The sequence below is a fragment of the Ruegeria sp. BB1 genome, from assembly GCF_056539465.1.
In genome coordinates, this window is sequence record NZ_JBQFVB010000001.1 from 1240981 (window position 1) to 1467463 (window position 226483).

The following is a 226483-nucleotide window of genomic DNA, read 5'->3' on the forward strand; positions in this document are numbered from 1 at the left end:
GTTGTTTGATCTGACCGGAGAACGCGCCCGAAAGCTGCCTCTGAATCAGCAGTTTGATCTGTTGATTTGATTGAAATGCGCCGGTCCCCTTTGTGGATCAGCGCGACATTCACGCCCGTTGCTGTACCAGACTGGCATCCGAACTGGTGGCCCATGCCCGTACGGCGGCACCGAATGCCTCGAACAAAGGTCGGGAAACGGGATCGTTCATTGCATCCCATTCAGGGTGCCATTGCACCGATAGAGTAAAGCCTGGTGCATCCTTGATATAGATCGCCTCGGGCGTACCATCAGGCGCGTGGCCGTCGATGACAACACGGTCACCGACCGTCTTGATACCCTGCCCGTGCAAAGTGTTAGTCATCACTTCGGGCGCGCCGAATAGTTGGTGGAATACGCCACCTTCGTCCAGTGTCACCACATGTCGCAAGGCGAACTTCTCTTCCAAAGTCCCGTCCGGGGGCATGCGGTGGTTCATTCGACCCGGCAAATCGCGTATTTCAGGGTAGAGCGTGCCGCCCATGGCGACGTTGACCTCTTGAAACCCGCGACAAATGCCCATGAAGGGCTGACCACGTTCGACACAGGCGCGAACCAAAGGCAAAGTGACCGCATCCCGCGCCCGGTCGAACTCACCATGCGCGTCAGTGGCGTCCTCGCCGTATTCTTCGGGATGTACATTCGGGCGCCCACCGGTCAGCAGGAACCCGTCGCAGACCTCAAGCAATTCCTCAACCGTGACAAAGCGCGGGTCGGATGGAATCAGCAGCGGCAGGCAATGCGAAACATTTGCCACGGCCTCAGAGTTCATCGTTCCACCCGCATGGGTAGGGTATTCATCGTTCATAAGGTAAGAGTTGCCGATGATACCGACGACAGGTCGAGACATTCCGCATTCCTTGCAGTTTCTGTAACTAACAGGGAAGCTATCCTCAGCAGAAAGAACGTGCAACAGAACACGTCCTGCATGACGGCGCAAGGACGTGTTCAACTGCGCACAAAACGTTCGGGCTATACGGCAAATGTCGGAACAGAATTACAAATGATACCAAGTTTTTGAGAGTTTTTCCCTATTCTCTGGAAAAACCGGCACCACAGGCTGATCGAAATCAGGCTTCTCCGGTCAGGCCTGCCCCCTCGACCCCGGTCATACCCGCAACGACATCATTGTCCGATGTGTCGCCTGTCACACCAATGGCCCCGATCACCGCGCCCTTGCGATCACGCAGCAAAATTCCCCCCGGAACCGGCACAACCTGACCACCATAAACGCCGTTCACCGCATTCATGAAATAAGCCTGAGCTTCGGCACGTTGCATTTGCGCAGTGCCCGCCATGCCCAGCATAACCGACCCATAAGCCTTACCATGCGCTAAAGCGAAACGGCCGGGCGCTGCGCCATCTTCGCGTTCAAACGCGATGACGTGCCCACCCGCATCCAAGACCACGACCGAGAGCGGCTTCAGCTCCATCTCGCGGCCTTTTTCAAGAGTTTTGCGAATGATCGTGCGGGCTTTGCGCAGAGAAATGGTCATGGTGTGTCCTAACGTTTTTGCGAAGTTAAAGGCTGGCTTTCAGTTCAAGACGGCGCGCATGCAGAACCGGCTCGGTATACCCCGAAGGTTGAATACGTCCCTTGAATACCAGATCACACGCGGCCTGGAAGGCGATCCCGTCGAACCCCGGCGCCATCGGCGAGTATTCAGGATCATTTTCGTTCTGACGGTCCACCACGGCAGCCATTTTTTGCATCGCAGCCATCAATTGTTCTTTACTGACGACACCATGATGCAGCCAGTTGGCTAGTGCTTGCGAGGAAATCCGGCAGGTTGCCCGATCCTCCATCAGACCCACATCGTTGATATCCGGCACTTTCGAGCAGCCCACGCCCTGATCAATCCAGCGCACGACATATCCCAAAATGCCCTGAGCGCTGTTTTCGATCTCACGCGTGATCTCATCTTCGCTGAGGTTGCGGCCATCCAGCAGCGGTATCGTCAGCAAATCCCACAACGTGCCACGGGCGCCACCAGCGGCCAGTTCGTCCTGACGGGCCAGAACGTCGACCTTGTGGTAATGCGTGGCGTGCAGGGTCGCAGCGGTCGGTGACGGCACCCAGGCGCAGGTCGCGCCGGATTGCGGATGGCCGATCTTGACCTCAAGCATCTCACCCATACGGTCGGGCATCGCCCACATGCCTTTACCGATCTGGGCCTTGCTCTTCAGGCCGCAAGCCAGACCGATATCGACGTTACGGTCTTCGTAAGACGCAATCCAGGGCGTGTTCTTGATGTCGCCTTTGGGCAGCACCGGACCTGCTTCCATCGAGGTATGAATCTCGTCCCCCGTCCGGTCCAAAAAGCCGGTATTGATGAAAGCCACGCGCGATTTCGCAGCTCGGATACATTCCTTGAGGTTGGCCGAGGTGCGGCGTTCCTCATCCATGATGCCCAGTTTTACGGTGTTGCGCGGCAGACCGAGAATGTCTTCGACCAAGTCAAAAATCTCGACCGAGAATGCCACCTCTTCCGGCCCGTGCATCTTGGGTTTCACCACGTAAACCGACCCGTTGACCGAATTGCCGCCTTCGCGCTGCAGATCGTGCATTGCGATCACAGTGGTGCAGAGCGCATCCATTAGACCTTCACCGGTCTCATTGCCGTCGGCATCCAGTACGGCGGGGTTGGTCATCAGGTGACCCACGTTACGCACCAGCATCAGCGAGCGGCCTTTCAGCGTTGCCTGCTCTCCATCTGCGGTGGTGTAATCGACATCCTCTGCCAGCTTGCGTGTGAAGGTATTTCCGCCTTTGGAAACCTCTTGCGTCAAGTCACCTTTCATCAGGCCCAGCCAGTTGCCATAGGCCACAACCTTGTCTTCGGCATCAACACAAGCAACCGAGTCTTCGCAGTCCATGATCGTTGACAAGGCCGCTTCGACGACCACATCGGCGATGCCTGCCGGGTCGGATGCGCCGATCGTGCTGGACGGATCGATCACGATTTTGACGTGCAGACCGTTGTTCTTCAGCAGTACGAATTCGGGGTTTTCAGCGGCGCCGCCATATCCAACAAAACGCGAGGGGTCCGCCAGCGCGGGCACCAGTACCCCGTTTTCCACACGCAGTTCCGAGACATCCGCCCACGAACCGCTGGCCAGCGGTGCAGCGTCATCCAAAAAACCTTTGGCCCAGGCGATCACCCGTGCGCCGCGGGCAGCGTCATATCCTATGCCAGTGGGAAGATCACCCATCGCATCAGTGCCATACAGCCCATCATACAAACTGCCCCAACGGGCGTTCGCAGCGTTCAGGGCAAAACGGGCATTGGTAATCGGAACAACCAACTGCGGCCCGGGGATTGCTGCGATTTCGGGATCGACATTTGCCGTTTCAATCTGGAAATCGGGGCCTTCTTCTACCAGATACCCGATTTCTCGCAGGAATGCCTCGTATGCGGCGGCATCATGGGCCTGCCCCTTGCGTTCCAGATGCCAACCATCAAGACGGCTTTGAATTTCCGACCGCTTAGCAAGCAGTTCCCGATTTTTTGGGCCAAGCTCATCAACCAAGCGGGCGAAACCGGACCAGAACACCTCGGGCGTGACACCTGTTCCAGGCAATGCCTGATTTTCGATGAAATCCGCCAGTTCCCAGGCAATCTGCAGCCCTTTCCGGGTTTCTCTGCCGCTCATAAGTCAATTCTCCCGCATTGTGTACGTTGGCATGCAGGCGTCAATTAGTGCGAAAGTTTCCGATAGGCAACAGACCCCTCAAGTTTCCGGTGGAATTTGAAGACTAAATTGACCTGCCTGGCGGCTCGGAATACCCAGCATCGGCTTGCGGCTGACAAGTGATCCCCATAACGTCACGCCAGAACTCAACCGATACGAGGCCCCCGATGCGTGACGCTGCCCCCACCACGATCTATCTGAAAGATTACACGCCTTTTGGCTATCTTGTGGACAGCGTGCATCTGACCTTTGATCTGGCAGATCATGCCACACGCGTTACGTCTCGTATTGCGTTCCGCCCCAACCCCGAGGCAACGGATCGTACGTTTTTTCTGCATGGCGAAGACCTGACCCTGATCCGGGCGGTTGTTGACGGGGTCGAAGTCACCCCCAATGTCACCGACAAGGGCCTGACTGTTGAAGTCCCCAATGCGCCCTTCATCTGGGAGGCCGTCGTCGAGATCGACCCCGGTAACAACACCGCGCTTGAGGGCTTGTATATGTCGAACGGCATGTATTGCACCCAGTGCGAGGCTGAAGGTTTCCGCAAGATCACCTATTACCCCGATCGGCCCGACGTGATGTCCGTGTTCACCGTACGCATCAACGGTGACTTGCCGATCTTGCTGTCCAACGGCAACCCCTCGGGCAAGGGAGAAGGCTGGGCTGAATGGACCGACCCGTGGCCCAAACCCGCCTATCTGTTCGCGCTGGTCGCAGGCGACCTGATCGCCCATCCCGGTCAGTTCACCACCATGTCGGGCCGTGACGTGGAACTGAACCTCTGGGTGCGCCCCGGAGACGAAGGCAAATGCGCCTTTGGGATGGAGGCACTGAAAAAGTCGATGAAATGGGACGAAGACGTCTACGGCCGGGAATACGATCTGGACGTGTTCAACATCGTGGCCGTTGATGACTTCAACATGGGCGCGATGGAGAACAAGGGGTTGAACATCTTCAACTCCTCCGCCGTTCTGGCCAGCCCCGAAACCTCGACCGATGCCAATTTCGAGCGGATAGAGGCAATCATTGCGCATGAATATTTCCACAACTGGACCGGCAACCGAATTACCTGCCGCGATTGGTTCCAACTGTGTCTGAAAGAGGGCCTGACGGTGTTTCGCGATGCGCAGTTTACGTCCGATATGCGCTCGGCCCCGGTGAAACGCATCCATGATGCGATCGACCTGCGCGCACGGCAGTTCCCCGAGGATAACGGTCCGTTGTCACACCCGGTTCGCCCTGAAAGCTTTCAGGAAATCAACAACTTCTATACCGCGACTGTTTACGAAAAAGGCGCCGAAGTCATCGCCATGCTCAAGCGGTTGGTGGGAGATGAGGCCTATGCGCAGGCGCTGAACCTCTATTTCGACCGTCATGACGGGCAGGCCTGCACCATCGAAGACTGGATCAAGGTGTTCGAGGATACGACCGGTCGCGATCTGACCCAGTTCAAGCGTTGGTACAGCCAATCCGGCACGCCGCGCATCTCAGTTGCCGAAGACTGGCAGGATGGCACCTATACCCTGACCCTGTCACAAAGCACCAAGCCAACACCCGGCCAGCCCAAGAAACTGCCGCAGGTAATCCCCGTCGCCGTGGGCCTGCTGGGCCAGAACGGTGACGAAGTGCGCGCCACCGAAGTGTTGGAACTGACCGAAGCCGAGCAAAGCTTTACTTTCACTGGACTGGCAGCAAAACCTGTGGCCTCGATCCTGCGCGATTTCTCGGCCCCGGTCATTCTGGAACATGACCACACGGATGCCGAACGCGCATTTTTGCTGGCCCACGACACCGATCCATTCAACCGTTGGCAGGCAGGGCGGTCGCTTGCGCAAGATACGCTGCTGCGCATGATCCGCGAAGATGCAGCGCCGGGAACGAACTATCTGGATGGTATGTTGGCCGTGCTGCGTGACGGCGATCTGGACCCAGCCTATCGCTCTTTGATGTTGGGTCTGCCAACGCAATCCGAACTGGCTGCGGCCTTGTTTGAAAGTGGTAACACCCCTGATCCGATGGCGATATGGACCGCCGTCGAAACCCTGCGCCAAGCGACCGCACAGCATGTTCAGGACCTGCTGCCAAGGCTGCACAGCGAAACACTGATCGACGCGCCGTTCAGCCCTGATGCTGATCAGGCCGGCAAGCGGGCGCTTGGTGGCGCAGTACTGTACTTGACTTCGCGGCTGGATGGCGGTGCCAAAGCGGCCGAGGAATACGCAGCAGCCGACAACATGACCCGCCAACTGACCGCCCTGTCTTGCCTGTTGCGGGCGGGCGCGGGCCAAACCGAACTGGCGGACTTTTACAGGCAGTGGCAGCATGACCGGCTGGTGGTCGATAAGTGGTTCGGTCTGCAGGTGACAACGGCCTCTCCTGAAACTACGCCGGATGTTACGCGCACATTGACCGAGCACCCTGATTTCAATTGGAAGAACCCCAACAGGTTCCGGGCAGTCATGGGGGCGTTGGCGATGAACCACGCCGGGTTCCATCGTGCGGACGGGGCAGGATATGCGTTGTTGGCAGACTGGCTGATCAGGCTGGACCCGGTTAACCCCCAGACCACCGCCAGGATGTGTTCTGCCTTCCAGACCTGGAAACGCTATGACACCGACCGTCAGGACCTGATGAAAGCTCAGCTGACGCGTATCGCCGACACACCGAACCTGTCGCGGGATACAACGGAAATGGTGTCTCGTATCCTCGGCGTATGACCCCGTTTACTTTCCAACGCCACAACAGGACCCCACGCGCCGTCGTGATCCTGATGTGCGTCTACGCGGGGCTGATCGCGTTGGTGATTCTGTTCGATGCGGCGTGGTGGCTGGTTGGTTTGCTGAGCTTGCCTACCCTGCCCGCCCTTTGGGACATTGCGCATGGCACAAGTGCCGGACTAACCCTGGATCACCGCGCAATACGATGGTTTTCAGGCAATCGCGAGGCCGAGGTTGCCTTGGCCGATATCGACCATGTCCGGCTCGACACGCGCTGGGACTTTTCCGTGCGCACGTCACTGGTTCTGGCCTCGGGCAAGCGGATTCGGCTGCCGGATGAAGCCACACCACCCCACAAGACCCTTGAAACTGTCCTGCAAGACGCCGGATTACGGGTTGAACGGCACCATTTCACCGTTTTCTGAAACAATCAGTCGGAAAAGGACCAATTCCCCCGGCCTGTCACGCAACACCCCCCAAAAAGCTTGAATTTGAGGCGATTTTCGGTCAAAGTTTCAAGCTAACTTACCAGTTTTTTACGGTTTCGAGTTTTACCATGTTTCGGTTTTTCAGGGCACGAGAGGCCCTTTCTTCTTTATCCAAGGGTCATTCCACGCAAAACGTGCGGGTAACCGACTGCGCGGTGACGGCATCACTGCCGGATAAAGGGCAATTGAACATTCCAGTGGCCGATATCAGGACCGAAGACCTGACCGCCCGTAACACCATTGAAGAAGGGCGCACACTGGCCAGACAGGACCGCTGGGCCAAGCTGTCCAAAATGATGCATGCCGCCGACAAGGACCGCGCAATCGCATCGGACGCAACACCGATTGCCGATCTGTTGGCCTTTGGCGCGCGTTCCGACGTTGTATTGGCAGTGGAACATGCCCTGTCGGATGGCAGCGCGCTGTGCGAATATGACTTGCTGGGCGGTATCTCAGAGCTTGAAGACGAAATGCGTGAGCATCCGAGTGATCCGATGATTACGCTGGTGGTCGCCTTAACACACATTGACCTGGCCTGGGCATGGCGCGGAACCGCAACGGATGCCACGTTGCCGCCCCTTCACCGGTCGCGTTGCGCGGCCCATTTCGACCGGGCCGCAAACCTTTTGCCGACATGCCGCGCTGCGTTGCCAGACAGCCCCATTGTCGCAGCCGCAAGCTGTGCCCTGTTGGCAGGTCAACGGAAGACTAACCAGCGTGTAGCCGAAGAATACGAACGCCTGATCTCCCTGGACCCGCACAATCAGCGGCCTATGCGGGCGATGGGCACGCATCTGCTGCCGCGTTGGTTTGGCAGCTATGAAAAGCTTGAAGTTCAGGCACTGCGGAACGCCGCGCGGACTGGCGACATCTGGGGCGCTGGCGGCTATACTTGGGTCCAGTTTGACGCCATCGCATTGGACGAAGAGGCCTGCGCTCGTCTGGATGTCGAGTACTTCCTGGAAGGGTTGGATGACATTTTGCATCGCCGCCCCGATCAGCAGACTGTCAACATGCTGTCGGCCTATTGCGCCATCACGATACAGAACGGTCAGGGCCTGAACGAAAAGGCCGACCTTGTCCGCTCGCAAATTCACGAAGCTGCAAACAGGCTGATCCGCGACCACATGACTGAACTGCACCCGCTGATCTGGGCGCATGCCGCGAATGGGTTCAACAACTCGGTTCGCATCAATTCTGCCGAACGGTTTGCAGCCCGCGGCAAGCGCGATGCGTTGCGTGCCATCCGTGATCTGTTCCGCGAGGAACTGCGCAGCGGCACGGACGTGACCTTTACACCGTCTGGTCTGCGCCTGTCTCAACACTGATTCCCCCTTGCCCCTCGCCCCTGCCGGGCCTAATACGCAGGCTTAGACTTCTGCGGAAATGAGGCGCGCCATGCTCGACCTGACATATGAAATGCCCAAACCCAAAACCATTGCCGGGGCCAAGCACGATTGGGAACTGGTGATCGGGATGGAGGTGCATGCGCAGGTCTCGTCCAATGCCAAACTGTTCTCGGGCGCATCGACCCAATTTGGGGCCGAACCGAACGCGAACGTGGCCTTTGTGGACGCGGCGATGCCGGGGATGCTGCCGGTGATCAACGAATACTGCGTGGAACAGGCGGTACGCACCGGACTGGGCCTGAAGGCGGATATCAACCTGAAATCGGCTTTTGACCGCAAGAACTATTTCTACCCCGACCTGCCGCAGGGCTATCAGATCTCACAGCTCTACCACCCCATCGTGGGCGAAGGTGAAGTGCTGGTTGAAATGGGTGATGGAACCGCGCGCAACGTGCGGATCGAACGCATCCATATGGAGCAGGATGCGGGCAAATCGATCCACGACATGGACCCGCATATGTCCTTTGTCGATTTGAACCGGACCGGTGTCTGCCTGATGGAGATCGTCAGCCGCCCCGACATTCGCGGACCCGAAGAAGCGGCGGCCTATATCGTCAAGCTGCGTCAGATTCTGCGCTATCTGGGCACCTGTGATGGCAACATGCAAAACGGCAACCTGCGGGCTGATGTGAACGTCTCAATCTGTTTGCCGGGCGCGTATGAGAAATACCAGGAAACGCAGGATTTCTCGCATCTGGGCACCCGCTGCGAAATCAAGAACATGAACTCGATGCGCTTTATCCAGCAAGCGATCGAGGTTGAAGCCCGTCGTCAGATTGCCATCATCGAAGCCGGCGGCAAGGTCGATCAGGAAACCCGCCTGTATGACCCGGACAAGGGTGAGACCCGCTCGATGCGGTCCAAGGAAGAGGCGCATGACTATCGCTACTTCCCCGACCCCGACCTGCTACCGCTTGAGATCGAGCAGGTATGGGTGGACGACATCGCCGCCAAACTGCCGGAACTGCCCGACGACAAGAAAGCGCGCTTCATAAGCGAATTCGGCCTCACCGATTATGACGCGTCCGTGCTGACCGCCGAGGTGGAATCGGCCGCCTATTTCGAAGAAGTTGCCAAGGGCCGCAACGGTAAGCTGGCCGCAAACTGGGTCATCAACGAACTGTTCGGTCGTCTGAAGAAAGAAGACCACGACATAACGGAATCGCCCGTGTCTCCGACACAATTGGGTGGGATCATCGACCTGATCGCATCGGACGCGATCTCGGGCAAGATCGCCAAGGACCTGTTCGAGATTGTCTATACCGAGGGCGGCGACCCGGCGCAGATCGTGGAAGAGCGCGGCATGAAACAGGTGACCGACACTGGTGCGATTGAATCTGCACTGGATGAGATCATCGCCGCCAACCCGGCGCAGGTTGAAAAGGCCAAGGTGAACCCGAAACTGGCGGGCTGGTTCGTCGGCCAGGTGATGAAGGCCACGGGTGGAAAGGCCAACCCCAAGGCGGTGAACGAACTGGTCAGCAAGAAGCTGGGCTCGTAAAGCCTTCGAGATATCGAACAGTCGCGGCGGGGTTTGAACAAAACCCTGCCGTTTTTCTTTCCGCCACGTCCATGCGATGATGACTTTCCCAAAATCGCCAACATGTTAGATTGCCGGAACCCGGCAACCAGGAAAATCCGATGCAGCGCTACGAATACAAAGTTGTCCCAGCCCCGCAAAAAGGCACCAAGGCCAAGGGCGTCAAAACCGCCGAAGGACGGTTTGCAGCATCCGTGGAACAGCTGCTGAACGAGATGGGGCAAGACGGCTGGGAATATCAGCGGGCCGAATTGCTGCCCAGCGAGGAACGCACTGGCCTGACCGGTTCAGCCGTGAACTGGCGCAATGTGTTGGTCTTTCGACGCGAGGTCGAGGCGTCTTTTGTCTCGACCCGCAACCCAACCGAAACGCCGGACAGCGTGCCGCTGGCGCAACCCGTACCTGGACCCGAAACAGTTGCTGCCCCGGCTCCGATTGCCGAAGAGGTGAATGACCCGCCCCTGTCGCTGAAAGGGTCCGAGGCGAAATCCGAACCTCAGGAAAAGCCCTGATCGCGGCGAGCCTCAAGTCAAGCGCAGCACGTTTTTCCCTGTTGTATCGGAGGGCAAGGCACCGTTGCGTATGAGCAATAGACGCAGCAATCGCCCTCCAGAGGCTTCAGCACTTGGTGGCAGGATTTGCATTCATAAAACCACTGACACGCGTCCGTGGGCATGGTTTCCGTTTCGACGTGCCCACAGGATGGGCAGGTCAGGGTGGACTCGAGCGTAAAGGCCGTCTCCGTTCTGGACATTTGATCCCTCCCCTCAAAGCACTTTGGGCCAGCTACCCCCCAATATCCAGCGCCAGAGCATGGATGCGCGGCACGATATCGCCCAGCGCCTTGTGTACAGCGCGGTGGCTGGCGACGCGGGACTGGCCCTCGAACGCGCTGGCGCGGATGCGGACATTGAAATGGCTCTCGCCTCCGTCCTGATACCCGGCATGGCCGCGGTGGCTTTCGCTGTCGTCGATGACCTCCAGCTCACGCGGATTGAACGCGGCTTCAAGGCGCTGATGGATTTCGTCACTCACGCTCATTTTTTCGCTCAGCGGCAAAAAATTTACCGCTCCCCCTCTTCTACTTTCGGCTGCTTAGACTAAACTGCTGCCTCCGAGTCGAAAAGATGCCTTGTCGAGGATCAGAGCATGGTAAAATCAGACCCCTTCGGATTCGATATGTCCGTTTCCAGCGCAAAGAAAAAAAACCCGCGCGGGCGCCGGGGGATGTCGGGCGCATCTGAGACCTCGACGCGAATCTGCGATCACGAGGGGTGTGAGGAGGCCGGTAAGTTCCGTGCGCCCAAGGCGCCGGATGTGCTGGACGATTTCTACTGGTTCTGCCAGCAGCACGTCCGCGAATATAACAACAAGTGGAACTTCTTCGACGGCACCACCGAGGCCGAGTTGAACGCTCAGCGCTCAAAAGACAAAGTGTGGGAGCGTGAGACCAAGCCGATGGGCGACCCCGAAGCGCGTGCTTGGGCCCGTCTGGGCATCGAGGACCCGCATCAGGTTTTGGGCGAGAACGCTACTAAGAACCCCGGCCGCGCCAATTCCGGAGGCCGCCGCCTGCCCCCAACCGAACGCCGCGCAATCGAGATTCTTGAAGCGCAGGACAGCTGGTCCAAGGCTGAGGTGCGCAAGGCCTACAAAAAGCTGATCAAGGTATTGCACCCGGACATGAACGGCGGCGACCGCTCCCAAGAGGAACAGCTGCAAGAGGTCGTCTGGGCCTGGGATCAGATCAAGGACAGCCGGAATTTTAAGTAAGCTCTACTACGCTGAAAACGTACCCCGCAGCGCCTGCGCTTCGGGGCGTTTCAAGCAACGAAGTTTGGTTTTTGGCACCTGCGCGCTGTCACTGAGTTCGGGAAATAGCGCGCGCAGTTCGTCAACATCTTCGCGGCTGAAAGAATTCAAAGACTGACCGCCGACATACAGGCTTTCACTTTGCAGGCCATGCGAGGACAGGATGGCATGCTGCTCGCAGGCAATGTGAAAGTAGGTGACGGGCTCATCCGTTCCTATCTGACGGATCGTATCATCGTTGACCAGATGAATCGCGGCCGAGAAGACCATCGGTTCCCCAAATAGCAATTCGGCCCGCCAGCCTTCAATCACAATCCGGTGCTGCGGGGATACGTACAGATCGCGGTTGGGCAGACCTTTGCCTAACGCGTTGCGCTGAATTCTCACTGGGCGAAACCTTGGCTGGAAGCGCAAAGTCTGAGCGCTGAGTGTTCGTTTCCCGATCCAAACAATAGGAAGGGTTTGACCATCAGATACGCAAACCCTGTCGCCCACCGCCAAATCCTCGACCGGTCGCGGGCCTGCGGTTGTTTCGATTAAGGTACCGGCAACAAAACAAGGCGGGTTCGACGGATCGAGATCACTCTGAGTGATCTTCCAATTGCCGGTGCTCATTGGTCCGGTTGGGTCGTTTGTGTCCCAAGCGAAAATCTGTGTGCCGACCTGAATAAATTCGCCGGAGTCGCCGTTGCTCACCCTGGTGCCTTGCCCAAGGTAGGTATAAGGCTGAAACGTAAGGCCCCCGTCGAATGAGATCGTTTGACCATCAACAATCGCTGGCTGAGTCGTGTTTTGAACGACTAAGTCGCCCGGGCCAGTTGTGTTTACGGTGTGCAGTAGGACATCAAAAGCCATCGAATTCGCCCTTTGCGCCAGCAATGGTCAAAACGGGGGCGCCATCATGCGACGGGTGGATGGGCACTCTTTCGCGACTGCTAGTCTCGTTCAATTACGCCTCACAAATTAAGACAATCGGACTATTCCCTTAAGCTCAGTCTACAAGATTCTATTTTAACCCAAATTAAATATTTCGATATTTGTATTTGATTGAGAATATTCTTCCTTACAAGCACCCTCCTTGATCGCTTTAGCTATCTGTGCGCATTCATCCCGATAAGGCCAGTTTCGAAGAAACATCCTCTCAGCCTCCGCGCGGCGCCTCTTTCCCTTGCCCTTCCCGGCAATATGTTGCACCACACACGGGTTCAAACCCGGCAAAACGGGCCAAAGGATAAGGACAAGGCGAATGGCTGACGGATCGATTGATATCAACGCAAAACCCACCGAAGAAATCTCGGTTCGCGATGTTTTTGGCATTGATACCGACATGGCGGTCAAGGGCTTTGCAGATCGCAGCGACCGGGTTCCGGCAATCGACCCGACTTATAAGTTTGATCCTGAAACCACGCTGGCGATTCTGGCAGGCTTTTCGCATAACCGCCGTGTCATGATTCAGGGCTATCACGGCACTGGTAAATCGACCCATATCGAACAGGTTGCCGCCCGTCTGAACTGGCCCGCTGTACGTGTGAACCTGGACAGCCACATTAGCCGGATCGACCTGATCGGTAAGGATGCGATCAAACTGCGTGACGGCAAACAGGTCACTGAATTCCACGAGGGCATCTTGCCCTGGGCGCTGCGCAACCCGGTAGCCATCGTGTTCGACGAATACGATGCAGGCCGCGCCGACGTGATGTTCGTGATCCAGCGCGTACTGGAACATGACGGCAAGCTGACCCTGCTGGATCAGAACGAGATCATCACGCCGAACCCGAATTTCCGCCTGTTCGCCACTGCAAACACCGTGGGTCTGGGTGACACCACTGGCCTCTATCACGGGACGCAACAGATCAACCAGGCGCAGATGGACCGCTGGTCGCTGGTCTCGACCCTGAACTACCTGAGCCACGACGCCGAGACGATGATCGTCCTGTCGAAAGCGCCGCATTACAATACCGAGAAAGGCCGCAAAACCGTCAGCCAGATGGTGACCGTTGCTGATCTGACCCGGACCGCCTTTATGAATGGCGACCTGTCCACCGTGATGAGCCCGCGAACCGTGATCAACTGGGCCCAGAACGCCGAAATATTCCGCGACGTGGGCTATGCCTTCCGCCTGTCCTTCCTGAACAAATGTGACGAACTGGAACGCCAGACCGTTGCCGAGTTCTATCAGCGTTGCTTTGACGAGGAACTGCCGGAAAGCGCGGCCAGCACAAGCCTGGGATAAGTAGGTGCAATTTGCCGCGCAAAAATGCGTGTTCATCCACGTACCGAAAACCGGAGGAAACTTTTTTACGCGTTGTTTCCTTCGGTTCTCAGACGATGCCATCGTCACCAGCGGCCACCAAGACGGTACAGACCGGTTCGAACTAAGCGGTGACGCAACCAAGTCCAAGCATCAGACACTTGCGGAATACAGCCAACTGATTGGCCCGGCCTTTGCCGAGTATACCGCTTATGCCTTTGCCCGCCCTCCGGTCGAGCGGATGATCTCGCTGTACTATTCGCCCCACCGCTGGATGCGCGCGCAAGAAGGGGGTGGTTTCGGCCTTGATCCCCGCAACGAACCAATAAACCTTGAGGAATTTGAGACACTTGTGTCGGCTAACAAATCCATCTCGGACTTGCTGGATATCAAAAATGTTTCAGGTAGGTTAACTGTCAACAAAAGCGCCCGGCATGCGTCAGGGGCGCGCGTGTCGCTGTTGGATTTTGCCGATTTACGGCACGGGCTTGAGACATTTGGCCGGGAAAACGGCTTTGACCTAACCGACATGCCCGGCAAGAAAGTGAACTCCAGTGCTGTAAACGATCCCATGAAGCTCAACACCGGACAGATGCGTGACTTGACGAATATCGTTATGCGCTCGCACCACGGCAAAGATCAGAAACTGTTCCGGAAAAATGGGCTTAAGGGAGTGCTTGAGGGTCTTGTAGGATGGTTCAGGTAGGAACCGCCAAGTCGTTTTGGGGCGCACAAGGCTGGGCAATCTCCCTGGCCTGTAGTTTATAGTTAGTTTGACGCACGCCACCCATCGAGACACCCCATGATTTTACCATAGGTCCCGCTCTGGTTTCATGCGAAAACGGGGTTGGCCCTATGGTCAAGGCCCTGAATTGGCACTAGGTTGCCGGGACAGAACAAGACCGGACTGCCACCGATGAGCAAACCCAACGACAACCCCGCTGATCCGTTCAAGAAGGCTTTGGCCGAAGCCACCAAAGTTATGGCCGACGACCCTGAATTGAACGTGACCTACACAGTCGACCCTTCTGGTATATCGGGCGAGTCGATGCGTCTGCCGCAAGTCAGCCGCCGGATGACGCGCGAAGAGGTTTTGCTGGCACGCGGTACGGCGGATGCTCTGGCGCTGCAGCGGAAATACCATGACGACGCCACCCATGCGCGCTACGCGCCTCCGGGTGATATGGCGCGGGATTTGTACGAGGCGATGGAAGTCGCGCGATGCGAGGCGATGGGTGCGCGGGATATGCCCGGCACTGCCAGCAATATCGACGTCAAGATTGGGCATGAGGCCCTGCGGCGCGGATACGACCAGTGCAAGCAGCCAGCGGATGCACCGTTAGCGGTTGCTGCGGGCTATCTGATCCGGCACCTGGCCACGGGGCGGGACCTGCCCCCGGCGGCCTCTAACATCATGAACCTGTGGCGTGGATTTATCGAAGAACAGGCCGGTGGCACGCTGGAAAACCTAGACGAACTGCTCTCGGACCAGGCGGAATTCGCCAAGTTTGCCCGCCAGATGATCAAGGATCTGGGTTACGGCGACCAACTGGGCGATGACCCTGATGAGTTGGACGACGAACAGGAAGATCAGGCCGAAGACGACGCCGAGGAACAGCCCGATCCCGACAGCACCGGCCAGGATGACCAAGAGGAGCAGGACGCCGACGCCACGCCCGAGCAAACGCAGGAAGAACAGCAGGACCAGTCTCAGGCTCAGGTCTCGATGGATGAGATGGCCGAAGATGAGATGGGCGATGAGGCAGAGATGCCCGAAGGTGAGGCTCCGCTGGAACCCCCTGCCCCCCCGCCGGCATCCGAAGCTGATCCCGATTACAAGGTCTATCTGAACACCTACGACGAAGAGATCGCAGCCGAAGATCTGGCCGAACCGGCCGAACTGGAACGGCTGCGTGCATATTTGGATCAACAGTTGGAGCCCCTGAAGGGCGCTGTTAGCCGATTGGCCAACAAGTTACAGCGTCGCCTGCAGGCACAACAGAACCGCAGCTGGGAATTCGACCGCGAAGAAGGCATTCTGGATGCGGGCCGTCTGGCGCGAGTTGTGGCAAACCCGACCACGCCGCTCAGCTTCAAGGTTGAGAAGGACACCGAATTCCGCGACACGGTGGTAACGCTGTTGCTGGACAACTCGGGCTCGATGCGCGGGCGTCCGATTTCTATTGCGGCGATCTGTGCGGATGTTCTGGCGCGCACACTGGAACGCTGCAATGTGAAGGTTGAGATTTTGGGCTTTACCACCCGCGCGTGGAAAGGCGGATTGGCGCGCGAGGCGTGGCTGAACGATGGTCGCCCGCAACAGCCGGGGCGTCTGAATGATTTGCGCCACATCATCTACAAGGGCGCGGATGCCCCTTGGCGGCGCGCACGGCCCAATCTGGGCCTGATGATGAAAGAGGGGCTGCTGAAAGAGAATATCGACGGCGAAGCGTTGGAATGGGCGCATCGCCGAATGCTGGCCCGGCGCGAAGCACGCAAAATCCTGATGGTGATTTCGGATGGTGCGCCGGTCGACGATTCAACGCTCAGCGTCAACCCCGCGAATTATCTGGAAAAACACCTGCGCGACGTGATCGCTATGGTGGAAAAGCGCAAAATGGTGGAACTGCTGGCTATCGGCATCGGTCACGACGTCACCCGCTATTACGACCGCGCGGTGACGATCACTGACGTCGAACAACTGGCAGGCGCAATGACCGAGCAACTGGCAGCCCTGTTCGATAGTGATCCTCGCGCACGTGCGCGGGTGATGGGGATGAAAAGGGCCAGCTGAGGCTGGCCTTGCCCCGGGCCAAAGAATTTTCCAAAAGAATAAGGGGTGAACCCCCGCTTGGGAGAGGTATGTGATGTTTCAGTCCTTTGAGGTGACGGCGCGCCCGGAACAGGGGCCACCCCGGTTGGCGGCTCTGCGGGGTGAAATTGCGAACGAAGGGCTGGACGGATTTCTGATCCCGCGCGCAGACGCGCATCAGGGCGAATACGTGGCCGCTCGGGATGAAAGGTTGGCTTGGCTGACAGGGTTCACGGGATCAGCAGGGTTTTGCGCCGTGTTACCAGATATAGCGGGCGTGTTTGTCGATGGCCGGTATCGAACCCAGGTCAAGGCGCAGGTCGCCGCCGAATTCACTCCGGTTCCGTGGCCCGAGATCAACCTGAGCACCTGGTTGAAGGAACACCTTCCCGATGGCGGCAAGGTAGGTTTTGATCCGTGGCTGCACGCAGCAGGTCAGATCACAAGCGCAAAGAAAGAGCTGACCGACAGCGGCATCGAACTGGTGCGCTGTAACAATCTGGTGGACCGCGTGTGGTCCGACCAGCCCACTGCCCCGATGAACCCGGTCAAGACCCATCCGATTGAGTTTGCAGGTGAAACCGCGGACAGCAAAATCACCCTTCTGGCCGAAGCCCTGCGCGAGGCAAATTGCACAGCTGCAGTAATCACGTTGCCGGATTCGATCATGTGGCTTTTGAACATTCGCGGCTCGGATATCGGGTACAACCCGGTGGCGCATGGCTTTGCTATTCTGCATGCCGGTGGCCGGGTGGATCTGTTCATGGATCAGGAAAAACTGTCCGAGCCGTTGACGGATCAGGTTTCCGTCCACGCGCCGGGGGCATTTCTGGACGCCGTTACAGCGCTTGAGGGGAAGATACAGGTCGATTTGGGAACGCTACCTCAGGCTGTGGCCGATGTGTTGCAGGATCGGATGGTGGATGGCGGAGATCCCTGCGCCTTGCCCAAGGCCTGCAAGAATGCGGCTGAGATCACGGGCAGCGCCGAAGCGCATCTGCGCGATGCAGCGGCGGTTATTGAAACGCTATGCTGGTTGGATGCACAGGCTCCGGGTACCCTGACCGAGACGCAGGTGGTGACCCGCCTTGAAGAGAACCGGCGCAAGGACAATGCGCTGCAGGATATCTCGTTCGACACGATTGCCGGCACTGGTCCGAACGGCGCGATCATGCATTACCGCGTGACCGAAGAAACCGACAGCCGCCTTGAAGATGGTCATATTCTGGTTCTGGACAGTGGCGGGCAATATCTGGACGGCACCACTGACATCACGCGAACTATTGCCATCGGTAAAGTCGGAGATGAGGAAAAATCCTGCTTTACCCGCGTGTTGAAGGGCATGATTAACCTATCCATGCTGCGCTGGCCTGTCGGGCTGGCCGGGCGTGACATCGAATGTATCGCACGGGCCCCGCTGTGGGCCGCGGGTCAGGATTTCAATCACGGTGTCGGGCACGGTGTCGGTGCCTACCTCAGCGTTCACGAAGGCCCCCAGCGCCTGTCCAAAGTCAGCCATGTGCCCTTGCAACCCGGCATGATCCTTTCCAACGAACCGGGCTATTACCGCGAGGGTGCCTTTGGTATCCGCATCGAAAACCTCGTAGTTGTTCAAGAAGCCCCAGCCCTGCCCGGTGGTGACGCGGAACGCGCGATGCTGAACTGGCGGACCCTGACATACGTCCCAATTGACAGAAGGCTAATCGTGACTGACATGTTGACGTCGGCAGAGCGTGACTGGCTGAATACCTATCACTACGACGTTGCGAAAAAACTGCGCTCAAGGCTGGGCGACGACGCGCAACTGTGGTTGGATGCCGCAACTGCGCCGATCTGACACTGACCTGTTACATACACAGAGCAGAAGAGAGGCCGAAAATAAGTCGAGGGAAGAAAAATGGTTGAGATCACAATCCGCAAAGCTCCGGGCAAATGGAGCGTTCGTTCCGGTGGTGCCGTACTGGGTGAAAGCACTGGCGCGCTGGAACTGATCGAAGGTGATCTGACTCCGGTGATCTATTTCCCCCGTACCGATATCGCGATGGCCTTTCTGGATTGCACAGACAAGGTCACCCACTGCCCACACAAGGGGGATGCCTCGCATTTCTCGATCGTCAACAAATCCTCGGTGACCGAAAACGCCGCGTGGAGCTATGAAACCCCCGTTCCCGCCATGGCCGAGATCAAAGGTTATGTGGCCTTTTACCCGGTTGAATCGGTGAAAGTAGAGCAGATCTAGCGAAAGACCTTTCAGAAGCTCTACCTACTGTTCAATCAGGTACTCTTCCCAAAAAGCTTATGGTCGGGCCTCATGAATAACTCGACAGGTTGTTTGCGATTTTGGAGTTTTGTCACGTACTTGTTTCTTTATGCTCACCAACCACTTGGCCACATCGGATTCGCACGCTAAAATTGCGTTTTCCTGCGCTTCAATCGGATCTGGAAACCCCCATGAATACCCAACGGAGCCGTTTTCTGCGATTACGAATGCACCCGACGAAGATGCAGAGTTTTTCTTTTGGTATTCCCGGAAACTGGAATTTCCGTACTGGCTAAGTGTTGTTCCTCCAAAATTCGGGTCATAGTCTTTTGGCACTATAACAGCATAAACCGCGCACGTATCCGGGTATTCAGAAAGCAAACGGCAATCTCTTAGGCTTTGCTCTTTCGCGACAGCAAGCGAGTGACGGTTGGCAACCCAACCACTGCTGTTTTGTCCAGAAACAACAAATGCCGCAAAATACTCTTTGGTTTTAAACTCTCTGAACCTGGATTTTTGTCGTTTCGACAGTTTTAGATCCATCAAAACAGAAGTTTTCTTGGAAGATTTGTTAAGCTTTATCTCAGCAGAAACAGCCGGGACTGTGACCGCATTAACCGCACCCAGCAAAGCAGCCAACCTAAAGTAAAATTTCACGCACAGGCCTTTCCGATTCTCACGTAGGAAATTCTAATATTGATGGTTTCGAAGCTTCTTTCCAGAAAGAATGCTTTGTTGCTCGCAAGGTAAGATGAAACGAGATTTTTCTTAAAACGTTGGCACCAATTTAGGTATGCTTCTTTCCCTCACGCACCTGTTGCATGCATGTGAACAGCGGCCGATGCACACTGGACATGGACACCATCGGAGGATGCCATGTCGATCACGCGCCGCAGTTTCACTGGTATGCTGGCCGCAGCCGCATTGCCCAACGCACTTTCAGCACAGCAAGACCCCGTGCTTGAGGCCGTGAGGTCCACCTTGTACGGCAGCAGTTCTGAATTCAAACAGGGCATGGCCTTTCTGGTGCAGCGTGGCAACCCGGATGTAGTCCCGGCCCTGCTGACCGGAATGCGTTACGGAGGGCGACGTACCGACGAAATCGCCGAAGTGATGCAGACCCTGACCGGTCAGAACCTTGGCACTGACTGGTTCGATTGGATGTTGTGGCAGGAAAAGAACCCGCAGGTGGTCCCGCACTCTTCGTTGATTCCGTTCAAGCGTGAGGTTCTTCTGGGGATTGACCCGAATTTTGACGACTTCTTGCGCCCAAAATACCTGCAGCGCGACAAGATGAAGATCCGGCTAGAGGAAATCACCTGGGGCGGCGTTAGCAAGGACGGCATCCCGTCGCTCGACAATCCGGCACTGATCTCGGCCTCAAAAGCCAGCTACATGAAAGACGACGATCTGGTCTTTGGCGTCTCGATCAATGGGGATGAGCGCGCCTATCCGCTGCGGATCATGGGGTGGCACGAGATGTTCAACGAGGTGATCGGTGGCGTCCCCGTAGCGCTGGCTTATTGCACGCTGTGCGGGTCGGGTATCTTGTTCGAAACACAAGTGGCGGGACGGCGGAAACCGTTTGTCTTTGGATCATCTGGTTTCCTGTACCGTTCCAACAAGCTGATGTTTGATCGCGAGACGCATTCGCTGTGGAACCAATACACCGGAAAGCCGGTTGTGGGCCCGCTGGTCGGCAGTGGAATCACGCTCCAGCAGCGCCCGGTAGTGATCACCACATGGGAAAGCTGGAAGTCCTCACACCCTGGCACGCGCGTCCTGTCTCAGAATACCGGCCATCGGCGCAACTATGGCTCCGGCGTGGTCTATCGTGAGTATTTCGCCTCGCCCGAACTGATGTTTCCAGCACTGGTTGACCAATCCGAACATCGGCAGAAAGACTATATCTTCGCTATCCGCCAGTTCGGTGCGGCGCGGGCCTGGCCTTTGGATGCGTTTAGCAAGACGCGCGTGATCAATGACGCGATTGCCAACCGGCCGCTGGTTCTGATCGGCAATCCCGACAAGCGCGCGGTACGGGCGTATGAACGCAGCTCGCACCGGTTCACCGCGTCCAACGGCGGCCTGGTGGATCAGACCGGACAGAAATGGACCATGACCGAAGAGGCGTTGATCGGACCAGACGGAACTCGCTTGCCGCGTGTGGCTGGACATATCTCTTACTGGTTTGCATGGGACAATTATCTGGGCGACGCGGCAACGGTCTACGACGGTTAGGAATGTTCCTCGGCCGCCGTGGCGGCCAGCGCCCGGTTATAGGCCTTGAGCGCGTCGATATGAAAGAGCGCACCAACCGGGGATTCGTTACCCTCGTCGTCAATCACCACAACCGGGATGCAAGGGATGTCGTCGTGGTCGAAATAGGGCATCGCCGCCTCAAGCGTGGCACTGGCCTGTACGCATAGCCCCTGCTCTATCAACTCCTGTGCCTTTTCTTTGGTGATCGAGCGCGGGCCCCCAATCGGGCGCATCACCGCCCCGGTGCGCAACATCGCCAACAAATAGGCCTGTGGTCCTGCGGCCAGATGAACATCGCGGCGCTCCAGCTGAGTCAGGAAGAACGACCGGTCCACAAGACGCGAGGCCAAGGCTGTCGACATCGAAACCGAGACCATCACCGCAATTCCGATCTGCCAATCTCCGGTCAGCTCAAAAACGATCATCGTGGTGGAAATCGGCGCACCCAGCACTGCGGCGGCCACGGCACCCATGCCCGCAAAGGCATAGAGCGTATGGGTCCCGGACACATCCGGCAACAGCCCGGTGGCGATTAACCCAAAGGCCAATCCGGTCAGAGCGCCAACCATCAGCGAAGGAGAAAACACACCACCGCCCATGCGTCCCCCCATGGTGATCGCCAAAGCAACTGTTTTTATCACGGCAAACAAGATCGCGACGGTCAGGGTCAGATCGCCAGTCAGGGCACGGATTGTCGTTTCATATCCGACCCCGATGATATGCGGAAACCAGATCGCTAGCAGTCCCAGCATCGCACCGGACACGGCGGGGCGCAGCCAACGTGGCAGCGACAGGCGATTTTGAACGTGAGTGCCGATGTCCTCGGCAAAGAAGATCGAGCGCATCAACAGCAACGACACCAGCCCGCAGATCAGCCCAAGGATCAAAAAGGCTGGCAGCTCCACATAGAATTGCAGCGAGCCCGGGGTTTCCAGAACGAACTCGGTTACATCTCCGTATTCCAGCCGGTTGATCACCGTACCCGCGACCGAGGCGATAACAATGGGTGCAAAGGCGTGCACAGCAAAGTGGCGTAGCACCACCTCAAGCGCGAATAGCGCCCCAGCGATGGGTGAGTTAAAACTGGCTGAAACCGCCGCCGCCACAGCGCAGCCCAACAGATCGCGGCCGGTGATGCCATCCGCGTGGATACGGTCACTGACCCAGGTCGAGATTACCCCGGCCATATGCACCACCGGGCCTTCCCGCCCGGTTGACCCGCCAGTGCTGAGCGTGATCAGCGAGGCAAAGAACGAGGCGATCCCCGCCTTGCCCTCGACCCGGCCATTGGTCAGCGCCGAACCCTCGATCACGTCTGCGACCGAGCGTACGCGCCCGTCATCGGTGAATCTGTGCAGGATGACACCAACAATAAGACCGCCGATGATCGGCGTAATCAGGATCAGGAACCACGGCAATTTCTCAGCATGGCTGTGCAGCAACAGGATATCGTCTGTGTCGTAGACATAGGCCTGCAGCGACCGGATCGCCTTGCGGAACCCAAGGGCCATAAACCCTGCCGCAATCCCAATTGCCAACGCAATGAACCAGAACTGAATCTGGCTAGGCCCACGTCGCAACATAACCCGCCATGCATCCTTCATCGCGGCCAGAGCCTGATTGAGCTGGTTGCGCAGAACGGTGCGGGTCGTTTGGGTCATTGGCACTCGGGGATCAAGGTATATTCCTTAGTAAGCCACGGAGCCCCCTTATAAAAGTAGGATCGCGACGGTTTGAAAACCGGAAAGCGGCAAATTTAACTCAGGCGTCCAACAATGCGCGGGCGGCGGCGCGCGCCTCATCCGTGATGGTGTCCCCTGCGACCATCCGGGCGATTTCATCCACACGGTCTGGTTCGGCCAGCGGGATAACGGTGGACAATGTCTGCCCGCCAGTTACCTGTTTTTGAACCCGCCAATGATGCGCCGCGCGGGCGGCAACCTGCGGCGAGTGGGTCACGACCAGAACCTGCCCCCCCTGTGCCAAAGAAGCCAGACGGCGACCCACCGCATCAGCAGTCGCCCCACCGACACCCCGGTCGATTTCATCAAAGATCATAGTTCGCGCGCTATCGTCGCCGGTCAGACACACTTTGAGCGCCAGCAAAAACCGGCTGAGTTCCCCGCCCGAAGCGATCTTATTCAGTGGGCCAGACGGAGCGCCGGGATTGGTGGCAATGGTAAAGGCCACCGCATCCACCCCCTCAGGTCCGGGATCGGCGCCCGTGATTTCGGTTTGAAATACCGCACGCTCCATCTTCAACGGTGCAAGCTCGGCCATCACGGCCGCATCCAATTGTCCGGCCGCCTGTTGGCGCGCGGCGCTAAGTGCGGCGGCGGCGTTGTCATAGGTTTCCTGTGCAGCCGCAACCGCAGCACGCCGATCCGCCAAGTCGGCGTCACCTGCATCCAGCCGGGTCAGTCGATCACGCAGCGTGTCGGCAAAAACCCCCAAATCGTCAGGCACCACATCATGCTTACGGGCCAACGCTCGGATGGCGAAAAGACGTTCTTCTGCGGCTTCAAGCTCAGCCGGGTTAAAATCCAAAGCTTGAAGGCAGGCGCTCACCCCGTCCTGCGCTTCACCCAATTCGATCAAGGCGCGCCCCAATGCGGCTATCGGGGCCTCAAGCTGCCCGCCCGCATTGTCGGACACGCCTTCCAACCACCGCACCGCGTCAGACATCGCCACCTCGGCCCCATCTGCGCCCAACAGGTCAAAAGCACGGGCAACGTCATCGCGAATGCGTTCAGCCCCTTGCATCATGCGCCGACGGGCATCCAATTCAGCATCCTCACCGGGCTGAGGGTCCAGCTTGTCCAACTCGGCAACGGCGTGGCGCAGAAACTCCTCCTCGGCGCGCATGGCGGCCAGCGTCGCCTCGGTCTCGGCCAAATCCTTACGCGCGCGGGACATATCCATCCACGCCGCACGCACAGCTGCCAGAAGGTCCTCTACCCCCGCATAGTCATCCAGCATTGCCCTATGCCCGCGCGGGTTCAGCAACCCGCGATCATCATGCTGGCCGTGCAGTTCGATCAACGTCTCGGACAGGGCGCGCAGTACCTCACCGGAACAGCGCCGGTCATTGACCCAAGCGGTCTTGCGTCCCTCGGCTGTATTAACCCGGCGCAGGATCAGTTCCTCACCACCAGGCAAGCCTGCCTCGGCCAGAATCGCATGGGCGGGGTGGCCATCTGGCAACTCAAACTCGGCTACAACCTCCCCCTGCGCGACGCCTTGCCGAACCAATTCAGCCCGCCCTCGCCAGCCCAGCACGAAACCCAGCGAATCCAGCAAGATCGACTTGCCCGCCCCGGTTTCACCGGTCAATGCGTTCAAACCCGGCTGAAACGTCAATTCCAGCCGGTCAATGATCAGCATGTCGCGGATATCAAGGGCGCGCAGCATCGGGTCTTAGCGTCCCACGCCTTTAGCCATGACGATTACAACCACTCACCTTTGATGGTCTGACGGTAGATGGTGCTTAGCCAATTGTTTCCACGGCTCTTCAATTCCAACCCACGCGAGGTCAGCAATGCATAGCCCGCATCGTACCATTCCGACGATTGATAGTTGTAACCCAAGATAGCACCGGCTGACTGCGCCTCATCCACCAAGCCCAGCGACAGATAGGCTTCGATCAGACGATACAGCGCCTCAGCTGTGTGGGTTGTGGTCTGGAAATCTTCGACCACGACACGGAATCGGTTGATTGCAGCGGTATAGTGATCCTGACGCAGATAATAGCGCCCGATCTCCATTTCCTTACCAGCAAGATGGTCGAAGGCCAGATCGAATTTCAGAACCGCCGACGTGGCATATTCGCTATCAGGATAAACCTCGATCACTGTGCGCAGAGATTGCAGCGCCTGAAAAGTCAGCCCTTGGTCGCGGCCAACCTCGTCAATCTGGTCATAGTAGCTCAGCGCCAAAAGATACTGCGCATAGGCTGCATCTTCGTCTGTTGGATAAAAGTCGATATAGCGCTGCGCCGCCGCCCGGCTTTCTTCATAGTTCTTGTCCGTGTGGAACGAGAACGCCTGCATGATCAGCGCGCGCTTGGCCCAATCCGAATAGGGATACAAACGCTCAACTTCCGAGAAGTACCACGCCGCATCATCCGAGCGATTCTGCGACAGCTCAAACTCGCCGCGTGTGTAAATCTGTTCTGGCGTAAAGCCTTCCAGGTTCTGATTGCGGTCTGCGCCTTTTCCGCCGCATGCCGTCAAAACTGCTGTCAGAAGAATCGCGCCTGCGAGCCTGACTGCCGCTTTGGTGCCAACCATTCCGCCTATCCTCGTCGTATTGCTTATCGGGGCACGCCCCTGATTGGCCTTTGGTCTAGCATAGATAATTCCGGGGCAAAACGCCTTAGTACACTCACTAGCGGAATTGTCGGCAGAGTTGATCCAATCAGGCGACTTCGGGGATTTCGTCCCAAACAAGGCCCTGGCCCGGCAGACGCGCGGCCTGTTCGGGGGTACACAGGACCGGACGCACCGCACCAGGTGTTTCAAACAGCTTGCGCAGCAGCGTGTTGGTCATCGCGTGGCCGGATTTGTCGCCAGTGAAGTGACCCAGAATCGGGCCTCCCGCCAGGTAAAGGTCGCCCAGAGCATCCAGCATCTTGTGGCGAACAGCCTCATCCGCATGGCGGAAACCGCCAGGGGTCAGAACTTCGTCACCCTGTACAACGACAGCGTTTTCCAGCGTCCCGCCCAAGGCCAGGCCGTTTTCGCGCATCGCTTCAACGTCTGTGCGGCGGCAGAATGTGCGGCAATCGCTAAGCTCACGCGCGAACGAGCCGTTACGCATGTCCAGCGTTTTGGTCTGATTGCCAATTGCGCCGTCTTCGAAATCAATGTGGAAATCGATGATCAACCCATCCGCAGGCGCGATTGAAGCACTGGCGCCTTCGCGCGTAGCTGTGACGGGCTTGAGAACTTCGAACGCAAGAACGGGGCTGGCCTGACGACGTACACCCTTGGCCATGATACCGCGCACGAAATCAATCGACGACCCATCCATGATCGGAACTTCGGGTCCGTCAATCTCGATCAGCGCGTTATGCACGCCGCATCCGGCGAGCGCGGCCATGATATGTTCGACGGTCGACACCGAAACATTTGCATCGTTCACCAGACGGGTGCAAAGCGGCGTCCGCTCGACCACGTCATAGATCGCGGGGATCAGCGCATTGCCCAGCTCGATATCCGTCCGTTTGAACCAGATGCCGTGACCGGCGGCTGCCGGTTTCAGGACCATCGTCGCAGGCTTGCCGCTGTGCAGCCCGACGCCTGTAAACGTGATCGGAGATTTGAGCGTATGTTGCAAGGTGAACCTCGGTGAGTGGTGTCCGGCCTTTTCGGTCCGTGTTGGACACTCACCTAAGGAAGCAAGCGTCAAGGCTCAACTCACTCTTTGTAACTGAATGAAACATGAATGTAACAGATCGGCAAAAGCCTGCTTACATACAGTTAAAGCCGTGTATTTCAAAAGAAAAGGGTCGCCAAAAGGCGACCCTAAGTCGTTAATTTGTTACCGTGATCAGTTGGCCTGACGACGCAAGAAGGCGGGAATTTCGATCCGATCCTGATCGGGGTCGGCCTCATCATGCGCAGGTGCCGTAGCGTCAGCTTGGCGCATCGGGGGCTGCTGGCGCACCGGCTGTGCCGGCGTATCGGCGGCGTGGCCGGTCATCCGGTCGATCAGGCGGTTAAAGCCGAACCGGGAACGATCCTGCCCTTCAGCCTGCGGTGCGGGGTCCGGTTGCGGTGCCTGTGGGCGCGGCGCCGCATACCCACGTTCAGAGGCCGGGACATTTTGTACAGCGGCCTGCAAACGCTGCAGCGCTTCGGGCGACGGTGTGCCTGCGGAGTGCTGTGGCTGCGGTGCTACAAAGCTTTCCGCCGCGGGTTCAACCGGTTCAGGTGTCGGCTCGAACTCAGCCACGCGGGGCTGATAGGCAGGGGGTGGCAGACCGTCATCGTCACGCTCCACCTGCGGCTGCGCCGGTTCCTCGGCGGTTTCGAACAGCGAAGGTTCACGGTTCACTTCTAGCTGGGGCGCGGGCTCCGCCACTTCGGCCACAGCAGCGGGGGTCTCATCCTGCTGCGCCTCTTCCGCAGAAACGGTACGGGTCAGCGGCTCGGACATCGAGCGACGCGCAACCGGAACGTCGACGGGCTTTTCGCTGGCGTCGATACCAGTGGCCACAACCGACACACGCATACCGCCTTCCATCACGGTATCCAGGGTCGAACCGACGATGATGTTGGCCTCGGGGTCAACTTCCTCACGAATGCGGTTGGCCGCTTCGTCCAACTCGAACAGGGTCAGGTCGTGCGAGCCGGTGATGTTGATCAGCACGCCCTTGGCACCCTTGAGGCTGATTTCGTCCAGCAGCGGGTTGGCAATCGCCTTCTCAGCCGCCTGAACCGCGCGATCTTCACCGGTGGCCTCACCAGTGCCCATCATCGCCTTGCCCATCTCGTCCATCACGGCACGAACATCAGCAAAGTCGAGGTTGATCAGACCCGGACGGACCATCAGATCAGTCACACCTTTAACGCCCTGATACAGAACGTCATCCGCCATCGAGAATGCCTCGGTGAACGTGGTCTTTTCGTTGGCCAGGCGGAACAGGTTCTGGTTCGGAATGATAATCAGCGTGTCGACAACCTTTTGCAGCGCCTCAACGCCGTCTTCGGCCTGACGCATCCGCTTGGCGCCTTCAAACTGGAAGGGTTTGGTGACAACGCCAACAGTGAGAACGCCAAGCTCCCGCGCGGCCTGCGCGATGATCGGCGCCGCACCCGTACCGGTGCCACCGCCCATACCAGCCGTAATAAAGCACATATGTGCGCCAGCCAGATGGTCGACGATCTGCTCGATGCTTTCTTCGGCCGCCGCAGCGCCCACGGTCGGACGGGCCCCTGCCCCCAGACCTTCGGTCACTTTCACGCCCAATTGCACCCGCGCCGAAGACTGGCTTTGCTGCAGCGCCTGCGCATCAGTGTTGGCGACGACAAAATCAACGCCGTCCAGCTGTTTCTCAATCATGTTGTTGACAGCGTTGCCGCCCGCGCCACCAACGCCAAATACTGTAATCCGAGGCTTCAGTTCGTCGTGCCCGGGCATCGAAAGATTCAATGTCATGCTCTGTCCGCCTGTTTTATTGACCCGCCAAAGCGGTGTTTTTCTTACCTATCCGCTTACAATCCTACCGGTCCAAACAGCAAAGGTCACGCCAAAAATCGCCGAATCCCACAAAATATGGAGGAAATAAGGCAGTCGTCAGCGGTATTTTGCATTCATTGCCAGATGTTGCGGATTGAACTCAATCCACCACAAAGCAAGCGACACACGCGCCGCAGTCAACATGCACGCCACTTGAGGGATTCACTGATTTTTAAGATGCGGAAAACTGCTCAGGTCCTGCCGCAGGGCCTCTGACGGGCCTTGTGGATATCTTGCGGGATAAGGCCGCTGGCTGCAACCCATTTCTTTAGCTAATTGGGGTACTTGGGCAATTCAAACCGTCTTCGGTAATGCTGCGCACCTCTTGAATTTCGCGTCGGTTGAAGTTGGCAAGTCGCACCATAAGGCGGCCTTCGTGCTGAAAGGTCCACCAGCACACCGGCACGTCATCCGGGTCATCATCGTACAAAAAGCAGATCTGACCATTGGGTGTAGTGATCTGCCCATAGACACAACCCCGCCCCTCCATCCGCCAGACAGACAGTTTGGGGCTGAGAAATTCCTCGGTCCCCACCAGAAGGCCGCTGGGATAGTCGTGAAACGTAACGGTTTTACCCTGGACAGCAGCCAGAAATGCCTCAGGCGGTATCCGTGTCTGGGCGTGTGCGGCAAGCGGGGTTGCAACGACCAGCGCCGCAACGCCGACCGCTTTACCAATTGTCACGGAACCAGCGCATGGCGCGCTTGAAAGGTCGCGCGGCATAGGTATCGACCGGAATTTCGAAATCCCACCATTCGTCCTGCGGATGCGCAGCGAACAGGCTAAGCCCCACCGCTGACGAAAAACCTGGGCCTGTCGCCGATTGCGGCAGACCGTGAACGCGCAAGGGTCGACCCAAACGTACGCGCTGACCCAGAATGCGGGTAGCGAGGCCATCCAGCCCCATGATCTGACTGCCACCACCTGTCAAAACGATCTGCTGGCTGGGCATATGCTCAAATCCGGCGGCATCCAAACGCACACGCACTTCTTCCAGAATCTCTTCGACGCGAGGGCGCATGATACCGATCAACTCGGCCCGACTGACGGTGCGGCGGTCGTGTTCCCAATCACCGGTATCACCACCAATATCGATCAGGTCGCGGTCGTCAGCGCCAGTCGCGTGGACACCTCCGTTAAAGGTCTTGATCCGTTCGGCCACAGCCGCCGGAACACCCAGTCCCATCGAGATATCGGCGGTCACGTGGTCGCCGCCCATACGCACGCAATCGGCATAGATCATGTGTTTTTTCATGAAAATCGACACGCTGGTTGTACCGCCACCCATATCGATACAGGCGGCACCCAACTCTTGTTCGTCCTCGACCAGTGCCGAGACGCCAGACACGTAGGCCGAGTTCGCGATCCCCGCCAGTTCCAGATCGCAGCGTTTGATGCAGCGCACGATGTTCTGGATCGCGACGGCATCGACGGTCAACATGTGCATGTCGACCGCAAGGCTTTGGCCCATCTGCCCGCGCGGATCGATCAGCCCCGAGCGGTTATCTAAGGCAAAATTCACCGGCTGGGCATGCAACACTTCGCGCCCTGCCCCGTAATCGGGCACGTCGCAAGCGTTCAAAACACGGCCAACCTCGGCCTCGGACACAACCTGACCTTCCAGATCAACCTGAGCGTCCAGACCATAAGAACGCGGGTTCGCGCCCGAGAAACAGGCGATTACGTGATCCACCCGGATATCAGCCATCTTCTGCGCCGCCTGCAACGCGGTACGGATGGCGCGTTCGGTTTCCTGCATGGCAGTGACTTCACCAAACTGCACACCACGCGACCGCGTGGTCGCAGCGCCAATCACCCGAAATCCGGTCTGACCGGCCAGGGACCCGATGCTGTTATCTTCGCTCAAGCGGTTTGCGCCATCGAAGCGCAGCACAAGGCAGGCAATCTTGGAACTGCCGACATCCAGTATGGCGACAACACCGCGTTGCATCGCCTGCCTGCGCATTTGCCGCATGGCCCGTTGGGACTGATAAAGATCGGTCATCATGTTCGTTACTGCCCGTTACCCACTGTCACTTTTGTATTCCACCAGTCTTCGCTGGCAGCTTTGGTCATTCTTATTGTCGGGCGCTGCCCAAGCCGCATGTCCACCACGGCCACGTCACGCTCCAACAGGTCCTGCACTTCGTTCACGGCAAGCACACGTTCCAACGCGCGCACCGGGCGTTCGGTTGGCAACATGATGCGTTGGCCGCGATCCAGAACCAGATCCCAACGTCGCTCGCCAATCCGCACCAGACCGCGAACCCGGCCACCCAAGCTGCGGGCAGTGGTCACCAGTTGCAACGCCTCGGCCACATGGGCATCCGCACCCTTGCCTGCGATCAGCGGCAGGTTGGTGTGTTCCTTACGCGAAGCGATGCGTTCCACATGCGCGCCGGTTTCATCCAACAGTTCGATCCCGCGGCGCGTGCGCCAGACGATGACGGGCTGACGCTCTTCAACATCCACTTGCAAAATACCACCTGGGCGCACCCGGACCGAGGCGGATTTGACCGGGTCCAGCCCGGTGATTGTGTCGCGGATCTGTTCGACATCCAGATCCCAGGAGCTTATCGGGAAGTCCAACGGCACCACTTCGCGGATGTCTTCAGACAGATTGGTGCCCGCGCCATCAATCGCCATCAGATTGACCATGAATTCAGGCCGCTGCTGGATCGAGGTCTTGATGTCGGCCACATAGGCCACCACAGCCTCGCGCCGCTCGGCCGAGCCGAAATAGATCCCGGCCGCAGCGCAGAGCGCGAATATGGGCAAGCCAACCCGCAAACCCCGGCGCACACCCGGCGTCAGCATCCAACGCTGCAATCGGTAATTCAGCCGCGACGGAGCCGGATCAAACCGTTGCGATTTGCGACCGAACAGCTTGACCCCACTCAGCCGCAACTTTGGCTCCGACTCGGACCGCGCGCCCGAGCCAAAATCCGCATCCGGTCCGGCCAGCGGCTTTGATCGGTGGATCACCGGCGCACGAGTGGCCCTTAGCGGTCGCATGAGGCGTCCTCCACCATCCACGCGCAAAGCTGGCCAAAGCTCATGCCGAAATGCTCGGCCTGTTCTGGCACAAGCGACGTTGGCGTCATGCCGGGCTGCGTGTTGGTTTCCAGCAGGAACAGCCCGTCAGCCCCCATGCCGTCATCCCAACGAAAGTCAGTGCGGCTTACCCCCTTGCACCCCAACGCATCATGGGCGCGCAATGCGTAATCCAGACAACGGTCAAAGATGTCCTGTGGGATTTCAGCTGGCAGCACATGCCAGGACCCGCCCGGCTTGTATTTGGCGTCATAGTCGTACCAACCGCCATCGGTCATGATCTCGGTCACGGTCAGCGCGCGGTCACCCATCACGGTCACTGTCAATTCACGACCTGCGATGTATTTCTCGACCATCACGAATTCAGGCATATCCTCGGACAGTTGCGGCGGGCCGTTTGACCCTTCATGCACGATATAGATACCGACGCTGGAGCCTTCGTTATTGGGCTTGGCGACGTAAGGAGGTTCCATAACGTGAACCTCGATCACCTCGATCTTTGGAACGATCACGCTGGGCACTACGGGCAGACCTACGGCCTGATACACCTCTTTGCTGCGTTGCTTGTCCATCGCCAGCGCCGAAGCCAGCACGCCGGAATGCGTGTACGGAATGCGCATCCACTCCAGCAGACCCTGCACGCAACCATCCTCACCCCAGCGGCCATGCAGGGCGTTGAAAACCACATCTGGTTTGATGTCTAAAAGGCGCGCGTAAAGGTCGGGACCTGCGTCCAGCTCTACTACTTCAAAGCCTTCTCCCCGTAGGGCGGCTGCGCATTCGCGCCCAGAGCTGAGAGACACCTCGCGTTCCGCCGAGGGGCCACCCATCAATACCGCCACTTTGGGGTTTGTCCTGCTCGACTTACCCACTTAGCGCCTCAATGTCCCAGGACCTTATGTAGTGGTCCGTACTGCGTTATGCCTTTGATCCGTCGCCTGAATTTGCCTGTTATGGTCTGACGGTTGGGGCTTTATTCTGTCAGCGGATCACCGACCCGCATGATTTCCCACTCTAGCGTGATGCCGCTTGTTTCGTAAACCTTTTTTCGCACCTCTTCGCCCAGACCTTCAAGGTCAGCAGCCGTGGCAGTGCCGGTATTGATCAGGAAGTTCGAGTGTTTGGGGCTCATCTGAGCGCCCCCTCGCAACGCCCCGCGCATACCCGCATCGTCGATGACTTTCCATGCCTTGAGGTCATGCACGTCATCAGCGCGACCCGTGGACGAAAAGCCCGCCGGGTTGCGAAAGGTCGAACCGGCGCTGCGGTCTTTGGTGGGTTGGGTCTCGTCGCGCTTTTGCAGTTGCGCCGCCATGCAAGCGTGCAATTCAGCGGGATCACCTAACGGACCCTCGAATGTAGCGGAAACCAATACCGCCCCGTCGGGCAGATCGGACTGACGGTAGCGAAAGTTCAGATCCTCTGGGCTCAGGTCCAGAACCTCACCCTGTCGCGTGACGATGGTGGCCTTGCGCAGCACATCCGCTGTGTAGCTGCCATAGCATCCCGCATTCATCCGCACAGCCCCCCCGATCGAGCCGGGAATGGTGCGCAGAAACGTCAGGTCCACACCCGCATCCGCCGCCTTGCGCGCCACATGCGCATCCAGCGCTGCCGCGCCAGCGGTGACGGTGTTGCCATCGACCGAAATACCGTTGAACCCGCGCCCAAGCCGGATCACCACCGCGCGCAACCCGCCATCCCGAACAATCAGGTTCGAACCAACACCCATTGGGAAGACGGGAACCTCAGCAGGCAAGTCGCGCAGGAAGTGCTGAAGGTCTTCGATATCTGCAGGCTGGAATAAATAATCCGCAGGCCCACCGACCCGAAGCCAGGTTAAATCATTCAAAGGTCGGTTTTCAGTGAGTTTGCCACGAGGCGCAGGAAGTGTTTGAACCATGGCTCTCTGGTAGTTCGATTCTGTTCGCTTGTCATCTATCTGGACTAAGTTTTGCATACGCTTTGACCGCTGTCGGCTACGCAAACCTGTACTGAATCCCAAAACCAACCCGGTTCCCAAAGGAAAGGCTGTGAACATAACGAAAAGATTATAGAAGTCTTCGGCCCGCCACCACATCGGCTCTAGCAATCCTACGTTGTCCGAAGCCAGAAACCCATAGGCACTGGACAAGACAAGAAACAACAAAAGATAGACGGGCCCACGAAAACGACCCCGTTTAACAAGATTGTGGGATGCCAGCCCGGACAAAAATACCGGAAGCGCCATCGCCAACACGACAGCGGCTACTACTTCAATTATCTCCAATCCGTGTCCTCATCTGAAGGTTTGGTCAAAATGGTTCAGCTGTCCTCAACCAAGCGTTTCTTTGGAGCACAGCATTTTAACCTCTTGGGTTATTACACGGGCGCAATACTGGCATCAGACTTCAACTTCCTGAGCAAAATCCGGTGCAATCCACCAGTCAAAATTCCAAGGGTAAGACCTGGCACGAATTGGACGATCACGCTCGAGGTATAAGCGACTGAAAATAGCACAACGAACCCCTCGGCGCTCTGACTGGCGTACGCGCTAACAGGGGTCCAATACCACGCGGCAAACGAAACAAACAAAAATAATAGAAGATAGATCGGTCCTCTGAACTTCCCTTTAATAATAAGAATGTGTGAGGCTATCCAAATCAAAAACAGGGGCAGAAAGAATGCGAGAGTGTAAAAGACGTATTCGATCATGTCAGTGTCCAACAAGCCGTCGCACCCAACGCCCCAGATAAATCACCGGCCAGCGCAGCACCGACATGCCTGCTGCCATTACAATCAACCCGATCCACGGTCCGTTCTGAAGCGTCACGTATCCCAAAATCGGAATCCCCACCGCAATCAGGATATAGGCGCGGGTCCAGTGATTGTCTTTGCTGGGGATCATCGCCAACACATTCGCAGCAATTCCCCAAAGCGCGGCAAGGGCGATGGACAAGTTCATTTCTGAACCTCCGCACCGGTCCAACGGCGCCAGTAAAACCGGATGGGATTGCGGAACAGGGATACAAAGGCAGCGCTAGCCAACAGCCCAAACACCCAGCCATAGTCATGGCCCAGCCAGACAATCAGAGCAGGCGCAGAGATGAATAACACAACTCCAGGCGGGAACTGCAGACGCATCGGCAACATGGCCACAATCGTCGAGGCCACGACCCACAAGGCTGCAAACATTACCGAATATGCCATATGCCCCTCCGAGGACATCCCGTCTGCGATTGCGACGTCACACTTTATAGTTGCAATGGGCGAGAGTCCATTGCCTCAGACCACCTGTTTTTGCTGCAATCGAGCGGGCAATCCGTTGGCCCAGGCACTGATCGTACCAGCCCCCAGGCAGACGACCATATCTCCGGGACGCGCCTGTTCGCGAACCAGACGTTCAAGATCGCCTTCGTCCAGCAATGCGCGGGCGTGTCGATGGCCGTGGCGGATCAGGCCCTGCACAAGATCATCGCGGGATGCACCCTTGATCGGGTCCTCTCCGGCGGCAAATATGTCAGCGATGGCAACGACATCGGCGTCGTTGAAACACGTGCAGAAATCATCAAACAGGTTGGACAGGCGGGAATACCGGTGCGGCTGATGCACGGCGATGACCCGTCCCTCAGTGGCCTGACGGGCAGCTTTCAGCACAGCAGCAATTTCCACAGGGTGATGGCCGTAATCGTCAATGATGGTGACCCCATCAACCTCACCCACCTTGGTAAAGCGGCGGTTCACGCCACCGAAATTGGCCAGCGCATCACGAATTTCCGAGGTCTTCATGCCCAGGTGCCGGGCCACTGCCGCCGCAGACAAGGCATTCGAGACATTGTGATCACCGGGCATCGGCAAGGTACAGCCTTCGATCACCGTGTCTTCGTATTGCAGGTGGATGTCGAAATGCGCGATGCCGCCTTTGTAAGTCAGGTTAACTGCACGTACATCGGCCTGCGCATTGAAGCCATAGGTCCGCACGCGCCGGTCAGTGATGCGGCCAACCAGCGTCTGCACCTCGGCATGATCGGTGCAGCACACGGCCAGACCGTAGAAAGGCAAGTTCGACACGAACTCGTAGAAACCGTCGCGCAATTTGTCGAAGTCGCCCCAGTGTTCCATATGCTCGGGGTCGATATTGGTAACAATGGCAATGGTCGCAGGTAGACGGTTGAACGAGCCGTCGGATTCGTCGGCCTCGACCACCATCCATTCGCCCTGTCCCATCCGCGCGTTGGAGCCATAGGCGTGGATGATCCCACCATTGATCACCGTCGGGTCGAAATCACCGGCCACCATCAACTCGGCCATCATGGTGGTGGTGGTTGTTTTGCCGTGGGTTCCGGCAATCGCGATGTTGGACTTCAGGCGCATCAATTCGGCCAGCATGTCAGCCCGGCGTACAACCGGCAGTCCGCGCGCGCGGGCACCGTCCAATTCCGGGTTGCCCGGTTTGATCGCGGTCGACACCACTACTACGGCGGCGTTTTCCAGGTTCTCGGCGCGTTGGCCGACAAAAATCTCGCCCCCCAAGCTGGCCAGACGGTCAGTGATTTTCGAGGCCTTCAGGTCCGACCCCTGCACCCGGTAGCCAAGGTTCAGCAGCACCTCGGCAATGCCCGACATCCCGATCCCGCCGATCCCTACGAAATGGATCGGCCCTACATCTTGCGGCAGTTTGGTTGCAGGATTCATGCGGTCTCCTTCTGCGCCAGTTGCTCGACAAGGGCCGTCAGACGCTCGGTTGCGTCCGGAGCTCCGGTCGAAAGGGCGGCATGGGCCATTTTTTGCGCGGCTTCAGGGTTAGTCAGAACTGCGGTGATTTGCTCGGTCAGCGAGGAAACGTCAAGGGCGTTTTCAGGAATCATGATCGCCCCACCCGCCTGTACCAGCCCGCGCGCATTGGCGGTCTGGTGGTCGCCAGCGGCAGCCGCAAACGGGATCAGGATCGAGGGTCGCCCGATGACCGAAATATCGGCAACGCTTGACGCCCCCGAGCGCGAGATAACCAACTGTGCATCCGACATGCGGCGGGGAACGTCGTGAAAAAACGGTTTGACCTCGGCACGGATTCCATGGTCGGCGTAGAACGCCGTGACCCGTTCGCCATCTTCGTCACGTGCCTGATGGGCAACGCGGATTTGGCCGCGCAGCAATTCGGGCAAAGCTGCAATCGCGCCGGGCACCACATCGCTGAGGATGCGCGCGCCCTGCGATCCCCCCATCACCAGGATCGACATCGGGTAATCTCCGGGCGGAATGTAACCCGCCGCCGCGCGTTCAAGAACGGCGGCCCGAACCGGATTGCCAGTATGGATGCCCTTTGCCCCCTCGGGCAGATCCGTGGGCCAAATACCGCAAGCTACCTGAGACACGCGGGTCGCAAACAACTGGTTTACCCGTCCCAGAATACCGTTCTGTTCATGGATCATGCGCGGGATTTTCAACATCGTCGCCGCGCCGAGCGCCGGGATCGAGGGGTAACCGCCAAATCCCACAACCACATCCGGCCGGTCGCGCATCATCTGCAATGACATGCTGGTCACGCCACCCGCAATCTTGGGTCCGACCAGCGCCTTTGCGGCCAAACCACCACGCGCGAAAGTGGCCGAGGACGCCTCGACAATTTCGGTCGAGTGCGGGAAGCCACTGGTATACCGTGCGCCGCGCGTATCGGTAGACAGGCGCACGCGCCAACCTTTTTGCAGCATCGCCTCAGCCAGCGCTTGTGCCGGGAACATGTGCCCCCCGGTGCCGCCAGCTGCAATCAGAAGGTAGGGTTTGTTCATTAACCTCGTCCGCGCAGTATATCGCCAAGCTCGCCCTGTGGGCGGGTGCGGGTGAAGGCCAACAACATGCCAACCGCGATGCCGCCCGCAATCAGGGATGAACCACCATAACTGACAAACGGCAGCGTCATGCCTTTGGCGGGCAACAGCCGCACCGCAACGCCCATATTGATCATCGCCTGCACACCGAACATGCAGGCCAGACCGGTGCCTGCCAGACGGATGAACATGTCCCGCTCGCGCATCAACCGCAGCAGCGAGCGTACAACGATGATCGAATAGAGCGCGATGATGATCAGCACCAGGATCAGGCCGTATTCCTCAGCCGCGACAGCGATGATAAAATCGGTATGCGCATCGGGCAGCGACCATTTCACCTGCCCCTCGCCCACGCCAACACCGAACAATCCACCTTCGCGAATGGCGTTGGTAGCATAGCCCAGCTGCGTGGTCGGATCGACCTCTTGGTTCAGGAACCCGTCGATGCGGCGGGCAAAGTGTTCCGAGTTCGAATAGGCCAGCATACCGCCCAGCACGACCGCCCCGGCCATACCCAGCAGAAGCAGCATAGGTGCCCCTGCCACAAAATACATCACGCCCCAGCCAAACAGGATCAGACAGGCTTGACCGAAATCAGGTTGCAACACCAGCATTCCAACGATGGCCATGCACAGCGCAAAGGACCACAACCGCCCCGGAGGACCGTTGATTTCCTGCGACGCGGCCAGCAACCATGCGGCCACGACAATAAAGCCGGGCTTTAGAAACTCGGATGGCTGCATCGAGGCAAAGCCCAGCGAATACCAACGGACCGCCCCCTTGCCGAAATCGGTGCCAAAGATCGGCAGAAACGCCAGCGCCACAAACGACGCAAGAAAGCCCAGCACTGCCAGACGCCGCACCAGTGTCGGGGACATCATCGAGGTCAGCAGCATCGCAACCAGAGCCAGCCCGCCAAAGATCGCCTGCCGTTCGACATAGTGGAACGGGTCAAACCCGTTGCGCCCGGCCAACGGCGGCGACGAGGCCAGCCCCAGCAACAGCCCAATGACAAACAGGATCAGCACACAGGACATGGTCCAGCGATCAATCGTCCGCCACCACTTTGGTAGAATCGGTTCTCCGCGCTGGTCCTGGACCGCGCCATACACCATCTCAGTCATGAGATACCGCCACTTACTGCCTCGTTCACGCCCCGTTTTCGGGATCTGATTGAGAGTCTACAGACATTTTTGCGTTTGGGCTAGCGGAATGAGCGGGTATGCGGAAAACGGCCCGTCAGTGGCGGTGACCTTAGCAATTGGACAAACGGCCCCAATCCCATCGCGGTGTCAAAGGGGCTGAATAATGCCCGCGCAGGACAGCGCAGAATTTACGTCACTCTTTGATTGGATACCGATCCGGCTCTTCAAACACGTCGATCACACGGGTCCCGGCCTTGATCTGCCCACCGTGTTCCACCCCGGCCGGAATCGAATAGCTGTCACCGGGACGGTAGGTTTTGGTAACTCCTCCGATAGTCAGCTCGACCTCACCTTCGATGACCGTTCCCCATTGGGCCCCATGTGAATGCAATGGAAGCTCCATATCCTGAAGAAACGTAAAAAACGCCGCGAGGCCGGCGTCAGATCTTATGACCGCCGTCTGCACGACATCCTCGGGGAAAGGCACGTCCAATTTGGGAAATGCAGTAATAAAGGCTGGAAATCGCATCGATTTATCCTTTTTTGAAAACGCGCGTCAAAAGGGCAGCATGTCAGCGCGTTGGGCAGCTTGCAATCTGTATTTCTACTGACCAAAACGCCTCACGATGCAATGACCCATGAAGTCTTTTGCAGTGCGCCGAAACCGCGCTGGCTCTTGCCTTCCTTCCAATTCCACGCCATGCGCAGCCCATGACATATGACACGATCATCCTCGGTGCCGGTGCAGCCGGTATGATGTGCGCGATCCATTGCGGTGGGCGCGTTCTGGTGATCGATCATGCCAAAGCGGCCGGAGAGAAAATTCGCATCTCAGGTGGCGGGCGTTGCAATTTCACCAACATGTACGCCGGGCCGGGCAACTTCCTGTCGCAAAACCCGCATTTCTGCAAGTCGGCCTTGGCGCGATATACGCAGTGGGATTTCGTTGACCTGGTCGGGCGCCACGGCATCGCGTGGCATGAAAAAACCCTTGGCCAATTGTTCTGCGACGGGTCCTCGAAACAGATCATTCAGATGCTGTTGACCGAGATGGAGCGCGCCGGGGCCGATCTGTGGGTGCGTACCGAGTTGAAAGATGTGCGCAAGACCGAGGCCGGTTTCGCGCTGGAGGTCGACCGCGAAGGGCAGCGCCTCAGCCTGACTTGCACCAATCTGGTTCTGGCAACGGGCGGTAAGTCGATCCCCAAGATGGGTGCAACCGGCTTGGCCTATGATATCGCCCGCCAGTTCGGTCTGCGGATCACCGACACACGCGCAGCATTGGTGCCGTTCACCTTCTCGGACGGGAAATTCAAGGACCTTTCCGGCGTGTCCTTGCCCGCACGCCTGTCAAACGAGCGCACCAGCTTTGACGAGGCGCTGCTGTTCACCCATCGCGGCCTCAGCGGGCCATCGGTGCTGCAATTGTCTTCTTATTGGCGCGAGGGTGAGGCGATCCGGGTCAACCTGATACCCGATCTTCCCCTTTTCGACCTGCTGCGCGATCAGCGGCAAAGCGGAGGCCGCAAGGCCCTGACCACCGAACTTGCCCGCCACTTGCCAACACGGCTGGTGGAGTACCTAAGCCAGCATATTCCGATGCAGGGCAACCTGGCCGACCAATCCGACGCGGCACTGACCGATTTAATTACGGCCCTGTCCAATTGGCCACTGACCCCTTCGGGCACCGAAGGTTATCGCACCGCCGAGGTCACCCTGGGCGGGATCGACACTGATGATCTGTCGTCAAAAACGATGGAGGCCAGGGATGTCCCCGGCCTCTATGCGATTGGCGAAGCGGTGGATGTCACCGGTTGGCTGGGCGGTTACAATTTCCAATGGGCGTGGTCCTCGGGCCACGCTGCTGGAGTTGCAATCGCAACCCGTTAGCCGACGACGTTATAGCCACGTCCGCGCATACAGTTGCGCACGATGACTTCTTTATTCTGGTTCTTGTTGATCACGTCCGCACCGGCACCGACCAGAGCGCCAGCGACCGCTGCACGACCCAGATTGTCGCTGCTGTCCTGAACGATCCCCGTGACCGCGGCAGCACCGGCCGCGCCAATTGCGGCGTTCCCGGCGGTCGTGCCATCAACACTGGCCTGAGATGCCGCCAATTGCTGGCATTGCTGCAGATCCACGTTGTAGTTCGGGCCAATCGGACCATCGACAATCGGCTGATAATTGGCACCAACATTCGTGCAGGCTCCGACCACCAGAATGGTAGGAAGAATCAAAGAAAACTTACGGTATGGCATAGTCATTACCTCGTGTTGAATTTGCCCGGAGCCAAACGTAATTGTCACGGCGCGTCAAGCTGATAGCACTGTAGCTTGGCCCAACTGGCGGTCTATTGCAAATGACTATCCCGCCAACCGCTGCCGAACCTGTTCAGCGAAGTCCTCTCCGCGCTGTTCAAAATTGTCATACTGATCGAAACTTGCCGCTGCAGGGGCCAGCAGCACCGTCTCTCCCGGTTGCGCATCTGACATGGCCTGCGCCACGGCTTCCGCCATTGTGGTGCAGACCTGCGCCTCGGCTTCAAGTTGAAGCGCGAAATTGGCAGCTTCGCGCCCGATCACATAAGCCTTGAGCACCTGATCCGCCGCGCCGTTCAACGCTGAAAGACCACCCTCTTTTTCCAGTCCCCCACAAATCCACCGGATCTTTTTAAACGCGCTCAACGCCTTCAGCGCGCTGTCTACATTGGTGGCCTTGGAATCGTTCACATAGGTCACGCCGTCCACTTCGGCGATAATCTGGCTGCGATGCGGCAAGCCGGGATAGCTGTGCAGCGCATCCTCAATTACGCGCGGCGCCAGCCCCAACGCGCGGCAGGCAGCATAGGCGGCACAAGCGTTCTGATGGTTATGAACGCCGGGCAGGCCCTTGATCTGACGCAAGTCGATTGACCCAGCCTGCCGCCCCTTGCGGTACTCCGACAAGAACCCCTTGCGTGCAAAGACCTGCCACCCCGGCCCGGTCAGTTTGCGCGCCACCGAGACACGGATGACCCGGTCGTCAGTCGGCCCTTCGGACAGCTGGCCCGCCAGAAACGCGCCTTCGTTTTCATCCACACCGATCACTGCGCGATCCGGTCCGCCCTCGGCAAATAACCGGCGTTTGGCTGCGAAATAGCCCCCCATCCCGCCATGCCGATCCAGATGATCAGGCGAGAGGTTGGTGAACACCGCCACATCCGGCGTCAATGCGCGGGCCAGATCGGTCTGATAGCTGGACAACTCCAACACAACCACCGACCCGTCTCCACCCGGATCAATATCCAGCACCCCGCGCCCAATATTCCCTGCCAGCTGTGCCTCGCGCCCGGCTTCGGTCAGGACGTGATGAATCAATGCTGCAGTGGTTGACTTCCCGTTTGACCCGGTCACCGCAATAACGCGAGGCGGGGTGTCATAGTTGTTCCATTCCGACCCGGCAAAGGATCGGAAGAACAGCCCAATATCGTTGTCCACCGGCACTCCGGCGTCCAGCGCAGCAGCCACAATCGGGTTCGGTTCGGGATAGAGATGCGGAATTCCCGGCGACACGATCAGCGACGCGATGTCGTCAAACGCCCCGTGGCGGTGCAAATCGGCGCAAGTGAAACCTTCTGCCTCGGCTGTTTCGCGAGCGGCGGGATTGTCATCCCAACAGACAGGCTCAGCCTTACCTGCCCGCAATGCACGGGCCGTGGCCAGACCCGATCGGCCAAGCCCCAGAACCGCAACCTTTTGCCCTGAAAACCCTTTGACCGGGATCATGCCGCCCACCTTCTTCTGACGTCCAATTGGCCGTCACACTGCACAGAAGAAAACTCTATTGGCAAGGGCAACAAAAGGCTCGCGCGTCAGCGCGAGCCGGGCTCAACAGGTGGCAGGTGGACCGCAGGTCCGCCGAACCTGGCGGGAGCGTTACCGGACTTTCAAAGTCGCCAGACCAATCATCGCCAGGATCAGCGAGATGATCCAGAACCGGATCACAATGGTCGGCTCGGCCCACCCCTTTTTCTCATAGTGGTGATGGATTGGTGCCATCAGAAACACGCGGCGACCGGTGCGTTTGAAGTACAAAACCTGAATAATCACACTCAGCGCTTCCACAACGAAAAGCCCACCGACAACGGCCAGTACCAGCTCGTGCTTAGTGGCCACCGCAATCGCGCCAAGCGCGCCGCCCAAAGCCAGCGATCCGGTATCGCCCATGAATACGGCCGCAGGCGGAGCGTTATACCACAGAAACCCAAGCCCCGCGCCAAACAGTGCCGAGGTAAAGATGAAAATCTCCCCCGTACCCGGCACATAATGCACGTCCAGATATTCGGTAAAGTCGACCCGCCCGACCGCATAAGCAATTACACCCAAGGTCGAGGCTGCAATCATCGCAGGCATGATTGCCAAGCCATCCAAGCCATCAGTCAGGTTCACAGCGTTGGCCGCCCCCACAATCACAACAATTGCAAAGGGGATGTAAAAAACTCCCAAATTGACCAGCGTATCCTTGAAGACCGGCACGGCCAGCTGGTTCTGCAGCGCCTCGGGATGATGCAGGGTGGCCCAAAGCGAAGCCAGAACCGCGATGATCACCCCCAGCGCCATTCTCATCTTTCCAGACACACCCTTAGTGTTCTGCTTGGACACCTTGGCATAGTCATCTGCAAAACCGATTGCCGCATAAGCCAGCGTCACAAACAACACCATCCAGACATAAGGATTGTCCCACCGCGCCCAGACCAGCGTTGAGGTCACCAGCGCACCAACGATCAGCAACCCGCCCATGGTTGGCGTGCCAGCCTTGGAAAAATGCCCCTCAGGACCGTCGTCTCGGATTGGCTGACCTTTACCCTGTTTCCTGCGCAATACGTTGATCAGCGGCTTGCCGAAGATAAAGCCAAAGATCAACGCGGTCAGAAAGGCTCCGCCCGCACGGAAGGTGATATAGCGGAAGAGGTTAAAGAAATCCCCCCCATCCGACAGGGCGGTCAACCAATAGAGCATGTCAAAACCTTTCTCATGCGGAGGTCATGGGTCAAGCGCGCTCCCTTGCCCCATTTTCCGCAAACCGTCAACAATCTGAGCCAGCGCCATGCTCAGCGACCCTTTGGCCAGAACCGTATCGCCTGCCCGGATCAAATCCGGCAGATGCGCGGCCATTTCGGTGCTTGTTTCACTCCACAACCCGCGCTTGCCCTCGGGCAGCGCTGCATGCAGAGCCTTCATCAACGGACCGATACAGTGAACCTGATCGACCTGCGCCATTGCCGCGACATCCGCCATTCCGGAATGCATGGCGATTTCCTGCGTGCCCAACTCTTTCATATCACCCAAAAAAGCGACCCGGCGTGTGCCCTCGGCCGCAGCCAGCACATCCAACGCTGCCTCCATCGAAGTAGGATTGGCATTATAACTGTCATCCAACAACTCAATCTGCCCGCCCGCCGCCAGCGGCAGCACCTCGCGCACGCCCCGCCCTTTGACCGGAGACCATTGGCGCAGACCTGCGATGGCTTCATCAAGATCAACACCCATTTCAACACAGGCCGCCAATGCACCCAACGCATTCATGGCAAAATGCGTTCCAGCCGATTGCACGTCATAGGTGATGGTGGCATCCCCAACCGCAGCTTCCGCACGCACCGAGTCGCCTCCTTGCGAGACATCATTCAATGCGTAATCTGCAGCCTTACGGCCAAAACCAACGATACCGGCCCCGTAGTCCTGCGCGATCTGACGCAAAATTTCTGCGTGTTCGATATCTGCATTTACGATGGCCACTCCGCCGGGCTCGAGCCCTTCGAAGATCGCGGCTTTTTCCTGAGCGATACCCGCAACCGAATCGAACGCCTCAAGATGGACCGCCGCAACTGTCGTCACCAACGCCACATGCGGGCGTGCCTGACGCGCCAACGGGGCAATCTCTCCGGGGTGGTTCATGCCGATCTCGATCACGGCGAATTCAATGTCGCGCGGCATTCGAGCCAGCGTCAGAGGAACGCCCCAATGGTTGTTATAGCTGGCCACGCTGGCGTGGGTTTTTCCCTGCTTTTCCAATATGGTCACCAGCATTTCCTTGGTCGAGGTCTTTCCGACGCTGCCGGTAACACCCACGACGCGCGCGTCAGTTCGGGCGCGGCCTGCTTGCCCCAATGCCTCTAACCCGGTCTGAACATCATCGACTATCAACAGCGGGGCGTCTTTCGGAACACCTTCGGGAATGCGCGACACCAATGCAGCACCCGCACCTTTTTCCAACGCCTGCGCCACAAAATCATGCCCGTCACGCTCGGCTTTGAGAGCAACGAACAAGTCGCCCGGCTGAATGGTCCTGGTGTCGATCGATACGCCATTTACCATCCAATCGGTCGTGGCGCGCCCTCCGGTGGCCTCGGCCGCCTCGGCTGCTGTCCAAAGCGTCATGCCACCCTCCCGTCCAGCGCGGCCACACTGATACTGGCCTGTTCCACATCATCAAACGGCAACACCTGATCACCGACGATTTGCCCAGTCTCATGGCCTTTTCCGGCGATCAACAGCGCGTCACCGGGTTGCAGAGCGTCAATGCCGCGCAGGATGGCTTCGGCCCTATCGCCCACTTCGGTGGCCTCCGGCGCACCCAGCAGAACAGCGGCGCGGATCGTGGCCGGGTCCTCGCTGCGTGGGTTGTCGTCGGTGACAAAGACAAGATCCGCATGATCGGCGGCTGCCTTACCCATCAGCGGGCGCTTGGTGGCATCCCGATCCCCACCCGCGCCGACAATGGCGATCAAGCGACCCATGACATGCGGCCGCATCGCCTTGAGCGCCGTTGCCACCGCGTCCGGCGTATGGGCGTAATCGACAAATACCGCCGCGCCGTTGTCACGGGTCGCAGCCAGCTGCATTCGGCCCCGAACGGTTGTCAGGTGCGGCAAGGTTTCGAACACACGCTCGGGCTCTTCCCCGGCAGCGATAACCAACCCGCAGGCCAGCAGGATATTCTCGGCCTGAAACCCTCCGATCAGGTTCAGACGGGTTTGGAGTACCTTCCCTTGCCACGAGAACCGCAAATCCTGCCCCGTCGCGTCAAAGCGCTGACCGATCAGACACAGATCGGCATCGCCCAGCCCGACAGTCAATACACTTTGACCCCGCGCTTCGGCAATTTTGCGAACCTCGACACCTTTTGGGTCGCTCATGTTGATTACCACGGTGCCGTCCTGTGGCAACACACGATCGAACAATCCCGCCTTGGCGGCGAAATAGGCCTCGAAGGTTTCGTGATAGTCCAGGTGATCCTGCGTGAAATTCGAAAAGCCCGCAGCGGCCAGATGCACGCCATCCAGACGGCGTTGTTCGAGCCCGTGCGAAGACGCCTCCATCGCGGCATGGGTCACGCCGTTTTCCGCAGCTTCGGCCAAACAGCGGTGCAAGGTAATCGGCTCGGGCGTGGTATGCGCCAGCGGTGCGGTCCACGCACCCTCAACCCCTGTTGTTCCAAGATTGACGGCGGCCAGTCCAAGCTCCATCCAAATCTGGCGTACAAATGTGGCCACGGACGTTTTTCCGTTTGTCCCAGTGACAGCCACGATGTGCTGCGGCTGGGCCCCAAACCAAAGCGCGGCACATCCGGCCAGCGCTTGACGGGGGTCTTCAACCACGATCAAAGCAGCGTCCGATGCGGCCAGTTCCTCCGCCGCTATTTCAGCGCCTTCGGCATCTGTCAGGATCGCAGCGGCCCCCATACGCAGGGCGAATTGTATGAACTCTCCACCATGTACGCGGGTGCCGGGAAGCGCAGCGAACAGATAGCCATCCTTCACCTCACGGCTGTCAACGGCCAGTCCGGTAATGTCGGGATTCGCCCCGCCCCGCGCAGTCAGGGCCAGTTGGCTAAGTGTTTTCGTCCTTGTGCCCATGACCCACCTCTGCTGGACAGCCTAATTTGAGGTCAGGGTTATAGCAGCGCGCGCCTCAGGCTCAAGCCGGGGACGCAACCCAAGTAGCGGGGCAATCCGTCCGATCAGCTCGGCAGCCACGGGAACTGCCGTCCAACCCGCCGTCCGCCGCTTTTCGCCGTAGGCCACGATGGACGGTTCATCCAGAGTGACGATCAACACATATTTCGGATCATAGGCCGGGAAGATCGTCGCGAACGTCGCGATTACCTTTTCATCATAATACCCACCGCGCGGCTTGGGCTTATCCGCCGTGCCGGTCTTACCCGCCACGTCATAGCCTGCAACATCGCCAAAGCTGGCAGTGCCATCTGTCACCACACGGCGCAGCATGTTCTGCGCCTGTTTCGCGGCGCTTTCGGACATGACTCGCGGCCCGTATTGAGCACCATTTTTGCGCAGAATGGTCGGGCTGACATAATGCCCGCCATTGGCTATCGCTGCATATCCGGCTGCGAGATGCATCGGGCTGGTCGATAGGCCATGACCGTAAGAAATGGTCACCGTACTCAGCTCGCCCCATTTCTTGGGCTTGAGCGGTTCACCGCCTGCGGCCTCGACAATTTCAAAGGGGGTGGGTTCGAACATGCCCAGCGCCTCAAGGAAATCCTGCTGACGACGCGACCCGATCTGCAAGGCCAATCGGCCCGTGCCACGGTTCGAGCTGTGGACGATCACATCCGCAACGCTGATCTTACCATAGTTCTTGCCGTTGAACTCACCAATCGGGAAACGCCCGATCCGCATCGGACCAGAGGTGTCGATGATTGTCTCAGAATTCACTAACCCCAACTGAACAGCCTGCGCGGCAGTAAAGATTTTGAATACCGAGCCCAGCTCATAAACGCCCTGCACATAGCGATTGAACAATGGGCTGTCCGACGGATCAAATCCCGAGGTTGGCGGGCGCGGACGGTCGTTCGGATCGAAGGACGGCAGCGACGCGGCCGAGATGACCTCGCCCGTGTGTACGTTCATCAGCACCGCCGAGGCCCCTTTGGCGTTCATGATCTTCATGCCGCCATACAAAACCTGCTCAACCGCTGCTTGAATGGTCAGGTCCAGCGAAAGTTGCAGCGGTTTGTTGCCGTTGGCCGGGTCACGCAGATAATCGTCGAATTGCTTCTCGACCCCCGCCACGCCGATAACTTCGGCGGCGCTGACGCCTTCGCGGCCAAAGCCCGAACCACCCAGAATATGCGCGGCCAGACGCCCATTCGGATACAACCGCATCTCGCGCGGGCCAAATAAGATGCCGGGATCGCCGATATCATGCACCGCCTGCTTCTGTTCCGGTGAGATACGTTTCTTGATCCACAGGAACTTACGATTACCGGTGAAATCTTTGACCAGACGCTCTTTTTCCAGATCAGGGAAGATCGCCACCAGCTGATCTGCAGCGGCGACTGGGTCGATCATTGCAGGCGGCTGGGCATAGACAGAATAGGTGTCCAGATTTGTCGCCAGAATGCGCCCCTCGCGATCCACGATATTGGCGCGCTGCATCGCAATCGCAGCACCGGGGGCGCTTGCCAGCGGCTCTTGTGCCTCGGACGTCGCAAGCATGCCCATTCGGACCCCGACCACCGAGAAAGCGCAGAAGAAGAACAGGCCCAGCACCAGCAAACGCCCTTCGGCGCGGGCGCGGGCGCGATCTTTCATGTCTTCGTGACGCTGACGGATGTTTTCCCGCTCGATCGCCTTTGGGTTTTCGCCGCGGGCGCGAGCGTCAAGAACACGGGCCAGGGGGCGCAGAGGGGTACGGGTCATGGGATCTGCACCTCGCCCAGCGCCTGAGTACTGGTGATGGCCTGCAACTCGACCGGGTCGACGATAGGCAGGTCCGGGTCCTCGGCGTAAGAAATCTGATCAGCGCGTCCGAATTGTTCGGCGCGCAGCGGCAACAGGCCCAGACGTTCAAAGTTTAGGTCGGCCAATTCGCGCAGCCGGTCGGGACGGTTCAGGTAAGCCCATTCGGCGTTCAAAACGGCCAGCCGCACCTGCGCCATGCCAATCTCGCGCTGTAGATTCTGTGTTTCCTTCACCACTTGCTGGGTGCGGTAGTTCTCTTGATACGCCCAAAGCGCCAGTCCGAACACGGCCAGAGCAGTCAACACATACAAAACACTCTTCATTTTGCCCTTCCCCCCAGTTGCGGCATCCCAATGGCGCGGGCATCAATTTCCCCAGCCGGAGCCTCAGTCCGTACCGCCACACGCAGCTTGGCCGAGCGCGCACGCGGATTTTCCTGCAATTCCTGTTCATCCGGACCCACAGCTTTGCGGGTCTTAAGCGTGAACTGCGGCAGTTCTTGTTCCATTTCAGGTGCATAGCGATTGGCACGCCCGGTCTTGCCTGCGCGGGACTGAAAGAACCTTTTGACCATCCGATCCTCGATGGAATGGAAAGTCACAACAGCCAGTTGCCCGCCTGGCTTCAACGCGCGTTCGGCAGCCATAAGCCCCTGAAACAGCTCTTCATATTCCGCGTTCACTGCAATCCGCAGCCCCTGAAAGCTGCGCGTTGCCGGGTGCGACTGCCCCGGTTTGGGGCGCGGCAAGCAAGATTCGATGATCTGAACCAGACGCAGGGTCGTCGTAATCGGCTCATCCGCCCGCGCTTTCACAATCGCCTTAGCGATCCGTCGGCTGGCGCGTTCTTCACCATAGTGGAACAGAATATCGGCCAGTTGGGCCTCGGTCGCCGTGTTCACCAGATCGGCGGCGCTCTCACCCTCCTGGCTCATTCGCATGTCCAGCGGGCCGTCCTTCATGAAGGAAAAGCCACGCTCGGCCTGATCCAACTGCATGGATGAGACGCCGAGGTCCAGCACCACGCCATCCAGATCTTGCGCGTATTCATCCATGCGGGAAAACACCCCGGGCTGCATAACCAACCGGTCGCCATAGCCACCCGCCCAGTCTGCCGCCATCGCAAAGGCCAACGGATCACGGTCCACGCCAATGACTTTGTCAGCCCCGGCCTCCAGTAGGCCACGTGTATAACCACCCGCCCCAAACGTCCCATCCAGCCAAGCACCGGACACCGGCGCCACAGCGGCCAGCAATGGGCGCAGCAGAACAGGGATATGAGGTTTGTCGGAAGGGGTGTCAGCGCCGGCCATGCCGTCACGCGTCCCCGACGCCATCTAGGAACTCCAGAGGATCGAAATCCTCGGGCTGTTCGTCCAGCCAATCTTCGGCGGCTGCCAGCTCTTCAGACTCATATGTCTCAGGCTTCCAGATCTGGAACGTATCACCCGCGGCAATAAAGAACGCCTCGTTTTCAAGGCCGATCTTGGTGCGCAACTTGGCTGGCAGCACAAGGCGACCCGTCTCATCCACGGTGGTTGGGAAGGACTGACCGTGGAACATGCGCTGCAACATCTTCCGCTGCATCGAACCACGCGGAAGCGCGTCAATCTTGTGATCGACCTCGTCAATCGCCTGCATGGTATAGCATTCAAGGAATTTGCGGCGGTGATCTCCATAGACGATCACCAGTTCGGGGGTATCACCGGGCTGCCAGTTCGGGTCCGAAGCCTCAAGCACACGGCGAAACGAGGCCGGGATCGACACCCTGCCCTTCGTATCCACCTTGTGGTGGCTTTCACCTCTAAACCTGCGCGCCAAGACGACTGTCCCTTTCGCTTGCGCCCCACCCAAAATTCACGTTCCCCCCGGATGAAAAACGGCGGGTTGATCTGCTGCCACTGATCAACCCGCCGCATTGACCCGCTTTGCGGGATGTCCAGCTGCGCGCGCCACCTGGGGGGATGTCTGCTCGCCCGCGCGCCGGATCTCTTGATTGATGAAAGCGAGATGCCTGTATGAAACCTGTTTTTATTGGTTCGGGGTCGTTTGGCGCCCCATGTGCCTCGTCCTCATCGGATAAACAAGGGATGCCATGGGAATTCATGGAAATCAATAGGAAACTTCAATGTACTTAAGCAAGAATCGCAATATAGACGCATGGCAATCAATTGAAAACCACCCGCATTACACCATAATTAGAACTGAAATCGAGGCCAAATACCATATATAGCTAAAAACTTGCACTGAACATCATGTCCCATGAATTCCCAAAAATTCTCCAAATTCTTGAAAATTCAATCACCCAGAGGTCAATCTCACAGCTTCCACCGTACGAATCACCTTCCATTTGCGGCTCCCCATGCAAATCGCGAAGGCATTCCCAGGCGTCGCCCATGATTTCCCATGCACACCGGAACACTCTTTTAGTGAGGCAAGAGGCGCACCTTAATTTAAAGATGCTCAACTTAGAAACATCGCGCTTAAAGAAGCGGCAATTTTTACTAACCAGTAAAATTCGGAAGATTGCCACCGTGGGCAAGGCACTCATAAAACTCCTGTTTTTAAGGCCCAAATGACAACAGCACACCAACACGTTGATATCTATGCATTTGCTGCATAGCAGCATTGACAAGTTCACCTATTGTGCATGTGCAGCATTTCCTTATCTTCATCCTCAAGCAAACGCCGAGACACAGCGGCAAAGACAAAACATATCGGGTAACACAGATGGCTGTAGCAACACATCAGACCGCGCTCAAAGGCGCTCCGGCAACCGGCCTGGCATCACTGATTGAGGCTGCAAAAACCAGATTCGTTCGGTACCGGGTCTACCGCCGGACTGTGAATGAACTGTCCGAACTGTCGAACCGAGAGCTGGCCGACCTGGGCCTGCACCGTTCGATGATCCGCCGCGTGGCAATGCAGGCGGCCGAAGAATACGTCGCGCACTAAGCGCGCACTGACATAACCGAGATCAGGTCCTTCCTCCTCCCTTTAGGATCTGTATTTCAGCGGCGATATCTCTCCTCCTCCCTGATATCGCCGCACCTTATACCGGCCCTGAACGCCGGACACTGACACACCGGGTACTTCTCCTCCCTTTCCCGGTGTTGAAAGCGCGCGGCGACGTCTTCCTCCTCCCTGACGTCGCCGCGACTTACACATACCGGGATCAAACCCGGATTCGGATACATCAGGGCTCTTCTCCTCCCTGCCTTGATGTTGAAAGCCCGCGGCGATACCTCTCCTCCTCCCTGGTGTCGCCGCGACTTACACATACCGGGATCAAACCCGGGTTCGGATACATCGGGGCTCTTCTCCTCCCTGCCCTGATGTTGAAATGAACGGCGGTTCCCCTCCTCCTCCCTGGGAACCGCCGTTTTTCTTTTTTCACAAATGAAACAAGGCGCCGCAGCAATGGCCGGGCGCCCCCAAAAAAACCGAGCATATGCCGTCAGGCACATTCCTATTGATTAAAAGGGTATGTCGTCCTTGGCCGACAGGAACCGCGAGACCACCTTTTTGGTGCCCGCCTTTTCGAAATCCACCTCGACCTTGTCGCCTTCGATGCCGATCACCGCGCCATAGCCGAATTTTTGGTGAAACACGCGCTCGCCCAGGGTGAAGCTGGCGACCGCGGTTGCATCGATCACCGTGTTGCGGGTTTCGCGTGGCTGAGACATCCCGTACTGCCCCTGCCGCGCTTGCATCCGCTTCCAACCGGGCGAGTTATAAACATTTGCCTCAGCCGCGCGGGTTTCAATTCCCGCCGCAGGCTGACCGCCGCCATAAAGCCCCGGAGGTGTCAGCACCTCAACATGATCCTCGGGCAGTTCGTCGATAAACCGCGACGGCATCGAATTTTGCCACTGGCCGAACACGCGTCGATTGGCGGCGAAGGATATCGTACAAACTTCTTCCGCGCGGGTGATGCCCACATAGGCCAGCCGTCGTTCTTCCTCGAGACCCTTAAGGCCGGATTCGTCCATCGACCTTTGCGACGGGAACAACCCGTCTTCCCACCCGGGCAGGAACACGGCGGGAAACTCCAGCCCCTTGGCCGCGTGTAGGGTCATGATCGAAACCTTGGCCCCGTCACCCTCCTGCTCGTTATCCATAACCAGGCTGACATGTTCCAGAAACCCTTGCAGGTTCTCGAAGTTGCCCAACTGGTTCACCAACTCCTTGAGGTTTTCCAGTCGTCCTGGCGCCTCGGGCGTTTTTTCGTTTTGCCAATGTGCGGTATAGCCGGATTCATCCAGAACGATCTGCGCCAGTTCGATATGTGAAACTTCTGGCTCGCCGAACCGCATGGGCGCAGTGCCGTCATCAATCACCGAATCGTCGTCGACCTCGATCCGAGGCCCACGCGTCATCGCATTCCACCGTGCCAGGCCGTCGATCAACTCGCGCAGCGCCTTACCGCCCTTGCCCTTGATCAACCCATTGTCGACTGCAATCCGCGCGCCTTCGACCAGTGACACACCATGCTCGCGCGCTGTCATCTGAATCGTCTGCTGTGCCTTGTCCCCAAGGCCGCGTTTCGGAGTATTCACAATCCGCTCGAACGCCAGATCGTCACCGGGGCTGACCACCAGCCGGAAATAGGCCATGGCATCGCGGATCTCCATCCGCTCATAGAATCTGGGGCCGCCAATCACCTTGTAAGGCAGGCCAATGGTCAGGAACCGGTCCTCAAACGCCCGCATCTGGTGCGAGGCCCGCACCAGAATCGCGATCTCGTCCAGGTTCATCGGCCGCACACCCCGCGTCCCGCCCTGCATCGCGTCAATTTCCTCGCCGATCCAGCGCGCCTCTTCCTCGCCATCCCAATGGCCGATCAGACGCACCTTTTCGCCCTCTTGCGTGTTAGTCCAAAGCTCTTTGCCCAACCGGCTTTCATTGCCCCGAATGACATTCGACGCCGCCGCCAGAATATGCGGGGTCGAGCGGTAGTTCTGTTCCAGCCGGACGACAAAAGCGCCGGGAAAGTCTTTTTCGAACCGCAGGATGTTGCCCACCTCGGCGCCGCGCCAGCCATAGATCGACTGGTCATCATCGCCCACGCAACAGATGTTCTTATGCGCCCCGGCCAGCAACCGCAGCCAGAGGTACTGGGCAACGTTGGCATCCTGATACTCGTCGACGAGAATATAACGGAAGCGTCGCTGGTACTTCTCCAGCACGTCCGGGTGGGTCTGGAAGATCGTGACCATGTGCAAGAGCAGGTCCCCAAAATCCACCGCGTTCAGCTCACGCAGGCGGGTCTGGTACTGGGCGTAAAGTTCGATACCCTTGTTGTTGTAGGCTCCCGCGTCGGCGGCGGGCACTTTGTCCGGCGTCAGGGCTCGGTTTTTCCAATCGTCGATAATCCCGGCCAGCATCCGAGGAGGCCACCGCTTCTCATCTATATTGTTTACCTTAAGCAGCTGCTTAAGTAGGCGCAGTTGATCGTCCGTATCCAGAATGGTGAAGTTTGAATTTAGCTCGACCAGTTCGGCATGGATGCGCAGCAGCTTGGCACTTAGTGAATGAAAAGTCCCCATCCAACGGACTGGCTCTTCCAAATCAAACGGCGTTTTCCTTAGTCGCTCAGCCATCTCACGCGCGGCCTTATTAGTGAAGGTAACTGCAAGTATCTGATAAGATTTGGCGTGATGCTGAGAAATAAGATGTGCCACTCTGGCCATCAGTGTCTTGGTTTTTCCAGTCCCAGCACCCGCAAGGATTAAAACCGGACCTTCAGTTTGCCTTACCGCTTGTTCCTGTGCTGGATTAAGTCCTTTAAAATAATTCCCTCCCCCGTCTCGCGGACGGGCCATAGCACGTTGGGAAAGCGATGCGCCCTCGAAGGCGTCCATTTCGTCGAAACTGCTCATCCTCACAAACTACGCCGGATGCGCGGCAAGGGAAAGGCTTTGTTCACGGCTTGTTCGCTTAAAAAGAAACAAATCCTTAGCTACAGCTCTGAGCAATTCGAACTTTTTTGTCTGCTCCTATGCCGGTCTCGTTAACTCTCTCTCAAACTCTGGCCTCAATGCTGATGTCAGATTGCGGGAGGACGGGATATGAAACTCACGGCTCGGGGGCGGCTTGCCCATCGGGTAAAATGGGCAGGGATAACCGTTTTGTTGATAGCGCTGGCGGCAGTCGCAGGTTGGGGAGTCTATTCTCTTCCGGCACCGGTTGTGGACGGAATGCTGAAAACTGACATATTGAAACAGTCCGAACTGTGAAAACGCCGCGTTGTTCTGCATCTAAAAGATCCCGAAACGGCGCTGCAAACCGGCAAGATCGACCCGCATGATGCCGAATTTCTTTCTTCGATGCCCGAAGCGTCGGATGTGTATCGGTTCAAAATGTTCGACACGGCCGGGCGCGTTGTCTGGTCAACACGTCCCGAGGAAATCGGATCCTACGAAACGCGTGCCTTTTTCCGCAGTGATGTTGCACGCGGAATGACGCATTATATTCAGGAAGCGCTCCCACTGTCTGAGATCGACGGACTCGACCTGCATTCCGAAAGCACGCGTACCGCCCTGCAACATCAGGTGGCTGAGGTGTTCGTTCCGATCACAAAAAACGGACGCTTCATCGGCGCGATTGAGTTTTTTACCGATTTCACCGATCTGCGCACAACATTTATTACCCGACTGAGGGTTTCACTTTCGATCCTTTGCGGCATTGCGCTGTTCGCTTTGGCCAGCGTCTCATTGGTGACATATCGCACCAACCGTCTGCAGTTACGCGCGCTGCAACGGCAATCAGCCAAAGAACGCAACCTGATGGATGAACAACTTAGGTTGGCGCGTGAGGTACGCCTGTTGGGCGAATTGAATGAATGGCTACAGTCGAGCCGATCTCTGGATGAACTGTTCGACATGGTTTCAAGGTTTATGACCCACATCCTGCCTGAGGCAGAGGGCAGCGTGTATGTCTACTCCAACTCGCGCGATGTTCTGGATGGCTGCGCAAGCTGGAACGGGGGCACTCACAAGGCGCATATCCACCCTGAAGGATGCTGGGGTCTGCGTCGCGGTCGCACATACCAATACGGCGCGTCTGAGATTGATTTTGTCTGCGAACATGCCGAACCCCATGATGGCCGCCCCTATTTCTGTTTTCCCATTCTGGCGCATGGCGAAACAGTTGGCCTGCTCCATCTGCGGGCGCATGAAGGCAGCCAAAAAGTGTTTCATTCCAATAGAAAACTGGCCCAACTGTGTGCAGAACAAATCAGCATGGCGATTGCAAACGTGCGGATGCGGGACCAATTGCATGACCAATCGGTCCGTGATCCGCTGACCGGCTTGTTCAATCGTCGGCATATGACCGACACGTTGCGCAAATCCATTAGCCGCAGCCAACAGACAGGCGCACCGCTGAGCCTGATCGCTGTGGATGTGGATCACTTCAAGAAATTCAACGACACCTATGGTCATGATGCGGGCGACATGGTGCTGCGCTCGGTGGGCTCGGCCTTGGAACAGGGCTGTGACCGGGACGAGGTTGCCTGCCGCATCGGAGGTGAGGAATTCATGCTGATCCTGCCCGACAACACCCCCGAAGACGCCATGACCCGGGCCGAACAATTGCGGCAGGCGGTCGAGGCTGTCTCGGTCCGCTATGGTGAGAAATCACTGCCGCGCATCACGATTTCCGTTGGCGTTGCCCATTATCCTGCGCACGGTTCTATGCCGCAGGATTTGATGCGTGCATCAGATGACGCCCTGTATGTGGCCAAAGACAAGGGTCGAAATCAGGTGCAGGTCGCCAATGGCGCTGATCCGGCACAGGGTAATAAAAGCAAGCCCGAGCAACCGACCAAATCGACAACTCAGGCATCAGCGGCCTGAAAACCTTGCAGAATCACTGTGTAGGTCGGATCAATTCGTATGGACCTGTACAGCTCATTCCCCAGCATTGGCGATCTGAAACGCCACGCACGGCGCAAGGTTCCGCATTTCGTCTGGGAATATCTGGATAGCGGTACAGGGTCCGAGGTCACGCTGCACAAAAACAGGGCCGCACTGGATGATGTGGAGTTTTTACCCTCAATCCTGCACGGTCCTATCGAATGTGACACCAGAACACAGTTTTTGGGCCAAGACTTTCCCTTGCCCTTCGGTATTGCGCCGATTGGAATGTCGGGGCTGATCTGGCCGGATGCTGAGAAACTGCTGGCCCTCGCCGGTGCCAAGGCAGGGTTGCCGTATACTTTGTCGACCGTCGCCAGCCAAAGCCCCGAGGATCTGGCTCCTCATCTTGGTCAAAACGCCTGGTTTCAACTTTACCCTCCAAAGGACCCGGACATTCGCGCGGACATGTTAGGTCGCATCAAAGCCGCCGGGTTTTCAACGCTTGTGCTGACAGTTGACGTCCCGGTTGCATCGCGGCGCGAACGGCAGGTGCGATCTGGCCTGACCCATCCACCCAGACTGACGCCACGTTTGCTGGCGCAGATCGCCCAACGCCCGACTTGGGCCTTGGGCATGGCGCGACATGGTATGCCGCGAATGAGGACGCTCGACAAATACATCGATGGCAATAGCGCGCTGTCCCCCACGGCGCATATCGGATACCTGCTGCGCACATCGCCAGATATGGACTATGTCAAATGGTTGCGCGATGCATGGGATGGGCCGTTCGTTGTGAAAGGCGTGATGCGCGCCGAAGACGCGGCTCGCCTGAAACAAGCCGGTGTTGATGCGCTCTGGGTCTCGAATCACGGTGGGCGGCAGTTCGATGGCGCCCCGGCTAGCATTCGCGCGCTTCCCGCCATACGAGCGGCCACAGACTTGCCGCTAATCTTTGACAGTGGCGTTGAAGGCGGGCTTGATGTTCTGCGAGCTTTGGCGCTTGGGGCGGATTTCGTCATGCTGGGGCGGGGTTTTCTTTATGGGTTGGCTGCCCTTGGGTCACGCGGCCCGGCCCATGTCATCGACATTCTGCGACAGGACATGCTGGCGAATATGGGCCAGATGGGTTTGGCAAAGTTGGATCAACTTACGCAGCGTCAACACAGCAATTGATGCTGCAGCGCAGAATTGCTAGTAAGTTTGCGCCACCAAGCGGCGTTTGCGAGCGTTAACATGCCGGTTCTACCCAGAACGACTGATATACGAGCGCGTATTGTCCGCCTATGAATACGGCCAAACCAATAAGACCGGGACCTGATATGACCAACTTCAACAAGATCCTGATCGCCAATCGCGGCGAGATAGCCATTCGCGTGATGCGCGCAGCAAACGAGATGGGCAAACGCACCGTCGCTGTCTTCGCCGAAGAAGATAAGCTGGGCCTGCACCGGTTTAAGGCGGATGAGGCCTATCGCATCGGCGAGGGGATGGGGCCGGTTGCCGCCTATCTGAGCATCGACGAGATCATCCGTGTGGCCAAGGAATGCGGCGCGGACGCGATCCACCCGGGCTATGGCCTGCTGTCCGAGAACCCCGATTTCGTGGATGCCTGCGTTCAGAATGGCATCACCTTCATCGGCCCCAAAGCTGAAACCATGCGCGCGCTTGGTGACAAGGCCAGCGCTCGACGTGTGGCTATCGCGGCGGGCGTACCCGTCATCCCGGCGACCGAGGTTCTGGGCGATGATATGGACGCGATCCGCAAGGAAGCTGCCGAGATCGGTTATCCGCTAATGCTCAAGGCCAGTTGGGGTGGCGGCGGGCGCGGGATGCGCCCGATCGAATCCGAGGACGAGCTGGAAGAAAAGGTTCTGGAAGGCCGCCGTGAGGCCGAGGCTGCGTTCGGCAACGGCGAGGGGTATCTGGAAAAGATGATCACCCGCGCCCGCCATGTCGAGGTGCAAATTCTCGGCGACAAACATGGCGAGATCTATCACCTCTATGAACGCGACTGTTCGGTCCAGCGCCGGAACCAGAAGGTCGTGGAACGCGCCCCTGCCCCGTATCTGTCCGAAGAACAGCGCACGGAAATCTGCGAACTGGGCCGTAAAATCTGCGCCCATGTGAACTATGAATGCGCGGGAACTGTCGAATTCCTGATGGATATGGAAACCGGCAAGTTCTACTTCATCGAAGTGAACCCGCGCGTGCAGGTGGAACACACCGTCACCGAAGAAGTCACCGGAATCGACATCGTGCAGGCGCAGATCCTGATCGCCGAGGGCAAAACCCTGGCCGAGGCCACAGGTGCCGCCAGCCAGGCCGATGTGCATCTGAACGGTCACGCGCTGCAGACCCGGATCACCACCGAAGACCCGCAGAACAACTTCATCCCCGATTACGGCCGCATCACCGCCTATCGCTCGGCCACGGGTATGGGTATCCGTCTGGATGGCGGCACGGCTTATGCGGGTGGCGTGATTACGCGGTACTATGACTCGTTGCTGACAAAGGTGACCGCCAAGGCCCCAACGCCCGACGCGGCGATTGCCCGGATGGACCGGGCCCTGCGCGAGTTCCGTATTCGCGGCGTCAGCACCAATATCGACTTTGTCATCAACCTGCTGAAACACCCGACCTTCCTGTCGAATGAATACACCACCAAATTCATCGACACGACGCCGGACCTGTTCACCTTCAAGCGTCGTCGCGACCGCGGCACCAAGGTTCTGACCTATATCGCGGATATCACCGTGAACGGGCATCCCGAGACCGCAGATCGTCCCGCCCCGCGCGCTGATCTAAAGGAAGCCAAAGCCCCCGCGCCCAAGGCCGAGCCGCAAATGGGCACCCGCAATCTGCTGGAGCAAAAGGGCCCGCAGGCTGTGGCCGATTGGATGAAGGCGCAGCGTCAGCTGCTGATCACCGACACCACTATGCGTGATGGCCACCAGTCGCTGCTGGCCACCCGGATGCGCTCAATCGACATGATCAAGGTGGCACCGACCTATGCGGCCAACCTGCCACAACTGTTCAGCGTCGAATGCTGGGGCGGCGCAACTTTCGATGTGGCCTATCGCTTCTTGCAGGAATGCCCGTGGCAGCGCCTGCGTGACCTGCGCGAAACGATGCCGAACCTGATGACCCAAATGCTGCTGCGCGGGGCGAACGGGGTTGGCTACACCAACTATCCCGACAATGTAGTACAGGAATTCGTACGTCAGGCGTCCAAGAATATCGACGTGTTCCGCGTGTTCGACTCGCTAAACTGGGTCGAGAACATGCGCGTTGCGATGGATGCAGTGGTCGAGAATGGCAAAATCTGCGAAGGCACCGTTTGCTATACCGGTGACATTCTGGACCCGGATCGCTCCAAGTACGACCTGAAATACTATGTCGGCATGGCGAAAGAGTTGCGCGATGCAGGGGCACACGTTCTGGGCCTGAAGGACATGGCAGGTTTGCTGAAACCGGCCTCGGCCAAGATTCTGATCCGGGCGCTGAAAGAAGAGGTCGGGCTACCGATCCACTTCCACACGCACGACACCGCCGGCATCGCCAGCGCCACCATTCTGGCCGCATCCGAGGCCGGTGTGGACGCGGTGGATTGCGCGATGGACAGCTTCAGCGGCAACACCTCGCAGGCAACGCTGGGCACTGTGGTCGAAGCGTTGCGCCATACCGAGCGCGACACCGGGCTGGATATCAAGGCAATCCGGGAGATCAGCGATTACTTCGAGGCAGTGCGCGGCCAGTACGCGGCTTTTGAGTCCAGCCTTCAAGCCCCCGCGTCTGAGGTGTATCTGCACGAAATGCCAGGTGGTCAGTTCACCAATCTCAAGGCACAGGCGCGCAGCCTCGGCCTTGAAGAGCGTTGGCACGAAGTGGCGCAGATGTATGCGGACGTGAACCAGATGTTCGGTGATATCGTGAAAGTAACCCCGTCATCCAAGGTCGTCGGTGACATGGCGCTGATGATGGTCAGTCAGAACATGACACGTGACGATGTGGAAAGCCCGGATTCTGACGTGGCCTTCCCCGACTCGGTCGTCGACATGATGCGTGGCAATCTGGGTCAGCCTCCTGGAGGGTTCCCGGACACCATCATCAAGAAGGTGCTAAAAGACGAGGCCCCGAACACCGACCGCCCGGGCAAGGACGTGCCGGCGGTTGATCTGGAAGCCACCCGCGCCGAGCTGTCCAAGCAATTGGAAGGCAAAGAGGTCGATGACGAGGATCTGAACGGCTACCTGATGTATCCCAAGGTCTTCCTGGACTACATGGGCCGTCACCGCGTCTATGGTCCAGTCCGCACCCTACCCACGCGCACGTTCTTCTATGGCATGGAGCCAGGCGAAGAGATCACTGCCGAGATCGACCCGGGCAAGACACTGGAAATCCGCTGTCAGGCCATCGGCGATACGGATGAAAAGGGCGAGGTCAAAGTCTTCTTCGAACTGAACGGCCAGCCCCGCGTGATCCGGGTACCGAACCGCATGGTCACTTCGACCACGCAGGCGCGGCCCAAGGCCGAGGCGGGCAACCACGACCATGTCGGCGCACCGATGCCAGGTGTTGTGGCCACTGTCGCCGTCACAGCTGGTCAGCAGGTCAAGGAAGGCGACATGCTGCTGACCATCGAAGCGATGAAAATGGAAACCGGCATCCACGCCGAACGCGACGCGACGGTCAAGGCCGTTCACGTGCAGCCCGGAGGCCAGATTGACGCTAAGGACCTGCTGGTCGAACTGGAATAACCGGTTTAGCTTTCTAAATTAACAAGGGCCGCGCGGGGAACCGGGCGGCCTTTTTTACGCCAAGGAGGATCAAGATGCTGTCCGTCACCCCAATCTACGCCGCACTGCTGGCGATTTTGTACGTCGTCTTAAGCGCCAAGGTTATCAGCCAACGTCGCAGCGACAAGATTTCCTACGGGGACGGTGGCAATCAGGACATGCTCAAAGTGATGCGGACGCATTCCAACTTTGTCGAATACACACCCTTTGCCCTGCTGCTGATAGCGATGGTCGAACTGCAAGGCGCGGGTGGGCTGCTGCTGAATCTGCTGGGACTGGCGCTGCTGACTGGACGGGTGATGCATGCCTATGGCTTCGGTCGCAGCCCGCAGATCGTGATTCTGCGCCAGATCGGGATGCTGCTAACCTTCACGGCCATTCTGGTGGCCGCAATTGCAAATCTCGTGCTGGCGCTCTGATCCGGCTGGCGGGGGCTTATCCCGCCAATATCTGCGTCTCAATCAGTGGTGCTTTCATTAGGACCGGCTCAACCTCGACCAGTTTGTCCTCATCTTCCGCACAGAACACGGCCATCAACACGATCAGTGCAGCCAGCAGTGCCATTTTCATATCTGCAACCCGTATCATTTCCTCTCCTCGAACCCTCTTGTTTTATAATGCTCTGTGGTTTGAACGTGCGGCGGCGGGGTTTCCGTCGAAAGATTTTTCCGCCTTTTTGTCTTTTTCTGCTTGCAGGCCCGCGTGGGAATTTATACATCCCTCCTCACTCAACGGCGCGGGCGTAGCTCAGGGGTAGAGCATAACCTTGCCAAGGTTAGGGTCGGGCGTTCGAATCGCCTCGCCCGCTCCATTGAGAGGTCTTCGGACCAACATATGTATCTGATGCGGGCGTAGCTCAGGGGTAGAGCATAACCTTGCCAAGGTTAGGGTCGGGCGTTCGAATCGCCTCGCCCGCTCCAGATACAAACCCATTCAAACACACTGGTTTCTTCGTAAGCGTTGCGCCATTCTGGCCGTGATTTCAATCATGCACGGAATTCGCCAATGTCGGACTATGTCATTCGCCCCCTTACTGCCGCCGAAGTCGAACACGCCGTGGATTGGGCCGGTCGCGAAGGGTGGAATCCGGGCAAACATGATGCCGAGTGCTTTCGCACGACAGACCCGGATGGGTTTCTGGGTGGGTTTCTGAATGGCGAGATGATCGCGTCGGTATCAGCGGTAAATTACGACGAAACCTTCGCATTCCTGGGGTTCTATATCGTCAAACCCGAGTTTCGCCACCATGGCCACGGGCTTGAGATCGCTCAGCATGCGTTGGCCCATTGTACCGGGCGCAATATGGGGCTGGATGGCGTGGTCGAGCAACAGGACAATTACCGCAAGTCCGGCTTTACCTTTGCCTATAACAACTATCGTTTTGCCGGCACGAAAAGTCGGATGTTGGCTAAGCTGGGAACCAGACAGAACGATCAAATCACCGATCTGACCCAAGCATCCGACGCCTTGAAAGACTATGATCGCGAACTGTTTCCCGCGCCACGCGACTTGTTTCTGGGCGACTGGCTGAGTGCCTATAGCCACGTATCGAAAGTCTTTACCGAGAACGGCAGAATCAGAGGGTACGCAACACTTCGCCCCTGCCTCACTGGGTATAAGGTTGGCCCCCTGTTTGCGGATAACTCCGACATCGCAAGGGCTTTGCTGGCCGCAATTCTGACTGCAATCCCTGAGGATCACAATGAGCATGAGGTCTTCGTGGACATGCCTCAACCCAACCCATCAGCGTTCGCGCTGGCCGATGAACTTGGGTTGGACAAGGTGTTCGAAACAGCCCGGATGTATTCAGACTACGAACCAGACATCGATCTGAGCCGCATCTTTGGCGTCACGACCTTTGAGCTTGGTTAAAACGCCTTGAACGTCATCGTGGTCAGCGACCGTTCGATGTTGGGAATCACCAGCAGGTTTTCATTGATGAAATGGCCTACATCTTCGGTCTCGGGGATGTAAAGCTTCAGCAGCAGGTCAAACTCACCGCTGGTCGAATACAGCTCAGAATGGATTTCGCGCAGGGCGATTTCCTCGGCCACCTTGTAGGTAGAGCCGGGTTTGCAGCGAATCTGGATGAAAACGCAAGTGGACATGGGCCGTGCCTTGTTGGTTCAGTTTCCTGCAGGCTGGCATGGGCCGCGACCGGGCGCAATCCCCTGCAACAGTTTGCGGTGAATGCCACGCTTGGTCTGGATAAGGCGGGCCATCCCCGTCTATAAGCGCGCCTGTAGCAAAAGGAATTCGCCCATGCGCAGCGCAAAGATCAGCCGTCAAACCGCCGAGACCGAAATATCGGTCGAGGTCAATCTGGACGGCACCGGCACCTATGACAACCAGACCGGCGTCGGTTTCTTCGATCATATGCTGGACCAGCTGGCGCGCCATTCGCTGATCGACATGACGATCCGCGCCAAGGGTGATTATCACATCGACGACCACCACACGGTCGAGGATACCGGCATCGCGCTGGGTCAGGCGTTGACCCAGGCCCTAGGCGACAAGAAAGGTATCCGCCGCTATGGCGAATGCCACCTGCCCATGGATGACGCCCAGGTGCGGTGTGCGCTGGATCTGTCGGGCCGTCCGTTCCTGATCTGGAACGTGGACCTGCCGACGCCCAAGATCGGCGCGTTCGACACCGAACTAGTACGCGAGTTCTTTCAGGCGCTCAGCACCCATGGCGGCATCACGTTGCACATCGACCAGTTGCACGGCTTCAACAGCCACCACATTGCCGAGGCCGCGTTCAAAGCCGTCGCCCGCGCCCTGCGTCTGGCGGTTGAGACTGACCCGCGCAAGGCCGATGCGATTCCGTCGACAAAGGGCGCGCTGTAAATGCTCACGGCCATTATCGACTACGAAAGCGGCAACCTGCACTCGGCCGAAAAGGCGTTTCAGCGCATGGCGCGCGAAATGGATGCCGGTCAGGTCGTAGTGACCTCGGACGCGGATGTTGTGGCGCGGGCCGACCGTCTGGTTCTGCCCGGTGACGGCGCCTTTCCAGCCTGCGCGTCTGAACTGCGCGGCCACAAGGGCATCTATGACGCGATGGTCGAGGCGGTGGAACAAAAAGGTCGCCCGTTTCTTGGCATCTGCGTCGGGATGCAGCTGATGGCCTCAAAAGGTCATGAATACACCGAGACCGACGGCCTGGATTGGGTGGCCGGTGATGTGCTGCGGATCGAACCCTCGGACGATGCGCTGAAGGTGCCCCATATGGGTTGGAACGATCTGGTGCTGGAAAGCGATCACCCAGTGTTCAGTGGCGTCAAAACAGGTGATCATGTCTATTTCGTCCACTCCTACCATTTTCGGGTAACAGACCCGGCAGAGCGGTTGGCTTTTGTGGACTATGGCCAAGAGGTCACGGCCGTGATTGGCCGCGACACAATGGTTGGCATGCAGTTCCACCCCGAGAAAAGCCAGGACGTGGGCCTACGCATGATCGGAAACTTCCTGACCTGGATGCCCTGAACGGTTACTGAACCCGCGTCCAGGTCTGCCCACGGCAGACCAGACCACCAGCAACACAGCCTTTGACAGTCAGCTCATTCTGACTGTCCAGTGTCATTTTCGAGTTGTAGGTCTTGTCGCGGTCTGGCGCCCAGATTTTTCCGCTGTCGTACTGACCATCCCCCTCGGGCACCATATCCCAGATGATCTGTTTGCCTAGGTTTTCATATTCCAACTGCTGGTTGCCATCACCGTCGAAGGCGCTGTCAATTGTGCCGCAAATCGCACTGCCACATTCCGCAATGGTTACATGCAGATAGCCGCCCGTATCCCCCGGCTGGGTCTTCCACAGCCCATCAACCGGGTCAGCCGCAAAGGCGGTGGTCGCCATGGTGGCTAAACCTGCTGCAAGTAGAAATTTCTTCATAATGCTCTCCCTGTGTTGCGATCACTCTGGCCCGGTGACCGGCTTCGGGCAAGAATGACTTTGCGTCGCGTTGCATCCCCTGCCCTGACTGTGCGATATCCCGCGCGACTGACCAAGATATAGGGCCGCCCGACATGATCCTCTACCCCGCCATCGACCTCAAAGACGGCCAGGCCGTGCGCCTGCTGCGCGGTGAAATGGACAAGGCCACCGTGTTCAACGACGATCCGGCCGCGCAAGCCCGCGCCTTTGTCGAGGCCGGGTGCGAGTGGCTGCATCTTGTCGATCTGAACGGCGCTTTTGCGGGTGAGCCAGTCAATGCCGCGCCGGTCGAGGCCATTCTGAAAGCCTGCAACGTGCCCGCGCAGTTGGGTGGCGGCATTCGCGACATGGCCACAATCGAAACCTGGATCGAAAAGGGCCTCGCTCGCGTAATTCTGGGTACGGTTGCAGTGGAAAACCCCGATCTGGTGCGTGAAGCAGCAAAGGCATTCCCCGGCAAGGTCGCTGTGGGCATTGACGCGCGGAACGGTATTGTCGCCACCAAGGGTTGGGCCGAAGAGACCGATGTTCAGGTCACCGATCTGGCCCGCAGTTTCGAGGATGCAGGCGTCGCAGCCATCATCTACACAGACATCAACCGCGATGGCGCGATGCAGGGCCCGAATATTGAAGCAACCGCCGATCTGGCCCGCGCCGTCTCAATCCCGGTCATTGCCTCGGGAGGTGTCAGTTCGCTGGATGATCTCATCGCCCTGCGCGATTGCGGAGTCGAATTGAACGGGGCGATTTCTGGTCGGGCGCTCTATGACGGAGCCCTCGATCTGAAAGAGGCCCTGGCCACCCTGAGCAACTAGAGCGGGCCCAAATGCGCCAGCAAGAAGTGCAGCTGGCGCATTCCTGATGTTATTGAGCCGCGACCGAAGTCAGTTTGGCCAACGCACCGCGCATCTTTTCGATGACCGGAGAATTCTCGACGGCGTCAAGCTCATCCATGGTCTCTTTCGGGTCTTCATAAGCCAGCCAAACCTGACCGTTTTCATCCTCATAGGCTTGAACTTTCAGTGGCAGGAACAATCCCGCCCGCGGGTCGATCTGCATCGCGGGCGTTCCCAGCGCCGGGTTGCCGAAGATCAGCACCTGATTGGCTGGGATACTCAGCCCGACCTTTTCCGCACCAGCCGCGTGATCGACGCGCGCAAATACGGTCGCGCCTGCATTGCCAACGGCGGCTTCAAGTGCATCCATTACCTCGGGCACGGATTTAGCTGTGTTTACCTTGATGATATCGTCTGCCATCGCTGCGACGGTCCCCCCAAATACAAAAGCGGCTGTCAAAAAAAGTTTACGCATCTCATTGATCTCCTAATGAATTTGGGCGCAGTGTTCACAGTTTTGAACCGGGTGGCAATCACATCTCCGGCATCGGCGAGGCTTTGCCGGTAGCGAATTAAATGGGTTTCAATGGGCCCGCCGCGACCGATGACAAATCGTGAACAATTCCACGTTTCCGGTAAGAGTTTGCACATATCAGCCGCAAAATAGTCTTATTCCGTCGCTAGGGCTGAACCGCAATCTAATGCCGGAGTTTCATTGTGTCCGTTTCAAACGTATCTCAACCGACTGAAAATTGGCGCTATTATGCTCCGGTCATCAGTTTTTGCGCGACAATTTTTGTCAGCGCCAGCCTTCTGTTTTTTGTTCAACCGCTTTTCGCAAAACTCGTCTTGCCCAAAATCGGCGGTGCTCCGGCGGTTTGGACAACAGCTATGCTGTTTTTCCAACTTATGTTGATCATGGGATATCTGTACGCCCACATCCTGACCCGGTGGTTTAGCCTGCGTTGGCAACTTGTTACACATCTGGCCCTTTGGCTGATCGCCCTCAGCTTTTTGCCCTTGGCCACGCAAGAAGGCTGGAGATTCGATTCTTCGCAATCTATTGCCCTTCAAACGCTGATTCTGTTTGCGGCAGGGGTCGGTGTTCCATTTGCAGTGCTGTCCGCAAATGCACCGCTTCTTCAGGCCTGGTATTCGCGCTCTGGCGGTCCATCAGCCAACGATCCATATTTTCTGTACGCAGCCAGCAATGTTGGATCGCTGCTGGCCCTGTTGGCGTTCCCACTGATGGCCGATCCATTCTTTGGTGCGCAAGACATCAGCCTGTTCTGGTCCGTCGGATTTGTCGTGTTTGGTATTCTTATGGCCGTCAGTGGTGTGTTTGCCCTTCGGGGTGGAACCGAACCTGTCGCCGTACATGAACCGCAAACGACAGGCAGCGCCCTGAGCATCAAGACAATTTCCACTTGGGTGTTCATTGCATTCATTCCGTCATCCCTGATGCTGGCCACAACAACCAAGCTCAGCATCGATCTTGGTGCCATCCCGCTAATCTGGGTTCTGCCACTGGCGACATATATCCTGACCTTCATTCTCGCTTTTACCAAATGGCGTCGCGTCACCCTGGATAGTCTGAAAGTTCCGGTTTTGATCGCGCTGGCAATCGCCGTGGTCCTGCTGTCCAAGGTTGCACCGACGCACAAGGCCTTGGCGTTGATGATGCTGTATGTTCCGATCCTCTTTCTGGTAGCCCTGTTTGCGCATAGGCTTCTGTATGAACTTCGGCCACCAGCCGAGCATCTGACCGTCTTCTATCTGGCGCTTTCGGTTGGAGGGGCTTGTGGAGGCCTGTTCAACTCGATCATTGCGCCGGTCTTCTTTGACCGCGAGATCGAATTCGCCCTGACACTCATTACGACCGGTGGACTGTTTCTGCTGCACGCAGGTACTTTCAGTATCCGTCACGTTGCCATGGGAATCATTGCGTCGATTCCGCTGTTGTTCGTGACAGGCGCACTGCGCTTCAGCCTCGTGTTCGACTCTCGCACACTTGGTATCTTGGTGGCGTCCTCACTTGTTGCCGCAGTGCTACTGGCCTTTAGAAATGCCCCGACCCGATTGGCGACAGTTTTGCTGATCGTTTTGGCACCGAACTTGATCTCGAAGACTCAGGTCTATTTCCGCGATCGCAGCTTTTTCGGAACCCACGCCGTCTATGATTTTAAAGAATTCCGGGTCTACAAGAACGGAACCACCGTACACGGCTGGCAAAGGCAAACACCGCCTGGTACGCGGCCGGTTGGGTCCTCGTATTATCATCCGAACGGGCCAATGGCCGAAATCCTGACATCGGAATACGGCCAGAACTCGGACAATATCGCAATTGTCGGCCTTGGGACCGGTGCGTTGGCTTGCTATGGGCAACCGCATCAGACGTGGGATTTCTTTGAGATCGACCAAACCGTTGATCGCATTGCACGCGACCCTGAACTGTTCACCTATATGTCCACATGTGCGCCGGACACGACCACCCATCTGGGCGACGCCCGGATCGTTCTGGAATATCAAAAGTTCGACTTTGATATCATGGTGCTGGACGCCTACAGTTCCGACGCGATACCGCTCCACCTGATCACGCAGGAGGCAATCGAGGTCTATCTGAACCATCTGGATCAGGATGGCACGTTGGTCTTCCATATCTCGAACCAGTATTACGATCTTTCACCGCAACTGGCGCGAGCCGCAGCAGCGCTGAACCTGCACGCGGCACTTCAAATGGACGATGCCACCGAGGAAGAAGAAAAAACCGGCGCGTCTGACACGCATGTCGTCATCCTGAGCCGAGACAAAAATCGCATCGAATCGTTCATCGATACCGCCAAGTGGGAGCCTTTGGTCACCGACGGTCAGGTTCCGTGGACGGATGACAAGGCGAACCTTCTGTCTGCCCTCAAGATACTGCACACAAACTGATTGCACATAACGCAACCTGTGCCCCGCCAAAGTCAGGCTGTTCAGCACTGGCATCGGCGGGGCTTTGTAGGTAGAGGTGCGGCAACAAAGGATGCCGACATGCTGAAAACCCGCATCATTCCCTGTCTGGATGTCGCTGATGGCCGTGTGGTCAAGGGCGTGAATTTCGTTGGCCTGCGTGATGCCGGTGACCCGGTTGAATCGGCCAAGGCCTACGACGCCGCCGGCGCAGATGAGATCTGCTTTCTGGACATCCACGCCACCCATGAAAACCGCGGTACAATGTTTGACGTGGTACAACGCACCGCCGAGCAGTGCTTTGTGCCCCTGACCGTGGGTGGCGGCGTGCGTACTAAAGATGACGTGCGCGCTCTGTTGCTGGCTGGTGCGGACAAGGTCAGTTTCAACTCGGCCGCCGTGGCAAACCCCGATGTGATTGCGGAATCGGCTGATCAGTTCGGCAGCCAGTGCATTGTCTGTGCCATCGACGCCAAGACCGTCAGCCCCGGCAAGTGGGAGATTTTCACCCACGGCGGCCGCAAACCCACCGGCATTGACGCGGTGGAATTCGCCAAAACCGTCGTCGCCAAAGGTGCCGGGGAAATCCTGCTGACGTCAATGGACCGCGACGGCACCAAAGCCGGGTTCAATCTGCCCCTGACCCGCGCGATTTCCGACGCGGTGGACGTACCAGTGATCGCTTCGGGCGGGGTTGGCAACCTTGACCACCTGGTCGAAGGCGTCACTGAGGGCGGGGCAAGCGCGGTTCTTGCCGCCTCGATCTTTCATTTCGGCGAATACACCATCCGCGAAGCCAAGGAACACATGACCGCCGCAGGTATCCCGATGAGGCTGACATGAGTATTCTACACGATCTGGCCGCCACAATTGAGGCCCGCAAAAACGCTGATCCTGACTCCAGTTGGACCGCCAAGCTATTGGCAAAAGGGCCCGAGAAATGCGCCGAAAAATTCGGCGAAGAGGCCGTCGAAGCCATTATCGAGGCCGTCAAGGACAACAAGGCCGCGCTTACGGCAGAGGCGGCGGATGTGCTCTATCATCTGCTTGTCATGCTGGCTGCGCGGGATGTGGCACTGGATGATGTGCTGGCGGAATTGGAACGTCGTCAGGGCATCAGCGGCATCGCCGAAAAAGCCGCGCGCCCCAAGGGGTAATCGGCAGGGTTTCGTCATACCGCTCAACCCTTTATCATCGTGTTTCATGCTTTGCAGATCGAAGGGCACGCAGATGATCAAAGCTTTGGCCTTGGTGCTGGCCCTTCTAACGCTGGGGGCATGCGCGTCCCCTCCCCCTTCGACCGGAGATGAAGTTCAACGGCTGGCCAGCGAAATACGCAGCCTAGGCCCCGATATCGACCCAGAGGAGGCTGACCGCGCCGCGCGCATTGCCTATTCCTATACGGCGCAATTGGTGCAGGAATACGAAATCACCGACCCCCCGTTGATCCACAACGCCAAGGTCAACAAGGGTCTGCGCCCGCGCGGGCTGTGCTGGCACTGGGCCGAAGATATCGAGCGCCGCCTGAAGCAGGAAAACTTCCAGACGCTTGACCTGCACCGCGCCATCGCCAACGCCGACAACCCGTTCAGAATCGATCACAGCACGGCCATCATCAGCCGCAGAGGGGAAACGATGTATGATGGTGTGGTGTTGGATCCGTGGCGCTATGGCGGAGTGCTGTTTTGGTCGCCGCTGATCGAAGACACAAAATACGAATGGGTGCCACGCGACGTCGTTTTGGAGAAGCGCCGCGTGGAACAATACGGCGATCTCTTGCCCTATACCGGCGGCTAGATTTTGGACGAGATGACACCAGTGGTAAATCCGCCCATGCGCAACTCACCAAACAGGCGCTGATATTCGATCTTGGGGCAACGGTTCATCACCACATCCACCCCGCGCGCCTTTGCCTTGGCGGCAGCATCAGCGTTTTCGACACTGATCTGCATCCAAATGGTGCGCAGGTTCGGGAATGCGTCCAATGCCTCATCCACAATCGGCGGCACGGATTCGGAGCGGCGGAAGATATCGACCATATCTACGGGTTCATAAATCTCGGACAACGATGCCCTGACGGTCTGACCAAACAGCTCTTTGCCTGCGTGGCCCGGGTTGACCGGAATGACCGTAAAGCCCTTCAAGGAAAGATATCGTGCCACATAATAACTGGGGCGTACTGAGTTCATTGACACACCCACAACAGCGACAACTTTGGTGCGCTGAAGAATCTCTTTCAGGTGCTTATCGGAATAGTCGGCCATCTGCGCACCCTATGCCGTCCTTAACAAAGAAAAAAGCGCCCAGGTTGAACCTGAGCGCCAGTTGTTGGAACGAGGGACAGTGAAATGACCCGCGGCAGTTCCGTTCCGCGGTCACTGTGACATTTAGGCATAAATTGAGAGAAAAAAAGAGGGGATGCGCATTTTTGTGATGACAGATCACGAAAAGCGAAAACCCGCCTATTGCTCGTAAAGAATTACAGGCCAATGCGCCTCGGCCATACGGATATATTCCGTCCTGGCTTCACGCCACATCGCTTCGATTTCGGGTGAGTGGGTCAGATACAGCCGACCGTCCACGACCTGCCATGCCTTGGGATCGGTGCTAACAAGCGATCCATGCGCCATGGCATAGGCGCAATATCCACCGAATTGAGGGGCAAAGGCACGTGGATCACGTTCAAACGCGTCACGGTTCTCAGCGGTTGCAAAGTGCCATTGGGCCCCTTTCCAGACGACGGCGTATTTCGGCTGACCATGAACCGGAGCATCGCCATTGAAATACGACACCACGTCATACCCGGACATCGCGGTGCCATCGGTCACGTAGAAGACAGGTATCTCCTGCGCTGTTGCGGCAGGAGTGATCAAAGCGGCGACAATCGCGCCCAGAAGAAAACGTCGGGTCAACATCACAGAAATCGGAACAAGGTCATCAGGGTCTCAAGATGCAAGTTTTATGACCAAGTGACACCCCACTTAACGGGCTTGTGATCACCTGTGTCGCCCAGGCGCCACATCAATCAAAGATGTCTTCGATGACATCCCATGCCTCATCCAACACGTGTGAGAAGACACTCTTTTTCTTTTTCTGCTTCTTTTTCTTGTGGCTTGCAGTCGGCTTTGCCGCACCACGCCTTGATTGGCTTTCGGACAATTTACGCTTGGGCATCATCTTGAGGTTATGCAATGGCGCCCCGCAGCTGGAACAGCTCAGCTCATGACGGTCCTGACCTTTCAGAACCAGCGCAGCGCGGGTCCCGCAATAACAACAGGTGGCGATTTTGGACGGGCTGGGAATGGCACTCTCCTGTCTATCTGTGCCTTGAGGCATATAGGGCAATTGCGGCAGCATTTGAGACGTTAAGTGACCCAAACCCGCCCGCTGCGTCGATTTTCACCAGTTGATCAACTGTTTCTTTGGTTTTTTGCCGCAAGCCGGGCCCCTCGGCCCCCAATACCAACGCAACCGGCTGATCAAGTTTGCCGCCCAACGCTGTCTCGATGGTTTCTTCGGCCTCACCATCCAGACCAAGAACCAGAAATCCCATGTTCTGAAGCTCGACGATGGCGTCGGCCAGATTGCGAACCCGCAAATACGGCTGACGTTCCAACGCGCCGCTAGCGGTTTTGGCCAGCGCCCCGGTTTCCGGCGCCGAATGGTGCCGCGTGCCGATCACCGCACTGGCCCCCAAAACCTCGGCTGAGCGCAGAATCGCCCCGACGTTATGCGGGTCGGTCACCCGGTCCAGCAGAATCACGCGAGGATGCTCGCGCCCGATGCAATTCTCGGCCAGCCCACCCCAATCCAGCGGTTTAACCTCAAGCGCTGCGCCTTGATGGACAGACCCCGGATCAATCGGCGCGGTGAATTTGCGCGGATCGACCATTTCGGCCTCAATCTCTGCAAAATCAATGGCCTCTGTCAGCTTGTCCTGCGCATTTCGCGTCACGATCAAACGCAGTTTTTGCCGCTTCGGATTCATCAACGCATCGCGTACAGCGTGAAGGCCAAACAGCCAGACAGTTTCGGACGCAGCCGCTTTACGGGCTTGTTCTTTCTCAACGACCCACTTGGGTTTCTTCATTTCTTGGGCCTCCGAGCCGGGAAGTCGGTTTCCTGCGTCAAAGCGGTATTTTCCTGTTGACGCTCCTTTAAGGCGCTAGTAATCACGCCTCCACGTCAGGTGCAACGCCTGACAGTGGGCGACAGGCCGCAAGGTGTGGCAGGGGACTGTAACTCCCTCGCGGAGACGCACGCCTGGTTCGATTCCAGGGTCGCCCACCATCTTCTTCTGATGGTGACAAAGTGCAAGGGGCCGTTAGTTCGGCAGGCATTCCCATTCGTCTACCACCTGACCACCCCTAACCGCCAATACGATCCCGAACTGGTTCAGCACAGCTTCGCTCTGGCTTGGGTGTAGCAAGGCGATGTCGCCGGGTTTGACGGGCGCATCTGGTGGGCCTGTCCAGACCTCCTGATTGGTTGAACGTCCGAAAATGGAGGAATAGCCAAAGCCGTTGGGAAATACCGGTTTAGCGCGGAAATACCCCCCGAAAATCGCAAGATCGGTTTTGCGCCGGGCCAGAAAATCCAATCCCGGCAGCGAATTACCGGGCATGGTTTTCAAAACCGGAGTCGCGATGAACGCTGCGGGTTGAAATCCCTGTGTCGTTTTGTGGTCGAAATCTGTGGGTTTCACGAGGACCGACCCAAAAGCGATCTCGGTGGTCTTACCTGTTGTGCGGTAGGACTGAAAAGTCAGACTGCCACCCGTGTTGAGGCACAGCCCTTTGGCCTCATTCGGCAGGTTGGAAACGGCGTGATCGAACGCATCCGCGCTGGCCCGAATGGCACGTTTGCGCAAGAAATGCGGCAGTTTGGCCAGATGCGCCTCGTACCCCATAACACCGGACAACCGCGCATTAGGGTTTGTCTCAATTTCTTGCGCAATGCGCGCAACTTGATCTGGTTGAAAGCCACCGCGATGCAGGCCGATATCAACCTCAAGCGACAGGCGCAGGGCTAGCTGACGCTCCGCTGCAAGGGCCAGATAGGATTGCAACCGTTCCGACGAGTCGATCAGCCATTGAACCCGCGCAGCAGCGTCTGGACATTCGCTCAGAACCCGCGCAGCTGACCGGACCGGCAACGGTTTGCCGATCAAATTGTCGGCTTTCGGCTCGGCCTTCAAAAGCGCCAGCAGCATGGGCTCGGAAAACGTCATCAGGCCCGAGGTCTGAATCAGGCCCCGAACATGATCCAGCAGCGGCAAACAAGGCAGGGATTTGGCGACCAATCGACGGTCCAACCCATCATCCGACCTGTCCACCGCCAAGGCACAATTTGCATCGAGCCTGTCCAGATCAACCACCGCGACCGGCTTGTCCACGCCATACGCACGCAGCGTTTCAGAGAGGGATTGCAGATAGTTCGTCATGGTCGAAACAGCCTGGCAAGCGCGGGCATGAGAAACTTGCCCGACGGGTCCAATTGTTCCCGCAGCGCGCAAAAACGGTCGAAATCAGGATACATGGTGGATAGTTCTGTGAAGCCCAAGCTGTGCATTTTGCCCCAATGCGGTCTTCCTCCAGCTTCGACAAATAGTGACTCAATGGCGTCAAAGTATCGCTGGTGATCCTCGTCCGCATCGGTGTGGATTGCGATTGAAATGCGCGGCCCGCCCTGAAATGGGGATAGGCAGGCCGAGTCGCCCGCAGTTTGGCGGACTTCAATTGGAAAATAGATATCCTTGTGGTCGCGATGCAGCCGGGTAATGACCTCTTGCAGAACATCTTGGGCGACGTCAGGCGGCAGGTGGTATTCCATTTCCTTGAACCGAATATGCCTGTCACTGCACAGTACCCGCCAGCTTTCGCCCACATAATCTTCGTCCGATTGCGCCATGGTCAGTAGTCGCAACAGCAAATTGCGTAGCCCACTGCTGAGCCGACCAACATTGCGCGCCAGCTTCAGCACTTTGACGGCAATCATGTCCAGATCACGTGGTGCCCTGCTTTCGGCTGCGTCTGAAATTTCATGGCGCAGCTCGACAGCCTTACCGGTGAAAGGGATATAGAAGAACTCGAAATTTCGGTTCTGTGCCCAGTTCTGGTGCATGTTGGCGATGCAGTCCTGCAGATCAGCCAATCGTACCCTTCGGCGCAGGTTGTATTTCGGCACGACCGAGATTTGGGCCTCGGTCAAAATGCCCAACATGCCCAAAGTGACTTGCGCCATCTCAAGCGGAAGGTCGTCGGTTGTCAGAATATCCCCACCCGCGCTAACCAGTTTTGCGGCGGTGATTTCCGCTGCCAGACAGGGCAGCGAGCGTCCGGTGCCGTGTGTGGCGGTTGATACTGCACCGGCCAAAGACTGTGTGTTGATGTCACCGAGATTGCGAAAAGCCATCCCCTGCCCCGCCAAGGCCGGAGACAAGTCGCGCAGCCGGGCATTTGCGTTCACCCAAACCTTGTCTTCCCCGACTTCTCCGACCACTGGCAAGTCGATATCCGACAAGTCCAGTATCCGATCCCCACCGGCAACAATGGGTGTGAACGAATGACCGGCCCCAACGACCCGCAGCGTGCCTGACTGCGCCACGGCTTGCTGCAACTCGGAAATCGAGGTTGGGCGTTTGATCGGCGTCTGCGTACGCTGGTTTCCGGCCCAGTTGGTCCACATGTGCAATCTCCTCCGAAATCGAAGATTGCAGCACAGGTGGAACGAAACAAGTCAGGATTACAGAGGTTTACCCAACGAGAGGTTAACTCAGGCCGCAGCCGCGCGTTGCGCGTTGACCCGGTCGAACCAAGCAGAGATGGCTTCGAGGTTCGGCTCCAACTGCTCGGCCGCGCCGCCGGTGAACTCTTGAAACTTTTCCTTGTTCAAACCGTTCACGCCGACCAGCACGGGGATATCCAGTGTCAACGCTTCGGCGATCACCGGGCGAAAACCGCGCCCGTCAGCCTCATGCTTGCCGAACTTGTTGATGATCAGCAACTGCGGCGCATCCTCAAGCGAGTTGGTGACATACCCCACAGCCCGCTCCAACGCAGCCGGGTCCAGCCGACAACCGCGCGAATGCTCGCCCAGAGATTGCGAGATGCGGATGGTCTCGCCATCTGGCAGCACACGGACATCCATGTCGCATTTGCTGCTGTCGGCGCATTCGGTGTTAGTTTGAACCACGCCGACCAGACGGGCATCGTTGGCCAGAAGATGTTCGGCAACGGCGCTCAGCAGGCGGTCGGTCGCGCCGCGATCGGTGGTGGTAACATAGGCCAGATACATTGAAAGACCCTCATAGTCCTAAAGTGTGACTTTCCAGATAGCACGCATGACCCGGTCCGGCCACTCCTTGCGTTATGGCAGGGGCGAAAGGCCGATCACAGGCGCGTGCAGGTGAAGCAGAACCACAAATGCGGCCAAGGAAATCAGCGCGATCCCCAAGCCAGGCCAGGGTTGCGGCGCGCGCAGGGAAAACCGCGCCGTATTGCGGGATAGGCGTACCCATTCGATCCCCATATCGCGCGCCTTGCGCTGATCGATCAGCGCCATGCCCCACGCCGCAAAACCTGCAAAAAGACCAAATAAGATGACATGCGACAGGCTGCCATTCGCCAGAAGATGCGCCAAGGCCCACAGCATCATGGCAGCAAGAAGCGGGTGACGCGTGGCGCGCAGGATACCGGGGTTTTCGGGGTCGAACCGACGGTGACCCAGGCCGCCAAAAGAAAACGGATTTTGGATTGTCAAACCTGCCACCGCCAACCAGCACACCACAGGCATGGTCAACAGCGGCACCCAACGTAGGATGGGAAGCGGTGGAATTACTTCAACATAGGGCGCTTGCGCTGCGGCGACGATCAGCCAGCCCAAAACTAGCAGGGACAACGCGGAATAGGCCATAAAATACCCCCTGCGTCCCATCACGTCGATCAACCGCCCGCGCACGACGGGTCGGGCGGGGATGGCGTGGGTCAGCAGAAAGGTGATCAGTGCGGCAAGGAAAAGGGCCCAACCCAGCATGGTATTCTCCGTCAATGTTGGCCCCTATTTAGGTCCGTGACGCGGCATGATCCTTGTCCGAAATCAAGTCGGGTGCGGCGCATGGGGTTTCCGCGCATGTTCTGGGCATATTGTTTCAACGCTTGCAACCCGACAATGAACAGGCAACCCTGCCTGCGGAGGACACCGATGCACCATTTCGATGAGATCTACACCATGGCTGCCAATCGCCACGGTGGGCCCGACGCGTTGCGGGCCAAGCTGAGCAAACCTAAAAGCGTGGCTGAGTTGACCGCCCTGCCCGATGATCGCTGGCTGTCGATCATCACGAAATGCGTCTTTCAGGCCGGGTTCAACTGGAAGGTTATCGAAAGCAAATGGGATGGGTTTGAAGCTGCCTTTGATGGTTTTGACGTCGGTCGCTGCGCCTTTATGGATGATGAGAAGTTCGACGCCCTGCTGCAAGACACCCGCATTGTCCGCAATGGCACCAAGATCGCCACGGTCCGCGACAATGCCGCGTTTCTGCTGGAACTGCGTCAGGAAGGTGGTGTGGGAAAGGTGCTGGGCGGCTGGCCCTCGACTGATTACGTCGGCTTGCTGGCGATGCTAGGCAAGCGCGGGTCGCGTCTGGGTGGGGCCTCGGCGCAATACGCCATGCGATTTGCCGGGCGCGACAGTTTCATCCTGTCGCGGGACGTCACCGCCCGATTGATTGCTGAAGGCGTGATCGACAAAGCGCCAAGCTCCAAGAAGGCGATGGCTGCCGTTCAAGACGCATTCAACACCTGGATGGACCAATCCGGGCGGTCGTTGACGGAAATCAGCCGGGTTTTGGCGATGAGCCTGTAAAACCGGTTGCAGTGCGGGTGCTTCACACTAGGCTCACTTCATGACCTGCCGCATTTTGATGATGGTTCTCCTTCTGCTTGCATCCTGCGGTCGCCCGCTGACCGAGCAGGAACGTGCTTTTGCCACCGCTGTTCAGGGCGAGTCGCTGAATCTGGATCGGGTGCGCCTGGTCGAGGGGGCTCCGGTCGCGCCAATCACGTTTTACCGCAAGGAACGGCCCCGTCTGGCCTGCCGTGAACGCATATTGCCAGCCCCGACCGAAGGGGTCGTCACAGCAAAGCCCGCCGCCGTAGCCCTGTTCAACAAGGTCTATTTCACGCGTGAGTGGTATCTTGAGGACTATATGTCCGACTTCCCCGAGCAGATGAACCTAATCGCCGGAATGCTGCTGGCGCATGAGCTGACACATGTGTGGCAATGGCAGAACCGGAAAACCACAGGCTATCACCCTTTGCGTGCAGCGGCCGAGCATGGTGGCAACAAGGACCCCTATCTGTTTGATATCGAAACCTCGTCCGACTTCCTATCCTACGGGTTTGAACAACAAGGCGCGATTGTCGAGGAATATGTCTGCTGCCGGGCGCTGGACCCTCAAGCCCCCCGCACCCAACGCTTGCACGACATGCTGGGCGCGCATTTCGACATTTCACCCCTGCCGAACCAACCGCGTGAGCGCGATATCGTCATCCCCTGGAGCGGCGCAAAGACCGAAGGCATTTGCCGCTAGACGTTACCCGCCTTGCAATGTTTCAAGATAGGCGATCAGATCCACGATCGGCTGGCTGGTCAGAATCGGCTGCCCCTCGGGTGTTTTCATCGAGGTGTCCTGCCCGTCGAAATAAGGACCATAGACTGGCATCGGGCTGCCGTGGCTGACCAACGGATCGCGCCCGTCAATCCGCGCAACGACGCGCGCAGTTGGGAAAACACCGTCTTCTCCGGCCAGCTTGGTCAGATCAACCGGCTGAATGACCAATATCCCCGCCATCGGCCCATGCCCGGTCGCATCGATTCCGTGGCAGGTTGCACAATAGTGCTGATACAGCTCGGCCCCGGTATCCACATCCTGTGCCGCGACCTGTGCAGCGGTCACAAGCACTCCGAACGAAACGGCAGTCATTAGGGGTCTGGGCATCGCATCCTCCTGTCAAGATTGACATATACAGGCTTGCCCGAGGGCCGGCTTGGCGCAATGATCCAGATCAACGAAGCAGATGGGTACGGGCAATGACACAATATGCAGTTATCATGCTGGCCGCCGGGATTGGCGTTCCAATCCTTGCCGCTCTGAACGCGGCGCTTGGAAAGCTGATCGGATCACCGACCACCGCCGCCGTCATCCTGTTCGCCATCGCGTTCGCAGCATCCGCGCTGGTGATGGTTCTTTTTACCGGCACGGGCGCGCTGCCCAAAGTCACGCAGGCCCCGAAACACCTGCTATTGGCCGGTGTCCTGATCGCCTTTTACGTCCTATCCATCACCCATGTCGCACCGCATTTCGGTGTCGGTAATGCGGTGTTCTTCGTTTTACTCGGGCAACTGATCAGTACGGCAGCCATCGACCACTTCGGACTTTTCGGCGCGCAAGTCACGCCACTGACATGGATACGCGCAGGTGGGATCGCCGTGATGGCCGCGGGCGTTGCGATCACTCAACTGGCCTGAGTACACCGCCCTCCAACCGCAGCTTGCGGTCCATCCGCGCGGCAAGTTCCATGTTATGCGTGGCGATGAGTGCCGACAGCCCCTCGTCCCGCACCAGTGCCATCAGCGCGTCAAACACCTGATCCGAGGTTTCGGGATCCAGATTTCCTGTCGGCTCATCCGCCAGCAGAACGCGCGGCCTGTTGGCCAGCGCCCGGCAAAAAGCAACCCGCTGTTGTTCTCCACCTGACAGCGCCGCCGGGCGGTGATCAGCGCGCGGTGCCACGCCAACGCGGTCCAGCAAAGACTTCGCCCGCGCCTGTGCCGCCGCCTCGGACACCCCGTTGGCCAGTTGCGGCAAAGTGATATTCTCCAGCGCCGTGAATTCGGGCAGCAGATGGTGGAACTGATAGACGAACCCCACGTCCTGACGCCGTAATGCGGTGCGGGTCCGGTCGCCCTTACCTTTGACATTCTGACCCGCAATCTCGACCGAGCCGTCATCCGGCGTGTCCAGCAAACCGGCAATGTGCAAAAGGGTCGACTTGCCCGCGCCGGATGGTGCAACCAGCGCCACCGCTTCGCCCGCGTGCAGTTCCAGATCGGCCCCACGCAGCACCTGAACCTCGCCCGGTGTGCCCTTCAGATAGGTCTTGGTCAGACCGCTCAATCGCAATGTCACATCATTCATAGCGCAGCGCCTCAACCGGATTCAGCCGCGCCGCGCGGCGGGCGGGGAAATAGGTGACGAAAAAGGACAGGCCCAGCGACAAGCCGATTGCCTTCAACACGTCCGACAGGTGCAGTTCGGCGGGCAGGGCATAGATGCCGCGAATGGAAGGGTCCCAGACACCGCCACCCATGACGTAGTTCACGAACGAAAAGATCGGGTCGATATAAATCGCGAACAAGCAACCCAGAACAACACCCATCACGGTGCCTATGATGCCGGTGAATGCACCGCAGATGAAGAACACCCTCAGTACGGATCCCTCGCTCAGACCGATGGTGCGCAGGATGCCGATATCGCGCCCCTTGTTCTTCACCAGCATGATTAACCCCGAGACGATATTCATCGCCGCAATTAACACGAGGATCGACAGGATGATAAACATCACGTTGTCCTCGACCTCTAACGCGCGCAGGAACCCGCCTGAGGCGTCCTGCCAGGTCCAGATCTGACTTCGTTCGCCGGCGGCCTCAAGAATAGGGATCAGGATCGGTGTCAGTTCTTCAGGGCGGTCAACCATCACCTCGATCTCATCCGCAACGCCCTCGCGGTTGAAAAAGCCCTGCGCCTGTTCGAACGGCATATAAACGCGGGTGCGGTCGATATCATAGCGCCCGGCCGAGAAGACATAGACCACCCGATAGGCATTCACACGAGGTGAGGTACCAAAGGCCGTCTTCACCCCGTTAGGGGACGTCAGTTTGACCGTATCCCCCACAGTTGCCCCAATACTGCGCGCCACGCCCGAACCGATGGCGATAACGTCCTCTCCATTCTGGAATTCGGAAAGATCCCCAACCGCCTGTTCGCTTTCGGCGACGCCGGGCAGGTCCAGCAGGTCGTCAGGCTGAATGCCAAAGACCTCAACCCCGCTGCTGCGCTCGCGATTGGTAATCAGCACCTGCCCTTTGACCAAGGGCGCGGCGCGTTCAACGCCGGGCACCTGAGCAACGCGTTCAGCCACTCCGTCATAATCCGCGATGGTGCGGTCCAGGTTACCCTGCGCGTCAAAATTACCCGCCGAGTAGACAGTGACATGCGCATTGGCCCCCAGAATGGTACCCACGAACTCGGATCGGAAACCGGACCGAACGGCCAGCGTCGCGATCAGGGCAAACACCGCCAGTGTAATTCCGATCAGTGAAATCCAGGTCATCACGCTGACACCGCCCTCGGCACGGCGTGCGCGCAGGTATCGCCAGGCGATCTTCCATTCGAATGGGGCAAAGGGCGGGGGCGTCTTGGCCATGTCTGCTCCGGGGCTTTTTGGTTTGCGCGACCCTTTCGGCATTTGCCGGGATGGTCAAGGTGGTTATGCGCGTCCCGCCCGGCGATAGGCAATCCTGCGACTTTTATTGGCATGGCCTAATACGAATCACCCTAGGTGTCGGGAAGGCCACTCTGGCGAAAGGAGAGAGGAAAGATCCAGATTACACCCTTGGTTGTGACCCCCTTCACAGACAACCCCCAATTGTTTCAGCTATGAAGTCAATAGTGCCGTTGCGTGAGTTACTGAACTCAAAATGCAACATTGATTAAGCAATATTCTTTCGCCTTTTGCTTATTTTTTAAAACTTTGTCACCCTAGATGTAAGGGGGATACCATTTTAAGAGCGGGGGTCGCTCATGTTTGTAAAGAGTAATAAGGAATTGTTGGACCCGATTTTGGTCCGAAACGCATCTTCAGAACTGGATTGTGAAACAGCAGCATTGTTGCGCGCAGTCATTCGCCCTGTTTTCGATACAGCGGCAAGCTGGGCAAGTTTGACCGATATCCTGAAAGACAAAGGATACCGATTGGCGTTCCGTCAGGGGCGGCTGTGCATTACGGATCGCACGACCGATCAACGGGTTTGTGGGATACGCTTTCTAGGGTTCGAATACAAAGATCTGGTTAGACGTCTGGGCCGTCCGATGGTCGTTGCACGCGGCAACAGTGCGGATGGTGAAATTCTGACGGAACGACCGGAACCGCAGTGAACCTAGAAAGACCGCCAGAACTGAGCCTTGCGACGTAACGTCTTTGTCAGGCTGTAAAGCGCGGCACGCGCGATAGCGGGCTGCGATAGCGATTTCAGCAAAATGGCGCCTGAAACCCGAACAGGCAAATGGCCTTGCTTGTACCACCCAAAGCGCTGCGCGTCCGAGTACCCGGACAGATCGCAGAACTGACTGTAGTTTTTCAGCCAACATGCGGCCATTTCGGCCCCGGCAGCGTCTGTGTCTGCTGATACTCCACCGATCCGAAACAGTGATATTGGGGCCTGCAACCGCTGGCCGGAATGGCCAGACAGGATCATTCGCAAAACCATGTCATAGTCCGCGGCGATACGGAATTGCAGGTCGTGACCGCCCAATTCCTGAAACAACGCCCGTTTCAGGACCATCGCATTGTGACCGAATGGTAAGCGCTGCAAGATGGATTTCGGGGTTAGCCGACGGGCATGACGGCGGTTGCCCTCATCATCGAAAAAGACGGTTTCACCATACACAAAATCGGGCTTATCGGGCTCGATAGCTTTTTGCACCCTCAACAGGCTGTCAGGGTCTGCAATCAGATCGTCCGAGTTGAGAAACAAGACATACTCGCCGCGACACCGATCAACCGCCTGGTTCATCGCGTCATACAGGCTTTTGTCTGCCTCGCAGAAGTACCGCACCGGAATGGGGTCGCCCGACTCCGAGAATTTCTGAATCGTGTCTTTCAGCAGGTCCTGCGTTCCGTCATCGGATTGGCCGTCCCAGATCACATGCTCGATGTCACGGAGCTTTTGCGACTGCACGCTGTCCAGGGCGGCGAGGACTTGCACCTCGCGCCCTGCTTCGATCAGGTTCCGCGTAACGGTGACGACCGAGATCAGCGGCCGATGATCCTGTTCAGGCGATTTGCTCATAGATTTCGGCAACTTTCGTGACGGCAGCTTCGGGGCTCAACTCCTCGCTTTCACCGGTACGGCGGCAGGTCAGCTCAACGACGCCGTTTTTCAGACCCCGCGGCCCGACGGTGATACGCCACGGCAAGCCGATCAGGTCCATGGTGGCAAACTTGCCCCCTGCCCGTTCGTTGCGGTCATCATACAGCGGCTCAAGACCCAGAGCGGTCAGCGCGCCATAGAGTTTGTCGCAGGCGGCGTCAGCCTCATCATCACCCTGCTTGAGGTTTACGATACCGCAATGGAACGGTGTTACACCCTCGGGCCAGATGATGCCCTTATCGTCATGGCTGGCTTCGATGATCGCACCGATCAGACGACTGACACCGATGCCATGGCTGCCCATATGGACCGGCGTTGGTTTGCCATCGGGGCCCTGAACGGTAGCGCCCATCGCCTCGGAATACTTGGTACCGAAATAGAAAATCTGCCCCACTTCGATCCCGCGCGCCACACGGCGGCGATCTTCCGGCACCTGATTGAACAGCGCCTCGTCATGGGTTTCATCGGTACGGGCGTATTTCGAGGTGAACTCTTCCAGAATGGCCTGACACTGCTCTCGGCTGTCATAGTCGATCTGACGATCACCAAACGTCAGGTCGGTGACGGCGCTGTCATAGAACACTTCGGATTCACCCGTATCGGCCAGTACGAGGAATTCATGGGTGTTGTCGCCGCCGATCGGGCCGCTATCAGCACGCATCGGAATAGCCTGCAGGCCCATGCGCTCATAGGTGCGCAGGTAGGTAACCAGATGACGGTTATAGGCGTGCAGCGCGTCCTCTTTGGTCAGGTCGAAATTATACCCGTCCTTCATGTAGAACTCGCGCCCCCGCATCACGCCAAAGCGCGGGCGGATCTCGTCACGGAACTTCCACTGGATTTGGTACAACGTCAGCGGCAGGTCCTTGTAGCTGCTGACGTGGCCGCGGAAGATATCGGTGACCAGCTCTTCGGCCGTGGGCGTGAACAGCATATCCCGGTCATGCCGGTCCTTCATACGCAGCATTTCCTGACCGTAGTCATCATAGCGCCCGGATTCACGCCATAGGTCTGCCGATTGGATAATCGGCATCTGGATCGCGATATGACCTGCGCGCGCCTGCTCTTCATGGATGATATTTTCCAACTTACGCAGAACTTTGAAACCCAGCGGCAGCCAGGAATAAATCCCGGCCGATGCTTGCTTGATCATCCCGGCGCGCAGCATCAGCCGGTGGCTGACGATCTGGGCCTCGGACGGGTTTTCCTTGAGAACGGGCAGAAAGTAACGGCTGAGGCGCATTGTATGACCTTCACGGGTGAGAATTCGACTTCAAAGGTCCTTATTCCAAAGCCCCGCCGGGGGCAATCGGCCATTGGTTATTTTGCGACCTCGGGACGGTCGGAATTTTGATTGACCCGCCAGCCAAGGTTTTCAATGGTGGCTAAAATGCAAACCCATGAGGCGCCGATGCAAACCATTCAGGAACCCGCCCGTCAAATTCCCGTCGTTCACAAAACCGACGTTCTAGTTGTGGGCTCCGGCCCCGCGGGGCTGGCCGCTGCCTTGGCGGCAGCGCGCGCAGGGGCCGAAGTGTCTCTGGTCGACCGCTTTGGCTGCATGGGTGGCAATATCACCGCCGTGGGTGTCGAAGGATTTGCTTGGTACCGCCATGAGAAAACCGTCGAAGCAGGCGGCATTGGTCTGGAATTTGAAACCCGCGCCCGGGACATGGGGGCAGCGGTGCCAGAAAGCCAGTCGCTCAGCTATGAGTTGGACAGCGAAGGGTTCAAACTGGTTGCTGACAAGCTGGTCGAAGAGGCCGGGGTGCATCCAATGTTGCACCGTCAATTCGTTGCTCCAATCATGGATGGTGACCGGATCACCGGCGTCATCACCGAATCCAAAGCTGGGCGTGAGGCGATTTTGGCCAAGGTAGTGATCGACGCCACCGGGGACGCGGATGTAGCCCATCGCGCAGGCGCGCCCACCTACAAGACCGCGCGCGAGGATATGATGGCCGCTTCGGTCATGTTCCATCTGGCAGGCGTCGACAAGCGCGCCTTTATGGAGGGCGTCAAGGCCGACCCGCAGACCTATAAGGACTGGGGCGGCGGTGGCGAGTGGAACATTGAAACCAGTGGCAAAGAGGACGACATGTTCTCACCCTTCGTCAAGAAACCGTTCCAGCAAGCCATCGAACAGGGTCTGATCCCACCGCATCTGAACACCATCGCCGGCACTTGGGGCGCGGTCCACGATACGGGTGAGCTGACTTATATGAACCTGATCCATATGGACGGGATAGACGGCACCGATCCCGATAGCCTGACCCGTGGCGAGATCGAGGGCCGTCGACAGTCAATGCTAGCCATCGAGGCGCTGCGCCGTTTCATGCCCGGCTGCGAAAACGCGCGTCTGCGGAATTTCGGCATGACCATCGGCATTCGCGACACCCGCAAGATCGATGCGATCTACAATATGACCGAGGACGACGCCCGGCATCAGGGTCGGTTCGAGGATACGATCGGCATCTACCCTGAATTCATCGACGGCTATGGCATCCTGATCCTGCCGACCACGGGCCGGTATATGCATGTGCCCTACCGTTCGATGCTGCCGAAAGGCGTTAAGGGTCTGCTGGTTGCAGGCCGGTCGCACGGGGCGGACAAGGTGGCCCATGCCGCCACCCGCAATATGTCCTGCTGTGCGGTCATGGGTCAGGGTGCCGGGATTGCAGCCGCCCTGTCTCTGAAGAGCAATCAGGACTTGCATGGGCTGAACCTAGCCCCGGTTCATGCTGAACTTGACCGCCAAGGCGTCAGGGTTCACTGATGGGTGGCATTCCCACTATAGACATCGCCCCGCTGTTTAATGCGTCCCATGCGGATTATGAGCAGACCGTTCAGCAGGTCATCAGCGCCTGCACTGACATCGGTTTTTTGTCGATCACCGGAACCGACATACCCACTGACACGGTTCAAAACATGCGCGCCTGTGTGCAGGCCATCTTTGACGTTGAAGAAGGTGCCAAGTGGGATCAGGCCATCACCCGCGACAATTATCGCGGGTTCATCCCGCTGGGGTTCTTCACCCCAAATGACGGGTCTGGCAAGGCGGACAAATACGAAGGCTACAAGTTGCACCATGAGGTCGCCAGCGATGCGCCGATCCGCAACGATTGTGCCTTGTACGGCCCGAATGTCTGGCCGTCACAGGTGCCAGACGCTCGCGGAATGATCCTTGACTACTGGTCCCAACTCGACCGCGTTGCAGATGCCTTGCTGGGTGCGTTGGAAACAGGACTGGGCCTGCCCGCGCGCCAATTGCGGGACGCTTTCCGCGATCCCATGACCAACATGACTCTGCTGCACTATCCGCCTCAAGCCCCCGATGAGGGCGGCTATGGCATTCATCCCCACAAGGACACCGATGCCCTGACCATCATCGCCCCTGATCCCGTCGGCGGGCTTGAAGTGCAAACCCGCAACGGCGGCTGGATCAGCCCTGATTGCCCGCCGGGAGGATTTGTCGTCAATATCGGAGACATGCTGGAACTATGGTCCGGCGGGAGGCTGAAATCTACGCCGCATCGGGTGGTGAATCGCTCGGGACAGGAACGTTACTCGTTTCCTTATTTTGCCGTGCCCCGCCATGACGTGGTGGTTTCACCTCTGGTCGACCCCCTGCCCGGCTTTGATCGGCCTGCGGTACATTGCGGCCATTGGTCTGCGGAAATCTGGCGCACCAACTGGCCGGACGAGGCCGCCCATGACGCCACGCCTGAACTGGGCACGCTCAGCGATTAGCGCCCGGGAATTGTACGGGCGATGAAGCGCTTGCATCATGGGGCTTCATGCGCCAAGAACACTGGCAAGAGCCGAAAACAAGGGGACAGCCATGGCTTTGCCGGTGAAGGATCAGCTCAGGTACTGGGGCATAGCAGCTGTAGTTTTTGTGCTTCTATTGTGGGCACTTGGCGACGTTCTTTTGCCCTTTGTGATTGGCGGAGCAATCGCTTACTTCCTTGATCCAATTGCAGACCGGCTGGAAAACATGGGGCTGTCGCGAATGGCCGCAACTGGGATCATCACCATTGTCGGCGTTCTGGGATTTGTGCTGATGGTGCTGATGGTGGTGCCCGCGCTGATTACCCAGTTGATCGATCTGGTCGAAGTTATGCCCAGTCTGCTTAAAGAACTGCGCGGCTTCATCGAAAAACAATTCCCATCCCTGCTGGATACCGAATCCAGCTCTCACCAATTCCTTGTGTCGCTGGGCGAGACGTTGCAATCCAAAACTGGAGACGTTCTGCAATCCGTCGCCGCTTCGCTGGGATCAGCCATCAACGTGGTGGTTCTGCTTGTCATCGTGCCGGTGGTCGCCGTGTATCTGTTGTTAGATTGGGATCGTATGATAGCCCGCATAGGAGAGCTGCTACCTCGTGACCACGCCCCAACGATCAAGCGGCTGGCGGGTGAGATTGACGATGTTCTTGCCTCATTCGTCCGCGGCATGGGAACCGTCTGTCTGATCCTGGGCACCTACTACGCCGTTGCGCTGATGATCGTTGGTCTGCAATTCGGCCTGATCGTGGGCTTCATCGCAGGGCTCGTGACATTCATCCCCTATCTGGGTGCCCTGATTGGCGGCACGTTGGCTATCGGCCTTGCGCTGTTTCAGTTCTGGGGCGATTGGCTTCATATCGGCCTGGTGGCAGGCATCTTCGCGCTGGGACAGGTGACCGAGGGCAATTTCCTGACGCCCAAGCTGGTTGGCAGCTCGGTCGGGTTGCACCCTGTCTGGCTGCTGCTGGCCCTGTCCGTCTTTGGCGCGCTGTTCGGCTTTGTGGGTATGCTGGTTGCTGTTCCGGTTGCCGCAGCGCTGGGCGTGGTCGCCCGGTTCCTGACCTCAATCTATCTGGACAGCCGCCTGTATACCGGCCTCGACGGGTTGAAGCAGGAAGACGAATAAATGGCCCAACAACTCAGCTTTGATCTACCGGCCAAAACCGCACTGGGCCGCGGAGATTTTTTTGTCTCGCCCGCCAATGCGCTGGCCGTTGCGATGATCTCGGCGACGTCGTGGCCCGGCAACAAGCTGGTCCTCAGCGGCCCTGCCGGGTCTGGCAAAACGCATCTGGCCCATGTCTGGGCTGCCGAAACCGGCGGGCGGATCATTCAGGCCCGCGATGTGCGGTACGAAGACGTGCCCGCCTTGGCCAGCACTCCGATAGCGGTCGAAGATATTCCGATGGTCGCAGGCGACCTCGATCAGCAGAAAACCCTGTTTCACCTGCACAACTTGGTGCTGGCAGAAGGCCATGCGTTGTTGATGACCGGGCGGTTGGCGCCAAAGCTGTGGGAACTGCCACTGCCCGATCTGCAAAGCCGGATCGAAGGGGCGCATCACGTGGCGCTGGACCCACCGGACGATGCCCTTTTGGGGGCCGTTCTGGCCAAGCTGTTTGTCGACCGCCAACTGAATCCCGGACCAGACGTGATTGCCTATCTCGTCAAGCACATGGATCGGCGGTTCAAGACCGCAGCCGAGGTCGTAGCCCGGTTGGATCATCTGGCTTTGTCGGAAAAGCGGGAAATCACCCGCGCTCTTGCGATCCGGGTGCTAAACGCGGACATGACAGATGTCGCATCCGACAATTGACCCGCACACTGCGATTTCGCATTCTGCCACCCGAATATCTGGAATAGACATGGATCAGATTGCAGAAGCCAAAATCCCGGACTGGGGATCGTTCGGCAAGCCCTTGTTCGACAACCCCGAGGCCCGCGCCCTGTCGCGGGTGGGCGTGGTCGACGTTGGATCGAACTCGGTCCGGATGGTAATCTTTGACGGGGCCGCGCGATCCCCGGCTTATTTCTACAATGAAAAGATAATGTGCGAGCTGGGTGCGGGCCTGTCGGAATCCGGGTTCCTTAACCCGCGCGGGCGCAAGCGTGCGCTGTCCGCTTTGCGCCGGTTTCAGCAATTGGCCAATGATCTGGACCTACCGGGCCTGCATGTCGTGGCAACCGCTGCAGTGCGCGAAGCCAAGGATGGACCGGATTTTTGCAATCAGGTTCATTCGGAAACCGGTCTGACCGTTCAGGTCATAGACGGCGGCGAAGAGGCGCGCTTGTCCGCGCAGGGTGTGTTGCTGGGCTGGCCCGGGGCTTATGGCCTGATCTGCGACATTGGCGGTTCATCCATGGAACTGGCCGAGATTGGCGACGGTCAAGTCGGGCGCCGTCTGACCTCGGCCCTGGGGCCATTGAAACTACGCGATATCAAGGGCGGGCGGCGCGCGCGCAAGGCCCATATCAAGGCCACCATGGAAGAACTGCGGGATCAGCTGGGGCCGCAGCGGGATCGCCTGTTTTTGGTGGGCGGCAGCTGGCGTGCTTTTGCACGTCTGGACATGCTGCGCCGGGGTTATCCGCTGAACGTGCTGCATGAATACCGCATGACCACAAAGCAGGTCCGTGAGACCATAAAGTTCATCGAAAAAGGTGATCCGGATCAGCTGCGCAGTCAGGCGGGCGTGTCTAGTTCCCGCATGGCGCTGATCCCCTATGCGATGGACGTTCTGGCGCGGCTGATCCGCACTTTCAAACCAAAGGACATCGCGATCTCAAGCTATGGCATCCGCGAAGGGTTGCTGTACGAACAAATGCCGCAGATTCTGCGCGACCGTGACCCGTTGATCGAAGCCAGCTACTTCTCCGAAGCCAAAGATGCCCGTCTGCCCGGATTTGGCAAACACCTGTTTGATTTTGTCATGCCGTTGTTCAAATCCGCTCCAGAGGCACGCGTGCGCCTGATCAAGGCTGCCTGCCTGCTGCACGACGTCAGCTGGCGCGCCCATCCCGATTACCGGGCCGAGATTTGTTTCGACAATGTCACCCGCGCCAATCTGGGCGGATTGAAACATTCTGAACGGGTTTTTATCGGCCTTGCGCTGCAACACCGTTATCGCAATAAACGCGAGGGCAACCGGTTCGAGCCGCTTTACAAACTGCTGGACGAGAAAGATCAGAAACAGGCTGAAATTCTGGGCAAGGCCATGCGCTTTGGCGCCATGCTGTGGATGCACCACGATGTCAAAATGGGCACGCTGCGATTCTATCCCAAAAAGCGTCAGCTTGAACTGCGGCTGCCCAAAGCCGCAGAGCCATTGTTCAGTGAGGTGGCCGAAGCGCGCCTGAATTCCTTGGCGAATGCCCTAAAGTCAGAGGTTCACGTCACTATCCGAGGTTAGATTTCCGTCGCTCCGTCAGCTTCTTCTTCGATTTGCTCGGGCTCTTCTGGTTGATCCTCAGGCTTTTTGCGGATGATGATATCCCCATTGGGCAATATCTCAGGCGCTTCATAGGCGCTCCAGTCCTCGATCTCACCCGCCAGTTCGGCCAGGGCTGGGCCCATCTCTTCAAAGAATGACTGCATTGCCGGGCCAAATTGGCTGACCAGCCCCTGCAAGTCTTCCAGCGCGGGTTCCATTTCCTTGCGCAAACCTTCAAAAAACAGCTCGGCCCCCTGCTCCATCAAGGATTTGCCGGTATCTTCCTCGGCCTGTGCGGGCAAGGCCAGCGCGACCGATAACGCGCAGATCGCAATGAGATGTTTCATGTCAAAGAATATAAGCAGAGCCTTCCGTCGATAAAAGGTCACAACGCGATATCCAGAGTAACGGGGAAGTGGTCGGACGCGGTCAACAAGGCCTGATGCAAGTCCTCTGACGCACGAAGGCCTGCGTCTTTGAAAGGGTGCCAGATACGCCACGCCGGACGTTTGGCGCGCAGGTTTTCACTGACCATGATGTAGTCCAGCAGCGCCTCAAGATACCGCCCACCCTCGCGGGCAAACCGGGCGGTTGACGGCTCTGCGTCCGTCCCCGCGGCATGCGGGTCAAACAATCCGGCCTGCAGCAGAATTTCGACCGAGGATCGGCCAAACAGGTGTTCAAACTCATCCAGCCCCGGCCCATCGTTCAAATCGCCCAGCAGGATGACCTGTTCCTCGGCCTCGACATGCGCTTTGACACGCCGAGACAGCCACACGGCCTGCGCCAGTTGCTTGCGGCGATTCGCGATCGAGATGCGGATCGCCTCATCCCGCGATCCCGCCCCGTGCGGGGCCTTGGATTTCAGATGCGCCCCGATCAGGCGAAGCTGCGCGCCGGATCGGATCTGCACCGCCAGTTCCATCGGGGGTTTGGAAAAACGCACAAGATCCTCGGTCGCATCGATATCGAGGTCGATATGGAACACGTCGTCGAACCTGGGGGCCGCATCGTTGCCCGCAACCGGGTCGTGCCGCGCTTGCAGCACATTCTGATCGTAAAGCAGCGCCAGCTCTTGATGGGTATCGTTGGGAAACCCCATCACCGCGTGTGTGGTGCGCAGATCAAACGCCTCGGCAAAATTCTGCAAAGCACGGATGGTGTCCTGCGATTTCCCGGAATTGGGGGCTTCGACGATCAAAACTGCATCCGCGTCAATTGCCGTCAGAACCTTGGCGATGGCCTCGACCTGCTGCGCTTTGGTGACGTTGTGACGACCGGACCAGCGATCATTGACGACCAAATTATCATTGCGGTCGAACAGGTTGGCGAACCATTCAATATTGTAGGTCGCCAACCGCATTCGCCTACGCCTGTGCGCCGTTGATCTCGTCCCAGGCGCGGTTGATGTCGATCATCTTTTTCTCGGCCAGACGGATGGCTTCCTCGGGCACGCCGCGGGCCATCATCGCGTCGGGATGGGTATCACGAACAAGTTGCCGCCAAATCTTGCGGATTTCAGGCAGCGGCATGTCGTGCGGCACTCCCAACACGGTATAAGGGTCATTGGGTGCGTCAGGCACAAACCGCGCGCGCAAGGCCATGAACTGCGCGTCGGTCTGACCGAAAATGCGGCTGACCTGTTCCAGAAATTCGTTCTCGTTTGGGTGATAGAACCCGTCGGCCATGGCGATGTGAAACAGCCCCTCCATCAGGTCGCACAGCGTGGTGCTGTCATCGGCAAACATACGGGCAATCTTGCGGGCATAGTCCTGATAACCGGCAACGTCCGTCCGGGCCATGTCGAAAACACGTGCGGCACCGGCCTCATCATCGCGGGCAATCTGGAAGACATCGCGAAAGGCGGTGACCTCATCCCGCGTCACCTGCCCGTCAGCCTTTGCCATCTTCGCACCCAGCGCGATCACGGCAATTGCAAACGCAACCGAGCGTTCCGGTGGCGTGCGCAGTTTTTCAAATACGTCCGTAAGGCTTTCACCCTGGGCAAGCGCACTTAGCGCATCGGATATGCGGGTCCAGATCGACATGGGCGCACCCTAGCGTCCGAAATCGCGACTGTCAGGTACGACAGGTGGGTCAGAGGAAATAATTTTCTGCATCAGCACAAGATCCAACCGTTTGCCCCATTTGAATCCAACCTCTGGCATGTGCCCGACTTGCTTAAACCCCAGCGCCGCGTGGAATGCGACCGCCCCAGGATTCGCCGAGGAGATCCCGGCCACCAGCACATGCACACCTTCCACCCGGGCGGCGGTCTCAAGCGCCGCCATCAATGCCCTCCCACCCCCCTGCCCCCGCGCATCAGGTGCCAATTGGATCGTAAGCTCGCGGCACTGCGCGTAACCTGGCCCGGAGCGGTATGGGCCGTAGGTGGCAAAACCCACAACTTGCTTGCCTTTTCCCGCAACCCAATAGCCGTCCCCACGAGAAACGATTTCCTTGGCGATGCTTTCGACGCTGCGCTCATCCGTGGTGAAGGTCACAAGCGTATCGCGGATGATCGTGTTGGTGATTTCCGCGATTGAGGCGGCGTCCGCGACCTTTGCGCGCCGTATTTTCATTCCAGCACGCGGGGGCCATGCGGGGTTTCGAACTCGGCCCGCAAGGCGGCCGGACCGGTATCGAACACCACGGTTTCCAGATTACCCAGCAACCGCGCCAGATCCAAAGCGTCAGGATGAAAAACCACCAAACGTCTCAGGCGGCATCCACTGCCTTGCAACATACGCGCCGGGTGTAGATCGCCGTGCCATTGAATGAGCGCAGGAAACAGATTGTCGAATGGCAGCCGCCCGTTGGGCGGGACCGCCATTTGCCACCTCAGCGCGCCTCGGGTCAGGTCAATTGGTTGGCCTACGCCATCTGGGAATATGGACAGTGCGGCCTGGATATCTGAGACCCGGCATATCCAGTTTGTTAGGCGCGGCTGGCCAGAAAATCGATCCAGATCGAACCACCGTGTGCGCTTTAGTTTTGGTGCCTGCGGATCAATCGCGATGGCCTCGAGATAAAGCTCATCCCGCAAACCCAGTAACCGGTTGTGCGTGCCGAAAGCATCATGTTTACCGCCCGCCTGCAGTGGCACTCCCAATGCCTGTTCGATATGGGCCGAGGCTTCTTCCAATGTTTCGCCCGCAACGGCCAAATGATCCAGTAACACGTGCGCTGCCTCCAACAAAAAACGACCAGATCCCGATGGATCTGGTCGCATGTTTTCGCCAACGGCGGTGAATCACAAGATTTTTCGGCGAAAAATCTTGGCTGGCCTCAGCCTTTTGCTTCTCGGATCAGACGCAGGATATCCTGCGCGGCCTCGGGGATATTGGTTCCCGGACCAAAGATCGCCTTAACACCATGGTCATAAAGGAACTGATAATCCTGCTGCGGGATCACGCCGCCACAGATCACAATGATGTCCTCTGCCCCGGCTTTCTTGAGTTCCTCAACCAGTTGCGGCGCCAGTGTCTTGTGCCCCGCGGCTTGCGAGGAAATGCCAACCACATGCACATCGTTATCAACTGCGTCTTGCGCAGCTTCGGCAGGTGTTTGGAACAACGGGCCAACGTCCACGTCAAACCCGATATCGGCAAAGGCTGTGGCGATGACTTTGGCACCTCTGTCATGCCCGTCCTGCCCCATCTTGACCACCAGTAAACGGGGGCGACGGCCTTCGGCTTCGGCGAACTCCTCAATGGATTTCTGGATCGCAGCAAAGCCCTCATCACCTTCGTAAGCCGCGCCGTAGACACCGGCCAAAGTCTTCACCTCGGCGCGGTGGCGGCCGAATTCTTTCTCCATTGCCATGCTGATCTCTCCTACGGATGCGCGGGCGCGGGCGGCCTCGACCGCAGCAGCCAGCAGGTTGCCACCCTCGCGGGCGGTCTTGGTCAGTGCGTCCAGCGCTTGTTGGCACGCAGCTTCGTCGCGAGTGGCGCGAATGCGTTCCAGACGTGCCACCTGAGCCTCACGCACGGCGACATTGTCGACGTCCAGGATGTCGATCGGGTCTTCCTGTTCCTTGCGGTATTTGTTGACCCCGACGATAACCTCGTCACCCCGGTCGATCATCGCCTGACGACGGGCGGCGCTTTCTTCGATCCGCAGTTTCGGCATACCCGAGGCTACGGCCTTGGTCATACCGCCCATTTCCTCGACTTCTTCCATCAATGCCCAGGCCTTTTCGACCAGTTCATTGGTCAGGCTTTCGATGTAGTAGGACCCGGCAAGCGGATCGACCACATCGATCACGCCGGTTTCTTCCTGCAGTACCAACTGAGTATTCCGCGCTATGCGTGCCGAGAAATCGGTGGGCAGCGCAATCGCCTCGTCCAGCGCGTTGGTATGCAGCGATTGGGTACCGCCCAGAACCGCACTCATCGCCTCATAGGCGGTGCGGATCACGTTGTTGTAAGGGTCCTGCTCTTGAAGCGACACACCAGAAGTCTGGCAGTGGGTGCGCAGCATCTTCGACCGCTCGGATTTTGCTCCGAACTCGGTCATAACCCGGTGCCACAAGGTGCGTGCGGCACGCAGTTTGGCAATCTCCATGAAGAAGTTCATGCCTATGGCAAAGAAAAACGACAGGCGTCCAGCAAATTTGTCCACATCCATCCCGGCCTGCGTTGCGGCGCGTACGTATTCACGCCCGTCCGCCAAAGTATAGGCCAGCTCCTGCACCAAGTTCGCTCCGGCTTCCTGCATGTGATAGCCGGAGATCGAGATCGAATTGAATTTGGGCATCTCATTCGACGTGAATTCAATAATATCCGAGATGATCTTCATCGAAGGATCGGGCGGATAAATATATGTGTTGCGCACCATGAACTCTTTCAGAATGTCGTTCTGAATGGTGCCCGACAGGACGGATTTGTCGTGCCCCTGCTCTTCGCCCGCCACGATAAAGCTGGCAAGGATGGGGATCACCGCACCGTTCATCGTCATCGAAACCGAGACCTTGTCCAACGGGATGCCATCGAACAGGATTTTCATATCTTCAACGCTGTCGATGGCCACACCAGCCTTGCCGACATCACCAACCACGCGCGGGTGGTCACTGTCATAGCCCCGATGCGTCGCCAGATCGAAAGCAACCGAGACGCCCTGTTGGCCCGCAGCCAGATTGCGGCGGTAAAAAGCGTTCGATTCCTCGGCCGTCGAAAACCCGGCATACTGGCGAATTGTCCACGGCCGCCCCGCATACATCGTCGCCTTCACCCCGCGCGTAAACGGACCGAAACCGGGCAACGATCCCATATGCGGAAGATTTGCAGTGTCCTCCTGCGTATAGAGCGGTTTGACGTCGATGCCTTCCAACGTCTCTTTCGTCAGGTCCTCCAACGGACGCCCGCGCAGCTCTTTTTCGGCTAGCGCGCGCCAGTCTTTCGTATCGGTCATAGCGATATCCTTTTTTCAATTCGGGTCGCGCTGGGGCCTGGCCTGCGCGTTGTGGTGTTCGGACGGGTTGGTTCAGACAGCGCTTTACGCAAAATTTTGAACCTTTGATGCAATTCGCCGGTCGCATTCACCGACGCAGGGGCTATATTCAATTCAACAGGAGGCCCCATGATACGAACGCTTGCCCTTGTTTTCTCGGCACTATTCCCGCTGGCCGCCTTGGCTGCCGACGGGTCCGCACCGGTGGAAGACGAATTTGTTCGCCCTACTGGTGACAGCGATCTCAGTGAGTTTCTTTGGGTCAAACGGCCCATCGTCGTTTTTGCCGACACGCCAGCCGACCCGCGGTTCCAGCAACAGATCGATATGCTGACCGAAGGCGAGGCAGCGATGCGCGACCGTGATGTGGTCGTGCTGACCGACACCGACCCTTCGGCGCGGTCTCCGATCCGGTCGCAGCTGCGGCCTCGCGGGTTCCAAATGGTATTCGTAGACAAGGACGGCGTGGTCAAACTGCGCAAACCGTCCCCATGGAGCGTGCGTGAAATCGGCCGGTCCATCGACAAAACCCCCCTGCGCGAACGCGAGATTCGCGAGCGGCGCCAGGGCGGCTGAACGCATTCGCCACGCCCAAAGCACCCGGCGCAAAACGCCGGGACCATTTGGATATATGACGAACGCGCGGACATGATCACTCGAACTCGATGATCACGTCGTCCACGGCCAGACTGTCGCCGGGGCCTGCGTTGATCTTGGCTACCACGCCTTTCTTCTCGGCGCGCAGGATGTTTTCCATCTTCATCGCCTCGACCGTACAAAGCGCCTGACCTTCCTGAACCTCCTGACCTATTTCGACGTCGATCTTCACGATCAGTCCTGGCATCGGGCACAGCAGCATTTTCGAGGTATCAGGTGGCAACTTCTCGGGCATCAGTTTGGCCAGTTCTGCCTGACGCGGTGTACGGACATGAACTTTCAGGTCAGCACCTCGATTGCGAATACGGAAGCCGCCAGAGATTTTGCCGACCTTCAGAACAAGCGGAGCGCCGTCTACGTCTAGCAACGCAAGCTGATCGCCCGGTGTCCAATCTGATGCAACACGCATCACCGCACCGTCAGTGAACGTAACCGTTGACCCGTCATGATCCGCCTCGATGGCAAGTTCGAAATCCTGACCTTGCAGGGTAACGGTCCAATCGGTTCCGACCTTACGCTCGTGATTATCCATGCGGCCCGAAACACGGGTGCGGCGAATCTCAGCAACACGATGCATCGCCGCGCATGAGGCCGCGATGCGACGCAAGTCGGCCTCGGGCAAGATTACACCTTCAAACCCGTCGGGATATTCTTCGGCGATGAAGGCCGTTGTCATATCGCCGCTGACGAATTTCGGGTGATCCATCACTGCGGACAGGAACGGCAGGTTGTGACCGATGCCTTCGACCTCGAAACTGTCCAGCGCTACACGCATCGCCTCAATCGCGGCTTCACGGGTCGGAGCCCAGGTACACAGCTTGGCGATCATCGGGTCGTAATACATGCTGATCTCGCCGCCTTCATAGACGCCGGTATCATTGCGCACGGCGGCCTCACCATTGGGCGCGTCACCCTGCCACTTGCCGTTGTCCAACATCGGGCCAGCTGCGGTTTCCTGTGGCGGGCGATAGCGGGTCAGACGGCCAATCGACGGCAGGAAGTTGCGATACGGGTCTTCAGCATACAGACGGTTTTCGATGGCCCAGCCGGTCAGGGTCACGTCGTCCTGCGTGATGGATAACGGCTCACCCGCAGCAACGCGGATCATCTGTTCAACCAGATCGACACCGGTGATCAACTCGGTCACTGGGTGTTCCACCTGCAGGCGTGTGTTCATTTCAAGGAAGTAGAAGTTCTTGTCGCCATCCACGATAAATTCCACCGTACCCGCGCTGGCGTAGTTCACAGCCTTGGCCAGAGCGACAGCTTGTTCGCCCATCGCCTTGCGGGTTTCAGGGTCAAGGAAGGGCGACGGGGCTTCTTCCACCACTTTCTGGTTCCGACGCTGGATCGAACATTCACGCTCGCCCAGATAAATCCCGTTACCGTGGCTGTCGCACAGCACCTGAATTTCGATATGGCGCGGCTGGGTCACGAATTTCTCGATGAAAATCCGGTCATCGCCAAACGAATTCGCGGCCTCGTTCTTGGAGGACTGGAACCCTTCGCGCGCTTCTTCGTCGCTCCACGCGATCCGCATGCCTTTACCGCCGCCACCGGCGCTCGCTTTAATCATGACCGGATAACCGATTTCGTTCGAAATCTTTACTGCCTCATCCGCGTCTTCGATCAGGCCCATATAACCGGGAACAGTCGAAACACCCGCATCCTGCGCGATTTTCTTCGAGGTGATCTTGTCACCCATGCTTTCAATCGCACCAACCGGGGGACCCACAAAAGCCACGCCTTCGGCATCCAATGCCTCGGCGAATTTGGCGTTTTCAGACAGAAAACCGTAACCCGGATGCACCGCCTGCGCCCCGCTCTGGCGGATGGCATCCATCACCTTGTCGATCACAATATAGGACTGGTTCGCGGGCGGCGGGCCGATGTGTACGGCCTCATCCGCCATCGATACATGCAACGCTTGTCTGTCCGCGTCCGAGTATATGGCAACTGTGCCGATACCCATCTTGCGTGCAGTCTTGATGACCCGGCAGGCGATCTCACCCCGGTTGGCGATCAGGATCTTGTTGAACATGGAACGTCCTTTGTCTTGATGTTCTGGAAACGCAAAACGCCGCCGCAGGGCGTAAACCCTGCGACGGCGTGATGCGCAATGGCAACCGGAGCGGCGGGCGCCCCGAATTCTTGGTTAGTAACAGTTCTTCTGTGTTTTGCAGTACAGCACGTTGCCCGCAGCCCCGACTGCTGCGCCGACAAACGGATCCGCTCCGATGACCGCCGAACCCAGTGCCCCTGCGCCGCCGCCAAGCAACGCCTGTTCACCGAATGAGTCGCCGCAGGCAGCAAGGCCCGCGCAGGTCGCAACGGCCAGGAAGAATTTTGAGATTCGCATGTGTTCTGCCCCTTTAGCTTTCTTGATGCATTGGGGCGCAGATGCCGGAACCAAGCGCTGTTATTCAATAACAAGCGCTGGAAATGGATGTTTTGCGCAGATTTATGCCGCATTAAGCCTGCATTGTGCGCAAAGAAAAACGCGGGCAGGATTTTGTGGGTTTCACAAACCTGCCCGCGGAAGGAAGGGGTACGGAATAGTAGGTGCTTGTGCGGCGCAGGCAAAGTAGAGCCGCACGGCCCGATCACATTGCACGGCACAAATGAGGCCGCAAACAAAGTATTGTTTCCACCCAAATTTCCGGCCAGAATTCGCCCATAAGGCGAATTCCCGCGCAAAATCGTGCCGACACCGGGTCGTCCCGACTGGAAAACGCCATCCTCTGAATCAGTCACACTTCCGTTACAATTCGCGCTTCCGAGGCAGTTTTCTGCATGTGCAACATCACGTCTCAGTTCGCTGTTCCCATTTGAAAAAGTCTTTGCGAACGTATGGTTGACAGATCTGTTCACTTTGCTGTGAAAAATATCGACTCTTTGCACAATTTTGCTTGAGGAAAACGGCGCTTTCTTTGCCGTTCTCGTGATTTCCCCCACTGACGTTTGCGTGAAACTTTGCGTGGGCACACTCGCACACAAGGAATCAACTGCATGATTACAAATAGAAAAAAGGCACTCTTGCTTGCTGCCTCTGCGCTTAGCGTCACGGGCACGCTCGCGCTCGCTCAAGATGCCGGAACCCAGGCTGAACTGGATGCGCTGCGCGCCCGCGTCGAGGCGCTGGAGACCGCAAATACCGGCTCTGGGGGCGGAGACGGAGACCTGAGGATCGGAAACACCACCTTGGATCTCTATGGCTACGTCAAGGCCGACTTTTTCTACGATACGGATTTTGAACTTGGCGATTTGGCCGATACGTCGCGGATTGGTGAGCCCCAATTTGCCACGGATGGAACCTTTGGCGCCACGGTTCGCCAATCTCGGGTCGGATTGCGCACGACGACGCCAAGTGCGTTGGGCGATATCGGTGGTCAACTGGAACTGGATCTTTTCTCCGGCGGTACGGACGGTCCGGCCGAATTGCGTCTGAGACACGCCAACATCACAATCGGTGACCACTGGTTGATCGGTCAGTACTGGACCAACTTCCAGCCGCTGGATACCTACCCGACCTCTGTGGAATTCAACGGCCCCGTTGGTATCCCCTTCGCGCGTGTCCCTCAGGTGCGCTTTACGAATAAGATTGGCGGCAACGCAACCTTTGCCCTGTCGGTTGAAGAAAATGTCGGCGCTTCGAATTCCGACGATCCGGTTCTGACGGCGTCGGCGGAATACAATGACGGGAAATACATCGCCCGAGCCTCGGCCTTGTACGGCAGGGCACAATCCGGTGATGTCGAAGTTGATCAAACCGGCTTTACTCTGTCGGCTGGTATCCGTCCCTGGGAAGGTGGTCTGTTTCAGGTCAACTACGTCGACGGCGAAGCGCTTGGCCCCTATCTGATCGGCTTCGGGGACGCCATCGTCAGTGGAGAGGCCAACGACGTTGACGGCTTTACCGTCGAATTCCGGCAGCAAATTAGCGAAAAGTGGAATGTCGGCATTGCCTATGGCGAAGAAGATTACGACCTGCCCACCTCGACCGGAACTCTGGCTTTTACCGAGCTTGAGACAATCCACGTCAATGCCTTCTACAAGGCAACCGACGACCTGACGTTCAGCGCCGAATATTTCTTTGGCGAACGCAACGACGCGTCTACAGGCCGGACATTTGACTCGGACCGAGTTCAATTCGCGGCCCAGCTGAATTTCTAGGCACACAAATCCACCCTGCCCGATCCTGGGCAGGGTTTTTTCCGAAGTTTCCCCCGAATGGATATGCGCGACAGCGGGTTGCACGGATCAGCGTATCCCGTCGAAGATATCGGGGAACGACATGCGCGCCGCGTCCACATCAATCACCAGCAGCGCATCATAGCTGGCCGGATCGAACGGATCTTCGGCCGCGATCACCTCACGCTCGAACAACCAACTTAGGCGACCGGCGTCCAGGTTGCCACGCTCGAACGGCTGGTCTCCGAAATTCTGCCACAGCGCTTCCATAAACGCCGCATCCGCACGGCGATCGGCGGGTTTGCGGTCACGGAACCGCTCGCGCCGGGCAATCGGGGTTACGCCCTTGGGATTGGCGCGGCGAATGGTGAACTGAAAATCAGTTCCGGCCAGACGTCCGGGGAATCCGCGGTGCTTTAGCATGCCAGCACCTCATTGTTCGATGTATTCGGGGAAACAAACTCGTACCCGATTGCAGACGGGGTCATTTCGCGCACCTCCAAAGTCGCTTTGGTGTCTAGGAACGCTCGGACGTGGTGAAAACGGGGTTTCATGGTCAGAGCCCCTCCCAGATACATTGGGATTGCTCCAACCGGTAGGCTTCAAAATACTGAGTTGCATCAGGTGAAGATCGCCCGAATTCAAGGGGTCGATCAGAAAGCGATATCACGACCCGCGCCGGATTAAGCTCGTATTTCGCGACATAAGCCACCGCAAGGGTTTGGCACAGATGTTCCATGTCCACCGAGGCCACATCATACCCGATCCGTCCAACGTCCGATCCGATCTTGGGCGCGATAAAACGGAACCTGACCCACAGCTCGCCCGGGTTGTTGTCCAGCAGCACATCACTCAGATGCACCGGCTGACCAGAGGGGACAGGCAACAGGTTTTCGGATTGAGCGATTGCAGGGGAGGTCCATGCCAGAAACGCCAGTACAAAAGCGCGATCCCAGACCCACAAGTGGGCTCCTCTCTCCGGGATCGCGCGCGCATGGCTTTCGGCCCGCGCGTGTATGTATCTGGTAAGACGTCTCATCTAGCAGCTTTGGCCTCAAAGTCAAACGTACCGACAGTTACCCTTGCCATGACCCGCCCAAGGAGCATTCTGCAAAGGGCAGGTCATTCAGCGCAGTCCGTTACAGCGGAATGTTGTCGTGCTTTTTCCACGGGTTTTTCAGCTGCTTGTTGCGCAAGCTGGCAAACGCGCGCGACACTCGGCGGCGGGTGGATTGCGGCATGATCACCTCGTCGATGAAACCGCGCTCAGCCGCAACAAAGGGGTTGGCAAAGCGATCTTCGTAGTCCTGCGTGTGCTGCGCGATCTTTTCGGCATCGCCCAGATCGGCACGGTGGATGATCTCAGTCGCGCCCTTGGCACCCATCACCGCGATTTCAGCTGTGGGCCAAGCATAGTTGAAATCGCCGCGCAGGTGCTTGGAGGCCATAACGTCATAGGCGCCACCATAGGCTTTGCGAGTAATCACGGTGACCTTTGGAACCGTCGCTTCACCATAGGCAAACAACAGCTTGGCGCCGTGCTTGATCACCCCGCCATATTCCTGCGACGTCCCCGGCAGGAATCCGGGCACGTCCACCAGCGTCAGGATCGGGATTTCGAAACAGTCGCAGAACCGCACGAACCGTGCTGCCTTGCGCGAGCTGTCAATGTCCAGACATCCGGCCAGAACCATCGGCTGGTTCGCCACGACACCCACAGTCTGTCCTTCCAGCCGGATGAAACCGGTGATGATGTTCTTGGCGTAATCTTCCTGAATTTCGTAGAAATCGCCCTCATCCGCCACCTTGGTGATCAGCTCTTTCATGTCGTAGGGCGTGTTGGGATTGTCTGGGATCAGAGTATCCAGCGAGGTTTCAACCCGTTCGGGGCTGTCAAAGAACGGACGAACGGGCGGTTTCTCTTGGTTGTTCAGCGGCAGGAAATCGACCAGACGGCGCACCTCGGCCAGTGCTTCGACGTCGTTTTCAAACGCGCCATCAGCGACCGAGGACTTCTTGGTGTGGGTCGACGCACCACCCAGTTCCTCTGCCGTGACAACTTCGTTTGTCACGGTTTTCACCACATCGGGGCCGGTCACAAACATGTACGACGTGTCTTTGACCATAAAGATAAAGTCGGTCATCGCCGGGCTGTAAACCGCACCGCCCGCACATGGCCCCATGATCACGCTGATCTGAGGAACGACGCCCGAAGCCATGATGTTGCGCTGAAACACTTCGGCATAACCGGCCAGCGAAGCCACGCCTTCTTGGATTCGCGCACCCCCCGAGTCGTTGATTCCAATTACAGGCGCGCCGTTTTGGATCGCCATATCCATGATCTTGCAAATCTTCTGCGCATGGGTTTCCGACAGCGAACCACCAAACACGGTGAAGTCCTGACTAAACACATAGACCATGCGGCCATTGACTGTGCCCCAGCCGGTGACCACACCATCACCCGCAGGCTTTTGATTTTCCATCCCAAAGTCAGTGCAACGATGGTTGACGAACATGTCGAACTCTTCGAAACTGCCTTCATCCAACAACAGTTCGATCCGCTCGCGTGCTGTCAACTTACCGCGGCCGTGCTGCGCGTCGATACGCTTTTGCCCACCCCCAAGACGGGCGTCGTTGCGGCGGTCTTCAAGCTCAGTCAGGATGTCTTTCATGGCGCTAATTCCCTGTGAAATTTAGGCGAACACTATACGCACGGATGCCGTTGCCAAAGTACATTTCGGCAAATTTGCAAACCTTTGGCAACAAAGTTATGGAAAACTGTAAAATTGCTAAGTTTCATACTGAAACACCGTCTTGGATAGCATTCCCTGAAACGGTCATTATACCTGTGAACCATGCAGTTTAGTTCACCTATGGCGCGTCGGTCGCCACCCACCATTTTCACGCTGGTTTTGCTGTCGGGGCTGTCCGCCCTCAGCCTGAACCTGTTCTTGCCCAGCCTCCCAAATATGGCGCTGCATTTTCAGACCGACTACAAGGTCATGCAACTTTCCATCGCGCTGTACCTGCTGGTCAATGCGGTGCTGCAGGTACTGATCGGCCCGATTGCGGATAAAGCGGGGCGTCGCCCGGTTTTACTATGGGGATTGGCGCTGTTTCTGATCGCCACGCTGGGCTGTATCTATGCGCCGACGGCCGAGGTTTTTCTAGCCTTTCGAATGTGCCAGGCCATCGTGGTGGTCGGCATGGTGCTGAGCCGAGCAGCCGTCCGGGATCTTTATGATCAGGATCAGGCGGCCTCGATGATCGGCTATGTGACCATGGGCATGGCCATCGTACCGATGATCGGCCCTGCCATCGGCGGCCTGCTTGAGGAAAGCTTTGGATGGAAAGCTAATTTCTGGCTGCCTTTCGGCCTGGGCGCTTTGACGCTGGCATTGACCTTTGTCGACTTTGGGGAAACCTCCGCCAAAAGCGGTAAAACGCTGGTACAGCAATTCCGAGAATATCCAGAGCTGCTGCGCTCACCTCGGTTCTGGGGCTACTCCTTGTCCTCTGCCCTGTCTTCGGGCGCGTTTTTTGCCTATCTGGGCGGCGCGCCCTTCATCGGTACGGAATTGTTCGGCCTCAGTGCCGCGCAGGTCGGCATCTATTTCGGCGCTCCTGCTGTCGGGTATTTTGTCGGCAATTTTCTCAGTGGTCGATACTCGGTCAGATTTGGCGTGAACCGAATGGTATACTGGGGATGTTGGCTGAACGCGATGGGTGTTGCCTTGTCGGCCATCCTGTTTCTGGCAGGTTTTGGCACCGCGCTCAGCTTCTTTGGCCTCATGACCTTTGTGGGCCTTGGCAACGGCATGACGATCCCCAACGCCACCTCGGGCGCCCTGTCGGTTCGTCCGCATCTGGCCGCCACCGCCTCGGGCCTCAGCGGCGCGATCATGCTGGGCGGTGGTGCGGGCCTCAGCGCACTGGCCGGGACGTTGCTGACCCATGAAACCGGCGCCATGCCCCTGCTTTGGCTGATGCTGGCAACATCGGCGCTGGCGATCTGCGCGATTGCGTCCGTCATCCGACGCGAGAGGCAACTGGGCTTGTAACACAGCTTGCACCGCATGGTTTGCAAAGTTAGCTTGCCACAACGGAAAAGTTGCAAAGAAACGCCATGGCCACTCAAAAGCTATATGCCGGTGCGAAACTGCGCGAAATGCGCACGCGCCTGACCCTGACGCAAAAGGAATTCGCCACCAAATTGGGCGTCTCTTTGCCCTACTTAAACCAGATGGAGAATAATAACCGGCCGATCTCGACCACAGTTGTTCTGGCTCTGGCACAGGAATTCGGTATGGATGTGACCGAGCTGAGCACCGGCGACAGCGAGCGTCTGGTCTCGGACATGCGCGAGGCTTTGGCCGACCCGGTTTTCGATGACGCCATACCACCACTGGCCGATCTGCGCCTGACGGCCTCGAACGCCCCTGCGCTGGCGCGCGCGTTCATCGCACTGCACCGCACCTATCGCCAAACCCATGAACGGCTCGCTTCGCTGGACGAAGCTTTGGGTCGCGAGGACGCGCAGATTCAGGCCAGCCCCTGGGAAGAGGTGCGTGACTTTTTCCATTATTGCGACAACTACATCGACGCGGTCGACCGCGCGGCCGAACATTTTTCGACCCGCGCTGGTAAGGCCGATGGCATAAGGGCGGAAGCGATCAACAGTCTTAATGAGCGCGACATTCGGGTGCAATTTGTCGATATCCCCGAAACACGGAAATACGACGCTGACAGCAAGACACTGCAACTCTCGTCCCGTATCGCGCCGCAAACACAAGTGTTTCAACTGCTGCTGCAGTTGGCGCTTATCAGCCAGGACAAACTGCTCGAAGCCACCCTGGACTTCGCCAAGTTCCAAAGCGAGGAAGCCCGCGCCATCGCCAAGATCGGTTTGGCCAACTATTTCGCCGGGGCGTCCTTGATGCCTTACGACGCCTTTCTGACCGCAGCGCAGGATTATCGCCACGATCTGGAACTGCTCAGCAACCGGTTCGGCGCGTCAATCGAACAAGTGGCACACCGGCTTTCGACACTGCAACGCCCCGGTGCCAAAGGCATCCCGTTCTTCTTTGTCCGCGTTGATCAGGCTGGTACGATTACCAAACGCCATTCGGCCACTCGCCTGCAATTTGCACGTTTCGGCGGTGCCTGCCCCCTGTGGAACGTCCACCGTGCTTTTGAAACGCCCGGCCATTTCCTGCGGCAACTGGCGGAAACACCCGACGGCGTGCGCTATATCTCTCTGGCCAGGGATGTTTCGAAATCGGGCGGTTCCTATGGCGCGCCGGTGCGTCGCTATGCCATCGCGCTTGGTTGCGAAATCCGCCACGCCGAAGCGCTGGTCTATGCCGACAATCTCGACATCAATAACGCCAGCGCCTATGAGCCCATCGGCATCTCGTGCCGTATCTGCGAACGGCAAACCTGCCACCAACGCTCGGTCCCGCCGCTGGAACGCCGCCTGTCGATCGACGCCCACACCCGTGGAACCCTGCCATATAAGGTCACCTGATCTTCACCTGGCCTGAAAATACTTCGGGGGAGTCGCGGCCTTCGGCGACGGGGGCATCGCCCCCGCCTTAAGGTTTAGGCTTTCGACAAGATCGCCCAGATCTCATCCTTGAGCGCCGCGCGCTTCTTGCGCATTTCACCCTCGGTCAGATCTTCGACTGGTTCGATGTTGGTCTCGGCCCGATGCACGATGCGGTTGATCTCGTGATACTCATCCGCCAGCCGGGCAAAATGTGCATCCGATTGCTTGAGCTGGCTCATCAGCTCGACCTTGTCCGGAAACTCTTCGGCCAGTTCATGCGGGGTGTGGGACATTCCTGTTCGCTCCTCAAAATATGTCGTTGCGATTCAGGTCTATACGTCTTTTCCACACCCTGCTTTGACGCGGATCAAATCACCGCTGCGCTGTTGCCCATGCCGGATGAATCCACGGACGGTCATTGGCTTTCGGCAGGGCTTCTTTACCCAACAGATGATCCGACATTTTCTCACCCACCATGATCGACGGCGCGTTGAGGTTGCCGTTGGTGATCTGCGGAAAGATCGAGCTGTCGGCGACGCGCAGGCCGTCCACACCAATTACACGACCCTCAGGATCGACCACCGCATTCTTGTCATCGGCCCGACCCATGCGACAGGTGCCGCAGGGGTGATAGGCGCTTTCGGCATGTTCGGCGATGAAGCCATTCAGCTCTTCGTCTGTCTGCACGTCGGCACCCGGCTGGATTTCCTTGCCCGCATAGGGTTTGAACGCATCTTGCCCGAAAATCTCGCGGGTCAGGCGGATACATTTGCGGAAGTCCTCCCAATCCGTTTCGTGGCTCATGTAGTTGAACCGGATCACCGGCGCGTCCTCGGGCTTGTTCGAACGCAGCGTGACAGCTCCGCGCGAAGGCGAACGCATCGGCCCTACATGCGCCTGAAAGCCATGCCCCTCGGCCGCCGCCTGCCCGTCATACCGGACAGCAATCGGCAGGAAGTGATACTGGATGTCCGGGTATTCGACACCGGGGTTCGACCGGATGAAGGCCGCGCTTTCGAACTGGTTCGACGCGCCAAGGCCGGTTTTGGTAAACAGCCACTGCGCCCCGATCAAGCCCTTGCTGATTAGGTTCCAGTGCTTATACAGCGTGATCGGCTGCAGCGAAGCCTGTTGGATATAAAGCTCCAGATGGTCCTGCAAATTCGCCCCCACACCGGGGCGATCAGCGACAACTTCGATCCCATGTTCGGCCAGATGTGCCGCCGGACCAATGCCCGACAACATCAGCAGCTTGGGCGAGTTGATCGAGGATGCGGCCAACACCACCTCGCGCCGCGCACGGATAATTTCCTTTTTACCACCACGCACCAGCTCAACACCCGTCGCACGGCCGTTCTCTATCACCACGCGCGCGGCCAGCCCGCGCACGATATCGCAGTTTTCACGATTGAGCGAAGGCTTCAGGTAAGCATTCGCAGCCGACCAGCGCCGCCCTTTCCAGACGGTCTGCTCCATCGGGCCAAAGCCTTCCTGTTTTTCGCCGTTATAATCTCCAGTAACTTCATAGCCAGCTTGCTGACCAGCATCGACAAAGGCCTGAAACAGCGGATTTTCACGGGGACCGCGCGAAACATGCAGCGGCCCATCAGTGCCGCGCCATTCAGGATCACCACCATGGCCACCATCATGCCAGGTCTCCATACGCTTGTAGTAGGGCAGCACATCCGAATAGGACCAGCCATCAGCCCCCATCTCGGCCCAGGTATCAAAGTCACGCGCATGACCTCGCACATAAACCATGCCGTTGATCGAGGATGACCCACCGATCACCTTGCCACGCGGACAGGCCAGACGGCGGTTATTCAGGTGCGGCTCGGGTTCAGAATGATAGCCCCAGTCATAGCGCGACATATTCATCGGATAGCTCAGCGCCGCGGGCATCTGGATGAACGGACCGGCATCGGTGCCACCATGTTCGATCACCAGAACCGAGGCCCCAGCCTCGCTGAGGCGATAAGCCATCGCGCATCCTGCGGATCCTGCGCCAACGATGACGAAATCTGCTTCCATTATTTGGTCTCCATGCCCCGCCGAACCAAGTTGCGAATTTTCGGCGAGGTATCTTCGATTAGGTTGATAAGTCTATTCGCCACGCGGAAAACGGGCGTTTTCCTCGACGACATTCAGATCCATGTGATTGCGCATGTAGCGTTCCGATGCCTTCTGCAGCGGCTGGTAATCCCAAGGGTAATAGCCACCCTGCCGCAGCGCCTCGTACACCACCCAGCGGCGGGCCTGGCTGGCGCGGACATCCGCGTCGAACTGATCCAGATCCCAACGGGCGTCGGACTTGGCGCGCAGCGTTTCCAGTGTTCCGGCATGCGACGGGTCTTCGGCCAGGTTGCCCTGTTCGTGCGGGTCGGCCTCAAGATCGAACAACTGGTCCGGGTCCAGCGCGCAGCGGTTGTATTTCCACTTGCCATAGCGCAGCGAAACCAGCGGGGCATAAGATGCCTCGGCCGCGTATTCAATTGCTACGGGCGCGGTGCGCTCAACGCCCTTGGCCAGCGGCACGAGGTCTTCCCCATCGGTCCAAGGTTCGATCTCGGCCATATCGACACCTGCCAACGCACCCAATGTCGGCGTCACGTCGATTGTCGAAACTGGCGTGTCGATCCGGCCGGCAGGCAAGTCAGGGGCCGAAATCATCAGCGGAACACGGGACGAGCCCTCGAAGAAGGTCATCTTGAACCACAATCCACGCTCACCCAGCATATCGCCGTGATCCGAGACAAAGAGGATGATCGCTTCTTGCCGTGTACTTTCCAGCACTTCAAGAATCTCGCCTATCTTGTCGTCCAGATACGAAATATTGGCAAAATAGGCGCGGCGGGATTTGCGGATATCTTCTTCGGTGATGTCGAAGCTGCGCCAGTCATTGGCGTCAAAAATCCGTTTGGAGTGCGGGTCTTGGTTGTCATAGCCAAGGTCTGCGACCTCGGGCAGCAGATGTTCGCAATCCTCGTACAGGTCCCAATACTTGCGGCGCGCCACATAGGGATCATGCGGATGGGTAAAGCTGACGGTTACGCACCAGGGTCGGTCATCCTTACCGCGTGCCAGATCATACAGCTTGGTTTTGGCGTTATAGGCGACCTCGTCGTCGTATTCCATCTGGTTGGAAATCTCGGCCACGCCTGCGCCCGTCACCGAGCCCATGTTGTGATACCACCAATCAATCCGTTCACCCGGTTTGCGGTAGTCGGGCGTCCAGCCGAAATCGGCCGGATAGATATCGGTGGTCAGGCGATCCTCGAACCCGTGCAACTGATCGGGGCCGACGAAATGCATCTTGCCGGACAGGCAAGTGTAATACCCCGCACGGCGCAGATGGTGCGCATAGGTGGGGATGTCGCTGCGGAACTCAGCGGCGTTGTCGTAGACGCCGGTCCGCGACGGCAACTGGCCGGACATAAAGCTGGCCCGCCCCGGCGCGCATAGCGGCGAGGCCGTATATGCATTGGCGAACCGTGTCGACCTTTCCGCCAATTTCTTCAGATTGGGTGCATGCAGCCAGTCTGCGGGACCATCTGGAAAGAGTGTCCCGTTGAGCTGATCCACCATCAGGATCAGAATGTTCGGTTTTGTCATTTTTCAGCCTCGAGCAGAGTGTTGAGGACACGCAATGCGTGATTAACCGCCAGTTGCGGCTTTTTCGGCGCGCTCAGCGCGGCGCGGATATACAGCCCGTCAATCAGAGCAATCATATTCTCGGCCGCTTCGACCGGGTCGCTCATCAACGGGCGCAAGGCATCAATCAGATTGGAACGGATACGCGCCTGATAGATCTGCCACAGGCGCAGCGCGTCATCGTTGGTTTGGGCCAGAACGTAAAACGTCATCCATGCGGCAATGACATCGGGCGTAAAACACGAGGGCGCAAAACAGGCCCGGATGATGGCCTGCGCCCGCTCCTGCGGTGCGGCTGCCTTAAGCTCGCTGCGAGCCTCGGCACCGAAATCGGACAGGATGCGTTGCATCGCCGCCAGAAAAATCTGGTCTTTGCCACCGAAATAGTGATGCGCAAGGGCGCTGGACATGCCGGCCCGCTTGGCGATTTGGCTGACGGTCACATCTAGGGATTTCTTCGACCCAAGCTCGGCAATCGTCGCCCGGACGATTGCGTCACGGCGGATCGGCTCCATTCCGAGTTTCGGCATAGCTGTCCCCTCCCTATGACTGGTAGGAAAACGCTACGGTGTTTTTATTGACTCGTCAATCAATAACCATTTCCGCACGCTGAAACCTGCTAGAGTTTTGGAGCTATACTGGGCGTGGTCAGGTTGCTGCGGTTCAGAACCGCTTCGCGCCAGGCGATGAAGCTGACGGCAGACAGGATCAACGTACCCCCAGCAACAACCCAGATGTCAACACTTTCGTGAAAAACCAAAGCGCCCAGCAGTGTGGCCCAGATCAATTGCAGGAAGGTCACCGGCTGCGTGACCGCCACCGGAGCCGCCTGCAAGGCCAGCGTCATGAAATAGTGCCCCGCGGTGGCAAAGCAGGCGACCAGAAACAAAACCCAGATGTCACGCAAGCTGGGCGGCTGCCAAACGGCGATGGCAAAGGGGATCAACGCCAGTGTCACCCAAATCGACAAATGCGCCACGACCACCGATGGTGGAATATCGCGCACCAGCAGTTTGGCCAGCAGGTAGGACCCTCCAAGCAGCAGAGCAGTTCCTAACATGGCCAGGTGACCGGTCGAAACCTCTCTGAACCCCGGGCGCAGGATGATCACCACACCGACCAACGCCACCATTATCGCCGCAATCCGGCGAAAGGCCAGCGGCTCACCCAAGAACAGCGCCGCACCCAACGTGACATAGACCGGCGTCATATAGTTCATCGCCGTGACCTCGGCCAAGGGGATCTGGGTCATTGCATAGAACCACAGCATCACAGCAAAGGCGTGAATGATCCCACGCAGCCCGAACAGGGTCAGATGACGCTTTGTGAGATGAGTCGACAGGATCAAACGCAGGGCCGGCAACAGAAATACCAACCCCAGAGCATAGCGTATGAATGCCGCCTGGATCGGACTCATTGTTGTGCCCAGCGATTTGACCAAGGCCGTCATCACCACAAAGGACAGCCCGGCGGCAAACATCCAGAACATGCCCGCAAGGGGCCGGTATGAGGTGGCAGACGTTTTCATGCCGAAACCTGAACACTGAAAGCTGCGCAGGTACAACCCTTCACATGGCAACAAGTTTCAGTGCGATCCCCAGCATGACAATACCGATGACCACATCCAGAATCTGCCAGGCACGCGGTCTTACAAAGACCGGGGACAGCACCCTGGCCCCATAACCGAGGGAAAAGAAGAACACAAAGCTGGACAGCATCGCACCGCTCGCAAAGGCCAGACGGTCATCATACTGGGCCGAGATCGATCCGATCAACACTACCGTATCCAGATAGACATGCGGGTTGAGCCAGGTAAAAGCCAGCACCGTCAGCAGCACCGACCGAAGGCTGGCGCGTTGGCCTTTGGTCACGTCCATCGCCGCCCCGCCCTGCCACGCAGATTGCAGGCTGCGCAGCCCGTACCACGTCAGAAAGATCGCCCCTCCGTATCGCATGACGGTCTCAAACCAAGGTGCCGCTTCGGCCAGCGCACCAAACCCCGCGACACCTGCGGCAATAAGGATGGCATCCGACACTGCGCAGGTCAGACACAGGGGAAAAACGTGTTCGCGCCGCAATCCCTGACGCAACACAAAGGCGTTTTGTGCCCCGATGGCTAGGATGAGGCTGAAGCCCAGTAAAAAACCGGCGAAAAGGGATGCGGACATAATGCCTCCTGTGCGTTCAGGGGCATTGACTATGCGCATTTTGGCATCCTATCAAATTAAAGATGTTGATCCTAATTAAGTCTAGCTAATGATACTCGACCCCAACCACTTGTCGGCTTTGTCGTCGATTTTGCGGCACGGCAGTTTTGAGGCAGCTGCGACGGAACTTACTGTGACGCCTTCAGCCATATCCCAGCGGATCAAGGCACTGGAAGATCGCGTGGGGGCAGCATTGATCAATCGCGGACCGCCTTGCACCGGAACACCGGCGGGGCTGCGTATTGCCCAGCATGCTGAGGATATCGGTTTGCTCGAAGCGAAGCTGGCCCGCGAACTGACATTGGATCAAGGCACCGGCCCGGCCCGTGTCCGCGTGGCAGTGCCTGCCGACGTTCTGGCCACGTGGTTCATTGATGCCATGGCACAGGTGGATGGGTTGTTGTTTGATCTGGTGGTGGATGATCAGGATCACTCGGCCGAGTGGTTGCGGCGCGGCGAGGTCAGCGCTGCAATCACGGTAGGCGGTCAGCCGGTTTCGGGGTGCGACTCCTATGCCTTGGGCGCGCTGCGCTACATCGCGACCGCCAGCCCGGCCTATATGCAACAATGGTTTGCCGAGGGTGTAAACGAACGCTCGCTGGCCCTTGCCCCTTGCTTGACCTTCAACCGCAAGGACAACCTTCAACGAACGTGGATCATCGAACAGATGGGGTGCCGGATTTCCCCACCCTCGCATTTTCTGCCGTCTCCGCAAGGGTTTGTGGATGCGGCCATAGCTGGGTTGGGTTGGGGCATGAACCCTGTCGGGCTGGCGAAGAGCGCACTAAATGATGGACGACTACGTCCGCTGCTGCCTGAGGCCCCTCTTGACGTGGGTCTGACTTGGCAGGTGGGGCGCGTTCTGTCCTCTGCGCTGGTTCCGCTGACCCGCGCGGTCAGACAAACCGCGGCAAAGGAGCTTCTTCCGTCGCAATCATGACTGTCCCGGTTGCGCGCCCTTGGCCTGTTCCGCGTTGGGAAGAACCACGCGGTAACAGGTGAGGGCAGCAAACAGACTAACCATAGTGATGAACACAATGGCCCACGCAACCTCATGCATATGGGCGACCCCGGCCAATGCCGCCGACAGGATCACCGCCGTGATCCGGCAAATACTTTTGATCGCCGCCGCGCCTTTAACACGTTGATCCTTTGGGGCCACGTCCAAATAATACAACTGCCGCGCACCGCTTATGCCAGTTACGGCCACGGTCACAACGAACAGCGCGATAGCATGCAGATGGACTGCGTGATCAATACCCAGAAAGTGGACAGTGACCAACGTGGCACCTGTCGCGGCAACCATCAGGTTTCCGGCCACCATGACGGCGCGGTGGGATTTCATGTTTACCAGCTGCCACAGCGGCGCCGAGACCAAATATCCCGACGCGGATGAGATGATCATGGCCGTCAGTCCCTTGGCTGAGGCATGATGCGCCTCGGCCGCGATCAGGGCAAAAAATGGCACCGACAGGGAGACCACGACCAAGGGCAGCCGCATGACCAGATACCGACGGAACCAAGCCTGGTCGAACATGGCGGCAATATCGGTAAAGTTCTCTGAGAATTTCCGTTTCCGCACCCTTTGCGGTGTGCCCTTGACCTCATCCCCTCGTGCGATTTCCGAGATCGCAAGAATGGACAGGCCAGACAGAACGAAAAAGGCCACCGAAACCGCAATCACGGTGGAATGGCGGGAAAACGGTGGGTTTTCCTTGGTGATCTCATGGACCAGCAGCGCCAATCCGATGGCTCCCAACCCGCCTATACCTAATTGAAGATAGTGCATGATCATCCGCGATTTGGATTGCACTTGATCCCCTATCAGATCCGTTAACATCAACGACTGGATCTCTTCGATCAGACCAATCACGAAGAACGCTGCGACAAAGGCCAACGCAATCGCAGGGACAAACCCGGTCGCGGCCACCAAAACAGCCATGACAAGGCAGGCACCGATACAAACCTCGGTCAGGGCAATCCCGCGTTTCTTCTGCTGTCGCGCCGAAATCGGCTGTGCCAGAAAGATATCCGAAATCATGCTGCCGACCATCCGAATGGACACCAATGCGCCCGCGATGAACATGGGCAATTCAAAAGAAACGGCCAGAAACGGCAGCACGATAGAAGGGCTGCCAAGCGTCCACGCGACCTGAGACAGGATGCTCTGACCGGTCAGAACAGGAATGTTGCGCTTGGGTTGGCTGGCTGGGCTGTCCGTCATTCGCTCAATCAGATTATGTGCCGTTTGGGCACAGATATTCTGGTCAAGCCTATCGGGTTCTGTCCAACCGGCCAAGAACCCGCAATGCAAAAAACCCGACCAGAGGCCGGGTTTTCCAACAGAAATTCAAAACGCTTAAAGCTGTGCCATGACCTCGTCCGTTGCCTCGAAGTTCGTGGTCACGCGCTGTACGTCATCGTCATCTTCCAGCGCATCGACCAACTTCATCAGCTTTTGCATGTCTTCCAGCCCCAGCTCGGTTGTAGTGGTGGGTTTCCAGATCAGCTTGGTAGATTCGGATTCGCCCAGCGCGCCCTCCAGTGCGTTCGACACATCATTCAGGTCGGTGTCAGCACACCAGATGATGTGACCGTCTTCCGAGCTTTCGACGTCTTCGGCGCCGGCATCGATGGCGGCCTCAAAAACGGTGTCCGCATCGCCTGCAGTGGCCGGATACACCACCTCGCCCTTGCGGTCGAACATGAACCCTACCGAGCCGGTTTCACCCAGATTGCCGCCATTCTTGGAAAAGGTTGAACGCACGGTCGAGGCGGTGCGATTGCGGTTGTCAGTCATCGTCTCGACGATCACAGCCACACCGTTCGGGCCGTAACCCTCATACCGGATTTCTTCGTAATCATCGCCTTCACCCGCAACCGACTTTTTGATCGCCCGGTCGATCACGTCCTTGGGGACTGAGTTCGACTTGGCCTCTTTAACTGCCAAACGCAGGCGTGGGTTCTTTTCGGGATCGGGGTCGCCCATCTTGGCGGCGACGGTGATTTCTTTCGACAGTTTGGAAAACAGCTTGGACCGCGCGGCGTCCTGACGTCCCTTGCGGTGCTGGATGTTGGCCCATTTGGAGTGGCCTGCCATGGTGCGTCCTCGTGATAGTGATTGCGTATTCGGCGCTCATATAGACGTTTGCAGGGCATGGGATCAAGAGAGCGGCTTGCGAGACGCCCCCTTGCGGGTATGGTGGCGGGATGACGACAGATCAGATTATTCTTTTCACCCTTTTTGCCACTGTATTCGGAATGCTTCTTTGGGGGCGGTTTCGCTATGATCTTGTGGCGTTTTCTGCGCTGTTAATCGGGGTCGTTCTTGGCGTCGTGCCGGTGGAAAACGCCTTTGCCGGGTTTGGACATCCGGCAACCATTATTGTGGCGTTAGTTCTGGTTGTCTCAGCAGGGCTGGTTCGGTCGGGGGCGGTGTTTCTGATCACGCGCACGCTGGTTGATGCCTCGCGCGGGCTTGGCGCGCATATCGCACTGATGGGCGGGATCGGAGCTGTTCTGTCGGCTTTTATGAACAACGTGGCCGCACTGGCCTTGTTGATGCCGGTCGACATTCAAACCGCGCGCAAGGCGGGGCGGTCGGTAGGCCTGACCCTGATGCCGCTGAGCTTTGCCACCATTCTGGGCGGTATGGCCACCCTGATCGGGACGCCGCCTAACATCATTATCGCCTCAATCCGTGCCGAAACCTTGGGCGAGCCGTTCCGGATGTTCGATTTCGCCCCTGTCGGCGGGTTAGCGGCCATTGCCGGGCTGGCCTTTGTGTCTTTGATCGGATGGCGTCTGATCCCGAACCGCGGCCCGCAAGAGGAAACGTCCGAGGCGCTGGCGGAATACATCGCCGAACTGACCATCCCTCCGGAATCAGCGCATATCGGCAAGCGGGTCAGCGAATTGTATGAGGCCGCCGAGAAATCCGACGTCGCCATCATCGGTTTGATCCGCGATGGCAAGCGGCGCTATGGACGATCGGCCCATGCTACCTTGAAACCGGGCGACGCGCTGGTGCTTGAGGCGCGGCCCGAGGCACTGGATGAATTCCGTGCAGCGCTGAATCTCGATTTTTCGGACACGCGGAGGCAGGAGTTGCTGACGGCCGAGGGCGACGGGCTGGAAGTGATCGAGGTTGTTGCCACCGAAAGCGCCCGCATCACCGGACGCACCGCGCAAGGGTTAGGGCTTGCCTGGCGGCAAAGCACTGTGTTGATGGGCATCTCGCGCCAGGGTCGCCGTATCACCGAACAGGTCCGCAAGACCGAAGTCGAGGCAGGCGATATTCTGCTGCTGCTCTGCCCTCGTGACCGCAGTGCCGACGTGACCGAATGGCTGGGCTGCCTGCCGCTGGCCACGCGTGGCCTGAACGTCACCGCTAATGACAAGGCCTGGCTGGCCATCGGGCTGTTTGTCGCTGCGGTATTGGCCGCAAGTGTCGGGCTGATCTACCTACCGATTGCTCTGGGGTTTGTCGTAGTCGCCTATGTGCTGACCAAAATCTTGCCGATTGCCGATCTCTATAACCATATAGAATGGCCGGTCGTTGTGCTGCTGGGATCGATGATCCCGCTGGGCAGTGCTCTGGAGACATCAGGCGGCACCGAATTGATCGCCAATGCGCTAGTGCAACTGACGGATGGCCTGCCCGCATGGGCGATCCTGACGGTATTGATGGTTGTTACAATGACCCTGTCGGATGTGCTGAACAACACCGCCACGGCCATCGTTGCGGCCCCCGTTGGCATCCAAATGGCGCGCACGCTTGAAGTCTCGCCCGATCCGTTTCTGATGACGGTGGCCGTGGCGGCCTCAGCCGCGTTCCTGACGCCCATCGGGCACAAGAACAACACGCTGGTGCTGGGCCCCGGGGGCTATCGGTTCGGGGATTACTGGCGCATGGGATTGCCGCTGGAAATCCTCATCGTTGCAGTTTCCATTCCTTCCATCCTTGTCTTCTGGCCGCTTTGACGGGTAAGGGCACTGCATGAAACGATTTCTGATCCTGCAACTGCGCCCGGAGACCGAAGCCTCGGACGCCGAATACGCCTCGATTCTGGACAAGACCGGCCTGTCGACGGACCAGACCCACCGTATCCGGCTGGATTGTCAGGACCTGCCCGCGGGTCTGGATGTTACAGACTATGCCGGTGTGATTGTCGGCGGAGGCCCCGGTTGCGTCAGTGATGATCCGGCGACGAAATCCGAGATGGATGCAAGTATCGAAGCGGCCATCATGGGTTTGATGCCGCAGATCACCGCGAATGATCACCCTTTCATGGGCTGCTGTTACGGATTGGGCATTCTGGCGGCGCATCTGGGCGGCGATGTCAGCAAGAAACAGTTCGGAGAACCCGTCGGCCCCTCGACCTGCCAACTGACAGATGAAGGCGCGCTTGACCCGCTGACCGCCGGGCTGGGCGACAGTTTCGAGGCTTTCGTCGGCCACAAAGAGGCTGTGCAGTCCCTGCCCGACGGATGTGTCCACTTGCTGGCCTCGGACCCCTGTCCGTTTCAGATGATCCGCTGGGGTCAAAATGTGTATGCCACGCAGTTCCACCCCGAGGCCAACGCGCAAGATTTCGAACAGCGCATCAATATCTACAAGGATTTCGGCTATTTCCCGCCCGAAGACGCCCAGCGTCTGATCGATATCTGTCACGCCGCCGAGGTCACCAAGCCCGGCGAAATCCTGCGCCGTTTCGCCCAACGCTATATGTGACCTAACGGCGCGGTTGCCTGCGCCTTGAACACTCGCTTAGGCTGATCCGAACGGCTGAGGGAGGAGTTGTTCTTGGATTTGCTAATAAACGTCGGGCTGCCGTTGTCGCTGGCCATTATCATGCTGTCCCTTGGTGTTGGGCTTCAGGTATCTGACTTCCAACGGGTGCTGCGCCGGGGTTATCCTTTTGCCATAGGCGCGCTAAGCCAAGTTGTTTTGCTGCCCGTCGCAGCCTTCATCATAGTCAAACTCTTCGCTTTGCCGCCCGAGATCGCGGTGGGGTTCATGCTGCTCAGCTTTTGCCCCGGAGGGGTCACCAGCAACATCCTGTCCAAACTGGCCAAGGCCGATGTCGCGCTGTCGGTTAGCCTGACTGCCGTGATCAGCCTGTTGTCCATGATTACCGTTCCCGTTTTGGCGGCTTGGACCATCGCTCACTTCATGGGCGAAGACGCGCCCGACGTGTCGATCACCGGGCTGGCAATTGCAATGTTCCTGATCACCACACTGCCCGTCGCCATCGGTGTCAGCCTGCGCCATTTCGCAGCCGGATTTGCCGAACGGATCGACGCGCCGCTGTCCAAGACGGCTACCGTTCTTTTCGTTTTGATCGTGATCGCCGCGCTTGCCGGGAACTGGCAATTGTTCGTCGACAACCTTGGGATCATGGGCGCGAGTCTGATCACGCTGAACGTTGCGCTGTTGGCGATTGGATTGGGAATTGCCCGTGCCGCGAAGCTGTCGTGGACGGAAAGCAAAACGGTCTCAATCGAAACCGGCATTCAGAATTCGACGCTGGGGATCACGTTGGCGGCGCTGATCACCGGGACAGACAGCGGGTTCAGCCCGCTGGCTCTGCCCTCGGCCGTCTACGGGATCATGATGTATGTCGTGGCCCTGCCCTATATCGCCTGGCTCCGCGGCCGCTGAAAGGACAAGACATGACCAACACTACTGCTGACGCCATTGTCGTGGGCGCCGGACTGGCCGGGCTGGCCGCTGCGGCTGAGTTGGGGGATCGTGGCAAGAAGGTGATCGTGCTGGATCAGGAGCCTGAGCATTTTCTGGGCGGGCAAGCGCATTGGAGTTTAGGCGGTCTTTTCATGGTCGACACGCCAGAACAGCGCCGGATGGGCATCAAAGACAGTCAGGACCTTGCGCTGCGCGACTGGATGGGCAGCGCGCAGTTTGACCGCGAAGAAGACGCATGGCCCCGCAAATGGGCCGAGGCCTATGTGGAATTCGCCGCAGGTGAAATGCGTCCGTGGCTGTATGAGATGGGCCTGCGCTGGTTTCCTATCGTTGGCTGGGCTGAACGCGGTGGGTCCTATGCGGATGGTCATGGAAATTCAGTGCCGCGGTTTCACATCACATGGGGCACCGGACCGGGCGTTCTGAAGAACTTTGTCCGCCGCGTACGCGAACTTGTCAGCGCCGGTCTGATCGAGTTGAAATTCCGCCATCAGGTCAGCCACATCATTATGCAGAACGGGCGCGCCAAAGGGGTCTCGGGCGAGGTTCTAGCCGATGACACGGCACCCCACGGTGCCAAAACCAACCGCGATGAAGTGGGTGAGTTCGAGGTCTATGCGCCCTCGGTCATCGTTACCTCGGGTGGGATCGGCGGCAATTTTGAGATGGTGCGCAAAAGCTGGCCCCGCGATCGGCTGGGTGAGCCGCCCAAAGATATGGTGGCGGGCGTTCCGTTTCACGTGGATGGTCGTATGATTCCCATAAGCGAAAAGGCCGGCGGGCACGTCATCAACGGCGACCGGATGTGGCACTATACTGAGGGTGTGCGGAACTGGAAACCGATCTGGCCCGCGCATGGCATCCGTATCCTGCCCGGCCCCAGCTCAATGTGGTTTGACGCGCGTGGCAATCGGTTGAAACCGCCTTTCATGCCGGGGTTCGATACGCTGGGCACGCTGCAGGAAATCCTGAAAACCGGGTATGAATACAGCTGGTTTGTGCTGACTCAAAAGGTGATCAAAAAGGAATTCGCCCTGTCGGGCTCGGAACAGAACCCAGACATGACAGATGGCGGCTGGCGCGAGGTGCTGTTCCAGCGCGTCCTGACCGGCTCAAAAGCCACCGCGCCTGTCGAGGCATTCAAGGAACATGGTGAAGATTTCATTGTCGCCAACACTCTGACCGAACTGGTCAGCGGTATGAACCAGATGGGCGGTGGTCTGATCGACGAGACCCACCTGCGGGCGCAGATCGAGGCGCGAGATTCACAGGTCGACAACCCCTTTACCAAAGACGCGCAGATGGCCGCCATTCTGGCTGCTCGCAACTATCGTGGCGACAAGCTGATCCGCACCGCCAAGCCGCACAAGTTTCTTGATCCCGCAAACGGCCCGCTGATCGCCGTGAAACTGCACGTGCTGACACGCAAAACGCTGGGTGGATTGCAGACCAATCTCGACAGCCAGATGATCGGCGCGGATGGTCAGGTTGTGCCCGGCCTGTTTGCGGCAGGCGAAGTCGCCGGGTTCGGTGGCGGTGGCTATCACGGCTACAACGCGCTGGAAGGCTCGTTTCTGGGCGGCTGCATATTCTCGGGCCGCAATGCCGGGCGATCAAGGGCCGTCGCCTGACGGCCCCGCCTTACCGGGTGCGCACGAATTTGATAACCGGTTCGCCTGCGGCATCCAGAAAGGCCAGCGCATCGCCTTCAACCGCGTAAGTGGTGACGCTTTGCAAGGCTTGAAAGAATTGCCGCTCAACCTCTTCCAAGGCCGGAGGACACGCCATCAGCGTGGCAGCCATATTGTCAGGGAATGTGATAGTCGCACCGGAAATGTCGGCCTGCCCGTTGAACCGGTTGCAGCCACCGCTGCCTGAAAAGGCACCATCTTGGGCAAAGTTAATCTCTGGGCGGCGCTCTGCTTCAATCGGTGCGCCGTTCAGGGCGGCGGCCGTCCACTGCGTGTTGTCCAGCATGTTTCCCCCCTGCACTTGCACCAGCATAAGGTCTGCGGAATTTCCTGCCCCATCGGTCAGAACCGGATAGGCCGTATCGGTGGTGAACAGCAGGTCTTGCCCCTGGCTGATCGAGGCCCGCACCACATAGCGGTGCCCGTCCTTGATCAGCGCGTCATCGAATGTCAGCTCGAACTGCGCGGGAACGCTGTCCATTGCATAGCGTTTAGCAGCAAGAGACACTGCCGGCGCATCGGCCAGAGAGACATCCTGAAGCTCGACATATAGCGTCGCATCGGGCGGCACGGCAATCCGCTCGCGATAGGCAGCGGTTCCCGTTACGGTTCCAGCATGGCTTTGGCTGCCCAAAATAGTCAGGACAAGAGCGCAGACAACGATGGCCTGGCCGAGCTTTGGAAACGGCATGACACAATCCTTTCACTTCCACTTTGGTGAAAAGATCGTGGCCAGATCAGTATTTACAAGACCTAGTGATCCAAATCGGCGATTCCACGCCTGACTTACAGGGGCCAGATCAGCGGGATCAGCAACGACGCCAGCAGCCCAACAGTCAGGTTCAGCGGAATGCCGACCTTCATGAAATCGACAAACCTGTACCCGCCCGGACCATAAACCATCATGTTGGTCTGATACCCGATCGGCGTCGCGAACGAGGCTGAGGCCGCCACCATCACCGCCACCACCAGCGGGCGCGGGTCAATCCCGACCGCCTGAGCCAACCCGATGGCAATCGGTGTCACCACCACGGCCACCGCGTTGTTTGATACCAGTTCGGTCAGCACCGAGGTCAGCAGGTATACGGCCCAGATGATCAGGAAGGGCGGCAATGAGCTGAGGCCGGGGGCAATCGCCTCGACAATCAGCGATACAGCACCGGATTTATCCAGCGCGGCCCCTATGGCCAGCATCGAGAAGATCAACGCCAGCAAGCGGCCCTCGACAAAAGAAAATGCCTCATCCGCGTCGATGCAGCGCGTGATCAGGACCACCGCAACTGCCAGAACCGACAGCAACAGGATCGGCGCGACACCCAACGCGGCCAAGGCGACGATACCGACCAGCGCGCCAATCGCAATGGGGGCATGGCTTCGCCGGAACGCACGTGCCGACGGTTGCGAAACGTCGACCATGTCCATGTCGGCGGCCAGTTTCTGAATGTCAGCGGGCGATCCTTCCAGCAGCAGCGTGTCGCCGACCCGCACCACAAGATCATCCAGTTGACGCCCGATATTCTGGTTCCGTCGGTGTACAGCCAGCACATAGACACCATACCGACGCCGCAAACGCAGCGTGCCCAGCGTCCGACCCACCATGCGGCAACCTGGGGTGATCAGAACCTCGACCGTCTTGGTCTCAACGGCCGAGACCTGATCGACGCGCTTTAGTTCCTTGTTGCTTTGCAAGCTCAGCAATTCGGTCATTTCGGTTCGCAGAACGACACGGTCGCCAAGTTTCAGCTCAACACCTTTCAGATTACGCCGCAGCGACTCATCCCCGCGGATTACGTCGATCAGCCGCACACCGGGGCGCTTGAACAGCTGAACCCCTGTGACCTCTCGACCGATCAGGTTGCTTTCAGGCGGAATGACAGCCTCGGTGAAAAACTTCATTTTGGATCGGTCAGACAACAACGTCGCCATGCTGTCCCGATCCGGCAGCAGTCGCGGCGCGATGAAGCGCAGGTAGACCATACCGTAGATCACCAGAGCGATGCCCAACGGGGTCACCTCGAAAATGGTGAAGGCAGTCATCCCCTGCGCACGGGCCACACCATCCACCAACAGGTTGGTCGAGGTTCCGATCAACGTCAGCGTGCCGCCTAAAATCGCTGCATAACTCAACGGGATCAGCAGTTTCGAGGCCGGAACATTCAGCGTGCGCGCGATCTGCACAAATACCGGGATCATCACGACAACCACCGGCGTATTCGACACCACGGCCGACGCCAGCACAACAAACGCCATCAGCAACCCGATGGCGAAACGCGGGTTTACCTGTGCCTGCTTTTGCGCGGTCGAGGTAAATGCGTCCAGCGCGCCAGTGCGCACCAGAGCCCCCATGATGATGAACATCGCCGCAATCGTCCACGGCGCCGGGTTGGAAAGAACCGCCAGCGCGCTTTGATACGGCAAGATACCCGTCACCAGCATGATGGCGACACCGCCGATGGCAACGACTTCGGTCGGGTAGACCTCACGCAGGAACATGACGAACATGCCCGCGACGACCAAAAGCGCCAGTATTGCGCTGCCTGTTTCTGTCAGTTGAAGGAGTTGCATTCTTGGTATTCTGTCCGAACCCTAGCCTGGCTTACGCGCCCGGCAGCCAGTTTCACGCATTGCGCGCGGCAGAGCAAGCCTGACATCGCCTTATTGCGGCCCGGCCTGCTGCAAACGCCCACCGACGCGCACCATTTGCACAGATTTTGCCCGCCCGTCGCGGTCATCGGTTTCAACGAACACACCGCTCAGCGTTGCTTCGCCATTGGCCGGGGTGAACCGCGCCTTTGGCATGCCGGTGATAAAGCGGCGCATCGGCTCGACCTTGTCCATCCCGATCACTGAGTCATAGTCGCCACACATCCCCGCATCGGTCAGATACGCCGTGCCACCCGGCAGGATCTGTGCATCCGCAGTTGGAACATGCGTATGAGTGCCGACCACTAGGCTTGCACGTTTGTCACAATAATGGCCCATCGCCATCTTCTCAGACGTGGCCTCGCAATGCATATCGACGATGATCGCCTGGGCCTGCCCGCCACGCGGGTGGGACTTCAGAATGGGCTCAACCGCCGAGAACGGATCGTCAAAGGGCCGTTTCATAAAGACCTGCCCCAGAACCTGCACCACCAGAACCTTGCGCCCGCCCGGCGCGGTGTACAACCGATGCCCCCGCCCCGGCGCACCCTTCGCAAAATTCACCGGGCGCACGATACGCGGTTCGCTCTCGATGAATTGCAGCATATCTTTCTGATCGAACGCGTGATCGCCCAGCGTTAGACAGTCCGCGCCCGCGTCCAGTAGTAGCTTGGCATGATCGCCGGTCAGACCCATCCCGTTCGAGGCATTCTCGCCATTGACCACAACGAAATCCAGCCGCCATTCGTCGCGCAAACGCGGCAAATGTTGCTGAATGGCCATGCGTCCCGCACGGCCCATGACGTCACCCAGAAAAAGTATCCTCATCCAACCTGTCCTAAGTGTGGTAATGACCAAGCACAAGTGATTAAGCTGCCTGCATAATCTGCCAAAGCCTTTAAAGCAGGAGAATCTTGATGACTCGCATCCTTTTGGCCGTTGCTGGCCTATTCGCACTTGCCGCCTGCGACGAAACCCCAGCAACCGATTCCACCACGCAACTGGCGAACCCCGCGGCGACCTATTGCATCGACAGCGGCGCACAGTACGAGATACGCGACGGTGACAACGGCCAAACCGGCGTTTGCATTCTGCCGGATGGGCGCGAGGTGGATGCCTGGGAGTTCTTCCGTGAGAACCACTCGAGCTAAGGCGATCAGCCCGAGAACGTCAGAACCCGGCTTTCGGTAATCACCATATCCAGCGGTTGATCCGTGGGCTCTAACGGCAGCTCTTTGGCCTCTTGCGCGTCAAAGGCAAAGCCAATGGCCAGTGTCGGGCGCTTGGCACGCAGACCCTGCAACGTGCGGTCGTAAAAACCGCCGCCATAGCCCAGCCGCCCGCCCAGCGCATCGAAAGCAACCAATGGGACAATCAGAATTTCGGGGTCGAAGTAATCGTCGACCTCGGGCACCTTGGCCCCAAACGGGCCGTCCTTCAGCGTGCCTTCAGGCGTCCAGCGCGAAAACTTTAGTGGCTGACCGGCAGCCTGAATGACCGGCACACCAACCGGACCATAGGCCGATGCTTCTGCCATCGCCGCCACTGGATCAATCTCGGTACGGATCGGCATATAACCGGACAGAGGCACGCCACGGTGTCCGGCCAGAACCTCGGACAAGCGCCCCGCAGCACCGGGCAGGCGGGTGTCAAAAGCAACCTTGCGGCGTGCAAAAGCCGCCTTGCGCGCAGCGGCTTTGATTTCGGTCAGATCGGTCACAGTAGCACCACGCTGGCAAGCCCAAGGAACAGGAAGAACCCCATGACATCCGTTGTGGTCGTCACGAAGGTGCCGGAGGCAAGCGCCGGGTCAGCGCCCAATCGGTCCAGCACCACAGGTACTACCGTACCGATGAACCCAGCGATGATCATATTCACGACCAAGGCAGCGCCGATCACGACACCCAGCATCGCAGAATCGAACCACATCATCCCTACGGTTCCCAAAACGATGGCGAAACACAGGCCGTTCAACATCCCCACCAGCAGTTCCCGCCGGATCACGCGCAATACGTTCGACCCCGTAAGGTCGCGCGTCGCCAAAGCCCGCACCGCAACTGTCAGCGATTGAGTGCCCGCATTGCCGCCCATCGACGCCACGATCGGCATCAGAATGGCCAGCGCCACCAACTGATCAATCGCCGCCTCGAACTGGGAAATCACCAGCGAGGCGCAAATCGCCGTACACAGGTTCACCGCCAGCCAAGGCAGACGCCGCTTACTGGTCGCGGCAACGCTGTCGGACAGCGAACTTTCGTTGCTGACACCCGCAAGGTGCAGCATGTCCTCTTCGTATTCCTCATCCAGAACAACCATCGCGTCGTCGATGGTGATCACACCGACCAGTCGCCCGTCTGCATCGACCACGGGCGACGAGATCAGGTGATACTGGTTGAACGCATATGCCACGTCCTCTTCGTCCTGATCGACAGGAATAGTGTGGAACTCTTCTTCGGCGATGTCGTGCAGCGGCACCTCACGCCGAGCGGCCATCAGCTTGCCCAGCATGACCTGCGCTACCGGCTTCAACCGGGGATCGACCAAAACAACGTGATAGAACTGTTCCGGCAGGTCGTCATTGGCCCGCATGAAGTCGATGGCCTGCCCAACGGTCCAATGTTCGGGGGCCATGACAACCTCGCGCTGCATAAGGCGGCCGGCCGAGTTTTCGGGGTAGGACAGCGCCTGCTCAGCCGCGATCCGTTCGGAATCCTCCAGCGCGTCAAGGATGGCCTCTTGCTGCGGTTCTTCGAGGTCTTCCAGAAGGTCGACAACATCGTCGCTTTCCATGTCCCGTACAGCGTCGGCCAGAACGTCCGGGCGCAGAACCTCGATAACCTCTTCACGAACGGCCTCATCCAGTTCCGACAAGATATCGCCGTCGAATTCCTTGTCGTACAGACGGATCAGTTGGGCGCGTTCCTGAGGGCTGATCTGTTCCAGAAGGTCGGCGATGTCCGCAGCGTGCAGCGGATCCATCAGCTCGATCAGTTTGTCGCGATCATCCACTTCGACCGCGTACAGGATATCCGCCACAGTCTTGCGATCCAGCGCATAGACGTCTTCGTCACTTGTGGACTCGGTTACGGGTTCATCAAAGCCTGTTGTCATGTCTGCCCCCGTTTCGCGCGCTCATTGCCCCCTAATTAGAAGAAGCAGCTACCGGAAAACAATGACAATGCGCCGATTTACCGGCAAGTTTCGCCCGCCTATGCTGTTTCACAGTCCTATTCAGGCGGAGATGGATGAAAATGGCGCAAAAAACGCTGCTGAAAGGTCGTGTTCTGAGCTTTACGGGTTCCCCTTTTGAAGGAGATCCGACCGAGGCCGTGAAAATCAGCGGGGCCGTTCTGGTTGAAGACGACCGAATATCTGCTGTTGGGGATGCCGAAAGCCTGCGCGCCGACAACCCCGAGGCCAACGTTGTGGATCACGGCCAGAACGTGATCATGGCAGGTTTCGTCGATGCGCATGTCCACTATCCCCAAACCGCAATGATCGCCAGTTGGGGCAAACGTCTGATCGACTGGCTAAACACCTATACCTTCCCCGAAGAGATGAAGTTCAGCGACCCGGTCTATGCCTCTGAAATCGCCAACCGCTATCTTGACCTGACAGCTGCGCATGGAACCACGACCATGTGCAGTTTCTGCACCATTCACCCCGAAAGCGTTGATGCATTTTTTACCGCCGCGCAAAAGCGCAACCAACGGGTTGTGGCGGGCAAAACCTGCATGGACCGCAATGCGCCCGAGGGGCTGCGGGACACGGCGCAAACGGGTTTTGATCAGTCCCAGAAGCTGCTTGAGAATTGGCACGGCATAGATCGCCTGTCTTATGCCATCACCCCACGTTTTTCGCCCACGTCCACGCCGGAACAACTGGAAGCCATGGGCGCGCTCTGGGCCGATTACCCGCATTGCCTGATGCAAACCCACCTGAGCGAACAAACCGATGAGATCGCCTGGGTCCGCGAGCTATTCCCCGAGGCACGCGATTATTTGGATACCTATGAAAAATTTGGCCTATTAGGGTCGAACGGCCTGTATGGCCACGTTATCCATCTTGAAGCACGCGAACGCGATCGCCTGCGCGAGGTCGACGCGGCGCTAATCCACTGCCCGACCTCGAACACATTCATCGGCTCTGGCTTGTTCGATATGGCGGGGTTGATGCGTGACGGCCATCGCGTCGGGTTGGCGACGGACACCGGCGGCGGGTCCAGTTTTTCGATGCTGCGAACGATGGCAGCAGCTTATGAAATCGGACAACTGCGCGGGGCGCCGCTGCACGCCGCGCAACTTTTGTGGCTAGGCACGGTTGGCTCAGCACGCACGCTGCGGATGGACGATTGCATCGGCAACGTTGCACCGGGGATGGAGGCTGATCTGATCGTGCTCGACCTCGCCTCGACCCCCGCCATTGCCCAGCGCGAAGCCTGCGCCGAGAACCTGTGGGAGGCCATCTTTCCCACCATCATGATGGGCGATGACCGGGCGATCGCAGAGGTCTGGATCGCCGGTCAACGCGTTTCCAACTAGACTTGCAGGGCGCGGGCCAGCTGGTTCTGCCGCTCGATCACGCGGGGCATGTCCAAACTGGTGACATGCCCGTCACACACGATCTGGCGGCCCTCGACGAACAGGTGCTTGACCTTCACCGGTCCGGCCAACAGCAAAGCCGCCGGGTCCCAACTGCCGGCGCTTTCGATACAGCTTGTGTCCCAAATCGCGATGTCAGCGCGTTTTCCGGGCTCCAGACGTCCGCAATCAGGACGGTTCAGCACATCTGCACCACCGCGTGTCGCAATCTCTAGAACTTCGCGCGACGACATGGCATCCGCGCCGTTGGCTACCCGTTGCAACAGCATGGCCTGACGCGCCTCGAGGATCATGTTGCCAATGTCATTGCTCGCTGAACCATCCACGCCCAGTCCAACAGGCACGCCGTGATCCCGCATCTCGCGCACCGGCGCGATGCCCGAACCCAGCCGACAATTGGAACAGGGGCAATGCGCGACGCCGGTTTGTGTTTTGGCGAACAGGTCTATTTCCACCCCATCCAGTTTGACGCAATGGGCGTGCCAGACGTCCGTGCCGGTCCAGCCCAAATCCTCGGCATATTGGCCCGGACGGCAGCCAAACTGGGCCTGCGAATAGGCGATGTCCTCGTCATTTTCCGCCAGATGAGTATGCAGCATAACGCCCTTGTTCCTAGCGAGAAGCGCAGCATCGCGCATCAGGTCACGGCTGACGGAAAATGGCGAACACGGTGCAAGCCCTACACGGCACATTGCGCCCTCAGACGGGTCATGAAACGTATCGACCACACGGATCATGTCGTCCAGAATCGCTTGCTCTTTTTCGACCAAGGCGTCGGGCGGCAGACCTCCGTCGCTTTCCCCGATACTCATCGCACCGCGCGTCGGATGGAATCGCATTCCGATCTCGGCGGCGGCAGCAATCGTGTCATCCAGCCGGGCACCGTTGGGGTACAGGTAAAGGTGGTCGGAACTGAGTGTACACCCTGACAGCGCCAGCTCGGCCAACCCGATCTGGGCCGAGACAAACATTTCTTCGGGCCCAAAGCGGGACCAGATGGGATACAGCGTCTTAAGCCAACCAAACAACAGCGCATCCTGCCCACCGGGCACCGCACGGGTAAGGCTTTGGTAAAGGTGGTGATGGGTATTCACCAGACCCGGCGTGACGACACATCCTGTGGCGTCATGCACCCTTCCGGTTGTTTGCAGTCCGTGGCCGATCTGGTCGATCTGTCCACCGCGGATCAGGATATCCGCGCCGGAAAGCTCGCGGCGTGTGTCATCCATCGTCAGGATGGTGTCTGCGTTCTTGATCAGGATTTCGGTCATGTCGCCCTCCTTGCATCCGCCCGTTTCGTGCAAGAAGGTATGGGCTGGCGGAAAACGGGCATAAGAACCAGCCGGGCAGAGATTACCTGACCAGCCTTAACCCGACAAGCTGTTTCAGTAGTTGCGCAGAAGCTTTAGCGCCGCCGCATGTAATTCGGCATTTGCCGCAGCCAACACCCGTCCGCCCTCATGGGCTGGACCACCTTGCCAATCTGTCACGATACCACCTGCGGCCTCGATCACCGCAATGGGGGCTTGAACATCATAAGCATTCAGGCCCGCTTCGATCACCAGATCGACCTGCCCCGCCGCCAGCAAAGCGTAAGCGTAGCAATCCATGCCATACCGGGTCAGTTGCACCTGTTGGGCCACAGCCTCGAACCCGGCGCGTTCTTCAGGGGTGCCGACCTCGGGGAAGGTCGTGAACAGAATGGCCTGATCCAGACTGGAGGTTTTGCGAGATTTCAGCGGCATAGTTCCGGTCGGCCCAGTCGCCTGTGCAACATCCGCTGATCCAAGGAAACGTTCGCCGATATAGGGCTGATCAATGACGCCCAAGAACGGCCCGTTCTGGTTGCTCAGCGCGATCAGCACGCCCCATGTCGGTGTGCCGCTGATAAAACCGCGGGTGCCATCGATTGGGTCCAACACCCACGTCCGGCCGGAACTGCCCTGCGTCTGGCCGAACTCCTCGCCGAAAATGCTGTCATCGGGGCGGTGCTTGGCCAGAACCTCGCGCATGGCCTTTTCCGCGTTCCGATCCGCGACCGTGACCGGATCAAAGCCGTCGACCAGCTTGTTCGACGTCTCAATATTTGATTGTCTAAAAAACGGAAGAATGGCCGCGCGCGCCGCGTCGGCCATTTCTTCGGCTACATCCAGATCACTTAAAGTTGTCTCTTGCATGCGCTACCCGTGCGGATCACACGTGCCAGAGTCAACCCCGGTTCTCTCAGGCGACGTCGCTCAGGACGCGGGCAAGTTCGAACAAGCGGCGGCGCTGGTTTTCCGGAATCGCATAGTAAGAGCGCACCAGATCCAGAGCTTCCTTGTCCCCCATCAGATCGGCCGGAACCGATTTTTTGCCGGCTGTTTCCTTTTCAGATTCTTCCAGACCTTCAAAGAAAAAGCTGACGGGAACATCCAATGCCTCGGCAATGTCCCAAAGGCGCGACGCGCTGATCCGGTTGGCCCCGGTCTCGTATTTCTGAATCTGTTGAAACTTAATACCAACCTGCTGCGCCAACTGCTGTTGGGTCATGCCAATCAGCCAGCGGCGATGCCTGACGCGTTTGCCCACATGGACATCGACGTGATGGGTCATTGGTATTCTCCTCTTAACTACACACACAACTAATTCGGGTGTGCGACATGCATGTACTACCGCAACACTAGCGAGCCGCCCTTAACCACTCCCTAATCAGGAACATGCCCCCCAAATCAGCACCTGGGACAATATTGCTCTTTTTGGGTTTTTTTTCAAGAAGGTTGAATCTGTTTCACCATGCACAGGACTAAGGTTGTGCCCTTTCGATCCCGCACACGCAGTTACCGTCGGCAAGCCTGAGACGTCATCCACACAGTCCTTTCCGCCCCGCCGGGTAAGCGATTGACATTCCCCGGTCAGCACGAACCTATGCGCCAAACCACAGGAGCCCGACCATGCTGGCCTATAGAATTTCATCTACGGACGCCGCCGCCCAGCTTTGCGACATTGACGTGCCGACCCCACAAGAAGGCCAGGTCCGTATCGCGATCAAGGCATGCGGTCTGAACTTTGCCGATCTGCTGATGCAGAAGGGAACGTACCAGGACACGCCGCCCGCGCCGTTCACACAAGGAATGGAAATCGCTGGCGTGGTCGAAACAACAGGTCCCGGCGTTTCGCATCTGAGCACCGGTGATCGCATTGCGATCTATTCAGGTCAGGGCGGCCTGGCAGAATTCGGGGTGTTTGACGCTGAACGCGCAATTCCCCTGCCCGATTCGGTCAGCTTTGAGGATGCCGCCGCGATTCAGATCGCTTATGGCACCAGTCACATCGCCCTGGATCACCGCGCCCAATTACAACCCGGAGAAACCCTGCTGGTCACTGGCGCGGCTGGCGGTGTTGGGCTGACCGCCGTCGAAATCGGCAAGCTGATGGGGGCAACCGTAATTGCGCAGGCGCGCGGCGCAGACAAACTGGCGGTCGCTCAGGCAGCGGGGGCGGATCACCTGATTGATGCGTCCGAGGATTTACGCGCGCGTGTAAAGGAACTGGGCGGAGCGGACGTGGTGTATGACGCCGTTGGCGGCGACGTGTTCAAAGCCGCCTTTCGCGCCACCAACCCCGAAGGCCGCCTGCTGCCTATCGGTTTTGCAGGCGGAGATGTGCCGCAGATTCCGGCCAATCATCTGCTGGTTAAGAACCTGACGGTGATCGGCTTTTACATCGGTGGCTATCTGACCTTTCGGCCGCAGATCGTTCAGGACAGTTTTGACACGCTGTTTCGGTGGTGTGCCGAAGGGCGGATCAAGCCGCATATCAGCCACGTGCTGCCCCTGTCGGATACCGAGAAAGGCCTGCAATTGTTGCGCGACCGTGCGGCAACCGGCAAGGTCGTGATTACGCCCTAACCGACCACAGCCTTCAAGGGCGCACTGCCGAGCATGCGGAAATTCTGTCGAACCAAAGCTGCAAGTGCCTCAACCAACGGCCCGCGTCCGGTATCGCCTCCGTACAGGTTGATCATATGTTCGGGCAGCTCAGGCAATACACCGCCATCATCGATTTGAACCAAATGCGCAGCCTCGGTTCCGTCGAGCATGGCGTGGACGGCCAAGTCAGCGGCAACGGTCGCCTCGATGGTGCGATCATTTTCGGTTTCAACCGACAGCTCCCACGGGATGCCAGCCTCATCCAATGCCGCGATGACCTGTGGCCGGAACATGCAGCGACGGCCAAGCGCTATTGGGATCGGCCGCTTGCGCCACGCCGACCCACCCGGCGCCCCGATCCAGCGCAACGGCAATTCGGCGATGATTTCGCCCCCCTCGCCCGCACTTGCCTCAGTTGTGAGGATCAAATCGCATTCGCCGCGTTTGAACATTTCCTTCAACTGCATCGTGTACGAAGAAATCAACTGCACCCGCACCCGCGGGAAATCCACGTTGAACCGCTGCAGGACACGCGGAATAGCCGGGTAAACGATGTCATGCGGCACACCCAGAACGACTTCACCCTCAAAGGCTTGGTCAGTGAGTTTCGAGATCACCTCATCGTTCAACGCAATCATCCGGCGGGCATAAGCCAACAGTTGTTCTCCGGACGCTGTCAGCGCGATGGTTCGGCCACTGCGATCCAGCAGTTCCAGTCCCAGCAGCTCTTCCAGACGCTTCAGCTGCATTGAAACGGCGGATTGCGTCAGGTGCAGGAACCCGGCGGCACGTGTCACTCCACCCTGATCCGCCACCGCCACAAACGATCGCAATGTCGTAATGTCCAAATTCCGCATGTTCACGAATCCTTATGTATCACTTCAAAAACATTCATTTTTAAAATGTGTCATAGTGCGCCATATAAATCAAGGAACTTGATGAGAGATCGAAAACTCATCTAGGATCGATGAAAGGACATACATTATGACCCAAATTGCAATTCACAGACCTTGCCCGCCCCGTCGTCGTTTTGGCCTGACCATGTTGTTGGATGCGTTCTCGCTGCGTCGCCAGCGTTGCACGCTTGCCAGATTGGATGCGCGAGCACTAGAAGATATCGGAATCACCCGCGAACAGGCCGATGCCGAAGCCGCTCGCCCCTTCTGGGATGCACCGGAATTCTGGCAAAAATGACCCTGACACTCATGTTTTCCTACTGAATGGCGGCCCGCAGACGCAGGTCGCCATTTTGTTGCATGTTTTAACCGGTTTCCCACTCTAAACTCTTGAAACACGGCCCGCAGTTGCCGATATTTGCTGGGAACGGGGTCCGGGTTTCGGACCGCGAAAAGAATTATGTGAAGGGAGACCCTTTAATGGCACAATTTGACACGATCCGGACGGCTGCCGGTACGCGCGCTGCCCAGATTGACGAGGGCCTGCGCGCCCATATGAACAAAGTCTACGGCACGATGTCTGTGGGCATGCTGATCACGGCGCTCGCCGCATGGGCGATTGCCGGTCTTGCTGTGACGTCTGATCCGACCAACGCAGTAGCCCAGATCGGCGCTGACCGTTACCTGACCAGCCTGGGTGGGGCACTATTTATGTCGCCGCTGAAATGGGTTGTGATCTTTTCGCCTCTGGCCTTCCTAATCTTCGGATGGGGCGCACTTATGCGGCGCGGATCGGCGGCAGCCGTACAGCTGGGCTTTTTCGTCTTCGCCGCCGTAATGGGCGTGTCGATGAGCTCGGTGTTCATGATCTACACCCCCTACTCGATCGCGCAGACGTTCATCGTGACCTCGATTGCCTTTGCTGGCCTAAGCCTCTTTGGCTACACCACCAAGCGCAACCTGAGCGGCATGGGCACGTTCCTGATGATGGGCTTGATCGGCCTGCTAGTGGCGATGGTCATCAACATCTTCCTGCAATCGCCTGCAATGATGTTCGCAATCTCGGCAATCGGTGTACTGATCTTTGCTGGTCTGACCGCGTTCTACACGCAGGACATCAAGAACACCTACATTGCGCACGCAACCCATGGTGATCAGGAGTGGTTGAACAAAGCCGCAATTGACGGAGCGCTGAGCCTGTACATCTCGTTCCTGAACATGTTCCAGTTCCTGCTGATGTTCATGGGGCAGCAAGAATAACGCGCTTCAACACTGCACCAATTAAACAGGGCGGGTCCAAAACGACCCGCCCTTTTCTTTTGCCTATTTAGCCGTTTCACAGCCCGGTTGACACCTCGACCGGTGCCCCAAAAAGACAAAGGCCCCGCTCAAATGGCGAGGCCTAGGAAGATAGAATGAACGGGGTCTTAGCTGCAGTTCAGCGGCACCGCAAAACCCGAGCTGCTGTCGGAAGAGCCCTTGCGGTAGACGTCACCCGCAGGCAGACAGCCGGTAAACTGTTCCGCGTTGCGACCAAAGTTGGCACCGATCTGATTATCGACGCGCGTGCTGTTGTTCGGGGTGCGCAGAACACCATAGAGGGTGCCGTTCACATTGACGGTGCTGAGGAACAGATTGGTGTCCTGCCCGGTCAGAACCACCGAGTCCGTATCGCTGCGTCCACCATTTTCAATTGCAACTCGGGCAACTTTCTCTGCCTCAGTCTCATCCGTCGTGACGGCCACGGCAGGCAGAACAGCCAGTTCAGCCGGCACATTCGTTGCAGGCGGAAGGATGCCCACTGCACCGGGTACATCCGAAAGCGAGCGCGGTTCACCATCGATACCCGTGAATCCGATGCCTTCGCGGTTATAGGGATCTTCACAGGCTGCAAGGGCCAGAATGATCGTAGAGGAAAACAAGATTTTTTTCATGACGGCCAACATTTTGGAACGAGTTGTTGAAGCGTATGAGTAAGACGTCAAAAAAAGCAACCCATCGACGATCCGATTGCCCCAATCGCTGATGCTTCGTTGCAACGGCGCGAAACGCCACAAGCGCGATCCCATCGGGATATGCGCAAAGAAAAAGGGTCCTGCCGCGGCAGAACCCTTTAAAAAACTGTCCAAGCTGGACGGCAGATTACTTAATCTTGCCTTCCTTATACTCGACATGCTTCCGAACGACCGGATCGTATTTACGAATGGTCATTTTCTCGGTCATGGTGCGCGCGTTTTTCTTGGTCACGTAGAAGTGGCCCGTGCCCGCGGTCGAGTTCAGACGGATCTTGATTGTCGTCGGCTTCGCCATGGTTATCTCCTGCGTCCGGAAAGGCAGGGGCCTTTCGGTTGAATTCCTATGAGCGTGCGCTTTTACTCGGTCGCGCAGCCGAGTCAACCAGATTCCGCGCACAACGCGCACAATTCCTGCTGTCGCTCCCTGCCCCGGTTTGGCGCGATCACGGTTCTGTGATAAGGTCCCGCCGTTCTATCCCACAAAGAAGCCGACGACAGGCTCGTATTTCGAAACGGCAGCAACAGGCGAAACCCTCTGCGAGCAGAGGTTTTAAGCATGTTTTTGGGGGGCTATCATGACGGAATGGAAACTTCAGGGTGAAGAATTGGCCAATTGCAACTGCAACTTTGGTTGCCCGTGTCAGTTCAGCGTCCTTCCAAGCCATGGCAATTGCGAGGCTGTTGTCGTGTTCGATATCGAGTCCGGGAACTATGGCGACACCGATCTTGCCGGAGTACGCGCGGCTGGCGTGTACCACTGGCCTGGCCCCATTCACGAAGGCAACGGCCAGATGCAGCTGATCATTGACGAAGCCGCCAGCGCCGACCAGCGCGCCGCTATTGAGGCCATCATGAAAGGTGAAGACACCGACGAAATGGCGACCATGTGGTACGTCTATAGTGCCATGGCCCCTACAAAACATGAGACTTTGTATGCCCCGATCGAATTGAAGTGGAACCGGGATGAGCGTGCTGGATACGCCAAAGTTTCGGGTATCTTCGATGTAGAGGTCAGCCCGATCCCGCATATCGTCTCGGGCATGCCGCATCGTGCTTCGATACAGTTGCCCAACGGGTTTGAGTATCGCCACGCCGAGGCAGCCTCGGGGACTGCCAAGACTACGGGCGGCGCGATCAATCTAACCTTTGATGCTACACACGCGCATTTGGCGCATCTCAACATCTCAGGCCACGGAGTCCTCGGCGCATAGCGTAGGCTGACATGAGCACGTTCCCTCCCCGACCCGGAGTCGTAGATCGGGTGCTGCGGCGCGACAGCGGCATCGTTGTGTTCTGCGTTCTGCTGATCATTCTGGGCGCGTCCTGGTACACGGTTGCGGGCATCGGTATGAACATGTCCGCAATCGACATGACCCGAATGGCTGGCCCGATTGGCGAGCCGATGAGTATGGCGACTGAAACACGCTGGACACCGATCTACGCCGTTCTGATTTTCCTGATGTGGTGGGTCATGATGATTGCCATGATGACCCCCAGCGCTGCCCCCACCGTTCTGTTGTATACGGCGATCAAACGAATGGGGCCGGACAAGTTGCGGGCGTCGCGTCTCAGCCTGCTTTTTTTGACGGGCTATCTGGTTGCCTGGGCGGTGTTCAGCATCATTGCAACCGGGGCGCAATGGGCGATGGAAAGCGTCGGACTGTCCGATGGGCCGATGATGACGATCCACTCGAAATTTTTTGCCGGATGCGTACTGGTCGCTGCCGGTTTGTACCAGTTGTCCAGCTTGAAAACCGCTTGTCTGCGCCACTGCCGCAGCCCCGCCCAATTCCTGGCCGACCACAACAGGCCCGGTGCCTATGGCGCGTTTCGTACCGGCGCGCTGCATGGTGCGTTTTGCCTGGGATGTTGCTGGGCGTTGATGTTGCTGCTGTTCGTGGGCGGAGTGATGAACCTTTATTGGATTGTGGGCATTGCCGTTTATGTCGCGTTGGAAAAGCTGATGCCGCGGGTGCGGTGGTTCGTTCCGCTCACTGGTGTTGCGTTGATCGTCGTGGGCGTTTGGCTGATCGCAGTCTCATAGATCGCGACAGACTGAAACGTTCATAAGGGCTGAAGGACCGGCCAAATTTCGGGTTCTGCATTAACTTTTTTGACAGGAGGTAGTCATGCCTATTTTTATCACCTACGCGTCCTATTCGCCGGAAGGCGTTAAGGGAATGCTCAAGAAACCCGTGGACCGTTCGGGCGCGGTCAGGGCATTGCTGAAAAAAGCCGGCGGTAAGCTGGTGGCGTTTTACATGACCTCTGGCGACAATGACGTGGTGGTTGTCAGCGAATTGCCGGAAAGCACGGATGCAGTTGCTATAGGCATGGCCGTTGCAGCATCAGGCGCGGTGTCAAAAGTTGAAACCGTGCGCGCATGGAAGGCAAAGGACTTTGTCGCTGTGACCAAAAAAGCCGCAAAACTGACCGGAGCCTACAAGGCGCCGGGCCGTTAATCGGGATCTACGCGCGGAGGGCCTGTAAGCCGGATCTTGTTCCAGGGTTACCCCCTTCGATGACCATTCCTCTAGGCCGTGCATTGCTGCGCGGCTCAAGCTGCCAACCCGGTCCCTCTCGGCCAAGACGCGCTTAGCGGCGGTATCGGCTGACGCCGACCGGCCCGCGCGAGGACCCTATTTGGCATTGCTCCCGGTGGGGCTTGCCGTGCCGCCGCTGTTGCCAGCGGCGCGGTGGGCTCTTACCCCACCGTTTCACCCTTACCGCGTATTGCCTGAGGCGAACCTCTGCAATGGTGCGGCGGTCTGATTTCTGTGGCGCTTTCCGTCGGGTTGCCCCGCCCGGGCGTTACCCGGCACCGTTGTCTTGTGGAGTCCGGACTTTCCTCTCGGGCATACGCCCCAGCGGCCATCCGTCCCTCCGCGCGGGGTGTGGGTATGCTCTGGGTACGGCGGCGTCAAGTGCGGATCAGGTTTTCTTGATCAAGGGTATAAGGTCAGCTGGTTCCAACGGGCCGTCACCCCATGGACGATATCTGAGGCGTACCGCAGCCAGAAGCGTGTCATGGTCCGTCTCCGCCGAGTAGCCTGCGGCGCGCGCCAACGCATTGAACGTATTTAAAGGGGTTTTGCCAGGGTCGTGTTGAGAGCGCTTTCCGGCAAGGGCCATGTGTTCCAGCCGCTGCCAAGGGAAGCGCGGACCGGGATCGGACTTACGGCCCGGTGCCATGTCGGAATGGCCAATTACATGTTCAGGGGGGATAGCCCACCGGTTCATGATCTGGTGTAACAGGGTTTCCAAAACGTCCAACTGCAGCTCGGAAAAAGGGTGCGCGCCGGTGTTGTCCAGTTCAATTCCGATCGAACGGGAATTGATATCGCTCTGGCCATGCCACTCACCCGCCCCGGCATGCCAGGCCCGATCCTCCTCGCGCACCATCTGCCAGAGTGTACCATCCCCACCGATCAGGTAATGCGCGGATACTTCATGGGCAGGGTCGCACAGCCGGTCCAGCGCCTCGGTTGCGCTGTCCATCGCGGTATAGTGCAGCACGATCAGCGACGGGGTCAGCCCATCCCTGCGTTCGCCAAAGTTAGGGGACGGGTGCCAGATAGGCTTCAGCGGCTCAGTTGTTGACGGCACTGCGGAACGGGCTGGGGTCCCAGCCACAGGCGTAGCCATCGCCATCCGGGTCAAGTCCCTTGCGGTCGCGTTGCGGGCCACCGTTGGACAGGAACTCAATCTGAGCTTGATCCGGGGATGGAAAGCGGGCGCAATTGCGCTGCGCCTTGGCCTGAAGGTTCAGACCTGCACGGCTGTATAGCTGGGTCCCGACCGGGTTCGATGTGTTCAGCGCGTATTGCACGATATTGGGCTGACCATCCGTTCCACGTTCCGGAACGGCGGTGGGCGCGACCACCTCATAGGTTTGACGGTTCTGTTCGATCAATGCGGCGTCGGATTCGATGGTGCGACGGTCAGAGACCGCTCCGAAATCCTGCTCATCGGAAATCGCGTTGTTGATGGGGTCTTCGACGGGCGACGGTGCCGGAGTGATCGCGGCTTGCCCTGAGGTGCCAGCCAGCGCAGCCGCGGTCGCCGAAGCGATGTCGGCATTTTCGCCGGTTGGCAACGGGGCTACTGTGCCAGGAGCGCCCAGCTGCTGTTCTGACACGTCGGGCGGGCCAAGCAGCGGGTTACCAGTATATCCCTGCCCCGCCAGCTGTGCCTCACGCTGTGCCTGATAGGTGGGGGTGTTGAAATCCGTGCCACCTATCGGGGCCACCGAATTACAGGCGGCCACGAACCCGATTGCGGGGATCAGAAGCGTAAAGCGCATCCAGCTGCTCCGTATTGCGTTGTCTTGCCTGACTTGAGGATTACCACCATTTGCCAGGCTTGGCCACAAACCCGGCGGCGTTTTCCAGCGCATAGGCCGTGTTGAGCAGATCGCCCTCTTCCCACGGGCGACCAATCAGCTGCAGACCCAGTGGCAGGCCCTGTTTGTCCAGACCGGCAGGCACAGAGATGCCCGGCAAACCGGCCAGGTTCACTGTCACCGTAAAGACGTCGTTCAGATACATCTGAACCGGGTCCGCCTCGGTCATTTCACCCAGGCCGAAAGCGGCCGACGGCGTTGCCGGGGTCAAGATTGCGTCGACACCTGCGGCGAAGACATCTTCGAAGTCTTTCTTGATCAGGGTGCGGACGCGACGCGCGCGATTATAGTAAGCGTCGTAGAAACCTGCGGACAGCACATATGTACCGACCATGACGCGGCGCTGCACTTCGTGACCAAACCCTTCGGCGCGGGTCTTTTCGTACATCTCGGTGATGCCGTCGCCCTGCGCCAACTGCGCGCGGCGGCCATAGCGGACACCGTCATAGCGCGCGAGGTTCGACGAGGCCTCAGCCGGTGCGATCACGTAGTACGCAGGCAGCGCGTATTTGGTGTGCGGCAGCGAGATATCGACGATCTCCGCTCCTGCCGCTTTCAGCATTTCGGCCCCTTCAGACCACAGCTTTTCGATCTCGGCGGGCATGCCATCCATGCGGTACTCTTTTGGGATACCGATTTTCTTGCCTTTGATGTCACCCGTCAGCATCGCCTCGAAATTCGGAACGGCCAATTCGGCGCTTGTCGAATCCTTGGCGTCGTGGCCGCACATGGTTTCCAACATGATCGCCGCATCACGTACGTTCTTGGTCATCGGACCGGCCTGATCCAGCGAGGATGCAAAGGCCACGATACCCCAGCGCGAACAACGACCATAAGTCGGCTTGATACCGGTAATGCCAACAAAGGCGGCAGGCTGACGAATCGAGCCGCCTGTATCGGTGCCTGTTGCGGCCAGGCACAGGTCGGCTGCAACAGCCGAAGCGGACCCGCCCGACGAGCCACCCGGTGTCAGCTTCGCGTCATCATTACCGCGACGCCACGGGCTGACCGCGTTGCCATAAACCGAGGTTTCGTTGGACGAACCCATGGCGAATTCGTCCATGTTCAGCTTGCCCAGCATCACGGCACCCGCATCGGCCAGTTGCTGCGACACGGTGGATTCGTATTCAGGCTTGAAGCCATCCAGAATCTTTGACGCGGCCTGCGAAGGCACGCCCTTGGTGCAGAACAGGTCCTTGATACCAATCGGTAGACCACACATTGACGGCGCGTCGCCACCCTTGATCCGCTCATCCGCCGCTTTGGCGCGTTCCAACGCAATCTCGGGCGTTTTATGGACAAAAGCGTTCAGCGCGTCCGCGTCATCAATAGCCTTAAGGCAGGATTCGGTCAGCTCGACCGAGGTCACATCACCCTTACGCAGCGCGTCGCGGGCCTCGGCCAGGCCAAGTTTGTTCAGATCGCTCATGTCTTACTCCACCACTTTGGGGACTGCGAAAAAGCCTTCGCGTGCGTCGGGGGCATTGGCCAGAACCTTGGCCTGCTGATTGCCGTCGGTGACCACATCCTCGCGACGTTTAAGGCGCATCGGCTCGACCGAGACCATCGGCTCGACGCCTTCGACATCGACCTCATTCAGTTGCTCGATGAACCCAAGGATTGTGTTGAACTCGGATGCCAGCGCGGGCAGCGCGTCATCCTCGACCTTGATCCGGGCCAGTTTGGCCACCTTGGCGGCGGTGCTTTGGTCAATCGACATCGGAAAACCTCATATGCGTTAGGGGGCATTTACCCGTCTGATGCCCGGGTCGCAAGTCCGCCGAAGAGCGGATGTGACGCTGTTTCCGTCGTCGGCGCGTCCAGCCATTCAAAACTGAATAACCAGTATACGCAAAAGTAAACCAATTAGTTCAGTTTTCGACTTGAAAAAGTGAACCAAACTGTTCACCTCATGATCCATGGCACAGCCAGAAACCGGAGAAAGAAAATGAAAACCTTCATTACCACAGCCCTTTTGACCGCAACCATTCTGAGCACCCCCGCCATGGCCTTCGGCCCTACGACGCAAACCCTGATCCCCGACGTCTCGTTCCCGACCCCCTCGCCCGAGACGGTGACACAGGATAGCGCCAAAGTCGGCAAATAAGGTGCCTTTTGCCGCCGGGCCAGAATCCCCCCGACTGGCCCGGCCAGGGTGCAATTGACTGCTGCATCCGATGAAACCAACCGCTACGATGGTGCGAACTAACCGGTCGGATTGCATCGTAAATCCGGCGAAACCCAACGGAGCGGAAGATGAGCGCACGCAAGCAAGCGGTTCTGGACGCAATAGATGCGGCCAACAGGCAAGACCCCACAATCGAAGATGGCCAACCCGCTGCCCTGCTGTACGGCCAGAGGATGAGCGCCGAGTTGGACCGGCTGTTTCCAGACGCGTCGGACCCATTGCAGATCGCGGCACGCGGTCAGCATGTGGAACGCTGGAAGCTGGCTCGCAGCGAATACCCCGAAGGCCGAACCGGATACCTGACCTGGCGCAAGGCACAGGCTGAACATCACGCCGAGATTGTCATGGGGCTGATGGAGCAAGCTGGATACAGCAAAGACGAGGCCGAATCCGCCGGTCGCATGCTGCGCAAACAGGGCATCAAGCGCGATGACGAGGTTCAGGCGCTAGAAGACGTCATCTGTTTCGTTTTCCTCAAGTGGTATTTCGCGCCTTTCGCGGAAAAACACTCGGCCGAGAAAATTCAACGCATTGTGGAGAAAACCGCGCGCAAGATGTCAGGCGACGGACGGACGCGGGTGCTGTCCGAATTTAACCTCCCGGAACATCTGGCCGCCGCGTTTCAGGTCTGAGACACGCGCGCCAGATGCCTACGATAGACCTCGATCATCCATCCCAGCATGGTGGCGTTCAGGATGTGCCACATAAAATGCGTGCCCAGCGGCACCTGCGCACAAATGGGGTCATCGAGCGCACGAAATGCAATCGAGACGATAAGGATCACCGCCCCGATGGCCAGTCCCTGCGCTGTATCCGGCGCCCGATTGCGCAGCAGGAATGCATAAATCAGGATCAGCAGCGGAACCGGAGCGTAAGCCGCTGATCCGCCCAGCCCCGGAACAAGTTGGAACACGGGCACGGTCAGCGCCGCGTAAGGTATGAACAGGGCCGTCAAGATTGCAGCGATCATCGGTCTAAACCGCCAGACATCCCGGTTGATGGCAAAGATATAGACCAGAATGTACAGCAGGATCGGCACGACATCCGCCATGGCCGCCCAGGTCTGCGCATGGGTATGGAACAGAAAACTGCCAACACCGATGGTGGCCAGAACGACCACAAGCGCCATTGCCAGCGGCATCCCCCGCCCCTGAACGCGCCGCCACATAACAAACGCCGCGATCAGAAACGCCGCGTTTGTCACAGCGTTGATCGGCTCGGCCCAATAGGCGGGCGACAGACGCTCGCAATAGCCGTCAATTTCCTGAATCCAGTCCATGCACTTTTACATAGCCGATGCTAGGTTGATGCCAACAGTATGATCAGGAGGATTTTTTCAATGAATATCATCTGGCTGGGCCACGGTAGTTTCCGTATTGAAACCGGTGGGCAGGTGCTGTTGATCGACCCGTGGCTGACCGGTAACCCGGTGTTGTCCGAGGACCACCATGACAAAGCGCTGGATGGTGCGACGCACATTCTGCTGACGCACACACATTTCGATCACGTCGCAGACGTGGTGTCGCTGGCCAAGCATCTGAAGGTTCCCGTGGTCGGCCAATACGACCTGATGGGGTATTGGAGCGAGACCGAAGGGCTGGAAACCGTCGGCTTCAACAAAGGCGGCACAGTGGATTTGAACGGGGTCAAGGTATCCATGGTGCCTGCCTCGCACAGCTCGACCTTTTCAACGCCGGACGGCCTGCGGACCGGAGGCAGCGAGGTCGGCTTCATGATCGCCTCGGAAGATCACATGCTTTACGTGTCAGGGGACACCGACATCATGGCGGATATGGAGTGGATGGGCGATTACTACAAACCCGACATCGGCATCCTGTCAGCAGGCGGACATTTCACCATGGACATGAAGGGCACGGCCTATGCGGCCAGACGGTATTTCAACTTCAAGACGGTGATTCCCTGTCACTACAAAACTTTCCCAATTCTGGAACAGTCTGCTCAGGCGCTGATTGATGGGTTGCCGGGGGTGGACGTGATCGAACCTGAGTTGATGAAACCTATCACTCTTTAATATCACGGCGTGCAGCGAAGAAGGCTCTCAGAAGATCGGCGGCTTCTTGGGCTGCGATGCCATCGTAAATCTCGGGGACATGGTGCGCCTGTGTGTGGGTGAAAACCCGCGCTCCATGGGCCACACCGCCAGATTTCGGATCGGCAGCCCCAAAATAAATGCGCCGGATACGCGCCGCGGCCAAAGCTGCCGCGCACATGGCGCAGGGTTCCAGCGTGACGTAAAGGTCGTGATCCGGCAGCCGTTCGGACCCGGCCTCGGCGCAGGCTGTGCGCAGGGCCAAAATCTCGGCATGGGCAGTGGGGTCGTTCATTTCGCGTGTCCGGTTGCCCGCCGCAGCCACGATCCGGCCGTCAGGCGCGACAATTACGGCCCCAACCGGAACCTCTCCGCGATCTGCCGCAGCGCGCGCCTCGACCAACGCCTTATCCATATGTGATTTGAACGTCATGCCTCTGACTGCATCAGAAACCTGTCTTTCGCAAGCGGGCGGGATGCGCTATGGGCTGCGGATGACAAAAACCCCTCCTCCCGGCGACCGGATCGCCAAAGTGCTGGCCCGCGCGGGCGTTGCCTCGCGCCGTGAAGCGGAACGCATGATCGAAGCTGGCCGCGTGGCAGTGAATGGCAAGCTTATTGATAGCCCAGCCCTAAACGTAACCGCCAAAGACAAGATCGTCGTCGACGGCAAACCTGTGTCGGAACCTGAACCCTCGCGTCTGTGGCTGTATCACAAGCCGTCCGGTCTGGTGACAACGACCCGCGACGAAAAAGGCCGCGCCACCATTTTCGACAACCTGCCCGAGGACATGCCCCGCGTCATGAGCGTGGGGCGGCTGGACCTGAATTCCGAAGGGTTGCTGCTGCTGACCAATGACGGCGGCATCAAACGCAAGCTTGAGCTGCCTTCGACCGGTTGGCTGCGCAAATACCGCGTTCGTGTGAATGGCCGCCCCAAGGACGAAGACTTTGCACCGCTGCGCAGGGGGCTTGTGATCGACGGAGAACGCTTTCTGCCGATGGACGTGTCTCTGGACCGCCAGCAAGGCGCAAACGCATGGCTGACCATCGGCCTGCGCGAAGGCAAGAACCGTGAGATTCGCCGCGCAATGGAGGATATCGGCTATGCCGTGAACCGCCTGCTACGGGTATCTTACGGACCGTTCCAGCTGGGCAGTCTGAAACCCGGCGAGGTTGAAGAGATCCGCCGCCGCGTTATGCGCGACCAACTGGGTCTGGACGCTGAGCCCGAATCCAAACCCAAACGCCCTGCTCGTCCGCAACGAAAACGACCGCCGGTCGGCAAGAAATCTCGCAAGTGACGCGGGTTTAGCAACCTTCCCCCTAGCGCCAAGCCCACGTATCGCCTAAATTTTCCGTAAGTTATTCCACGGGGGAACGCCATGTCAGGGACCGGAGTGCAAAAACTGGCCTATGCGGCCCTTCTTGTGCTGATGTTTGGTGTTTGCTCCGGCGTGCTGGGGGGCCTGTAGCGCATGGCTAAGCGGTATGGCGGAAAATTCAGCCCCGAAGGCGGCAGCTCTGACGACGACCAACCGCAGCGCGGGCAATTTCATGGCGCGCGCGTCGAACCGGCAGGTGCGCGGGCCAATATCCTGTTTCTGCCTGCCATTCCCCTGGTGTTTCTGTCGCTGAACGATGGTGCAGTCGGGATGACGATTGGGCTGGTCGCCGCTGGCCTGCTGACCGCCGCTGCCTTTCTGTTGCGCGAAGGGTTGCGCGCCGAGGCCGAATTTAACACACGTCGCACCGCGCGACGCCCGGCCTTTCCACGCAAGATTTTCGCTAGCGTGTTGACCGGTATTGGTGTCGCTGTGGCCGCGTACCGGACGGAATACCTAGATGCCGAAACTGCTGCTCAGGCCGGCCTGCTGGCCCCGATCCTGTTCGGGGTGGTGGCAACGGTCCTGCATTCAGTGTCCTTCGGTCTGGACCCGATGAAAGACAAGGGCATGGAAGGGATCGATACCTTTCAGCAAGACCGCGTGGCCCGTGTGGTTGAAGATGCCGAAACCCATCTGACAGAGATGACCGACGCCATCAAACGTGCGGGCGACCGCCGGATCGAGGCGCGCGTCGAACGGTTTCAGGACACCGCCCGCGATCTGTTTCGCACGGTCGAAGAAGACCCGCGCGATTTGGCCGGTGCCCGCAAATACCTGACTGTCTACCTGCAGGGTGCCCGTGATGCGACCGTGAAGTTTGCCGATGTCTATGCACGCACGCGGGATGCGCAGGCATTGGCTGACTATTCGTCCCTGCTGGACGATCTGGAACAGAATTTCGCGGCCCGCACCCGCAAGATGCTATTGGATGACCGCAGTGATCTGACGGTTGAAATTGACGTGTTGCGCGAACGGCTGCAGCGCGAAGGCGTCCGGTTGGACTAACCGGCCCATTTTTTGAGAAAGGATTACTCCATGTCCGATGAGATCAAGAACAAGGCGGTCGAAGCAGAAACGCTGGTACAGGAAGTGACCGCCGTTGCGTTGCCTGAACCCACGGCCGAAGTCATCTCGCTGGAAGACGCAGACGACCCTGTCGGCGCTGAAATCCGCAAACGCATGGACGAGCTGGATATGAGCAACACGAATTCGATCGTATCATTCGGTTCGTCCGCTCAGGCAGAATTGCAGGAAATCAGCCAGGCCATGCTGGCAGATGTGCGCAACAAGGATGTGGGGCCCGCTGGTGACAGCCTGCGCGATATCGTCACCTCGATCCGGGGCTTTTCGGTCAGTGAACTGGATGTGCGCCGTGAACGCAGCTGGTGGGAAAAGCTGATCGGCAAAGCTGCGCCCTTCGCCAAGTTTACCGCACAATACGAAGAAGTTCAGAGCCAGATCGACAGGATCACTGACGACTTGCTGGGTCATGAACACACGCTGTTGAAAGATATCAAGTCACTGGACTTGCTGTATGAAAAGACCCTTGGGTTTTACGATGAGCTGGCGCTTTATATCGCGGCGGGTGAGGAAAAGCTGACTGAACTGGACAGCCAGGATATCCCTGAAAAAGAGGCTGAGGTTCAGGCTGCGCCCGAGGATCAACAAGTGATGAAAGCGCAGGAGCTGCGCGACATGCGCGCTGCGCGGGACGATCTGGAACGCCGCGTGCATGACTTGAAACTGACGCGGCAGGTGACAATGCAATCGTTGCCCTCGATCCGGTTGGTTCAGGAGAACGACAAGTCGTTGGTGACCAAGATCAATTCGACGCTGGTTAATACTGTACCACTGTGGGAAACCCAGCTGGCCCAAGCCGTGACCATCCAACGCAGCGCCGAGGCCGCCTCGGCCGTGCGCGATGCAAATGACCTGACCAACGAATTGCTGACTTCGAATGCTGCGAACCTGCGTGAATCGAACAAGATGATCCGCGAGGAAATGGAACGCGGCGTGTTCGATATCGAAGCGGTCAAACAAGCCAATGCCGACCTGATCGGCACCATCAATGAAAGTCTGGCCATTGCCGACGAGGGCAAGGCCAAGCGTGCCGCCGCCGAGCAAGAGCTTCAGAAGATGGAGGCCGAACTGCGCGATACGCTGGCCGCGGCCAAAGCCCGCAAGGATGGTATTGGCGATAATGCCGGTACGGCAGTACCGGGTTGACGGCGGGCGAAGGGTGCGGTTTTCGGGATATCTGAAGCCGGTCATGGGCTTTCTATTGCTATTGGCTCTGGCCAATTGCGATGAAACGCTGACATCCTCTGTCGTTCCGCAACCGCGCCCAGAGGCACTGGCGCCTGCCGCCAATGCCTATGTCCCCCCATCCGCTGCCAGTCAGGACCTGGCCCGGTTCTATCAGCGGGTCGAGCGAGATCTGCTGACCCGCGGTTTGCTGCGAACGGACGGAGGAGGCCCTGACACACCGTATGACGCTGATGATTTAGCCCGCAATTTTGGCAAAATTGCTTTCATCAACGAACACTCCGGCAAATCCGCCGCATTTGTCAGCGGCCCGAGCGAGATTAAGTTAAATCGCTGGAAGAGCCCGATCCGTATCAGGACTGAGTTTGGTCCGAGCGTTTCTATGGAAAGCCGCGAAGCTGATCGGCAAACCATTCAAAACTATGCCAAACGGCTGCAAAAAGCGACCGGGCACAACGTTCGAAGTGTAAATGGTGACGGGAACTTTCTTGTTTTCATAGCAGGTCAGGACGACGTGGCTTACGCTCAGGATAGATTAAAATCACTTGTTCCGGGTATCCCTGACGACAGGTTGAATTTGCTGAGGACGCTGGACCGGCCGTTTTATTGTTTTGTCTTTACGTTTTCCGGCCAAGAGGACACCAATACCGTAATCCGTGCCGTAGCTTACATACGTGCAGAACTACCCAATCTGCTGCGGTTGAGTTGCATCCACGAAGAAATAGCGCAGGGACTTGGCCTTCCAAACGACAGCCCCGCAGCGCGGCCTTCGATTTTCAACGACGATGATGAGTTTGCGCTGCTGACCAGCCATGACGAAAAACTACTGACCATGCTTTACGACCCGCGCCTTCAGCCCGGGGTGACGGCGGATGACGCCCGCCCCGTGGTGCGGATCATTGCACGCGAATTGATGGGCCAGCAGCTCTGAGCCCAAGGAAAGGAGACCCCAAATGGGTATTTTCGATTTTCTGACCGGAGAATTTATTGATGTCATTCACTGGGTCGACGACACCCGAGATACGATGGTCTGGCGGTTCGAGCGTGAGGGCCATGAAATCAAATACGGCGCTAAGCTGACGGTGCGCGAAGGTCAAGCCGCCGTGTTCGTGCATGAAGGGCAGTTGGCGGATGTGTTCACGCCGGGTCTCTATATGCTTGAGACCAACAATATGCCGATCATGACGACCTTGCAGCACTGGGATCATGGCTTTCAGTCGCCCTTCAAGTCCGAGATCTATTTCGTCAATACGACCCGGTTCAATGACCTGAAATGGGGCACCAAGAACCCGATCATGCTGCGGGACCCCGAATTCGGCCCAACGCGCATCCGGGCTTTTGGCACTTATACAGTACGGGTAAAGGATGCCGCGAAGTTCCTGATCGAGATCGTTGGCACCGACGGTGAATTCACGATGGATGAGATCAGCTTTCAGATCCGCAACATCATCGTGCAGGAATTCAGCCGAGTGATCGCCGGATCAGGCATTCCGGTTCTGGACATGGCCGCAAACACCGCCGATCTGGGCAAGCTGATTGCAGCCGAGGTTTCCCCAGTGCTGGATGGCTACGGTCTGGAGATGCCGGAATTCTACATCGAAAACATCTCACTTCCGCCTGCAGTTGAGGCGGCCCTGGACAAACGGACCTCAATGGGGTTGGCGGGCGATCTTGGCAAATTCACTCAGTATTCCGCCGCCGAGGCGATGACAGCCGCGGCCAACAACCCCGGTCAAGGCGGCGGCATGGGCGCCGGGCTTGGCATGGGTATGGGAATGGCGATGGCCCAACAAATGTCGAACATGGCAGCGGGTCAACCCAGCGGCCCGTGGGGCAGTTCCGCCCCCGCTGCACCGCAACCGGCAGCACATGCCGCACCGCCACCTCCACCTCCGGTCGAACATGTGTGGCATATCGCGGTGGACGGGCAGACCAGTGGGCCGTTTTCGAAAGCCAAGATGGGACGTATGGCAACGGACGGAGAGATCACCCGCGACACCCATGTCTGGACCGCCGGTCAGGACGGTTGGAAAAAGGCCGGAGACGTGCAGGAACTGGCGCAGCTGTTCACCATCCTGCCGCCGCCACCGCCTGGAGCCTAATGCGCCAGTCACCGGCGTAAGAATAAGGCTACACGATGAACGAAGAACACAGATTTCCCTGCGAGCAATGCGGCTCAGACTACCGATTCAACCCCGGCGACGGCAGCCTGACCTGTGACCATTGCGGGCATTCCGAAGCGATTGGCGCAGGCCCCTGGGGCGGTGCCAGTTTGAAAGAACTGGATTTCAACGCCGCCATCGCGGAACAGCTTCCGGACAGCGAGATCGAGGAAACGCGTGTTCTGTCCTGCCCCAATTGCGCGGCTCAGGTCGAGTTCGACCCCGCCACCCATGCCGCCGAATGCCCGTTCTGCGCGACACCCGTAGTAACGGATACCGGCGTCAACCGGCATATCAAACCGCGCGGTGTGCTGCCCTTTGCGCTGGATGAACGCACGGCGCACAAGGCGATGGGGGATTGGCTGGGACGGCTCTGGTTCGCGCCCAACGGGTTGAAAGAATATGCCCGCAAAGGTCGCAAAATGCAGGGCATCTATGTGCCGTATTGGACCTTTGATGCGGACACCACGTCCAACTATCGCGGTGAGCGGGGCGTTGTTTATTACGAGACCCGCACCGTTATGCGCGACGGAAAGCGCGTACAACAGCAAGTGCCCAAGGTGCGGTGGTCTCCGAAATCCGGGCGGGTCGCGCGATTCTTTGACGACGTGTTGGTGTTGGCATCACAGTCTTTGCCCAAAAGCTATACCGACGCATTGGAGCCCTGGGACCTGCCGGCGTTGGAACCTTATCAGCCAGAATATCTGGCCGGATTCCGCGCCGAGGCCTACACCTTGGAACTGCAGGAGGGTTACACCGAAGCCCGCGGGTACATGGCGCGGGTGATCGAACGCGACGTGCGCTTTGATATCGGTGGCGACCGTCAGCGGATACACGCGATTGACACCGATGTGCGAAACGTGACCTTCAAACATATCCTGCTGCCGGTCTGGATGGCCGCCTACAAATACCGTGGGCAGACCTATCGGTTCGTCGTGAACGGGCGCACGGGCCGCGTTCAGGGAGAGCGCCCCTGGTCCGCCATCAAGATCACCATTGCCGTTTTACTTGGCCTGCTTGTGGCGGCAGGCGTCGGGTATCTGATGGCAACCGGCCAACAATGATAGAGCTGTCGGCAAGCCAAGAAATCAGTCGATGTTAGCGCTTGAACTTCCCGCTGCGTGACGCCATCCTCCACGGCGTCGACGCCTAACGGGAGAGGCCAGAGTGACACTATCCGATCTGAACCGGTTGCTGGCCTCGCGGTATTCCTGCCGGGCCTTTCGCCCCGATCCGGTGCCCAAGGATCAGATCAAACAAATCCTGAACAGCGCCGCGCGTGTGCCTAGCTGGTGCAACGCTCAACCCTGGCACGTCACTATCACCAGCGGCGCAGAAACAGACCGGTTTCGCACGGCAATACAGGCCGAGGCCGCAACGGGCACCCCCTGCCCCGACATTCCCTTTCCAACCTCTTATTCCGGTGTATACCAAGATCGCCGTCGAACCTGTGGTTGGGCTTTGTACGAGGCTGTCGGGGTTGAGCGCGGTGACCGCACTGCTTCGGCCCGGCAGATGATGCAGAATTTCTCTCTGTTCGGGGCACCCCATTGCGCCATCGTCACAAGCCCGGTCGAGCTTGGCACTTATGGCGCGCTGGATTGCGGCGGGTTCATCACCGCATTTTCACTGGCCGCGCAGGCGCTTGGTATCGCCACAATCCCGCAGGCAGCCCTGGCCACCTACAGCCCATTCCTGCGTAGGTACTTCGATATCCTGGAAGACCGTTTGATTTTATGCGCGATTTCCTTTGGCTATGCGGATACAGATCATCCCGCCAACGGCTTTCGCACCGACCGCGCCGATCTGAGTGAGATCGTAAACTGGGTCGGATGACAAGCACACCAAGCGGAGAACGATTTTGCGCGCTGTTCTACAACGAGTTTCACGAGCCAACGTCTCGGTCGACGGTCAGGTGATCGGTCAGACCGGACCGGGGTTGATGATTTTGATCTGTGCCATGCAGGACGATGACGAAGCCAAGGCAGATCAGCTTGCCGCCAAGGTCTCCAAGCTGCGCATCTTCAAGGATGAAGCCGGAAAAATGAACCGGTCCGTGAAAGATATCGAAGGGTCCGCACTGGTGATCAGCCAGTTCACGCTGGCGGCCGATACCTCTCGCGGCAACAGGCCCGGTTTTTCCGAAGCCGCCGCACCGGATGTCGGCAAACATTTGTATGAGGTCTTTGCCCAGCGGTTGCAGGCGCATGGTGTGCCGGTAGAGACCGGACAATTCGGTGCTGATATGGCCGTGGAACTGGTCAATGACGGGCCCGTCACGATTTGGATGGAAAGCTGATGGACAGGAAAGAACAGGCAATTCGCATCTGGCAGGCCGGAGTCGATGCTGTGGGTGGCCACGTAGCAACCACCAAGGTTTTGCAGGACGTCCCCGAACCCGATCACATATTGGCGGTCGGCAAACCCGCCGCGTCCATGGCTCGTGCGGCCCTTGAGCATTTCGGCCCGCGCCCGACACTGGTTGTCACCAAGGATGACCACGGACGTGATCTGCCGGATTATGTGACTGTGATCGAAGCCTCGCACCCCGTTCCGGACGCGCGCAGCCTTCAGGGAGGTCAGGCATTGCGCGAGGCGGTTGAGGTAATGAAGCCGGGCTCGCATTTGTTGTTGCTGGTTTCGGGCGGGGCATCCTCGCTGGCCGAGGATTTGCTGCCGGGTAAGACACTGGATGATCTGGAACAGCTGAACAAAAAGCTGTTGTCCGAAGGGCTGGACATCACCACGATGAATGCGGAACGGCGCAAACTGTCGCGGATCAAGGGGGGCGGATTGCTGTCCCATTTCCAGGGCGACAGGGCGACCGTTCTGGCGATTTCGGATGTACCGGGCGATGATCTGAATGTTGTCGGGTCGGGCATCGGAGCGCTGCCGGGTAAGGTTGATTTTGCGGCGACGACTCAAATCGTGGCTTCAAACGCCCACGCCCGCGCAGCCGCTGCTGAATTGGCAAAAGACGACGGCATCCCGGTACACGCCAACGAAGAATGCCTGCACGATGATTTCCTGAAAATTGCCGAAGCGCTTGGCGAACGTATCCGCACCATGCCCAAAGGGGCATTGATCTTCGGCGGTGAACCAACCGTCGTACTACCCGACAATCCGGGGCGCGGCGGGCGCAATCAGGCGCTGGCACTGGCACTCGCGCGCGAGATTGCAGGGTGCGACGGATTCACGGTGGTAGTCGGCGGCACCGATGGCACAGACGGGCCGACGCAAGCCGCCGGAGCTGTCGTCGACGGCACCACTTGGGGCGACGGTGCCGAGTTGGCGTTACAACAGGCAGACAGCGGCAGCTATCTAGATCGCGCGGGCGCCTTGCTGGTGACGGGGCCGACCGGAACAAACGTGATGGACTTGCTTGTCGCGATCCGCACATGATTTGACGGTTTTCGAACCGCCCGGGTTATAAAACACCCGGACAATATCCGAATGACGCCGACCTCAAACGCGCTACACAACATTCAAGACCTTTCCAACGTAGGCACTAGTATGCGCGATGATTGTCGCCGGTCGGCCCGCGTGTCCCGCCCCTCGGATGCTCTGAAAACCTCGGCCCCCGCCATTTTTGGCATTCTGCTTTTTGAGAAACGCGACGGCGTCTCGATATGGGATACGCTGGCCCCTTTGCGGTTCGCGAAACACGGCTGTGGTCACATTCGTTTGGATATGCGCGGCAATGACAGCAGTGAAGACCTGATAAGAGAAGTTTACACCCGCCAAGCGCTAGACAACAATTGGTGGCGCTGCTCGGTCTGGGAAAGGTTCGGGGCAATCAAAGCCATGAATAATGCCGCCGCAGGCAGGAAATCAGTCGGATTGGTATCGATTTGAGAACAGGGACGTCTTGCGAAATGCAGGAAGAAGAACCGACATTCTACCCCTTGGCAGAAATGAATGCCTTTGATGATGAATGCTTGCTAACAACAAAGCAGGTGGAGGATACCATTTCACGCGATCAAATATAAATCATTCGCCGGATTGAGTCAGACATTTACCCTTGCTCGGCTGACCGAAATGCGCCTACTTTGACTCATGCGTCAATAAAAAGCCCGCAAAGGGCTAGTAATCCAATCAACTGGGAGATCTTTGAATGAACGAACAACTCACTCACATGACCAAGCAGGTCACAGCGGGCAAGCTGACCCGCCGCGAATTCATGGGGAAAGCGGCGGCTCTGGGTGTCACCGCAGCGATGGCAAGCACCATGTTTGCAGATGCCGCGCGTGCGGCAGGCCCGAAAAAAGGCGGTGATCTGAAGTTCGGTCTTCAGGGCGGTGAATCCACCAACTCGCTTGACCCAGCAACCTATGCAAGCTCGGTGCCATTCCAGAACGGCAAGCAATTTGGTGACCAGCTGGTAGAGGTTGCACCCGACGGCTCGATCGAACCTCGTCTGGCAGAAAGCGTAGAAGGCAGCGCGGATGCCAAGGTCTGGACCTTCAAACTGCGTCAGGGCGTCGAATTCCACAACGGCAAGACCATGACCAGTGAAGACGTGCTGAAGACCATGGAGCGCCACTCAAACGAAGATTCGAAGTCTGGTGCTCTGGGCATCATGAAAGGCATCGAGTCGATGAAGGCCGATGGCGACAACTTCCAGGTCACACTGACCGAGCCTAACGCTGACTTGCCTTACTTGATGGCAGACTATCACCTGATCATTCAGCCAGACGGCGGCATGGAAAATCCAGGTGCAGGTATCGGCACTGGACCATACAAGGTAGAAGTGGATGAGCCCGGTGTACGTCACCTGTACACGAAGTTTGAAAACCACTGGAACCCCGACTTCGGAAATTTCGACAGCGTCGAAGTAATTGTCATCAACGATGCGACCGCCAGAACGGCTGCTCTCCAGGGTGGGCAGGTTCACGCGATCAACCGCGTTGAGCCGAAGGTTGCTGACTTGCTGGGTCGTGCACCGAATTTGACCGTGCATTCGACGGCGGGGCGCGGGCACTATGTGTTCATCATGCACTGCGACACCGCGCCGTTCGACAACAATGAACTACGTCTGGCGCTGAAACACGCCATTGACCGTCAGGACTTGGTCGACAAGGTTCTGCGCGGGTACGGCACAGTTGGCAACGATATGCCTGTTAACGCAGCATACCCGCTGTTTGATGGGTCAATTCCTCAGCGCGAGTTCAGCCTTGAGAAAGCGGCTGAGCATTACAAGAAGTCGGGCCATGACGGTTCGCCGATCATCTTGCGCGTTGCAGATGGCGCCTTCCCAGGTGCCGTGGATGCTGCGGCCCTGTTCCAGCAAACAGCAGCACAGGCCGGTATCCCTCTGGAAATCAAGCGCGAACCCAACGATGGCTACTGGTCCGAAGTCTGGAACGTGCAGCCCTTCTGTGCTTCCTACTGGGGCGGTCGTCCGGTGCAGGATCAGATGTACTCAACCGCTTATCTGTCTAGTGCTGATTGGAACGATACCCGTTTCAAGGTTCCAGAATTCGACGAGATGTTGTTTGCGGCGCGCGCTGAGTTGGACAACGACAAACGCAAGGACATCTACAGCAAGATGGGCATGATGGTCCGTGACCAAGGCGGCCTGATCTGCCCAATGTTCAATGACTTTGTCGAAGGCGTCACTAATCAGCTGGAAGGTTGGGAAAACGATCCGACCCAAGAGATGATGAATGGCAACATGTCGCGCAAGATGTGGTTCTCCTGATAGGGCCCACGGATAATGCATCCTATCATTAAATTGGTTTCCCAGCGCCTTGCGCTGGGATTCCTGCTTCTCTTCGGTGCATCGGCTCTGATATTCGGCCTCACCGAAGCCCTTCCTGGGGACGCTGCGCAAGCGGTCCTAGGCCAAGCTGCAACCCCCGAGGCGCTGGCAAACCTGCGCGAGGAAATGGGCCTCAACCGGCCCGCCCTGACCCGTTATTTCGAATGGCTGGGCGGCATTGTTCAGGGTGATCTTGGTCAATCCCTGACCAATAAACTGGATATTGCTGACTCTATTGGCAGTCGTCTGGGCAACACGCTGTTTCTGGCCTTCTGGGCCGCCGTTGTATCGGTTCCGCTGGCCATCTTTCTGGGCCTGCTGGCCGTGCGTTATCGCAACCGCTGGCCGGACAAGCTGATTTCAGCGGTTACACTCACAACCATCTCGATCCCCGAGTTTCTGATCGGTTACGTGCTGGTCTATTTCGTTGCCGTTAAGCTGGGCATGTTCTCGCCGCTGGCGATGATCAATGACAGCATGTCCTTTTGGCAAAAGCTGAATTCGATCGCTCTGCCCGTTATCGTTCTGACGCTCGTTGTTCTGGCGCATATGATGCGCATGACCCGCGCCGCGATCCTGAACGTGATGCAGTCTGCATACGTCGAAACCGCAGAGCTGAAGGGTCTGAGCAATTTTCAAGTTATCTATCGCCACGCCTTCCCGAACGCCGTCGCGCCCATCGTCAACGTGGTGATGCTGAACCTGGCCTATCTGGTCGTCGGCGTCGTCGTGGTTGAGGTGGTGTTCGTCTATCCCGGAATGGGGCAGTACCTTGTGGACCACGTGACCAAGCGTGACGTTCCGGTGGTTCTGGCCTGCGGCGTCATCTTTGCCGCGATCTATATCGGACTGAACATGATTGCAGACATTGTTGCCATTCTGGCCAACCCAAGGCTGAGGCATCCGAAATGAAGAACATCCCTATCTCTGCAATGATCGGGCTGGCCTTTACAGCCCTGTACTTCATCATCGCCCTCCTCGCCCCTCTGCTGGCTCCTTATGGCATGGCAGAGGTCGTGGGAGATGTATGGGAGCCGTCCAGCTCGCAATTCTGGCTGGGTACCGACAACATTGGCCGCGATCTTCTTAGCCGGATGATCTATGGCGGGCGCACGACGATCTTTATCGCCACGGCGGCCACGATCCTTAGCTTCGTGACCGGGTCCATCCTTGGTTTCCTGGCCGCGGTGCTGGGTGGTTGGGCCGATCAGGTCATGTCGCGCGCGGTGGATTTGATCATGTCGATCCCGACACTGATCTTTGCGCTGGTTGTTCTGGCCATGGTGCCGGTGACAATCCCGGTTCTGATCCTTGTCATGGGCCTGTTGGACGCCACCCGTGTGTATCGTCTGGCCCGCGCCGTTGCCGTGGATATTGCGGTCATGGACTATGTCGAGGCCGCGCGCCTACGTGGTGAGGGCCAGGTCTGGGTCATCTTCCGTGAAATCCTGCCCAACGCCCTGTCGCCGCTGGTTGCGGAACTGGGCCTGCGGTTCATCTTCATGGTTCTGTTTGTCTCGACCCTGTCGTTCCTGGGTCTGGGCGTTCAGCCGCCGTTGGCGGACTGGGGCGGCATCGTGAAGGAAAACAAGGATGGCATCGTCTATGGCATCGGCGCAGCGCTTTACCCTGCTGTCGCCATCGCAACGCTGGCGATCTCGGTCAATCTTGTGGCTGACTGGGTCCTGAACCGTACCACATCGCTGAAAGGAGGCCGGGGATGACAGAAGCCCTTCTTAAGGTCCGCGACCTCAAAATCGGCGCGACCGTCTACCCGCCGGGTGAAAAACCCCATGACATCGAAATCGTGCACGGGGTCAGCTTTGACCTCGCGCCTGGCAAGGTGCTGGGGCTAATTGGCGAATCCGGTGCCGGTAAATCGACCATCGGCCTGGCCTCGATGGCTTATGGCCGGGGTGGCGTGGAAATCACCGGTGGTGAAGTTTGGGTCAACGGGCGCGATATCCTCAAGACATCGCATGGCGATATCCGCAAGCTGCGCGGGGGTGAAGTCACATATGTCTCCCAATCCGCCGCAGCCTCCTTCAATCCCGCTAAAAAGATCATGGATCAGGTGGTTGAAGCCGCGGTCGAACAGAAAAAGTTCAGCCGCAAAGAGGCCGAAGGCCGCGCCCGGGAACTGTTCGCCAAGCTGGGTCTGCCCGATCCGGATAACATTGGTGATCGCTATCCGCACCAGGTTTCAGGCGGTCAGCTACAGCGTTGCATGACGGCGCTGGCGCTATGCCCCGAACCTGATCTGGTGGTGTTCGATGAACCCACCACCGCGCTGGACGTGACGACTCAGATCGACGTTCTGATGGCCATTAAAGAGGCCATTGCAGACACCGGCGTTGCCGCGCTTTACATCACCCATGACCTTGCGGTCGTGGCGCAGGTAAGTGACGACATCATGGTGCTGCGGATGGGCAATACGGTCGAGTATGGCAATACCGACCAGATCATCAACAACCCGCAGGAAGAGTATACGCAGGCTCTGGTCTCGGTCCGCTCGATCGAGCACGAAGAAAAGAAACCCACACCAGATCCCGTGCTGAGCGTCGACGGCATCACCGCGCGCTACAAAGGGTTGAATTTCGATGTGCTGCACAACGTAAATGTCGAGCTTCATCCGGGGCAAACGCTGGCTGTTGTGGGCGAATCCGGTTCGGGCAAGTCCACGCTGGCGCGAGTAATCACCGGCCTGCTGCCGCCGCGCGATGGTGAGATCACCTTTGCCGGTCGCAAGCTCAGTGGCGATCTGAAAGGCCGTACCCGCGAAGACCTGCGCGAGTTGCAGATGATCTATCAGATGGCTGACGTGGCGATGAACCCACGCCAGACCGTCGGCACGATCATCGGGCGTCCGTTGGAGTTCTACTTCAACATGCGCGGCGCGGAAAAGCGCAAGCGGATCATCGAACTGCTGGATGAGATCGAGCTGGGCGAAAAGTTCATGGATCGCTATCCGGCCGAGCTGTCCGGTGGTCAGAAACAGCGTGTCTGTATCGCGCGGTCGCTGGCAGCCAAGCCCAAGATGATCATCTGTGATGAGGTCACCTCGGCGCTTGATCCACTTGTGGCGGACGGCATCCTCAAGCTGTTGCTTGACCTGCAAAAGATCGAGGACGTGGCCTATCTGTTCATCACCCACGATCTGGCGACGGTTCGAGCGATCAGCGACAGCATCGCGGTGATGTATCAGGGCCGCGTGGTCCGCTATGGTCCCAAAAGCCAGGTGCTGAGCCCACCGTTCGACGATTATACCGACCTGCTGCTCAGTTCGGTGCCCGAGATGCATCTGGGTTGGCTGGAAGAGGTTGTCGCCCATCGCAAGATGGAGAGTGCGGGGAACTGACCCGGTTCGCGACAGGTTGAAAAAACTGAAAATCCCGGCGCTTTGTCTGATGACAGGTGTCGGGATTTTGCTATTGGGGGCGGGAACAGGCAGCCCATATGCAACGAATCCCCTAGGGTCGCCTGAGGGACTTTAAGAAAGGGTCAGGGAATGGACCGAAAACTCCTCCTCATCATTCTAGACGGTGTTCCGTGGCGCAATTTTCGCCGCCTGTTCGGTAATCTGGAAGGGTGGGTCGACAGTGGCGAGGCGCAGGTTTGGAAGCATCGCGCGGTGCTGCCATCGATCTCGGCCAGTTGCTATGCCTCGATCCACACCGGCGTCACGCCGCAGGAACATGGCTGTACCGGCAACGGCAACGTCTTCCGCCTAAGCCACAAGGACGTCTTCAGCCAAGTCCGCGAAGCGAGCGGCGTGACCGGGGCGGTGACCCACAGCTTTTGGTCGCAATTCTTCAACCGTCACCCGTTCGATTATGTCCGTGACGTCGAATATGACGAGCCCGAGAGCAAAACGATCAACCATGGCCGGTTCCACTCAATGACCGGCTACAGCAAAGTGAACCAGATGACGCCGTCGGACGTTGATCTGTTTGGCACTCTGACCAATCTGTGCCTGCGCTTTGGGCTGGATTACGGCGTCCTGCACACTTGCACGCTGGACAGTATGGGTCACCGGTTTCATCACGACTGCGAGGAAATGGACCACGCCTGTTTTGTCATGGACGAAATGCTGGCCCCTTTCATCCCGCGCTGGCGGCAACTGGGGTATGAGGTCATCGTGACCGCCGATCACGGTCAGGACGAACGTGGCCATCATGGCGGGCGCAGCCCGCTTCAGCAGGAAACTGCATTGTATTATTTCGGCGATGCCGAAGGCCCCGAGGCTGATGCGGTGATCGACCAGCTGCAACTGGCACCCACGATCCTGAATCGCATGGGCGCACCGATCGCCGAGACGATGAAAGCCAAGCCTTTCCTGAAGTAACGGATCAATCGTAGGGCCAGATCTGCTGGCCCAGCGCCTCGATCGCAACTGATATCCGTTCAAAACTGTCTGCGGCGCGTTTCACTGAGGTGCGCGCCCGCAGGTACCCGTGCACAAGGCCGGGCTCATTCACCCAATGCGCCCTCCCGCCCGCTTCGGTGATCTTAGTGCAATAGGCCAGGCCATCGTCGCGCAACGGATCGCAATCGGCAGTGACCACCACAGTAGGCGGCAGGCCCGAGAAATCTTTATCCTGCAGCGGCGCAAACGTGGGATCGTTCTGCGGCGCAGGTCCGCCACAGCGCACTTTCTCGTAGAACCGAATTTCTTCCAGCGTCAAAAGCGGTGCCTGGGCGTGCTCGATATATGACCCTGTGGATGTGTCCCCGCCCAGACCGGGATAAATTAGGACCTGCCCCAGCACTCCATCAAGCCGCCCCCGTGCATGCTGCGCCACCGCGGCGGCCAGATTGCCACCCGCGCTGTCACCGGCCAAAATCAACGGGTCGCCGTATTCCTGCACCACCCAATTCGTTGCGGTCCAGCTGTCCTGAAACTGTGCCGGGTGCACATGTTCGGGGCACAGGCGATAGTCTACGGCAACAACCCGATACCCGGTCTGAACGCAAATCTCAGCACAAACGTCATCATGGCTATCCAGCCCACCAACGACGAAACCGCCGCCATGAAAATAGACGACGGTTCGGGTCGGATCTCCGGCGGTGTAAACCCGGACAGGCACGCCATTGGCGGACCTGTCCTGCACATCCAGACCAACGGGTCGGGGTTGGCGAAAGTCCTGACACATCTTGTTGTAGACGCGGCGCTGATCGTCGATCGAAAGGTCGACAGCGTCATCAGGATAGCTTTCAGCCGTTCGTCTAATGAACGCCCAAGTCTCTTCATCAATCAGACGTTCATAATCCATTGTCCCTCCCGGTCAGGCAGCCCATTCCCATGGCCGGGTAAACGTTCCCAGCACCTTACCGACATCGTCGTCCGAGCAGCCGTTCGCGTCAAGCTGCGCGACAAGCCCGCGCTTTTTGTCGTCAATCACGGATACGACGCGCGCATCCAGCCCGGCCTCTTCCAACGCGCCGTTATAGATGCGAGTGATCGCCTGCTTGCGCAGTTCGGGTTTAAAGACCTTACCCACGGCGGTTTTCGGCAACTCGTCCAGAATGGTCATATGCTTGGGTCTTGCCGCACGTTCGTGGACATGCACACCGCAGTAATCCATCAATTCGTTCTCGGTCACACTGGCCCCGTCGACCAGTTCGACAAAGGCGCAGGGCACCTCGCCCGAATGCGCGTCGGGTTGACCAATAGCGCCGGCAAAGGCAACGGCATCGTGGCCCAGCAAAGCCTCTTCGATTTCGGCTGGGTCGATATTGTGGCCGCCGCGAATAATCAGGTCCTTGGCGCGGCCGGTGATCCACAGATACCCATCGTCGTCAAACCGACCCAGATCGCCTGTGCGCAGGTACTTGTCGAAATGGTACAGATCAACGTTCTTGTCCGCCTCGGTATAGGTGTTGCCCGCATAGACGCCGGGATTCGAGATACAGATTTCGCCGATCTCATCCGCGCCGCATTCCTTGGGGCCGTCCGGCCCGTTCTGCAGGATTTTCACATCCGTATAGGGGAATGGAATCCCGATCGATCCGATTTTCTTTTCGCCATCCACCGGGTTGCACGACACCAGACAGGTTGCCTCGGTCAGTCCATAGCCTTCGACGATGGTCACACCCGTCGCTTCTTCGAACCGGCGGAACAGTTCGACCGGCAGCGGGGCCGAACCCGAGAAGGCTGTTTTCACGCTTGAGATATCGGCATCCACCGGGCGTTGCATCTTGGCGGCAATCGCGGTGGGCACGGTGATGATGAAACTGACCTTCCAGCGCTCGATCAACTTCCAGAAGTTATCAAACACGCCATCGCCCCGATACCCGGCGGGGGTTGGGAAGACCACATGCGCGCCCGAGGACACTGCGGCCATCACGATCACATGCACAGCGAAAACGTGGAACATCGGCAACGGGCACATGATCACGTCTTCGTCCGAGAACAACAGCGTGTTTCCAAGCCAGCCGTTGTAGATCAGGCCCGAGTATTTATGCTGCGCCACCTTGGGCATACCGGTGGTTCCGCCGGTGTGGAAATAGCAGGCGACACGATCTTCGGTGCTGTCCTCGAAGGTCAGCGTAGTAGGCTGTTTGGCCAGTTCCTTGTTGAAGCTCTTATAATCCGCATGCGCAAGATGTTCCTTGTCGCCCATCTTGGGACGCAGGAGCGGAACCAGCCAGGATTTCGGTGGCGTCAAATAGCGGTTGAGGTCGATCTCAAGAATGGTTTTGACGTTGGGCGCATGGCGCACGGCCTCTTCGACCTTTTGCGCCACATCGGCCTTGGGGAAGGATTTCAGCGTAACCACGACCTTGGCGCCGGTTTCGCGCAGGATCGCGGCGATCTGCTCGGGCTCCAGCAACGGGTTTATAGGGTTCACGATCCCTGCAACCGCGCCACCCATCATGGTGATCAGCGTCTCGTTACTATTGGGCAGCACGTAGGCCACCACATCCTTTTCACCGATCCCAAGCGAGCGGAACAGGTTGGCAGCCTGATTGACCTTACCCAGCAGCTCGGACCAGGTCAGCGTTTCGGCCTTGTCGGTCGGCCCGGACAAAAGCTGAAAACTGATCGCATTGCTGTTGGGGAACTTGCTTGCCGTGCGCGACAACAACTGATGGAAGGTGACCGGAACATCGCGGTCCTCCCACGGCATTTCCTGCTCCATCCTTGCCTTGTCTTCCAAACCCACAAAGGCCATATGACTCCTCCCTTATCTCTCCCGTGTCCGGCACGGGTTTTGTATCCACCGCCAAGATGGAAGCAAAACCGTGCATGATCAAGAAAGGGCTTAGCTGTGAAGCCCGGAAAGAGGTAGAATTACGCTGCGGAGCGAATTGCCGTGCCCCCGCGTCACTTTATTCTGCCGCCATGCCGTCGGTGAACTGCAGACGCGCCAATCTGGCATACAGGCCGTCCTGTGCCACCAGATCGTCATGGGTGCCCTGCGCCACGATACGGCCGGCCTCCATCACCACGATCCGGTCAGCCTTTTTCACCGTCGCCAGCCGGTGCGCCACGATCAACGTGGTGCGCCCGGCGCGCATCTGATCGACAGCGCCTTGAACCGCACGCTCGCTTTCGGCATCCAGCGCCGAGGTCGCCTCGTCCAACAGCAGTACCGGCGCGTCCCGCAGGATCGCACGAGCGATGGCGATACGTTGCTTTTGCCCGCCAGACAGCATCACACCCCGTTCACCAACGAAACTGTCGTAACCTTCGGGCAAAGCCGAAATGAAATCGTGTGCGGCGGCGGCCCGGGCGGCGGCCTCAACCTCGGCATCGGTGGCGTCCAGACGACCAAACCGGATGTTTTCACGCGCTGAAGAGGCAAAAATGATCGGGTCCTGAGGCACCAGCGCCATGTGGCGGCGGAACTCGGCCCGGTCGATGTCACGCAGATCGACGCCATCAAGACTGACCTGCCCCGAGACCGGATCATAAAACCGCTGGATCATCTGGATGACGGTTGTCTTCCCCGCCCCCGAGGGGCCGACAAAAGCCACCGTCTCGCCGGGGTTAACCTGCAATGACAGATGTTCCAGCGTGACAACATCGGGGCGTGACGGATAGCGGAAGGTCACATCGTCAAAGCGGATCTCACCCCGAACCGGTAATGGCAGCGTCTTGGGATTGGACGGATCGGTGACGGTGTCCTGTGCATTCAGCAATTCCACTAGTCGTTCAGTTGCGCCTGCGGCGCGCTGCAATTCACTCCAGATTTCAGACAAGGCTGCTACGGACCCGGCCATGATGATCGAATAGATCACGAACTGGATCAGAACGCCTTCGGTCATCACGCCGTTGCGAACGTCATTTGCGCCCATCCACAACACGCCGACAATGCCCGAAAAAACCAAAAAGATGACGATAACGGTCAGAACCGCGCGCGTCTGAATACGCCGCAGCGAAACGACATAGGACGTTTCCGTCATATCCGCGAATTGCTTGCGGCTGGCCTGTTCATGAGTAAAGGCCTGCACCGTTTGCACTGCGCTCAGCGCCTCACCTGCGTTACCGGAAGAGGCTGCGATCCAGTCCTGATTTTCGCGGCTGATCACCCGCAGGCGGCGCCCCAGCACCAGAATCGGCACCACCACCACCGGGATCAACAGCAAAACCAGACCGGTCAACTTGGCCGACGTCAGCAGCATCAACACCAGCCCGCCGAAGAACAACAACATGTTGCGCAGCGCGATGGATACAGACGAGCCAAGCACTGACTGGATCAGCGTCGTGTCGGTGGTTATCCGGCTCAGGACCTCGCCGGTCATGATACGTTCGTAGAATTCGGGGCTCATGCCGATGACGCGGTCGAACACGGCCTCGCGGATATCGGCGACGACCCGTTCGCCCAGCCGGGTCACCAGCGCATAGCGCAGGCCGGTGCCCACGGCCAGAACCCCGGCGATGCCCAGCGCGGCCAGAAAGTACCACTCTAACAACTCACCATCTTCGATGCGGAAATTGTCAACCACTCGGCGCACAGCCAGTGGTAGCGCAAGGGTCATGCTTGCCGTCAGCACCAACGCCAGTGTCGCCCCGGCCATCAACATTCGATAGGGGCGCATGAAGGGCCACAACGACGCCAGAACGCCAATTTTCTTGGACCGGGCGCGCTCTTCACTGGCGCCGGGTGCGGGTTGTTGTGCTGGACTGGCTGGGGCGGTTCTTGCCATGCGTGGCCCTTAGTTCAAATTCGCAATCAGGTGGTCGCTTCTTGGCGGCAGCAGACGGCGGGGTCAAGCAGCGCGTCACCAATTCACGGCCTGTAAGGGCCATTTGACGCAGAATTTCGGGGCTGATTTGGAGCGGGCGGCGGGAATCGAACCCGCTTCATCAGCTTGGAAGGCTGAGGTAATAGCCAGTATACGACGCCCGCTCAGCGCAGGTCGGTTTAAGGGATGCGTCTGGTGTCGTCAAGCGCCGTTCGGCGCAGGAAATCAATTTCTGTAATCGCGTTCCAATGCAGGAGACAGACACCCTTCCCTCAACCCTGTGAACATATCCAAGAACAGGATTCGAGGTCCGAGGAAATCCGGATCATCGACTCCGCACGCAGCGGTTGCGCAACCGGCTGGCCAATCAGAGACGCCGGATAGGTCGTGGCTGCAGCCAGCGCCTCCTTAAGCGGCACGTCAGCATGTGTGACCAGAATGCGGATCGCAGTGGTCAAGTCCAAATCGGCTCCGGCCAACGTTCCATCCTCAAGTGTCAGGCGTCCGTCCGTCCGCGTGATCCGGCGACCCTCCAGCTCGAACGCAGCCTGATCCGTACCCGCAACAGCCATGGCATCGCTGACCAGAAATATCTGACCGGGCGCTTTCTTGGCAGTCCAGGCCGAGCGGATAACCTCGGGGTGGACATGGATACCGTCGGCAATCAACCCCGCCGACAGCCCGCCCGTCGCCAGCGCCGCGCCAACAAGACCGGGTTCCCGGCTGCCCAGTTGGCTCATGGCATTGAAAAGGTGTGTGACGCAGCGCGCGCCCACCGCGGCATAACGCTGACACGTCTCGAAATCTGCATTGCTATGCCCTAGCGACACCAGAATCCCGGCGTCCGACAAAGCTTGCACTTGCTGCAGAGACACGGATTCGGGCGCAAGGGTCACCTTCAGGCACGGCAATTGCTCTGCTGCCGCAATCAGCATGGTCAGGTCCGCGTCCTCCATCGGGCGAATTAGCGCCCCGTCATGCGCGCCCTTTCGCGCCACCGACAGGTGTGGCCCTTCAAGATGCAAGCCAGCCACACCCGGAACCCCCGCGCGAACCGCCTCTATCGCGGCTGCAACGGCGGCTTCGGTTTTCTCGGGCGTGTCGGTGATTAGTGTCGGCAGCAAGGACGCCACACCTAGACGGCGATGCGCTTCGGCGATCTGCCGGATCGAATCAACCGAGGGGTCGTCGTTGAACATCGCGCCGCCGCCGCCGTTCACCTGCAGGTCGACGAAGCCGGGGCACAAGATATCCCCGTTCAGGTCGATGACTTGCCCTTCGATCTGTGCGGTCTCCTCAGCCGCAAGCGCGGCAAGGACGCCGTTGCGAAAGGTCATGACCTGATCAAAATGCAGGCGCTCTCCATCGAACAGGGCACCATTGCGAAATGTCATGGAGTCTGAGGTCATACCGTCTCTGTCACCTTTCTCAGATGGCGCGGAGTATCTGGGTCGATCCCGCGCGCCTGCGCCACGGCTTCGACCATGCTGTAAAACGACGTGATCGTGGCAATGGGGTCAGTCAACCAGTGATCGGTTCGGGTTACCGGCAGGCTATGCGCTTTGGTGACCTTATCAGTGGCCGCGAAAACAGCCGCACCTTTGCCTGCCAACGCATCAGCCGCCTCGGCTGTCGTTTGCTCGGCGGCATCTGCGGCGGCAAAAACGATGGCAGGAAACCCCTGTTCAACGATTGAGACCGGACCATGCAGAACCTCGGCCGCCGAATAGCTTTCGGCATGAATCTGGCAGGTTTCCTTGATTTTCAGAGCAGCTTCATTGGACATCGCAAAGGACGGACCGCGGCCCAGCGTGAATAGTGACCGGCCGGTGATTGCATCAGCCGCCGCCGACCAATCGCATTGCGCGGCCTGCCCCAAATGACCGGGCAAGGATCGGATCGCGGCCGTCAAATCACCATCCCCCTTGATTTCAGCCAACAACCACAACCCCGCCACAAGCGAGGTGACAAAAGTTTTGGTCGCAGCGACACTCAGTTCCGGACCTGCGTGCAGGGGCAAGACCGCATCCGTCACTTCAGCAAGGCGCGAGGCCGTGTTGTTGGTGATCGCAACCGTCACCCCGCCCGAAGATTTCAGCGTTCGGGTCATCCCTACAATGTCTGGACTTTGGCCCGATTGCGACACCGAAAGGCACACCGCCCCAGCCGCACGCAGATCAGCCCCATAGATCGAACTGACCGACGGCCCGACCGAGGCCACAGGCAGGTTCAGCAACAATTCGCCAGCGTATTTCAAATACGCGCAAGCGTGGTCCGACGACCCCCGCGCCACTGTGATCAGAAACCGGGGATCGGCCTCTTTCACCCGCCTTGCCGCATCCTGAATATTGGCGGCACCCTGGCTTAGCAATCGGTCAACGGCGTCGGGGATTTCCAAAACCTCCTGACGCATTTTCGAACTGTGTTCTGACATGCTCACTTGCCTTTCCGGCTACAGCCGCAACTCGGCGACAAAGTCATAGGTGTCGCCTCGATAGAGGGATCGGGTCAATTCCGCGACCCGCCCGTTTTTAAGAAATGAAACGCGTTCGATGTTCAGTCCGGCGGCCCCTTCGGGCACCTCCAGCAACTCAGCCTCTCGCGCTGCGAGGTTAAGGGCCGATATCTTCTGTACCGCGCGCACTGGTCGTCGCCCCAGACCGTCTAGCACCTCATAGAGCGAGGTGGTCACCTCGATCGGGTTTGGCAGGATGTCCAGCGGCAGCGCAGCACGTTCCAGCGCCAGCGGGCGGCCATTTGCCTCGCGCAGGCGATAGATTCGGGAAATTTGCTCGCCCTCTCTCAGGCTCAGGGCTTGGACCTCCTCGGGGGTAGGTGCAAAGACGCCGCGTTCCAGCCATTTTGAGGTGGTCTGCATACCGCGGCTCGACATGTCCTCGGTGAACGAGGTCAAATGAGTCAGCGATTGTTCGACCCGCGCCACACGTTCGCGAATGAACGAGCCTGACCCCTGACGTTGTTCGATCACACCTTCCTGCACCAGTTCCTGAATCGCTTTACGAACGGTAACGCGCGAAAGATCGGTGATTTCAACCAGCTCACGTTCCGACGGCAGCGAGGAATTCGGAGGCAACACGCCGGTGTCGATCCCCTCTTGCAGCCTGTGCCTTAGCTGAACATAGCGCGGCCCTTTGTCCGGGCTCAGCCACAAATCGGCACGCAGGAAGTCAGAGATGCTCATGTCGGATCTCCTTCGCAAGGGCCAAGGCCCCGGTCAGCGGCTCACCCAGCGAGGGGCGAATAGCCGATTGCATGTCATCAGGTAAATAGTGCGCATATTGCCCCGCAATTCCACCGGTCAGGCAGATCGTCTGACCCGCCTGCCAGCCCAACTGTTTGGCGGTATCCGCGATATAGCCAGCCCCCGCCCGTAGAATATGTACGGCAACCGCATCGCCCTTTTTCGCAGCGGACGTCACTGTAGGTGCGAGCACTCCGAATTGTGCGGGCGTGGCCGTTCCAGCAAAACGCACAATACCAGCCGGGCCCTGAAGGTCAGCCAACAGCATTTGCGTCAGATCGGTTTCGGCTTGCGTGCCATCATATGCACGCAGCGTCTCAGCCAAGGCACTGCGCCCAACCCACTGGGCCGAGGCCTCATCCCCCAGAATCGAACCCCAACCTCCGGCAAAACGCATCGCGCCATCCGCCTGCACCGCAAGAAAAGACCCGGTGCCGCAATGCGCGATCAAACCGTCCCACGCGCCCAATGCCCCCCGCACGGCGGCGGGCCGGTCATCTTCGACCCGCGCGCAGGTCAGGCCCAGCGCATCCCGCAACCGCCCTGCGATCGCGGCATCAGTAACGCCCGCCAGTCCCACAAAAGCAGGCAGAGTGATTATATCCCCTATGGTCACCTCGATCTGACGCGACAATTGATCCAGCCCAGCCCGAATCTGCGCCAGCGCGCTGTCAAAATCGGTCGAAACATTGGCCGCCCCGGTCTCGACACTGTTGACCACACCCCCGATTTCACAGGCGACGCGGCATCGCGTCCCCCCGCCATCAACGGCCAACACAGCATTATCTCGAGACTCACTCATAACAATACCATTATAATACCTTTCAGCGATAGAAAAGGCCAAATTCAACACCGAATGGCCACATCGCCAACTAAACAGATGAATTACCTCGATAAGTCTCAGTCAGAAATAAAATTCTAGACAAGTGGTATTAGATAGGTATTGTATTAGGGAAACGTGGGAGGATTCTCTTGACGCTGCCGTCAACCGAACAAATACACCCTGATGCCGCGCGCCTGTCACCAGGCGATCTGGCCACTTCGGCTCGCGCGTTGGCCGAGGGTCAAATCAAAGCTGCCGCAGCCGTTCGCGACGCCGAGGACAACATCGTCCGGGGCGCCAAGGCCATGGCAGAAACCATTCGCGCAGAGGGGATATTGCACTTTGTGGCCGCCGGGTCATCTGGCCTGATGGCAGCTGCTGACGCGCAAGAGCTGGGCGGCACATTCTCGATCCCCCCTGCCCGTCTGCGCATACATATGGCAGGTGGCCTGCCCACCGGGGTTGAAATGCCGGGCGGGGCCGAGGATGCGACCGAAGGGTTGGAACAAGCCTTGGACAGCTTACAAGCCAAAGACACGGTGATTGCGGTTTCAGCAAGCGGCTCTACGCCGTACACCGTGGCTGCCATGAACATCGCCCGCACCAAGGGCGCAACTGTGATCAGTATCGCCAATAACGGCGGCAGCCCCTTGCTGCTGGGCGCTGACATTCCCATCCTGTTGGCGACGCCGCCCGAGCTGATCTCAGGCTCCACACGCATGGGCGCTGGAACAGCGCAGAAGATTGCGCTGAACATGCTGTCTTCGCTTATGGCGGTTGAGCTTGGCCATGTGCATGGCGGCATGATGGTCAATCTACGTGCCGACAACGACAAACTGCGGGGCCGCGCCGCCGGGATCGTCGCCCGCATCGCCGAAGTGGATACAGAAACAGCGCAAAACGCACTGAACGTTGCGCATGGCGACGTAAAACCCGCCATTCTAATTGCCGCACAAGACCTGTCGTTGGCGCAAGCGGATGCTCGCCTGCGAACCACGAAGGGAGTTCTGACCGCAGCATTGGCCAAGGATTAACAACTAAATAACGGGAGAGAGAGATGAAACATAAAAGCCTTAAGCTGGCCTTATTGGGGACAACCCTGATGGCCACAACTGCCTATGCCGAAGACGTAACCCTGACCATCGAAAGCTGGCGCAATGATGACCTGACCCTGTGGCAGGACCAGATCATTCCCGCGTTCGAAGCGCAGCACCCCGGAATCAAGATCGATTTCACCCCGTCAGCACCAGCAGAGTATAACGCCGTTTTGAACTCGAAACTGGACGCGGGTTCAGCCGGTGACCTGATCACCTGCCGCCCCTTTGACGCCTCTTTGGCGCTGTATGATGCAGGACACCTGACTGATCTGTCCGGAGTCGATGCGATGAGCAACTTCTCGGACGTGGCAAAATCGGCCTGGCAGACGGATGATGGCGCGGTCACATTCTGCGTTCCGATGGCTTCGGTAATTCATGGGTTCATATATAACAAAGACGCATTTGCTGAACTTGGGATCGAAGTTCCAACGACCGAGGATGAGTTCTTTGCCGCGCTCGACAAGATTCGGGAAGATGGCACCTATATTCCGATGGCAATGGGTACCAACGACCAGTGGGAAGCCGCCACAATGGGTTACAACAACATCGGGCCGAACTACTGGAAGGGTGAGGAAGGCCGTCAGGCCCTGATCGCGGGCGAGCAAAAGCTTACCGATGAGGCCTGGACAGCCCCTTATGCCACATTGGCACGCTGGGGTGAGTATCTGGGCGACGGGTATGAGGCACAGACCTATCCCGATAGTCAGAACATCTTCACACTAGGTCGCGCGGCGATCTATCCCGCAGGCTCATGGGAAATCTCGGGCTTCAACACACAGGCCGATTTTGAGATGGGTGCATTCAAGCCGCCAGTCCGTAACGCTGGCGACACCTGCTACATTTCGGACCACACCGATATCGGCATCGGCATGAACGCCGCGACTGAACATCCCGAGGCCGCCGAGACATTCTTGACCTGGGTCGCAAGCCCGGAATTTGCAGAAATTTTCGGCAATGCCCTGCCCGGCTTCTTCCCACTTTCCAACACGCCTGTCGAATTGCAAGATCCACTGGCCAAGGAAATCGTGGGCTGGCGCGACGAGTGTGAATCGACCATCCGCTCGACCTATCAAATCCTGTCGCGCGGTACACCGAACCTTGAAAACGAAACCTGGGGCGCATCGGTTGCCGCCATCAAAGGCGCCAAATCCCCCGAGGATCTGGGTGCAGAATTGCAGGAAGGTCTCGCCTCCTGGTACGCACCACACCAGTAAACCCAATCATACCCGGGCGGCGGTGATCGCCCGGGTAAACCCGACACCCCATTGAAAGCAGTCCAATGAACCGCCCCCGCTTCCGCTGGCATATCGTCGTGTTTCTGGCACCGGCCGTGCTGGTCTATACCGCGGTTATGATCTTTCCGCTGTTCAACACGCTGCGTCTGGCGCTGTTTACCGAGGTCGATCAGACCCGTGTGTTCGTAGGCCTACAGAATTTTCGAACGCTGTTCTTTGACCCGATCTGGTCCGAACAGTTCTGGAATGCGCTGGGGAATAACTTCTGGTTTTTCCTGATCCATATGCTGGTGCAAAACCCCATTGGCATCGCACTGGCCGCGCTTCTCAGCCACCCACGGCTTCGATTTGCGGCCTTGTACCGGTCGGCGATCTTCATCCCTACGATCCTCAGCTTTGTGATTGTCGGCTTCGCCTGGAAATTGATCCTGTCGCCGATCTGGGGCATCGCTCCGTCAATGCTGGACGCGATTGGGCTGAAATCCCTGTTCGCTCCGTGGCTGGGAAAAGAGGAATACGCCCTGACCACGCTGGCGCTGATCTCGGTTTGGCAGTTCGTGGGCATACCGATGATGCTGATCTATGCCGCCTTGTTGACCATCCCCGAAGAAATCCTTGAGGCGGGTGAGATTGACGGCATCACCGGGGCCTCGGCCTTTTGGAAAATCAAGCTGCCGCTGATCCTGCCGTCGATCGGGATCATCTCGATCCTAACCTTCGTAGGCAATTTCAACGCGTTCGATCTGATCTATGCGTCTCAAGGCGCGCTGGCCGGACCGGATTTCTCGACCGATATTCTGGGTACATTCATGTATCGCACTTTCTTTGGCTTCCAATTGCAACTGGGCGATCCGCATATGGGATCAGCCATCGCCGGGGCCATGTTTGCCATCATCCTGGTGGGTGTCTGCATCTATCTGTTTGGCATCCAGACCCGGATGCGCCGGTATCAACTGTGAGGGTGAACGGATGAACAAAGCACGCCAAAATCCCTTCAACACCGCCGCAATGCACGGTGCGTTGATCCTGTATACGCTGATCGCCCTGTTCCCGGTCTTTGTTATTCTGATCAACAGCTTCAAAACCCGCCGCGCGATCTTTCGCGAACCCCTGGCCCTGCCCAGCGCAGACAGCTTTTCACTGATCGGGTACGAGACGGTGATGAAGCAGGGGGATTTCTTCCTCTACTTCCAGAACTCGATGATCGTCACGGTCGCATCGCTGTTCTTCATCCTACTGCTTGGCGCCATGGCGGCCTATGCGCTGTCTGAATACCAGTTCAAAGGCAACCTGCTCATGGGGCTTTATCTGGCGCTGGGGATCATGATCCCGATCCGCATCGGCACTGTGGCGATCCTTGAGATGATGGTGGCGACCGGGCTGGTGAACACGCTCTGGGCGCTGATCCTTGTCTACACAGCGCAGGGGTTACCGCTGGCCGTCTTCATACTGTCTGAATTCATGCGGCAGGTCAGTGATGACCTGAAAAACGCAGGTCGCATTGACGGTCTGTCGGAATACACGATCTTTTTCCGACTGGTCCTGCCACTGGTTCGTCCGGCAATGGCAACTGTCGCCGTGTTCAACATGATCCCGATCTGGAATGACCTGTGGTTCCCGCTGATCCTTGCCCCGGCTGAGGAAACCAAAACGCTGACATTGGGCAGTCAGGTCTTTATCGGCCAGTTCGTGACCGACTGGAACGCGGTTTTGTCCGCCCTGTCGATGGCAATCCTGCCGGTTCTGGTTCTCTACGTCATCTTCTCGCGCCAACTGATCCGTGGCATCACATCCGGAGCTGTCAAATGACCCGTGTACTGATCGCAGGTCTGGGCAATATGGGGCTAAGCCATGCGCTGGCCCATCACCACCACCCCGATGCGCAAATCGTCGGGCTGGTGAACCGATCCGGGCGCGTAGACCACCCCGAACTTTCGGATTATCCCGCGTATTCGGATTTCGAAACTGCTCTGAATGAGACCCGCCCCGATCTGGTTGTGATCGCGACCTATTCCGACAGCCACGCCGATTACGCCTGTGCGGCGATGCAGGCAGGCGTGCATGTCTTCGTCGAAAAGCCGCTAGCCACCAACGTCGCTGACGCGCGGCGGGTGGTGGAAACCGCCACGCGGCTGAACCGCAAGCTGGTCGTGGGCTATATCCTGCGCCACCACCCGTCTTGGATGCGCTTGATCACCGAGGCGCGCAATCTCGGCGGGCCATATGTGTTCCGTCTGAACCTGAACCAGCAATCCTCGGGCGCGGAATGGGAAACGCATAAGGCGCTGATGCAAACGACCTCACCTATTGTCGATTGCGGCGTGCATTATGTGGACGTGATGTGCCAGATCACCGACGCGCAGCCCGTCCGCGTACACGGCATGGGCCTGCGCCTGTCCGATGAGATCGCCGAGGACATGTATAATTACGGCCAGTTTCAGGTGATCTTCGACGATGGATCGGTCGGCTGGTACGAGGCTGGATGGGGCCCGATGATGTCCGAGACGGCGTTTTTCGTAAAAGATATCGTCTCGCCCAACGGATCGGTTTCAATCACCGATGGCAATAAAGGCGCATCTTCCGATATTGATGGGCATACAAAGGTCGGCGGCCTTTTGGTCCATACGCCACAAGGTGACCGAACCATCGATATGCCCGATGAACCCGGCCATCAGGAACTCTGCGATGCCGAACAAGCCTATATGCTGCGCGCAATCGCCGAAGACATCGACCTGACCCGTCATATGAATGACGCCGTTCAATCCCTCGCCATTTGTCTGGCCGCGGATGAAAGCATCCGCACCGGCCAGCCCGTTTCCCTTGAGGAGCCCGCAAAATGACCGCCCTGACGCTGAGCAATGTGAACAAATCCTTCGGCAATGTGCATGTCCTCAAGGACATCACGCTTGAGGTTGAAGAAGGCGAGTTTGTTGTCTTCGTCGGCCCCTCGGGTTGCGGCAAGTCCACCCTGCTACGTGTGATTGCGGGGCTCGAAGATGCCTCCTCGGGCGAAATCAATATCGGTGGTCAACAGGTCAATCTGGTGCCGCCATCCAAGCGTGGCATAGCTATGGTGTTTCAAAGCTATGCACTTTACCCGCACCTCAGCGTGCGCGGGAACATGACACTGGCGCTGAAGCAGGAAAAGCAGTCCAAAGCGGTGATAGAGGAACGCGTTGCCAATGCCAGCCGGATGCTGAACCTCGAGCCCTATCTGGATCGCTATCCGTCTGAATTGTCGGGTGGTCAACGCCAGCGGGTCGCTATTGGCCGCGCCATTGTACGGGAACCCAAGCTGTTCCTGTTTGACGAACCGCTGTCCAATCTGGACGCCGCCTTACGGATGAACACACGGATCGAGATTGCGAACCTGCACCGGGCACTGGACGCCTCGATGATCTATGTTACCCATGACCAGACCGAGGCGATGACGCTGGCCGACAAGATCGTCGTTTTGCGTGACGGGCGGGTGGAACAGATCGGCAGCCCGATGGAGCTGTACAACAACCCTGCAAACCAGTTCGTTGCCGGATTTCTAGGCTCACCGTCTATGAATTTCCTACCCGAAAGCCTGTTGGGGGATAGCGGCCAGAACATCATTGGAATCCGCCCCGAAGACCTGTTTCTGTCCGACGACGGCCCGCTGACAGCTCAGGTCAGCCACGTTGAAAAACTGGGTGGGGACACAAACGTCATCGCCAAAATACACGACCAATCCGTGACCGCGCGGCTATTCGGTCAGCACGCCATTTCCGAAGGTCAGGAATTGCGGCTCGCCTATACCGCTGACAAGGCCTATCGGTTCGACGCAGCTGGTCAGCGTTTGCGCTAAATGTCGCAGGCACGTGTGTTTTTCTGCGGAACAATCGCGCACCAGAACGCGCGGATTCCCGCAGAGAAAAGGCCTTTTCCCTTTTCATTGCACGCAAAATTCTGAAAGATCAGGCCTCTCCCTTAATGGGGTTGTTATCAAGCTGTCACAAAGAAATTCTAATTGCCTTTCATCTGCTATTTTCTGACAGCCAGGAGCTATCCATGAAAGACATTGATCCTACCACCCTGTCCGCCGACGATTGGGACGAGCTGCATTTCCCCCGCCCCGAAGAAAACGACTTTGACCGTGTTGTAGAAAGCGCCATTTCGCGCCGAGGTTTTCTGGGTGGTGTGCTAGCATTTGGATCAGGCGCTGCCGCTATGGGCGCGGGTCTGATGGGGTCGACTGCCGCTCATGCCGTCACCACGTCGCGCTTTGCATTCACGCCGATTGCTGCGCAGACCGATGGCACCGTGCATGTGCCCGAAGGGTATGAGTGGAAAATTCTGATGCGTTGGGGCGATCCACTGTTTTCCGATGCCGACGGCTATGACCTGACGGATGGCGGCCCATTGGACAAATCAGACCGTATCTTCGGTGAAAACACTGATGGGATGGAGACATTTTCGTTTCGGGGTCATGAGCTGATCGCCATCAACCACGAATACCCGAACCGCAAGATCAACATGCCAGCTGCGCAGGAAGGCGTGCCCGCCAACGCGGACGATGTTTTGAAGCTGCAGAACCTTCAGGGAGTGACCGTGATGGAGATCGCCGAAGGCCCCAACGGCTGGTCGGTTGTCAAAGACAGTCCATTCAATCGCCGTATCCACCACAATACGCCGATGAAGATCGTAGGCCCCGCTGCAGGTCACGATCTGCTGAAGACGCAGGCCGACCCAACCGGCACGGCGTCTCTGGGCACCATGAACAACTGTGGCGCAGGTAAAACGCCATGGGGCACATACCTGACCTGCGAAGAGAACTTTAACGGCTACTTCGGATCGTCCGATGAAAACGCCAGCTACGACCAGAAGGTGGCAGACGGCTTCAAGCGTTACGGTGTCAAAGCCGAAAGCTGGAACGGGTATGAGCTTTTCGATCCGCGTTTCGACACGTCAAAAAACCCAAACGAACCGCACCGCGCGGGTTGGATCGTGGAAATCGACCCAACTAAGCCGAACAGCACGCCGGTCAAACACACCGGCTTGGGCCGCTTCAAACACGAAAACGCCGAGGTGACACTGGCCGCAGATGGCCGTGTGGTTGTCTATATGGGCGATGACGAGCGCGGCGAGTACTTGTACAAGTTCGTCTCGAACGGCACCTATCAGCCGGGTGGCGAAACCGAGAGCTTGCTGAATGACGGAACGCTGTACGTTGCCAAGTTCAACGACGATGCGACCGGCGAATGGCTGCCACTGACGCCGGAAACGACTGGCATGGATGATGCTGAAATCCGGATCTTTACCCGCATGGCAGCGTCGGCCGTAGGTGGCACCACTATGGACCGCCCAGAATGGGTGGCGTCGAGCCCGGTTGCGATCGAGGCCTATTGCTGCCTGACCAACAACAAAAACCGTGGTGTCAAACCGAATGCCGGTGGTGACGACACGTCGGTCAATGCCGCCAACCCACGTGAGGCCAACAAGTACGGTCAGATCGTCCGCTGGCGACCCTCGAATGACGATCACGCCGCAGACACCTTTGACTGGGATCTCTATGTCATGGCGGGCAACCCGACGGTGCATTCCGACGACCGCGCTGGCTCGCCGAATGTGAATGAGGGTAACCTGTTCAACTCGCCCGATGGCATGGTCATCGACTCGACGGGCCTGATCTGGATTCAGACCGACGGTAAGGACAACAACGAGGGTGACTTTGCTGGCAATGGCAATAACCAGATGCTGGTTGGCGACCCGGTGACCGGCGAAATCGTACGGTTCATGACGGGCCCCAATGGTTGCGAGGTCACCGGCCTGACCTGGTCCAACGACCTGCGCACCATGTTTGTGGGCATTCAGCATCCGGGCAGCAACTGGCCCGATGGCGGTACACCGCGATCATCGGTCATCGCCATCAAGCGCTCCGACAACGGTTTGGTTGGCTAAACGTCGAAAAAGCCCCCACTCTATAGTTGGGGCGTTTTGTCAGATATCCTCACCCGGAGGCGCCAGTGGCCCTCCGGGTGCCAGAAGATGACGCTCCGAAAGCCACGGGTTCAGTTCCAGCGCTTGGTTCAAAGCTTCGCGCGCCTCGTCGATCCTTTGCAATCCCAACAGGGTCAGGGCGCGCCCGCTGATGGCCGCCACATGGTTAGGCGACAGTTCGATCGCCTTGTCCAAATCGGGCAATGCGGCCTGAAAATCCTGCCGCAAGTAATGCGCAAAGGCGCGCTGGTTGTACCCTTCGGCATATGACGGGCAATAGGCGACCAGCTTGTTGAAATCCTCGATCGCGCCCAGCAGGTCCCATGCGTTTCGGCGCGTCATGCCTCGGTCCAGAACCGCCTGCGCGCTTTCATCAGGTGCGTCCGTCCAAAACTCCCACAATTGGTTCGACAAGAGACGGGCGGCCTGTTCGTTTTCGGCCTGTTGTATCTGGGCGATTACGCCACTGACATCGGCGCTGTGATCCGGCGCAACAGGGCATTCATCGGCATGCGCTGTTGTGGATGTTATTAACAGGATGGTGGCATAGGTGATCTGTTTCATGACCCAATGGTGACGCGTGCGGGGTTTTCGTCAACCCATCCCGTCAATGGCACCGGACACGCCCGTCTCTTTCACCGCTTCCATCGCGACGAAGGTCGATGTGTTGGCCACATGCGGCAGGGATGAGATTTTCTCGGCCAGCACCGCGCGGTATTCCGACATCGAGCCGGTACGAATTTTCAACAAATAGTCAAAATTTGACGCAATCATATGGGCTTGCTCGATCTCGGCCACCCTACGCACTGCCGCGTTGAACTCGGCCAGGGCCTTCTCGCGCGTGTCGGTCAGGCGCACCTCGACAAAGGCGACGTGATCCAGACCAAGACGGATCGGGTCCAGCAGGGCACGGTATCCGGTGATGATACCCTCGGCCTCAAGTCTTTTCACACGTGCTTGAGTTGGAGATTTCGACAACCCGATCCGCCGCGCAAGGTCGGCAACCGAAATGCGCCCGTCCTCGGCCAGAATCGCCAGGATCGACCGGTCGAACCGATCCAGATCGGAATTATCTTTTTGCATCGCTGAACCTCGAAATTTCAGAACATTCGCCTACTATTTTTTGAACTTAAGGCGATTGTCCTGAAAAATCGACTGTATACTCCCCAAAAGCCCGGAGGATACATGACACACAGCCTGCGCACCCATATCGACGGCCAGACCTATGCTGACCAGTCTGCAGTATTGGATCAGTTGGTCGAACATGCCAACCTGCCCCAAGCCGACCGCACGGCGATCTGCGCAGCAGCGGCTCAGTTGGTGCGTGACATCCGGTCCAGTACTTCGCCCGGCATGATGGAGGTGTTTCTGGCCGAATACGGCCTGTCCACCGACGAGGGCATCGCGCTGATGTGTCTGGCCGAGGCGCTGCTGCGCGTCCCTGATGCCGACACCATCGACGCGCTGATCGAGGACAAGATTGCGCCATCGGATTGGGGCAAACATCTGGGGCAGTCATCGTCTTCGCTGGTGAACGCGTCAACTTGGGCGCTGATGCTGACCGGAAAGGTTCTGGACGAGGGCAAAGCGTCGCCCGTCGGCGCCCTGCGCGGGGCCATCAAACGATTGGGCGAACCGGTGATCCGTACGGCCGTTGGCCGCGCGATGAAAGAAATGGGCCGTCAATTCGTACTGGGTGAGACTATCCAGTCCGCCATGGACCGGGCCGCCGGGATGGAGGCAAAGGGTTACACCTATTCCTACGACATGCTGGGCGAGGCGGCGCGCACAGAAGCTGACGCCGCCCGTTATCACCTGTCTTATTCTCGCGCTATCGCGGCCATTGCCGATGCCTGCACCCATGACGATATCCGGGCCAATCCGGGGATATCGGTAAAGCTGTCAGCCCTGCATCCGCGCTATGAGTTGGCGCAGGAACAACGGGTGATGGAAGAGCTTGTTCCTCGCCTGCGCGCCCTGTGTCTGTTGGCCAAAGCCGCCGGTATGGGCCTGAATGTAGACGCCGAGGAAGCCGACCGCCTGTCGCTTTCCCTGCAAGTGATCGAAGCCGTTATGGGCGAGCCCGCATTGGCCGGTTGGGATGGTTTCGGCATTGTCGTGCAAGCTTATGGTCCGCGTGCGGGGCTTGTTCTGGACACGCTCTATGACATGGCAGAACGTCATGACCGCAAACTGATGGTCCGGCTGGTCAAAGGGGCCTATTGGGATACCGAGGTCAAGCGAGCGCAGGTCGAGGGTGTCGACGGTTTCCCGGTTTTCACGCGCAAGGCGGCGACCGATATCTCGTACATCGCCAATGCCCGCAAGCTGTTGGGTATGACCGACCGAATTTACCCGCAATTTGCCACCCATAACGCCCATACGGTCAGCGCAATCCTGCATATGGCCGACGCGCAACCGTTCGAGTTTCAGCGTTTGCATGGCATGGGCGAAACTTTGCATCAGATCGTTCGCGATCAAAGCAACACTCGCTGCCGAATTTACGCTCCGGTCGGAGCACATCGCGATCTTTTGGCCTATCTGGTGCGGCGTTTGCTTGAAAACGGTGCGAACTCATCCTTCGTGAACCAGATCGTCGATGAAAATGTGCCACCCGAGGAGGTCGCCTCGGACCCGTTCGACACCATTGCAGAACCAAAATCACCGCTGCCAACCGGCCCTGAACTGTTTCAACCCGAACGGCCCAATTCTAAAGGGTTCGATCTGCAACACACACCGACGCTCGATCGGATTGACGCCGCCCGCGATGCGTTTCGCGCACATCACTGGTACGCGCAGCCGCTTCTGTCGCAAGACGCGCATCCCGACGCTGACGAAGCCGTCTTCAATCCGGCGCATCCACAGGACCGACCGGGCGCGGTCGCCCCGGCCAGCGCTCAGGATGTCGAACTTGCGTTGGCCACGGCGGCTCCGTGGAATGCTCCGGCTGAACAACGGGCGCAGGTATTGAATACAGCAGCTGATCTGTACGAAGCACATTATGGTGAGCTTTTCGCTCTGCTGGCGCGAGAGGCTGGCAAATCGGTTCCCGATGCGGTCGCTGAACTGCGCGAGGCTGTCGACTTCCTTCGTTATTATGCTGCTAATATCCCGGCGGCTGAACCGGCGGGCACGTTTACTTGCATCAGCCCCTGGAACTTTCCGCTGGCAATCTTTACCGGGCAGATTTCGGCGGCTTTGGCCACCGGCAACGCCGTTCTAGCCAAGCCTGCGCCGCAAACACCGTTGGTCGCGCACCGGGCTGTCCAACTGCTGCACGAGGCCGGAGTACCGCGCGACGTTCTGCAACTGCTGCCCGGTGGGCCGTCCGTCGGGGCGGCCTTGACGTCAGACCCGCGCGTGTCTGGGGTCGCCTTTACAGGCTCGACCGCCACCGCATTGAAAATTCGTTCAGCAATGGCAGAGAACCTGAAACCTGGCACGCCTTTGATCGCGGAAACCGGCGGATTGAACGCCATGATTGTGGACAGCACCGCACTGCCTGAACAAGCCGTGCAATCCATCATCGAAAGCGCATTTCAATCTGCGGGTCAGAGATGCTCGGCCCTGCGCTGCCTCTATGTGCAGGAAGATATCGCCGACGACTTGCTGACCATGCTGACCGGCGCGATGGAGGCTTTGCAGGTCGGTGACCCATGGCTTTTGTCGACCGACTGCGGCCCGGTCATTGATCAGGACGCGCTGCAAGGCATTGCGGACCACATCGCGCAAGCGCGCGCAGCAGGCCGGGTGGTGAAGGAACTGAACACGCCCCCCGAAGGGACTTTCATCGCCCCTACCCTGATCGAAATCCCCGGTATCAGCGCACTGCAGCGTGAAGTGTTTGGCCCGGTCCTGCATGTCGTCCGCTTCAAGGCTGCTGAGATTGATCAGGTCATCGCCGACATCAATGCCACGGGTTATGGGCTGACTTTCGGCCTGCACACCCGCATCGATGACCGGGTGCAACACATCACCGAGTCCGTTCACGCAGGCAACATTTATGTCAACCGCAACCAGATTGGTGCGATCGTGGGTTCTCAGCCCTTTGGCGGCGAAGGTCTGTCGGGCACCGGACCCAAGGCGGGTGGACCGAACTACATGGCACGCTTCTGTGCTCCGGATCGTCAACACAGCACGGCGAATTGGAACAACACGATGGGCGATCTACCCGATCCGCAAGGCCAGCCTGCTGCCGTACGCACGCAATCCCTGCCCGGTCCGACCGGCGAATCCAACCGACTGAGTGAATTCCCCCGCGCGCCATTGTTTTGCATTGGGCCAGGACCCGAGGCCGCACAAGCGCAGACCGAAGCAGTCGCAGCCCTGGGCGGCACCGCCATTCTAGCGACCGGCATGGTGGACCTGCACAGGCTAGAGAACATCGCCAATATCTCAGGAGTTCTGTGGTGGGGAGATGACGAAACCGCGCGCGAGATCGAACGCCACCTGGCCCGCCGTGACGGCCCGATCCTGCCGCTGATCCCCGGTCAGCCTGATCGGGCGCGGGTTCTGGGCGAGCGTCACGTCTGCGTCGACACCACCGCCGCCGGAGGCAATGCGGCCTTGTTGGGAGGTGCGGCGTAACCGTATCTTGACGCTGGGCCGGGAAAAGCCCAGCGTCCCCCCATGTTTCCGATCCGTGACCACAATCCGTCGGGGCGCACGCCCTATGTCGTTTACCTACTGATGGCAGCCAATATCCTGATTTTCTTCAGCTATGTGGGGATTATGGATAATGCACCGCTGATCAACAGGCTGTATTTCGACTATGCTATCATCCCGGCGCGGATCACCGATGGATTTGCGTTCGAAACCCTTGTGACGTCGATGTTTCTGCATGGTGGATGGATGCATCTGGCCGGGAACATGCTGTTTCTCTGGATTTTCGGGGACAATCTTGAGGATGAGATGGGCCACCTGCCCTTCCTGCTGTTCTATTTGCTGGCTGGTGTCGGCGCAGGCCTGATCCACGTAGCCACCGCTCCGGATTCGGTGGTGCCGACCATTGGAGCCTCGGGTGCGATTGCCGGGGTGATGGGCGGCTATCTTTTGCTGTTCCCCAAAGCGCGCGTGGACGTTCTGCTGATTCTGATCGTCTATTTTCGGATTTTCACCATCCCGGCCTTCATCATGCTGGGCATCTGGTTGGGCCTTCAATTCATGGGCAGCCTTGCAAGCAACCCAGACGAAGGTGGAGTTGCCTATTGGGCGCACACGGGGGGCTTTTTGGTCGGCCTGGTCCTGTGCCTCCCGCTTTGGCTGAAACGAGGTGGTCCCGCGTTTTGGGGCCGCACCCATGGCCACCCGCCCCACCCCGAACACAAATACAAATTATCCCAATCCCGCATTCCACGGGTCCCGCGAAAATAGGCGCTAGTCCTCAGGCGGCTTCGGTAGTCGACCGCCGCTGAGCTGCGTGATCTCTTCTGCGGCGTCCCGAACCAACACACCCAGTTCTGTTGCCCGGTCGGCAATGAACCGGACAGACGGCCCAGACACGGAAATCCCGGCACAGGGTTCGCCCCGGTCATTGTAGATGGCGGCACCGATACAAGACATGCCTTCGTACCGTTCCTCATGATCATGCGACCAGCCGCGGGCATGGGTTTTAGCCAAATCCGCCTCTAACCCTTCGTTCGGCAGCAACGTATGTGAGGTGAAACGAACAGCGTCAGCCGCCAATGCTTTGCTGGCCGCAGACTCGCTCATCGCGGCCAATATCGCTTTGCCTGTGCCGGACGCGTACATCGGCGTCCTAGCACCCGGTGGGAAAAACGCCCGGATCGGGTTCGGCGTTTCAACCTGTCCGACAAAAACCACTTCGGACCCGTCTGGCACGGCCAAATTCGCGGTTTCGCCACTTTCTTGCATCAAACGCCGCAAGATCGGTCGCCCGATTTCAATCACGCTGTTTCGACGCAGGAACGAAGCGCCGGTGCGATACGCTTCAATCCCGATCATCCATTCCTGCCGTTCGTCATCGAAAGCGACAAACCCATGTTTCTGCAACGTCGCCAGAATGCGGTGCGTAGTGGCTGTAGGTACATCCACTTCGCGCGCAAGATCGCTTAGCGCAGCGCGTTCCATTCGTGCCACTGCGGTCAGAACAACCAGCGCCCGATCCAGTGATTGCATGGTCCCGGCCGAGCTTTCCTTGAACAGCGATTTGGGCCTGCCGCGCGGCCTTTTGGGGGTGTCCGTCACTGATTTCTCCTTTCAGCCCGGCAAAGTTTTTTTCATCCCGCTTTCTGAAACCCAAAAATGAAAAACGGAAAATTACATCTATTCAATGGATTATTTATTTAATTACAAAAATGAAAATATTTTTCAAGAAAATTGCACCAAGGAGCGATTTCTACAACACTCTTCTTCAAATCGGAGGATCTAGAAATGTCCAATCAAAACCCGGTATTCATTCCCGGCCCCACCAATATCCCGGATCGGTTGCGCCTAGCGATGCAGGTCCAGACACAGGACCACCGCGCGCCTGATTTTGTCGAAACCTTTGCCCCTGTGCTGGAAGACACCAGAAAGGTGTTTGGAACCAAAGAAGGGAAGATCATCACCTTCCCGGCCAGCGGAACAGGCGGCTGGGAGGCATCGGTGACCAATACGCTCAGCCCCGGCGACAGCGTACTGGTTGCGCGCTATGGCATGTTCAGCCATCGCTGGATCGACCTGTGCCAACGGCACGGCCTGGATGTCCGCATTATCGAATGCCCCTGGGGCAGCGGCGCGCCCGCCGATAAGTTTGCCGAAGCTCTTGCCGCAGACAAAGAGCATAAGATCAAAGCAGTTCTGGTAACGCATAACGAAACGGCGACCGGCGTACGCTCGGATATCGGAGCGGTGCGCAAGGCAATGGATGCCAGCGACCACCCGGCGATGCTGTTTGTGGATTGCGTCAGTTCACTGGCCTCGATGCCGTTCGAGTTTGATGGCTGGGGCGTCGATATCGCGGTGTCGGGTTCGCAAAAGGGCTTCATGCTGGCAACCGGTATGGCGATCCTGTGTGTCAGCCCCAAGGCGCTGGCTGCGATGGAAACTGCCCAACTGCCGCGCACCTTCTTTGATTTCCGCGACATGATGAACGCAAATGCGTCGGGCGGGTTTCCCTATACCCCACCACTGCAGCTGATCTATGGTATGCGCGAAAGCCTGAAGATGCTGTTCGAGGAAGGGCTGGACAACGTATATGCCCGCCATTTCCGTCTGGCCGAAGGGGTCCGCAAGGCAACTGCCGCCTGGAGGCTGGAGTTGGTGGCGCAATCGCCCGACCTGTATTCCGATACCGTCAGTGCGATTTACGTACCTGAAGGCTTTGACAGCAATGCGCTGACCGATCACGCCTTTAATGCCTATGGCGTAAGCTTTGGCATCGGGTTGGGCGAAATGAACGGCAAAGCCTTCCGTATCGGCCATCTGGGCAGCCTGACGGATGTAATGGTTCTGTCCGGTCTGGCCACGATCGAAATGGCGATGGCTGATCTGGACTATCCGATCACGTTGGGCAGCGGTGTTGCAGCAGCGCAGGAGTACTTCCGCAGCGGTAGCGCCACACCGATGCAATCCGCAGCTTAAGGAGGAGCTTGATGTTGGACGCACTTACCACAGCTGAAAGCCTGACGCTGGCCGACATGCGCGAAGCGCACGAGCGGATTCGGCCACATATCAACCGCACACCAGTGATGCGTTCGGACTATCTGGACGAACTGACCGGCGCACAGCTGTTCTTTAAATGTGAAAACTTCCAAGAGGCCGGGGCCTTCAAAGTGCGCGGGGCCTGCAATGCGGTCTTTGGGCTGGATGACGACGCTGCAAAGCGCGGCGTGGCCACCCACTCTTCGGGCAACCATGCGCTCAGTTTGTCATATGCAGCCGGACGGCGGGGTATTCCCTGTAACGTCGTGATGCCGCGCACGGCACCGCAAGCCAAGAAAGACGCGGTGCGCCGTTATGGCGGGATCATCACCGAGTGTGAACCTTCGACCACCTCGCGTGAGGCGGTGTTTGCCGAAGTGCAAAGCCGGACGGGCGGTGAGTTCGTTCACCCCTACAACGACCCGCGCGTAATTGCAGGGCAAGCCACCTGTTCGGCCGAGCTGCTTGAGCAGACTGACGGTGTGGACGCTGTAGTCGCACCCATTGGTGGCGGCGGCATGATCTCGGGCACGTGCCTGACAATGTCGAACGCGGCCCCCGAGGTAAAGATATACGCCGCCGAACCGGAACAAGCCGACGACGCCTATCGCAGCTTCAAGGCCGGGCACATCATCGCGGATGACGCGCCGATCACTGTCGCCGACGGTCTGAAAGTGCCGCTGAAGGAAAATACCTGGCACTTTGTGTCCCGCTTTGTCACCGACATTCAAACCGCCAGCGAAGACGAAATCGTCGAGGCGATGAAGATCACCTGGAAATACCTGCGTGTTGTGATGGAACCCAGCAGCGCCGTGCCGTTAGCCACCATCCTGAAACACCCCGAAGTGTTCAAAGGCAAACGCATCGGCGTGATCATCACTGGCGGCAACGTGGATTTGGATAAATTGCCCTGGATCAAGGGCTGAGGAGGAAGAAGTATGAACAAGCCTGTGAATATTGATCAGCTTGAAGTTGGCTTTGACATTCCTGCCGCGATTGGCACGGACGAGGCCGAAATTCAGACGCCGAGTCTGGTGCTGGATCTGGACGCGCTGGAGCGCAACATCAAAAAGATGGGTGACTATGCCAAGGCCCATGGGATGCGTCACCGGGTGCATGGCAAGATGCATAAATCCATCGATGTGGCGAAGCTGCAGGTCGAACTAGGTGGGGCCTGTGGGGTATGCTGCCAGAAGGTTTCAGAGGCCGAAGTCTTTGCCCGCGGCGGTATCAAAGACGTTCTGGTCTCGAACCAAGTGCGCGACCCGGCCAAGATCGACCGCCTTGCGCGCATGCCCAAGCTGGGCGCACGGACGATCTGCTGCGTCGACGACATCGACAATGTCGGCGATCTGTCCGAGGCGGCACAACGCCATGGCACCCAGATCGAATGTCTGGTCGAGATTGACTGCGGCGCAGGTCGCTGCGGCGTGACGACGACACCCGAGGTAATCGCCATCGCCAAAGCCATCGACGCGGCTCCGGGGCTGAAGTTCTCTGGCATTCAGGCTTACCAGGGCGCGATGCAGCACATGGACCTTTATGAGGACCGCAAGGCTAAGATCGACGTTGCCGTGGCACAGGTCAAAGACGCAGTGGACGGGTTGGCCGCAGAAGGTCTGGAGTGTGACATTGTCGGCGGTGGCGGCACCGGGTCCTACTATTTTGAAAGCACTTCGGGCGTATACAACGAACTGCAGTGCGGTTCCTACGCCTTCATGGACGCCGATTATGGTCGTATCCTTGATCAGGACGGCAACCGCATCGACCGTGGAGAATGGGAGAACGCGTTCTTCATCCTCACCAGCGTCATGAGCCACGCCAAGGCCGACAAGGCCATTGTCGATGCAGGCCTCAAGGCGCAGTCGGTGGACAGTGGCTTGCCGGTGATCTTTGGGCGCACCGATGTGGAATACGTCAAGTGTTCGGACGAACACGGTGTTGTCGCTGATCCCGACGGTGCGTTGAAGGTGAACGACAAACTGCGTCTAGTTCCGGGTCACTGCGACCCCACCGCCAACGTCCATGATTGGTATGTTGGGGTGCGCAACGGCAAGGTCGAAACCCTCTGGCCAGTATCCGCTCGCGGTAAGGCGTATTAAGCCGAACCGCATTGATCCGGGCGGCGGTTCTTCCCTTCCCTGCCGCCCGGACCTGCCCTCAAGCTAAGGAAAAGGTCATGAAAGATATGTCGGAAAAACCCTTGCTGATCGTCGGAGAAGATCTTTGCCAGCAACTGGTTGGCCGCAGCGACGCGTTTGACGCGGTGCAGGACGTGTTCGCCGCAATGGCGCGCGGAGATGCTTACAACTTTCCGGTCATCCGTGAAGCGATTGGCTATGCCGATGCGCTATATGGATTCAAATCCGGCTTTGATCGGGCCGGTCAGGTGCTGGGTGTCAAATCTGGCGGCTACTGGCCCGGCAATCTGGACAAAGGGTTGACCAACCACCAATCCACTGTCTTCCTGTTCGACCCGGACACCGGGCGTCTGTCTGCACTGGTCGGCGGCAACTACCTGACCGCCGTGCGCACGGCTGCATCGTCTGCCGTTTCCATCGCCCATCTGGCCCGAAAGGACTCCAAGGTTCTGGGCATGGTTGGCGCTGGCCATCAATCCGCCTTCCAACTGCGCGCCGCAGCCGAGCAACGCGACTTTGAAAAAGTCGTTGCCTGGAACCCCCACCCCGAGATGCTTCCGCGTCTGGGTGAGGTCGCGAAAGAAATCGGCCTCGACTTCGAAGCTGTTAGTCAAGAAGAGCTGGGCGCACAGGCGGATGTCATCATCACCATCACGTCGGCGTTTGAACCTTTGCTGATGAAAGACTGGATCAAACCGGGCACCCATCTGGCCTGCATGGGCACCGATACGGTAGGCAAGCAAGAAGTCGACGCCGCGCTGGTTGCCAGTGCAACGGTTTACACCGACGAAGTTGCCCAATCGGTCACCCTTGGCGAAGCTCAGCATGCCATCGCAAACGGCTCGTTGACCGAAGATCAGATCACCCCAATCGGTGCCGTCATCAATGGCGACCATTCGGGGCGGGCAAGCGCGGATGAGATCACCTTGTTCGACGGAACCGGTGTTGGGCTACAGGACCTGGCGGTTGCATCTGTTGCCGCACGGCTGGCGGATGAAGCCGGGCTGGCGCAGCGCGCAACCCTCTGAATCCAGTCTCTTTGAAACGACAAAGCGCGCCTGTAACAGGGCGTGCTTTTTTTAATGGATTTGCAGGAAGCTTAGCCCCGGATAACCTTGGCGAACTGGTCAAAGATCGGCTCATTGGCGCAGATCACCTCGCCATCCTCAAGCACGTTGCCTTCGGGGTTCAGGGCTTGCACAAAGCCACCGGCCTCTTTCACGATGATGATCCCAGCGGCCACGTCCCAAGCGTTCAGGCGACGCTCCCAGAACCCTTCATAGCGGCCTGCGGCCACATAAGCCATGTCCAGCGCCGCAGCGCCCCAGCGGCGCACACCAGCGCAGGCAGGCATCAGCCGGGCCAGATCCTGCAACGTGGCAGGCAGGTCCGAGCGGCCCCCGAATGGCAAGCCGGTCGAAAAGATGGACTCGATCATGCGATGACGGCCCGAGACACGGATGCGGGTATCGTTCATCCATGCGCCTTCACCTTTTTCGGCAAAGAACATCTCATCCTTGGCGGCGTCATAGATCACTCCGGCCACGATCTTGCCCTTGTGTTCCAGCGCAATCGACACCGCCCAGTGCGGCAGGCCGTGCAGGAAGTTGGTTGTGCCGTCCAACGGGTCTACAATCCAACGGCGGGTTGGGTCCTCACCATCAATCGCGCCGCCCTCTTCGGCCAACCAGCCATAGGTTGGGCGCGCACCCAGCAGTTCCTCTTTCAGGATTGCCTCGGCGGCAATATCGGCCTTGGAGACAAAGTCGCCCGCGCCTTTCATCGACACCTGAAGGTTCTCGACTTCACGAAAATCCTTGACCAAAGAACGCCCCGCCTTGCGCGCGGCTTTGATCATGATGTTGAGGTTTGCACTGCCAACCATTGTCCAAAGGCTCCTGTCCGGTCAAACCGCGCGTATACTGGTGCAACGCGCCCTTGCCAAGAGGAATGATGCGCATAGCAGACCCGCATTTATTACCTATTGCTCTTGCAGCTTGCGCGCCTCGGTTCCCGCCAGTTCGATCAGTTCCTGCACGTAGGGTTTTTCAAGGTCTTCCAAGCGCACTGCCGCGTACAATGTGCGGGTAATTCCGTTTTCCGTCAGCGGGCGGGTGACATAGTCCGAGTTGTATTTTACCTCGCGCACGACCCAGTCAGGCAACGCAGCAACGCCCCGGTTCGAGGCCACAAGCAACAGGATCACTGCCGTCAATTCCACCTGCCGGATTGCGGCCGGTTCAACGCGTGCCGGGATCAACAATTGGCTGAACACATCCAAACGTGTGCGTTCGACCGGGTATGTAATCAGGGTTTGCCCTCGGAAATCCTCGGCCTCGATGAACTCTTTCTGCGCCAAGGGGTGCGAGGACGACGCGACAAAGACCGCGTCATAGTCAAACAGTTCGATGAATTCTATACCCGGCAGCTCCTCAGGGTCGGACGACACCACCAGATCGACCTCTTCCTTCTGCAGGGCAGGCAAAGCGTCAAAGGCCAGACCCGGGCGGATATCGACATCTACATCGCCCCAGGATTTGCGGAAAGATTCCAGCACCGGGAACAGCCATTCGAAACAGGCGTGACATTCGATGGCGATATGCATCCGCCCCGTGCGCCCGTCCCGCAGAGAGGAAAATTCCTGTTGCGTCGCCTCAAGTTGCGGCAGAATCTGCTCAGCCAGCCGTAACAGACGCAAGCCCGCCGCCGACAGTTTCATCGGCTTGGACCGGCGCAGGAACAATTCGACCCCCGCCTGATCCTCCAACCCCTTGATCTGATGGCTCAGCGCGGATTGCGTGATGTTCAGCTGATCCGCCGCACGGGCCAAGCCGCCGCATTCATGGATGGCCTTAATCGTACGCAGGTGTCGGAATTCGATGTGCATTGTAGTGTGACTCATGTTGTTCTTGAGCAATATGAGTTTGTCTCACAATGCGCAAACTGGCACAAGAGCCACAGATAGGACCAGTGAGGCAGCCATGACGAAACCAGAAATTTCATTCGAGTTTTTCCCGCCGCAAACGCTCGAGGCCTCATTCCGCCTGTGGGATACGGTTCAGACGCTGGCCCCGCTTGAGCCGCGCTTTGTCTCGGTCACCTATGGGGCGGGCGGCACAACCCGCGAACTAACCCGCGATGCCGTGGCCACCCTGCACAAATCATCCGGCCTTCCTGTGGCAGCGCACCTGACCTGCGTGGACGCCTCGCGCCAGGAAACGCTGGAGATCGCCGATACATTCGCGCGTGCCGGGGTTCAGGACATTGTCGCCCTGCGGGGTGATCCGCCGAAAGGTCAGGTTCGGTTCCTGCCGCATCCCGATGGGTTCGCAAACTCGGTCGAGTTGATCGAAGCCCTGGCTGAAACCGAAATGTTCAGCATCCGCGTCGGCGCCTATCCCGACAAGCACCCCGAGGCACAGGACTTTTCCGCCGATATCGATTGGCTCAAGGCCAAGCTGGATGCCGGCGCGGACGAAGCCCTGACGCAGTTCTTCTTTGAGGCCGAGACCTTTTTCCGCTTCCGCGATGCCTGCGAAAAAGCCGGGATCGACAAGCCCATCGTGCCCGGCATTCTGCCCATCGAGAACTGGAAAGGTGCCCGCAATTTTGCCCGCCGCTGTGGTGCGCATATCCCTGACTGGGTCGAAAACGCCTTTGAAAAGGCGATTCGCGATGATCGAGAGGATCTGCTGGCCACAGCACTATGCACCGAACTGTGTTCGGACCTGATCGACGAAGGCGTGGACAAGCTGCATTTCTATACCCTGAATCGGCCTGAACTGACGCGCGACGTGTGTTTTGCACTGGGTATTACTCCAAAGGCCGAATTGCAAAACGTCGCCTGATTTGATCCCTGTTAGTTACTTTGCCCGGACCCTACCAAGGCTCCGGGCTTTTTTGTGGGATCACAAGTGCAACCGGGATGTGAACAATAGCGCGACCCCTTTCGAACTGTCCCCCAAATAGCGATAAATTTTTGATAAAGTTTGACAAATTCGTGAGCCTCCACACACTGAGTTCGTAGTGTTTGTTTAATGAGTGTTTTGGCTATGGAGCCTGTTGAAAAGATAAATGCACGCGCTGACGCGCTCGAGGCTTTGGGCTTGGACCAGAATGCAGGGTCCGACGATATCCGGGATGCTTGGCGCCACATCGCATTTCACGCACATCCAGACCACAGAAACGGCGATTGCACACATTTCGCGCGCGCCAAAGAGGCGTATGATTTTTTACGCCGCGAAGGGCTGACCGTCAAAGGACGTGCCACCGGCATGCCGCGCCGGCCGAAGCTACGCAAACGTGTCATTGAATTGGAAAGCGGCGATATCGACGCCTGCCGCGTGTTGCTGAACACAGCTCTGGCGCACAGCCCGGATGGCGCAAACCCGGATTCTCAGACCTCAATCGAAGCAGACCATGTCCCCGAAGCCGTTGGGTTTTATGGCCGTCATCTGACTTATTTTGTTCCAACACCAGTTTGTGAGGGGTCCAACCGGGTGGCGCTGCCAACCTCGGTTCTTGCCTCGGCCCGGCGGACGGAAACCGAAGTTCTGAGCTTTCAGTCGAACGATGCAGGGGCCGGTGAAGTCGTGGTTCCCGACACGATCACCGAACGAAAGTTTCCCGGCGCGAAAAGCGTTCGCATCAAGTTCGACGCGGATCAACAGATGCGCGACGACTTCTGGCTGGCTGGCTAACAGCAAAAACCCGGCCTAGTGTGGACCGGGTTTAGCTTCGGTGAGTAGCGTATTAGTTTGCGATCGGACCTTCCGAGGTGAATTTCGGAATAACGCTGGTCGATGCGTCATCACCTTCGATCCCAGGCCAGTTGCCTTCGGCCAGATTGATGTTGCCGGGGATATCCTCTTCAAAAAAGCCGACAACAACATCAGTGATGTTCAGGTACAGCTTGTCATCGACAATCCGCCACAGGTTCGGGTTCGCCGGAACCTTGCCACCACGCGATACACCGTAAGCGCAATGCCCATCATAGGCCGGGGCGTAATAGGCGGGGTTTTCAAGAAACTTATCGCGGTTCTCTTCGGTCGAGAACGCCCAAGTGGCACCGTTATAGTCCGCTGTAATATCAGAACGGCCACGCACGGCCTCGGGCTGGGCTTGGCCAACCGACGCCTGATCCAGGCCACGATAGGCGACAACGTCGTAACCCGACACGGCAAAGCCGGTGCCGTCTACATACTGATCACCGGCGAAAGCCGGCACGGCAAAGGCCAAAGCTGTCACGAAAGTCAGGGCAAAGCGTTTCATGTGGTAAATCCTTTTGTCCTCGGGGTTGGGCACTTGCTGAGAGAATAGATATTTTCGCCCCAATGGGCAGTCCTGCTCGCGCCGCTGTGACATCGCATGAAGAAATGTGAGAGGTCCGATCCCGAATGTTACAAAACTGCCCCAACATCCGGGGTTGGACTCGGGGCTTTGCAACATTAGCTGTTGAGACGGACATGAACTTTACCAGAACGTAGCTGAGAAAGACGACAGATGAGCGAGCAATCCCCATACACGCCCCCCGCAGTCTGGACATGGGACAGCGAAAGCGGTGGTCGATTTGCCAATATCAACCGACCCATTGCCGGGGCGACCCACGACAAGGACCTGCCGGTCGGAAAGCATCCACTACAGCTTTATTCACTGGCCACCCCAAACGGCGTCAAAGTCACAGTGATGCTGGAAGAACTACTGGCGCTGGGTCACGAAGGTGCCGAATACAACGCATGGCTGGTTAATATCGGCGAGGGGGACCAATTCAGCTCGGGCTTTGTCGACGCCAATCCGAACTCAAAAATCCCTGCGCTTTGGGACCGCTCGGGTGATGCGCCTGTGCGTGTTTTCGAAAGCGCCTCCATCCTGTTCCATCTGGCCGAAAAGTTCGATGCTTTCCTGCCGAAATCGGGTCAGGAACGCACCGAGGTGATGAACTGGGTGTTTTGGCAGATGGGCAGTGCGCCTTATCTTGGCGGCGGCTTTGGCCATTTCTACGCCTATGCGCCTGAGAAATGGGAATACCCGATCAACCGCTTCGCGATGGAGGCCAAACGGCAGCTGGACGTGCTGGACCGGCAACTGGCTGAAAACGCTTATATTGCAGGCGAAGACTATACCATTGCTGATATGGCCATCTGGCCCTGGTATGGCCAACTGGTGTTGGGCCGCCTCTACAGCGCCGCCGAGTTCCTGGATGTCGAGTCCTATAAAAATGTGATGCGGTGGGCCAAGGCGATCGACGCGCGCCCCGCTGTTCAGCGTGGCCGCATGGTCAACCGTGCGTTTGGTGAGCCGCATACGCAGCTGCACGAACGCCATGACGCAAGCGATTTCGACACCCGCACACAAGACAAGCTGGAAGCAGCAGCAGAATAGTAGCGACGCCCCGCGGTTCGTTGGATCGCGGGGCTTGCCTGACCACCTATTTCAAAATTGGTGGCTTATCCGGGTTACTGCCCGGCGTAACCTGTTCGATGACCCGCGCCTCGGGCTGTGGCAAGTCGAACCGTAAGCCAACCCGTGCCAGTGCCGCTGATGCTGGATCATGCGGGCCAAAAAAACCAACATCCATCGCCCCAGCCTCGATCCCGGAAAAGGTCAGTGCCTCGGACGCGGCTTTGGCCAGTGCGGGCTCAGCCCCCTCAACCGCGCCGACAAAACCAAGAAGGTGGCCCATGCCGCCCTCTTCCGTCTTGGTCCCAACAAGAAACGCAGCTTCGGCCAAGCCGACGGCTGTGGCCAGCTTCGTGTCCAGCGCTGTCAACAGATCATCCGGCATTCCCTTTGGCGGCAGGAACTCTGCCAGACGTTGCTGTACCTCTTCTGGTGCATGTTCCAACGTGGTGGCCAGCCAGCCCAGCGCTTCGGCCGGGATCAGCATGGATGAAGGTGCGACCTCAAGGTTCAGACCCAGCCCGATCCCCTGCCCTGCCAGCATCGTCGACAGCACCCGACCCGACAGCGCGACGTAAGGCACGGGACGTTCCGCAAATCGGGCCAAACGGTCGTGGCGATCAAAGGCCAGTACAAAGCGGCCATCCGCAACATCGAACAGCTCGGGCGAAATATTCTCGTCCTGCGCTTCTTCGGCCAGCAACAGAAACAGCTCAGAGTCTGCCAGGCGCTCAAAAAACCGCAGACGCGCCGCGTCATCCTGCGGATTGGCCTCCATCGTGGCATGGGCGGCGTCAAGCGCCGTGGCGTTAGTCATTCAAAACCTCTTGCACCCGCGCACGCAGAACCGGCAGCAGTTCAGCTTCGAACCACGGGTTTTTCTTTAGCCATGCCGTATTCCGCCAAGACGGATGAGGCAAGGGAAAGACGCGCGGCGCATGGTCTCGCCAGTTGCGCACGGTTTCGGTCACGGCCGTACGTACGCCTAGGTGATATTTGTGCGCGTGTCCCCCGACCAGAACCGTCAGCGGTACCTCGCCTAACTCATCCATCACCCTGTCATGCCATGTCTTTCCGCATATGGGCGGCGGTGGTAGGTCGGCTTTACGCTCGTTATATCCGGGAAAGCAAAAGGCCATCGGAACGATCGACACGCGGGCGCGGTCATAGAATACGGCCTCGTCAATCCCCAGCCAGTCCCGCAGACGGTCGCCAGAGGGATCGGTGAACGGACGCCCCGAGGCATGGACCCGCGCGCCAGGCGCCTGCCCTGCGATCAACAATGGCGTACCAGACCGAAACCAGACCACCGGGCGCGGCTTATGCGCGGTAAACGTGGTCTGAAACCTGTCTGCGCAAATACGGCAGGCCGCAATTTCTTTCTGTAGCGAATTCATCAGATCGCAAGACTTCCTGCATCAAATTGGTTGACGGACGAAAGGAAAGATAGTCAACGGGCACCCCAAGGCCAACAGATGCAAAAGTCACAAAACCAACAGCACAGCGACGGTACGCATTGATCATTTGTTTCACAATTCGACATAATGTAGCCAACATGGACCAATAAATTTGTCGATGGTTTACCAACCTGGGCGGTGTACCAAACAAACGCCCGAGCAGCAGGCCGTGAATGCTTGAGTTTGAGAATGTCAGTAAGTCCTTTTGGACCGGGACCCGCCGCAAGGTGATCCTGGATCGGGTCTCGTTCCAGATCGAACTGGGCCGGTCGATTGGCATATTGGCCCCAAACGGCACCGGCAAGACGACATTGATCAACATGATGGCCGGGCTGGAAAAACCGGATGAGGGTGTGATCCGCAAATCCTGCCGCATCTCGTTCCCGATGGGGTTTTCCGGCGGTGTGGTCAAAAAGCTTTCGGCCCTGGAAAACGCCCGCTACATCGCCAAAATCTATGGAATGGATCCCGACTATGTCGAGGCGTATTGCAGCTGGCTGTGCAATCTGGGTGAGTATTTCAACCAGCCTATCGGGACCTATTCATCCGGTATGCGGGCTCGCTTTACCTTTGCCCTGATGCTGGCGCTGGATTTTGACATGTACCTGATTGATGAGGGCATGCCCTCATCCACGGATGTAGAATTCAACCGAAAAGCAGGTGACATCCTGCGAGAGCGTTTGCGGACAACGACACTGGTGATCGTGTCCCACAATCCCGACGTTCTTGAGAAATTTGCACAGCAGGCGGCCGTTCTATTGGACGGTCAGCTTTACATGTTCGACACCTTGGAAGAGGCACGACAGTTATATGACTACCAAACCCAAGGCTAAAAAATATCGCTGGCGCCGCAATCGTCAGGGCTCGGATTCCGCAGACGCACGGGCCGACGCGATTTCGCGCATCAGAAAAGCGACGCAACCGTCTGAGGCGGCAAATAACCCGTCTCCCTCGACCGATATTGAGGCGATCAAGCGCGAAGGGCTAACCGGTCGCCAACTGCGTGTGGCACGTCGTCTGGCCCAGAAAAACGGGCTTGCTGCAACGTCGGATTACGACGCGGTGCGGCTATTACGTAAAAAGGGCATCGATCCGTTCGAACGTGCCAACTTGCTGGATTTGGCAGCCGAAAAAACAGGTTCGAATGATCAAGCAAAGGACAAGATCAAGATCCAGTTGCCGCAGACGATTTCGGACTCTTCCCAAGGCCTTACCGGTCCGGAGCTAACGCCAGCCGAGCGGCGAAATCTTGAAATCGGTGAAATTCAAAAGGACATCGCACGCCGCCGCAAACGCAAGCTGTTTGCGCTGTTTGCGCGTCTGGCAGCCTTTGTACTGCTGCCGACCCTGATTGTGGGCACCTATTTCTATCGGTACGCAACACCGATGTACGCCAGCGATTCCGCCTTTTCAATCTTGCAGGCAGACGGCGGCGGGGCGTCCTTTGGTGGGTTTCTTGCAGGTACTCAATTCGCCACTGCACAAGATTCCGTCGCCACGCAGGAATTTTTGGAATCCAAAGACGCGCTGGTGCGACTTGAGAACGACACCAATTTTTCCGAAATCTTCAAGCAGGATTGGATCGATCCGATTCAACGCCTGCCGCAGGATGCATCTCTTGAGGATACCTATAAGCTTTACAAGCGGATGATTACCATTGGGTACGACCCCAGCGACGGTATCATCCGGATGGAAGTTGCGGCACCAAGCCCCGAGATTTCAGTCGAACTTTCCAATCTTCTACTGTCCTATGCCGAGGAAACCATCAACGGTCTGACCGAATTGAAACGCGAAGACCAAATGCGCGATGCCCGGGCCGGTTTTGAATTGGCTCAGAACGAACGTCGAAAAGCTCAGGAGGAACTGATCGAGCTGCAGCTTCAGGGGGCGGTTTTGGACCCAGAAAACGTCCTCCTTGGCCTGCGCGAACGGATCAACGTAATCGAAATCGAGTTGCAGGAAAAAGAACTGCAGCTGGCCGCACTTTTGGACAACTTGCGCCCGAACCAAGCCAAAGTGGATGGTGTCCGTGCGGACATTCAACGACTTGAAGTTGCCCTGGCAGAACTGAACGCCGAAATGCTGGACGCGTCAGCAGGCGAAAACTCGCTGGCGCGTTTAAGCGTGCGAATTCAGATGGCCCAGGCCGACCTTGTGGCTCGTGATTTGATGCTGCAAACCGCAATGGAACAGATGGAAACCACACGAACCGAAGCCAACCGCAAAGTGCGTTATCTGACGGTTTCAGTGAACCCGGTCGCCAGTGAGGAACCCAGCTATCCGCGCAAGTTTGAAAATACGATTTTGGCTTTCCTATTGTTTGCTGGTATCTACCTGATGATCTCGCTTACCGCGTCGGTCCTTCGTGAACAGGTATCCTCGTAAGACACATGAAACATGTAAAAATCTCCGATCTCACGGTCGGTAATGATCTGCCTCTGACGATCATTGCCGGCCCCTGCCAACTTGAAACCGCCGATCACGCCCAGATGATCGCTGGCAAAATGAAAGAGGCCTGCGACGCCGCCGGTGCTCAGTATGTGTTTAAAGGCTCGTTCGACAAGGCTAACCGCACCTCTGTAAACGCAGCTCCTGCACTGGGCCTCGACAAAGGTTTGGCAGTGCTGCAATCGGTAAAGGACAGCATTGGCGTGCCAGTCACTACGGATGTGCATGAGAAAGAACAATGCGCGTCCGTTGCCGAGGTGTGTGACATCCTGCAAATCCCCGCTTTCCTTTGCCGTCAAACCGCCCTTCTAAAATCCGCAGGCGCAACAGGCGCTGTGGTCAACGTCAAAAAAGGTCAGTTCCTGGCCCCTTGGGACATGCAGAACGTCGCGGCCAAGATCGAAAGCACCGACAATCACAACATCATGCTGACGGAACGTGGTGTCAGCTTTGGCTACAACCGCCTCGTGGTGGACATGCAATCTCTGCCGGAAATGTCTCGCACCGGGTACCCGGTGATAATGGACGCCACCCACACTGTGGCTCAGCCCGGTGGATTGGGTGGTGCATCCGGTGGTCAGCGCGAATTTGCGCCCGTTATGGCACGCTCGGCTGTTGCCGTTGGTGTAGCCGGTGTATTCATGGAAACACACCAAGATCCGGACAACGCCCCCTGTGATGGCCCCAACATGATCTATCTGGATCAAATGCCTCAATTGATTGACACATTGATGCGCTTTGATGCATTGGCCAAAGCCAACCCGATTCAGATTTAAGCAAGAGCGATAGTATGACCAAACCCATCCCCGAGGTGACTCCGAACACCTGGAGTTTTCTGCGCGACCCGATGATCAAACCCACCGGGTTTCGCGAATATGACGCCCGTTGGAAATACCCCGAAGAGATCAATCTGCCGGGCATGACGGCGCTGGGGCTGGGTTTGGGCACTCAGATGCGCAAGCGTGGAATCGCGCCTGTGATCGCGGTCGGCAACGACTATCGCGACTATTCGCTGGCAATCAAGAATGCGTTGATCCTGGGCCTGATGCAGGCTGGAATTCAGGTCAAGGATATCGGCCCGGCACTGAGCCCTATGGCCTATTTCGCCCAGTTCCATCTGGACGTTCCCGCCGTGGCCATGGTCACCGCCAGCCACAACCCGAACGGCTGGACCGGCGTGAAGATGGGCTTTGAACGCCCGTTAACTCACGGCCCGGACGAGATGTCGGAATTGCGCGATATTGTTCTGAATGGACAAGGCGCCCCCCACGAAGGGGGTTCGTACGAATTCGTGGACGGCGTGAAAGAGGCTTATATCGACGACCTGGTTGGTGACTTCAAAATGTCCCGGCCCCTGAAAGTTGTCTGTGCGACGGGTAATGGTACAGCGTCAGCCTTTGCGCCCGAGATTTTCGAACGGATGGGGGTCGAGGTCGTGCCCAGCCACAACCGGCTAGACTACACCTTCCCCAACTACAACCCTAATCCTGAAGCCATGGAGATGTTGCACGACATGGCCAACACCGTGAAATCCAGCGGCGCCGACATGGCGCTGGGATTTGACGGTGACGGAGATCGCTGCGGTGTTGTCGATGACGAAGGTGAAGAGATTTTCGCCGACAAGGTCGGCGTGATCATGGCCCGCGATCTGGCCAAGCTGTACCCCAACGCGACCTTTGTGGCGGATGTCAAATCAACCGGGCTGTTTGCCAGCGACCCCGAGTTGCAGGCCCACGGCGTCAAAGCCGATTACTGGAAAACCGGCCATAGCCACATGAAGCGCCGGGTTAAAGAAATCAATGCTCTGGCAGGGTTCGAGAAATCGGGCCACTACTTCCTGGCAGAGCCGATCGGGCGCGGCTATGACTGCGGCATGCGAGTCGCGGTTGAGATCTGCAAATTGATGGATCGCAACCCGGACAAAAGCATGTCGGACCTGCGCAAGGCGTTGCCAAAAACTTGGTCGACGCCGACCATGTCGCCCTATGCCTCTGATACCGAGAAATACGACATTCTCAAACGGTTGGTGGACAAGCTGGTTGCCAAGGCAGATGCGGGTGAAACCCTGGCAGGCCGCGCGGTCAAAGAGGTCGTCACCGTCAATGGCGCCCGCGTCATTCTGGACAATGGCAGCTGGGGGCTGGTGCGGGCGTCCTCGAACACGCCAAACCTGGTTGTGGTCTGTGAAAGCAGCGAAAGCGAAGAAGAAATGCGCGCCATATTTGCCGATATCGACGCCGTCATCCGGACTGAGCCCGGCGTTGGCGATTACGACCAAACCATCTGATTTGGGATCGGGGCGCCTAAGGCGCCCCGCCCTTTAATTTCCACCCAACAGTTTGAACAAGCCTTTCTTGGCCTCTTCTTCCAGCTTATTTTTCAAAGCATCCTCGACACTTTCACTGTCAGTCACTGCCGTACCCAGTTCATCACCCACTTTGTCCAGAACCTTTTGCTTGGCGTCGTCCTCAAGGTCTTTTAGCTGACCTTCGGCGGCGGCCTCGATCACTTTGGACAAATCGGGTTTGATCGAAGGGTCGCTCCACGGCCCGACAATCCGCACTGGAACCGAAAGACCCTGCCCCGAGTTGGCCCGCAGCGCGGTTGGGGTAAACAGATAGTCGATCCTGCGCGCGCCGATATTGACCTTGCCCGTCCCATCTGCACGGAAATTGTCCAGTGACATCAGCAGGTCGTTATTGGTCAGCACACCCTGATCAATGGTAAAACTGGCTGTCAGGCTGTTGAACACGGTTGTCCCACCCGAACCTTTGCCGCGCCCCATCAGGCGATCCAGATCAAAACCCGAAATCACGCCCTGCCCCACATTCAGATTGCCCGTGCCACTGAGGGATCGCATGATCTGGTCTTCGGTCTGCCCGACGCCTAGAAATTCAAACTCACCCGTTCCTGTACCCGTAAAACGCTCAATCCCCGCGAGGGTGGACAGGGCTTGTTGAACGTTCATGTTTTTCGCCTTCAGCTTACCGCCGACTGACAGGCCATTGCGGTTGTTGGCCACCACCTGCCCGTTAACCTGACCCGAGAACAAAGTGGCCGGGTTCATCTGCAACACAGCACGGGACCGGTCGAGTATCAGCGTCAGGTCGCTGGCTCCTAATTCTATGTCGGGCAGGACAATGGACGAGGCTGTCAGGCGTATTTCCCCATTGGCCAGCGACAGGGCCGAGGCATCAATCGGGGCCTTGGACCACCCACTGTCGGGCGAGGACGCCGTTCCCGACCCACCCCCGCTCGGTGCCGGCGCGTCATTGAAACGTGACAGGTCAATATCCCCACTCTTGAGCCGCGCGGTGATTTTCGGCGGATCCGAAATCTCGACATCCGTTTCTCCGGTAAAGCGGTTGTGGTCCAACCGCGCCACCATGTTGCGCAGTGAGATACGGCCCTCGCTGGTATAGGTCATCTGTCCAGACACATCGGCCTTGCGGCCCAATCCCAGCGGCACCCCGACACCCGCCTGTCCAAAAGCGGCCAGCATTTCCTCGGTGTTCCTGGTTTTGACCGCAAGCGCGCCGTCCATTTCTCCAGCAAGGTTGACGCGGCCATCGAACCCAACTTCGCCGCCCGGCGCGGTCAGAGCCAATTTCAAAGGTGCGACCGCCCCGGATGCATAGGTCGGCAGGTCCGGTATTTCGAGGTCAACTTTCACGTGGCCGCCCGGCACTGCCATCCGCGCCTCCATCACCATGGGTGAGGTCGGCCCCGGCCAGCTGGCCGACAGATCAACGTTCGAGAAGTTGAATTTTGATATGCCGTTTTCGATGTAAACCAACTGCGCATTGGTCAGTTCCAGACGGTCCAGCGTCACGGCACCTTGCGGCGATGCAGATGACGCGCTGGTATTGCTTCCGGTCGTCGCCTGCGAGGCAACCGGAGCGCTTAATTCCCAATTGCCGCGTCCATCGGATAACTCGAGCCTCAAAACCGGATTATCCGCGACAACCCGCCTTATCCGTAAATCTCCGTTCAGCAGCGCCGAAGCATCCACGCCGACGGCAAGGCTTTCGGCGCTGAGCATCGGTTCGGACCCGGCCCAGGGTGCGTTGCCAAACGTGACAGGGCCGGTCTCCATCCCCAGAACGGGCCAGAACGACAGGTTCACATCCCCCGACAATGTCAGGTCGCGCCCCGTTTCGCTTTTGACCTGTTCCGCCAGAATCGCCGCCAGCTTATCCCCCGGCATCAGCAATAAGGCGCCGATGACCAACCCGATTGCGGCTACGAATAAGAAGAGTATGCGCACCAGCCACTTCATTTTTCTGCTCTCCGCTTATTTGGCATGCGTTGAAAAGATCATCCAAAGCCCAGCCCGTATTTGCAAGAGGAAGCGTTCCCCACTATATGCCGCGCCATGAGCACGAACCCACCAAACCTCCGCCCTGACCTGGCGCCCGCCGCCAGGATGCCTGATACGCCACGTACCAACCAACCAACCATTGGTATGGTGTCGCTGGGCTGCCCCAAGGCCTTGGTCGATAGCGAGCGGATTTTGACCCGTCTTCGTGCAGAAGGGTACGGCATTTCGCCAGATTATTCCGGGGCCGATGCCGTAATCGTGAACACTTGCGGGTTCCTTGACAGCGCCAAGGCTGAGTCTCTGGACGCCATTGGTGAGGCTTTGGTGGAAAACGGCAAGGTCATTGTGACCGGCTGCCTGGGGGCCGAGCCCGACTATATCCGTGAACACCACCCGCGCATCATGGCCGTGACCGGGCCGCATCAATACGAACAGGTGCTGGATGCCGTGCATTCAGCAGTTCCCCCCGATCCTGATCCATTCGTTGATCTACTGCCCGCCGCCAGCGTGCAGTTGACCCCGCGCCATTACAGCTATCTCAAGATATCCGAGGGCTGTAACCACAAGTGCAAATTTTGCATCATCCCAGACATGCGCGGGAAACTGGCCAGTCGTCCCGCCCACGCCATATTGCGTGAGGCCGAAAAGCTGGTCGACAATGGCGTGCGCGAATTGCTGGTGATCTCGCAGGATACCTCGGCCTATGGGCTGGACCGGAAATACGATGTGAACCCGTGGAAGGACCGTGAGGTGCGCAGCCACATTACCGATCTGGCGCGTGAGCTGGGGCAGCTGGATGCCTGGGTTCGTCTACACTATGTCTACCCCTACCCGCATGTGCGCGAGCTGATCCCCCTGATGGCCGATGCCGGGTGCAACATCCTGCCCTATCTAGACATTCCGTTCCAACATGCCCACCCGGACGTTCTGAAACGCATGGCCCGCCCGGCGGCAGCGGCGAAAACACTGGACGAGATCGCAGCATGGCGCGCGACCTGCCCCGATATCACCCTGCGCTCGACCTTTATCGTCGGCTATCCAGGCGAGACCGAGGCTGAATTCCAGACGCTTTTGGACTGGATGGATGAGGCGCAATTGGATCGCGTGGGATGCTTCCAATACGAAAACGTGGATGGCGCACGCTCGAACGATCTGCCCGATCATGTTCCGGCCGAGATCAAACAAGATCGCTGGGAACGGTTCATGGAAAAGGCCCAGGCGATCTCCGAGGCCAAGCTGGCCGCAAAGGTCGGCCAGACCATCGAGGTGATCGTGGACGAGGTCGATGGCGAAGCCGCCACTTGCCGCACCAAATCCGACGCGCCCGAGATCGATGGGAATCTGTTTATCGACGAAGGGTTTGAAACCCTCAACTCTGGCGACATTGTCTCGGTCGAGGTCGATGAGGCTGGCGAATATGACCTTTGGGGCAAGCTGACCTGATCCAGTCACCCCTGCTGGGCAAAGCGTGAGGCAAGTTTATTGGTGTTTTGCGCCAGACTCGTGGATTATGACGGGACATACCGCCTTATAGGAAGGAAGTTCCAATGTCCTGCCTACGCCCCTTTGGCCTGAAATGCATAACGGTTATACTTGCTGCCCAACTTTATGCCGTTCCCGCTGTTGCGGACAACGTCCGCGCGGGCGGTTTCATAATTATTGGGTCCGAACCGCTGAGCCTGCACCTGCGCAGCAAACACCATGTGCAGCGATACTATGGCGCACCTAAAGTCTATCATCGGTCCAGCAAACACAAACATCAAACCAAGCCGAAAGTGTACCACCACAAGAGCAAACCCAAGGTTCATTACGTCAAACCGGTCAAACGACACCACCGGTCAAGGCAAGCGTTCAGCAACAAACATGCCTCGCCTTATTACCTTCCACGGAGTTACGGAATTCAAAACCGAGGATATCGCTATGGTATAAAACGGCGGAGGTATTGATGGCTTCAAAACAGGCTTAGAAGCCCGATGACCCAAGCCAATCCCGCCGCCAAAGCCGTTAACGCAACAGCGGCACTGGCGGCGTCCTTGGCCTGCCCCGCCAGTTTATTGTGATCGGTCGAGGTGTGATCGACAGCGCGCTCAATCGCGGTATTGAACAGCTCGGCCACCAAAACAAGCAGGCCAAATATTAGGATCAGGGCGCGTACCCCTTCACCGAGCGGCAACCAAACGGCCAAAGCAGCCGAGACCAGATTTGCCCAAACCCAGGCGCGGAAAGAATACTCTTCTCGCCAGGTCGCGACCAGCCCTTGCCAGCTCCAACGCGTTCGATCCTTGAGATGTGTAAGAAGGTTTCTCATCAGCCTTCAACTTTTCGGTGTACGGAACTGAAGCCGCATTGATTTATGGAGGGCAAGAAAAAACCGCCCCGAGGGCGGTTTTTTTGTCGAGAATGTGCGGGCAGCCTTAAAAACGGGCCACCCGCGGAATAGTTATTGTGCGACCGGATTACAGACGGTTTGGCCTGCTTCTGTCGTGGCCAGCTCAGTTCCTGCCGGGCAGCTAGGTGTGCCGAATTTGTCGTACTCAGGCGTGATATAAACCGGCGCCGGTTCTTCCTGCTGCGAGCAAGCAGCCAAAACAAGGGCAAATGCACCAACGGCAGCAAATTTGAGTTTCATGTCCGTCATTCCTCTATTAATTTCCTGATATTGCCCAAGAATCCGGGGCCGGTCTCACAATACGACTTGAATGGCATATTTGCAACGAATTCGATCACGCGATCGTGAAGAAAGGCGAAACAACGCCGGTAACCCCCTCAGAAACAGCGGATTTATGAGCATAGGCTACCGATTTTCGCGTATCGCTCTACACTTGTAGAGTGACATCAGCAAAAGACGGAGTAGCCACATGTCTGACAGCCCCACCATCGCGCAAAAAGGTCCCTTCCCGGTCGAAGTGATCGAAGGGAAAAGCTATTTCTGGTGTGCATGCGGCCGATCCAAGCGGCAGCCGTTTTGCGATGGATCGCACAAAGACACCGGGTTCGAACCGGTAAAGTACACGGCGGACAGCAGCAAAAAAGTCTTTTTCTGTGGCTGCAAACACAGCGGGAATCCTCCGCTGTGTGACGGGTCGCATTCCAAACTGTAATCAGGTCTTCAACGCGTTCAACAGATCAGCGTTGGCACAGAATTCGGGTGCAGTGTGGGCCTCGGATTGTTGTTCAGACAACCAGATGGCACATTGGTTACTGCACTGCGATGCCCGGCAGCGTGTTACCAGTTCGGCATAGCGATCCGGTGTCAGCCGTTTCTCTGCCATGGCTTCGGTCAACGAGATTTTCATACATCGCGCCACCGAACGGGTTAGCCAAAAGTGTTTTTCGACATCCCCCAAAGAATTTCGCGCCATCAGTTTTCCTGCTTTGATCATGTTTTCAACACAGCAAACCGGTGTTGGTTTCTGCTAGTCTGTAGGTCACCTATCGCGTCCGGTGACCACTCTAATGCGGCATGAAACCTTCCTGTCGTTAAGGCTGCAGTTTTCGGAGCATTTCCTGATTGCGGCAGTATTCCGGCGTTTGGCCCGCCTGCGCGGGCTGCTGTAGGAAGCTCTGGCAATGATTGGGATTTGCACAGCCCGTACACCTCAGAACAGCATCGGAAAGCTGATCGATCGAAACATCACCTTCAATCGCGGATTCCTGCAGATCCACACCAAGTTTCGTAGCCATCTGATCCACAAGACCTGCATGGAATTTCAAGACTTCTTGATCGGGCATGAGAGGTCCTTTCCTGCCATCTGTCCGCAGCAGGATATCTCAACCCGGTGCTTGGGCCTTTGACTCACATCAAGGCCCGACGCCGATATGATCCAGATAGGCTCGGGTCGCGTCCTGCACGCGCCTAAATCGATCCCCACCCAGCTTTTTTCCGCCGTACCAGCGGGTGACGATGACCACATGACTGTCCAGCCCGGCCCGTTCAAGCATCCTTAGAATCACCATGCCCGCACCGCTTTCCCCGTCATCGGCCTTCAACGCCCCGGTCGGCAAAATGGCCGCCCAGGTGTTGTGCGTGGCTTTGGCATAAGCCTTGTCTGACTTGAGCTCCTGCAAGACTGCATTAACATCGGCCCGCGTGCCAACGGCTGCGCCTGTTACCGCGTATTTCGACCCCCGGTCCGTCAGGATCACGCCCAGCCGTGTCAAAGCGGTCATTGCGTCAAACCCAATTGTCTTGCGGTTTCAAGAACGATCTGAACTCGGTCGGTATTTGGGGGGTGCGTTCCCAGAAACTGATCCCCCGGATCGGGAAGGCGATCAAAATATTTGGCGCCAATTAAAGGGTTGTATCCCGCGTTATGGGTGATGATCGTGCCCAGTTGGTCCGCCTCAAGCTCGAACGCTTTCACGTTCACCTGCACACCCAATTCGGCCCCCAATTTCTGCGTGCGTTCAAGGTCTTTGCCTTCCTCGCCATGCAGCTTACCCAATTCGCTGAAGATCGCGGCACTTTCCTGGGCGTTTTTCGACTGCCGGGCGATGTGTCCCAAAACATGATGCGCTGCCTCGTGCCCCATGACAAACGCCAGTTCATCAGGATTCTTCGCAGATTGGATCATCGAACGCGTGAATATGATTACCGGCTGATTGTCATCATCCAGAGTCTGAAAGGCATTTGCCGGTGCGCGCGGGTTCAGGTCGACCAATATCGTGAAATCGCAATTTTTGACCTTGGCCTGGCGCAGACATTCGGCGCGGGCTTCGTCGCCGACCTGACGGCTGATTTTCCGAAACGCGGCGGCGTCGACCTGAAAATCACTCGAATCCAGCGACCATTCATTTGCCGGTTGCACGCGCAGGACACCGGCACTGCAGGCCGTCAACAACAGAGGAAACAGCAAATAGATCAGACGGCGCATTCATATTCCTTTGAAACGGTGATCCCGTTTGAAAAACCATAGCGCGACACCTGGGGGACTGCCACCTTCGGATTGCACGGGAACGGGTTGCATTGCCGCCTTGCTCCCTGCACTCTGCCTATATGTTTTCGATTGAGCATGAATTCGACTCGACAGTCATTACTCTGGTGGACGAAGGCCCCAAACCTTTGCAAGAGGATGTCGTCATCAACAGCTTCGCCGAATGTGTGACGCTTGAGCAGCTGGACCCACGCACAGACAAGATCCAGAAAATAACCTTGTCGCCCGAGCAGGTCCGCGATCTGGCCGCTGCGCTGGATTTGCCGGAAGGGGTGTATCAAATCCACGAAAGACCCAGTCAAGGCGCATAGACAAACAGCTTGTCCCGCGCAGTCTGCCCTTGTTTTAGGGTCAGCGTCGAAGGGGCCACCTGCATGGCCGTGGCCAGTATCCGGCGCACAGCTTCGTTGGCTTTGCCGTTTTCGGGCGGCACAGTGACCGTAATGCGGATTACGCCCTTGTCCATCGTAATGCTGTCCTTTGCGGCTTTCGGCGTGACCCGAACCGGAACCGCCGTGCCAGGGACGGCATGGGCGCTTAGGTCGGGTATGTCGCGCAGTTTCGTCCTGGCCATCTTTTCACCTCTTGCCTGTAAACACCCTTGCATGGGGCACCGGGGAATGAAAATGATCCGGCCTATCCAGCTGATTGCACTTGAAACGCGCCAGATACTCAACCAGATACAGACTGCTCATGTAAAGGAAGTTAACATATGTCCTTGAAAAACCCCGCTGCCCTGGAATTTCTGCAATCGCGCCGGTCTCGCCCTGCCAAAACGCTGATTGCTCCGGCCCCGACGCGGGATGAGCTGTTGCCGCTTTTGACCGCCGCCGCCCGCAGCCCCGATCACGGCAAGCTGGAGCCGTGGCGCTTTATCGTGCTTGAGAAAGGCGCAATGCCGCGCCTGTCCGGGTTGACGCAAGAGCGGGGCGTTGCCCTGGGCAAGACGCCCGAGGACATCACAAAAGCGCAAAGCCAGTTTGACATGGGCCATCTGGCCGTTGCCGTGGTCGAGGTGCAGAAACCATCCAAAAAAATACCGGCGATTGAACAGACCTATTCGGCTGGTGCTGTCTGTCTGGCCTTACTGAACGCGGCGCTTGCAGCGGGTTGGGGGGCGAACTGGTTGTCCGGCTGGCAAACCCATGATCCCGAATTCTGCCGTCAAGCCTTTGGCTTGCAAGACAACGAGCGCATCGTTGGCCTGATCCACATTGCTACTGAAGGAACGGCCCCGCCAGAACGCCCTCGCCCGGATGTGGCAGCGCTGACCGAATGGGTCGAGGAATGATGATCCTCAACGCGTTTTTCGCAGCGCTTGGTCAGATCGGAGACCCCAAGTTCCGCGCAGTCATACTGCGTGGCATAGGTCTGACGGTCGCGCTGTTGATCGCTGCCTGCGCTGGTGCAATCTGGCTGATCAACAGGCTGTCCGGAGATGAGATTTCACTGCCTTGGATTGGCGCCGTGCCGTGGCTGAACGATGTACTGAACTACTCCGGCATTTTTGTGGTGTTGATACTGCCGGTGTTTCTGATGATGCCAGTCGCCTCGGCGATTACGTCTTTGTTTCTGGAAGAGGTCGCGCAGGCAGTCGAGGATAAACACTATCCCACCCTGCCCGCCGTTCCAGGCATCCCGTTCAACGAAGGGTTAAGGGATGCGGTTAGCTTCATGGGCGTGCTGGTTGTGGCCAACCTGCTGGCGCTGATCCTCTATGCGATGTTCCCACCACTGGCGCCGTTTATTTTCTGGGCAATGAACGGGTTTCTGCTGGGTCGGGAGTATTTCACGCTGGCCGCGATGCGAAGGATCGGGCGGGACGGCGCGCGCAAGCTGCGCGCCAAACACTCCGCCACCATTTGGCTGGCCGGCACCTTGATGGCCATTCCCCTCTCGGTGCCGCTAGTGAATCTGGTGATCCCAATCCTCGGGGTTGCCACTTTCACCCATATCTATCACAAGCTGTCAGGTCTCTCGACCTGACGCTCAGTTCCGCGGTTCCAGTTGGTTCAGCCAGTCGAAATCGCGCACCGAGATCACACCAGAGATGATAATCCCGGCAATAACAGCCCAGAGCACCACCGAAATCCCGGTGGTGATCCACATCTTTTTTTTCATGTGATGCACTTCCGGCGCGCCCGCATGGGTGCCCGGAACGATATCACCCAGATCGCCTTGCGTTTTGATACGGATGGGCAACACAACCAACAGCGTCATGAACCAGATGACGGCAAACAATACCAATGCAGCAGTGATCGTCATGACAGCCTCGCTTGATTAAACCTGTTCTAGTTCGACCAGACAGCCGTTAAAGTCCTTGGGGTGCAAGAACAGTACTGGCTTGCCATGCGCGCCGATCTTCGGCTCGCCCGATCCCAGAACGCGGGCACCGGTTTCCTTTAAGTGATCACGGGCAGCGATGATGTCTTCGACCTCATAGCAAACATGGTGGATGCCGCCTGCCGGGTTCTTTTCCAGAAAGCCGTTGATCGGGCTGTTTTCACCCAGCGGGTACAGCAATTCGATCTTGGTGTTGGGCAGTTCGATGAACACAACGGTAACGCCATGATCGGGCTCATCCTGCGGCGCGCCGACCTTGGCGCCCAGTGCATTGCTATATTGCGCGGACGCGGCCTCAAGATCGGGTACGGCAATGGCGACGTGGTTCAGACGACCAATCATTGAACTCTCCTGTGTTCTGCGTTGCCGCGGTTATGGGGGCAGTTTGGCCAAAGAACAAGTGCGCCAAATTGCCGTTAACCCTGTGTTAGCCAGAAGTTCCTAGCTTAGGGCATCTGCTGATTAGGAGTTCTGCCATGGACGATTCGAGCCCCTTCGCCTCACCCGCGCAGCCGACGGCCACGCGGCCTCTGCTGGGTCAAACCATTCTGGTTGTCGAAGACAGCCGCTTTGCCTGTGACGCGATCCGGCTGATGTGCCTGCATAGCGGTGCGCGTATCCGGCGGGCGGATTGCCTGACCTCGGCTCGGCGCCACCTGCAGATCTATCGCCCTTCTGTCATTCTGGTGGATATCGGCTTGCCAGATGGGTCCGGTGCCGACCTGATTGCCGAATTGGCCGAAGCAACCCCACGTATCGGCGCTATTCTGGGCATGTCCGGTGACGATCACGGTCAGGAGGCTGCGTTGCAAGCAGGTGCCGATGGGTTTTTGAACAAACCGCTGAAATCACTTTCTCATTTTCAGCAGTTCATTCTGGAAAATCTGCCCCAGGATCGTCGACCCAACAATCTGCACGCCATTCGGGATGAGGTTATCCACCCGGACCCGATGGCCTATCAAGACGACATGGCCCATATCGCAGATGTACTGGCCGGGCCGAACGATCATCGCACTTTGGATTATGCGGCCCAATTCCTGATCGGCGTTGCCCGGGATGCCGAGGATACGGTTCTGGCGGATGCCGCGCAGAAACTGGCCGAAACGCGCGCAGGCGGAGGACCAGTTACGGCGCTGGCCGCAAAGGTCGCCGGCATCGTTCAGGCGCGACTGGAACAGCGCGAGGCGATCTGAATTGATAACGGCGTATTTTCTGACATCCACGATCCTGACGATCTGGGCCTATTCTCAGACCCGTGCAACAGCCCGGAACATCCGTGTTGCACGCGGATCAAAATCCTGTCCGTTGACCGACACTGAAGCAACACAGCAGTTACCGCAGAATATTAACCACAGGCTTGTGGCACCTGATCCAAAGGAAAAACCCGCCGCAGGGGCTGCGGCGGGTGATTGATCAATCCTGTGGGATGATCCGCAATCCCAATTCCATCAACTGATCCGAGGTCGGATCGGATGGCGCGTCCATCATCAGGTCTTCGGCGCGCTGGTTCATCGGGAACATCATGACTTCGCGGATGTTGGCCTCATCAGCCAATAGCATCACGATCCGGTCGATCCCCGCAGCACAACCACCGTGCGGCGGAGCGCCATAGTGGAAGGCGTTGAACAGCGCACCAAAGCGGCTTTTCACCTCATCCTCGCCATAGCCTGCCAGTTCAAAGGCTTTCAGCATGATCTCAGGCTTGTGGTTCCGGATCGCGCCCGAGACCAGCTCATACCCGTTGCACGCCAGATCGTACTGATATCCACGCACGTCCAGAGGATTACCCTGCAGCGCCGCCATACCACCTTGCGGCATCGAGAATGGGTTGTGTTCAAAGTCGATGGTGCCGGTTTCTTCGTCCTGTTCGTAGATCGGGAAATCTACGATCCAGGCAAAGGCAAAGCGGTCTTTCTCAGTCAGACCCAACTCCTCACCGATCACATCGCGCGCCTTACCCGCCACCTTTTCAAAGGCCTTCGGCTTGCCGCCCAGGAAGAACGCGGCGTCACCAACACCCAGACCCAGCTGTTGACGGATTGCCTCGGTCCGCTCGGGGCCGATGTTCTTGGCCAACGGACCTGCGGCCTCCATGCCTTCGCCCTGATCGCGCCAGAAGATATAGCCCATACCGGGCAGACCCTCTTTCTGGGCAAAAGCGTTCATGCGGTCACAGAACTTGCGGCTGCCACCAGTCGGCGCAGGAATGGCGCGGATTTCGGTGCCTTCCTGCTCCAACAGCTTCGCGAATATCGCGAAGCCAGAATCGCGGAAGTGGTCGGAGACCACTTGCATTTTAATAGGATTGCGCAGGTCCGGCTTGTCGCTGCCATACCAAAGTGCCGCGTCTTTGTAGGAGATTTGCGGCCACTCCTGATCAACCTTGCGACCACCGCCGAATTCCTCGAACACACCGGTCAGAACGGGCTGGATCGTGTCGAACACGTCCTGCTGTTCAACAAACGACATCTCAAGGTCAAGCTGATAGAAATCGGTGGGTGAGCGGTCGGCGCGTGGGTCTTCATCGCGGAAACACGGCGCGATCTGGAAGTATTTGTCAAAGCCCGACACCATGATCAGTTGCTTGAATTGCTGTGGGGCCTGCGGCAACGCATAGAACTTGCCCGGATGCAGACGCGAAGGCACCAAGAAGTCACGCGCGCCTTCCGGCGAGGACGCAGTGATGATCGGCGTCTGATATTCGCGGAAGCCCTGATCCCACATGCGACGGCGCATAGACGCCACAACGTCCGAACGCAGCGTCATGTTTTGCTGCATCGCCTCGCGGCGCAGGTCCAGATAACGATAGCGCAGGCGGGTTTCTTCGGGGTATTCCTGATCGCCGAACACCATCAACGGCAGCTCATCAGCAGCGCCCAGCACTTCCAATTCGCGCACGTAAACTTCGATCTCGCCGGTGGGCAGTTTCGGGTTTACCAGCTCAGCGTCGCGCGCTTTGACAGTGCCGTCGATGCGGATACACCATTCGGATCGAACCTTTTCCAACTCGGCAAAGGCGGCGCTGTCACCGTCACAAAGAACCTGTGTCACTCCGAAATGATCACGCAGGTCGATGAACAGCACGCCACCGTGATCTCGGACACGATGCACCCAACCGGACAGGCGGACGGTTTCACCGACATTGGCGGCGGTCAGAGCGGCGCAGGTGTGGCTGCGGTAGGCGTGCATGAAAATATCCCTTCGGGCGCAGAATTCGTCGCGCCGATACACCCTGTCAGGCATGGAAAGTCAAGGCAGGTCGCGCTGTCAAAACGGCCTTTGTACGTTGCCCGAGTAGAAATAGATACCCAGACCGGCGGCAAAGATGATGTTTCCCGCAATCGCGTGCAATAAGACCGCGTAGAAAAAAGATCCGCGTTTGCGATAGGCCCAGGTGAACAGCAACCCTCCGGCAAAGGTCATGACGGCGACGATCCAGCTCCAATACATCAGATGTGCCAGTGAAAACAACGCAGCGTTCAGCAGATAGGCCGCGCGTCCGTTTGGCAAGACTTCGTGATAGCGGCGGAAGAACAGGGACCGGAACAAAAGCTCTTGCGGCAGGGCCGACAGCAATGGGTAACCAATCCAAATCACCAGAAGGAATTCGGGTCGATTTCGCAGTAGGAAAAACGCCGCCTCGGGTCGCATTGCCATCACAACCACGGCGCAAATGATCGTCATGGCTAAGGTAAACAAAGCAACCTCGCGCCAGGACCAGTTGCGCCAGTTGTACCGCAGTTCAGCCCAGGCAAAGCCGGGAGTAATGTGCAGCAACACAATCCCGATGGCCGTGAAGGTGAATAATGACGGGAACATCCAGTCGGGTGGAAAGAACACCGCGATCAGCACCGGCGCAGCGATAAAAAACAATCCAAATTCCAGCCGCAATCGCAGATACGGCACCCCGCTGTCCGCCCAATCGGTTTGTTTGCTCACTGTATTGCCAACTCCGCCCGGATCAGGCCACGCAACGAATTTCCCATATAGAGTTTTTCTGCGTTTTTCAGGTCGGTCAAGGTCAGCGTGGCTTCGGTAACCTCTTTATTACTCAGTAATTCTTCGCGCAGAATGCCGGGTAGAACGCCGCTGGACAACGCAGGCGTTAGGCGACGGCCATCCGGCATATGCAGAAACAGATTGGTGATGGTGCCTTCGCACAACTCGTCGCGTTCGTTCAGAAACAGGACCTCGTCTATGCCATGAGGCAAAGTCGCCCGAGTGGTGTCGTATATGGCACGCTGTGTTGTTTTGTGCTGCAACCAGATGTCAGACGCGGTCAGGCGCGGTTCGGCAATGGCGATCCGCCAGATCGTCGGATTATCGGCCAATGCTCCGGTCGTTATATCCAGCTGACCACCTGTGGCCAGAGTCAGTCGACACCTAAGCGGTGATGAGCCACCCACGCCGTTCAACAGATCAATGGCGCGGTCCGCGTTAAAGGAAATCCCAAAGGCTTGGGCTGATCGGGCCATCCGGGCCAAGTGTCGATCTCGCCGTACAAACCCTTGCTCAGGCCGAATGACCAGCGTTTCGATTATGCGGAAGTCAGGATCAGCTGGTGGGCAAAGCGGGCTTTCCATAACGCTTCCTCATATTCCGACGGGGCTGTGCTGTCCCAGACCAAGCCGCCGCCCACGTTCAGAGTGGCTCTGCCATCCTCAACCATTAGCGTGCGGATCGCCACGTTGAATTCAGACCGACCGTCCGGGGCCGCCCAGCCGATGGCGCCGCAATAAATGTCGCGGGCCCAAGGTTCCAAATCGGCCAAAATCTCCATCGCACGGATCTTGGGCGCACCGGTGATTGAACCACAGGGGAACAGCGCCATCAGGATATCGGACAGCTCGGCCCCCAAATGCAGATGCGCCTGCACCAACGAGACCATCTGATGCACAGTCGCATAGGTTTCGACTTTGAACAGCTCGGGCACTTTGACCGATCCGGGCAGCGCAACACGGCTAAGGTCATTTCGCAGAAGATCGACAATCATCAGGTTTTCGGCCCGATTCTTTTCGTCAATCGACAGAAAGGCCCGGCGTCGCGCGTCCTCGGCCATATCATCGCTGCGAGGTTGCGTGCCTTTCATCGGGCGGGTTTCAATCCCTCGATCCGCATCGGTACGAAAGAACAACTCGGGCGAGCGGCTCAGCAGATCAGGCAAGCCGTCCTGCTGTACCAGCGCGCCGTGACCCACCGCTTGCCCAGAAGCCAGTGCGGCATATAGCGCGGTGCTGTCGCCCTGGATGGTCAGGTCGATAGGAAAGGTCAGGTTGGCCTGGTAGATATCCCCGGCCCCGATGGCGTCATGAACCTGTTGAAAGGCGCGCGTATACCGTGCCTCATCCCAGCGGGGCTCAAATCCGGTGACGCCACCAGCTGCCGAGGGAAGATCGCGTTGCACTGGGGCCTCATAAACGCCAAAGCACAACAAAGGCAGACGGCGATCCGCGGGCAGTCGGTCAGCCAAGCGCGGCTCAAGCACATAGCCCAGCTCATAACTGGCATAACCGGCAAGCCACGCACCGTCGGCGCGCGCCTCATCCAGCGCCACCAGAGCCTGGGGCACGTCGTCCGGCTTGTCTGCACGGATCACACTGGCTAGCCGGTCGAAACTGGTTCCGGGTCCGGCTGGCCCCTGATCGAAACGAATACGCAATTGCATCCTCATTTGTCGTGCTGCGCGGTATAGAGAATACGACGGCAAGGGAAAGAGGGGAAAGCGGCAATTTCGTCACCGTTTCCGATACCCCTTGAACCTTTTCGCGCGGTCCCTATAACGCAGGACAATTTGGGCGCATGGGGGCGCCCTGACTCGCAGTTAACCGAAGGAACCAGGCCATGCCCAGAAGAACCGACATCCAGTCGATCATGATCATCGGAGCGGGGCCCATCGTCATCGGTCAGGCCTGCGAATTTGACTATTCCGGCGCACAGGCCTGCAAGGCGCTGCGCGAAGAAGGATACCGGGTCATCCTGGTGAACTCAAACCCGGCCACCATCATGACCGACCCCGGTCTGGCTGACGCCACTTATATCGAACCGATCACCCCCGAGGTTGTCGCCAAGATCATCGAAAAAGAACGCCCCGATGCCTTGCTGCCCACTATGGGCGGGCAGACCGGCCTGAACACCTCGCTGGCGCTGGAAGAGATGGGTGTGCTTGAAAAGTTCGGGGTCGAGATGATCGGCGCCAAACGCGACGCCATCGAAATGGCCGAAGACCGCGCCCTGTTCCGCGAGGCGATGGACCGGCTGGGGCTGGAAAACCCCAAGGCAACCATCGTGACCGCTCCCAAGCGCGAAGACGGTTCCACCGATCTGGATGCCGGTGTGCAGATGGCGCTGGATGAGCTGGAAGAAATCGGCCTGCCCGCCATTATCCGCCCTGCCTTTACCCTGGGCGGCACCGGTGGCGGCGTGGCCTATAACCGTGAGGATTATATCCATTTTTGCCGCTCGGGCATGGATGCCTCGCCCGTCAACCAGATCCTCGTCGATGAAAGCCTGCTGGGTTGGAAAGAGTATGAGATGGAGGTGGTGCGCGACACCGCCGACAACGCCATCATCGTCTGCTCCATCGAAAACGTCGATCCGATGGGCGTGCATACCGGCGACTCGATCACCGTGGCCCCTGCCCTGACGCTGACCGACAAGGAATACCAGATCATGCGCAATGGTTCGATCGCCGTTCTGCGCGAGATCGGCGTTGAAACCGGCGGTTCGAACGTACAATGGGCGATCAACCCCGATGATGGCCGCATGGTTGTGATCGAGATGAACCCACGTGTATCGCGCTCCTCGGCGCTGGCGTCCAAGGCGACCGGTTTCCCGATTGCGAAGATCGCCGCAAAACTTGCCGTGGGTTACACGCTGGACGAGTTGGATAACGACATCACCAAGGTCACCCCGGCCTCGTTCGAGCCTACGATCGACTATGTAGTCACCAAGATCCCGAAATTTGCCTTCGAAAAATTCCCGGGGTCCGAACCCTACCTGACCACTGCGATGAAATCGGTGGGAGAGGCCATGTCCATCGGCCGCACGATCCACGAATCGATGCAAAAGGCGCTGGCCTCGATGGAATCGGGCCTGACCGGGTTTGATGAGATCGAAATCCCCGGGCTTAACGTCGGTGTCTGGGAAGAAGCCAGCGACAAAGCTGCCGTCATCAAGGCGATCAGCAAACAGACCCCCGACCGTCTGCGCACCATCGCGCAGGCCATGCGTCACGGTCTGACCGATGACGAAATCTTTGGCGTCACCAAATTTGACCCATGGTTCCTGGCCCGTATCCGCGAGATCATCGAGGCTGAGCGCGTTGTCCGCAAAGATGGCCTGCCGGTGACCGAAGACGGCATCCGCAAGCTGAAAATGCTGGGCTTCACCGATGCTCGTCTGGGCAATCTGACCGGCCGGGATGAGGACAACGTCCGCCGCGCCCGCCGCAATCTGGGCGTCAACGCCGTGTTCAAGCGTATCGACACCTGCGCCGCCGAGTTCGAAGCACAGACGCCTTATATGTATTCAACCTACGAAGCGCCCATGATGGGCGAGGTCGAATGCGAAGCGCGCCCGTCTGACCGCAAAAAAGTTGTCATCCTTGGCGGTGGCCCGAACCGGATCGGTCAGGGCATCGAGTTCGATTATTGCTGCTGCCACGCCTGTTTCGCACTAACCGAAGCGGGATATGAAACCATCATGGTCAACTGCAACCCCGAGACGGTCTCGACCGACTATGACACCTCGGACCGGCTGTATTTTGAACCGCTGACCTTTGAACACGTCATGGAAATCCTGACGAAAGAGCAGGAGAACGGCACGCTGCACGGTGTGATCGTTCAGTTCGGCGGCCAAACCCCGCTGAAACTGGCCAACGCGCTTGAGGCTGAAGGTATCCCGATCCTCGGCACCACGCCGGATGCGATTGACCTTGCCGAAGACCGTGAACGCTTTCAGGCGCTGGTCAATGATCTGGGCCTGAAACAGCCCAAAAACGGCATCGCCTCGACCGATGAACAGGCGCTGGAGATTGCCGACGAGATTGGCTTCCCACTGGTCATCCGCCCCTCTTACGTTCTAGGTGGCCGCGCGATGGAAATCGTGCGCGATATGGAGCAGCTGAAACGCTATATCAACGAGGCAGTGGTGGTCTCGGGCGACAGCCCGGTTCTGCTGGACAGTTATTTGGCCGGTGCGGTTGAGCTGGACGTGGATGCCATTTGCGACGGTGAGGCCGTACATGTCGCTGGCATCATGCAGCATATCGAAGAGGCTGGCGTTCACTCGGGTGACTCGGCTTGTTCGCTGCCGCCCTATTCGCTGTCGAAAGAAATCCTGGATCAGATCAAGGATCAGGCGTTCAAGCTAGCCAAAGCTCTGAATGTCGTCGGCCTGATGAATGTGCAGTTCGCGATCAAGGATGGCGAGATTTATCTGATCGAGGTCAACCCGCGCGCCTCACGGACCGTACCGTTTGTCGCAAAGGCGACCGACAGTGCCATCGCATCGATTGCCGCGCGTGTCATGGCTGGTGAGAAGCTGGCGAACTTCCCGCAGCGCCCGCCTTATCAGGACGGTCAGGACACCAAGATCGCAGACCAGATGACACTGGCTGATCCGGACATGCCTTGGTTTTCGGTGAAAGAGGCGGTGCTGCCCTTTGCCCGTTTCCCCGGCGTTGACACCATTCTGGGCCCGGAGATGCGTTCGACCGGTGAGGTCATGGGCTGGGACCGCGACTTCCACCGCGCTTTCCTCAAGGCACAGATGGGGGCTGGTATGGTGCTGCCGTCCTCGGGCCGTGCGTTTATCTCGATCAAGGATGCCGACAAGACCCCCGCGATGCTTGAGGCCGCGCAAGTTCTGACCGGGCAAGGTTTTTCTCTGGTGGCCACACGCGGCACCCAGTCCTGGTTGGCCGAACAGGGTGTAGCCTGTGATGTGGTCAACAAGGTCTATGAAGGCCGCCCTGACGTGGCTGACATGCTGAAAGACGGTCAGGTGCAATTGTTGATGAACACCACCGAAGGCGCACAGGCGGTCGAGGACAGCAAGTCCATCCGTTCAATCGCGCTCTATGACAAGATCCCCTATTTCACCACCGCGGCCGCCAGCCATGCTGCCGCGCTGGCGATCAAGGCACAGGCCGAAGGCGATGTTGAGGTGAAGTCGCTGCAGGGCTAACTCGCCTGGGGTGAAACCCGCGCATTTTGAACCAAACACACCGCGCCCGTTGACCCCGTGTCTTCGGGCGCGCATCTTTTTTGCAAACGAGCAGAAGGAAAACAAAATGCGCAGGTTTATGGTTCTCGCCGCTTTGATGACGCTTGCCGCGTGTGATGTGCCGCTGATCCCACTGATCTGACGCGAACGTCAGCGCCGTTTTCGCTTTCCCTAGGTTGTCGCGGGCAGCATGATGCTGTTCTGACAACCGGTGAAACCATGCGCCTTTACACCACATACGGAACCAATGACTTGTCCCGGGCCATCCGGTTCTATGACGCGATCTTTTCTGTACTGGATCAGCCGCGCCTTCCGGGGTGTTCAAAGGATCGCGCGGGCTGGGGAAACCATCCCGATGCCGGGACAGGGTTTTGGGTCTGTACGCCATTTGATGGTGGGGCGGCCTGCGTGGGCAATGGAACGATGATTGCTTTTCCGGCCAGCAGCGCAGCGCAAGTTCGGCGTTTTCACGCGGCAGGTCTGGAAAATGGGGGCACAGACGCAGGTCCTCCGGGCATTCGGGACTATTACGCGCCTGATTTCTATGTCGCCTATCTGCGCGACCCGGACGGAAACAAGCTATCCTGTTTTTACTATCATTATGATCCGGAAAAGGACCCGGGCGACTGAAACGCCGCCCGGTACCAGTCAGGCCTGTGCAAACTCGCGTTTTTCATCGCGTGCAAAGAACACCATGTAAAAGACCGGAGCCGCGACCATGGTCAGGATCGTGGCAAAGGCCAAACCGCCCATAATCGTCACGGCCATCGAGCGGAAGAACGCGTCCGTCAGCAACGGTGCCATCCCCAGAATGGTGGTGATCGCCGCCAGCATCACAGGGCGCAAACGCGAGACCGAAGCTTCGACAATCGACTCGCGCAGGGGCTTGCCGGTGGCACGGACCAGATCAATCTCTTCGACCAGAACGATCCCGTTCTTGATCAGCATCCCCGACAAGCTCAGCAGCCCCAGCAGCGCTGTGAAGGTGAACGGCAGACCCGTCCCCAACAGCCCGATCACGACGCCGTTCACCGACATCGGCACCAACAGCCAGATGATGATCGGCTGGCGGATCGCGTTAAAGATCAACACTGAGATCAGCACCATGATCAGCAGGCTCAGGGGCAACTGACGTCCTAGGCTTTCGTTGGCCTCGCCAGCGTTTTCGAACTCGCCCCCCCATTCCATGCGATAACCGGGTGGCAGGTCCATGTCTTCGATGGCCGCGCGTACCTCAGAATGGACCTGTGCCGCCGTCATGCCGGGCGGGATATCAGCCCCGACGGTGATCGTCAGCACGCGGTCACGACGATGCACCAGCGTGTTGAGCGGCTTGTATTCGAAACCATCGACCATTTGCTCGATTGGAACGAACTTTTGCGATTCTTCTGAAAACACCACCTGATCGACGATCGAATAATCCCCGTCCGCGGGACGGCGTATGATGATGGGGATCAGACGGTCCCGCTCACGGAATTCTCCGGCGGTGATCCCGTCCGTGGAAAACTGCAAAGTCGCGGCAATATCTTCTCGGGACACACCTGCGGTCTGCGCTCGCTCGGTCGCATAGATCGGCTGCACTGCCAGCTCCTGCTCGCGCCAATCATGATAGACGTTCAGCGCATTAGGGGAAGCCTCGCGCATTTTCCACACCGCCTCATCGGCCAGCTGGCGCAATACCTTCGGATCACTGCCCGAGAACCGGGCTTGGATTGGGTCTCCGCCGCCCGGGCCGAAGATCAGGCGTTTGGTGCGGAATTTGCCCTCGGGGAATTGTGCCTGCCCAAACGCTTCCAAATCCGCCTGCAAAACCGGAATGTCATCCAGCGTTTCAGTGCGAATGATCATGTGCCCATAGCTGGGGTTTGGTTTTTCGGCCGAATAGGTCAGCAGGAACCGAGTTGCGCCCTGCCCGACAAAGGTGGTGACAGATACGACATCGTCGCGCTCGGCCAGCCAGTCTTCGAAGACCGCCATATCCTCAGCCGTGCGTGCGATGGGCGTGCCTTGCGGCAGGTTGTAATGCACGAAGAACAGCGGTGTGTTCGAGTCAGGGAAAAACTGCTGTTTCACCAAACCAAAGCCCGCGAAACAGGCCACCGTCACCCCGACCAGCGCGGCAATCACCAGCCAGCGCATCCGCAAGGACCACCGCAGGATCGCACCGTAGACACGGAACATGATGCCGCCATAAGCGTCCACCGCGCCCTCTTTTCCCTGCTTGAAAAAGTAATGCCCCAGCATCGGCGTCACCGTCAGCGCCAGAACCCAACTAAGCAGCAACGAGATACCGATTACCGCAAACAATGAGAATAGGAACTCACCCGTCGCATCCGGGCTGAGGCCAATACCGGCAAAAGCCATGATGCCGATGACTGTCGCCCCCAACAGCGGGATTTGCGTTTTCGATGCCGCCTCATCAGCCGCATCGCGGGAATTTTTACCTCGCAACATGGCGATCTGCATTCCCTCGGCCACCACGATGGCGTTGTCCACCAGCATCCCCATCGCAATGATCAGGGCGCCCAGCGATATTCGCTCCATCTCGATCGAGAAGATCGACATGAACAACAGTGTCCCAACTACGGTCAGCAGAAGGGTCGAGCCCACGACCACCGCCGCGCGCCAGCCCATGAAGATAGCCAAAACCGCTACAACGATGCTGACTGACATGGCCAGGTTCACCAGAAAGTCGTTCGAGGCCTGTTCGACCACCACATGCTGCTGATAGATCGGCAGGATTTCGACCCCAAAGGGAATCTGAGGGTCCAACTCGGCGAATTTGGCATCGGCACGCTGGCCGACTTCGACGATATTCTCGGTCGACAGGCCCGCGATTCCCAGCGTAAACGCCTCGGTCCCGTTGAACCGGATCATGACCTCGGGGTCGGTCTGACGGCCACGAAAGACGTGCGCCATGTCGAATAGGTTGATCACCTGCCCCTGCGACCCCAACGACAAACCGGCAATGGCAGAAACTGTATCTGACCCTTCGGCCGTCAGGATCGTGGTGCGGTCATTCTCAGTTCGGACCGATCCAGACGCATTAACCGAGTCCGCGTTGGCAATGGCCTCGTTGATGGACGGGATAGGCACGTTCTGGTTGACGGAAATGGCCAGATCGGGTTCGACAAAGATCGCCTCGTCCGGCAGGCCCATCACCTCAACATCCGCGACACCGGGAACGGTCAGCAATTCGCGCCGCAAAAAAGTGGATAACTCATGCTTTTCAGCGTCCGAAAACCCTTCGGCCGTGACAGCGTAAAACAGGCCGAACACATCACCGAACCCGTCATTCACCATTGGTTGGCTTACGCCCGATGGCAATGCACGCGATGCGTCGCGCACCTTGGCGCGCAGCTTGGTCCAAATTTCAGGCAGTTCTGTACCGTCATAAGTCGATTTGATCTCGACCTCGATCAGCGAAAATCCCGGTTGGTTGACCGAGGTGATCGTATCAACCTCGCCCATCTGCTGGATGGCAGATTCCAATGGTTCCGAGACCTCGAGCGCCACTTCTTCGGCTGTGGCGCCTGGGTATTGCGTTGCTATGACGGCATTCTTGATGGTGAAGGCCGGGTCTTCCAGACGACCCAGCGACAGGAAGCCCCAAATTCCCCCAAACAGGGCAATCAGGATGATCAGCCACGTATAAATCGGCCGGTCGATCGAGGCGCGCGCGATGTTCATCTGTTTGCCCTCAGTTCGCAAAGCCAGCAAAGCGGCGTACGGCCTGACCGTCGGTCAGCGCACTGCCGCCAGCGACAACGATTTCGTCACCGTCCGACAGACCGGTCAGCACTCGGACCTCGCCGGTCTGGGTGGGCTCGATGGTGACAGGAACGTATTGAACGGCGCCTTCGTCGGCGCCAACTGGCGAAAACACCATGACGCCCAAAGCTCCATCAGCGCCTGCAACGATGGCCGCGGCCGGAATGACGATACCGGTTCGGCCATCCTCTACCTGAACAGTCACAGTCACGGACGAGCCCGGCAGGATTTGCAAACCCTCCGGCGGGGTTAGGCCGAACTGAATGCGGAATGTCTGCCCCACGGTTGAGCTTTCGGCATCAAACTCACGAATCTGAAGGGGGAATACCTCGTCACTGGTCGGGAATTTCGCGGTGATCGTATAGCTTTCTTCCTGACCCGAACGCTGAAACAGAATCTCGGGCACATCGACCTCGATCCGCAATTCCGACATGTCGTGAATGCGCACGATGGGGGCGCCAGCTGACACGGTGGTAAAGGCTTCGACCGCCCGGCTGGACACTAGCGCGTCGAATGGCGCGGTCAGAGTCGCATGTTCAAGATCGTATTCCGCATCCCGCACGGCGATATCAGCCAGTTGCGCCTCTGTCTCCGCATCGTCCACGGCCACTTGGCTGGCGGTGGTACCCCGCAATCGAGACAAGCGAGCCACGGTTCGGTCCGCCTGATCCTTTTGCAGGACCGCGCGGTCGTACCGGCGCTGGAAAGGTGCTTGATCCAGCTGCGCGATCAACTCACCCTTGGGGATCACAAAACCTTCGGTCACCGGCATCTCAACAATCTGACCCGAGACCTGAAAGGCCAGATCAACGGTTTGTCGGGCGGCCACGCGCCCAAAGAACTGGCGTGAAAAGCCCGGTGCGGTTTCGCGCACCTGCATCAGCTTGACCGGCTTGGCGGTTTCTTGAGCCAGAACCGGTGTCGTCAGCGCGATCAGGGTCGCACTCAGAACAGAGAGGAGTTTCATTTCGTCAATCCCTCGGGAATTCCTGTTTTCAGGATGTTGTCTCGGATTTTGCGCGCCAATCGCGCGAATTCGGCAGTTTCCTTTGCATCCAATCCGGATGCGCGGTGAAAAAGGTCACCGGCTTCGGACACCAGCATATTCCGGGCCTCTTCGCCCTGCTCAGTCAGAACCAGCAACCAGGCACGGCGGTCTTCGGGGTCACGTTCACGCGTCAGATAGCCAGCTTTTTCCAAACCGTCCGCCGTGGCGGTTATGGTCGAAGGGACACTCAGCATGTCGGCCGCCAGAACGCCCATACGCTTGGGTTGATCCAGTTTGATCAACATGTGGCATTCCGGATGGCTAAGTTCCGTTTCAATGCAATCGAACGCCTCTTCCAGCTTCCAGTACAGGGCATACACACCCATGATTGACTGGATTTCAGGGCTTAGGCGGCCAAGCCTGTCGCTTATGTTGTCTGGCATTGGGAGCTCCGTGTGTCCGTGGCGTCATATACTTCAGATTATGAACCATTCAAGTTGTGAAGCAGTAATTTGACTGGTTTCGCTGCATTCCCTTGGGTCACCTTCTCTTGATCAAAACCCGCAGCGACTGCATTTTAAGCGGATTCGAAACATTCAGGACCCGCCATGTATACGCCCGCAATCACCGGCACCGGTGTTTTCACGCCCGAGAACGTCATCACCAACGCCGAGCTTGTCGCCGCCTTCAACGCCTATGCCGACACGCAAAACGCCAAAAATGCCGACGCGATTGCAGCGGGTGAGATTGAACCGATACAGCATTCGTCCGTAGAATTCATCCTCAAGGCATCGGGTATCGAGAACCGATATGTGATGGATAAATCCGGTGTGCTGGACCCAGACGTGATGCATCCCCTGCTTCGCCAACGCGGCGATGACGAACCCGGCATCATGACCGAGATGGCCGTGGATGCCTGCAAAAAAGCGCTGGCTCAGGCGGGTCGCAGTGCCGAAGATGTCGATCTGGTGATCTGCGCCGCGTCAAACCATGAACGCGCCTATCCTGCGATCGCGATCGAGATTCAGCAGGCGTTGGGCACCAACGGCTTTGGCTTCGACATGAATGTCGCCTGCTCCTCGGCTACGTTCGGTATTCAGGCAGCGGCGGACATGGTGCGCTCGGGCTCGGTCCGGTCAGCGCTGGTGGTCAACCCCGAAATCTGTTCGGGTCACCTGGAATGGCGTGATCGCGATTGCCACTTTATCTTCGGCGATGTGGCCACGGCCACCTTGGTCGAGCGGATCGAAGACGCGACGGGCCCGCATTTCGAAATCCTCTCGACCCGCTGCGCCACATCCTTCTCGAACAACATCCGCAATAATAATGGCTTCCTGCGCCGCTCGCGCCCTGATGGGGTGATCGACCGGCGAGACATGCAATTCATGCAAAACGGCCGGAAAGTGTTCAAGGAAGTGCTGCCGATGGTCAGCAAACACATCTCGGATCACATGGAATCCGAAGGGGTTGGCAGCAGCGACCTGAAACGCCTGTGGCTGCATCAAGCAAACAAGACGATGAATGATTTCATTGGCAAAAAGGTACTGCGACGCGAACCCGAAGCGGGTGAACAGCCCAATATTCTGCAGGACTATGCCAACACATCCTCAGCCGGGTCGATCATCGCGTTTTCCAAGTATTCCGATGATCTGTCGGATGGAGATGTTGGTCTTATTTGTTCGTTCGGCGCTGGGTATTCGGTGGGATCGGTGATCGTGAAGCGGCACGGGTAACGGCCTGTATACAGAAGCCGCGTAAAAGAGTTCGCCTGTCCGCTTTGAGCCCAATTTGACCAATGCCGCAGGTTGCGTAAATGTCAGCTTTTAGGATTTTTGATATTGGGACAGTACGTCTCTAATTCGATCCAGAACTGTGTCGATTTCTTCTTGCGTAAGTTGGACTAGCTCCAACACTATCTCCGACTGGTGGGTTAAATGGTCCATGATCCAGATCGAAGGTTCACCGGCTTTCAAAGCTGCTGCCATTTGTGCCGCATCAGGAAATTCTGACGACTTGGCAATGCAGAGATGCGCTCGATCAAATGGCAGATTTGTAGGATCAGGATTTGCATTGGCCGTGATACCTTCAATCGTGTTCGCTACTGAGACAAATCGGGCAACCTTTTCCTTTTGTTGTGACGACCAAGCCTCTTTGTTAAGCTGTTGGCGAAGCTTCAAAGCAGTAAGGACACCGAGGAGAGCTTCCTTTGATGCCTTCATGCCGCGCCCTATTCCTTTTTCCTGTGCTCTGACTGCTGAAACCAGATCGGGCTTTCCAAGAACCAAACCTGATGTTGGGCCAGCTAAGTATTTTTGGCCGCTAATGAGAACCACGTCAGCTCCGGTATCCAGCAAGTCTTCAATTCGAAAATCCTGGGCCGCGCCATCAATCACCACTGGCAGATCATGTTCATGGGCGGCAGAGACTGCTTTTCGAAAATCCAGCATTTCGCCTCCAGTAAGTCTGGAGGAAACAAGCACTAAACAACACGCATCCAGTTTTGAACAAGCGTGAGCAAGGTCCTCAATGCCGCAAGCCGAATTGTCGCCCACAAGCTCCGGTTTCGCACCTGCAAGTCGGATAGCTTGCTCAATGGGATGACCGTAATTTACTGCGTGTTTTGCAGGCAAAATGACTCGGCTCTTGAGACCGCTTGCATCGGGAAGCTGTTTAATCGCGCCTGGGGAACAACCGGTCATAGAGGCCGCTACAGCCAATGTAATCGCAGCCGCACTGCAATTTACGACAGTGGCCGCGCTCGCATTGGTCATTTCGGCAATTTCTCGACACACTGCATCATGGAGATCATCCATAATGAAGTGACGCCCTAAAGCATCGGAAACAGCTTCACAGACTTCTTTTGAGGATCGAGAAACACCAAGAGGTGTAAAAACACCTCTAGCATTGATCACTTCTGAGAGCGTGTTTTGCGTTCCAATCAGCATATGGCAATTCTAGACTAAGTATTTGCCAATGCATAGGAAGCTGACCTTCAAATCGCCGGCAGTAAAGTCCGGATTGTCCGCAAAGCAGACCTTTGAAGCCCGACTCTGCAGGTATTATTCGCGGGAAGGTTAACGATTAGACTTAGCTCACGCTTTCCTCTTCCAGATGCAGCTTCATCTCGATCAGCACCTGTTGCAGCAGGCTTGTTTCCTTCAGCAGGCGTTTGGCCTCGTTCACGGTGATGATGCCGTCTTCGATGGCGGCCTGATATTCGGTCATCAGCATGGCGAACCGCTGGCTCAAAGCGATGACGTCGGAATTCACCCCGCCAGTGCGCGGGCTATCGGTGTTGCGACCGTCATACGAAAGCGTGATGTTTTTCAGATCGGCCAGCGCCGAGGTCACATGCGGGTAGTTTGACACAGCCTCAAGCCGGGCCACGGCGTCCACGGGCATGAACCGGTCGGCGTGTTCGGCATTGTCTGAATAATACCGCCCCAGAGTCGCCTTGGATTTCCCGGTGATCTCACACGCGGATTCAATGCCGACGTCTTTGACCAACGCCTCTGTGTGCTTTTTCAGGTAGGCCCCGATATCTGCCATGTTTGTACCTTTGCTGCCTGTGCCCTCCACAACATCTGCCACTGTGGGGGAAAGGGACAGGAAATTTCCCATATTCGATTCATAGTTGAAATGTCATAAATTGGCTATCCCTCAGATATGCAGGGGTTTTGTGAGTGAGTGGCGGCCGTTCCGGCCGGTAAAGAGTGATTGCGGGGCGCAATTTAAGCCTCGTTTGGTATAGGCCGCATGTTGGCCGACGGCGTCGCTGTTGTAGGCGCGGGGGATCCATCCCCTTTGAGCGTACGCTCTGTCCCTGCAATGACAACGGCGACGTCGCTTCCTTAACGGGTTTTGATGCCTTGCCCAGGCAGGTCTTGCCAATTAGACCCGGGTGCATGGCAAAGCTCTACTTCAATTATTCCACCATGAACGCGGGTAAATCGACCGTGTTGCTGCAAGCCTCGCATAACTATCGTGAGCGGGGCATGGACACCTATTTGATGACCGCTGCCCTGGATGGGCGCGCTGGTGTCGGGAGAATTGCGTCGCGGATCGGGATTTCCGCAGACGCCGATACGTTCACAACCGAAGATGACGTCTTTGCCATGATCCGAGCTCGGCTGGATCAGGGTAATATCGCCTGCGTTTTTATAGATGAGGCGCAATTCCTGACGGAAGATCAGGTCTGGCAACTGGCCCGTGCGGTAGATGACCTAAACGTGCCGGTATTGGCTTATGGGTTGCGAGTGGACTTTCAGGGGCGTCTATTTCCGGGCTCAGCAGCGCTGTTAGCTCTGGCTGATGAAATGCGTGAGGTGCGCACCATCTGCAAATGCGGGCGCAAGGCGACGATGGTGATTCGTCAGGATGAGAACGGCAACACCATCACCGAAGGTGCACAGGTGCAGATCGGCGGGAACGAGACCTATGTCTCGCTCTGCCGCAAACACTGGCGCGAGGCGGTCGGATCTTAGACCGGATTTGGCAACGGCCGTCCCTCGACAAAGGCCGCCACGTTGTCCAGTGCCATATGCCCCATGTCGCTGCGCACTTCCTCGGTGGCTGTGCCAAGATGTGGTAACAGGGTCACGTTATCCATATCACGCAGCGCCTGCGGAACGGCGGGTTCGAATTCATACACGTCCAGCCCGGCGCCCGCGATCTGGCCGGACTGTAGGGCGGCGATCAGGGCGGTCTCGTCAATGACCTCACCGCGGGCGATGTTTATCAGAATGGCTGATGG

222 protein-coding genes, 4 tRNA genes, 1 other RNA gene and 1 pseudogene (2 of these 228 running past the window's edge) are annotated in these 226483 nt (G+C 58.0%); 105 read left to right on the top strand and 123 right to left on the bottom strand.

What is annotated here, in order from left to right; all coding sequences use genetic code 11:
- Positions 1-70, top strand: partial view of a xanthine dehydrogenase family protein molybdopterin-binding subunit gene (locus ACR0AL_RS06200; RefSeq protein ID WP_480662333.1) — the final stretch only. It extends 2171 nt beyond the left edge of the window; 70 of the gene's 2241 nt are visible here — the last part of the coding sequence; its start codon lies off the left edge, out of view; its stop codon occupies positions 68-70.
- A 39-nt stretch (positions 71-109) separates the two neighbouring features.
- Here ACR0AL_RS06200 and ACR0AL_RS06205 read toward each other — a convergent pair whose 3' ends face one another.
- The 3 genes from ACR0AL_RS06205 to ACR0AL_RS06215 all read right to left on the bottom strand — a co-directional run bounded on the left by ACR0AL_RS06205 (position 110) and on the right by ACR0AL_RS06215 (position 3693).
- On the bottom strand, positions 110-889 hold the full coding sequence (locus ACR0AL_RS06205) for a gamma-glutamyl-gamma-aminobutyrate hydrolase family protein (protein ID WP_480662335.1): 780 nt from the start codon (positions 887-889) through the stop codon (positions 110-112).
- A gap of 220 nt (positions 890-1109) precedes the next feature.
- Positions 1110-1535, bottom strand: a complete 426-nt coding sequence (locus tag ACR0AL_RS06210) for a GlcG/HbpS family heme-binding protein (protein WP_480662337.1) — start codon at positions 1533-1535, stop codon at positions 1110-1112.
- A 25-nt stretch (positions 1536-1560) separates the two neighbouring features.
- Positions 1561-3693 carry a malate synthase G gene (locus ACR0AL_RS06215; protein ID WP_480662339.1) on the bottom strand — a complete coding sequence of 711 codons (2133 nt, stop codon included), beginning with the start codon at positions 3691-3693 and terminating at the stop codon, positions 1561-1563.
- Between the two features lie 206 nt (positions 3694-3899).
- On the opposite strand from ACR0AL_RS06215, the gene pepN reads away from it, so the two are divergent.
- From pepN to ACR0AL_RS06240, 5 genes are all read left to right on the top strand, one after another.
- Positions 3900-6452, top strand: coding sequence for an aminopeptidase N (gene pepN / locus ACR0AL_RS06220; RefSeq protein ID WP_480662341.1), 2553 nt, complete (start codon positions 3900-3902; stop codon positions 6450-6452).
- Positions 6449-6877 carry a hypothetical protein gene (locus tag ACR0AL_RS06225; RefSeq protein WP_170374568.1) on the top strand — a complete coding sequence of 143 codons (429 nt, stop codon included), beginning with the start codon at positions 6449-6451 and terminating at the stop codon, positions 6875-6877. Before pepN ends, ACR0AL_RS06225 begins: the two co-directional genes overlap by 4 nt.
- Positions 6878-7137: 260 nt before the next feature.
- Positions 7138-8268 (top strand): hypothetical protein, encoded by a 1131-nt coding sequence (locus ACR0AL_RS06230; protein WP_480662343.1) that lies wholly within the window; start codon positions 7138-7140, stop codon positions 8266-8268.
- A gap of 70 nt (positions 8269-8338) precedes the next feature.
- A complete protein-coding gene (gatB, locus tag ACR0AL_RS06235) occupies positions 8339-9850 on the top strand; it encodes an Asp-tRNA(Asn)/Glu-tRNA(Gln) amidotransferase subunit GatB (protein ID WP_480662345.1) in 1512 nt (503 codons plus the stop codon).
- A 140-nt stretch (positions 9851-9990) separates the two neighbouring features.
- On the top strand, positions 9991-10401 hold the full coding sequence (locus ACR0AL_RS06240) for a DUF4177 domain-containing protein (protein WP_480662347.1): 411 nt from the start codon (positions 9991-9993) through the stop codon (positions 10399-10401).
- A gap of 17 nt (positions 10402-10418) precedes the next feature.
- Here ACR0AL_RS06240 and ACR0AL_RS06245 read toward each other — a convergent pair whose 3' ends face one another.
- Both ACR0AL_RS06245 and ACR0AL_RS06250 read right to left on the bottom strand, forming a co-directional pair.
- The gene (locus ACR0AL_RS06245; RefSeq protein ID WP_226688691.1) at positions 10419-10643 is read right to left on the bottom strand and encodes a GDCCVxC domain-containing (seleno)protein; all 225 of its coding nucleotides are present in this window, start codon (positions 10641-10643) and stop codon (positions 10419-10421) included.
- Between the two features lie 32 nt (positions 10644-10675).
- Positions 10676-10930 (bottom strand): BolA family protein, encoded by a 255-nt coding sequence (locus ACR0AL_RS06250; RefSeq protein ID WP_170360232.1) that lies wholly within the window; start codon positions 10928-10930, stop codon positions 10676-10678.
- Between the two features lie 108 nt (positions 10931-11038).
- Here ACR0AL_RS06250 and ACR0AL_RS06255 point away from each other — a divergent pair, with 108 nt between their 5' ends.
- Positions 11039-11662 (top strand): J domain-containing protein, encoded by a 624-nt coding sequence (locus ACR0AL_RS06255; protein WP_170348074.1) that lies wholly within the window; start codon positions 11039-11041, stop codon positions 11660-11662.
- 6 nt (positions 11663-11668) lie between these two features.
- Here the strand turns inward: ACR0AL_RS06255 and ACR0AL_RS06260 are convergent, their stop codons facing one another.
- The gene (locus ACR0AL_RS06260; RefSeq protein ID WP_480646128.1) at positions 11669-12397 is read right to left on the bottom strand and encodes a Hint domain-containing protein; all 729 of its coding nucleotides are present in this window, start codon (positions 12395-12397) and stop codon (positions 11669-11671) included.
- Between the two features lie 550 nt (positions 12398-12947).
- Here ACR0AL_RS06260 and cobS point away from each other — a divergent pair.
- From cobS to ACR0AL_RS06285, 5 genes are all read left to right on the top strand, one after another.
- Positions 12948-13934 carry a cobaltochelatase subunit CobS gene (cobS, locus tag ACR0AL_RS06265; RefSeq protein ID WP_170348070.1) on the top strand — a complete coding sequence of 329 codons (987 nt, stop codon included), beginning with the start codon at positions 12948-12950 and terminating at the stop codon, positions 13932-13934.
- A 4-nt stretch (positions 13935-13938) separates the two neighbouring features.
- The gene (locus ACR0AL_RS06270; protein ID WP_170360238.1) at positions 13939-14658 is read left to right on the top strand and encodes a sulfotransferase family 2 domain-containing protein; all 720 of its coding nucleotides are present in this window, start codon (positions 13939-13941) and stop codon (positions 14656-14658) included.
- Between the two features lie 210 nt (positions 14659-14868).
- Positions 14869-16746, top strand: a complete 1878-nt coding sequence (cobT, locus tag ACR0AL_RS06275; RefSeq protein WP_170348067.1) for a cobaltochelatase subunit CobT — start codon at positions 14869-14871, stop codon at positions 16744-16746.
- Between the two features lie 73 nt (positions 16747-16819).
- Positions 16820-18601 (top strand): aminopeptidase P family protein, encoded by a 1782-nt coding sequence (locus ACR0AL_RS06280; protein WP_480662349.1) that lies wholly within the window; start codon positions 16820-16822, stop codon positions 18599-18601.
- 60 nt (positions 18602-18661) lie between these two features.
- A complete protein-coding gene (locus tag ACR0AL_RS06285) occupies positions 18662-19003 on the top strand; it encodes a DUF427 domain-containing protein (protein WP_480662351.1) in 342 nt (113 codons plus the stop codon).
- 57 nt (positions 19004-19060) lie between these two features.
- Here ACR0AL_RS06285 and ACR0AL_RS06290 read toward each other — a convergent pair whose 3' ends face one another.
- Entirely contained in the window at positions 19061-19681 is a 621-nt protein-coding gene (locus tag ACR0AL_RS06290; RefSeq protein WP_480662353.1) for a hypothetical protein, read from the bottom strand.
- A gap of 219 nt (positions 19682-19900) precedes the next feature.
- Here ACR0AL_RS06290 and ACR0AL_RS06295 point away from each other — a divergent pair, with 219 nt between their 5' ends.
- Positions 19901-21265, top strand: coding sequence for a DUF3179 domain-containing protein (locus ACR0AL_RS06295; RefSeq protein WP_170348058.1), 1365 nt, complete (start codon positions 19901-19903; stop codon positions 21263-21265).
- Here ACR0AL_RS06295 and ACR0AL_RS06300 read toward each other — a convergent pair.
- The 16 genes from ACR0AL_RS06300 to ACR0AL_RS06375 all read right to left on the bottom strand — a co-directional run bounded on the left by ACR0AL_RS06300 (position 21262) and on the right by ACR0AL_RS06375 (position 39064).
- Entirely contained in the window at positions 21262-22947 is a 1686-nt protein-coding gene (locus ACR0AL_RS06300) for a chloride channel protein (protein WP_480662355.1), read from the bottom strand. The genes ACR0AL_RS06295 and ACR0AL_RS06300 overlap by 4 nt on opposite strands.
- 100 nt (positions 22948-23047) lie before the next feature.
- Positions 23048-24697 (bottom strand): DNA repair protein RecN, encoded by a 1650-nt coding sequence (gene recN / locus ACR0AL_RS06305; protein ID WP_480662357.1) that lies wholly within the window; start codon positions 24695-24697, stop codon positions 23048-23050.
- Positions 24698-24732: 35 nt separating this feature from the next.
- Complete coding sequence (locus ACR0AL_RS06310; RefSeq protein ID WP_170348054.1) at positions 24733-25575, bottom strand: outer membrane protein assembly factor BamD; 843 nt, start codon at positions 25573-25575, stop codon at positions 24733-24735.
- 127 nt (positions 25576-25702) lie between these two features.
- Positions 25703-26623 carry a UDP-3-O-acyl-N-acetylglucosamine deacetylase gene (gene lpxC, locus ACR0AL_RS06315; protein WP_170348052.1) on the bottom strand — a complete coding sequence of 307 codons (921 nt, stop codon included), beginning with the start codon at positions 26621-26623 and terminating at the stop codon, positions 25703-25705.
- A gap of 213 nt (positions 26624-26836) precedes the next feature.
- The gene (gene ftsZ, locus ACR0AL_RS06320; protein ID WP_170348050.1) at positions 26837-28447 is read right to left on the bottom strand and encodes a cell division protein FtsZ; all 1611 of its coding nucleotides are present in this window, start codon (positions 28445-28447) and stop codon (positions 26837-26839) included.
- A 349-nt stretch (positions 28448-28796) separates the two neighbouring features.
- Positions 28797-29213: a hypothetical protein gene (locus tag ACR0AL_RS06325; protein ID WP_367647898.1), complete on the bottom strand. Its 417-nt coding sequence runs from the start codon at positions 29211-29213 to the stop codon at positions 28797-28799.
- Positions 29200-30534 (bottom strand): cell division protein FtsA, encoded by a 1335-nt coding sequence (gene ftsA / locus ACR0AL_RS06330; RefSeq protein WP_170360645.1) that lies wholly within the window; start codon positions 30532-30534, stop codon positions 29200-29202. The genes ACR0AL_RS06325 and ftsA overlap by 14 nt, the downstream gene beginning before the upstream one ends.
- An 8-nt stretch (positions 30535-30542) precedes the next feature.
- Complete coding sequence (locus tag ACR0AL_RS06335) at positions 30543-31544, bottom strand: cell division protein FtsQ/DivIB (protein ID WP_170532759.1); 1002 nt, start codon at positions 31542-31544, stop codon at positions 30543-30545.
- The gene (locus ACR0AL_RS06340) at positions 31532-32455 is read right to left on the bottom strand and encodes a D-alanine--D-alanine ligase (RefSeq protein WP_170360258.1); all 924 of its coding nucleotides are present in this window, start codon (positions 32453-32455) and stop codon (positions 31532-31534) included. Before ACR0AL_RS06340 ends, ACR0AL_RS06335 begins: the two co-directional genes overlap by 13 nt.
- Before the next feature lie 101 nt (positions 32456-32556).
- Positions 32557-33486, bottom strand: coding sequence for a UDP-N-acetylmuramate dehydrogenase (gene murB, locus ACR0AL_RS06345; RefSeq protein WP_480662359.1), 930 nt, complete (start codon positions 33484-33486; stop codon positions 32557-32559).
- Positions 33487-34278: 792 nt separating this feature from the next.
- Positions 34279-34527 carry a DUF2484 family protein gene (locus ACR0AL_RS06350; protein ID WP_170348045.1) on the bottom strand — a complete coding sequence of 83 codons (249 nt, stop codon included), beginning with the start codon at positions 34525-34527 and terminating at the stop codon, positions 34279-34281.
- Entirely contained in the window at positions 34524-34772 is a 249-nt protein-coding gene (locus ACR0AL_RS06355; protein ID WP_170348044.1) for a DUF2484 family protein, read from the bottom strand. Before ACR0AL_RS06355 ends, ACR0AL_RS06350 begins: the two co-directional genes overlap by 4 nt.
- A gap of 75 nt (positions 34773-34847) precedes the next feature.
- Positions 34848-36257 carry a UDP-N-acetylmuramate--L-alanine ligase gene (gene murC, locus ACR0AL_RS06360; RefSeq protein ID WP_170348043.1) on the bottom strand — a complete coding sequence of 470 codons (1410 nt, stop codon included), beginning with the start codon at positions 36255-36257 and terminating at the stop codon, positions 34848-34850.
- Positions 36254-37351 carry a UDP-N-acetylglucosamine--N-acetylmuramyl-(pentapeptide) pyrophosphoryl-undecaprenol N-acetylglucosamine transferase gene (locus ACR0AL_RS06365; protein WP_170348042.1) on the bottom strand — a complete coding sequence of 366 codons (1098 nt, stop codon included), beginning with the start codon at positions 37349-37351 and terminating at the stop codon, positions 36254-36256. Before ACR0AL_RS06365 ends, murC begins: the two co-directional genes overlap by 4 nt.
- Entirely contained in the window at positions 37351-38514 is a 1164-nt protein-coding gene (gene ftsW, locus ACR0AL_RS06370; protein WP_170395647.1) for a putative lipid II flippase FtsW, read from the bottom strand. Before ftsW ends, ACR0AL_RS06365 begins: the two co-directional genes overlap by 1 nt.
- A 214-nt stretch (positions 38515-38728) precedes the next feature.
- Positions 38729-39064 carry a cupin domain-containing protein gene (locus ACR0AL_RS06375; protein ID WP_480662361.1) on the bottom strand — a complete coding sequence of 112 codons (336 nt, stop codon included), beginning with the start codon at positions 39062-39064 and terminating at the stop codon, positions 38729-38731.
- A gap of 182 nt (positions 39065-39246) precedes the next feature.
- On the opposite strand from ACR0AL_RS06375, the gene ACR0AL_RS06380 reads away from it, so the two are divergent.
- Entirely contained in the window at positions 39247-40425 is a 1179-nt protein-coding gene (locus tag ACR0AL_RS06380; protein ID WP_170360273.1) for a BaiN/RdsA family NAD(P)/FAD-dependent oxidoreductase, read from the top strand.
- Here the strand turns inward: ACR0AL_RS06380 and ACR0AL_RS06385 are convergent.
- The 9 genes from ACR0AL_RS06385 to mraZ all read right to left on the bottom strand — a co-directional run bounded on the left by ACR0AL_RS06385 (position 40422) and on the right by mraZ (position 50103).
- Positions 40422-40796 carry a glycine zipper family protein gene (locus ACR0AL_RS06385; RefSeq protein WP_226688706.1) on the bottom strand — a complete coding sequence of 125 codons (375 nt, stop codon included), beginning with the start codon at positions 40794-40796 and terminating at the stop codon, positions 40422-40424. The two genes, ACR0AL_RS06380 and ACR0AL_RS06385, sit on opposite strands and share 4 nt — an antisense overlap.
- Positions 40797-40901: 105 nt before the next feature.
- The gene (gene murD, locus ACR0AL_RS06390; protein WP_170348034.1) at positions 40902-42302 is read right to left on the bottom strand and encodes a UDP-N-acetylmuramoyl-L-alanine--D-glutamate ligase; all 1401 of its coding nucleotides are present in this window, start codon (positions 42300-42302) and stop codon (positions 40902-40904) included.
- Positions 42303-42452: 150 nt separating this feature from the next.
- The gene (gene mraY / locus ACR0AL_RS06395; protein WP_170348033.1) at positions 42453-43535 is read right to left on the bottom strand and encodes a phospho-N-acetylmuramoyl-pentapeptide-transferase; all 1083 of its coding nucleotides are present in this window, start codon (positions 43533-43535) and stop codon (positions 42453-42455) included.
- Positions 43536-43559: 24 nt separating this feature from the next.
- Positions 43560-44954: a UDP-N-acetylmuramoyl-tripeptide--D-alanyl-D-alanine ligase gene (locus tag ACR0AL_RS06400; protein ID WP_480662364.1), complete on the bottom strand. Its 1395-nt coding sequence runs from the start codon at positions 44952-44954 to the stop codon at positions 43560-43562.
- The gene (locus ACR0AL_RS06405; RefSeq protein ID WP_170348031.1) at positions 44951-46432 is read right to left on the bottom strand and encodes a UDP-N-acetylmuramoyl-L-alanyl-D-glutamate--2,6-diaminopimelate ligase; all 1482 of its coding nucleotides are present in this window, start codon (positions 46430-46432) and stop codon (positions 44951-44953) included. The genes ACR0AL_RS06400 and ACR0AL_RS06405 overlap by 4 nt, the downstream gene beginning before the upstream one ends.
- 21 nt (positions 46433-46453) lie before the next feature.
- Positions 46454-48241, bottom strand: coding sequence for a peptidoglycan D,D-transpeptidase FtsI family protein (locus ACR0AL_RS06410; RefSeq protein WP_170577360.1), 1788 nt, complete (start codon positions 48239-48241; stop codon positions 46454-46456).
- Positions 48238-48606: a cell division protein FtsL gene (gene ftsL / locus ACR0AL_RS06415; protein WP_170577358.1), complete on the bottom strand. Its 369-nt coding sequence runs from the start codon at positions 48604-48606 to the stop codon at positions 48238-48240. Before ftsL ends, ACR0AL_RS06410 begins: the two co-directional genes overlap by 4 nt.
- Positions 48603-49595 carry a 16S rRNA (cytosine(1402)-N(4))-methyltransferase RsmH gene (gene rsmH, locus ACR0AL_RS06420; RefSeq protein ID WP_170349349.1) on the bottom strand — a complete coding sequence of 331 codons (993 nt, stop codon included), beginning with the start codon at positions 49593-49595 and terminating at the stop codon, positions 48603-48605. The genes ftsL and rsmH overlap by 4 nt, the downstream gene beginning before the upstream one ends.
- A 4-nt stretch (positions 49596-49599) precedes the next feature.
- Positions 49600-50103, bottom strand: coding sequence for a division/cell wall cluster transcriptional repressor MraZ (mraZ, locus tag ACR0AL_RS06425; protein WP_170348028.1), 504 nt, complete (start codon positions 50101-50103; stop codon positions 49600-49602).
- 909 nt (positions 50104-51012) lie between these two features.
- On the opposite strand from mraZ, the gene ACR0AL_RS06430 reads away from it, so the two are divergent.
- Complete coding sequence (locus tag ACR0AL_RS06430) at positions 51013-51237, top strand: DUF1127 domain-containing protein (protein WP_170374516.1); 225 nt, start codon at positions 51013-51015, stop codon at positions 51235-51237.
- 521 nt (positions 51238-51758) lie between these two features.
- On the opposite strand, the gene ACR0AL_RS06435 is transcribed toward ACR0AL_RS06430, so the two are convergent.
- The gene (locus ACR0AL_RS06435) at positions 51759-54164 is read right to left on the bottom strand and encodes an ATP-dependent helicase (RefSeq protein ID WP_480646115.1); all 2406 of its coding nucleotides are present in this window, start codon (positions 54162-54164) and stop codon (positions 51759-51761) included.
- A gap of 189 nt (positions 54165-54353) precedes the next feature.
- Here ACR0AL_RS06435 and ACR0AL_RS06440 point away from each other — a divergent pair, with 189 nt between their 5' ends.
- The 5 genes from ACR0AL_RS06440 to ACR0AL_RS06460 all read left to right on the top strand — a co-directional run bounded on the left by ACR0AL_RS06440 (position 54354) and on the right by ACR0AL_RS06460 (position 61359).
- Positions 54354-54521 (top strand): hypothetical protein, encoded by a 168-nt coding sequence (locus ACR0AL_RS06440; protein ID WP_480646112.1) that lies wholly within the window; start codon positions 54354-54356, stop codon positions 54519-54521.
- A 15-nt stretch (positions 54522-54536) separates the two neighbouring features.
- Complete coding sequence (locus ACR0AL_RS06445; protein WP_480662548.1) at positions 54537-56141, top strand: sensor domain-containing diguanylate cyclase; 1605 nt, start codon at positions 54537-54539, stop codon at positions 56139-56141.
- Between the two features lie 39 nt (positions 56142-56180).
- Complete coding sequence (locus ACR0AL_RS06450) at positions 56181-57317, top strand: alpha-hydroxy acid oxidase (protein ID WP_480662366.1); 1137 nt, start codon at positions 56181-56183, stop codon at positions 57315-57317.
- A 146-nt stretch (positions 57318-57463) separates the two neighbouring features.
- Entirely contained in the window at positions 57464-60901 is a 3438-nt protein-coding gene (locus ACR0AL_RS06455; RefSeq protein ID WP_480662368.1) for a pyruvate carboxylase, read from the top strand.
- A 74-nt stretch (positions 60902-60975) separates the two neighbouring features.
- Complete coding sequence (locus ACR0AL_RS06460; RefSeq protein WP_170348022.1) at positions 60976-61359, top strand: MAPEG family protein; 384 nt, start codon at positions 60976-60978, stop codon at positions 61357-61359.
- Positions 61360-61375: 16 nt separating this feature from the next.
- On the opposite strand, the gene ACR0AL_RS06465 is transcribed toward ACR0AL_RS06460, so the two are convergent.
- A complete protein-coding gene (locus ACR0AL_RS06465; protein WP_480662370.1) occupies positions 61376-61528 on the bottom strand; it encodes a hypothetical protein in 153 nt (50 codons plus the stop codon).
- A 148-nt stretch (positions 61529-61676) separates the two neighbouring features.
- On the opposite strand from ACR0AL_RS06465, the gene ACR0AL_RS06470 reads away from it, so the two are divergent.
- From ACR0AL_RS06470 to ACR0AL_RS06480, 3 genes are all read left to right on the top strand, one after another.
- A tRNA-Gly gene (locus ACR0AL_RS06470) sits at positions 61677-61751 on the top strand.
- Positions 61752-61785: 34 nt separating this feature from the next.
- Positions 61786-61860 (top strand) — tRNA-Gly (locus ACR0AL_RS06475).
- Positions 61861-61945: 85 nt separating this feature from the next.
- Positions 61946-62812 (top strand): GNAT family N-acetyltransferase, encoded by an 867-nt coding sequence (locus ACR0AL_RS06480; protein ID WP_170348020.1) that lies wholly within the window; start codon positions 61946-61948, stop codon positions 62810-62812.
- On the opposite strand, the gene ACR0AL_RS06485 is transcribed toward ACR0AL_RS06480, so the two are convergent.
- Complete coding sequence (locus ACR0AL_RS06485; protein WP_058280212.1) at positions 62809-63048, bottom strand: Lrp/AsnC ligand binding domain-containing protein; 240 nt, start codon at positions 63046-63048, stop codon at positions 62809-62811. The two genes, ACR0AL_RS06480 and ACR0AL_RS06485, sit on opposite strands and share 4 nt — an antisense overlap.
- 154 nt (positions 63049-63202) lie before the next feature.
- Here ACR0AL_RS06485 and hisB point away from each other — a divergent pair, with 154 nt between their 5' ends.
- A complete protein-coding gene (gene hisB / locus ACR0AL_RS06490) occupies positions 63203-63790 on the top strand; it encodes an imidazoleglycerol-phosphate dehydratase HisB (RefSeq protein WP_170348018.1) in 588 nt (195 codons plus the stop codon).
- A complete protein-coding gene (gene hisH, locus ACR0AL_RS06495; RefSeq protein WP_480635967.1) occupies positions 63791-64429 on the top strand; it encodes an imidazole glycerol phosphate synthase subunit HisH in 639 nt (212 codons plus the stop codon). It begins immediately after the preceding gene.
- Positions 64430-64433: 4 nt separating this feature from the next.
- On the opposite strand, the gene ACR0AL_RS06500 is transcribed toward hisH, so the two are convergent.
- Complete coding sequence (locus ACR0AL_RS06500) at positions 64434-64835, bottom strand: DUF2147 domain-containing protein (RefSeq protein WP_480635965.1); 402 nt, start codon at positions 64833-64835, stop codon at positions 64434-64436.
- Positions 64836-64969: 134 nt separating this feature from the next.
- Between ACR0AL_RS06500 and hisA the strand changes: the two genes are divergently transcribed.
- Positions 64970-65692, top strand: a complete 723-nt coding sequence (hisA, locus tag ACR0AL_RS06505; protein WP_480646110.1) for a 1-(5-phosphoribosyl)-5-[(5-phosphoribosylamino)methylideneamino]imidazole-4-carboxamide isomerase — start codon at positions 64970-64972, stop codon at positions 65690-65692.
- A gap of 49 nt (positions 65693-65741) precedes the next feature.
- Here the strand turns inward: hisA and ACR0AL_RS06510 are convergent, their stop codons facing one another.
- Positions 65742-66188 (bottom strand): DUF302 domain-containing protein, encoded by a 447-nt coding sequence (locus ACR0AL_RS06510; protein ID WP_480635961.1) that lies wholly within the window; start codon positions 66186-66188, stop codon positions 65742-65744.
- Between the two features lie 416 nt (positions 66189-66604).
- Between ACR0AL_RS06510 and ACR0AL_RS06515 the strand changes: the two genes are divergently transcribed.
- From ACR0AL_RS06515 to ACR0AL_RS06530, 4 genes are all read left to right on the top strand, one after another.
- On the top strand, positions 66605-68647 hold the full coding sequence (locus ACR0AL_RS06515; protein ID WP_480662372.1) for a fused MFS/spermidine synthase: 2043 nt from the start codon (positions 66605-66607) through the stop codon (positions 68645-68647).
- 99 nt (positions 68648-68746) lie between these two features.
- Positions 68747-69508: an imidazole glycerol phosphate synthase subunit HisF gene (hisF, locus tag ACR0AL_RS06520; RefSeq protein ID WP_170374487.1), complete on the top strand. Its 762-nt coding sequence runs from the start codon at positions 68747-68749 to the stop codon at positions 69506-69508.
- Positions 69505-69822, top strand: a complete 318-nt coding sequence (locus tag ACR0AL_RS06525; RefSeq protein ID WP_170548041.1) for a phosphoribosyl-ATP diphosphatase — start codon at positions 69505-69507, stop codon at positions 69820-69822. The genes hisF and ACR0AL_RS06525 overlap by 4 nt, the downstream gene beginning before the upstream one ends.
- A gap of 73 nt (positions 69823-69895) precedes the next feature.
- Positions 69896-70462 (top strand): hypothetical protein, encoded by a 567-nt coding sequence (locus ACR0AL_RS06530; protein ID WP_170348011.1) that lies wholly within the window; start codon positions 69896-69898, stop codon positions 70460-70462.
- On the opposite strand, the gene ACR0AL_RS06535 is transcribed toward ACR0AL_RS06530, so the two are convergent.
- The 4 genes from ACR0AL_RS06535 to rlmB all read right to left on the bottom strand — a co-directional run bounded on the left by ACR0AL_RS06535 (position 70459) and on the right by rlmB (position 72755).
- Positions 70459-70929: a CoA-binding protein gene (locus ACR0AL_RS06535; RefSeq protein WP_480646106.1), complete on the bottom strand. Its 471-nt coding sequence runs from the start codon at positions 70927-70929 to the stop codon at positions 70459-70461. The genes ACR0AL_RS06530 and ACR0AL_RS06535 overlap by 4 nt on opposite strands.
- Before the next feature lie 198 nt (positions 70930-71127).
- The gene (locus tag ACR0AL_RS06540; protein WP_170348009.1) at positions 71128-71580 is read right to left on the bottom strand and encodes a YHS domain-containing (seleno)protein; all 453 of its coding nucleotides are present in this window, start codon (positions 71578-71580) and stop codon (positions 71128-71130) included.
- A 106-nt stretch (positions 71581-71686) separates the two neighbouring features.
- Positions 71687-72001, bottom strand: a complete 315-nt coding sequence (locus ACR0AL_RS06545) for a hypothetical protein (RefSeq protein ID WP_174821525.1) — start codon at positions 71999-72001, stop codon at positions 71687-71689.
- Entirely contained in the window at positions 71982-72755 is a 774-nt protein-coding gene (rlmB, locus tag ACR0AL_RS06550) for a 23S rRNA (guanosine(2251)-2'-O)-methyltransferase RlmB (protein WP_170360322.1), read from the bottom strand. The genes ACR0AL_RS06545 and rlmB overlap by 20 nt, the downstream gene beginning before the upstream one ends.
- Positions 72756-72871: 116 nt before the next feature.
- Here rlmB and ACR0AL_RS06555 point away from each other — a divergent pair.
- Positions 72872-72955, top strand: a tRNA-Tyr gene (locus ACR0AL_RS06555).
- A gap of 34 nt (positions 72956-72989) precedes the next feature.
- Here the strand turns inward: ACR0AL_RS06555 and ACR0AL_RS06560 are convergent.
- The 4 genes from ACR0AL_RS06560 to ACR0AL_RS06575 all read right to left on the bottom strand — a co-directional run bounded on the left by ACR0AL_RS06560 (position 72990) and on the right by ACR0AL_RS06575 (position 76699).
- Positions 72990-74108 (bottom strand): alanine racemase, encoded by a 1119-nt coding sequence (locus ACR0AL_RS06560; protein WP_480662375.1) that lies wholly within the window; start codon positions 74106-74108, stop codon positions 72990-72992.
- Positions 74105-75352, bottom strand: a complete 1248-nt coding sequence (locus ACR0AL_RS06565; protein ID WP_170348006.1) for a D-arabinono-1,4-lactone oxidase — start codon at positions 75350-75352, stop codon at positions 74105-74107. Before ACR0AL_RS06565 ends, ACR0AL_RS06560 begins: the two co-directional genes overlap by 4 nt.
- An 87-nt stretch (positions 75353-75439) precedes the next feature.
- Positions 75440-75961 carry a DUF2478 domain-containing protein gene (locus tag ACR0AL_RS06570; protein WP_170374471.1) on the bottom strand — a complete coding sequence of 174 codons (522 nt, stop codon included), beginning with the start codon at positions 75959-75961 and terminating at the stop codon, positions 75440-75442.
- Positions 75962-76033: 72 nt separating this feature from the next.
- A complete protein-coding gene (locus ACR0AL_RS06575) occupies positions 76034-76699 on the bottom strand; it encodes an NnrU family protein (RefSeq protein ID WP_480646101.1) in 666 nt (221 codons plus the stop codon).
- Positions 76700-76867: 168 nt separating this feature from the next.
- Between ACR0AL_RS06575 and ACR0AL_RS06580 the strand changes: the two genes are divergently transcribed.
- Entirely contained in the window at positions 76868-77530 is a 663-nt protein-coding gene (locus ACR0AL_RS06580) for a DNA-3-methyladenine glycosylase I (protein WP_170395612.1), read from the top strand.
- Between the two features lie 40 nt (positions 77531-77570).
- Positions 77571-78257, top strand: coding sequence for a hypothetical protein (locus ACR0AL_RS06585; RefSeq protein ID WP_170548032.1), 687 nt, complete (start codon positions 77571-77573; stop codon positions 78255-78257).
- 3 nt (positions 78258-78260) lie between these two features.
- On the opposite strand, the gene ACR0AL_RS06590 is transcribed toward ACR0AL_RS06585, so the two are convergent.
- On the bottom strand, positions 78261-78665 hold the full coding sequence (locus ACR0AL_RS06590; protein WP_170348001.1) for a c-type cytochrome: 405 nt from the start codon (positions 78663-78665) through the stop codon (positions 78261-78263).
- A gap of 92 nt (positions 78666-78757) precedes the next feature.
- On the opposite strand from ACR0AL_RS06590, the gene ACR0AL_RS06595 reads away from it, so the two are divergent.
- Entirely contained in the window at positions 78758-79195 is a 438-nt protein-coding gene (locus tag ACR0AL_RS06595; protein WP_170360332.1) for a DMT family transporter, read from the top strand.
- Here the strand turns inward: ACR0AL_RS06595 and ACR0AL_RS06600 are convergent.
- Both ACR0AL_RS06600 and ACR0AL_RS06605 read right to left on the bottom strand, forming a co-directional pair.
- The gene (locus tag ACR0AL_RS06600) at positions 79179-79865 is read right to left on the bottom strand and encodes an ABC transporter ATP-binding protein (RefSeq protein WP_480662377.1); all 687 of its coding nucleotides are present in this window, start codon (positions 79863-79865) and stop codon (positions 79179-79181) included. The genes ACR0AL_RS06595 and ACR0AL_RS06600 overlap by 17 nt on opposite strands.
- Complete coding sequence (locus tag ACR0AL_RS06605) at positions 79858-81153, bottom strand: lipoprotein-releasing ABC transporter permease subunit (RefSeq protein ID WP_170395608.1); 1296 nt, start codon at positions 81151-81153, stop codon at positions 79858-79860. Before ACR0AL_RS06605 ends, ACR0AL_RS06600 begins: the two co-directional genes overlap by 8 nt.
- Positions 81154-81530: 377 nt before the next feature.
- Between ACR0AL_RS06605 and ACR0AL_RS06610 the strand changes: the two genes are divergently transcribed.
- The gene (locus ACR0AL_RS06610) at positions 81531-81884 is read left to right on the top strand and encodes a hypothetical protein (RefSeq protein WP_480662379.1); all 354 of its coding nucleotides are present in this window, start codon (positions 81531-81533) and stop codon (positions 81882-81884) included.
- A 2-nt stretch (positions 81885-81886) separates the two neighbouring features.
- Here the strand turns inward: ACR0AL_RS06610 and ACR0AL_RS06615 are convergent, their stop codons facing one another.
- Together ACR0AL_RS06615 and proS are read right to left on the bottom strand one after the other, a co-directional pair.
- The gene (locus ACR0AL_RS06615) at positions 81887-82798 is read right to left on the bottom strand and encodes a glycosyltransferase family 2 protein (protein WP_170360338.1); all 912 of its coding nucleotides are present in this window, start codon (positions 82796-82798) and stop codon (positions 81887-81889) included.
- Entirely contained in the window at positions 82782-84122 is a 1341-nt protein-coding gene (gene proS / locus ACR0AL_RS06620; protein WP_170360340.1) for a proline--tRNA ligase, read from the bottom strand. The genes ACR0AL_RS06615 and proS overlap by 17 nt, the downstream gene beginning before the upstream one ends.
- A gap of 168 nt (positions 84123-84290) precedes the next feature.
- Here proS and ACR0AL_RS06625 point away from each other — a divergent pair, with 168 nt between their 5' ends.
- The 5 genes from ACR0AL_RS06625 (at position 84291) to ACR0AL_RS06645 (ending at position 90078) form a co-directional block, all read left to right on the top strand.
- Entirely contained in the window at positions 84291-85655 is a 1365-nt protein-coding gene (locus tag ACR0AL_RS06625) for an FAD-dependent oxidoreductase (protein ID WP_170349345.1), read from the top strand.
- A complete protein-coding gene (locus ACR0AL_RS06630) occupies positions 85655-86629 on the top strand; it encodes an isopenicillin N synthase family dioxygenase (protein WP_170347994.1) in 975 nt (324 codons plus the stop codon). The genes ACR0AL_RS06625 and ACR0AL_RS06630 overlap by 1 nt, the downstream gene beginning before the upstream one ends.
- Before the next feature lie 91 nt (positions 86630-86720).
- Positions 86721-87794 carry an AI-2E family transporter gene (locus tag ACR0AL_RS06635; RefSeq protein WP_170347993.1) on the top strand — a complete coding sequence of 358 codons (1074 nt, stop codon included), beginning with the start codon at positions 86721-86723 and terminating at the stop codon, positions 87792-87794.
- Entirely contained in the window at positions 87795-88484 is a 690-nt protein-coding gene (locus ACR0AL_RS06640) for an HdaA/DnaA family protein (RefSeq protein ID WP_170347992.1), read from the top strand.
- Between the two features lie 49 nt (positions 88485-88533).
- Positions 88534-90078 (top strand): Ppx/GppA family phosphatase, encoded by a 1545-nt coding sequence (locus ACR0AL_RS06645; RefSeq protein ID WP_170347991.1) that lies wholly within the window; start codon positions 88534-88536, stop codon positions 90076-90078.
- Here the strand turns inward: ACR0AL_RS06645 and ACR0AL_RS06650 are convergent.
- From ACR0AL_RS06650 to scpA, 6 genes are all read right to left on the bottom strand, one after another.
- Positions 90075-90446: a hypothetical protein gene (locus ACR0AL_RS06650; RefSeq protein WP_170347990.1), complete on the bottom strand. Its 372-nt coding sequence runs from the start codon at positions 90444-90446 to the stop codon at positions 90075-90077. The genes ACR0AL_RS06645 and ACR0AL_RS06650 overlap by 4 nt on opposite strands.
- 38 nt (positions 90447-90484) lie before the next feature.
- Positions 90485-91462 (bottom strand): endonuclease/exonuclease/phosphatase family protein, encoded by a 978-nt coding sequence (locus ACR0AL_RS06655; protein ID WP_480662381.1) that lies wholly within the window; start codon positions 91460-91462, stop codon positions 90485-90487.
- A gap of 4 nt (positions 91463-91466) precedes the next feature.
- Positions 91467-92147, bottom strand: a complete 681-nt coding sequence (locus ACR0AL_RS06660) for a molecular chaperone DjiA (RefSeq protein WP_170347988.1) — start codon at positions 92145-92147, stop codon at positions 91467-91469.
- A 9-nt stretch (positions 92148-92156) separates the two neighbouring features.
- A complete protein-coding gene (locus ACR0AL_RS06665; protein ID WP_170347987.1) occupies positions 92157-92681 on the bottom strand; it encodes a GNAT family N-acetyltransferase in 525 nt (174 codons plus the stop codon).
- Positions 92678-93280 (bottom strand): VOC family protein, encoded by a 603-nt coding sequence (locus ACR0AL_RS06670; protein ID WP_170347986.1) that lies wholly within the window; start codon positions 93278-93280, stop codon positions 92678-92680. The genes ACR0AL_RS06665 and ACR0AL_RS06670 overlap by 4 nt, the downstream gene beginning before the upstream one ends.
- Before the next feature lie 107 nt (positions 93281-93387).
- A complete protein-coding gene (scpA, locus tag ACR0AL_RS06675; protein WP_170347985.1) occupies positions 93388-95514 on the bottom strand; it encodes a methylmalonyl-CoA mutase in 2127 nt (708 codons plus the stop codon).
- 168 nt (positions 95515-95682) lie between these two features.
- On the opposite strand from scpA, the gene ACR0AL_RS06680 reads away from it, so the two are divergent.
- Positions 95683-96129, top strand: a complete 447-nt coding sequence (locus ACR0AL_RS06680) for a DUF4174 domain-containing protein (RefSeq protein ID WP_170347984.1) — start codon at positions 95683-95685, stop codon at positions 96127-96129.
- Between the two features lie 76 nt (positions 96130-96205).
- Here ACR0AL_RS06680 and ACR0AL_RS06685 read toward each other — a convergent pair whose 3' ends face one another.
- Complete coding sequence (locus tag ACR0AL_RS06685) at positions 96206-98251, bottom strand: acetyl-CoA carboxylase biotin carboxylase subunit (protein ID WP_480662383.1); 2046 nt, start codon at positions 98249-98251, stop codon at positions 96206-96208.
- A 114-nt stretch (positions 98252-98365) separates the two neighbouring features.
- Positions 98366-98569: a hypothetical protein gene (locus ACR0AL_RS06690; protein ID WP_170347982.1), complete on the bottom strand. Its 204-nt coding sequence runs from the start codon at positions 98567-98569 to the stop codon at positions 98366-98368.
- Between the two features lie 650 nt (positions 98570-99219).
- On the opposite strand from ACR0AL_RS06690, the gene ACR0AL_RS06695 reads away from it, so the two are divergent.
- A complete protein-coding gene (locus ACR0AL_RS06695) occupies positions 99220-100383 on the top strand; it encodes a DcaP family trimeric outer membrane transporter (RefSeq protein WP_170347981.1) in 1164 nt (387 codons plus the stop codon).
- 87 nt (positions 100384-100470) lie between these two features.
- Here ACR0AL_RS06695 and ACR0AL_RS06700 read toward each other — a convergent pair whose 3' ends face one another.
- The 3 genes from ACR0AL_RS06700 to ACR0AL_RS06710 form a co-directional block, all read right to left on the bottom strand.
- The gene (locus tag ACR0AL_RS06700) at positions 100471-100824 is read right to left on the bottom strand and encodes an alpha-amylase family protein (protein ID WP_170347980.1); all 354 of its coding nucleotides are present in this window, start codon (positions 100822-100824) and stop codon (positions 100471-100473) included.
- Positions 100825-100957: 133 nt separating this feature from the next.
- Positions 100958-101440, bottom strand: a complete 483-nt coding sequence (locus ACR0AL_RS06705) for a DUF6497 family protein (RefSeq protein ID WP_254437370.1) — start codon at positions 101438-101440, stop codon at positions 100958-100960.
- A gap of 100 nt (positions 101441-101540) precedes the next feature.
- Positions 101541-103073, bottom strand: coding sequence for an acyl-CoA carboxylase subunit beta (locus ACR0AL_RS06710; protein WP_170347979.1), 1533 nt, complete (start codon positions 103071-103073; stop codon positions 101541-101543).
- A gap of 183 nt (positions 103074-103256) precedes the next feature.
- Between ACR0AL_RS06710 and ACR0AL_RS06715 the strand changes: the two genes are divergently transcribed.
- Together ACR0AL_RS06715 and ACR0AL_RS06720 are read left to right on the top strand one after the other, a co-directional pair.
- Entirely contained in the window at positions 103257-104462 is a 1206-nt protein-coding gene (locus ACR0AL_RS06715; protein ID WP_170347978.1) for a multidrug effflux MFS transporter, read from the top strand.
- Positions 104463-104527: 65 nt separating this feature from the next.
- Positions 104528-105928: a helix-turn-helix domain-containing protein gene (locus tag ACR0AL_RS06720; protein ID WP_170347977.1), complete on the top strand. Its 1401-nt coding sequence runs from the start codon at positions 104528-104530 to the stop codon at positions 105926-105928.
- Between the two features lie 74 nt (positions 105929-106002).
- On the opposite strand, the gene ACR0AL_RS06725 is transcribed toward ACR0AL_RS06720, so the two are convergent.
- The 6 genes from ACR0AL_RS06725 to ACR0AL_RS06750 all read right to left on the bottom strand — a co-directional run bounded on the left by ACR0AL_RS06725 (position 106003) and on the right by ACR0AL_RS06750 (position 111768).
- Positions 106003-106242 carry an HP1242/YdcH family protein gene (locus ACR0AL_RS06725; RefSeq protein ID WP_170347976.1) on the bottom strand — a complete coding sequence of 80 codons (240 nt, stop codon included), beginning with the start codon at positions 106240-106242 and terminating at the stop codon, positions 106003-106005.
- A gap of 79 nt (positions 106243-106321) precedes the next feature.
- The gene (gene betA / locus ACR0AL_RS06730) at positions 106322-107980 is read right to left on the bottom strand and encodes a choline dehydrogenase (protein ID WP_170347975.1); all 1659 of its coding nucleotides are present in this window, start codon (positions 107978-107980) and stop codon (positions 106322-106324) included.
- A 72-nt stretch (positions 107981-108052) separates the two neighbouring features.
- Complete coding sequence (gene betC / locus ACR0AL_RS06735) at positions 108053-109561, bottom strand: choline-sulfatase (protein ID WP_480662385.1); 1509 nt, start codon at positions 109559-109561, stop codon at positions 108053-108055.
- Positions 109558-110130: a choline-binding transcriptional repressor BetI gene (gene betI / locus ACR0AL_RS06740; protein ID WP_170347973.1), complete on the bottom strand. Its 573-nt coding sequence runs from the start codon at positions 110128-110130 to the stop codon at positions 109558-109560. Before betI ends, betC begins: the two co-directional genes overlap by 4 nt.
- Before the next feature lie 89 nt (positions 110131-110219).
- Positions 110220-111128 (bottom strand): DMT family transporter, encoded by a 909-nt coding sequence (locus ACR0AL_RS06745; RefSeq protein WP_170347972.1) that lies wholly within the window; start codon positions 111126-111128, stop codon positions 110220-110222.
- Positions 111129-111168: 40 nt separating this feature from the next.
- A complete protein-coding gene (locus ACR0AL_RS06750; protein ID WP_170347971.1) occupies positions 111169-111768 on the bottom strand; it encodes a LysE/ArgO family amino acid transporter in 600 nt (199 codons plus the stop codon).
- Between the two features lie 88 nt (positions 111769-111856).
- Here ACR0AL_RS06750 and ACR0AL_RS06755 point away from each other — a divergent pair, with 88 nt between their 5' ends.
- Positions 111857-112747 carry a LysR family transcriptional regulator ArgP gene (locus ACR0AL_RS06755; protein ID WP_170360371.1) on the top strand — a complete coding sequence of 297 codons (891 nt, stop codon included), beginning with the start codon at positions 111857-111859 and terminating at the stop codon, positions 112745-112747.
- Here the strand turns inward: ACR0AL_RS06755 and ACR0AL_RS06760 are convergent.
- Together ACR0AL_RS06760 and ACR0AL_RS06765 are read right to left on the bottom strand one after the other, a co-directional pair.
- Entirely contained in the window at positions 112742-114031 is a 1290-nt protein-coding gene (locus tag ACR0AL_RS06760; RefSeq protein WP_480662388.1) for a permease, read from the bottom strand. The genes ACR0AL_RS06755 and ACR0AL_RS06760 overlap by 6 nt on opposite strands.
- A 135-nt stretch (positions 114032-114166) precedes the next feature.
- Positions 114167-114907, bottom strand: a complete 741-nt coding sequence (locus ACR0AL_RS06765; protein ID WP_170347968.1) for a YebC/PmpR family DNA-binding transcriptional regulator — start codon at positions 114905-114907, stop codon at positions 114167-114169.
- A 110-nt stretch (positions 114908-115017) separates the two neighbouring features.
- On the opposite strand from ACR0AL_RS06765, the gene ACR0AL_RS06770 reads away from it, so the two are divergent.
- From ACR0AL_RS06770 to ACR0AL_RS06785, 4 genes are all read left to right on the top strand, one after another.
- Positions 115018-116790 carry an SLC13 family permease gene (locus ACR0AL_RS06770; protein ID WP_480662390.1) on the top strand — a complete coding sequence of 591 codons (1773 nt, stop codon included), beginning with the start codon at positions 115018-115020 and terminating at the stop codon, positions 116788-116790.
- 16 nt (positions 116791-116806) lie between these two features.
- On the top strand, positions 116807-117541 hold the full coding sequence (locus tag ACR0AL_RS06775) for a glutamine amidotransferase (protein ID WP_480662392.1): 735 nt from the start codon (positions 116807-116809) through the stop codon (positions 117539-117541).
- A 72-nt stretch (positions 117542-117613) separates the two neighbouring features.
- On the top strand, positions 117614-118471 hold the full coding sequence (locus ACR0AL_RS06780; protein WP_170548013.1) for a bile acid:sodium symporter family protein: 858 nt from the start codon (positions 117614-117616) through the stop codon (positions 118469-118471).
- 11 nt (positions 118472-118482) lie between these two features.
- Complete coding sequence (locus ACR0AL_RS06785) at positions 118483-120144, top strand: FAD-binding dehydrogenase (RefSeq protein WP_480662394.1); 1662 nt, start codon at positions 118483-118485, stop codon at positions 120142-120144.
- Between the two features lie 10 nt (positions 120145-120154).
- Here ACR0AL_RS06785 and ACR0AL_RS06790 read toward each other — a convergent pair whose 3' ends face one another.
- The 3 genes from ACR0AL_RS06790 to ACR0AL_RS06800 form a co-directional block, all read right to left on the bottom strand.
- The gene (locus ACR0AL_RS06790; RefSeq protein ID WP_170347963.1) at positions 120155-120895 is read right to left on the bottom strand and encodes a YbaY family lipoprotein; all 741 of its coding nucleotides are present in this window, start codon (positions 120893-120895) and stop codon (positions 120155-120157) included.
- Between the two features lie 95 nt (positions 120896-120990).
- Entirely contained in the window at positions 120991-122769 is a 1779-nt protein-coding gene (locus tag ACR0AL_RS06795) for an SLC13 family permease (RefSeq protein ID WP_170347962.1), read from the bottom strand.
- 90 nt (positions 122770-122859) lie between these two features.
- A complete protein-coding gene (locus ACR0AL_RS06800; RefSeq protein WP_170347961.1) occupies positions 122860-123675 on the bottom strand; it encodes a TIGR00282 family metallophosphoesterase in 816 nt (271 codons plus the stop codon).
- Between the two features lie 89 nt (positions 123676-123764).
- On the opposite strand from ACR0AL_RS06800, the gene ACR0AL_RS06805 reads away from it, so the two are divergent.
- Positions 123765-123998, top strand: a complete 234-nt coding sequence (locus ACR0AL_RS06805; protein ID WP_480662396.1) for a putative hemolysin — start codon at positions 123765-123767, stop codon at positions 123996-123998.
- A 5-nt stretch (positions 123999-124003) separates the two neighbouring features.
- Here ACR0AL_RS06805 and ACR0AL_RS06810 read toward each other — a convergent pair whose 3' ends face one another.
- Both ACR0AL_RS06810 and mgtE read right to left on the bottom strand, forming a co-directional pair.
- On the bottom strand, positions 124004-124567 hold the full coding sequence (locus ACR0AL_RS06810; protein ID WP_170347959.1) for a 5-formyltetrahydrofolate cyclo-ligase: 564 nt from the start codon (positions 124565-124567) through the stop codon (positions 124004-124006).
- Complete coding sequence (gene mgtE / locus ACR0AL_RS06815) at positions 124564-125958, bottom strand: magnesium transporter (protein ID WP_170347958.1); 1395 nt, start codon at positions 125956-125958, stop codon at positions 124564-124566. The genes ACR0AL_RS06810 and mgtE overlap by 4 nt, the downstream gene beginning before the upstream one ends.
- A 140-nt stretch (positions 125959-126098) precedes the next feature.
- On the opposite strand from mgtE, the gene guaD reads away from it, so the two are divergent.
- Positions 126099-127388, top strand: coding sequence for a guanine deaminase (gene guaD, locus ACR0AL_RS06820; protein WP_480662398.1), 1290 nt, complete (start codon positions 126099-126101; stop codon positions 127386-127388).
- On the opposite strand, the gene ACR0AL_RS06825 is transcribed toward guaD, so the two are convergent.
- From ACR0AL_RS06825 to ACR0AL_RS06835, 3 genes are all read right to left on the bottom strand, one after another.
- On the bottom strand, positions 127385-128719 hold the full coding sequence (locus tag ACR0AL_RS06825) for an 8-oxoguanine deaminase (RefSeq protein ID WP_480646079.1): 1335 nt from the start codon (positions 128717-128719) through the stop codon (positions 127385-127387). The genes guaD and ACR0AL_RS06825 overlap by 4 nt on opposite strands.
- 114 nt (positions 128720-128833) lie before the next feature.
- A complete protein-coding gene (hisN, locus tag ACR0AL_RS06830; protein WP_480646078.1) occupies positions 128834-129625 on the bottom strand; it encodes a histidinol-phosphatase in 792 nt (263 codons plus the stop codon).
- A gap of 46 nt (positions 129626-129671) precedes the next feature.
- Positions 129672-130043, bottom strand: a complete 372-nt coding sequence (locus ACR0AL_RS06835; protein ID WP_170347955.1) for a helix-turn-helix domain-containing protein — start codon at positions 130041-130043, stop codon at positions 129672-129674.
- Positions 130044-130381: 338 nt separating this feature from the next.
- On the opposite strand from ACR0AL_RS06835, the gene ACR0AL_RS06840 reads away from it, so the two are divergent.
- The gene (locus ACR0AL_RS06840) at positions 130382-131338 is read left to right on the top strand and encodes an NADPH:quinone oxidoreductase family protein (RefSeq protein ID WP_480662400.1); all 957 of its coding nucleotides are present in this window, start codon (positions 130382-130384) and stop codon (positions 131336-131338) included.
- Here ACR0AL_RS06840 and ACR0AL_RS06845 read toward each other — a convergent pair.
- A complete protein-coding gene (locus ACR0AL_RS06845) occupies positions 131335-132216 on the bottom strand; it encodes a LysR family transcriptional regulator (protein ID WP_170347953.1) in 882 nt (293 codons plus the stop codon). The two genes, ACR0AL_RS06840 and ACR0AL_RS06845, sit on opposite strands and share 4 nt — an antisense overlap.
- A gap of 127 nt (positions 132217-132343) precedes the next feature.
- On the opposite strand from ACR0AL_RS06845, the gene ACR0AL_RS06850 reads away from it, so the two are divergent.
- Positions 132344-132553, top strand: a complete 210-nt coding sequence (locus tag ACR0AL_RS06850) for a DUF1127 domain-containing protein (RefSeq protein WP_170347952.1) — start codon at positions 132344-132346, stop codon at positions 132551-132553.
- A gap of 182 nt (positions 132554-132735) precedes the next feature.
- Positions 132736-133515: a Bax inhibitor-1/YccA family protein gene (locus ACR0AL_RS06855; protein ID WP_170347951.1), complete on the top strand. Its 780-nt coding sequence runs from the start codon at positions 132736-132738 to the stop codon at positions 133513-133515.
- A gap of 167 nt (positions 133516-133682) precedes the next feature.
- On the opposite strand, the gene ACR0AL_RS06860 is transcribed toward ACR0AL_RS06855, so the two are convergent.
- Entirely contained in the window at positions 133683-134189 is a 507-nt protein-coding gene (locus ACR0AL_RS06860; RefSeq protein WP_170347950.1) for a hypothetical protein, read from the bottom strand.
- 208 nt (positions 134190-134397) lie between these two features.
- Positions 134398-134565 (bottom strand): 50S ribosomal protein L33, encoded by a 168-nt coding sequence (gene rpmG, locus ACR0AL_RS06865; protein ID WP_037309480.1) that lies wholly within the window; start codon positions 134563-134565, stop codon positions 134398-134400.
- A 280-nt stretch (positions 134566-134845) separates the two neighbouring features.
- On the opposite strand from rpmG, the gene ACR0AL_RS06870 reads away from it, so the two are divergent.
- From ACR0AL_RS06870 to ACR0AL_RS06880, 3 genes are all read left to right on the top strand, one after another.
- Positions 134846-135481, top strand: coding sequence for a DUF1326 domain-containing protein (locus ACR0AL_RS06870; RefSeq protein WP_226688736.1), 636 nt, complete (start codon positions 134846-134848; stop codon positions 135479-135481).
- An 11-nt stretch (positions 135482-135492) separates the two neighbouring features.
- On the top strand, positions 135493-136314 hold the full coding sequence (locus ACR0AL_RS06875; RefSeq protein ID WP_480662402.1) for a DUF2182 domain-containing protein: 822 nt from the start codon (positions 135493-135495) through the stop codon (positions 136312-136314).
- Positions 136315-136399: 85 nt separating this feature from the next.
- Positions 136400-136732, top strand: coding sequence for a GYD domain-containing protein (locus ACR0AL_RS06880; RefSeq protein ID WP_170347947.1), 333 nt, complete (start codon positions 136400-136402; stop codon positions 136730-136732).
- 9 nt (positions 136733-136741) lie between these two features.
- Here the strand turns inward: ACR0AL_RS06880 and rnpB are convergent.
- The 5 genes from rnpB to gatC form a co-directional block, all read right to left on the bottom strand.
- An RNA gene (gene rnpB / locus ACR0AL_RS06885) (RNase P RNA component class A) lies at positions 136742-137157 on the bottom strand.
- Between the two features lie 44 nt (positions 137158-137201).
- Positions 137202-137876 carry an N-acetylmuramoyl-L-alanine amidase gene (locus tag ACR0AL_RS06890; protein ID WP_480662404.1) on the bottom strand — a complete coding sequence of 225 codons (675 nt, stop codon included), beginning with the start codon at positions 137874-137876 and terminating at the stop codon, positions 137202-137204.
- The gene (locus tag ACR0AL_RS06895; RefSeq protein WP_170409050.1) at positions 137860-138573 is read right to left on the bottom strand and encodes a hypothetical protein; all 714 of its coding nucleotides are present in this window, start codon (positions 138571-138573) and stop codon (positions 137860-137862) included. The genes ACR0AL_RS06890 and ACR0AL_RS06895 overlap by 17 nt, the downstream gene beginning before the upstream one ends.
- Positions 138574-138613: 40 nt before the next feature.
- Positions 138614-140101, bottom strand: coding sequence for an Asp-tRNA(Asn)/Glu-tRNA(Gln) amidotransferase subunit GatA (gene gatA, locus ACR0AL_RS06900; protein WP_480662406.1), 1488 nt, complete (start codon positions 140099-140101; stop codon positions 138614-138616).
- A 3-nt stretch (positions 140102-140104) separates the two neighbouring features.
- On the bottom strand, positions 140105-140392 hold the full coding sequence (gene gatC, locus ACR0AL_RS06905; RefSeq protein WP_058280141.1) for an Asp-tRNA(Asn)/Glu-tRNA(Gln) amidotransferase subunit GatC: 288 nt from the start codon (positions 140390-140392) through the stop codon (positions 140105-140107).
- A gap of 228 nt (positions 140393-140620) precedes the next feature.
- On the opposite strand from gatC, the gene ACR0AL_RS06910 reads away from it, so the two are divergent.
- Positions 140621-140779, top strand: a complete 159-nt coding sequence (locus ACR0AL_RS06910) for a hypothetical protein (protein WP_170347943.1) — start codon at positions 140621-140623, stop codon at positions 140777-140779.
- Positions 140780-140928: 149 nt separating this feature from the next.
- On the top strand, positions 140929-141492 hold the full coding sequence (locus tag ACR0AL_RS06915; RefSeq protein WP_480646070.1) for a DUF4202 domain-containing protein: 564 nt from the start codon (positions 140929-140931) through the stop codon (positions 141490-141492).
- Here the strand turns inward: ACR0AL_RS06915 and ACR0AL_RS06920 are convergent.
- Positions 141483-142139 carry a ceramidase domain-containing protein gene (locus ACR0AL_RS06920; protein WP_480662408.1) on the bottom strand — a complete coding sequence of 219 codons (657 nt, stop codon included), beginning with the start codon at positions 142137-142139 and terminating at the stop codon, positions 141483-141485. The two genes, ACR0AL_RS06915 and ACR0AL_RS06920, sit on opposite strands and share 10 nt — an antisense overlap.
- Positions 142140-142199: 60 nt before the next feature.
- Here ACR0AL_RS06920 and ACR0AL_RS06925 point away from each other — a divergent pair, with 60 nt between their 5' ends.
- On the top strand, positions 142200-142892 hold the full coding sequence (locus ACR0AL_RS06925) for a metal-dependent hydrolase (RefSeq protein WP_170395542.1): 693 nt from the start codon (positions 142200-142202) through the stop codon (positions 142890-142892).
- Here the strand turns inward: ACR0AL_RS06925 and ACR0AL_RS06930 are convergent.
- Entirely contained in the window at positions 142882-143343 is a 462-nt protein-coding gene (locus ACR0AL_RS06930) for a nucleoside deaminase (protein WP_480662410.1), read from the bottom strand. The two genes, ACR0AL_RS06925 and ACR0AL_RS06930, sit on opposite strands and share 11 nt — an antisense overlap.
- A gap of 61 nt (positions 143344-143404) precedes the next feature.
- Here ACR0AL_RS06930 and ACR0AL_RS06935 point away from each other — a divergent pair.
- The 15 genes and pseudogenes from ACR0AL_RS06935 to ACR0AL_RS07005 all read left to right on the top strand — a co-directional run.
- Positions 143405-144211 (top strand): annotated as a pseudogene (locus ACR0AL_RS06935) (pseudouridine synthase); the annotation flags it as partial.
- Between the two features lie 177 nt (positions 144212-144388).
- Positions 144389-145303 (top strand): 5-bromo-4-chloroindolyl phosphate hydrolysis family protein, encoded by a 915-nt coding sequence (locus tag ACR0AL_RS06940; RefSeq protein WP_170395538.1) that lies wholly within the window; start codon positions 144389-144391, stop codon positions 145301-145303.
- 30 nt (positions 145304-145333) lie between these two features.
- The gene (locus ACR0AL_RS06945; RefSeq protein ID WP_170347936.1) at positions 145334-146524 is read left to right on the top strand and encodes a toxic anion resistance protein; all 1191 of its coding nucleotides are present in this window, start codon (positions 145334-145336) and stop codon (positions 146522-146524) included.
- A gap of 43 nt (positions 146525-146567) precedes the next feature.
- A complete protein-coding gene (locus tag ACR0AL_RS06950; RefSeq protein WP_170349340.1) occupies positions 146568-147494 on the top strand; it encodes a DUF2927 domain-containing protein in 927 nt (308 codons plus the stop codon).
- 22 nt (positions 147495-147516) lie between these two features.
- Positions 147517-148665 (top strand): SPFH domain-containing protein, encoded by a 1149-nt coding sequence (locus ACR0AL_RS06955; protein WP_170360424.1) that lies wholly within the window; start codon positions 147517-147519, stop codon positions 148663-148665.
- Positions 148666-148700: 35 nt separating this feature from the next.
- Positions 148701-149789: a TFIIB-type zinc finger domain-containing protein gene (locus tag ACR0AL_RS06960; RefSeq protein ID WP_480662412.1), complete on the top strand. Its 1089-nt coding sequence runs from the start codon at positions 148701-148703 to the stop codon at positions 149787-149789.
- Between the two features lie 103 nt (positions 149790-149892).
- Complete coding sequence (locus tag ACR0AL_RS06965; RefSeq protein WP_480662414.1) at positions 149893-150561, top strand: nitroreductase; 669 nt, start codon at positions 149893-149895, stop codon at positions 150559-150561.
- 25 nt (positions 150562-150586) lie between these two features.
- On the top strand, positions 150587-151024 hold the full coding sequence (dtd, locus tag ACR0AL_RS06970; protein WP_170360429.1) for a D-aminoacyl-tRNA deacylase: 438 nt from the start codon (positions 150587-150589) through the stop codon (positions 151022-151024).
- Positions 151024-152127 carry a glycerate kinase type-2 family protein gene (locus ACR0AL_RS06975; RefSeq protein WP_480662416.1) on the top strand — a complete coding sequence of 368 codons (1104 nt, stop codon included), beginning with the start codon at positions 151024-151026 and terminating at the stop codon, positions 152125-152127. Before dtd ends, ACR0AL_RS06975 begins: the two co-directional genes overlap by 1 nt.
- A gap of 51 nt (positions 152128-152178) precedes the next feature.
- Entirely contained in the window at positions 152179-152580 is a 402-nt protein-coding gene (locus ACR0AL_RS06980; protein ID WP_480662418.1) for a hypothetical protein, read from the top strand.
- A gap of 259 nt (positions 152581-152839) precedes the next feature.
- Positions 152840-154426 (top strand): ABC transporter substrate-binding protein, encoded by a 1587-nt coding sequence (locus ACR0AL_RS06985; RefSeq protein WP_170347929.1) that lies wholly within the window; start codon positions 152840-152842, stop codon positions 154424-154426.
- A 15-nt stretch (positions 154427-154441) separates the two neighbouring features.
- Positions 154442-155398, top strand: a complete 957-nt coding sequence (locus ACR0AL_RS06990) for an ABC transporter permease (RefSeq protein WP_170347928.1) — start codon at positions 154442-154444, stop codon at positions 155396-155398.
- On the top strand, positions 155395-156210 hold the full coding sequence (locus ACR0AL_RS06995) for an ABC transporter permease (RefSeq protein WP_170347927.1): 816 nt from the start codon (positions 155395-155397) through the stop codon (positions 156208-156210). Before ACR0AL_RS06990 ends, ACR0AL_RS06995 begins: the two co-directional genes overlap by 4 nt.
- Complete coding sequence (locus tag ACR0AL_RS07000) at positions 156207-157844, top strand: ABC transporter ATP-binding protein (protein ID WP_170347926.1); 1638 nt, start codon at positions 156207-156209, stop codon at positions 157842-157844. Before ACR0AL_RS06995 ends, ACR0AL_RS07000 begins: the two co-directional genes overlap by 4 nt.
- A gap of 150 nt (positions 157845-157994) precedes the next feature.
- The gene (locus tag ACR0AL_RS07005; protein ID WP_170347925.1) at positions 157995-158831 is read left to right on the top strand and encodes an alkaline phosphatase family protein; all 837 of its coding nucleotides are present in this window, start codon (positions 157995-157997) and stop codon (positions 158829-158831) included.
- A 4-nt stretch (positions 158832-158835) separates the two neighbouring features.
- Here the strand turns inward: ACR0AL_RS07005 and ACR0AL_RS07010 are convergent, their stop codons facing one another.
- From ACR0AL_RS07010 to ACR0AL_RS07045, 8 genes are all read right to left on the bottom strand, one after another.
- Positions 158836-159759, bottom strand: a complete 924-nt coding sequence (locus ACR0AL_RS07010) for an alpha/beta hydrolase (protein ID WP_480662421.1) — start codon at positions 159757-159759, stop codon at positions 158836-158838.
- A 12-nt stretch (positions 159760-159771) separates the two neighbouring features.
- Complete coding sequence (locus ACR0AL_RS07015; RefSeq protein ID WP_480662423.1) at positions 159772-161661, bottom strand: acyl-CoA synthetase; 1890 nt, start codon at positions 161659-161661, stop codon at positions 159772-159774.
- Between the two features lie 157 nt (positions 161662-161818).
- Positions 161819-163639, bottom strand: coding sequence for an ABC transporter transmembrane domain-containing protein (locus tag ACR0AL_RS07020; protein ID WP_170360444.1), 1821 nt, complete (start codon positions 163637-163639; stop codon positions 161819-161821).
- A 128-nt stretch (positions 163640-163767) separates the two neighbouring features.
- Positions 163768-163842: transfer RNA gene (locus tag ACR0AL_RS07025), tRNA-Gly, on the bottom strand.
- Between the two features lie 108 nt (positions 163843-163950).
- The gene (gene nagA, locus ACR0AL_RS07030; protein WP_480662425.1) at positions 163951-165087 is read right to left on the bottom strand and encodes an N-acetylglucosamine-6-phosphate deacetylase; all 1137 of its coding nucleotides are present in this window, start codon (positions 165085-165087) and stop codon (positions 163951-163953) included.
- On the bottom strand, positions 165084-166112 hold the full coding sequence (locus ACR0AL_RS07035) for an SIS domain-containing protein (protein WP_480662550.1): 1029 nt from the start codon (positions 166110-166112) through the stop codon (positions 165084-165086). The genes nagA and ACR0AL_RS07035 overlap by 4 nt, the downstream gene beginning before the upstream one ends.
- An 18-nt stretch (positions 166113-166130) precedes the next feature.
- A complete protein-coding gene (locus tag ACR0AL_RS07040; protein WP_170360450.1) occupies positions 166131-166880 on the bottom strand; it encodes a GntR family transcriptional regulator in 750 nt (249 codons plus the stop codon).
- Positions 166867-167742 carry a glucosamine kinase nucleotide-binding domain-containing protein gene (locus ACR0AL_RS07045; RefSeq protein ID WP_480662427.1) on the bottom strand — a complete coding sequence of 292 codons (876 nt, stop codon included), beginning with the start codon at positions 167740-167742 and terminating at the stop codon, positions 166867-166869. The genes ACR0AL_RS07040 and ACR0AL_RS07045 overlap by 14 nt, the downstream gene beginning before the upstream one ends.
- A 170-nt stretch (positions 167743-167912) precedes the next feature.
- Here ACR0AL_RS07045 and ACR0AL_RS07050 point away from each other — a divergent pair, with 170 nt between their 5' ends.
- The 7 genes from ACR0AL_RS07050 to ACR0AL_RS07080 all read left to right on the top strand — a co-directional run bounded on the left by ACR0AL_RS07050 (position 167913) and on the right by ACR0AL_RS07080 (position 176020).
- Positions 167913-168797, top strand: coding sequence for an N-acetylmuramic acid 6-phosphate etherase (locus ACR0AL_RS07050; protein ID WP_480662429.1), 885 nt, complete (start codon positions 167913-167915; stop codon positions 168795-168797).
- Between the two features lie 23 nt (positions 168798-168820).
- Positions 168821-170074: an ABC transporter substrate-binding protein gene (locus ACR0AL_RS07055; RefSeq protein WP_170347916.1), complete on the top strand. Its 1254-nt coding sequence runs from the start codon at positions 168821-168823 to the stop codon at positions 170072-170074.
- A gap of 65 nt (positions 170075-170139) precedes the next feature.
- On the top strand, positions 170140-171054 hold the full coding sequence (locus ACR0AL_RS07060) for a carbohydrate ABC transporter permease (protein WP_170347915.1): 915 nt from the start codon (positions 170140-170142) through the stop codon (positions 171052-171054).
- A 10-nt stretch (positions 171055-171064) separates the two neighbouring features.
- Positions 171065-171904, top strand: a complete 840-nt coding sequence (locus ACR0AL_RS07065) for a carbohydrate ABC transporter permease (RefSeq protein ID WP_170360456.1) — start codon at positions 171065-171067, stop codon at positions 171902-171904.
- Complete coding sequence (locus ACR0AL_RS07070) at positions 171901-172935, top strand: Gfo/Idh/MocA family protein (RefSeq protein ID WP_480662431.1); 1035 nt, start codon at positions 171901-171903, stop codon at positions 172933-172935. Before ACR0AL_RS07065 ends, ACR0AL_RS07070 begins: the two co-directional genes overlap by 4 nt.
- Positions 172932-173927, top strand: a complete 996-nt coding sequence (locus ACR0AL_RS07075; RefSeq protein WP_170347912.1) for an ABC transporter ATP-binding protein — start codon at positions 172932-172934, stop codon at positions 173925-173927. The genes ACR0AL_RS07070 and ACR0AL_RS07075 overlap by 4 nt, the downstream gene beginning before the upstream one ends.
- A 203-nt stretch (positions 173928-174130) precedes the next feature.
- Positions 174131-176020: a PhoX family protein gene (locus ACR0AL_RS07080; RefSeq protein WP_480662433.1), complete on the top strand. Its 1890-nt coding sequence runs from the start codon at positions 174131-174133 to the stop codon at positions 176018-176020.
- Between the two features lie 39 nt (positions 176021-176059).
- Here the strand turns inward: ACR0AL_RS07080 and ACR0AL_RS07085 are convergent, their stop codons facing one another.
- Positions 176060-176623, bottom strand: coding sequence for a tetratricopeptide repeat protein (locus ACR0AL_RS07085; RefSeq protein WP_170347910.1), 564 nt, complete (start codon positions 176621-176623; stop codon positions 176060-176062).
- Between the two features lie 30 nt (positions 176624-176653).
- Entirely contained in the window at positions 176654-177142 is a 489-nt protein-coding gene (locus ACR0AL_RS07090) for an Lrp/AsnC family transcriptional regulator (protein WP_480662435.1), read from the bottom strand.
- Between the two features lie 102 nt (positions 177143-177244).
- Here ACR0AL_RS07090 and putA point away from each other — a divergent pair, with 102 nt between their 5' ends.
- Both putA and ACR0AL_RS07100 read left to right on the top strand, forming a co-directional pair.
- Positions 177245-180646 (top strand): bifunctional proline dehydrogenase/L-glutamate gamma-semialdehyde dehydrogenase PutA, encoded by a 3402-nt coding sequence (putA, locus tag ACR0AL_RS07095; RefSeq protein ID WP_480662437.1) that lies wholly within the window; start codon positions 177245-177247, stop codon positions 180644-180646.
- 42 nt (positions 180647-180688) lie between these two features.
- On the top strand, positions 180689-181432 hold the full coding sequence (locus tag ACR0AL_RS07100; protein WP_170395499.1) for a rhomboid family intramembrane serine protease: 744 nt from the start codon (positions 180689-180691) through the stop codon (positions 181430-181432).
- A gap of 3 nt (positions 181433-181435) precedes the next feature.
- Here ACR0AL_RS07100 and ACR0AL_RS07105 read toward each other — a convergent pair whose 3' ends face one another.
- Complete coding sequence (locus ACR0AL_RS07105; protein WP_170504598.1) at positions 181436-182266, bottom strand: IclR family transcriptional regulator; 831 nt, start codon at positions 182264-182266, stop codon at positions 181436-181438.
- Positions 182267-182452: 186 nt separating this feature from the next.
- On the opposite strand from ACR0AL_RS07105, the gene bhcA reads away from it, so the two are divergent.
- From bhcA to bhcD, 4 genes are all read left to right on the top strand, one after another.
- Positions 182453-183643, top strand: a complete 1191-nt coding sequence (gene bhcA, locus ACR0AL_RS07110; RefSeq protein WP_480662439.1) for an L-aspartate--glyoxylate aminotransferase BhcA — start codon at positions 182453-182455, stop codon at positions 183641-183643.
- An 11-nt stretch (positions 183644-183654) separates the two neighbouring features.
- On the top strand, positions 183655-184629 hold the full coding sequence (bhcB, locus tag ACR0AL_RS07115) for a beta-hydroxyaspartate dehydratase BhcB (RefSeq protein ID WP_480662441.1): 975 nt from the start codon (positions 183655-183657) through the stop codon (positions 184627-184629).
- Positions 184630-184641: 12 nt separating this feature from the next.
- Positions 184642-185805: a 3-hydroxy-D-aspartate aldolase BhcC gene (gene bhcC / locus ACR0AL_RS07120; RefSeq protein ID WP_480662443.1), complete on the top strand. Its 1164-nt coding sequence runs from the start codon at positions 184642-184644 to the stop codon at positions 185803-185805.
- A gap of 77 nt (positions 185806-185882) precedes the next feature.
- Positions 185883-186872, top strand: a complete 990-nt coding sequence (bhcD, locus tag ACR0AL_RS07125; protein ID WP_170347902.1) for an iminosuccinate reductase BhcD — start codon at positions 185883-185885, stop codon at positions 186870-186872.
- A gap of 71 nt (positions 186873-186943) precedes the next feature.
- Here the strand turns inward: bhcD and ACR0AL_RS07130 are convergent, their stop codons facing one another.
- Both ACR0AL_RS07130 and ACR0AL_RS07135 read right to left on the bottom strand, forming a co-directional pair.
- A complete protein-coding gene (locus tag ACR0AL_RS07130) occupies positions 186944-187729 on the bottom strand; it encodes an inositol monophosphatase family protein (protein ID WP_170347901.1) in 786 nt (261 codons plus the stop codon).
- A 96-nt stretch (positions 187730-187825) separates the two neighbouring features.
- Positions 187826-188731 (bottom strand): LysR family transcriptional regulator, encoded by a 906-nt coding sequence (locus ACR0AL_RS07135; RefSeq protein ID WP_480662552.1) that lies wholly within the window; start codon positions 188729-188731, stop codon positions 187826-187828.
- Between the two features lie 94 nt (positions 188732-188825).
- On the opposite strand from ACR0AL_RS07135, the gene metF reads away from it, so the two are divergent.
- Positions 188826-189692, top strand: coding sequence for a methylenetetrahydrofolate reductase [NAD(P)H] (gene metF, locus ACR0AL_RS07140; protein ID WP_480662445.1), 867 nt, complete (start codon positions 188826-188828; stop codon positions 189690-189692).
- A gap of 204 nt (positions 189693-189896) precedes the next feature.
- Complete coding sequence (locus ACR0AL_RS07145) at positions 189897-190544, top strand: DnaJ domain-containing protein (protein WP_480662447.1); 648 nt, start codon at positions 189897-189899, stop codon at positions 190542-190544.
- Between the two features lie 52 nt (positions 190545-190596).
- Here ACR0AL_RS07145 and ACR0AL_RS07150 read toward each other — a convergent pair whose 3' ends face one another.
- Positions 190597-191115, bottom strand: a complete 519-nt coding sequence (locus tag ACR0AL_RS07150) for a YHS domain-containing (seleno)protein (protein WP_170504590.1) — start codon at positions 191113-191115, stop codon at positions 190597-190599.
- Between the two features lie 231 nt (positions 191116-191346).
- Between ACR0AL_RS07150 and yghU the strand changes: the two genes are divergently transcribed.
- Positions 191347-192225, top strand: a complete 879-nt coding sequence (yghU, locus tag ACR0AL_RS07155) for a glutathione-dependent disulfide-bond oxidoreductase (protein WP_170547978.1) — start codon at positions 191347-191349, stop codon at positions 192223-192225.
- Positions 192226-192271: 46 nt separating this feature from the next.
- Here yghU and ACR0AL_RS07160 read toward each other — a convergent pair whose 3' ends face one another.
- Both ACR0AL_RS07160 and ACR0AL_RS07165 read right to left on the bottom strand, forming a co-directional pair.
- Complete coding sequence (locus tag ACR0AL_RS07160; RefSeq protein ID WP_480662449.1) at positions 192272-193060, bottom strand: SseB family protein; 789 nt, start codon at positions 193058-193060, stop codon at positions 192272-192274.
- Complete coding sequence (locus ACR0AL_RS07165) at positions 193053-193640, bottom strand: uracil-DNA glycosylase family protein (RefSeq protein ID WP_480662451.1); 588 nt, start codon at positions 193638-193640, stop codon at positions 193053-193055. Before ACR0AL_RS07165 ends, ACR0AL_RS07160 begins: the two co-directional genes overlap by 8 nt.
- Positions 193641-193873: 233 nt before the next feature.
- On the opposite strand from ACR0AL_RS07165, the gene ACR0AL_RS07170 reads away from it, so the two are divergent.
- From ACR0AL_RS07170 to ACR0AL_RS07185, 4 genes are read left to right on the top strand one after another with little or no spacing between them, the layout of a single operon-like run.
- Entirely contained in the window at positions 193874-194533 is a 660-nt protein-coding gene (locus ACR0AL_RS07170; RefSeq protein WP_170347894.1) for an ABC transporter ATP-binding protein, read from the top strand.
- Positions 194511-196085 (top strand): KpsE/RkpR family capsule polysaccharide export protein, encoded by a 1575-nt coding sequence (locus ACR0AL_RS07175; protein ID WP_170347893.1) that lies wholly within the window; start codon positions 194511-194513, stop codon positions 196083-196085. The genes ACR0AL_RS07170 and ACR0AL_RS07175 overlap by 23 nt, the downstream gene beginning before the upstream one ends.
- A 5-nt stretch (positions 196086-196090) precedes the next feature.
- Complete coding sequence (gene kdsA / locus ACR0AL_RS07180) at positions 196091-196924, top strand: 3-deoxy-8-phosphooctulonate synthase (RefSeq protein WP_170347892.1); 834 nt, start codon at positions 196091-196093, stop codon at positions 196922-196924.
- Positions 196925-196938: 14 nt separating this feature from the next.
- Positions 196939-198435: a phosphomannomutase/phosphoglucomutase gene (locus ACR0AL_RS07185; RefSeq protein WP_170347891.1), complete on the top strand. Its 1497-nt coding sequence runs from the start codon at positions 196939-196941 to the stop codon at positions 198433-198435.
- A gap of 33 nt (positions 198436-198468) precedes the next feature.
- Here the strand turns inward: ACR0AL_RS07185 and ACR0AL_RS07190 are convergent, their stop codons facing one another.
- Positions 198469-200427 carry an AsmA family protein gene (locus ACR0AL_RS07190; protein ID WP_480662453.1) on the bottom strand — a complete coding sequence of 653 codons (1959 nt, stop codon included), beginning with the start codon at positions 200425-200427 and terminating at the stop codon, positions 198469-198471.
- A 96-nt stretch (positions 200428-200523) separates the two neighbouring features.
- Here ACR0AL_RS07190 and rimO point away from each other — a divergent pair, with 96 nt between their 5' ends.
- Positions 200524-201912 (top strand): 30S ribosomal protein S12 methylthiotransferase RimO, encoded by a 1389-nt coding sequence (gene rimO / locus ACR0AL_RS07195; protein WP_170409007.1) that lies wholly within the window; start codon positions 200524-200526, stop codon positions 201910-201912.
- A 508-nt stretch (positions 201913-202420) separates the two neighbouring features.
- Here rimO and ACR0AL_RS07200 read toward each other — a convergent pair.
- Both ACR0AL_RS07200 and ACR0AL_RS07205 read right to left on the bottom strand, forming a co-directional pair.
- A complete protein-coding gene (locus tag ACR0AL_RS07200) occupies positions 202421-202777 on the bottom strand; it encodes a diacylglycerol kinase (RefSeq protein ID WP_170395473.1) in 357 nt (118 codons plus the stop codon).
- 132 nt (positions 202778-202909) lie between these two features.
- The gene (locus ACR0AL_RS07205; RefSeq protein ID WP_170347886.1) at positions 202910-203098 is read right to left on the bottom strand and encodes a hypothetical protein; all 189 of its coding nucleotides are present in this window, start codon (positions 203096-203098) and stop codon (positions 202910-202912) included.
- Between the two features lie 229 nt (positions 203099-203327).
- On the opposite strand from ACR0AL_RS07205, the gene ACR0AL_RS07210 reads away from it, so the two are divergent.
- Positions 203328-203570, top strand: a complete 243-nt coding sequence (locus tag ACR0AL_RS07210; RefSeq protein ID WP_170347885.1) for a CDGSH iron-sulfur domain-containing protein — start codon at positions 203328-203330, stop codon at positions 203568-203570.
- Here the strand turns inward: ACR0AL_RS07210 and ACR0AL_RS07215 are convergent, their stop codons facing one another.
- The 4 genes from ACR0AL_RS07215 to ACR0AL_RS07230 all read right to left on the bottom strand — a co-directional run bounded on the left by ACR0AL_RS07215 (position 203571) and on the right by ACR0AL_RS07230 (position 205343).
- The gene (locus ACR0AL_RS07215) at positions 203571-203831 is read right to left on the bottom strand and encodes a DUF6455 family protein (protein WP_170347884.1); all 261 of its coding nucleotides are present in this window, start codon (positions 203829-203831) and stop codon (positions 203571-203573) included.
- 118 nt (positions 203832-203949) lie between these two features.
- On the bottom strand, positions 203950-204201 hold the full coding sequence (locus ACR0AL_RS07220) for a DUF6455 family protein (RefSeq protein ID WP_170347883.1): 252 nt from the start codon (positions 204199-204201) through the stop codon (positions 203950-203952).
- 69 nt (positions 204202-204270) lie between these two features.
- Positions 204271-204639, bottom strand: coding sequence for a YigZ family protein (locus tag ACR0AL_RS07225; RefSeq protein ID WP_480646032.1), 369 nt, complete (start codon positions 204637-204639; stop codon positions 204271-204273).
- Positions 204636-205343 carry a M48 family metallopeptidase gene (locus tag ACR0AL_RS07230; RefSeq protein ID WP_170347881.1) on the bottom strand — a complete coding sequence of 236 codons (708 nt, stop codon included), beginning with the start codon at positions 205341-205343 and terminating at the stop codon, positions 204636-204638. Before ACR0AL_RS07230 ends, ACR0AL_RS07225 begins: the two co-directional genes overlap by 4 nt.
- A gap of 122 nt (positions 205344-205465) precedes the next feature.
- On the opposite strand from ACR0AL_RS07230, the gene ACR0AL_RS07235 reads away from it, so the two are divergent.
- A complete protein-coding gene (locus ACR0AL_RS07235; protein ID WP_170347880.1) occupies positions 205466-205714 on the top strand; it encodes a hypothetical protein in 249 nt (82 codons plus the stop codon).
- Here the strand turns inward: ACR0AL_RS07235 and ACR0AL_RS07240 are convergent.
- Complete coding sequence (locus tag ACR0AL_RS07240) at positions 205702-205977, bottom strand: DUF167 domain-containing protein (protein WP_480662456.1); 276 nt, start codon at positions 205975-205977, stop codon at positions 205702-205704. The two genes, ACR0AL_RS07235 and ACR0AL_RS07240, sit on opposite strands and share 13 nt — an antisense overlap.
- Before the next feature lie 138 nt (positions 205978-206115).
- On the opposite strand from ACR0AL_RS07240, the gene ACR0AL_RS07245 reads away from it, so the two are divergent.
- Entirely contained in the window at positions 206116-206694 is a 579-nt protein-coding gene (locus ACR0AL_RS07245) for a nitroreductase family protein (RefSeq protein WP_480646030.1), read from the top strand.
- On the top strand, positions 206694-207389 hold the full coding sequence (locus ACR0AL_RS07250; RefSeq protein ID WP_170532977.1) for an EI24 domain-containing protein: 696 nt from the start codon (positions 206694-206696) through the stop codon (positions 207387-207389). Before ACR0AL_RS07245 ends, ACR0AL_RS07250 begins: the two co-directional genes overlap by 1 nt.
- Before the next feature lie 3 nt (positions 207390-207392).
- On the opposite strand, the gene ACR0AL_RS07255 is transcribed toward ACR0AL_RS07250, so the two are convergent.
- Entirely contained in the window at positions 207393-207668 is a 276-nt protein-coding gene (locus tag ACR0AL_RS07255; RefSeq protein ID WP_170347877.1) for a DUF1467 family protein, read from the bottom strand.
- Between the two features lie 15 nt (positions 207669-207683).
- Positions 207684-208088: a methylmalonyl-CoA epimerase gene (gene mce, locus ACR0AL_RS07260; RefSeq protein ID WP_170347876.1), complete on the bottom strand. Its 405-nt coding sequence runs from the start codon at positions 208086-208088 to the stop codon at positions 207684-207686.
- Between the two features lie 134 nt (positions 208089-208222).
- Here mce and ACR0AL_RS07265 point away from each other — a divergent pair, with 134 nt between their 5' ends.
- Positions 208223-208939 carry a response regulator gene (locus ACR0AL_RS07265; protein ID WP_480662458.1) on the top strand — a complete coding sequence of 239 codons (717 nt, stop codon included), beginning with the start codon at positions 208223-208225 and terminating at the stop codon, positions 208937-208939.
- Positions 208940-209159: 220 nt separating this feature from the next.
- On the opposite strand, the gene aspS is transcribed toward ACR0AL_RS07265, so the two are convergent.
- The 4 genes from aspS to ACR0AL_RS07285 form a co-directional block, all read right to left on the bottom strand.
- Positions 209160-210935: an aspartate--tRNA ligase gene (aspS, locus tag ACR0AL_RS07270; protein ID WP_170347874.1), complete on the bottom strand. Its 1776-nt coding sequence runs from the start codon at positions 210933-210935 to the stop codon at positions 209160-209162.
- Positions 210936-211013: 78 nt separating this feature from the next.
- Positions 211014-211685 (bottom strand): CPBP family intramembrane glutamic endopeptidase, encoded by a 672-nt coding sequence (locus ACR0AL_RS07275; RefSeq protein ID WP_480662460.1) that lies wholly within the window; start codon positions 211683-211685, stop codon positions 211014-211016.
- Positions 211682-212329: an aminotransferase class IV family protein gene (locus tag ACR0AL_RS07280; protein WP_480662462.1), complete on the bottom strand. Its 648-nt coding sequence runs from the start codon at positions 212327-212329 to the stop codon at positions 211682-211684. Before ACR0AL_RS07280 ends, ACR0AL_RS07275 begins: the two co-directional genes overlap by 4 nt.
- A complete protein-coding gene (locus ACR0AL_RS07285; protein WP_480662464.1) occupies positions 212284-213411 on the bottom strand; it encodes an aminodeoxychorismate synthase component I in 1128 nt (375 codons plus the stop codon). Before ACR0AL_RS07285 ends, ACR0AL_RS07280 begins: the two co-directional genes overlap by 46 nt.
- 176 nt (positions 213412-213587) lie before the next feature.
- Between ACR0AL_RS07285 and carB the strand changes: the two genes are divergently transcribed.
- Together carB and ACR0AL_RS07295 are read left to right on the top strand one after the other, a co-directional pair.
- Positions 213588-216932, top strand: a complete 3345-nt coding sequence (carB, locus tag ACR0AL_RS07290) for a carbamoyl-phosphate synthase large subunit (RefSeq protein ID WP_480662466.1) — start codon at positions 213588-213590, stop codon at positions 216930-216932.
- Between the two features lie 258 nt (positions 216933-217190).
- Positions 217191-217601 (top strand): VOC family protein, encoded by a 411-nt coding sequence (locus ACR0AL_RS07295; protein WP_480662468.1) that lies wholly within the window; start codon positions 217191-217193, stop codon positions 217599-217601.
- A gap of 18 nt (positions 217602-217619) precedes the next feature.
- Here ACR0AL_RS07295 and ACR0AL_RS07300 read toward each other — a convergent pair whose 3' ends face one another.
- The 3 genes from ACR0AL_RS07300 to ACR0AL_RS07310 are packed head-to-tail and all read right to left on the bottom strand — an operon-like array spanning position 217620 to position 222173.
- Positions 217620-220661, bottom strand: a complete 3042-nt coding sequence (locus tag ACR0AL_RS07300) for an efflux RND transporter permease subunit (RefSeq protein ID WP_480662470.1) — start codon at positions 220659-220661, stop codon at positions 217620-217622.
- 10 nt (positions 220662-220671) lie between these two features.
- Positions 220672-221709, bottom strand: coding sequence for an efflux RND transporter periplasmic adaptor subunit (locus ACR0AL_RS07305; protein WP_170347867.1), 1038 nt, complete (start codon positions 221707-221709; stop codon positions 220672-220674).
- The gene (locus ACR0AL_RS07310; protein ID WP_170347866.1) at positions 221706-222173 is read right to left on the bottom strand and encodes a MarR family winged helix-turn-helix transcriptional regulator; all 468 of its coding nucleotides are present in this window, start codon (positions 222171-222173) and stop codon (positions 221706-221708) included. Before ACR0AL_RS07310 ends, ACR0AL_RS07305 begins: the two co-directional genes overlap by 4 nt.
- 165 nt (positions 222174-222338) lie before the next feature.
- Here ACR0AL_RS07310 and ACR0AL_RS07315 point away from each other — a divergent pair, with 165 nt between their 5' ends.
- Positions 222339-223463, top strand: coding sequence for a beta-ketoacyl-ACP synthase III (locus ACR0AL_RS07315; protein WP_170347865.1), 1125 nt, complete (start codon positions 222339-222341; stop codon positions 223461-223463).
- Positions 223464-223553: 90 nt separating this feature from the next.
- On the opposite strand, the gene ACR0AL_RS07320 is transcribed toward ACR0AL_RS07315, so the two are convergent.
- Together ACR0AL_RS07320 and ACR0AL_RS07325 are read right to left on the bottom strand one after the other, a co-directional pair.
- Positions 223554-224675, bottom strand: a complete 1122-nt coding sequence (locus ACR0AL_RS07320; protein WP_480662472.1) for a PLP-dependent transferase — start codon at positions 224673-224675, stop codon at positions 223554-223556.
- 142 nt (positions 224676-224817) lie between these two features.
- Entirely contained in the window at positions 224818-225279 is a 462-nt protein-coding gene (locus tag ACR0AL_RS07325) for a hypothetical protein (protein WP_170360505.1), read from the bottom strand.
- A 356-nt stretch (positions 225280-225635) separates the two neighbouring features.
- Between ACR0AL_RS07325 and ACR0AL_RS07330 the strand changes: the two genes are divergently transcribed.
- A complete protein-coding gene (locus ACR0AL_RS07330; RefSeq protein WP_170347862.1) occupies positions 225636-226214 on the top strand; it encodes a thymidine kinase in 579 nt (192 codons plus the stop codon).
- Here the strand turns inward: ACR0AL_RS07330 and ACR0AL_RS07335 are convergent.
- Positions 226211-226483, bottom strand: partial view of a 2-hydroxyacid dehydrogenase gene (locus ACR0AL_RS07335; RefSeq protein ID WP_170408993.1) — the 3' end only. It continues 678 nt past the right edge of the window; the window shows 273 of its 951 coding nt (coding positions 679-951); its start codon lies off the right edge, out of view; the stop codon is at positions 226211-226213. The two genes, ACR0AL_RS07330 and ACR0AL_RS07335, sit on opposite strands and share 4 nt — an antisense overlap.

Coding starts and splice junctions, on each gene's coding strand:
- ACR0AL_RS06775 (WP_480662392.1), top strand. CDS start 116,807: ATGAAACGATTTCTGATCCTGCAACTGCGCCCGGAGACCGAAGCCTCG.
- ACR0AL_RS06615 (WP_170360338.1), bottom strand. CDS start 82,798: ATGAGCAAATCGCCTGAACAGGATCATCGGCCGCTGATCTCGGTCGTC.
- ACR0AL_RS06785 (WP_480662394.1), top strand. CDS start 118,483: ATGACCAACACTACTGCTGACGCCATTGTCGTGGGCGCCGGACTGGCC.
- bhcD (WP_170347902.1), top strand. CDS start 185,883: ATGAAAGATATGTCGGAAAAACCCTTGCTGATCGTCGGAGAAGATCTT.
- ACR0AL_RS06515 (WP_480662372.1), top strand. CDS start 66,605: ATGCTGTTTTTCCAACTTATGTTGATCATGGGATATCTGTACGCCCAC.
- ACR0AL_RS06920 (WP_480662408.1), bottom strand. CDS start 142,139: ATGGACTGGATTCAGGAAATTGACGGCTATTGCGAGCGTCTGTCGCCC.
- ACR0AL_RS06585 (WP_170548032.1), top strand. CDS start 77,571: ATGACCTGCCGCATTTTGATGATGGTTCTCCTTCTGCTTGCATCCTGC.
- ACR0AL_RS06915 (WP_480646070.1), top strand. CDS start 140,929: ATGAGCGCACGCAAGCAAGCGGTTCTGGACGCAATAGATGCGGCCAAC.
- ACR0AL_RS06240 (WP_480662347.1), top strand. CDS start 9,991: ATGCAGCGCTACGAATACAAAGTTGTCCCAGCCCCGCAAAAAGGCACC.
- betC (WP_480662385.1), bottom strand. CDS start 109,561: ATGACAAAACCGAACATTCTGATCCTGATGGTGGATCAGCTCAACGGG.
- rimO (WP_170409007.1), top strand. CDS start 200,524: ATGAGCACGAACCCACCAAACCTCCGCCCTGACCTGGCGCCCGCCGCC.
- ACR0AL_RS06250 (WP_170360232.1), bottom strand. CDS start 10,930: ATGAGCGTGAGTGACGAAATCCATCAGCGCCTTGAAGCCGCGTTCAAT.
- metF (WP_480662445.1), top strand. CDS start 188,826: ATGACGAAACCAGAAATTTCATTCGAGTTTTTCCCGCCGCAAACGCTC.
- ACR0AL_RS06625 (WP_170349345.1), top strand. CDS start 84,291: ATGCAAACCATTCAGGAACCCGCCCGTCAAATTCCCGTCGTTCACAAA.
- ACR0AL_RS07135 (WP_480662552.1), bottom strand. CDS start 188,731: ATGCACATCGAATTCCGACACCTGCGTACGATTAAGGCCATCCATGAA.
- ACR0AL_RS06590 (WP_170348001.1), bottom strand. CDS start 78,665: ATGCCCAGACCCCTAATGACTGCCGTTTCGTTCGGAGTGCTTGTGACC.
- ACR0AL_RS06335 (WP_170532759.1), bottom strand. CDS start 31,544: ATGCGACCGCTAAGGGCCACTCGTGCGCCGGTGATCCACCGATCAAAG.
- ACR0AL_RS06715 (WP_170347978.1), top strand. CDS start 103,257: ATGCAGTTTAGTTCACCTATGGCGCGTCGGTCGCCACCCACCATTTTC.
- ACR0AL_RS06750 (WP_170347971.1), bottom strand. CDS start 111,768: ATGTCCGCATCCCTTTTCGCCGGTTTTTTACTGGGCTTCAGCCTCATC.
- ACR0AL_RS07015 (WP_480662423.1), bottom strand. CDS start 161,661: ATGGCCTTTGTGGGTTTGGAAGACAAGGCAAGGATGGAGCAGGAAATG.
- ACR0AL_RS06545 (WP_174821525.1), bottom strand. CDS start 72,001: ATGCCTCAAGGCACAGATAGACAGGAGAGTGCCATTCCCAGCCCGTCC.
- ACR0AL_RS06945 (WP_170347936.1), top strand. CDS start 145,334: ATGTCCGATGAGATCAAGAACAAGGCGGTCGAAGCAGAAACGCTGGTA.
- betI (WP_170347973.1), bottom strand. CDS start 110,130: ATGCCGAAACTCGGAATGGAGCCGATCCGCCGTGACGCAATCGTCCGG.
- ACR0AL_RS06765 (WP_170347968.1), bottom strand. CDS start 114,907: ATGGCAGGCCACTCCAAATGGGCCAACATCCAGCACCGCAAGGGACGT.
- ACR0AL_RS06850 (WP_170347952.1), top strand. CDS start 132,344: ATGACCCAAATTGCAATTCACAGACCTTGCCCGCCCCGTCGTCGTTTT.
- ACR0AL_RS07165 (WP_480662451.1), bottom strand. CDS start 193,640: ATGAATTCGCTACAGAAAGAAATTGCGGCCTGCCGTATTTGCGCAGAC.
- ACR0AL_RS06575 (WP_480646101.1), bottom strand. CDS start 76,699: ATGCTGGGTTGGGCCCTTTTCCTTGCCGCACTGATCACCTTTCTGCTG.
- ACR0AL_RS06300 (WP_480662355.1), bottom strand. CDS start 22,947: ATGACCCAAACGACCCGCACCGTTCTGCGCAACCAGCTCAATCAGGCT.
- ACR0AL_RS07045 (WP_480662427.1), bottom strand. CDS start 167,742: ATGAGTGAGTCTCGAGATAATGCTGTGTTGGCCGTTGATGGCGGGGGG.
- ACR0AL_RS06725 (WP_170347976.1), bottom strand. CDS start 106,242: ATGTCCCACACCCCGCATGAACTGGCCGAAGAGTTTCCGGACAAGGTC.
- ACR0AL_RS06295 (WP_170348058.1), top strand. CDS start 19,901: ATGTCGATCACGCGCCGCAGTTTCACTGGTATGCTGGCCGCAGCCGCA.
- ACR0AL_RS06710 (WP_170347979.1), bottom strand. CDS start 103,073: ATGAAAGACATCCTGACTGAGCTTGAAGACCGCCGCAACGACGCCCGT.
- ACR0AL_RS07255 (WP_170347877.1), bottom strand. CDS start 207,668: ATGACGATCACTGCTGCATTGGTATTGTTTGCCGTCATCTGGTTCATG.
- ACR0AL_RS07170 (WP_170347894.1), top strand. CDS start 193,874: ATGCTTGAGTTTGAGAATGTCAGTAAGTCCTTTTGGACCGGGACCCGC.
- ACR0AL_RS06770 (WP_480662390.1), top strand. CDS start 115,018: ATGACGACAGATCAGATTATTCTTTTCACCCTTTTTGCCACTGTATTC.
- bhcB (WP_480662441.1), top strand. CDS start 183,655: ATGTTGGACGCACTTACCACAGCTGAAAGCCTGACGCTGGCCGACATG.
- ACR0AL_RS06860 (WP_170347950.1), bottom strand. CDS start 134,189: ATGAAAAAAATCTTGTTTTCCTCTACGATCATTCTGGCCCTTGCAGCC.
- ACR0AL_RS07175 (WP_170347893.1), top strand. CDS start 194,511: ATGACTACCAAACCCAAGGCTAAAAAATATCGCTGGCGCCGCAATCGT.
- ACR0AL_RS06630 (WP_170347994.1), top strand. CDS start 85,655: ATGGGTGGCATTCCCACTATAGACATCGCCCCGCTGTTTAATGCGTCC.
- gatA (WP_480662406.1), bottom strand. CDS start 140,101: ATGAGCGATCTGAACAAACTTGGCCTGGCCGAGGCCCGCGACGCGCTG.
- putA (WP_480662437.1), top strand. CDS start 177,245: ATGACACACAGCCTGCGCACCCATATCGACGGCCAGACCTATGCTGAC.
- ACR0AL_RS07190 (WP_480662453.1), bottom strand. CDS start 200,427: ATGAAGTGGCTGGTGCGCATACTCTTCTTATTCGTAGCCGCAATCGGG.
- ACR0AL_RS06800 (WP_170347961.1), bottom strand. CDS start 123,675: ATGAGGATACTTTTTCTGGGTGACGTCATGGGCCGTGCGGGACGCATG.
- ACR0AL_RS06560 (WP_480662375.1), bottom strand. CDS start 74,108: ATGACGAACTATCTGCAATCCCTCTCTGAAACGCTGCGTGCGTATGGC.
- ACR0AL_RS06950 (WP_170349340.1), top strand. CDS start 146,568: ATGGGCTTTCTATTGCTATTGGCTCTGGCCAATTGCGATGAAACGCTG.
- ACR0AL_RS06610 (WP_480662379.1), top strand. CDS start 81,531: ATGTTTGTAAAGAGTAATAAGGAATTGTTGGACCCGATTTTGGTCCGA.
- ACR0AL_RS06480 (WP_170348020.1), top strand. CDS start 61,946: ATGTCGGACTATGTCATTCGCCCCCTTACTGCCGCCGAAGTCGAACAC.
- yghU (WP_170547978.1), top strand. CDS start 191,347: ATGAGCGAGCAATCCCCATACACGCCCCCCGCAGTCTGGACATGGGAC.
- ACR0AL_RS07330 (WP_170347862.1), top strand. CDS start 225,636: ATGGCAAAGCTCTACTTCAATTATTCCACCATGAACGCGGGTAAATCG.
- ACR0AL_RS06405 (WP_170348031.1), bottom strand. CDS start 46,432: ATGGGCACAAGGACGAAAACACTTAGCCAACTGGCCCTGACTGCGCGG.
- ACR0AL_RS07300 (WP_480662470.1), bottom strand. CDS start 220,661: ATGAACATCGCGCGCGCCTCGATCGACCGGCCGATTTATACGTGGCTG.
- murC (WP_170348043.1), bottom strand. CDS start 36,257: ATGAATCCTGCAACCAAACTGCCGCAAGATGTAGGGCCGATCCATTTC.
- ACR0AL_RS07250 (WP_170532977.1), top strand. CDS start 206,694: ATGATCCTCAACGCGTTTTTCGCAGCGCTTGGTCAGATCGGAGACCCC.
- scpA (WP_170347985.1), bottom strand. CDS start 95,514: ATGACCGATACGAAAGACTGGCGCGCGCTAGCCGAAAAAGAGCTGCGC.
- ACR0AL_RS07325 (WP_170360505.1), bottom strand. CDS start 225,279: ATGGCAGATATCGGGGCCTACCTGAAAAAGCACACAGAGGCGTTGGTC.
- ACR0AL_RS07005 (WP_170347925.1), top strand. CDS start 157,995: ATGGACCGAAAACTCCTCCTCATCATTCTAGACGGTGTTCCGTGGCGC.
- ACR0AL_RS07210 (WP_170347885.1), top strand. CDS start 203,328: ATGTCTGACAGCCCCACCATCGCGCAAAAAGGTCCCTTCCCGGTCGAA.
- ACR0AL_RS07145 (WP_480662447.1), top strand. CDS start 189,897: ATGGAGCCTGTTGAAAAGATAAATGCACGCGCTGACGCGCTCGAGGCT.
- ACR0AL_RS06985 (WP_170347929.1), top strand. CDS start 152,840: ATGAACGAACAACTCACTCACATGACCAAGCAGGTCACAGCGGGCAAG.
- ACR0AL_RS07000 (WP_170347926.1), top strand. CDS start 156,207: ATGACAGAAGCCCTTCTTAAGGTCCGCGACCTCAAAATCGGCGCGACC.
- ACR0AL_RS06940 (WP_170395538.1), top strand. CDS start 144,389: ATGGCTAAGCGGTATGGCGGAAAATTCAGCCCCGAAGGCGGCAGCTCT.
- carB (WP_480662466.1), top strand. CDS start 213,588: ATGCCCAGAAGAACCGACATCCAGTCGATCATGATCATCGGAGCGGGG.
- ACR0AL_RS06530 (WP_170348011.1), top strand. CDS start 69,896: ATGATCAAAGCTTTGGCCTTGGTGCTGGCCCTTCTAACGCTGGGGGCA.
- ACR0AL_RS07305 (WP_170347867.1), bottom strand. CDS start 221,709: ATGAAACTCCTCTCTGTTCTGAGTGCGACCCTGATCGCGCTGACGACA.
- ACR0AL_RS06510 (WP_480635961.1), bottom strand. CDS start 66,188: ATGCGTAAACTTTTTTTGACAGCCGCTTTTGTATTTGGGGGGACCGTC.
- ACR0AL_RS06455 (WP_480662368.1), top strand. CDS start 57,464: ATGACCAACTTCAACAAGATCCTGATCGCCAATCGCGGCGAGATAGCC.
- ACR0AL_RS06705 (WP_254437370.1), bottom strand. CDS start 101,440: ATGAGACGTCTTACCAGATACATACACGCGCGGGCCGAAAGCCATGCG.
- ACR0AL_RS07055 (WP_170347916.1), top strand. CDS start 168,821: ATGAAACATAAAAGCCTTAAGCTGGCCTTATTGGGGACAACCCTGATG.
- ACR0AL_RS06570 (WP_170374471.1), bottom strand. CDS start 75,961: ATGTATCTGGCCTATGTTACCACCACCGATCGCGGCGCGACCGACCGC.
- ACR0AL_RS06795 (WP_170347962.1), bottom strand. CDS start 122,769: ATGCAACTCCTTCAACTGACAGAAACAGGCAGCGCAATACTGGCGCTT.
- recN (WP_480662357.1), bottom strand. CDS start 24,697: ATGCTGCGCGCCCTTGATATCCGCGACATGCTGATCATTGACCGGCTG.
- gatC (WP_058280141.1), bottom strand. CDS start 140,392: ATGTCGATTGACCAAAGCACCGCCGCCAAGGTGGCCAAACTGGCCCGG.
- ACR0AL_RS06660 (WP_170347988.1), bottom strand. CDS start 92,147: ATGTCGATCTGGACCCGCATATCCGATGCGCTAAGTGCGCTTGCCCAG.
- cobS (WP_170348070.1), top strand. CDS start 12,948: ATGGCTGACGGATCGATTGATATCAACGCAAAACCCACCGAAGAAATC.
- ACR0AL_RS06310 (WP_170348054.1), bottom strand. CDS start 25,575: ATGGTTGGCACCAAAGCGGCAGTCAGGCTCGCAGGCGCGATTCTTCTG.
- hisB (WP_170348018.1), top strand. CDS start 63,203: ATGCGCAGCGCAAAGATCAGCCGTCAAACCGCCGAGACCGAAATATCG.
- ACR0AL_RS06790 (WP_170347963.1), bottom strand. CDS start 120,895: ATGCCGTTTCCAAAGCTCGGCCAGGCCATCGTTGTCTGCGCTCTTGTC.
- ACR0AL_RS06465 (WP_480662370.1), bottom strand. CDS start 61,528: ATGATACGGGTTGCAGATATGAAAATGGCACTGCTGGCTGCACTGATC.
- ACR0AL_RS06430 (WP_170374516.1), top strand. CDS start 51,013: ATGGCTGTAGCAACACATCAGACCGCGCTCAAAGGCGCTCCGGCAACC.
- ACR0AL_RS06910 (WP_170347943.1), top strand. CDS start 140,621: ATGAAAACCTTCATTACCACAGCCCTTTTGACCGCAACCATTCTGAGC.
- ACR0AL_RS06280 (WP_480662349.1), top strand. CDS start 16,820: ATGTTTCAGTCCTTTGAGGTGACGGCGCGCCCGGAACAGGGGCCACCC.
- ACR0AL_RS06835 (WP_170347955.1), bottom strand. CDS start 130,043: ATGACCCATCACGTCGATGTCCATGTGGGCAAACGCGTCAGGCATCGC.
- ACR0AL_RS06410 (WP_170577360.1), bottom strand. CDS start 48,241: ATGACCCGTACCCCTCTGCGCCCCCTGGCCCGTGTTCTTGACGCTCGC.
- ACR0AL_RS07200 (WP_170395473.1), bottom strand. CDS start 202,777: ATGAGAAACCTTCTTACACATCTCAAGGATCGAACGCGTTGGAGCTGG.
- ACR0AL_RS07020 (WP_170360444.1), bottom strand. CDS start 163,639: ATGGCAAGAACCGCCCCAGCCAGTCCAGCACAACAACCCGCACCCGGC.
- ACR0AL_RS07090 (WP_480662435.1), bottom strand. CDS start 177,142: ATGCAAAAAGATAATTCCGATCTGGATCGGTTCGACCGGTCGATCCTG.
- hisF (WP_170374487.1), top strand. CDS start 68,747: ATGCTGAAAACCCGCATCATTCCCTGTCTGGATGTCGCTGATGGCCGT.
- ACR0AL_RS06700 (WP_170347980.1), bottom strand. CDS start 100,824: ATGCTAAAGCACCGCGGATTCCCCGGACGTCTGGCCGGAACTGATTTT.
- ACR0AL_RS07070 (WP_480662431.1), top strand. CDS start 171,901: ATGACCCGTGTACTGATCGCAGGTCTGGGCAATATGGGGCTAAGCCAT.
- ACR0AL_RS06500 (WP_480635965.1), bottom strand. CDS start 64,835: ATGAAGAAATTTCTACTTGCAGCAGGTTTAGCCACCATGGCGACCACC.
- hisH (WP_480635967.1), top strand. CDS start 63,791: ATGCTCACGGCCATTATCGACTACGAAAGCGGCAACCTGCACTCGGCC.
- ACR0AL_RS07150 (WP_170504590.1), bottom strand. CDS start 191,115: ATGAAACGCTTTGCCCTGACTTTCGTGACAGCTTTGGCCTTTGCCGTG.
- mgtE (WP_170347958.1), bottom strand. CDS start 125,958: ATGACAACAGGCTTTGATGAACCCGTAACCGAGTCCACAAGTGACGAA.
- ACR0AL_RS06895 (WP_170409050.1), bottom strand. CDS start 138,573: ATGCGCTTTACGCTTCTGATCCCCGCAATCGGGTTCGTGGCCGCCTGT.
- ACR0AL_RS06695 (WP_170347981.1), top strand. CDS start 99,220: ATGATTACAAATAGAAAAAAGGCACTCTTGCTTGCTGCCTCTGCGCTT.
- ACR0AL_RS06600 (WP_480662377.1), bottom strand. CDS start 79,865: ATGAATGATGTGACATTGCGATTGAGCGGTCTGACCAAGACCTATCTG.
- ACR0AL_RS06525 (WP_170548041.1), top strand. CDS start 69,505: ATGAGTATTCTACACGATCTGGCCGCCACAATTGAGGCCCGCAAAAAC.
- ACR0AL_RS06955 (WP_170360424.1), top strand. CDS start 147,517: ATGGGTATTTTCGATTTTCTGACCGGAGAATTTATTGATGTCATTCAC.
- ACR0AL_RS06565 (WP_170348006.1), bottom strand. CDS start 75,352: ATGTGGACCAACTGGGCCGGAAACCAGCGTACGCAGACGCCGATCAAA.
- ACR0AL_RS07185 (WP_170347891.1), top strand. CDS start 196,939: ATGACCAAACCCATCCCCGAGGTGACTCCGAACACCTGGAGTTTTCTG.
- gatB (WP_480662345.1), top strand. CDS start 8,339: ATGCTCGACCTGACATATGAAATGCCCAAACCCAAAACCATTGCCGGG.
- ACR0AL_RS06975 (WP_480662416.1), top strand. CDS start 151,024: ATGGACAGGAAAGAACAGGCAATTCGCATCTGGCAGGCCGGAGTCGAT.
- ACR0AL_RS06375 (WP_480662361.1), bottom strand. CDS start 39,064: ATGCGATTTCCAGCCTTTATTACTGCATTTCCCAAATTGGACGTGCCT.
- ACR0AL_RS07085 (WP_170347910.1), bottom strand. CDS start 176,623: ATGAAACAGATCACCTATGCCACCATCCTGTTAATAACATCCACAACA.
- murD (WP_170348034.1), bottom strand. CDS start 42,302: ATGATCCCGGTCAAAGGGTTTTCAGGGCAAAAGGTTGCGGTTCTGGGG.
- ftsA (WP_170360645.1), bottom strand. CDS start 30,534: ATGACCGATCTTTATCAGTCCCAACGGGCCATGCGGCAAATGCGCAGG.
- ACR0AL_RS07310 (WP_170347866.1), bottom strand. CDS start 222,173: ATGCCAGACAACATAAGCGACAGGCTTGGCCGCCTAAGCCCTGAAATC.
- ACR0AL_RS06285 (WP_480662351.1), top strand. CDS start 18,662: ATGGTTGAGATCACAATCCGCAAAGCTCCGGGCAAATGGAGCGTTCGT.
- ACR0AL_RS06460 (WP_170348022.1), top strand. CDS start 60,976: ATGCTGTCCGTCACCCCAATCTACGCCGCACTGCTGGCGATTTTGTAC.
- ACR0AL_RS06365 (WP_170348042.1), bottom strand. CDS start 37,351: ATGAACAAACCCTACCTTCTGATTGCAGCTGGCGGCACCGGGGGGCAC.
- ACR0AL_RS06760 (WP_480662388.1), bottom strand. CDS start 114,031: ATGACGGACAGCCCAGCCAGCCAACCCAAGCGCAACATTCCTGTTCTG.
- ACR0AL_RS07075 (WP_170347912.1), top strand. CDS start 172,932: ATGACCGCCCTGACGCTGAGCAATGTGAACAAATCCTTCGGCAATGTG.
- ACR0AL_RS06380 (WP_170360273.1), top strand. CDS start 39,247: ATGACATATGACACGATCATCCTCGGTGCCGGTGCAGCCGGTATGATG.
- ACR0AL_RS06595 (WP_170360332.1), top strand. CDS start 78,758: ATGACACAATATGCAGTTATCATGCTGGCCGCCGGGATTGGCGTTCCA.
- ACR0AL_RS06440 (WP_480646112.1), top strand. CDS start 54,354: ATGAAACTCACGGCTCGGGGGCGGCTTGCCCATCGGGTAAAATGGGCA.
- ACR0AL_RS07235 (WP_170347880.1), top strand. CDS start 205,466: ATGTTTTCGATTGAGCATGAATTCGACTCGACAGTCATTACTCTGGTG.
- ACR0AL_RS07040 (WP_170360450.1), bottom strand. CDS start 166,880: ATGAGCATCTCTGACTTCCTGCGTGCCGATTTGTGGCTGAGCCCGGAC.
- ACR0AL_RS06825 (WP_480646079.1), bottom strand. CDS start 128,719: ATGACCGAAATCCTGATCAAGAACGCAGACACCATCCTGACGATGGAT.
- ACR0AL_RS07205 (WP_170347886.1), bottom strand. CDS start 203,098: ATGAAACTCAAATTTGCTGCCGTTGGTGCATTTGCCCTTGTTTTGGCT.
- bhcA (WP_480662439.1), top strand. CDS start 182,453: ATGTCCAATCAAAACCCGGTATTCATTCCCGGCCCCACCAATATCCCG.
- ACR0AL_RS06925 (WP_170395542.1), top strand. CDS start 142,200: ATGAATATCATCTGGCTGGGCCACGGTAGTTTCCGTATTGAAACCGGT.
- ACR0AL_RS06485 (WP_058280212.1), bottom strand. CDS start 63,048: ATGTCCACTTGCGTTTTCATCCAGATTCGCTGCAAACCCGGCTCTACC.
- ACR0AL_RS06685 (WP_480662383.1), bottom strand. CDS start 98,251: ATGTTCAACAAGATCCTGATCGCCAACCGGGGTGAGATCGCCTGCCGG.
- ACR0AL_RS06350 (WP_170348045.1), bottom strand. CDS start 34,527: ATGAACTTGTCCATCGCCCTTGCCGCGCTTTGGGGAATTGCTGCGAAT.
- ACR0AL_RS06845 (WP_170347953.1), bottom strand. CDS start 132,216: ATGCGGAATTTGGACATTACGACATTGCGATCGTTTGTGGCGGTGGCG.
- ACR0AL_RS06605 (WP_170395608.1), bottom strand. CDS start 81,153: ATGGCCAAGACGCCCCCGCCCTTTGCCCCATTCGAATGGAAGATCGCC.
- ACR0AL_RS07245 (WP_480646030.1), top strand. CDS start 206,116: ATGTCCTTGAAAAACCCCGCTGCCCTGGAATTTCTGCAATCGCGCCGG.
- ACR0AL_RS06205 (WP_480662335.1), bottom strand. CDS start 889: ATGTCTCGACCTGTCGTCGGTATCATCGGCAACTCTTACCTTATGAAC.
- ACR0AL_RS06870 (WP_226688736.1), top strand. CDS start 134,846: ATGACGGAATGGAAACTTCAGGGTGAAGAATTGGCCAATTGCAACTGC.
- ACR0AL_RS07285 (WP_480662464.1), bottom strand. CDS start 213,411: ATGCAATTGCGTATTCGTTTCGATCAGGGGCCAGCCGGACCCGGAACC.
- proS (WP_170360340.1), bottom strand. CDS start 84,122: ATGCGCCTCAGCCGTTACTTTCTGCCCGTTCTCAAGGAAAACCCGTCC.
- ACR0AL_RS06640 (WP_170347992.1), top strand. CDS start 87,795: ATGGCCCAACAACTCAGCTTTGATCTACCGGCCAAAACCGCACTGGGC.
- ACR0AL_RS06745 (WP_170347972.1), bottom strand. CDS start 111,128: ATGAAAACGTCTGCCACCTCATACCGGCCCCTTGCGGGCATGTTCTGG.
- ACR0AL_RS06355 (WP_170348044.1), bottom strand. CDS start 34,772: ATGGCATATTCGGTAATGTTTGCAGCCTTGTGGGTCGTGGCCTCGACG.
- ACR0AL_RS06435 (WP_480646115.1), bottom strand. CDS start 54,164: ATGAGCAGTTTCGACGAAATGGACGCCTTCGAGGGCGCATCGCTTTCC.
- ACR0AL_RS06635 (WP_170347993.1), top strand. CDS start 86,721: ATGGCTTTGCCGGTGAAGGATCAGCTCAGGTACTGGGGCATAGCAGCT.
- ACR0AL_RS06580 (WP_170395612.1), top strand. CDS start 76,868: ATGCACCATTTCGATGAGATCTACACCATGGCTGCCAATCGCCACGGT.
- ACR0AL_RS07035 (WP_480662550.1), bottom strand. CDS start 166,112: ATGTCAGAACACAGTTCGAAAATGCGTCAGGAGGTTTTGGAAATCCCC.
- betA (WP_170347975.1), bottom strand. CDS start 107,980: ATGGAAGCAGATTTCGTCATCGTTGGCGCAGGATCCGCAGGATGCGCG.
- ACR0AL_RS06995 (WP_170347927.1), top strand. CDS start 155,395: ATGAAGAACATCCCTATCTCTGCAATGATCGGGCTGGCCTTTACAGCC.
- hisN (WP_480646078.1), bottom strand. CDS start 129,625: ATGCAAGAGACAACTTTAAGTGATCTGGATGTAGCCGAAGAAATGGCC.
- bhcC (WP_480662443.1), top strand. CDS start 184,642: ATGAACAAGCCTGTGAATATTGATCAGCTTGAAGTTGGCTTTGACATT.
- hisA (WP_480646110.1), top strand. CDS start 64,970: ATGATCCTCTACCCCGCCATCGACCTCAAAGACGGCCAGGCCGTGCGC.
- murB (WP_480662359.1), bottom strand. CDS start 33,486: ATGGTTCAAACACTTCCTGCGCCTCGTGGCAAACTCACTGAAAACCGA.
- ACR0AL_RS07130 (WP_170347901.1), bottom strand. CDS start 187,729: ATGGTTGGCAGTGCAAACCTCAACATCATGATCAAAGCCGCGCGCAAG.
- ACR0AL_RS07265 (WP_480662458.1), top strand. CDS start 208,223: ATGGACGATTCGAGCCCCTTCGCCTCACCCGCGCAGCCGACGGCCACG.
- ACR0AL_RS06255 (WP_170348074.1), top strand. CDS start 11,039: ATGGTAAAATCAGACCCCTTCGGATTCGATATGTCCGTTTCCAGCGCA.
- ACR0AL_RS06535 (WP_480646106.1), bottom strand. CDS start 70,929: ATGGCCGACTATTCCGATAAGCACCTGAAAGAGATTCTTCAGCGCACC.
- ftsZ (WP_170348050.1), bottom strand. CDS start 28,447: ATGACATTGAATCTTTCGATGCCCGGGCACGACGAACTGAAGCCTCGG.
- ACR0AL_RS07010 (WP_480662421.1), bottom strand. CDS start 159,759: ATGGATTATGAACGTCTGATTGATGAAGAGACTTGGGCGTTCATTAGA.
- mce (WP_170347876.1), bottom strand. CDS start 208,088: ATGATTGGTCGTCTGAACCACGTCGCCATTGCCGTACCCGATCTTGAG.
- mraY (WP_170348033.1), bottom strand. CDS start 43,535: ATGCTCTATTGGTTGACCGCCCTGTCGGATGGGGGGGATTTCTTTAAC.
- ACR0AL_RS07160 (WP_480662449.1), bottom strand. CDS start 193,060: ATGACTAACGCCACGGCGCTTGACGCCGCCCATGCCACGATGGAGGCC.
- ACR0AL_RS06645 (WP_170347991.1), top strand. CDS start 88,534: ATGGATCAGATTGCAGAAGCCAAAATCCCGGACTGGGGATCGTTCGGC.
- ACR0AL_RS07295 (WP_480662468.1), top strand. CDS start 217,191: ATGCGCCTTTACACCACATACGGAACCAATGACTTGTCCCGGGCCATC.
- ACR0AL_RS06210 (WP_480662337.1), bottom strand. CDS start 1,535: ATGACCATTTCTCTGCGCAAAGCCCGCACGATCATTCGCAAAACTCTT.
- ACR0AL_RS07315 (WP_170347865.1), top strand. CDS start 222,339: ATGTATACGCCCGCAATCACCGGCACCGGTGTTTTCACGCCCGAGAAC.
- ACR0AL_RS06980 (WP_480662418.1), top strand. CDS start 152,179: ATGACGCCGACCTCAAACGCGCTACACAACATTCAAGACCTTTCCAAC.
- aspS (WP_170347874.1), bottom strand. CDS start 210,935: ATGCACGCCTACCGCAGCCACACCTGCGCCGCTCTGACCGCCGCCAAT.
- ACR0AL_RS06225 (WP_170374568.1), top strand. CDS start 6,449: ATGACCCCGTTTACTTTCCAACGCCACAACAGGACCCCACGCGCCGTC.
- ACR0AL_RS07100 (WP_170395499.1), top strand. CDS start 180,689: ATGTTTCCGATCCGTGACCACAATCCGTCGGGGCGCACGCCCTATGTC.
- ftsW (WP_170395647.1), bottom strand. CDS start 38,514: ATGACTGAGATGGTGTATGGCGCGGTCCAGGACCAGCGCGGAGAACCG.
- ACR0AL_RS06680 (WP_170347984.1), top strand. CDS start 95,683: ATGATACGAACGCTTGCCCTTGTTTTCTCGGCACTATTCCCGCTGGCC.
- ACR0AL_RS06450 (WP_480662366.1), top strand. CDS start 56,181: ATGGACCTGTACAGCTCATTCCCCAGCATTGGCGATCTGAAACGCCAC.
- ACR0AL_RS06720 (WP_170347977.1), top strand. CDS start 104,528: ATGGCCACTCAAAAGCTATATGCCGGTGCGAAACTGCGCGAAATGCGC.
- ACR0AL_RS06930 (WP_480662410.1), bottom strand. CDS start 143,343: ATGACGTTCAAATCACATATGGATAAGGCGTTGGTCGAGGCGCGCGCT.
- rlmB (WP_170360322.1), bottom strand. CDS start 72,755: ATGAAGAAACCCAAGTGGGTCGTTGAGAAAGAACAAGCCCGTAAAGCG.
- ACR0AL_RS07230 (WP_170347881.1), bottom strand. CDS start 205,343: ATGCGCCGTCTGATCTATTTGCTGTTTCCTCTGTTGTTGACGGCCTGC.
- ACR0AL_RS06665 (WP_170347987.1), bottom strand. CDS start 92,681: ATGAAAATACGGCGCGCAAAGGTCGCGGACGCCGCCTCAATCGCGGAA.
- ACR0AL_RS06215 (WP_480662339.1), bottom strand. CDS start 3,693: ATGAGCGGCAGAGAAACCCGGAAAGGGCTGCAGATTGCCTGGGAACTG.
- pepN (WP_480662341.1), top strand. CDS start 3,900: ATGCGTGACGCTGCCCCCACCACGATCTATCTGAAAGATTACACGCCT.
- ACR0AL_RS06540 (WP_170348009.1), bottom strand. CDS start 71,580: ATGTTGACCCGACGTTTTCTTCTGGGCGCGATTGTCGCCGCTTTGATC.
- ACR0AL_RS07225 (WP_480646032.1), bottom strand. CDS start 204,639: ATGACCGCTTTGACACGGCTGGGCGTGATCCTGACGGACCGGGGGTCG.
- ACR0AL_RS06755 (WP_170360371.1), top strand. CDS start 111,857: ATGATACTCGACCCCAACCACTTGTCGGCTTTGTCGTCGATTTTGCGG.
- ACR0AL_RS06840 (WP_480662400.1), top strand. CDS start 130,382: ATGCTGGCCTATAGAATTTCATCTACGGACGCCGCCGCCCAGCTTTGC.
- ACR0AL_RS06245 (WP_226688691.1), bottom strand. CDS start 10,643: ATGTCCAGAACGGAGACGGCCTTTACGCTCGAGTCCACCCTGACCTGC.
- nagA (WP_480662425.1), bottom strand. CDS start 165,087: ATGACCTCAGACTCCATGACATTTCGCAATGGTGCCCTGTTCGATGGA.
- ACR0AL_RS07080 (WP_480662433.1), top strand. CDS start 174,131: ATGAAAGACATTGATCCTACCACCCTGTCCGCCGACGATTGGGACGAG.
- ACR0AL_RS07220 (WP_170347883.1), bottom strand. CDS start 204,201: ATGCCCGATCAAGAAGTCTTGAAATTCCATGCAGGTCTTGTGGATCAG.
- ACR0AL_RS06855 (WP_170347951.1), top strand. CDS start 132,736: ATGGCACAATTTGACACGATCCGGACGGCTGCCGGTACGCGCGCTGCC.
- ACR0AL_RS07320 (WP_480662472.1), bottom strand. CDS start 224,675: ATGCTGATTGGAACGCAAAACACGCTCTCAGAAGTGATCAATGCTAGA.
- ACR0AL_RS06385 (WP_226688706.1), bottom strand. CDS start 40,796: ATGCCATACCGTAAGTTTTCTTTGATTCTTCCTACCATTCTGGTGGTC.
- ACR0AL_RS07240 (WP_480662456.1), bottom strand. CDS start 205,977: ATGGCCAGGACGAAACTGCGCGACATACCCGACCTAAGCGCCCATGCC.
- ACR0AL_RS06875 (WP_480662402.1), top strand. CDS start 135,493: ATGAGCACGTTCCCTCCCCGACCCGGAGTCGTAGATCGGGTGCTGCGG.
- ACR0AL_RS07215 (WP_170347884.1), bottom strand. CDS start 203,831: ATGGCGCGAAATTCTTTGGGGGATGTCGAAAAACACTTTTGGCTAACC.
- ACR0AL_RS06400 (WP_480662364.1), bottom strand. CDS start 44,954: ATGACGCTTTGGACAGCAGCCGAGGCGGCCGAGGCCACCGGAGGGCGC.
- rpmG (WP_037309480.1), bottom strand. CDS start 134,565: ATGGCGAAGCCGACGACAATCAAGATCCGTCTGAACTCGACCGCGGGC.
- kdsA (WP_170347892.1), top strand. CDS start 196,091: ATGAAACATGTAAAAATCTCCGATCTCACGGTCGGTAATGATCTGCCT.
- ACR0AL_RS07065 (WP_170360456.1), top strand. CDS start 171,065: ATGAACAAAGCACGCCAAAATCCCTTCAACACCGCCGCAATGCACGGT.
- cobT (WP_170348067.1), top strand. CDS start 14,869: ATGAGCAAACCCAACGACAACCCCGCTGATCCGTTCAAGAAGGCTTTG.
- ACR0AL_RS06990 (WP_170347928.1), top strand. CDS start 154,442: ATGCATCCTATCATTAAATTGGTTTCCCAGCGCCTTGCGCTGGGATTC.
- guaD (WP_480662398.1), top strand. CDS start 126,099: ATGGCGCAAAAAACGCTGCTGAAAGGTCGTGTTCTGAGCTTTACGGGT.
- ACR0AL_RS06650 (WP_170347990.1), bottom strand. CDS start 90,446: ATGAAACATCTCATTGCGATCTGCGCGTTATCGGTCGCGCTGGCCTTG.
- ACR0AL_RS06960 (WP_480662412.1), top strand. CDS start 148,701: ATGAACGAAGAACACAGATTTCCCTGCGAGCAATGCGGCTCAGACTAC.
- ACR0AL_RS06655 (WP_480662381.1), bottom strand. CDS start 91,462: ATGCGGTTGGCGACCTACAATATTGAATGGTTCGCCAACCTGTTCGAC.
- rsmH (WP_170349349.1), bottom strand. CDS start 49,595: ATGGCCGGCGCTGACACCCCTTCCGACAAACCTCATATCCCTGTTCTG.
- ACR0AL_RS07280 (WP_480662462.1), bottom strand. CDS start 212,329: ATGGAAAGCCCGCTTTGCCCACCAGCTGATCCTGACTTCCGCATAATC.
- ACR0AL_RS06690 (WP_170347982.1), bottom strand. CDS start 98,569: ATGCGAATCTCAAAATTCTTCCTGGCCGTTGCGACCTGCGCGGGCCTT.
- ftsL (WP_170577358.1), bottom strand. CDS start 48,606: ATGAAGAGTGTTTTGTATGTGTTGACTGCTCTGGCCGTGTTCGGACTG.
- ACR0AL_RS07060 (WP_170347915.1), top strand. CDS start 170,140: ATGAACCGCCCCCGCTTCCGCTGGCATATCGTCGTGTTTCTGGCACCG.
- ACR0AL_RS06805 (WP_480662396.1), top strand. CDS start 123,765: ATGACTCGCATCCTTTTGGCCGTTGCTGGCCTATTCGCACTTGCCGCC.
- ACR0AL_RS06880 (WP_170347947.1), top strand. CDS start 136,400: ATGCCTATTTTTATCACCTACGCGTCCTATTCGCCGGAAGGCGTTAAG.